The organism is Bythopirellula superficialaquae (assembly GCF_059632245.1).
In genome coordinates, this window is the sequence record NZ_CP197426.1 from 4670034 (window position 1) to 4900719 (window position 230686).

Annotated in this window: 177 protein-coding genes and 1 pseudogene (2 of these 178 only partly in view); 79 read left to right on the forward strand and 99 right to left on the reverse strand. The window is 55.0% G+C overall.

The genetic code is table 11. The annotated features are described in order from the left end of the window. Positions 1-165 carry the 5' end (the start) of an ArnT family glycosyltransferase gene (locus SH678x_RS19320; protein WP_496920093.1) on the reverse strand. Its footprint begins 1578 nt before the window's first position, so 165 of the gene's 1743 nt are visible here — the first part of the coding sequence; it begins with the start codon at positions 163-165; the stop codon falls past the left edge of the window. A 106-nt stretch (positions 166-271) separates the two neighbouring features. Here SH678x_RS19320 and SH678x_RS19325 point away from each other — a divergent pair, with 106 nt between their 5' ends. Next, positions 272-499 carry a hypothetical protein gene (locus SH678x_RS19325; RefSeq protein WP_496920094.1) on the forward strand — a complete coding sequence of 76 codons (228 nt, stop codon included), beginning with the start codon at positions 272-274 and terminating at the stop codon, positions 497-499. Between the two features lie 240 nt (positions 500-739). Here SH678x_RS19325 and SH678x_RS19330 read toward each other — a convergent pair whose 3' ends face one another. From SH678x_RS19330 to SH678x_RS19340, 3 genes are all read right to left on the reverse strand, one after another. Next, a complete protein-coding gene (locus tag SH678x_RS19330; protein ID WP_496920095.1) occupies positions 740-2230 on the reverse strand; it encodes a sodium:solute symporter family protein in 1491 nt (496 codons plus the stop codon). A 274-nt stretch (positions 2231-2504) separates the two neighbouring features. After that, positions 2505-3284 (reverse strand): hypothetical protein, encoded by a 780-nt coding sequence (locus SH678x_RS19335; RefSeq protein WP_496920096.1) that lies wholly within the window; start codon positions 3282-3284, stop codon positions 2505-2507. A gap of 37 nt (positions 3285-3321) precedes the next feature. Then, complete coding sequence (locus SH678x_RS19340; protein WP_496920097.1) at positions 3322-4011, reverse strand: YceI family protein; 690 nt, start codon at positions 4009-4011, stop codon at positions 3322-3324. 188 nt (positions 4012-4199) lie between these two features. Between SH678x_RS19340 and SH678x_RS19345 the strand changes: the two genes are divergently transcribed. Genes SH678x_RS19345 through SH678x_RS19370 form a run of 6 tightly spaced genes read left to right on the forward strand, consistent with a single transcriptional unit; the run spans position 4200 to position 9656 of the window. Then, complete coding sequence (locus SH678x_RS19345; RefSeq protein WP_496920098.1) at positions 4200-4571, forward strand: BlaI/MecI/CopY family transcriptional regulator; 372 nt, start codon at positions 4200-4202, stop codon at positions 4569-4571. Beyond that, entirely contained in the window at positions 4568-5653 is a 1086-nt protein-coding gene (locus SH678x_RS19350) for a M56 family metallopeptidase (protein ID WP_496920099.1), read from the forward strand. Before SH678x_RS19345 ends, SH678x_RS19350 begins: the two co-directional genes overlap by 4 nt. Before the next feature lie 14 nt (positions 5654-5667). Beyond that, positions 5668-6543 (forward strand): DUF1559 family PulG-like putative transporter, encoded by an 876-nt coding sequence (locus SH678x_RS19355; protein ID WP_496920100.1) that lies wholly within the window; start codon positions 5668-5670, stop codon positions 6541-6543. Positions 6544-6598: 55 nt separating this feature from the next. Then, positions 6599-7408 (forward strand): methyltransferase domain-containing protein, encoded by an 810-nt coding sequence (locus SH678x_RS19360; protein WP_496920101.1) that lies wholly within the window; start codon positions 6599-6601, stop codon positions 7406-7408. Beyond that, a complete protein-coding gene (locus SH678x_RS19365; protein ID WP_496920102.1) occupies positions 7378-8583 on the forward strand; it encodes an NAD(P)/FAD-dependent oxidoreductase in 1206 nt (401 codons plus the stop codon). Before SH678x_RS19360 ends, SH678x_RS19365 begins: the two co-directional genes overlap by 31 nt. After that, positions 8559-9656: a type III polyketide synthase gene (locus SH678x_RS19370; RefSeq protein ID WP_496920103.1), complete on the forward strand. Its 1098-nt coding sequence runs from the start codon at positions 8559-8561 to the stop codon at positions 9654-9656. Before SH678x_RS19365 ends, SH678x_RS19370 begins: the two co-directional genes overlap by 25 nt. Before the next feature lie 155 nt (positions 9657-9811). Here the strand turns inward: SH678x_RS19370 and SH678x_RS19375 are convergent, their stop codons facing one another. Beyond that, positions 9812-11443: an endonuclease I family protein gene (locus SH678x_RS19375; protein ID WP_496920104.1), complete on the reverse strand. Its 1632-nt coding sequence runs from the start codon at positions 11441-11443 to the stop codon at positions 9812-9814. Positions 11444-11582: 139 nt separating this feature from the next. After that, positions 11583-13331, reverse strand: coding sequence for a beta strand repeat-containing protein (locus SH678x_RS19380; RefSeq protein ID WP_496920105.1), 1749 nt, complete (start codon positions 13329-13331; stop codon positions 11583-11585). A gap of 595 nt (positions 13332-13926) precedes the next feature. On the opposite strand from SH678x_RS19380, the gene SH678x_RS19385 reads away from it, so the two are divergent. From SH678x_RS19385 to SH678x_RS19410, 6 genes are all read left to right on the forward strand, one after another. Continuing rightward, complete coding sequence (locus SH678x_RS19385) at positions 13927-15324, forward strand: hypothetical protein (RefSeq protein ID WP_496920106.1); 1398 nt, start codon at positions 13927-13929, stop codon at positions 15322-15324. Between the two features lie 112 nt (positions 15325-15436). After that, the gene (locus SH678x_RS19390) at positions 15437-16552 is read left to right on the forward strand and encodes a DUF1559 family PulG-like putative transporter (protein WP_496920107.1); all 1116 of its coding nucleotides are present in this window, start codon (positions 15437-15439) and stop codon (positions 16550-16552) included. After that, on the forward strand, positions 16552-16995 hold the full coding sequence (locus SH678x_RS19395) for a hypothetical protein (RefSeq protein WP_496920108.1): 444 nt from the start codon (positions 16552-16554) through the stop codon (positions 16993-16995). Before SH678x_RS19390 ends, SH678x_RS19395 begins: the two co-directional genes overlap by 1 nt. Then, positions 16992-18212, forward strand: coding sequence for a DUF1559 family PulG-like putative transporter (locus tag SH678x_RS19400; protein ID WP_496920109.1), 1221 nt, complete (start codon positions 16992-16994; stop codon positions 18210-18212). Before SH678x_RS19395 ends, SH678x_RS19400 begins: the two co-directional genes overlap by 4 nt. 344 nt (positions 18213-18556) lie before the next feature. Then, the gene (locus SH678x_RS19405) at positions 18557-19483 is read left to right on the forward strand and encodes a response regulator transcription factor (protein ID WP_496920110.1); all 927 of its coding nucleotides are present in this window, start codon (positions 18557-18559) and stop codon (positions 19481-19483) included. Between the two features lie 169 nt (positions 19484-19652). After that, the gene (locus SH678x_RS19410) at positions 19653-22073 is read left to right on the forward strand and encodes a cyclic nucleotide-binding domain-containing protein (protein WP_496920111.1); all 2421 of its coding nucleotides are present in this window, start codon (positions 19653-19655) and stop codon (positions 22071-22073) included. A gap of 165 nt (positions 22074-22238) precedes the next feature. Here SH678x_RS19410 and SH678x_RS19415 read toward each other — a convergent pair whose 3' ends face one another. The 4 genes from SH678x_RS19415 to SH678x_RS19430 all read right to left on the reverse strand — a co-directional run bounded on the left by SH678x_RS19415 (position 22239) and on the right by SH678x_RS19430 (position 27363). Further along, positions 22239-22922: a hypothetical protein gene (locus tag SH678x_RS19415; protein WP_496920112.1), complete on the reverse strand. Its 684-nt coding sequence runs from the start codon at positions 22920-22922 to the stop codon at positions 22239-22241. 186 nt (positions 22923-23108) lie between these two features. Further along, positions 23109-23849: a PEP-CTERM sorting domain-containing protein gene (locus SH678x_RS19420; RefSeq protein WP_496920113.1), complete on the reverse strand. Its 741-nt coding sequence runs from the start codon at positions 23847-23849 to the stop codon at positions 23109-23111. Positions 23850-25750: 1901 nt separating this feature from the next. Next, on the reverse strand, positions 25751-26395 hold the full coding sequence (locus SH678x_RS19425) for a PEP-CTERM sorting domain-containing protein (RefSeq protein ID WP_496920114.1): 645 nt from the start codon (positions 26393-26395) through the stop codon (positions 25751-25753). Positions 26396-26502: 107 nt separating this feature from the next. Then, a complete protein-coding gene (locus tag SH678x_RS19430) occupies positions 26503-27363 on the reverse strand; it encodes a PEP-CTERM sorting domain-containing protein (protein ID WP_496920115.1) in 861 nt (286 codons plus the stop codon). 831 nt (positions 27364-28194) lie between these two features. Between SH678x_RS19430 and thrS the strand changes: the two genes are divergently transcribed. The 8 genes from thrS (at position 28195) to SH678x_RS19470 (ending at position 37182) form a co-directional block, all read left to right on the forward strand. Continuing rightward, positions 28195-30228 (forward strand): threonine--tRNA ligase, encoded by a 2034-nt coding sequence (gene thrS / locus SH678x_RS19435; protein WP_496920116.1) that lies wholly within the window; start codon positions 28195-28197, stop codon positions 30226-30228. Positions 30229-30417: 189 nt separating this feature from the next. Next, entirely contained in the window at positions 30418-30921 is a 504-nt protein-coding gene (gene infC / locus SH678x_RS19440; protein ID WP_496923086.1) for a translation initiation factor IF-3, read from the forward strand. A 153-nt stretch (positions 30922-31074) separates the two neighbouring features. Continuing rightward, positions 31075-31278: a 50S ribosomal protein L35 gene (gene rpmI / locus SH678x_RS19445; RefSeq protein WP_496920117.1), complete on the forward strand. Its 204-nt coding sequence runs from the start codon at positions 31075-31077 to the stop codon at positions 31276-31278. Between the two features lie 147 nt (positions 31279-31425). Next, positions 31426-31782, forward strand: a complete 357-nt coding sequence (rplT, locus tag SH678x_RS19450) for a 50S ribosomal protein L20 (protein ID WP_496920118.1) — start codon at positions 31426-31428, stop codon at positions 31780-31782. Between the two features lie 20 nt (positions 31783-31802). Beyond that, positions 31803-32867, forward strand: coding sequence for a phenylalanine--tRNA ligase subunit alpha (gene pheS, locus SH678x_RS19455; RefSeq protein WP_496920119.1), 1065 nt, complete (start codon positions 31803-31805; stop codon positions 32865-32867). Next, positions 32867-34882 carry a phenylalanine--tRNA ligase subunit beta gene (gene pheT, locus SH678x_RS19460; RefSeq protein WP_496920120.1) on the forward strand — a complete coding sequence of 672 codons (2016 nt, stop codon included), beginning with the start codon at positions 32867-32869 and terminating at the stop codon, positions 34880-34882. The genes pheS and pheT overlap by 1 nt, the downstream gene beginning before the upstream one ends. A gap of 18 nt (positions 34883-34900) precedes the next feature. Then, a complete protein-coding gene (locus SH678x_RS19465) occupies positions 34901-36508 on the forward strand; it encodes an AMP-dependent synthetase/ligase (protein ID WP_496920121.1) in 1608 nt (535 codons plus the stop codon). Further along, positions 36505-37182 carry a hypothetical protein gene (locus SH678x_RS19470; protein ID WP_496920122.1) on the forward strand — a complete coding sequence of 226 codons (678 nt, stop codon included), beginning with the start codon at positions 36505-36507 and terminating at the stop codon, positions 37180-37182. Before SH678x_RS19465 ends, SH678x_RS19470 begins: the two co-directional genes overlap by 4 nt. Here SH678x_RS19470 and SH678x_RS19475 read toward each other — a convergent pair. Next, positions 37143-37499, reverse strand: a complete 357-nt coding sequence (locus tag SH678x_RS19475) for a nucleotidyltransferase family protein (protein WP_496920123.1) — start codon at positions 37497-37499, stop codon at positions 37143-37145. The two genes, SH678x_RS19470 and SH678x_RS19475, sit on opposite strands and share 40 nt — an antisense overlap. 248 nt (positions 37500-37747) lie before the next feature. Between SH678x_RS19475 and SH678x_RS19480 the strand changes: the two genes are divergently transcribed. Continuing rightward, the gene (locus tag SH678x_RS19480; RefSeq protein ID WP_496920124.1) at positions 37748-39829 is read left to right on the forward strand and encodes a coiled-coil domain-containing protein; all 2082 of its coding nucleotides are present in this window, start codon (positions 37748-37750) and stop codon (positions 39827-39829) included. Between the two features lie 9 nt (positions 39830-39838). Here SH678x_RS19480 and SH678x_RS19485 read toward each other — a convergent pair whose 3' ends face one another. From SH678x_RS19485 to SH678x_RS19505, 5 genes are all read right to left on the reverse strand, one after another. Beyond that, a complete protein-coding gene (locus tag SH678x_RS19485; RefSeq protein WP_496920125.1) occupies positions 39839-40327 on the reverse strand; it encodes a hypothetical protein in 489 nt (162 codons plus the stop codon). A 2-nt stretch (positions 40328-40329) separates the two neighbouring features. After that, positions 40330-41055 (reverse strand): DUF4190 domain-containing protein, encoded by a 726-nt coding sequence (locus tag SH678x_RS19490; RefSeq protein ID WP_496920126.1) that lies wholly within the window; start codon positions 41053-41055, stop codon positions 40330-40332. Between the two features lie 32 nt (positions 41056-41087). Continuing rightward, a complete protein-coding gene (locus SH678x_RS19495) occupies positions 41088-42695 on the reverse strand; it encodes a hypothetical protein (RefSeq protein ID WP_496920127.1) in 1608 nt (535 codons plus the stop codon). 90 nt (positions 42696-42785) lie between these two features. Further along, positions 42786-44144 (reverse strand): ABC transporter permease, encoded by a 1359-nt coding sequence (locus tag SH678x_RS19500; protein ID WP_496920128.1) that lies wholly within the window; start codon positions 44142-44144, stop codon positions 42786-42788. Between the two features lie 224 nt (positions 44145-44368). Continuing rightward, complete coding sequence (locus SH678x_RS19505) at positions 44369-45049, reverse strand: ABC transporter ATP-binding protein (protein WP_496920129.1); 681 nt, start codon at positions 45047-45049, stop codon at positions 44369-44371. Between the two features lie 528 nt (positions 45050-45577). Here SH678x_RS19505 and SH678x_RS19510 point away from each other — a divergent pair. Beyond that, the gene (locus SH678x_RS19510; RefSeq protein ID WP_496920130.1) at positions 45578-45811 is read left to right on the forward strand and encodes a hypothetical protein; all 234 of its coding nucleotides are present in this window, start codon (positions 45578-45580) and stop codon (positions 45809-45811) included. A gap of 84 nt (positions 45812-45895) precedes the next feature. Here SH678x_RS19510 and SH678x_RS19515 read toward each other — a convergent pair whose 3' ends face one another. The 3 genes and pseudogenes from SH678x_RS19515 to SH678x_RS19525 form a co-directional block, all read right to left on the reverse strand. Beyond that, positions 45896-46633 carry a PEP-CTERM sorting domain-containing protein gene (locus tag SH678x_RS19515; protein WP_496920131.1) on the reverse strand — a complete coding sequence of 246 codons (738 nt, stop codon included), beginning with the start codon at positions 46631-46633 and terminating at the stop codon, positions 45896-45898. 328 nt (positions 46634-46961) lie between these two features. Next, a pseudogene (gene rpsD, locus SH678x_RS19520) lies at positions 46962-47549 on the reverse strand (30S ribosomal protein S4); the annotation flags it as partial. Between the two features lie 81 nt (positions 47550-47630). Beyond that, positions 47631-48374 carry a tetratricopeptide repeat protein gene (locus tag SH678x_RS19525; protein WP_496920132.1) on the reverse strand — a complete coding sequence of 248 codons (744 nt, stop codon included), beginning with the start codon at positions 48372-48374 and terminating at the stop codon, positions 47631-47633. Positions 48375-48776: 402 nt separating this feature from the next. Between SH678x_RS19525 and hemP the strand changes: the two genes are divergently transcribed. Beyond that, a complete protein-coding gene (gene hemP / locus SH678x_RS19530) occupies positions 48777-48944 on the forward strand; it encodes a hemin uptake protein HemP (RefSeq protein WP_496920133.1) in 168 nt (55 codons plus the stop codon). Positions 48945-49259: 315 nt separating this feature from the next. Here the strand turns inward: hemP and SH678x_RS19535 are convergent, their stop codons facing one another. From SH678x_RS19535 to SH678x_RS19595, 13 genes are all read right to left on the reverse strand, one after another. Beyond that, entirely contained in the window at positions 49260-52118 is a 2859-nt protein-coding gene (locus SH678x_RS19535) for a PAS domain S-box protein (RefSeq protein ID WP_496920134.1), read from the reverse strand. A gap of 163 nt (positions 52119-52281) precedes the next feature. After that, complete coding sequence (locus SH678x_RS19540) at positions 52282-53451, reverse strand: prenyltransferase/squalene oxidase repeat-containing protein (protein WP_496920135.1); 1170 nt, start codon at positions 53449-53451, stop codon at positions 52282-52284. A 36-nt stretch (positions 53452-53487) separates the two neighbouring features. Then, complete coding sequence (locus SH678x_RS19545; protein WP_496920136.1) at positions 53488-54639, reverse strand: prenyltransferase/squalene oxidase repeat-containing protein; 1152 nt, start codon at positions 54637-54639, stop codon at positions 53488-53490. Between the two features lie 14 nt (positions 54640-54653). Beyond that, a complete protein-coding gene (locus SH678x_RS19550) occupies positions 54654-55841 on the reverse strand; it encodes a prenyltransferase/squalene oxidase repeat-containing protein (protein ID WP_496920137.1) in 1188 nt (395 codons plus the stop codon). 16 nt (positions 55842-55857) lie between these two features. Next, on the reverse strand, positions 55858-60318 hold the full coding sequence (locus tag SH678x_RS19555; protein WP_496920138.1) for a coiled-coil domain-containing protein: 4461 nt from the start codon (positions 60316-60318) through the stop codon (positions 55858-55860). A 46-nt stretch (positions 60319-60364) separates the two neighbouring features. After that, on the reverse strand, positions 60365-63190 hold the full coding sequence (locus SH678x_RS19560) for a hypothetical protein (RefSeq protein WP_496920139.1): 2826 nt from the start codon (positions 63188-63190) through the stop codon (positions 60365-60367). A 9-nt stretch (positions 63191-63199) separates the two neighbouring features. Next, on the reverse strand, positions 63200-65410 hold the full coding sequence (locus SH678x_RS19565; RefSeq protein WP_496920140.1) for a BatA domain-containing protein: 2211 nt from the start codon (positions 65408-65410) through the stop codon (positions 63200-63202). A 28-nt stretch (positions 65411-65438) separates the two neighbouring features. Continuing rightward, positions 65439-66461, reverse strand: coding sequence for a DUF58 domain-containing protein (locus SH678x_RS19570; protein ID WP_496920141.1), 1023 nt, complete (start codon positions 66459-66461; stop codon positions 65439-65441). 26 nt (positions 66462-66487) lie between these two features. Then, positions 66488-67468, reverse strand: a complete 981-nt coding sequence (locus SH678x_RS19575) for an AAA family ATPase (protein ID WP_496923087.1) — start codon at positions 67466-67468, stop codon at positions 66488-66490. 236 nt (positions 67469-67704) lie between these two features. After that, positions 67705-69462 carry a hypothetical protein gene (locus tag SH678x_RS19580; RefSeq protein ID WP_496920142.1) on the reverse strand — a complete coding sequence of 586 codons (1758 nt, stop codon included), beginning with the start codon at positions 69460-69462 and terminating at the stop codon, positions 67705-67707. Positions 69463-69474: 12 nt separating this feature from the next. Then, positions 69475-70809, reverse strand: a complete 1335-nt coding sequence (locus tag SH678x_RS19585) for a DUF1501 domain-containing protein (protein ID WP_496920143.1) — start codon at positions 70807-70809, stop codon at positions 69475-69477. Positions 70810-70901: 92 nt separating this feature from the next. Then, the gene (locus SH678x_RS19590; RefSeq protein ID WP_496920144.1) at positions 70902-73523 is read right to left on the reverse strand and encodes a DUF1549 domain-containing protein; all 2622 of its coding nucleotides are present in this window, start codon (positions 73521-73523) and stop codon (positions 70902-70904) included. A gap of 30 nt (positions 73524-73553) precedes the next feature. Further along, the gene (locus tag SH678x_RS19595) at positions 73554-74156 is read right to left on the reverse strand and encodes an RNA polymerase sigma factor (RefSeq protein ID WP_496920145.1); all 603 of its coding nucleotides are present in this window, start codon (positions 74154-74156) and stop codon (positions 73554-73556) included. 245 nt (positions 74157-74401) lie between these two features. On the opposite strand from SH678x_RS19595, the gene trpC reads away from it, so the two are divergent. After that, positions 74402-75187 (forward strand): indole-3-glycerol phosphate synthase TrpC, encoded by a 786-nt coding sequence (gene trpC, locus SH678x_RS19600; RefSeq protein WP_496920146.1) that lies wholly within the window; start codon positions 74402-74404, stop codon positions 75185-75187. A 44-nt stretch (positions 75188-75231) separates the two neighbouring features. On the opposite strand, the gene SH678x_RS19605 is transcribed toward trpC, so the two are convergent. From SH678x_RS19605 to SH678x_RS19660, 12 genes are all read right to left on the reverse strand, one after another. Beyond that, positions 75232-76023, reverse strand: a complete 792-nt coding sequence (locus SH678x_RS19605; RefSeq protein ID WP_496920147.1) for a PEP-CTERM sorting domain-containing protein — start codon at positions 76021-76023, stop codon at positions 75232-75234. A gap of 149 nt (positions 76024-76172) precedes the next feature. Then, positions 76173-76379: a hypothetical protein gene (locus SH678x_RS19610; protein WP_496920148.1), complete on the reverse strand. Its 207-nt coding sequence runs from the start codon at positions 76377-76379 to the stop codon at positions 76173-76175. Between the two features lie 96 nt (positions 76380-76475). Further along, entirely contained in the window at positions 76476-76979 is a 504-nt protein-coding gene (locus SH678x_RS19615; protein ID WP_496920149.1) for a hypothetical protein, read from the reverse strand. A 282-nt stretch (positions 76980-77261) separates the two neighbouring features. Beyond that, complete coding sequence (locus tag SH678x_RS19620; protein WP_496920150.1) at positions 77262-77441, reverse strand: hypothetical protein; 180 nt, start codon at positions 77439-77441, stop codon at positions 77262-77264. A gap of 484 nt (positions 77442-77925) precedes the next feature. Next, complete coding sequence (locus tag SH678x_RS19625; RefSeq protein WP_496920151.1) at positions 77926-78882, reverse strand: sigma-54 interaction domain-containing protein; 957 nt, start codon at positions 78880-78882, stop codon at positions 77926-77928. A 425-nt stretch (positions 78883-79307) separates the two neighbouring features. Then, positions 79308-80216 carry an LpxI family protein gene (locus tag SH678x_RS19630; protein WP_496920152.1) on the reverse strand — a complete coding sequence of 303 codons (909 nt, stop codon included), beginning with the start codon at positions 80214-80216 and terminating at the stop codon, positions 79308-79310. A 14-nt stretch (positions 80217-80230) separates the two neighbouring features. After that, entirely contained in the window at positions 80231-81313 is a 1083-nt protein-coding gene (gene lpxD / locus SH678x_RS19635) for a UDP-3-O-(3-hydroxymyristoyl)glucosamine N-acyltransferase (RefSeq protein WP_496920153.1), read from the reverse strand. A 153-nt stretch (positions 81314-81466) separates the two neighbouring features. Then, positions 81467-81883: a hypothetical protein gene (locus SH678x_RS19640; RefSeq protein ID WP_496920154.1), complete on the reverse strand. Its 417-nt coding sequence runs from the start codon at positions 81881-81883 to the stop codon at positions 81467-81469. 312 nt (positions 81884-82195) lie between these two features. Further along, a complete protein-coding gene (locus SH678x_RS19645; protein ID WP_496920155.1) occupies positions 82196-84067 on the reverse strand; it encodes a polymorphic toxin-type HINT domain-containing protein in 1872 nt (623 codons plus the stop codon). A gap of 134 nt (positions 84068-84201) precedes the next feature. Then, on the reverse strand, positions 84202-85830 hold the full coding sequence (locus SH678x_RS19650) for an FAD-dependent oxidoreductase (RefSeq protein WP_496920156.1): 1629 nt from the start codon (positions 85828-85830) through the stop codon (positions 84202-84204). 13 nt (positions 85831-85843) lie between these two features. Continuing rightward, on the reverse strand, positions 85844-86716 hold the full coding sequence (locus SH678x_RS19655; RefSeq protein WP_496920157.1) for an MFS transporter: 873 nt from the start codon (positions 86714-86716) through the stop codon (positions 85844-85846). A 12-nt stretch (positions 86717-86728) separates the two neighbouring features. Further along, a complete protein-coding gene (locus SH678x_RS19660; protein ID WP_496920158.1) occupies positions 86729-89839 on the reverse strand; it encodes a hypothetical protein in 3111 nt (1036 codons plus the stop codon). A 279-nt stretch (positions 89840-90118) separates the two neighbouring features. On the opposite strand from SH678x_RS19660, the gene SH678x_RS19665 reads away from it, so the two are divergent. From SH678x_RS19665 to SH678x_RS19675, 3 genes are read left to right on the forward strand one after another with little or no spacing between them, the layout of a single operon-like run. Beyond that, the gene (locus SH678x_RS19665) at positions 90119-91537 is read left to right on the forward strand and encodes a cytochrome c3 family protein (RefSeq protein ID WP_496920159.1); all 1419 of its coding nucleotides are present in this window, start codon (positions 90119-90121) and stop codon (positions 91535-91537) included. Next, entirely contained in the window at positions 91534-92988 is a 1455-nt protein-coding gene (locus tag SH678x_RS19670; RefSeq protein WP_496920160.1) for a multiheme c-type cytochrome, read from the forward strand. The genes SH678x_RS19665 and SH678x_RS19670 overlap by 4 nt, the downstream gene beginning before the upstream one ends. Next, positions 92985-94412 carry a multiheme c-type cytochrome gene (locus SH678x_RS19675; protein WP_496920161.1) on the forward strand — a complete coding sequence of 476 codons (1428 nt, stop codon included), beginning with the start codon at positions 92985-92987 and terminating at the stop codon, positions 94410-94412. Before SH678x_RS19670 ends, SH678x_RS19675 begins: the two co-directional genes overlap by 4 nt. A 125-nt stretch (positions 94413-94537) precedes the next feature. On the opposite strand, the gene SH678x_RS19680 is transcribed toward SH678x_RS19675, so the two are convergent. From SH678x_RS19680 to SH678x_RS19695, 4 genes are all read right to left on the reverse strand, one after another. Beyond that, the gene (locus SH678x_RS19680; RefSeq protein WP_496920162.1) at positions 94538-94936 is read right to left on the reverse strand and encodes a GxxExxY protein; all 399 of its coding nucleotides are present in this window, start codon (positions 94934-94936) and stop codon (positions 94538-94540) included. Between the two features lie 103 nt (positions 94937-95039). Next, positions 95040-98924 (reverse strand): hypothetical protein, encoded by a 3885-nt coding sequence (locus SH678x_RS19685; RefSeq protein WP_496920163.1) that lies wholly within the window; start codon positions 98922-98924, stop codon positions 95040-95042. 149 nt (positions 98925-99073) lie between these two features. Beyond that, positions 99074-105823, reverse strand: a complete 6750-nt coding sequence (locus SH678x_RS19690) for a beta strand repeat-containing protein (RefSeq protein ID WP_496920164.1) — start codon at positions 105821-105823, stop codon at positions 99074-99076. 194 nt (positions 105824-106017) lie between these two features. Beyond that, the gene (locus SH678x_RS19695; protein WP_496920165.1) at positions 106018-107262 is read right to left on the reverse strand and encodes an Lpg1974 family pore-forming outer membrane protein; all 1245 of its coding nucleotides are present in this window, start codon (positions 107260-107262) and stop codon (positions 106018-106020) included. 258 nt (positions 107263-107520) lie between these two features. Between SH678x_RS19695 and SH678x_RS19700 the strand changes: the two genes are divergently transcribed. Next, the gene (locus SH678x_RS19700; RefSeq protein WP_496920166.1) at positions 107521-108762 is read left to right on the forward strand and encodes an OmpP1/FadL family transporter; all 1242 of its coding nucleotides are present in this window, start codon (positions 107521-107523) and stop codon (positions 108760-108762) included. Between the two features lie 32 nt (positions 108763-108794). Here the strand turns inward: SH678x_RS19700 and SH678x_RS19705 are convergent, their stop codons facing one another. The 17 genes from SH678x_RS19705 to SH678x_RS19785 all read right to left on the reverse strand — a co-directional run bounded on the left by SH678x_RS19705 (position 108795) and on the right by SH678x_RS19785 (position 132526). Further along, positions 108795-110642 (reverse strand): patatin-like phospholipase family protein, encoded by a 1848-nt coding sequence (locus tag SH678x_RS19705; protein WP_496920167.1) that lies wholly within the window; start codon positions 110640-110642, stop codon positions 108795-108797. Further along, positions 110639-111670 carry a lipoprotein N-acyltransferase Lnb domain-containing protein gene (locus SH678x_RS19710; RefSeq protein WP_496920168.1) on the reverse strand — a complete coding sequence of 344 codons (1032 nt, stop codon included), beginning with the start codon at positions 111668-111670 and terminating at the stop codon, positions 110639-110641. Before SH678x_RS19710 ends, SH678x_RS19705 begins: the two co-directional genes overlap by 4 nt. Before the next feature lie 102 nt (positions 111671-111772). Further along, the gene (locus SH678x_RS19715; RefSeq protein ID WP_496920169.1) at positions 111773-112639 is read right to left on the reverse strand and encodes an alpha/beta fold hydrolase; all 867 of its coding nucleotides are present in this window, start codon (positions 112637-112639) and stop codon (positions 111773-111775) included. Between the two features lie 73 nt (positions 112640-112712). After that, positions 112713-115073, reverse strand: a complete 2361-nt coding sequence (locus SH678x_RS19720) for an arylsulfatase (protein ID WP_496920170.1) — start codon at positions 115071-115073, stop codon at positions 112713-112715. Between the two features lie 122 nt (positions 115074-115195). Beyond that, positions 115196-116239 carry a DUF1254 domain-containing protein gene (locus SH678x_RS19725; protein WP_496920171.1) on the reverse strand — a complete coding sequence of 348 codons (1044 nt, stop codon included), beginning with the start codon at positions 116237-116239 and terminating at the stop codon, positions 115196-115198. A gap of 88 nt (positions 116240-116327) precedes the next feature. Continuing rightward, positions 116328-117851, reverse strand: a complete 1524-nt coding sequence (locus SH678x_RS19730) for a hypothetical protein (RefSeq protein ID WP_496920172.1) — start codon at positions 117849-117851, stop codon at positions 116328-116330. 194 nt (positions 117852-118045) lie between these two features. Further along, the gene (locus SH678x_RS19735; protein ID WP_496920173.1) at positions 118046-118243 is read right to left on the reverse strand and encodes a hypothetical protein; all 198 of its coding nucleotides are present in this window, start codon (positions 118241-118243) and stop codon (positions 118046-118048) included. Between the two features lie 63 nt (positions 118244-118306). After that, a complete protein-coding gene (locus tag SH678x_RS19740; RefSeq protein WP_496920174.1) occupies positions 118307-119956 on the reverse strand; it encodes an arylsulfatase in 1650 nt (549 codons plus the stop codon). Between the two features lie 46 nt (positions 119957-120002). Then, on the reverse strand, positions 120003-121724 hold the full coding sequence (locus SH678x_RS19745; RefSeq protein ID WP_496920175.1) for a protocadherin: 1722 nt from the start codon (positions 121722-121724) through the stop codon (positions 120003-120005). Positions 121725-121770: 46 nt separating this feature from the next. After that, the gene (locus tag SH678x_RS19750; RefSeq protein WP_496920176.1) at positions 121771-122700 is read right to left on the reverse strand and encodes a YybH family protein; all 930 of its coding nucleotides are present in this window, start codon (positions 122698-122700) and stop codon (positions 121771-121773) included. Between the two features lie 56 nt (positions 122701-122756). Further along, positions 122757-124130 (reverse strand): DUF1254 domain-containing protein, encoded by a 1374-nt coding sequence (locus tag SH678x_RS19755; RefSeq protein ID WP_496920177.1) that lies wholly within the window; start codon positions 124128-124130, stop codon positions 122757-122759. 74 nt (positions 124131-124204) lie between these two features. After that, on the reverse strand, positions 124205-124939 hold the full coding sequence (locus SH678x_RS19760) for a 2'-5' RNA ligase family protein (RefSeq protein ID WP_496920178.1): 735 nt from the start codon (positions 124937-124939) through the stop codon (positions 124205-124207). Positions 124940-124989: 50 nt separating this feature from the next. Continuing rightward, a complete protein-coding gene (locus tag SH678x_RS19765) occupies positions 124990-125997 on the reverse strand; it encodes an HAD family hydrolase (RefSeq protein WP_496920179.1) in 1008 nt (335 codons plus the stop codon). 22 nt (positions 125998-126019) lie between these two features. Then, positions 126020-128374: a sulfatase-like hydrolase/transferase gene (locus SH678x_RS19770; RefSeq protein ID WP_496920180.1), complete on the reverse strand. Its 2355-nt coding sequence runs from the start codon at positions 128372-128374 to the stop codon at positions 126020-126022. Between the two features lie 128 nt (positions 128375-128502). Further along, positions 128503-131019, reverse strand: coding sequence for an arylsulfatase (locus SH678x_RS19775; RefSeq protein ID WP_496920181.1), 2517 nt, complete (start codon positions 131017-131019; stop codon positions 128503-128505). A gap of 54 nt (positions 131020-131073) precedes the next feature. Next, positions 131074-132144: a linear amide C-N hydrolase gene (locus SH678x_RS19780; RefSeq protein ID WP_496920182.1), complete on the reverse strand. Its 1071-nt coding sequence runs from the start codon at positions 132142-132144 to the stop codon at positions 131074-131076. A gap of 61 nt (positions 132145-132205) precedes the next feature. Further along, positions 132206-132526 carry a hypothetical protein gene (locus SH678x_RS19785; RefSeq protein WP_496920183.1) on the reverse strand — a complete coding sequence of 107 codons (321 nt, stop codon included), beginning with the start codon at positions 132524-132526 and terminating at the stop codon, positions 132206-132208. A gap of 557 nt (positions 132527-133083) precedes the next feature. Here SH678x_RS19785 and SH678x_RS19790 point away from each other — a divergent pair. The 7 genes from SH678x_RS19790 (at position 133084) to SH678x_RS19820 (ending at position 141311) form a co-directional block, all read left to right on the forward strand. Beyond that, on the forward strand, positions 133084-134937 hold the full coding sequence (locus tag SH678x_RS19790; RefSeq protein ID WP_496920184.1) for a phosphoenolpyruvate carboxykinase (GTP): 1854 nt from the start codon (positions 133084-133086) through the stop codon (positions 134935-134937). A gap of 90 nt (positions 134938-135027) precedes the next feature. After that, complete coding sequence (locus SH678x_RS19795; protein WP_496920185.1) at positions 135028-136842, forward strand: hypothetical protein; 1815 nt, start codon at positions 135028-135030, stop codon at positions 136840-136842. Beyond that, on the forward strand, positions 136839-137738 hold the full coding sequence (locus SH678x_RS19800; protein WP_496920186.1) for a hypothetical protein: 900 nt from the start codon (positions 136839-136841) through the stop codon (positions 137736-137738). The genes SH678x_RS19795 and SH678x_RS19800 overlap by 4 nt, the downstream gene beginning before the upstream one ends. A 129-nt stretch (positions 137739-137867) precedes the next feature. Continuing rightward, on the forward strand, positions 137868-138812 hold the full coding sequence (locus tag SH678x_RS19805) for a DUF1559 family PulG-like putative transporter (protein WP_496920187.1): 945 nt from the start codon (positions 137868-137870) through the stop codon (positions 138810-138812). Between the two features lie 26 nt (positions 138813-138838). Beyond that, entirely contained in the window at positions 138839-139585 is a 747-nt protein-coding gene (locus SH678x_RS19810; RefSeq protein ID WP_496920188.1) for a VTC domain-containing protein, read from the forward strand. Next, complete coding sequence (locus SH678x_RS19815; RefSeq protein ID WP_496920189.1) at positions 139582-140274, forward strand: DUF4956 domain-containing protein; 693 nt, start codon at positions 139582-139584, stop codon at positions 140272-140274. The genes SH678x_RS19810 and SH678x_RS19815 overlap by 4 nt, the downstream gene beginning before the upstream one ends. A 5-nt stretch (positions 140275-140279) precedes the next feature. After that, positions 140280-141311 (forward strand): HlyD family secretion protein, encoded by a 1032-nt coding sequence (locus SH678x_RS19820; RefSeq protein WP_496920190.1) that lies wholly within the window; start codon positions 140280-140282, stop codon positions 141309-141311. Positions 141312-141317: 6 nt separating this feature from the next. On the opposite strand, the gene SH678x_RS19825 is transcribed toward SH678x_RS19820, so the two are convergent. Together SH678x_RS19825 and SH678x_RS19830 are read right to left on the reverse strand one after the other, a co-directional pair. After that, positions 141318-142622 (reverse strand): esterase-like activity of phytase family protein, encoded by a 1305-nt coding sequence (locus tag SH678x_RS19825; RefSeq protein ID WP_496920191.1) that lies wholly within the window; start codon positions 142620-142622, stop codon positions 141318-141320. Positions 142623-142649: 27 nt separating this feature from the next. Next, entirely contained in the window at positions 142650-145787 is a 3138-nt protein-coding gene (locus tag SH678x_RS19830; RefSeq protein WP_496920192.1) for a tetratricopeptide repeat protein, read from the reverse strand. A gap of 318 nt (positions 145788-146105) precedes the next feature. Between SH678x_RS19830 and SH678x_RS19835 the strand changes: the two genes are divergently transcribed. Beyond that, positions 146106-146348 (forward strand): hypothetical protein, encoded by a 243-nt coding sequence (locus tag SH678x_RS19835; protein ID WP_496920193.1) that lies wholly within the window; start codon positions 146106-146108, stop codon positions 146346-146348. A 178-nt stretch (positions 146349-146526) separates the two neighbouring features. Here SH678x_RS19835 and SH678x_RS19840 read toward each other — a convergent pair whose 3' ends face one another. Beyond that, positions 146527-147729, reverse strand: coding sequence for a GNAT family N-acetyltransferase (locus SH678x_RS19840; protein WP_496920194.1), 1203 nt, complete (start codon positions 147727-147729; stop codon positions 146527-146529). 152 nt (positions 147730-147881) lie between these two features. On the opposite strand from SH678x_RS19840, the gene SH678x_RS19845 reads away from it, so the two are divergent. The 3 genes from SH678x_RS19845 to lepA all read left to right on the forward strand — a co-directional run bounded on the left by SH678x_RS19845 (position 147882) and on the right by lepA (position 152120). After that, positions 147882-149027, forward strand: a complete 1146-nt coding sequence (locus SH678x_RS19845; protein WP_496920195.1) for a nucleotidyl transferase family protein — start codon at positions 147882-147884, stop codon at positions 149025-149027. A 160-nt stretch (positions 149028-149187) separates the two neighbouring features. Beyond that, positions 149188-150222, forward strand: coding sequence for an ROK family protein (locus SH678x_RS19850; protein WP_496920196.1), 1035 nt, complete (start codon positions 149188-149190; stop codon positions 150220-150222). 80 nt (positions 150223-150302) lie between these two features. Next, positions 150303-152120 carry a translation elongation factor 4 gene (lepA, locus tag SH678x_RS19855; protein ID WP_496920197.1) on the forward strand — a complete coding sequence of 606 codons (1818 nt, stop codon included), beginning with the start codon at positions 150303-150305 and terminating at the stop codon, positions 152118-152120. Between the two features lie 11 nt (positions 152121-152131). Here the strand turns inward: lepA and SH678x_RS19860 are convergent, their stop codons facing one another. Next, entirely contained in the window at positions 152132-152677 is a 546-nt protein-coding gene (locus SH678x_RS19860; RefSeq protein WP_496920198.1) for a hypothetical protein, read from the reverse strand. Between the two features lie 231 nt (positions 152678-152908). On the opposite strand from SH678x_RS19860, the gene SH678x_RS19865 reads away from it, so the two are divergent. Next, positions 152909-153565 (forward strand): adenylate kinase family protein, encoded by a 657-nt coding sequence (locus tag SH678x_RS19865; RefSeq protein WP_496920199.1) that lies wholly within the window; start codon positions 152909-152911, stop codon positions 153563-153565. 49 nt (positions 153566-153614) lie between these two features. Next, the gene (locus tag SH678x_RS19870; RefSeq protein WP_496920200.1) at positions 153615-154127 is read left to right on the forward strand and encodes a GNAT family N-acetyltransferase; all 513 of its coding nucleotides are present in this window, start codon (positions 153615-153617) and stop codon (positions 154125-154127) included. A 13-nt stretch (positions 154128-154140) separates the two neighbouring features. Here SH678x_RS19870 and SH678x_RS19875 read toward each other — a convergent pair whose 3' ends face one another. Continuing rightward, entirely contained in the window at positions 154141-154428 is a 288-nt protein-coding gene (locus SH678x_RS19875) for a hypothetical protein (protein WP_496920201.1), read from the reverse strand. Between the two features lie 316 nt (positions 154429-154744). Here SH678x_RS19875 and lepB (SH678x_RS19880) point away from each other — a divergent pair, with 316 nt between their 5' ends. The 6 genes from lepB (SH678x_RS19880) to SH678x_RS19905 all read left to right on the forward strand — a co-directional run bounded on the left by lepB (SH678x_RS19880) (position 154745) and on the right by SH678x_RS19905 (position 165039). Further along, complete coding sequence (gene lepB / locus SH678x_RS19880) at positions 154745-155881, forward strand: signal peptidase I (RefSeq protein WP_496920202.1); 1137 nt, start codon at positions 154745-154747, stop codon at positions 155879-155881. Between the two features lie 131 nt (positions 155882-156012). Further along, positions 156013-158061: a signal peptidase I gene (lepB, locus tag SH678x_RS19885; protein WP_496920203.1), complete on the forward strand. Its 2049-nt coding sequence runs from the start codon at positions 156013-156015 to the stop codon at positions 158059-158061. Positions 158062-158154: 93 nt separating this feature from the next. Beyond that, entirely contained in the window at positions 158155-159000 is an 846-nt protein-coding gene (lptB, locus tag SH678x_RS19890) for an LPS export ABC transporter ATP-binding protein (RefSeq protein WP_496920204.1), read from the forward strand. A 59-nt stretch (positions 159001-159059) separates the two neighbouring features. Then, entirely contained in the window at positions 159060-160184 is a 1125-nt protein-coding gene (locus SH678x_RS19895) for a TIGR03032 family protein (RefSeq protein ID WP_496920205.1), read from the forward strand. 148 nt (positions 160185-160332) lie between these two features. Further along, the gene (locus SH678x_RS19900) at positions 160333-161193 is read left to right on the forward strand and encodes an SDR family oxidoreductase (protein WP_496920206.1); all 861 of its coding nucleotides are present in this window, start codon (positions 160333-160335) and stop codon (positions 161191-161193) included. A 183-nt stretch (positions 161194-161376) separates the two neighbouring features. Beyond that, a complete protein-coding gene (locus tag SH678x_RS19905) occupies positions 161377-165039 on the forward strand; it encodes a choice-of-anchor Q domain-containing protein (RefSeq protein ID WP_496920207.1) in 3663 nt (1220 codons plus the stop codon). A 630-nt stretch (positions 165040-165669) separates the two neighbouring features. Here the strand turns inward: SH678x_RS19905 and SH678x_RS19910 are convergent. From SH678x_RS19910 to SH678x_RS19935, 6 genes are all read right to left on the reverse strand, one after another. Then, positions 165670-166980 carry an MFS transporter gene (locus SH678x_RS19910; RefSeq protein WP_496920208.1) on the reverse strand — a complete coding sequence of 437 codons (1311 nt, stop codon included), beginning with the start codon at positions 166978-166980 and terminating at the stop codon, positions 165670-165672. Between the two features lie 205 nt (positions 166981-167185). Further along, positions 167186-168523, reverse strand: a complete 1338-nt coding sequence (locus tag SH678x_RS19915; protein ID WP_496920209.1) for an amidohydrolase family protein — start codon at positions 168521-168523, stop codon at positions 167186-167188. A gap of 132 nt (positions 168524-168655) precedes the next feature. Next, positions 168656-169009 carry a hypothetical protein gene (locus SH678x_RS19920; RefSeq protein ID WP_496920210.1) on the reverse strand — a complete coding sequence of 118 codons (354 nt, stop codon included), beginning with the start codon at positions 169007-169009 and terminating at the stop codon, positions 168656-168658. Between the two features lie 269 nt (positions 169010-169278). After that, positions 169279-169554, reverse strand: coding sequence for a hypothetical protein (locus SH678x_RS19925; protein WP_496920211.1), 276 nt, complete (start codon positions 169552-169554; stop codon positions 169279-169281). Positions 169555-169758: 204 nt separating this feature from the next. Continuing rightward, positions 169759-170325, reverse strand: coding sequence for a TlpA family protein disulfide reductase (locus SH678x_RS19930; protein ID WP_496920212.1), 567 nt, complete (start codon positions 170323-170325; stop codon positions 169759-169761). Further along, positions 170318-170941, reverse strand: coding sequence for a thioredoxin family protein (locus SH678x_RS19935; RefSeq protein ID WP_496920213.1), 624 nt, complete (start codon positions 170939-170941; stop codon positions 170318-170320). The genes SH678x_RS19930 and SH678x_RS19935 overlap by 8 nt, the downstream gene beginning before the upstream one ends. Positions 170942-171197: 256 nt before the next feature. Between SH678x_RS19935 and SH678x_RS19940 the strand changes: the two genes are divergently transcribed. The 8 genes from SH678x_RS19940 (at position 171198) to SH678x_RS19975 (ending at position 179984) form a co-directional block, all read left to right on the forward strand. Further along, a complete protein-coding gene (locus SH678x_RS19940; RefSeq protein WP_496920214.1) occupies positions 171198-171680 on the forward strand; it encodes a MarR family winged helix-turn-helix transcriptional regulator in 483 nt (160 codons plus the stop codon). Between the two features lie 63 nt (positions 171681-171743). Continuing rightward, the gene (locus SH678x_RS19945) at positions 171744-172442 is read left to right on the forward strand and encodes a pirin family protein (RefSeq protein WP_496920215.1); all 699 of its coding nucleotides are present in this window, start codon (positions 171744-171746) and stop codon (positions 172440-172442) included. 40 nt (positions 172443-172482) lie between these two features. Further along, a complete protein-coding gene (locus SH678x_RS19950) occupies positions 172483-172914 on the forward strand; it encodes a DoxX family protein (RefSeq protein ID WP_496920216.1) in 432 nt (143 codons plus the stop codon). A gap of 77 nt (positions 172915-172991) precedes the next feature. After that, the gene (locus SH678x_RS19955) at positions 172992-173663 is read left to right on the forward strand and encodes a hydrolase (RefSeq protein WP_496920217.1); all 672 of its coding nucleotides are present in this window, start codon (positions 172992-172994) and stop codon (positions 173661-173663) included. Between the two features lie 60 nt (positions 173664-173723). Then, positions 173724-175508 (forward strand): amidohydrolase, encoded by a 1785-nt coding sequence (locus tag SH678x_RS19960; RefSeq protein ID WP_496920218.1) that lies wholly within the window; start codon positions 173724-173726, stop codon positions 175506-175508. 362 nt (positions 175509-175870) lie between these two features. Further along, positions 175871-176245 carry a response regulator gene (locus SH678x_RS19965; RefSeq protein ID WP_496920219.1) on the forward strand — a complete coding sequence of 125 codons (375 nt, stop codon included), beginning with the start codon at positions 175871-175873 and terminating at the stop codon, positions 176243-176245. A 247-nt stretch (positions 176246-176492) separates the two neighbouring features. Then, entirely contained in the window at positions 176493-177995 is a 1503-nt protein-coding gene (locus tag SH678x_RS19970; protein WP_496920220.1) for an ATPase domain-containing protein, read from the forward strand. 42 nt (positions 177996-178037) lie between these two features. Then, on the forward strand, positions 178038-179984 hold the full coding sequence (locus SH678x_RS19975) for a hybrid sensor histidine kinase/response regulator (protein ID WP_496920221.1): 1947 nt from the start codon (positions 178038-178040) through the stop codon (positions 179982-179984). A gap of 66 nt (positions 179985-180050) precedes the next feature. Here SH678x_RS19975 and SH678x_RS19980 read toward each other — a convergent pair whose 3' ends face one another. Further along, entirely contained in the window at positions 180051-180905 is an 855-nt protein-coding gene (locus SH678x_RS19980) for an EF-hand domain-containing protein (RefSeq protein WP_496920222.1), read from the reverse strand. 217 nt (positions 180906-181122) lie between these two features. Then, positions 181123-181767, reverse strand: a complete 645-nt coding sequence (locus tag SH678x_RS19985) for a TVP38/TMEM64 family protein (RefSeq protein WP_496920223.1) — start codon at positions 181765-181767, stop codon at positions 181123-181125. A 112-nt stretch (positions 181768-181879) separates the two neighbouring features. Between SH678x_RS19985 and SH678x_RS19990 the strand changes: the two genes are divergently transcribed. The 5 genes from SH678x_RS19990 to SH678x_RS20010 all read left to right on the forward strand — a co-directional run bounded on the left by SH678x_RS19990 (position 181880) and on the right by SH678x_RS20010 (position 189262). After that, positions 181880-182938, forward strand: a complete 1059-nt coding sequence (locus SH678x_RS19990; RefSeq protein WP_496920224.1) for a hypothetical protein — start codon at positions 181880-181882, stop codon at positions 182936-182938. A 69-nt stretch (positions 182939-183007) separates the two neighbouring features. After that, the gene (locus SH678x_RS19995; protein WP_496920225.1) at positions 183008-183889 is read left to right on the forward strand and encodes a DUF1559 family PulG-like putative transporter; all 882 of its coding nucleotides are present in this window, start codon (positions 183008-183010) and stop codon (positions 183887-183889) included. Positions 183890-184053: 164 nt separating this feature from the next. Then, complete coding sequence (locus tag SH678x_RS20000; RefSeq protein ID WP_496920226.1) at positions 184054-184893, forward strand: MBL fold metallo-hydrolase; 840 nt, start codon at positions 184054-184056, stop codon at positions 184891-184893. A gap of 175 nt (positions 184894-185068) precedes the next feature. Next, positions 185069-187558, forward strand: coding sequence for a carboxypeptidase regulatory-like domain-containing protein (locus SH678x_RS20005; RefSeq protein WP_496920227.1), 2490 nt, complete (start codon positions 185069-185071; stop codon positions 187556-187558). A 69-nt stretch (positions 187559-187627) separates the two neighbouring features. After that, positions 187628-189262: a hypothetical protein gene (locus tag SH678x_RS20010; protein WP_496920228.1), complete on the forward strand. Its 1635-nt coding sequence runs from the start codon at positions 187628-187630 to the stop codon at positions 189260-189262. 10 nt (positions 189263-189272) lie between these two features. On the opposite strand, the gene metG is transcribed toward SH678x_RS20010, so the two are convergent. Both metG and SH678x_RS20020 read right to left on the reverse strand, forming a co-directional pair. Further along, positions 189273-191333, reverse strand: coding sequence for a methionine--tRNA ligase (gene metG / locus SH678x_RS20015; protein WP_496920229.1), 2061 nt, complete (start codon positions 191331-191333; stop codon positions 189273-189275). 266 nt (positions 191334-191599) lie between these two features. Beyond that, entirely contained in the window at positions 191600-191806 is a 207-nt protein-coding gene (locus SH678x_RS20020; RefSeq protein WP_496920230.1) for a hypothetical protein, read from the reverse strand. 68 nt (positions 191807-191874) lie between these two features. On the opposite strand from SH678x_RS20020, the gene SH678x_RS20025 reads away from it, so the two are divergent. Together SH678x_RS20025 and SH678x_RS20030 are read left to right on the forward strand one after the other, a co-directional pair. Continuing rightward, the gene (locus SH678x_RS20025) at positions 191875-193377 is read left to right on the forward strand and encodes a trypsin-like peptidase domain-containing protein (protein ID WP_496920231.1); all 1503 of its coding nucleotides are present in this window, start codon (positions 191875-191877) and stop codon (positions 193375-193377) included. 173 nt (positions 193378-193550) lie between these two features. Next, the gene (locus tag SH678x_RS20030) at positions 193551-193961 is read left to right on the forward strand and encodes a hypothetical protein (RefSeq protein WP_496920232.1); all 411 of its coding nucleotides are present in this window, start codon (positions 193551-193553) and stop codon (positions 193959-193961) included. Positions 193962-193963: 2 nt separating this feature from the next. Here the strand turns inward: SH678x_RS20030 and SH678x_RS20035 are convergent, their stop codons facing one another. Then, positions 193964-194431, reverse strand: a complete 468-nt coding sequence (locus SH678x_RS20035) for a RidA family protein (RefSeq protein ID WP_496920233.1) — start codon at positions 194429-194431, stop codon at positions 193964-193966. Between the two features lie 29 nt (positions 194432-194460). Continuing rightward, the gene (hisI, locus tag SH678x_RS20040; protein ID WP_496920234.1) at positions 194461-194850 is read right to left on the reverse strand and encodes a phosphoribosyl-AMP cyclohydrolase; all 390 of its coding nucleotides are present in this window, start codon (positions 194848-194850) and stop codon (positions 194461-194463) included. 296 nt (positions 194851-195146) lie between these two features. Here hisI and SH678x_RS20045 point away from each other — a divergent pair, with 296 nt between their 5' ends. Both SH678x_RS20045 and SH678x_RS20050 read left to right on the forward strand, forming a co-directional pair. Then, positions 195147-195767: a glycosyltransferase family 2 protein gene (locus SH678x_RS20045; RefSeq protein ID WP_496920235.1), complete on the forward strand. Its 621-nt coding sequence runs from the start codon at positions 195147-195149 to the stop codon at positions 195765-195767. Between the two features lie 571 nt (positions 195768-196338). After that, positions 196339-196890 carry a hypothetical protein gene (locus tag SH678x_RS20050; protein WP_496920236.1) on the forward strand — a complete coding sequence of 184 codons (552 nt, stop codon included), beginning with the start codon at positions 196339-196341 and terminating at the stop codon, positions 196888-196890. A gap of 104 nt (positions 196891-196994) precedes the next feature. On the opposite strand, the gene SH678x_RS20055 is transcribed toward SH678x_RS20050, so the two are convergent. After that, positions 196995-197780 (reverse strand): inositol monophosphatase family protein, encoded by a 786-nt coding sequence (locus SH678x_RS20055; protein ID WP_496920237.1) that lies wholly within the window; start codon positions 197778-197780, stop codon positions 196995-196997. 394 nt (positions 197781-198174) lie between these two features. Between SH678x_RS20055 and SH678x_RS20060 the strand changes: the two genes are divergently transcribed. Then, positions 198175-198894 (forward strand): hypothetical protein, encoded by a 720-nt coding sequence (locus SH678x_RS20060; protein WP_496920238.1) that lies wholly within the window; start codon positions 198175-198177, stop codon positions 198892-198894. A 2-nt stretch (positions 198895-198896) separates the two neighbouring features. On the opposite strand, the gene SH678x_RS20065 is transcribed toward SH678x_RS20060, so the two are convergent. Then, positions 198897-199520, reverse strand: coding sequence for a hypothetical protein (locus tag SH678x_RS20065; RefSeq protein ID WP_496920239.1), 624 nt, complete (start codon positions 199518-199520; stop codon positions 198897-198899). Between the two features lie 399 nt (positions 199521-199919). Between SH678x_RS20065 and SH678x_RS20070 the strand changes: the two genes are divergently transcribed. From SH678x_RS20070 to SH678x_RS20100, 7 genes are all read left to right on the forward strand, one after another. After that, on the forward strand, positions 199920-201803 hold the full coding sequence (locus SH678x_RS20070) for a UbiD family decarboxylase (protein ID WP_496920240.1): 1884 nt from the start codon (positions 199920-199922) through the stop codon (positions 201801-201803). A gap of 39 nt (positions 201804-201842) precedes the next feature. Continuing rightward, positions 201843-203228 (forward strand): MBL fold metallo-hydrolase RNA specificity domain-containing protein, encoded by a 1386-nt coding sequence (locus SH678x_RS20075; protein WP_496920241.1) that lies wholly within the window; start codon positions 201843-201845, stop codon positions 203226-203228. A gap of 112 nt (positions 203229-203340) precedes the next feature. After that, entirely contained in the window at positions 203341-204186 is an 846-nt protein-coding gene (locus tag SH678x_RS20080; protein ID WP_496920242.1) for an LOG family protein, read from the forward strand. 180 nt (positions 204187-204366) lie between these two features. Next, positions 204367-205608: a TlpA family protein disulfide reductase gene (locus SH678x_RS20085; protein ID WP_496920243.1), complete on the forward strand. Its 1242-nt coding sequence runs from the start codon at positions 204367-204369 to the stop codon at positions 205606-205608. Positions 205609-206113: 505 nt separating this feature from the next. Further along, positions 206114-207616: an Nramp family divalent metal transporter gene (locus SH678x_RS20090; protein ID WP_496920244.1), complete on the forward strand. Its 1503-nt coding sequence runs from the start codon at positions 206114-206116 to the stop codon at positions 207614-207616. Positions 207617-207723: 107 nt separating this feature from the next. Continuing rightward, on the forward strand, positions 207724-208887 hold the full coding sequence (locus SH678x_RS20095; protein ID WP_496920245.1) for a Gfo/Idh/MocA family protein: 1164 nt from the start codon (positions 207724-207726) through the stop codon (positions 208885-208887). 87 nt (positions 208888-208974) lie between these two features. After that, positions 208975-210132, forward strand: a complete 1158-nt coding sequence (locus SH678x_RS20100) for a Gfo/Idh/MocA family protein (protein ID WP_496920246.1) — start codon at positions 208975-208977, stop codon at positions 210130-210132. 193 nt (positions 210133-210325) lie between these two features. Here SH678x_RS20100 and mutY read toward each other — a convergent pair whose 3' ends face one another. Genes mutY through SH678x_RS20130 form a run of 6 tightly spaced genes read right to left on the reverse strand, consistent with a single transcriptional unit; the run spans position 210326 to position 214704 of the window. Further along, a complete protein-coding gene (mutY, locus tag SH678x_RS20105; RefSeq protein ID WP_496920247.1) occupies positions 210326-211429 on the reverse strand; it encodes an A/G-specific adenine glycosylase in 1104 nt (367 codons plus the stop codon). A 59-nt stretch (positions 211430-211488) separates the two neighbouring features. Next, entirely contained in the window at positions 211489-211734 is a 246-nt protein-coding gene (locus tag SH678x_RS20110; protein WP_496920248.1) for a hypothetical protein, read from the reverse strand. Next, a complete protein-coding gene (locus SH678x_RS20115; RefSeq protein ID WP_496920249.1) occupies positions 211731-211922 on the reverse strand; it encodes a FeoB-associated Cys-rich membrane protein in 192 nt (63 codons plus the stop codon). Before SH678x_RS20115 ends, SH678x_RS20110 begins: the two co-directional genes overlap by 4 nt. Positions 211923-211939: 17 nt before the next feature. Next, the gene (feoB, locus tag SH678x_RS20120; RefSeq protein ID WP_496920250.1) at positions 211940-214192 is read right to left on the reverse strand and encodes a ferrous iron transport protein B; all 2253 of its coding nucleotides are present in this window, start codon (positions 214190-214192) and stop codon (positions 211940-211942) included. Then, positions 214193-214420 (reverse strand): FeoA family protein, encoded by a 228-nt coding sequence (locus SH678x_RS20125; protein ID WP_496920251.1) that lies wholly within the window; start codon positions 214418-214420, stop codon positions 214193-214195. Next, positions 214417-214704: a FeoA family protein gene (locus SH678x_RS20130; RefSeq protein ID WP_496920252.1), complete on the reverse strand. Its 288-nt coding sequence runs from the start codon at positions 214702-214704 to the stop codon at positions 214417-214419. The genes SH678x_RS20125 and SH678x_RS20130 overlap by 4 nt, the downstream gene beginning before the upstream one ends. 350 nt (positions 214705-215054) lie before the next feature. Between SH678x_RS20130 and SH678x_RS20135 the strand changes: the two genes are divergently transcribed. Next, positions 215055-215609: a BON domain-containing protein gene (locus SH678x_RS20135; protein ID WP_496920253.1), complete on the forward strand. Its 555-nt coding sequence runs from the start codon at positions 215055-215057 to the stop codon at positions 215607-215609. Positions 215610-215683: 74 nt separating this feature from the next. Here the strand turns inward: SH678x_RS20135 and SH678x_RS20140 are convergent, their stop codons facing one another. From SH678x_RS20140 to SH678x_RS20155, 4 genes are all read right to left on the reverse strand, one after another. Further along, entirely contained in the window at positions 215684-217162 is a 1479-nt protein-coding gene (locus SH678x_RS20140; RefSeq protein ID WP_496920254.1) for an NAD(P)(+) transhydrogenase (Re/Si-specific) subunit beta, read from the reverse strand. 21 nt (positions 217163-217183) lie between these two features. Continuing rightward, positions 217184-217453, reverse strand: coding sequence for an NAD(P) transhydrogenase subunit alpha part 2 (locus tag SH678x_RS20145; RefSeq protein WP_496920255.1), 270 nt, complete (start codon positions 217451-217453; stop codon positions 217184-217186). Positions 217454-217490: 37 nt separating this feature from the next. After that, complete coding sequence (locus SH678x_RS20150; protein WP_496920256.1) at positions 217491-218696, reverse strand: Re/Si-specific NAD(P)(+) transhydrogenase subunit alpha; 1206 nt, start codon at positions 218694-218696, stop codon at positions 217491-217493. Positions 218697-218875: 179 nt separating this feature from the next. After that, positions 218876-219871 (reverse strand): LysR family transcriptional regulator, encoded by a 996-nt coding sequence (locus tag SH678x_RS20155; RefSeq protein WP_496920257.1) that lies wholly within the window; start codon positions 219869-219871, stop codon positions 218876-218878. A 333-nt stretch (positions 219872-220204) separates the two neighbouring features. Between SH678x_RS20155 and SH678x_RS20160 the strand changes: the two genes are divergently transcribed. Both SH678x_RS20160 and SH678x_RS20165 read left to right on the forward strand, forming a co-directional pair. Further along, the gene (locus SH678x_RS20160; protein WP_496920258.1) at positions 220205-221017 is read left to right on the forward strand and encodes a universal stress protein; all 813 of its coding nucleotides are present in this window, start codon (positions 220205-220207) and stop codon (positions 221015-221017) included. A 21-nt stretch (positions 221018-221038) separates the two neighbouring features. After that, complete coding sequence (locus SH678x_RS20165) at positions 221039-221953, forward strand: bestrophin family protein (protein WP_496920259.1); 915 nt, start codon at positions 221039-221041, stop codon at positions 221951-221953. Between the two features lie 53 nt (positions 221954-222006). Here SH678x_RS20165 and SH678x_RS20170 read toward each other — a convergent pair whose 3' ends face one another. The 4 genes from SH678x_RS20170 to SH678x_RS20185 all read right to left on the reverse strand — a co-directional run bounded on the left by SH678x_RS20170 (position 222007) and on the right by SH678x_RS20185 (position 226829). Next, positions 222007-223638 (reverse strand): hypothetical protein, encoded by a 1632-nt coding sequence (locus tag SH678x_RS20170; RefSeq protein WP_496920260.1) that lies wholly within the window; start codon positions 223636-223638, stop codon positions 222007-222009. 169 nt (positions 223639-223807) lie between these two features. Beyond that, positions 223808-224335, reverse strand: a complete 528-nt coding sequence (locus tag SH678x_RS20175) for a type 1 glutamine amidotransferase domain-containing protein (RefSeq protein ID WP_496920261.1) — start codon at positions 224333-224335, stop codon at positions 223808-223810. Between the two features lie 19 nt (positions 224336-224354). Continuing rightward, on the reverse strand, positions 224355-225272 hold the full coding sequence (locus tag SH678x_RS20180; RefSeq protein WP_496920262.1) for an RluA family pseudouridine synthase: 918 nt from the start codon (positions 225270-225272) through the stop codon (positions 224355-224357). A gap of 42 nt (positions 225273-225314) precedes the next feature. Continuing rightward, positions 225315-226829 carry a carboxypeptidase M32 gene (locus tag SH678x_RS20185; RefSeq protein ID WP_496920263.1) on the reverse strand — a complete coding sequence of 505 codons (1515 nt, stop codon included), beginning with the start codon at positions 226827-226829 and terminating at the stop codon, positions 225315-225317. A gap of 164 nt (positions 226830-226993) precedes the next feature. On the opposite strand from SH678x_RS20185, the gene bshB1 reads away from it, so the two are divergent. Together bshB1 and SH678x_RS20195 are read left to right on the forward strand one after the other, a co-directional pair. Continuing rightward, positions 226994-227683 carry a bacillithiol biosynthesis deacetylase BshB1 gene (bshB1, locus tag SH678x_RS20190; RefSeq protein WP_496920264.1) on the forward strand — a complete coding sequence of 230 codons (690 nt, stop codon included), beginning with the start codon at positions 226994-226996 and terminating at the stop codon, positions 227681-227683. A gap of 46 nt (positions 227684-227729) precedes the next feature. After that, positions 227730-229154, forward strand: coding sequence for a bifunctional folylpolyglutamate synthase/dihydrofolate synthase (locus tag SH678x_RS20195; protein ID WP_496920265.1), 1425 nt, complete (start codon positions 227730-227732; stop codon positions 229152-229154). Between the two features lie 164 nt (positions 229155-229318). On the opposite strand, the gene SH678x_RS20200 is transcribed toward SH678x_RS20195, so the two are convergent. Continuing rightward, positions 229319-229630, reverse strand: coding sequence for a hypothetical protein (locus SH678x_RS20200; protein ID WP_496920266.1), 312 nt, complete (start codon positions 229628-229630; stop codon positions 229319-229321). Positions 229631-230180: 550 nt separating this feature from the next. Between SH678x_RS20200 and SH678x_RS20205 the strand changes: the two genes are divergently transcribed. Further along, a protein-coding gene (locus SH678x_RS20205; protein ID WP_496920267.1) for a hypothetical protein crosses the window boundary here: on the forward strand, positions 230181-230686 show its 5' portion. The gene runs 127 nt beyond the window's last position; the window shows 506 of its 633 coding nt (coding positions 1-506); the start codon lies at positions 230181-230183; its stop codon lies off the right edge, out of view.

Below are 230686 nucleotides of genomic sequence, written 5' to 3' on the forward strand. Positions count from 1 at the left end.
TTCATCCGGAAACCAGAAATCACGCATCCCTAGCCATGGGACAAACAAGATGGTTGAGAAGATCAAAGCTAAAGCGATGGCAAGAGTCGGCTTTATGCGTTCTCGTGCGCCGAGGAACGGTTGTCCGACTACCGTTTCTTGGTGGGTAAGAGTTGTAGACAACATAGTCATGCCGCAGAGGAGCAATGCAAACGCCGCAGCCAAGTTGCGACACGGCGGGAATTGTACTTGCCTCGACAGACAGATGACAATGCCACTGTGAGCTGTTTCAATGTCTAGACATGGACTGCATGGTGACGGCAACACCCTTGCAAGGGGTGAGCGTCCGATGCCGGCTTGCGGCGAGGTGAACGGCACAACCAAAGACTTGATTCTGAGACACGGTCGCATCAAGGTTTACCACGACCTGGATCAGCTGACAGTTGGCGAGCGCATCAAGGTTTACCTCGTCCACGATCAATTCGATGCTCGCTCATTCGCAAACGGACTAATCGATTGATCCAAAATTTCATGATTGGCGATACACACTTAGACCCATCTAAGTGACTTCGGCGACGGAATTCGAAGTTATTTGATATTGGCAGCAGTCAAAAACTCGTCAACGATTGCGCGCGTCGGCAGCACAGTGGTGAAGGGATTCGTACAACCCCGGAATCGTCGAACAATTCGCTACTCGACAAGTCTCTCATAGTAGAATTTTAAGATTGCAAATGCCTATTTAGATAATTGTAGTTGCCTTCTAAGTTCTACGGGCAGAATTTTTTCCCATAGCATTCAAAAGCCCGGTGACAATCAGCCCCACAAGAAAAATCGTGAGCGTCCCCACGACGACGGTCAGATTGGTATTCAAAGGACTGCGAATCGCTTCGGGCATGTTGGGCCATAGTTTTGGCATCGTGATCCAAATGATTGCGACCATACCAGCCGCGACGGCAACAAAGCCGGCTTTGGGTCCACTCGTGCGGCTGATCATTCCTAAGAGAAACAATCCCAGCACGCCTCCTGAAAACAAGCCGGCTAAGTCCCACCAAACGTCGAGTCCACTGCCTTTCTGGATCATCCACAGGCCTACGGCCGTGCCGGCGATGCCCCATACCACCGTCGAGATACGCAGCACGAGCAGCGATTCGCGTTCACCCGCATCGGGTCGAAAGTATCTTTTGTAAAGATCCTCAAGGGTCAGTGTTGCCATGCTGCTGAGATTCGAGTCCATGGACGCCGCGAAGATTGCTGCAACGACTAGGCCTGCCATGCCGTAGGGGAGTTGGGTGACGATGAAATGAGGCAGTACGTGATCGGCCTGTTGGATACCACCCAGCAACTCGGGTTGAGCACGATAGAAAACAAACAAACCCGTGCCGACGAAAAAGAAAATTGCCGACGTAGGAACATAGAGAATCGCCGTAATCCAGACACTTTTCTTGGCTTCTTTTTCGTCGATGGCGGTAATGTACCGCTGCACGTAACTTTGATCGGTGGCGAAGTTGCCCAGATTCATGACAAGGCCATAAGCGAATAACACCCAAAATGTGGGCTCAACGAGTGATGGGGAAAAGCTGCCGAGGCTGAATTTATCATAGGAGGCCCCCCCTTCCAAAATCGCAGTAAGTCCCCCCGGGGTTTTAAAAATCAAAGTCAGCAAACACGTGACGGTACCCGCGATGAGAACAAAACTTTGGAATACACCTATCCAAACGGCCGCCTTAATGCCACCAGCCAGTGTGCAAATCATCATCAGCACCCCGATCAGAATGATCGTCGGCGTGAGCGTCCAGCCTGTTACCGGTGAAATAACAAGGCCCAGGGGATAAACGATTGCTCCCATCCGTGCCATCTGGGTGAGCAAAAAGCAGATCACGGCATACGTTCGCGCCCAAGGCCCAAACTGATGTTCGAAATGCTCATACGCGGAGATCGCACCTGCTCGACGAAAAAACGGTACAAACCATCGCACCGCGACAACAGCGGCGATCGGAGTCGCCAGTGTGAAAACGTAAGAACTCCAGTTCGAGGCGTAAGCCTTTCCGGGGGCCAACACGAACGAGATGCTGCTCACATAGGAGCCGAACATCGACAACCCAATGGCCCAACCGGGGAGCGCTCCCCCCGCGGAAACAAAGTCTGCGGCACTTCCCTGTCTACTGGCGAACCACACTCCCATGCCGGTGACGGCGAGAAGGTAAGTGGTCAGTACTATAACATTGAGATCAAACAGCGCGGCGATAATCATTATGGAACTAGATATGTCTGCTGCGAGCAAAATCGAAAAGTAATCGACAAGCAAAGCGGATGACTTACTGGGGAGAATTTACAACTAACGTAATCCAAACACGATGTTCTTCAATAGGGCCTGAAAGTGGGAATCTCTAATTCGAGCCATCAATAGTTTTTCAATAGGTCATTTTCTCGTTTTTGCGAAGACAAATGGCTGTGCGATGCGGGAAATGACGTTCAGTGCCAAGTCTCCGTGCCCAATTCTGCTCGTAGATAACGTCGTATGAATGTTAGTGATTGGCGCGGAAGATGGCTGCTTTTACGTGCTTGGCGAAGAGGCCTCGGAAGGGAATTGAGACGTAGGCTGGCACTTTGGCTGCATAGTCTTGATACGATCGTCCAAGATAGTAGGCGAGACGGCGATCTTTTAACCAACTTCCTGTGAAAATGTATACCGTCCAAGTTGCGGTCAGCAGCGCATGGTCGAGCGTCATCCTGGGCGTGAACCAGATCAGTCCTAGGAAACTTAAATAGACGGGATGGCGCAGCATATGATAGGCGCCTCGAGGTTGAAACGGACGAGCTGGAACAGATTCTCCGTGCAGCCAATAGGACCAGGGTGTATAGCCTGTTTGATAGCCCAATCCCGTAAGATTAATGCTGTAGTACAAGGCGAACCAGGAAGCAATGAAGCAAATTCTCATCAGTATGCCACCAATGCCTTGAAAGTGCCAAAGCTCATAGCCATGCGTCTGCCAACAATCAATGAGAAGTAGTAGACTAAAACACGTGACAGCGCAAAACATCAGCCCATAAAAGGCAGGGTGAATAAACTTGGTAAGTTTCTTCTTGACGGCTGGCAGCAAAAGAATGCTGTGAGGAATCGCAAACTGTAATGCTAAAAAGGCATCCCAAAGTAAGGACGTGTTTCGAGTTGCTTGTTTGCCATCTTGCAAAAACCAATACAAGTACCAAACCGTAATGCCAAAGAGAATTTGTGTAGACCAACCCACAGCAATTCCTGCAGCACGTGTATAGGTCATTGGCAGTTTTAGTTCTGCGGCTTTCATGGCTAGGCCATCCCTGCTAAAGAAAAATGAATTGTAGTTATCGCTGAGCTATATAAAGGTCGCCGAAGATTTGGAGCTCGTTTGCGACACCAATCGTGCCGAAGGCTTTTGAAAACGGCGTCATGCCAAAATCTGTTTGACGAATCTTGAAACTGCCGCGGACATGTGCCCAACCATCAAACTGTTCCACTTCCACGGGAAATTGAATTGCTCGAGTTACACCATGCAGTGAGAACTCGCCTGAGAACTCATGAACAGCCAATCCTTTGGAACTTTTACGCTGGGTTAAGCGAGCAGATTTGATCCGAAAGTTAGCCGTTGGGAAGCGTGCCACGTCGAGTACCTCGGACCCTCGCATGTTAGCCGTCACTTTTTGTTGCGTGGCGGGGTCAGACAAGCCCTCTAAGCCGATGTACTGACGAGCGTAGTCAGGATCAGCCACAAAACTGCCTATTTCGAAGATAAGTTCGCCAGCATTGTCCTCATGTCCCAGTAAGACTTGCCCTGCTTTCAACATGCCGACCACGGCATGCTCATGCCCGAATCCCGTTTTACCCACACGGATGTAAACGCGACTGCGCTGCGTGTCGACCTCGCCCTGAGCAAGACTTTTCGCCGGCACTTGCGGCTCGGTGGGGAGTTGCGCGGTAGCGATGTTGTGAAGAAAAAACCAACTGAAAGCGATGGCCAACGGACGCGAACTTCGAGCAAACTGGAACGTACCCATCAGGGAAACTCCTAGAAAACAGATAGTCTAGGGTTGCTAGCAACCTCCGCAAAAAACTGAGATTGACTCACGAACCCAAGTTCGATGAACATACTGCAACGAGAATTACTACAAACATCGTTGATGAGTCTAGGGCACTTCTCGAGGTTGAACATTTCGTAATTTTTTACCAAGGAGCCGTGATCCTCATGGAACACCGACTCACGCGATATGAACTTGAGCTGATGGATGTCTTATGGGATTTGGGCGAAGGAACCGTGCAGCAAGTCTGCGACAAACTCGAACGCCCATTGGCCTACACGACGGTCATGACGACGCTCAGTTTGTTGCATTGCAAGAAGGGCGTTCTAAATCGGAATAAAATAGGTCGCGCATTTGTGTATAGTCCCAGCATTACCCGTGACGAGATTTCACTTTCAATGATTGGCGATTTGAAGGAGTTGCTCTTTGGCAACCGTTTGCCTTCACTGGTGATCAATTTGTTGTCTGAAGAAAAGATGAGCAAAAGCGATGTCGCGGCGTTGCGCGCGGCCGTTGAGCAACTGGAAGCCAAGTCATGAGTTTGCCGTCAGCGCTTGAAATACTGCTGTCTTTGACCGTGCAAGTAGCGATTTTGTACTTCGCCACGAATTGGATTGAGCGACGTGAAAGCTCGGATGAGTCCAAAGATCGGCTGTGGAATGCCTTTTACATATTGGTTCTTACACTGACCGTACTCGCTTGGGCCGGCCCTCACGTGAGGATATTGCCAATCAGTGTGTTCCTTGAGAGTGAAAGCGTCGTCAAGGTCCTTGATTGGCAAACGTATGTTGCTTGGACAGCTTTGAGCGTGTGGGGCACCGGTGTGATTGTGGGTTTCACGGCCTTGCTGCTTGGCATGTTGAAATCAATGAATGTCCTGCGCGCCACTGATCCCATTGAAGCAGATCTACAACGAGCACTGCTTGCGGGAATCAAAACAAACCTGAATTCGAGGCATGCTGTCAAAATCCGCACCACTGACCAACTGATGAGTCCTTACTGTTGGCAAATGTATCAGCCGCTGATTGTCTTGCCCCGTGCCTTGCTCTCGGCTTCGTTCGACATGGTCCATACTATCGTGGGGCACGAAATTTCGCACTTACGCGCCAATCATCCGTTTTATTTATTCCTACAGCGGCTTGTTGAAATCCTTTATTGGTATCATCCCGCTGTTTGGCGAGCTTCGCGTCGAGCCGCCTTGCAGCGCGAATTTATCGCCGATGGCGGCGCTGTTCGTTCTCGGACCGAAGCCATCGAATACCTCAAGGGCCTGATGATGCTCGCTGAGTGTCAGGCTGCATCGCCAAACTTGCCAATTGGGTTAGCATTGAAAGAAAGCGCTTCGCAAATCCAAGAGCGAATTCAGCGACTGGTTGCTCGAGATTGGAATTCCACACAATCAACAGTGCAAAAGCGTTGGATGATTAAGTTCGCCGTGATTGCCTGTTTGTGCATGGTGACCTGGTTGCCGATCAGCGTGGCGGCATCTTCACGGGGGTTGTGGTCCCCCTGGCCTCAGTGGTCAGCTGGCGCATTACGCGAATTGGGAATTGAAGTTCGCGACTATGAGATTGATTCTCACAGAGTACTTCACCATCACTACGACGTTTCCTTGAATTGATTTTCATACTAACTATGAGTTGTCATCGATATTCACTGTCTCGTGAAGTGCCCTTGCGAAGGGCATTCACCGTACTTGAGTTACTCGTTTGCATTACCGTGATTGGAGTGCTGATGGGTTTGATCCTGCCAGCCGTCCAAGCCGCGCGTGAAACGGCTCGGCGCATGGACTGCCTGCAAAATTTACGTCAGATCGGCATCGCCTTACACAACTGCCACGATACGCAAGGCCGGATTCCAGCTGGCTGGAGCTCTGTGTCGGGAACGTCATCAGCCATCGGTTGGGCAGCACGAATTTTACCTTACTTGGAGCAGAATCAATTGCGTCAACTTGTGGACGAACGCGCCGGTATTGATTCGCCGAACAACGCGGCAGCACGCACAGCGACTTTGGAAACATATATGTGTGCTTCCGACGTCGAAGATGATCATTTTCAGCTTTTCAAGGAAATCGGTGACCATGAATCGCATGAACCCAACTCAACCGAAGTCATCGTTGAGTTACCGGCGGCAAGCTATCTAGGAGTATTCGGATCAAGTGATCCTGATGCTGAGCTCTCTGTGCAAGGTGAGGGTGCGTTTGTTCGCGATCGCGATTTGACTTTTTCTCGGGTCCTGCGAGGTACATCGCACGTATTATTTGTCGGCGAACGAACCGCGCGGAAGCTTCCGGCAACATGGCTGGGCATCGACCTAGAAGGTGAGGACGCAGCGGGACGCGTGGCAGGACAAGCTTTGTTGGGACCTAATCGCGACGATGCCGACGAGTGTGAATTTGACAGTCGCCATCCCGGCGGCGTGAATTTTTTGTGGGGCGACGGCCATGGTACATGGCTAGTTGATGAAGTCGATCCCCTGCTCTACCGAACGCTGGCTTGTCTTCAAGAATGAAATTGGCAAGTTCGATCCGTTATTAGTTTTCTGGCAGCACGCAAGGATGCAAAGTATGAACACAGTAACAGCAGGTAGCTATCTACTACAAACATCGTTGTCGGCGACTCTTTTCGATAAGACGTGGAACGATTGGTTCAGAGCGAGGCAGCTGGCTCCTGAAGTGATGGACCAGCCTACATTGGCAAAGGACGCCCACCATGAAGCCTTACGAGGTCTCTCACGGACAAATTGTTGGGGAACGACGCGACGGCAAATTTGGAAGGCGATCGTTCGTATTGCCCGGAAACGAAAACTCAAAGCGTTAAGAGTGCTTGATGTTGCCTGTGGGGCAGGAGACTTGGCAATTTGGCTGAAACGTCGTTCGGAGCGAGCAGGTTTGCATTTGCTGATCGAAGGTTGCGACAAAAGCCCCACCGCCGTGGACTTCGCCAGATTACAAGCTACCAACGCGGGGTTACGTTCAATTCGCTTTTTCAAGTGCGATGTCCTCAGTGAGCAATTGGTATCAACCTACGACATCGTGACTTGTTCACTTTTTTTGCACCACCTGGATGAATTCGAGGCCGTTTCGCTTTTGAAAAGGTTGGCAGCAGTGGCAGATCACGCTCTGTTAGTCGACGACTTGCGTCGATCAGCAAGCGGATATGGATTGGCTTGGTTGGGGTGCGCCATTTTGACACGCTCACCGGTTGTCCATGTCGATGCGCCGCTTTCCGTGCGGGCTGCGTTTCGTGAGAACGAAGCCCAGCAGTTGTTTGTTAAGGCGGGCTTGCCGGGAGCGACTCTCCGTCGGCATTGGCCACAGCGCTATCTAATAACTTGGGAGCAGCCATGGACGGCCAGCAAAACAGCAGCTGCTTAGGAACACGCCAGCACCCTTGGGACGTGGTCGTCATTGGAGCAGGCCCAGCCGGCGGGCTGGCCGCGACTTTGCTCGCGCGACAAGGCTTACAGATCTTGTTGATCGAGCGCAAGAAATTTCCACGAGATAAAGTTTGCGGTGGCTGCCTAAGCCCCGATGGAGTCGCTTTACTAAAGCAATTGTCGCTGAACACTGTCTTGACGAAATCCTACGCTGTTCCTATCGAGCAACTCGAACTTCGCGGTCAACGCAGGCAATTCGTTACCTCGATGACAGGCGGTGCGGCAATACTGCGGTCTTGCTTTGACGAAGAACTGGCGAAAGTTGCAATTCAATCCGGTGCGCACCTGTGGATGGAAACCACCGCCACAATAACAGACGGGTTCGATGATGGCCTGCGGAGAATAGAGCTGAAATCAGCACAGAACTCCAAGCAACATATTTATGCACGAGTCGTGCTGGCCTGCGATGGACTTGGGAACAATTGCGTGGTAAGGCTACCAAAATTTCGCCAAATTGCGTCTCGATTTGCTCGAATCGGTGTCGGGGGACTTCTTGAAGTCAGTGATTCAGGCTTGCCAGCGGGACTACTTTCGATGGCGATAGGCAGACATGGTTACGTCGGGCGTATCAAGCTCGGTGATGGCAGGGTGAGTTTGGCTGCTGCGCTTAATCCGATTGCTGTTCGTCAGCTAGGGGCAAGCGCAGCAGTCTTTAGCGTACTAGAACAATGCCAAGTCGCGAACGCCACGCGGTATGGAGATTGTGAACTTCGCGGGACCTTGCCTTTAACACGCCGGGCCGCCTGCATAGCCGACGAAGGAATTTTTCTGGTAGGCGACTCGGCGGGTTATGTTGAACCATTTACCGGCGAGGGAATGACTCTCGCAATGCAAGCGGCCGAGGCAGTGATTCCTTTAGTCATGACAGCACAATCAGGCTGGCACCCGAATATTGCTCGCAAGTGGCATCACATTTTCCATCACCTTACCGACCCAAGGCATGCCCTTTGTCGAGGTTTAAGCGTCTTGTGTCGACAGCCTTGGCTTGTCAACACAGGACTATCAGTTGCGTGGCATGCTCCCCGTCTACTTTCCACGTTGGTATCTTCCATTCACCCCGCCCCTCAAAGAATGAGAAACGAGAATACATGGGACTTCACATCCTCGGTTTAGGCACCGCGACCCCGCCCCACATGATTAGGCAAGATGATGCGGCCAATTTAGCATTGGTTACTCAAGGGCTTGGTATTCAACATACTGAGACAATCACCAAGCTGTATCGCAAAAGTGGAGTGAGTTCGCGCCGCTGTGTCATCTTAGAGTCGTCGACAAACGGAGTTCCAGCGCATCAATCGTTTTTCGCACCCGCTGAGGATGCGAGCAAGCGTGGTCCAACGACCGGCGAGCGCATGATGTTTTATCAAGAAAAAGCTGCCGATTTAGCAGTGGAATCGGCTGAAATAGCTTTACACCGCGCAAATCTCACGGGACGAGAGATTACGCATTTGGTCACGGCTTCTTGCACAGGATTTCATTCTCCGGGTGTTGATCTTACGCTCTGCGAGCGCCTCGAATTGCCCACCGATGTTGCCCGAACGCATATTGGTTTTATGGGCTGTCACGCAGCACTCAATGCCATTCGGGTGGCCAATTCTTTTGCGAAATCTAACCCCAAAAGCCGTGTGTTGGTCTGCGCAGTAGAGCTATGTAGTTTGCACTTTCAATACAGCAGCCGCAGTGAGCACTTTGTGAGCAACTCCTTGTTTGCTGATGGAGCAGCTTCGCTTGTTGGCAAAGGGGGATCATGTAATTCTTGGGGAGAAGTAGTTGCAAACGCTTCCTGGCGACTTCCCAATACCAGCGATCTCATGTCGTGGAAGGTGGGCGATCATGGTTTCGAAATGAATCTGTCATCTCGCGTTCCAGGCGAGATTCGCCGCTATTTGCAGGAAGCGATCTCACAATGGCTCGCGCAATCAGAAGTCAAGATCGAAGACGTCAGCTCGTGGGCGATCCATCCGGGAGGACCGCGCATTCTGGATGCTTGTGAAGAATCGCTCGGATTATCGGCACACGATCTTGAAGCTTCGCGGCGCGTACTTAATGATTATGGCAATATGTCGTCGCCGACGGTGCTATTTGTCTTAGAAGAACTTCGGCGAGAAAAGAAGAACGGCCTTTGCGTGATGCTCGCCTTTGGACCTGGATTGGTCATGGAAGCAGCGCTCATCAAGCTATCTGCTTAGCTGAAGATCAGTATGGCGATAGATCTTGTTCACGGAACCAAAAAAGTATCAGCAGGCAGTAGCCTAACCCTCCCATTCGCGCCTGGTGGCGGTTGGGTTGGTCGACTACAGCCTGCTGATCATGTGCCTGCTAATCTTGTTGTTAAACCAAAGAATTAACGAACGATTCTTTGCCGCTTCCCAGCCAGTGTAAACAAAGCACAGGTCACTACCAAATAGACCGTGGATGGCTCTGGCACCGAAACAACACTGCCCATGAGCGTGAGCGTCATGTTGCCCAAGGCGGCCGCACCGGGAAGGTTCTCGTCAGAGAACTGCAAGCTGTAACTTGCCGAGAACGTTCCGATGCTCGAAGTATTCAGCGCGGCAGTGAAGGCGTTGGTGAAACCAGCATCGAGCGAACTGAACAACGACAAATCTGTCGTGAGCGCGCCGACGTCTCCGCTGCCAAGTACGGAATCAAGGTCCAAGCCCGCCGTAAATCCCGTCGTCGCAACCAGGTTAGCGAGGCTGAATCCAAAGCTCGGCGATGCGCTGCCAAGTAGCACCGTACCGAAATCGTAAACTAGCGAATCTGCGTCGCTGACCAACGAAAACGAGGGATTGGCATGGTCGAGCACGTTGAGTGCCAGATTAATCGTGTCATTCCCATCGTTCGCGCCGCGACCAGCTCCACCGGCCGTGGTGATATCGAGGTTGTTAATTGTGACAGCCCCGGAACGCAAACCTGCTGTGGTAGTGTTGGTGTTAAGGCCGACGGAAATCGACCGGCTGCTCGTTCCCGAAGTCAGGACAGGGAAGGCATTGTAACGGCCAGTGACCGACGAAGTGGCGGCGCCCGAGGGAGTCACTTCATAGTAAGTGCCATCGAGGCCGGTTTTGGTAAGGTTCACATTCTGGGCCCCAGGCAGTGGTGCACCCACCAATACAGAACCAAGATTCAGATTAACGTTTGACCCGCCACTTGCGTTGGGCGAACCGCCCACGTAGAGTTGCGAATCGTTTTGCTGATCAACAAACACCGACCAAACGTATTCAGGGTGATCGACGTAAGGATTGCGGTTTGACTGGCGGTAAGGATTGCTAATCGCGGGACTATTAGCACCAGCCAGGCCGTAAATGGCGTGGTTGCGTCGGCGTTCAAACGTTTCGGGCACGTCGCGATAGTGATAGGCAACGAGCGATGACAAATCGCCCATTTGCGTGCCCGAGGGTGTGCCATCATTCAGAATCAGCTGGCTATAGCGAGTGGACATGTAGAACTGTGCGCGGGCGGTATCGCCGGCATCGGCATCGCCGGGATAGTAATAGCCACCATTATGGCCGTAGTTGCCCGTTGTCGAATCAAGACCAAACGGAGTGTTGCCCCGGGATGAGTTGATGCTGGGATTGGCTGGACGAAGATTAAATTGATCGGACGAAAGATTCGTCGTTGTATTGCCGGGATCGGAAACACCCAATCGAGAAACTGGCCAGATATGCTCGCGATTCCAGGTGGCGCCACTGTCCCAAGCCGAGGAAACCGAAGCTCGGTTATACATCAGAATGATATTATTGGAATTGTTGGGATCAGCATCCGTAATGGGTGCCGAGTAGCGGGCATTCCCATAGTTAACGCCTGTCATGCTGCTCACAATCGTTTGCAATTGTGATTTCAACGTGGCACCGGTGCCATTTGCACTGTTGTAGTAGGTGGCCGGTGCGTCGTATTGGGCGCGTAATAGGTTGGTCGACAAAAGGGTAATCATGGCCACGAAAGCCATCGATAGGGCAAGGTGCCTCTTCATTAGCTGCTCCGAATTTCTAGTTTGCTCGCCGCAAAGTTGTTATTGATAAATGGTTGAATATGGAAACGGCGGGACGAACCTAGTCCGTTCGTCCCGCCTACTCCGCTAGTCCCTGCAGAGCACGATTGTCGTTCTCGAATCAATCGACAACCCGTTCACGCCTTGCCAGCAAGGTGATCAACCCAGGCAAGACGAGCAACAACGTCGATGGTTCAGGAATAATCGTACCCGAGACATTCAATGTCAGAACTTGCGAACCAGCCAAGCCTGCACCGGCATAATTGTCGGCATCGGAAAGACCCAGCGTATAAGTCGCCGAATAAACGCCCGGCACATTGTTCGTGTCGAAGGATGTCAGAAAAGAATAAGCGTTGGAGAGTCCAGCGGCCAATGCCGTGAATTCGCCATTTGCCAAGTCGGTGAACAACACACTGGTATCGCCGCTACCGGAAATCGAATCGAAGTCCAACTCGGCGGTATAACCGGCGGTTTGCAGAGCATTGAAAATGGCTTCGCTCACCGATTGAACTCCACTGCCTTGCATGAAGGTGCCGAAATCAATCGTCAAAGCATTTGCAGTGTTGGCGGCAAACGCAGCCGTGCTGGAATCAAACGCCGCAGCGGTGTAAGACACGGCCACAGGATTGACGGCTTCGCCCGACAAACCTTCACCTGCCTTCGAGAGGCCGATCGCGCCACTCATAGGGCCAGCTGTGGCAAACGTGCCAGTGACACTACGAAGAACGGTATCAGCCGCACCGTCAAAGAGTTGGCTGGAACCTGCGGCGACAGTCACAGAACCATCGGTTGCTGAGGTTCCATTCACGGTGACGCGGGTGTTGTTGTTGTCGTCACCCGTGGTGCTCAAAGTTGTGTTTTGCGCACCTGTGGAAGCACCAACAATCACGCTGCCCAGGTTGACGGCCGAGCTGTTGATCGTGCGATTGCCAACGACTGTGGCCGAAACATTCACCACGTCATTCGCATCCGCTGAACCTTGACCAGCACCAGCGCTTGTGCCGATCGTGTTGTCGACGGTCAAGGTATAAGCCTTCGTTCCAGTGGAGGCCGAACCGTTGGCGTTGTTAGCTAATTGCAGACCTACGATTTCGTTTTGGCTACCACCGGCAATCGCGCCGTCGGCAGTTACGGTAAGCCCGTTATTGCTCGCGACGGCTGAGTAGGTTGTCGCATCGCTTCCGATCTTGGTGAGATTAACGTTCAACGATGGGGTTTGACCTTGCATCATGCGACCAAAGCCCGCAGTGCCGGGGGCGGTGATTGTTGAGTTGTTGCCAGTGGCTAGTGCCGAAACAGCGCCATCAAAAATAAAGTCGTTAACACTGAACGTGCCAGCCGCGCTGGTTCCTCCGTAAGCGTAGAGACGGAAAGTGATCGCGGAAGTCACGGAATTGAAAGCCGCACCTCCCAAATTCATGCTGAAAGCTACTGCGCTACCCGAACCTGTGATAGCCCCGGTGGCAATATCGGCAGCGTAACCATCCAAAGAAGACCGGAACGCATAGGTCGTGGGGCCCGTGCTGGAGCGTTGGTAGTTGCCCGTCAGATTGGTGAAATCAATCTGAAAGCCTGAATTGGGCGTCAGAGTCCAAGAAAAATAGTCGTTGAGATCCAACGTGCTATTGAACCCAGCGGCATTGTAACGATTGCTACCGGCGTTACCGGTGAGCCCGCTTCCACGTCCAATGCCCGATGCCGTCATGTTGGCGGCCACCGTTTGTCCCAGAGTAAACGGATTTGATGACGACGGGGCCGTGTCGGTAATTTCGTTCGAATGAATGTTGGCGGCATTTACCGCCGTTGTGGTGACGACCACGGTACCGACCAGTGCGGCACTGAGGAATCCTCGAATTGCTGTCCACTTCATTAGTCGCTCCTTTCGAGCCAAGGCAAGAACAAAAGTTGATCGTTCAATGTTGTAACGACGGATCGGAATCTGCTGGTCCTTCTCGTCGCGACCACTATGTTGCCAGACACAGGTTCAAGGGACGTCCAAGCATTGCGAAAGTTAGATGAAGATTAGCGCCGCTTTCGGTGAACATACGGCAAGCGTGTCTTCATATATCAAACTCGCCGTCTTAGCGTCATGACCGATGATATTCAGCGAAGATCAGATAAGTTTGGTGATTGAGAGGCGCTGGGAACTAGAAGTGAAATCTCTAATACGTGCAGCGAGTCTGATACAGCGAAAACTGAATCGAACATTCACCCAAAGTTTATTTTTCTTGGACCGAACTTGGACGTTGCCCTCTCACAATGGCCACCGTGCAACCTTCCTTGAGAGTCAGTTCACATTTTTTTCTGCGTGAACTGCGAGCTAAATGGTGTTGATTGACTACCCTGCGAAATGACGCCGTTATTCAACTCGACTGGCTATTTTTTAAGGAATGTTCGCAGAACTTCGGGCGGTCTCGGCATCCTGAATCGAATTTTTTTCATAGCAACTAGAGGGGTCACAAGGTATGCGACAAATCAGTCTAATTCGTTCGCTCGCGCTTTTGTTGGCGAGCACCATGGTTTTGTGGGGGGCCGGACGTGCCGACGCCCAAATTCAGCAAGATGATCTCGTGGTCGGCGTGAATAGTAACTCGACCGATAGTTTTCGGATCGTTCGCCCGGGCTCGGGCGCAGTTCCCGGTGTGACGGAACTCGGTGGCAGTGCCACTTCCACTCCCTGGTCGAAAAACTTTATTCAAAGTGTCGAATTTGACAACGCCAATGGCATCAGCCACAACGCATCGGGCAATTTTCTCGGTGCCAATTTTGGCAACTCCTTCACCGGGTTTGAAATCTTTAATTTCGCCACCAATGGGAGCGGTGCGTTTCAAAGCGTGTGGGGAATCAAAAATGCCACTGGTGGTGCCCGCACCGACCGTGGTGGTGGTATGTCGGTGAGCCCGGACAATACCAAGATTGCTTGGGGCGCGAACGATGGTGGCTTGATCCATGTGCTGCAATACGATGCCGGCCCTGCACCTGGCACGGGTAGCGGTGCATCGATCAGCGGGTGGATTTCAACAGCGACCGGTGACGGCAGTGGCGGCACTGGCAGTTTGCCACCTTTGAAGACCGGCACCAGCCAATCGACCACCTGGCTTGATAACAACACAGTGCTTGCCCTTAATGCGTTTGGTGAGTTAATTAGCTTTGACGTTAGCTCCACGAGCTTTGGCACTACTAGCACTCCCAACACCACTGCCAGCTGGATGATCGAAAAAAGTGGCATTTTCAGCAGCAGTCCAGGTGACGCGCAATTCACTGGCTTGGTTTACAACGAGCACATCGCTCCGGACATCATCATTGGTTCGGCAGGTTTCTTCTCCGGTGGGTCGGAAACCGAAATTTTCGTTTGGGATAAAGACACTCTTGAGGAAATCGCGCATATCGATATTTCTTCCAGCGTGGATGATGGTAATTCGCAAGCAACGGGTCGTGAAATTGCTCTTGATTCTCAAGGCAACCTCTATGTGGGTGGTTTTGGACAGAATGTGACCAGTGTGATTCCAAACTTCGTTGCAGAAGCGATGAATGGCACACTCTCTGACAATAGCTCGGTCTTCTGGTATCAGAATGACTTCTTCACTTCATTTAGTGGTTTAGACGTCGCTGCCTCCGTGGGTGGCAGCGTTGGTGTTCCGGGAGATTTCAACGACGACGGTGTTGTGACGGGCCGCGATTTCTTGGCTTGGCAACGTGGCGAGTCGCCCGATCCTCATAGCGCGACTGATCTGTCGGATTGGCAAGCTGCCTACAACGGTGGTGCCTTGGTAGCGGTTAATGCCGTCCCCGAGCCATCCACCTTGTTGCTGGCTATGGCGATTGGCGCTTGCCTGTTCGGCAAGCGCAATCGTGTCGCTTAGTGAAAGATAAACAGGATTTACAAAGGTGTCTCTTGTTGGTTGGCATTCGAGCCCGCCTTGCTGGGGCAGCGGGCGGGCTCGGTGCCTTTATTGATTCAATGTGGAATGTGTAATGAAACAACGTTTAAGAAGATTGCTTTTCGACAGCCGATATGCCCGCAAATCGCGTCGGCATGGTTTCACGCTTGTCGAGTTGCTGGTTGTCATTGCCATTATTGGAGTCCTGGTGGCTCTTCTGTTACCAGCCATTCAGGCCGCCCGTGAAGCCGCAAGACGTACGCAATGCACAAACAACATCAAACAAATTACTTTGGCAGCCATCAATTACGAAAGTGCACAAGGCGCTTTTCCCATCGGCATGGAAATGATGCCGAATTTGAATCTTACTAAGGCCACTTTCTTTGTGCGATTGCTCCCCTATTTGGAGCAGGCCGGACTTTATAGTCAATGGGACTTTAATCCCGCCGGCTCGGGGCGTTTCCCTTCAACAAATGTTACCGATAACCCCACCACTTCGCGGGCAGCGACCGTGATTTCCGGCTTTCTTTGCCCTTCGGATGTCTTCCCCGAGAATCCATATCAGTTAACGGGAGGCGCTGGAGCATTCCCCAGCACTTCTTCAAACGGCGCCCCTGATGGTTACTATTCAGCAACCAGCTATGCCGGGAATTATGGCGAAGGTTCCTACTATGTGCAGTACTCGCAGTTTCCCATTCGTCCAAACGGTGTTTTGTTTTTGACGGGGTCCAGCAATCAACTGGCGGCCTCCACAAGCGGCGGCGGGATGAATGTTCTCGTGGAGAATCATAAAGACCTCCCTCCCGTCAGAATCAAGGACATCACAGATGGCACGACTCAGACGATCATTCTTGGTGAAAAGTTCCATCACGACGAATTTTTTGATAGCTGGACTAGCAATAATAGCGGTCAAAAAATGTATCAAGTCTCAGCCTGGGCCTGGGCTGGCGGTATGAAAGGGACAGCGCATATTTTCTGCTCGTCAGCGGTTCCCATTAATCAATCCGTCCAGGCGTATACGAGTTCTCCCAACAACATCATTGCCCAAGATAAGCGATACAACGGTTGGGGCAGTGGCCATCCTGGCGGCGTCATCTTCGCGTTCTGCGATGGATCGGTCCGATATGTCAACGATTCTCTGAGCCAAATCATCTTGACCAGGTTATCGACTCGTGCCGCCGCCGACATTGTTGACATGAGTGAGCTGTGATGAAAACAGGTTTTAGTCATCGAGCGATCATCGTTTTTGCAGCGTGTACCCTGCTTGCGCTGAGTGGTTGTGGCGGCGGACCTTCGTATGAAATCGCCGAAGTTGAAGGAACATTGCTAATCAATGGTCAACCCGGGAAAAAAATTGGTATTCAGTTTATTCCCGACGTCGACGCCGGAACACAAGGCCCCGTGTCGACGGCCGACACCGATGATTCCGGACACTTTAAGTTGCAAGTGATGAGTGGAGCAGGTGGAGCGAAGGAATTCGGCGCGGTAGTTGGATCGCATCGTGTTGTTCTTACCGATTTACAACTCGCTGCTTCAGCCACCGGGCAAGGGGTTCCGATTCGGCTTGCGCCCGAGCATTCGCTGCCGGGATCGACACCGCTTAAACAGGAAGTCAAACCTGGCAAGCAAACCATCGAGATCCAAGTGCCATGAAACAAGTACGGAAGCTCAATAGCGGGATAGCCTCGCTCCCTGGCTTTACCTTGGTCGAACTGTTGGTGGTGATCGCCATCATTGGGGTGTTGGTCGCCCTGTTGTTGCCTGCCATCCAAGCAGCGCGAGAAGCCGCACGGCGGACGCAATGTGTCAACAACGTCAAGCAAATGAGCCTGGCGGCATGTAACCATGAAGCCGCGACGGGCTATTTTCCGCCGGGACGCAAGAGGCCTGATTTTGAAGTGCTCAATGGCACGAGGTGGGAAGAAAAATCCATGGATAGCTCGTATCCTCCGTGGCCAACTCGTCCGGGGAGACGGAACAATAATTTCTCGGTTCACATTTGGATCTTACCCTACATGGAGCAAGGCAATGTGTATGACATGATTGACTTTAATCTTGGTCAGTCGAAGCAAATGTTAAGCAGCGATGGGTCGACACCGATTAATCCACACTATGACGCCTATGCCACAGCTTCAGGTCTTTTCATCTGTCCCAGCGATCCTTTTACTCAGTTGATCATCTCCGAGAACAATTATCGTTGCAATTTCGGCGGCTCGACTCCGTTTGCTGGCCATTCGGCAGGCGATACAACCGCGGATAGTGATAAATTCAGTCCTGATAAACCCTCTCCCGAAGGCGATTCTTACCCTGCGGGCGGAAACGGAGCTTTTTCCTATCGTGCCAAGGGATTTCGGTCAAAAGACTATCAAGACGGGTTATCCAGAACAATTTTTTTCTCTGAACGCACAAAAGGGAGCGGAAACGCGGTTTACGGTGGGTCAGACGTTCAAGTCACGAAATACGACATGATTGGCTTGGGGCAAGGCAATAGCGTGTCGAATATTACTGCTAAACAACTATTAAGCAGCTGTCTCAAGCCTGCGATTACAGGCCCGATTTTTTACGGAGCGGGCCGTTGGCTGCCGGGAGACATTTGGTCGAACGGTTGGCCCTTCGCGGGTTACGATGCCACGGAATACAATCACGTGGCTCCGCCTAATTGGGAAGGAATTGATTGCGGCAGCAATAGTTCCATACCCGATGCGGCCTACGAGCATGCACTCGTCGCTGCACGGAGTGAGCATCCCGGCACGGTTGTGGTTGGCTACGGTGATGGTCATACCTCGCTGATCAACGACTCGATCGATTTGGCCGTGTGGCGAGCACTGGGCACGCGAAATCTTCAAGAGACGATCGAAGCCGACAATTAGCGATTTTCATTTCGCCTTTAGCCATGATGCTCTGTCGGTTTGCCGCATCTCTCAGCCCAAATGTTCGACACCTATTGTTGTGACCCGATCAAATATGAAGAAATTAAGTTGATGGTGTGAAGGCACCTGTCACTTTTCATGCTGTCTGGTCAGTCCAACGTTTGCAGTAAAGTTTACTACTAGTCCTTGTGGATTGCCGAGACTTAGCTGGTTTCTCAGCTTCTTCATAAATCTTAAACCGTTTTGCAACCTTGGGTTTGTTATTCTTAACCTTCAACGAATCTTCGTTGAAGCGAAGCAACTTCCAATCTTGGTTGACCACCGGTCCCGGGGAAAGGTTGGTTATGCAGGGGAACGAAATTGCCATGGGTTTAGTGCTTGAAACAGCAGGAAATTTAGGCACGATGCCTAGGCTGGAAACGAACAACAGCCACGATCGATCGCATGAGCGTTCGTTTGAAAGCACAAATAACATATTCTCTGACTCGGCCGAGTATGAAGGGTCGCACAAGCAGGCGGCGCAACGCCGTTGGCAGCAAGACAACGAGCATAACTCGCTTTTGGTATTGCTAGTCACGAACGGCAACCAGCAGCGTGATCGCTTAGAGCGTGCCTTGCGCCAGGGTGGTTATCGCATCATGACGGCCGCCTCGGGGCGCGAGGCCATGAAAGTTCTCCACTCGTGGGGCAACTTTTCGATGGTTATGGTGCATCGATTACTCGATATGCCGCCTGTCCAGTTTTGCGAAGATCTGCGAGCTAGCGACGGCAGTCATGCGGATGTTCCCATCATACTCGTGACCGAAAATTTCGACGCCGACCAAGCCGTCGATTGTCTGCGTGCCGGAGCGAACGACTACATCTCGGGTCCGCATCTTGATGAAACCCGAGTTCTGCTCGCTCGCTTGAGCGCGGTCATGCGAACCCGTCAGAATCGGCTCAATGCGGTTCAAGGCGAAACGGACCGACTGATTACCGTGGGGAGCATCGTGATTGATCCCGTGAAGCTACGCGTATTTGTCGATGACAATGCCGTTGAGCTTACTAAGATTCAATTTCACTTGCTCTGCACGTTGGCACGCCGACCAGGGCGAGTGTTCCCGCACGTCGAACTACGTGCTGAGATTGCCGAACACAGAGGCAATCCTGACGAGCGGAGCGTCAAGTCGCATATCTTTCATCTCAGAAAGCGGCTGGGAAGCGTCGGCAATTACGTGCAGACCGTGCGGGGCCTGGGATATATGCTCACTGAAAGTGATTGTCAGCATTAAGAAACCAAACGAACGTCGCTTTGCCCGTTTGCGAATGACGTAATTTTGGAAATTGTTGGCCCAATTTCCAGCTTTCCAATAGCAACTCTGTCAGTGACATTCGACAACACGGTCGCGTGTATTAGAATGACTCCGATTGGTTAGCATTCTCTAGCTTTGAGATACAGCCGTGGCCAAAACCGTTGTTAATCCGACCGCGGAACTTTCTCCCCGCATCACCGACGTGCCGCTCACGCTGGAGCAGTTGGGGGGGCTCGCCCTCTTTACCGCGATTAAGAAAGCCCCGTCGTTCTCCAAGTTCCCTGGCAGCTACGTACTCAGGCACTATCAACCCGGCGAAGTGATTTGCCGCCAAGGTCAAGCCGGTTGGTCGGCTTTTTACATGCTAACCCCTGCGGATCGGACGAGCCTCGGTTTGCCGACTCCGGCGGCAATTTCCAACCAGCCACAACGATTAGCCACCGCACGCTTGCTCGCCACGGGAGGTTCCCCGTCGCCCGCAAATGGTTTTTGGCGCAAGCTGTGGGGCGGAAATGGTTCGCAATCGGTTCGCGGGAATCGGCCTGATCTGATCCCCAATGACGGCCCCAGCGACATCAATTACGAAACCCGTCGCGCGGCGATCTATGCGGGGGAAGTCTTTGGCGAAATGAGTTGCCTCACCCGGCAGCCGCGTTCCGCCACCGTTGTAGCCGACGAGGAGTGCTATGCCCTTGAGATATTGCGGAACGTACTCGACCAAATGCGCAAAGACCCGCAGTACAAGAAGCAGTCGGAGCAAAAATATCGTGACCGCGTGATGGAAGGCCATCTCCGCAGTTTGTCGCTCTTCGCCCTACTCACTCCGGAACAATTCCGCCGGATCATCGGCCGGGTCGAGCTTGTGGAATGTGCCCCCGGGGAAGTGTTGTGGGACGAAGGGGATTCTTCCACGGCGATGTACGTAGTCCGCTCGGGAATGGTGCAGGTCCTGCAATCCTTTCCTTGGCGATTGGCTGCGGAGGGAATTGGCAACTGGCCGGTACTTATTCAACAGCTTGTGACCGACAATATGCCCGACACGCCGCTTGCGGTTTTGCGGGCAAAACTTTCCGCGCCGCTGTTGGAATCGTTAAGCAACTGCGCCGGAGGACCATCGACAGAGCTGCAGCAACAGTTCGTAGCCGAGTGCGACGAGTTAGCCAAGTCGGGTGAGCTGGTCGCGGCCAAAGAAATGGCACCGTTGTTGGCGCACGAACGTTTTCAGCGCGATGGGGCCAAGTTCGATGCCAAGGTAAAGAATTGGACGGCGCTTGAAAATCGCCGGGGCACGCGAATTCTTTATCACCTGCTTTTGCCCGAAGCGATTGCTCCCCCGGAACCTGCCGGCGTGCAGCGTGTACTTCGTTATTTGGGCCGTGGCGATGCGCTCGGCGAGATCGGTCTGGCACTCGATCGGCCGCGGACTGCTACGTGTGTCGCGTATGCCCATGGCGATGCCGGGATTGAAGCTACCAACGTGGAACTCGTCCGCGTGCCAGCCGATCTGTTTCACGAAATCGTGAAGATGTCGCCTGAAGTTCGTGCGGAAGTCGATCGGATGGTGGCGAAACGGACCGCGAGCGACCGGGAAGTGGCTGGCGCGCCGATTCACTCGCTTTCGCAATCGCAACGCGCCGAAGAGTTGGGACTGCTGCAGGGTCAAAAACTGATGCTCATCGATCTCAATCGCTGCACCCGCTGTGGCGATTGCGTGCAGGCTTGCATCGACACCCACGACGACGGGCACACGCGGTTGTTTCTCGACGGTCCGCGGTTTGGCGACTACCTGATCCCCTCGTCGTGCCGTAATTGCCGTGACCCCGTCTGCATGATCGGCTGCCCCGTCGGTTCGATTCAGCAAGGCGAGAATGGCCAAATCGTGATTCGCGATTGGTGTATCGGCTGTGGCATGTGCGCGCGGCAATGTCCGTATGATTCGATTCAAATGCACGACGACTCGCTCATTCAGGCGGGGGCTCCCTGGCGGTGGACTCGTTCCGCAACCGAGCCTTCGCGCAAATGGTATGGGGCGGGACACACGCCCCATCATTGGTTACACGGCGTGTTGCCCCTCAGTGCCGACATCGAAAATGCCTTAGTCGCACGGGCTACTGCCACTGGCGACTACTATTTCCGCTATTCGTTTACCGTGGACCGCTCGCGGCTCGTTGAAGATCACACTTGGCGATTGCTGGCCACATCGAAGGGAAAGTCGCTCGAGCTTTGGCTGGACGGATCGCCACTAACACTGGAACAAGATTCCCCGCAGGCGAAGCGGGGCGAATATGTGGCGAATCTGCCGCTCGCCGCGATCGGTAAAGGGACCCATCTCATCGCGGCCAAGGTGACGGCCCCCGTGCCGTTCGACGCGATGATGTTTGATCTGCGTTTGGATTTGGTCACCAGCGAACGTGAGGATGTCGAAGAAAAGCTCGTTACCGAACGGGCCGTCGTGTGCGATCAATGCAGCACGCTCAGCGGGCATCGCCACGCCTGCGTTTATGCTTGCCCTCACGAAGCGGCGATGCGCGTGGATGCGTGGGTGGATTTTCCAACAAAGTCATTCTGAGAGAGCCTTAGCGACCGAAGAATCTAGCTTCCATCAGTCAAGAGCCGGGAGCTAAGGGCTCAGTGCATCCAGTCTGACTTACACGCCGGACTTTTCTCTCTTGGCTAAAACTAGATCCTTCGGTCGGCGAGCCTCTCTCAGGATGACCGGTATGCGTGCCCGCATTCACGGTATGTACCAAATCACCACGCCCGTTTTGGGATCTTCGCGGCCTTCCAGCAGGAGCGGCCAGTAGCGTTCGAACGCGGTCGGCGCGGGGCGCATGTTGGAGAAGGGTTTACTCAGAGCCGGGCCATACGTCGTTGTTGGCACCGACGGTGTGAGCGCGACGCCGTTCCGAACCGGATGATTGGGCTGATACATGCCGGCCCCAGCTCCGGCTTGGAAGCGTGGATGCAGCGGTGTCGGAACCGTGGAATTCGCTCGCAAGCGCGACACCGCTAGCGCTTCGTTGTAGCTGAGCCCCATCGCAGCGGCTTCGCGCCAGACTTGAGTGGCATCAGGCCGGAATGTGAGCCCTTGTCGATTGGGCAGCGGGTGGCCCAATCCTTGACCGTAGATTCTTTGCGAGAAAAGACATGCCGCCATGGCACCGGCCAGGAGCAAGGCCATCAAACCAATCGGAATGTGTTTTAGCATCGTGGGGCCCTCCCCCAAACAATTCGTACCTGCAGAGGACAAGCGGTGATACTCAGAGAAGCGCGTCATTCCCGCCTGCACGAGAATGACTATAAGAGCAAGCAGAGTGCCAGCCGAGCCTTCTCGATTCCGCGAGACATCCAGTCTTAAGCTGGAAATTGTTACCGGCACACAAGTTAGTGTAACCGAACCGCTAGCGGCGCGAAGCATGGCCCGTCATTCCGCCGAAAGATTCGCCAGGAAAAGTGTCGCGAGGGTGCGACGGTTGTCGCGATTGAACAAAGTAAGAAGCCAAAGGCTGGAGGTTAAGGGGTGAAAACAAAAAAAGCCCCTGCATCACTTGGATGCAGAGGCTTTGCGTTTAACTCGCTCTTCTCAGTCCGTTGGGCAAGGCGATTAGGCCAGGCGGCGACGGAAGGCCAAGCCGATCAGGCTCAAACCACCCAGAGCCAAGCTGGTTGGCTCGGGAACGATGGCAGTACCAATCTGTGTAAGACCATTGAACGTACCGTTTGAGGTCGCAATCGCCCAAGTTAAAGCAACTGATGCGTTGCTAGGAATAACAACATAACCAAGCGTGGCATTTGCAGTTTGGCTTGGTCCAGGAATACCCCATGCACCAGTCAGGCTGTTGCCAACTCCATAATCGAACGTGGCAGTATCAGCAAGTGGGCTCGGAAAAATGTTATTGTTTTCGCTCGGTGCACTACCAATCAGCGCGCCTGCAATCGGAGTCATGTGGCTATCACCACGACCATTGGAGGCGGGGCCTTGTGGGGTTGGGTCAGGGGTACCATCAAAGTTGGTATCCGACCAACGTTGATGCATTTGGCCAGCAAATGACAAGTCAACCGCTGAAATCAAGGCTGCGTCATTAGTGGCTGCGTCGACCTGATAAGCCGTAAAGCCCGTCAAAGCCGCATCAGGAGCACCAAAAGGACCGGGCAGTGCAGTAAAGTTAATCACGACGGCAGCACTAGCAACCTGAGCACCAAAAGTGATAACAGCCAAAGCAAACAATGTATTCAACTTACGCATGATGTTAACTCCAAAAAGGTTCAAAATTTGATTTACTAAAATAGAATTTGATTTGTAGAAAGCAGGTAATCCTTTGAGCCAAGTTCTCTTTCCCAGCAAGATTCGTTCTTCACTGGTCTGCCCTGTTCGCTGTTACTTGTCGGCTTATTCACTTTCTGCCGATCAGCGAACCATTCATATCTTCATAAGACAAACCTCATAAGTTACTGTGTCGCTGTGCGACTGCGATGTTGTGTGACCCCAATGATCAAATTTGCCATTCCAACAAGTTCAGAATGGCGGGGAGGCCGCAGCCTCCTGAGTTTCTATTACGCTTGCGGCGACTCTTCTACCGTCTCGGGTAGTCATCGCAAATCATGTATCTGGAAATAGCAAAGTAAACCAATACGAGGGAGCAAAAACTTGCTAAAAGCCAAGACACCAGAAGAGACGGCAAGCCGAATAAAACCGTCTAGGGTGTAAAAGACAAAACGAATAATAACCCTTAAGGGGATAATCGTTTTGTTAGAGATTCACTGGATCTAACCTACTCGTTAGGGTGATATGAGCTACCAATCAGTATGCTCGACTTCTGTATTCTAACGAGGGCTACCGACTGTGCAAGGGAATTTTTCAAAGTATTCGATTTTTTTTGGAATAGGACGATTTACCACAGAAAATCCCCATTTTTCAGGGGTTTTATGCTTTAGATGAGCACGGAGTGGTGGTGGAGGTGTTTGCTTAACACAGAGCAACACTTAGGTCATCCCAACATTATTCTACCGCACTCACTGCAACTCGGGGAAACTAGGTTCACTAGCACCGAGAGGCGGTGGCCTGTTGGAAGCTTATTCCACGGAGTTTCGCCACAATTTCTTGCAGTCCAGATTTGCGGCTGGTGCCAAATGTGCGATGGAATTACGCTTTCCCGTCTCAGATATGCTGGAACCGAAACGTGATGAGCGAGTCGAGAGCAATCAATTTTGCTCCCCCGACGACACGCAACCGCCGCTATTGTTCGGAAATCTGTGTCGAATGGCTCTTGGCGAACATCGACGCCCGGCCGGACATTTATCCGCGAAAGCTCCAGACCGCCGCTCGGAAGAGGCTTGTTTGGATAGTTTCAAAATAGTGCTCCGCCGAGTCTTCGAGCTGTGGCGTGAATAGCAAACAAGAGGCTTATCGCATTTTGATAAGGAAACCGAGACTGAAGTTGAGGCCCACCGCCACTGGCCGATCCAGTGACTGAATCTGATTTTGAACGTGTGGTCATCCTTGATGAGACTTTGGCCAAGACCAATGTGATCCAATCTTAGGTCACATTTCCCAAAGACAGTAATCAATAGATCGAGTGCCCTAGGCCGTTTGAAGCCACACGCTCTCCAAGTGCGCCGCTAATTCCACGGGATTTGTGACACAATTGTATGTGGACTGGATCAACGTTCAGGCCTTGCATCAGCGGGTGACGTTGAACTGCTCGATATTCCCAGCAGCCACAGAATGAAGCAAGTTGTCGCATACATGTCAGCGGTCCTGCGGATGTCTGTTATCTGCCCCTACACACCAAAATACATATCCCTTGAAGTGGCTTTTACTAATAAAAGTAGTTGCTACGAGACGCCGGTAGCTGAATCGTGCAAAGGCTGGCTTATCTCACAAGGAAAGTATTTGAGCTGTTCAATGAACACCGACGCCAAAAAAACTCCAAACACTTGGATTTACCAAAGTCGATGAACATGGTTCAGCGTAGATAATACGTGGGGCAAGGGCTGATAACCCTGAATCACCGACCAGCTTCACATAACGAGCCAAGGTCATCGGCGCATCAAGTGTTTTACTACAATACTTAGACACGTCGCCTGACTTAATAAGCGATGTGATCTTTAGCCTGAGTACTACCTGCGGCTTACAGGTCAATACTGCAGGACGATTCACTCAATCACAAAGTGCAATAAAAAAGCCCCTTGTGATTTGCATCACAAGGGGCTCAATCGGTTTAATACTACTTCTCGAACTAAGCTTTAGGCGTTACGACGACGGAAAGCTAGTCCAATCAGACCCATACCGGCCATGATCATGCTGCTTGGCTCAGGAACCAAAACAAAGAAGTCACCCAGGTCAAGTGGGAATGTTCCATTGGAAGTCGCCACTTGAACATTGATCGACATGGTTGGAATAGATCCTTCTGGAATCACGATGTAAGCCAGATTGGCACCAGTCGTCTGACTTGGGCCAGGAATACCCCAAGCACCACCCAGGATCGTGCCAACACCATAATCGAAAACACCATCAGGAAGCGGGCTTGGGAAAATGTTGTTATTCTCGGTCGGGGCCGAACCAACAAGTGCACCACTGATCAAAGTGAGATGCGTATCGCCACGACCATTCGAAGCGGGACCGTTGGGAGTTGGATTGGGGATACCATCAAAATCGGTATCCGACCAACGTTGGTGGAACTTGCCGAGCATGCTCACGTCAACAGCAGAAATCAAGGAGCCGTCATCAGTGGCAATCGATAGTTGGTAAGCAACAAAGCCAGTGAGGGCCGCATCAGGAGCAGCGAAAGGAGGAGCAACTACCGTTGCGGATCCGACAATACCAGCATTAGCAGCTGTCGCGAGGAGTGCACAGACTCCGAAAGCAGACAGGAAGGAAAATCTTTTCATTATACGATCCTTTTCTTAGTGAGTTTTTTTAGGTCTATCGACCCAAACATCTTAGATGCAATTCAAATAATTACCACTATTTGCCTCAGCTCTGACCAAAATCTCAATTAGGCCAGACGACGGCGGGCAAACAATCCAGCCATAGCCAAAGCACTCAGCAAAATTGAGGATGGCTCGGGAACAGCTGCGAATGCGGGCGGCGTGGTGGATAGCTGCCAATTGGTAGCCAGCGAACCAAGGTCCGTCACATTAACAATCGCATCTGAGGCAGCATTGAAATTGCCTTGATCCCAAGTGCGAGGCGAAAGCTGCCAGTTGGTCGCCAAAGTTCCGAGGTCAGTTACGTTCACGATACCATCGCGATTCGTATCACCAAGCTTCAGGCCGTCAACAGCAACCGAGTCACCACGAACACCGTCACCACCCAAGAGAACGATAGCCTCTTCAGCACCACCAGCAGTCATGGCGGCACTGGTCCAGCTTTGGCCAGTCGTAGCACCACCACCAGCACCAGGAAGAGTGCCGAACGATGGGCGAGTTGCACCAAAGGTGCCAGACATAATAAGTGCCATGTTGTCGTAGGAATTAGGGGCAGTGATAAACAGGTCGTCCTTGGCAACATTGCCAGGAGTTCCATTACCCTTACCAACATTGGCAAACTTACCAACACCAGCTGTGGCGTTGACATCGTAGCCCCAGACGACTTCGGTCAGAGTGCCCGATTGGCTGGTCTCGATGGGGATTCCATCAATGGCTGGGTTGAAGGTGACGGATCCGAAATTGATGTTGTCGAGGACAACTACCAAAGCCGAAATGCCATTGGCACTGTCGGTTCTGGCCAGGAGATCCCAGCTACCGCCTGCAGCTGTACTGGCAGGATCGGTGTAGCGCAGGTTCAAAGAAAGGCTGATCGTGGCCATTGCTTGGCCAAGGGACATTGCCACGATGGCAACGACACAGAAAGACATTAGTAGGCTTCGCTTCATGTTCATTACTCCAGTTTCCCCATCTCAATAGGTCGAAGATAAATCTTGTTACTAGAATTCCTTGTTTGTTGGGGTTGCGTTCATTGTACTGACGCTGAACGCGGCGTGCACGCGAAAAATCGATTAAGAATTCAGATTCTGCCCCCGCGTGTGTAATCCGGCTGATTTAACAGCAAATCATTCGAAACTTAGCCACACTTCCCACGGGCCAAACTGCCCTAAGTCACCGTGGTGTCCATTTCTCAGCGAAAAACGGCTAAAAACTCCGGAATTACTGACAAGACAAGAAACCCATCAACGGCAGACGATCTGCCATTCCTCTCACACTTTACCAAGGAATTGCAGGCTTGCAACAGTTTTGGCAATGGTAAGGGAGAGAAATTTTGGGAAAAAAATCCGGCCTCACTGGGAAAATGGCGTTTCTTCTTGAGGGGTAATCACTTGCGAATAATGGGTTGGATATGACTGACTTGAGAAATTGCGGCTTTTCCTCGACACTCCTGGACTCTTCGCCGGTCCTAAAAGTGCGTCAGCGCAAATTTTGTGCCGAGTGCTAGCACTCGCTATTCCGGCAGCCCTCTGTGAACCACTGGGGCGCGAAAACTATCTTTATTCTATTGAGATTAGGTCGGTGACCTGCTTTACGAACGAATGGGTGCCGTCACTGAGGCGTTTGCGATTCGGCCGGATAACGCTTGAGTTGTCACGCGGAAAACTCGCGATGGCCGACTTGCATGGCACGCCTTATACTCCCGAGTTCCCAAGTTCAGTCTTTCCCCACCCTAAGCGATCAAGCGAGCAGCGTAACCGAACATGTTAAAAGTCACTTTGCCGGATGGTAGTCGGCGTGAATACCCTAGTTCTGTCACTCCTCGTGAAATCGCAGCTGAGATCGGCCCGGGCCTGTTGAAAGCCGCGATTGCTGCCGAAGTTGATGGCAAGCAGATCGATCTGACCACTCCTTTGCCGAACGATGGCGAAGTGCAGTTGCGATTGCTGACCAAGCGCGACCCCGAGGCGCTCGGCATCTTGCGACATTCGTGCGCGCATGTGATGGCGCAGGCTGTGATGCGATTGCATGAGGGCGTGCAACTCGCGTTTGGCCCTTCGACCGGAACCGGCTTCTACTACGATTTCCAGCTAAAAAAGCCGCTTTCTGAAGAGGATTTCCCCGCGATCGAGGCTGAGATGGCCAAGATCGTGAAAGAAGATCTGACTTTCGAGCGGCTGGACGTGGATAGAGCGAAAGCCCTGGCTATGTGTCAAGAACTGGGGCAGGAATTCAAGGTCGAGCACATTGAATCAGGCTTGGCCGATGAGGCGGAATTGTCGTTCTATCGGCAAGGAGAATTCCTCGACCTTTGTCGTGGCCGGCATATCCCGAGCACTTCTCACATTGGCAAAGCGTTCAAGCTGTTGAGTCTTGCGGGAGCGTACTGGAAGGGCGATTCCTCGCGGCCGCAGTTGCAACGTTTGTATGCGACCGCGTTCTTCGATAAACAGGAACTCGAAGATCATTTACGGCTGTTGGAAGAAGCCAAACGCCGCGATCATCGCGTGCTTGGTAAGCAGCTGGAGCTGTTCACCGTGAGCCCGGTCGTTGGTTCGGGTTTGATTCTGTGGCTGCCCAAGGGGGCCGTCATTCGCCAGACCTTGGAAGACTATCTCAAGAGCGAGCTCCGCCGCCGGGGGTACGACGCGGTTTACACCCCGAATATCGGCAAAATCGAGCTTTACCAGATTTCCGGGCACTTTCCGTATTACAGCGAGAGCCAATTCCCGCCGATTGATTTGAGCGAACGTGAAGGGCAAAAGGCGGGCGAAGGGGAGCGGTATCTTCTCAAGCCGATGAATTGCCCGCATCACATCATGATTTACAAAGCGAAACCCCGTTCGTACCGCGATTTACCGGTGCGCCTGGCGGAATTTGGCACCGTCTATCGCTACGAGCAATCGGGCGAACTCAGCGGCATGACCCGCGTGCGTGGTTTTACCCAGGACGACGCCCATATTTTCTGCACCGAAGAGCAGGTCGCCGATGAGGTCCGTGGTTGCTTGGAAATGACACTGACTGTACTGAAATCACTGGGCATGGAAAACTACCGCGTGCGGCTTGGTTTCCGAGATCCCGACAGCGACAAGTACGTCGGCAGCAGCGAAGTCTGGGACCGGGCCGAAGCCGCCATTCAGCGCGTGGCTGAGGAAATGAACCTGCCAGGTCGCGAGCCTGAGCCGGGCGAAGCGGCGTTCTACGGGCCGAAAATCGACTTTGTGGTGACCGATTGCATTGGCCGCGAATGGCAATTGGGGACCGTGCAGCTCGACTACAACCTGCCGAGTGCCGAGCGATTTGCTCTGGAGTACATCGGTGCTGACAATCAACCCCACCGGCCGGTGATGATTCACCGAGCGCCGCTCGGTTCGATGGAACGTTTTGTGGGAGTGTTGATCGAGCATTTTGCCGGGGCATTCCCGCTGTGGTTGGCTCCCGAGCAGGCTCGCATCGTCACAGTGAGCGAAAAATCCGAGACCTACGGTCGGGAAGTGGAAGAGCGGTTCAAGGCGGCTGGTTTCCGGGTAACCGGCGATTACCGAGGCCAAAAGCTGGGAGCGAAAATTCGCGAGGCCCAGTTGGCCTTGATTCCCTACATGGTCGTCGTGGGTGAAAAAGACGCCCAAAATGGCACCGTGACGCTGCGGGATCGGATCGAGGGTGACCTGGGAGCCTTGGCGCTCGACGAGGCGTTGGCCAAGTTACGCGAGGAAGTCGACGCCAAGACGGTTCGCCAGGTGGCGGACAGCAGCGGCCCGGCCTTGGTAGATCGCGACGTGAAGAACGAGTATTAGGCATTCCCGTAGCCGAGGTCTCTGACCTCGGCCACAGAACAAAAGACCTCGGCAATCGAACAATTAAGCAGGCTTTGCAAAAGTTAATCTCGGCGTGAGTTGACGACTGCCGCCTGCATAACCAATACTGTGATGTTACGCGGATTTGGCGGAAATTGAGTTTTAAAAGACCCTGCGGAGGCAATTGCGATCGAAACGAAACAGCAACGAATCAACGAACAGATTCGTACATCTCCTTTGCGAGTGATTGGACTGGAAGGCGATCAATTAGGCGTCATTACTCGTGATGAGGCGCTTGAACGAGCCCGCGAGTCTGGCCTGGATTTGGTCGAGGTGGCTCCGTTGGAGAAGCCGCCCGTCTGTCGCATTATGGACTTTGGTAAGTTCAAATATCAGCAGAAAAAACGGCTAGCCAAGGGCCATACGCATCACGGCAAGAACAAAGAAATTCGCCTCCGCCCGAAGATCGGCGATCACGACTTCATGACCAAGGTCAACCACGCGCGGCAGTTTTTGAAGGCCCGTGACAAGGTGATTTGCTCGGTCATTTTCCGCGGCCGCGAGAATGCGCACGTCGACGAAGGCTTCAAGCTGGTGAAGCGGCTTGTGGCGGAACTGGCTGAAGATGCCAAGGTCGAGCAAGAAGCCTCGATGCAAGGCCGCCGGATTGTGCTGATTTTGGCGCCAAAGTAAGCCGTTTTCGGGTCAGATTTTTAACGCCGCTAAGCCGCAAGCGGCCGCTTGCGGCTTAGCGGCGTTTCTTCTTGGACGCCCTTTTCAGCCCCAAGGATTCTGCTAGAATGCGGGGCTTCCGTATTTGTATCGATCCTTGTTGGAGTGTGTGACATGCCCAAGCAGAAAACCCACAAAGGCACCAAGAAGCGCTTCCGCTTGTCTGCCACCGGCAAGGCTATGCACCGCAAAGCTGGCACGAGCCATTTGGCCGCCCGCATGAGCCAAAAGCGCAAACGTCAGTTGCGTGGCACCGATGCCACGGCGAAAGCCAACATTAAGAGCATCAAAATTGCTCTGGCTGGCAACAGCTACTAACAGTGTGGTGCGACTTTCCGAGCCGCATTTCGCAACGAATATGAGTCGGAGACTCGTACCACTCTGATCAAGCACGCCGGGCAACAGAACATCTTCCACCGTGTGAAGAGGCCTGGGCGCGACACCGAAAAGTAAAGGGTTCCCTCGATGAGAACCACTAAAGGCAGTGCCCGTAATCGGGCCAAGAATCGTCTTTTCAAAAAGACCAAGGGCTACCGTGGCGGTCGCAACAATCTGTTGCGTACGGCCAAGGAAACGTTGCTGCGTGCTGGCGCGTTTGCGTTCCGCGATCGTCGCGTCCGTAAGCGTGAGTTCCGCAAGCTCTGGATCATCCGCATCAACGCCGCCGTTCGCGAACGGGGTTTGCGTTACAGCGAGTTCATCTGCGGCCTGAAGAAAGCCAACATCGATCTCGATCGCAAGACGCTTTCCGAAATGGCGATCAACGATGCAGCGGGCTTTGACGCCGTCGTGGAAAAGGCCCGCGAAGCCTTGGCTGCCTAATTCCGCGGAGGCACAGACTCGTGGCCCTCGCTGAATTTCTCGCCAGCCTTGATTCACTTACCCAAGCTGCGCAAAGCGACTTTTCCGGCGCATCGGATGCTGCTGCGCTTGAAGCGGCTCGCGTGGCCTATTTGGGGGCCAAAGCCGGCAAGCTCCGCGATGCGCAAAAGGGCTTGGGTTCGGTGCCGCCCACCGATAAACCCGCCGCCGGCAAGAAATTCAACGAAGTCAAAACGGCCATCGAAGCAGCGTTTACGGTCGCGCAAGAACGGCTTGGCTCGGGCAAAACAACAACAGCCAGAGCCTTTGATGTTACCCTTCCTGGCCGCGCGAAACGCCTTGGGCATCTGCATCCGATCACACAGACGATTCGCTCGATGAAGGAAATCATGGGGCGGCTCGGATTTTCGGCGGTGGAAGGTCCCGAGATCGAAGACGAGTGGCATAACTTCGAAGCGCTCAACATCCCGTTGATTCACCCCGCGCGCGATCCGCTCGACAATTTTTATTTGAGCGTGGCGCATTCAACCAATGCTGGTGATGCTGCACCGCCCGCTCCTGAGTCTTCGGAGAATGAGGGCTCGCCGCTGTTGTTGCGTTCGCAGACGAGCACCGTGCAAATCCGCGTGATGGAATCGACGACGCCGCCGGTGCGAATCATTTCGCTGGGTCGCGTTTATCGCCCCGACACGGCCGACGCCACGCACTACCCGATGTTCCATCAAATCGAAGGTTTGCTCGTAGATCGCGGCGTGACGATGGCCGACCTCAAGAGCGTTTTGCGGCTGTTTTGCCAGAGTTATTTTGGCGGCGACGATGAAGTCCATATCCGCTTTCGCCCCTCGTTTTTTCCGTTCACCGAGCCGAGTGTCGAAGTCGACATGAATTGGCAGGGTGGCTGGATGGAAATGGGTGGCGCAGGCATGGTCGATCCCAACGTCTTGCGTGCCGTCGGTTACGATCCCGACGAAGTCACCGGCTTTGCCTTCGGCTTGGGGGTTGAAAGAGTCTGCATGCGGCAGCATGGGATCACCGACATCCGTGCGCTTTATCAAAATGATGTGCGATTCCTGGAGCAATTCTGATGATCGTTTCCTGGAATTGGCTGAAAGAATACGTGCCGCTAACGATGACCGTCGAGCAGCTGACCGACCGTTTGACGCTCACGGGGCTTAACCTCGAAGAGTTTCATCCGGTAGGGGATGACGTGGCCATCGATGTCGAGGTGACGAGCAACCGCCCCGATTGCTTGGGGCATGTGGGGATTGCCCGTGAGCTTTCGGTGCTTTGGGACTGCGAACTGAAAATTCCTGCCGCTAAGCCGCAAGCGAAGGGGTCGGATGTTGCGAAACTCACGAGCGTGACGGTTGAATGTCCTGATTTGTGCCCGCGCTACACTGCTCGCGTGATTCGGGGCGTGAAGATTGGACCGAGCCCTAAGTGGCTCGCTGACCGACTACGGACTTTGGGCATCGCCGTGATCAACAATGTGGTTGATATCTCCAACTACGTAATGATGGAATGCGGCCAACCTTTACATACGTTTGATTTCAAGCAACTGGCCGGCGGCAAGATCATCGTTCGCCGTGCCAAGCCAGGCGAGAAATTCACCGCCATCAACCACCAAACCTACGAACTGGCGGCCGATACCTGCGTCATCGCTGATGGCGAAAAGGCGGTCGCTCTCGCTGGCGTGATGGGTGGCGCGACGAGCGAAGTCTCCGATTCGACCGTTGATCTTTTGATTGAATCGGCCGATTTTGCCCCACTTTCCGTGCGAAACACGGCACGGCGGTTACATCTGCACAGCCCGTCATCCTATCGCTTTGAACGGCGAGTCGACCCCGAGGGGATCGACTGGGCTAGCCGGCGTTGTTGCGAACTGATTTTGGAACTCGCGGGGGGTGAACTCGCCGAGGGAGTGATCGATGTCGGCACACAGCCCCAGCCACGCGAACAGGTGAAACTTCGTTTCGATCAGATCGAACGTGTCTTGGGGATCAAGATTCCCGATGACCGGGTGCGGCAAATCTTAAAAGCCCTGGGCAACGAAGAGACCCACGCTTGCGATCATTGCGTGAAAGTCGTGCCGCCGAGTTGGCGAGCCGATTTGACCCGTGAGATCGACCTCATTGAAGAAGTAGGCCGGATCAACGGCTACGATGAAATCCCCGAGGATGCGGGGGTCAAAATGGTTGCTTCGACCCGTAGCCGTGAAGATCGCGTGCTCGATCAGGTCCGCGATGCCATGACGTCGCTTGGATTCGACGAGGCCATGACGATTAGTACCGTCGACCGCGAATGGGTCGATGCGTTTCGTCCGTGGACGACCGCCGAGCCACTTTCAACGAGCACACCCGTTTTACGCCGGGCGAATTGCCTACGGCAAACATTGCTACCAAGCCTGTTGGCCAGCCGCCGCACGAACGAAACGCTGTTCAACAGCGTGATCGAGCTGTTTGAAATCGCCAGCATTTATTTGCCACAAACCGGCGGTTTGCCCAACCAGCGACGGATGCTGGGTCTCACCAGTGGCGGCGGATTTTTGGAACTCAAGGGCATTCTGGAAACCTTGGTCACGGCAATCGCCCCCGGCGTGCAGCTCGCTGCGACATCGTACGATGCGCCATTTTTCACGGCAGGGCAGGGCGCAGAACTCAAACTCGGAAACAAGCTGTTTGGCTATCTCGGCATGGTCAGCCCAAAAGGCCGCGAGCAGTTTGAACTCCGGGGTGAAACAGCCGTCGCGGAGCTCGATCTTGGCGTGCTGATCGAAGCGGCCGTTTTGGTGCGGCGAGCCAAGGAACTTTCGCCCTATCCTCCGGTATCGCGGGATCTGAACCTCGTTGTTGAAGAGAAAATCCTGTGGGCCGACGTCGAGCGGATCGTCCGCGCCGGTTGTGGCGAATTGCTGGAAAGCCTCACATTCCAGGAAGAATATCGCAGTGCTGATAAGCTTGGCCCCGGCAAAAAAAGCTTGCTGTTCTCGATTCAGCTACGCTCGGCGACTGGCACGCTGACGAACGAAGAAGCCGACGGCGTTCGCGACAAAGTGGTCGCCGCGCTTGCCCAGGAACTCGGCGGGCAACTTCGGGCTTAAGTGCAATGGGGTGTGATTATGCCGTCACCCACCAATTCCACCATCCCGGCCCTTTTCCAAGCGACCGTTGCGCGGCGACCGGAACAACCGGCGGCGGGACGAATTCGCAACGGCGTGCTCACCTGGAAAACCTGGCAGGAACTCAACGCCGACGTGCAGCGAGCGATAGCCGGGTTACAAGCCGCGGGAGTTCAAACGGGGAATCGCGTCGTCCAAGTCGCGCCCAATAGTTACGATTGGATTGTCACCGATCTCGCCATTCTTACGCTGGGAGCCGTGCATGTGCCGCTCCATGCGACATTGCCAATGACGCAGGTTAGTGAGCAAATTGCGTTGGCTGAACCTCAGCTGTTAGTTAGAGAAGCCCACTCACAATTTTTGTCGAAAGGGTCAATCTCATGCGTGACACATGAAGAGCTGTTAAGGAATTCTGAAAATCATAGATCCAAAATCATAAATCCAAAATCCTCTGACCTCGCCACCATCCTTTTCACTTCCGGCACGACGGGCCATCCACGCGGCGTGATGCTCAGCCAGGGCAATTTGGCGAGCAACGCCATTGCCACGACCGAAGCCGTCGGCTCGCCGCATGAAGAAACGCGGCTTTGCTTTCTACCACTCAGCCACATTTACGCCCGCACGTGCGATCTTTACACGTGGCTCTACCGCGGGACGCGGATCGTTCTCGCCGAGAGTCGCGAGACGATCCTGCGGGATTGTCAAATTGTGAAACCGACGGTTCTTAATGGTGTGCCCTATTTCTATCAAAAAGTAGCGCAAGCCCTGCATGTCGCTGGCAAAGCTAAACATCCTGAGGCGCTCAAGGAATTGCTGGGGGGGCAGGTGCGTTTGTGCTTTTGCGGCGGGGCGGCCGTCGCGCCGGAAGTCGAACGGCTGTTTGCAGAACAAGGCTTGCCGCTACTTTCAGGTTATGGCCTCACTGAAGCCGCGCCGGTGGTTTCGGCGACTCGCAAAGAGAACTACAGCCCGGGCAGCGTGGGTCGGCTGCTTGAAGGTGTCGAAGTCAAACTTTCGGACCGTGGCGAGATCCTTGTGCGTGGCAACAACGTGATGCTGGGCTACTGGCGGGACGAAGCCGCCACGCGCGAAGCGATTGTCGATGGCTGGCTGCACACGGGCGATCTCGGCGAATTCGATGCTGCCGGTAACTTGCGGATCGTGGGCCGTCACAAGGACTTGATTGTCCTGACCACCGGCAAAAAAGTGAGCCCCAGTGCCGTGGAACAACAGCTCGCGGGCTCGCCTTATGTCGAGACCGCGTGCGTGGTGGGGGACGGCCAGAGCCATTTGGCGGCGCTCATCGTTCCCAATCCACAAGCCCTCAAGAAATTCATCAAGGACCATCGCCTGTGGGTCTGGTCGAAACGCCGAGCGGTGACACATCCCCGAGTTCGCGAACTGTTCCGCGGTGAAGTCGACCGCCTGCTAGCCGACATGGCCCACGAAGAGCAAGTGGGACCGTTCACGATTCTGTCGCGCAACTTTTCACTCGACGCGGGCGAAGTTACCGCGAAATTCAGTTTGCGTAGGGAGGTAATTTCACAGAATTTCGCGAGGGAAATTGACGCGATGTATCGAACCCAGTACCTAGGAAACAAAAAATGAGTATAGATTTAGCCACTCTCTGGGTATCAATAGTAGCAGTCATTGCTACGGCAATCGTGACGGCTTTGGGTTGGTATTTCGCTCATCGCTCTGCCGCCAAAATCCAAAATCTCGCACTTGTGAATTCAATATTAAATGATGCACGAATCGCAATTACTACTTCTATACGTAACTATCATGAATGTTTAATCGACATTACCCAAATGCTAAGTAACGCACCGATTAAGTACGAAAAGTACTCTGTTGCATTAAGCAGAGAGACGCCACGTTTAAAATTACAAAGTTTGCGAGAGTTGGCATACAGTCTCGATACGTACGATTGGCTCAGAAAGCTCGAAGAATACGAATGTTTGTTGCCTCAGACTGCAAAAGTGAGAGTTACTTTATTAGGCATTAATCGTCGAATGATCGCTAAGGTTAGCGATATAGCACATGAGTATGACAAAGGCGTGTTTCGGAATGATTCTGCTGACATAAAAGCCGTAAATGGAGAAATCCTGGATCTGATTTGCCTTTCATGGGATTTGTTAGTGTATGTTCAAAATCAATCGCTAGGAACAATTACTGGCAGAAAAGTTGAAGTACGAGTTCCATTTGATGACAATTCGCCCAGGCTCATTTTAGGCGAAGATGGTTACCTTAAAATTACTGGCAATCTTTCGGGACATTCATAATTACGGAATCCCGGGGCATCGACGGCCTCCGCCAGGATTCGTTCGCGCAGCAACGGTTTGATTGTGTCAGCTAACACGAGATCCACGCCACAGCCAAACAGATCTTCCAGGTAATACTTAACTCCCATGTAGGAATCGAGCGTGTCGTCGGCAAGTTCGACGACAAAATCGAGATCGCTGTCCGTGCGAAGCTCGTTACGAACCGCCGAGCCGAACAATTGCAATCTGCGCACGCCAAATTTGCGCAGCTGCTCATGGTGCTGCTCGATGAGATTAAAGATTTGACTGCGGTTTGCGACCATAAATGCGTCCTTCATGCTGATAGCGTAATTCTAACCTTTTCTGATAGCTGGACATAGTTCGAGCGTTGTAAGGGGATAAAGTTCCCACCCTGACCCGCACATTCCCTACCACCGTCACTCGGAAAACCACGCTTTTTGACCCACCGTGAGCGGCAACCTATATACGGTTGGGAAACTATCGCTCGGCATTGTCCGGCGGTCTCTGTCGAGAGGCCGTTCGCAATGCCCGTGTGCACACTCGCTTCGTATCGGCAACTTCGCTCATGGACGAACTGGAACAAGGCTCTCGCGCCGCGGACGATCGGTCTCAAAAGACCGGTGAAGCGCTGCGCGCCTTGCGCGAGGGCTTGGGGGCCAAGCTCGAAACTCATCGTCGCCGGGTGAGCGACATCGAAGTGGATCTCACGTCGCGTCTCATGCAACTCGCCGAGGAGATGGCCAAAGAACAGGCAGCCGAAGCCGAAGCCCAGCTCGCCCTGCGCGATGAGCAGCTGCAAAAGCTGCGCGACACCCTCACCGAACGCGATGCCACGCTGGCCAAACTCGAGCAGCAGGTATCCGATGGCGAGTCCACCCGGTCGCGTTTGTCCGCGGAACTCACTCAATCTCGCGCCGCGATCGAATCTGTTCGTAACGCAGAGTGCCAGGAATGCACGAAGCTCCGAGCCGAGTTGGCTACCGTGAGTGAACAAAATTCTGAGGCTCAGCAGCAAATCTTGGAACTCGAATCCAAGGTTGCCGCCTTAGCCCAGGAAGTTTTAAGGTCGCAAGCGGCGGGCGCGGAGTTTGCCACCCAGCAGGGTCAAGAAAACGACCTGCTCGCCCAATCGCAATTCGCCTCCGAGCAGATTCAAAAACTGCTCGATGAAACTTTGGCCGACTTGGAGGCCTCGGAAAGCCGGGAAGCGACTGCGGCATTGCAGGCCGATGAGTTGCAAGCAGAGATCGAACGACTGACTTCTGAACTCACGACGGCCCGTGATGCGGAGACAAAGCTCGCCTCGGCGACTCAGCGCGAGTTGCAGTCGAGCGACCAGGTGACACAGTTACTGGCCCAGGTCACGGAATTGTCCGACGATCTCAGTCGCTTGCGTGAAGCGGAATCGCAATTGGTGTCGCAGCATTTGGCGGCCGACACCGCGATGGCCGAGTTGAAAACGGCGGCCGAAAAAAAGAATCAATTGCTCGCTGATCAACTGACTTCGATCACCGCCGAGCGCGACGATCTGGCCGAGCAACTTCAGCAAGTTCATGCTGAAATTACGACGCATGACGATGCGAAAGTCAATGAACTGGCCTGGCTCGAAAAAGAATGTGCAGCCGCCGAAGAGAGCCGCAATCAACTTGCGCACGAATTTGAAACACTGCTCAAACAGCATAAAGAAACCGAAGCGACGCTCGCCGAGTCGCTCAAAATGCAGGAACAATTCGCGGCACTGCTAAAGAATGCCGAGGAAAAGATCGCCGAGTTGAGCGAGTCGACCGCGCACGAAGAAGAATTGGAGCAGGCCCAACGGAAGTTCGAACTCGCGCTGGTTGATGCTCAGAAACTCAAGCGTGAGAACGCTGAACTGCAGGAAGAACTTACTCGCCGTCCGGAAAAATCCGAGGCCGAATCGCCCGAGCTGGTGAGCTTACGCGTGGAACGCGACGCCCTGGCCAGCCGCGTGGCTGAACTCGAAGCGACGCCGACCCAAGTCGTCGATCCCGATGCCGAACGCCGGATGGAAGATCTACAGCGCCGATTTGAGATGGCCGTCGAAGATGTGCGCCATCTGAAGCAGGAGAATGCTCAACTCCACGAAAAACTGGCCAAAGCACCGCAGGCGGCAAATCATTCCGCCTCGACAAGCGGTGCCATGGATTGGCAATCGCAGAAAGCCCGGTTGCTCGCCACGCTTGAATCGGAAGATGAAGAGGTACTGTCCCATGAGCGTCGTGAAGAGCGGATGAGTATCGAAGAGACAATCTCGACCACGGACCGCGTCATCGCTGACAAAGAGCGTGAAATTACCGAACTGCGAGCCCAGTTGGCTGACCAATCGATCGCGGCCATCGCGCCGGTCGACGTATCGAACGAAGTGATTGATAAAGATGAGCTCATTGCCGCTGAGCGTGCCAAGCTGGCAGCCCTGCAAAAGGAATGGCACGACAAGCTGCGGACCGCAGAAATGGAGATGTCGATTCAACGCGCGGCTCTTGCTCGTAAGGAGTCCGACATCGAGCACAAGCTCCAGGCAGCCCTGCAAGCTGCCGCTGATGCGCCTAATACTCCCGACGGCAAACCGCGCCGCAAATGGCTTTCAGCATTGGGATTGCAAGCCGACGATGAGAAAGAAAAATAGGACGGCTCGCTAGTTCTCGACCGTGCCTTGCTCGAGCAGATAGATCGCTCGAGTGGTGCCATCCATATCGGCAAACTCTTCGAATTTAAGAACGCCTTCGACCGCGATCGGGCGGATGGAATATTCCGCCGTTTTGTCGGGGTGCATCTGCACGCGAATGCAATCAAACAACGCCGCACCGGGTCCAAAACAACATTCTTGATTATCGCGGACGAGGACAAAGCCCGTCAGGCCACGACGCTTGAGCGTGGGATACATGTAGCCCCGAATTTTAATCCGTTGTCCGAACAAATCTTCGATCTTCGGCGTGAGCAGCGACCGCTTGAACGGGGCATCAATTTCCATTTCAAATTTGATGTCGTCAAACGACGTTTCGACGGTTTGGGTGTTGCTTACCGCGCGAACTTTACGTGGGGCCGAAGCACCAGCCACAACGGGGGCGGAATCGCACCCAGCGAGTGGAGCAAGTAACAGTGCTAGCAATAATGCGTAACGCATGATCATTGCACGTAGTCGGCTTTGATGGTGTACACGGGAGCTTGCGAAGGAGAGTTGACGTTTTGGGGCCGCAAATGCAGCGTCCCGGCAATCCGAAACAGGCCCGTCGAATAGTCAGTAGTTACCTTATCGTCAAAATCGACCAGCACTTGGTCATAAAATTTCACGCTGGCTAAATCGCCGAAGCAGCATTGGTTGTTGTCGCGCACCAATAAAAAACGCCGCACGTTACGCCGTACAGGAGTCGAATCTGCCCGCATGTAGCCCTTGATAAAGACTCGCTTTCCGTCTAGTGCTTGCACGTCCTTGGGGATCGGGATGCCAGCATCAAGGTCGTTCTCGCTGGGGCGAAATTCGTAAAACGACGTGCGGATCGCGCCCTCGGGGACTTCGGTCGCATGCACGTAGCCGGCGTAGCTCAATCCCGTCAACATGCCCACGAGCGACAATGCAATGCCAACGATGGCAAACTTTCGTCCGCTCACTTGGTCGGGATTCGCGCGAATCGCCGACAAGGCGCGAATGCCTAGAACCACACCCAACAGGGGAATTGGACAGATCATCAATGCCGATTCAAAGCTGTCGCGAGCGGCCACGATCGTGAGCAGCGACAACACGCCAAAGATGGCCGAGGCGATCGCGCTGGTGCTGAACGAGCGGTATTCGAACTGTTCGTTATCGCTGGCGAGTGCGGAAGGGAAATCGGAGATTGCTTCAGAAAATGCCATGGGAATTACAAAATTAAAACGGGAATAAGAACTTAAGAGGTGGGAGGCTGTGGCGAATTGCTTTGCGAATGACTCGCATGGCCACCGCGAAGCATGACGTTGAACAACCCCATCAATAGAATTCCTACGACGATCGGCACGACAATGATCGTCATCTTGCTGGGGGCGGCCAACACCTGGCTGCCATTGGTGAGTTTTTGCTTCACAGGAGCTGGCTTTTTGGTGGATGCAATCGACTTGGGCTCTTTCGTGTCAGATTCGGATTTCGCGGGTTCTGCCGCTGTAGTTTCGTCCGTTGTCTTCTTGGCGGCGGCCTTGCCTCCACCCGGTGTCAAACCAAATGCCAAATAGCTGCGAGCTCGTTTCACTCCTTCGGGATCGATCCCTTCCAGCTCCGCCACGGCGGCGTTGGCCTTTTCGCCAACGGCTCCTGGCTGCTCCGCCGCGGTTAGCAAGTAAGACACTACAGGCTGCCGAATCCAGCCATCTTTGTCCGAGGCTTTAAATTTCTCCACGAGCTGGTCCATGATCTCCCAATCTTCCCAGCGGGTGAGATCGGGGATCACCTGATCGGCGATTTCTTCATTGTCTAATAGCAGTCGCATGGACTGCACGAGCCGCTCGCGGGGAATTTCCGACGATTCTTCGCCGTGAAATCGCAGAGCCATGATCGTCGAATACTGCTGCGTGTATTCGGTTTTGGGATTCTTCAAAAAGCGTTCTTCAACGACCTCTAAACCCTCGGGGCCCTTGAGTTTCAAATAGGCTGCAATCAACGCGTCGAGGCATTGCTGTTTGGCTCGTACGTCGGCTTGCACCAACTCGTCGACCAGCGGGGCACCAATGGCCGAGCCCCCCAAGTCCATCACGCCAATCATCGCAGCGAGTCCCGGCTTGAGCGATTCGTAATCGTACTTGAGCAGCTTTTCGAGCATGGCCACGTCTTCTTGCGTGCCGCACACGCCGAGCATGGTCAGATACAAACGCCGTCGCGTGGGTCCAACTTGCGAATCTAAAATCCAGTCGACCAGTTGCTGGCGGTCGAGCGCGTCTTTCAAATCGATCAAATCTTGGTACGGCGCCCGGGCGAACTCGTCATAGGCATCCTGGCCGAGCAGCGGATCGCTGTTCTCCAAATAGCCCATGAAGAAATGCAACCGATCGCGGCCCGATTGAGGAATCTGTGGCAACTGTTTCACATACTCCACCGCGGCGGGGCTCAACGGCAAGGGCGTGCCCCACTCCAGTTTGTCGCCTTGGATCCCATGAATCAAAAATTGCTTGTCGGGGGCATCTTCGCCGAAGTAGACCGTCTCGATGATGTCGCCGGGCTTGAAGTCGCCGCGAATTACTTCGACGACCTTGAATTCCGCGCCTTTGTAGGCCCCCGTTTCATCTTCCTCAAAGGGATCACGCTCGCCATCTTCTTCAGCAGGAGCCGATTTGTCGGCCACCGGTACCGCAGGTTTGACCTGAACGGCGATCACCGCGGCGTCGGCAGTCGAAAGCTCTTCGCTCATCGTTTGCTGAGTCACATCGCAGAAGGGGCAGGCCCAGGCATTCAGAATGTCGCCAAAACTCAGCAAACATACGAGTGCCAGGATTGTGCCGCGACGAAGAACCGAATTGGAAATGTGCATGCCCATAATCTCTTGCCACCCGAAAATTGCGTAAACTTTATTGTACCGTTTCAGGGACCGAGCGAACACCAAAGCGGCCCGCCGGACGACCTATCGCCCACCTCCCAGGATTCGCGCGACGTCGGTCCGATAGGCCGTCAACGCCGGTAAAAAGCCCACCAGTGAGGCGAACACCACCAGCCCGGGAATTAGCAGACTTTCCTGCCAATTGAAGTTCCAGAATCGCAGCGCGATCCCCGTGTGCGACTCGACAATCGGACCGGCGATTCCCAGCACGGCGTGCCCCAAGAAGACTCCCGCCAGACCACCTAACAGCGAGAGCAAAATCGATTCGACCAAGATAATACCCATCACCGCCGTGCGACTCGCCCCCAAGGCCCGCATGACGGCGATGTCGTGCGAGCGTTCGCTCATCGAGTTGTAGATGCTCACCAAGATGCTGATCCCCGCCACGATGATGATCAAGATCGTGAGCACGAACAACACGATCTGTACCGGCCCAACAATGCCCTGCAACAATCGCTCGACGACAAAGCCAGGCGCGATGGCCTGGGCGATACGGTCGCGGCCCTTGTTGATTTTCGAGTCGAGCGTCATCGCTTCCGTGCCGGTATCTTCCTTGCACAGCACAAGAATCGAAGTGACTTCGCGCTGATCTTTTGGCAAGGGTTGCATGCCATAGTTCGGATCGTTGGGATCCACACCTTCCGAACGTGATTTATCCTTGAGAGCTTTATCCACCGAGGTGGCGATCTTGCCTTCCTCGGGAGTGAGGGCATGACCTTCGAGCAAATAAAAGCCTTCGATATTGGCAAAGACGGCCCGGTCGTTGGCGGTGCCCGTGGGGGCAAGAATTCCCACGACGGTGAACTCGGTGTGCTTATCCCCTTCGGCACTCATGCCGTGGGTCGGTTGAAATTTGTCGCCGACTTTTAAACCCGTCTTGCGGGCAGCAACTGAACCGATGACCGCTTCAAAAAAGTGATCGCTTTGGAAATTGCGACCTTCTTGGAAGCTGTAGGTCTTATTCGTGCCATCGGCGTTGGCACCGTAGGAGATTTTGTCGAACAAATCAGGTGTCGTGGCGACCACGCGAAATTGCTGCCCGTCGGCCTGCAAACTATCCCCGAGGCAATACGGCACGGCGACCTCCGTATAAGGAGCAAATTCGCCTTCGGTGAATTTCTCGAAGTAGCTATACGGAATTGGATACAACGGCCTGCCCAAGTGAAAGACGGTCGTCATGACCAATTGCAGATCGCCCCCCTTGCTGCCGCCAACGATCAGATGATAGCCCTGTGCATCGTTGGAAAACTGCTCGACCGTGACGTCGTGAATCACGATCACCAGAATCATCAGCGCCACGCCGAGCGCCATAGATAAACCGGTGAGCGAAGACGAGAGTGCTCGCTGCTTGATATTTCGCCAGGCGATTTTCCAGAAGCTCATATTTTATCTGTTGTTAGTAGTCTGTAGTTTGTGGCTGCTTGAGTTGCACATTTCGTCATCCTGAGGGAGGCTCGCCGACCGAAGGTTCTAGTCAGCCAAGTGTGGAGAGTCTAAGCCCAGAACTGCATGGCTCTAGACTCTGGACTTTCCCCTCTCGGCTTCAAGCAAGATTCTTCTCGTCGTAGAACTCCTATCAGAATGACCCATTCGTTAATCGGTCATAGTTATTTAGCCGTCACCAAGCCCACGGCTTTGTTGACTTGTTCCAAATACTCGACGCGCGGAAATTGGCTGGCGACCTCAGTGCTATGCGTCACCAGCAACATCGCAATGTTTTCACGGTCACAGGATTCGCGCAAGAGATCGATAATCTGCTGCTGATGCGCCGGATCGACGTTTGCCGTCGGTTCATCTGCTAGCAAAAGTGCCGGCTTGTTTGCTAGCGCCCGTGCTACCGCCACGCGCTGCTGTTCTCCCACCGAGAGTGCCGAGGGCTTGTGATCGAGCCGGTGGCTAAGGCCGACATCTTGGAGCAGTTTTTCCGCCCGCGTCGCGTCGGGCTTTTGGCCCGTGAACGACATGCCAAGTTGCACGTTTTCGAGGGCCGTGAATGCTGGCAATAAATTGAATGTTTGAAAAACGAACCCGATGTAACGAGCGCGGAACCGATCGCGCCCCACTTCTTGGAGTTTGACGATGTCGGTGTTGTTGATCTTGATGCTGCCAGAATCGACCGTGGTCATCCCCGCGATGCAGTTGAGCAGTGTTGTCTTGCCACAGCCGCTGCGGCCCCGCAGCACGACCTGCTCCCCTGCCCCGACCGAAAACGAGTCGATATCCAAGATGGGCAGCAGTTCGCCGTTGGCTTCGTGGTAGGACTTGCGGACATTCTGAATGTGAAACATAGAGGGCGGCCTAACGTGTAATGAAGCTAGCGAGTCCGACAGTCTTGTCCGAAACAATGGCCAGCGAAGAAGCGAATCTAGCGGTTCCGTGGATCGCGCAATAGGCGGTCTTACCGTGATAGCTAGTGCTAGTACGCCGGGAATTGTCGAAAAGTTCTGACGAGTTGGCATATCCTACAACCGTGCGTTGCAACATTTACAACGCGAAGCGTAGGCCTTGCGACAATTTGGCAAAATCGTCGGCCTTTTCTGGGTAGATCGGTTTTGGCATCCCCTTTGCTTAACAAAAGGGCGGTAGAAGAGAATGTGGTCGACAGGCGGCTCAGACCCGCGGGTAATCCAGGCCCGAGCCAAGACGGTCAGTCGATCGCGAGAAAAGTCCCACCTTAAAGTCTCCCCCCTCCGAGGGTCGACGAGGTCTCCCGCTCCTCGTCGGCCCTCTTTTTTTTGATTTATCAGCGAACTACCTCCTCCAGCTTGCAGCGACTAAAATAAGTTCAAGTCGTTGTTTTCTCAGGGGAGCATTTCATGTCCGCCGAAACACCCGTTCAATATATTTCTGACGAGAGTGGCAATGCCGTGGCGGTCATTGTTCCCATCGATGTGTGGCACGCGATAGAATCGGAGCGCGAGACGTATTATTTGCTTAAGAGTGATGCCATGCGCAAACGGCTTCTTGAAGCTAAGGATCGCACGGGAGGTCTATCGCTTGACGAAGTCCGTCAGAAACTTGGAATTTCTGCAATTGGTGCTTTCAATTAAATCTCACAAAGGGCCGCCCGCTGTTGGCAGCGGTGTGTAGAAGTGCCTTTGAGAATCGCGGGCGACCCATTTTGCGGGAAGGAATTAGCGACGCTTACGCGACAACGCCAATCCGAACGCACACAGACCGGCCAAGGCCAGCGAAGTTGGTTCGGGAACGAATGATGGCGCGAAAGCCTTGCCGGAGATCATCGAGTCGACGCGCAATTGGTCGAAGCTCGAATGAATTTCTTCCGTGAATTGCACACGGAAATCACCTGCGTAACCCGGCAAGAAGAATTCCCAAATCTGCACGGCCAAGGTCACTTCACCCATGCTCGACGAGACGGTTCCATTGAACATCTCATCTCCATTGATGAGTGCCGCGGAATTCGCACCACCGGTGATGGGGCTACCACCCAGGTCGACGATTTGCAGCGTACCGGGAAGTACAGTCTGACCTGTGCCGCCCAAAGTGGCAGCCGTTTGCACGATCACATGTGTGCCGGCGCCGGCACCGTGATTGTAGATATTCGCCGAGACGGGATAGTTGCCACTGAACGAATAGAAATTGCCAGAGCTAGCACGGAAACCAGGGGAACTGACGCTCAAGAGAGGCAACGTCGCAATGGCAGGATTCGTCGAGTAGAAACCTGCATCTGGCTCATTATTTGTCGACGCAGCCAGTGCATCCCAGGTTTGGCTCGTTGAACCGGCATCGCCCACATTCCAACCCGCGGGTTCGATGAACATAGCGCCGGTGGCGGTGTAGCCTGCCAGCGCGGCGGAAGATAGTAAGAGGGCAACCAACAGTGCGGGTGCCAAGAATTTCATAAGTTTCATTAGTCTTAACCTTGGTAGGAAACTAGGTGAGATGAAAAGGAAGAAACAATCGATGGGGTGAGTGCCGCTCCGGTTGGTCATGTCCAAGCGTCGGCATTAATAGTCATTCGCAGCAAAACTTCAGAGGCAGGGTCCTTTCTCATGTTCATATTTCATGGCGATAAACCTTTGAAAACTCGTTCTCTATGTCATCCCGAGGTGAGTTCCACGAGCCGAGGGATCTGGTTCGAACTCGCTTGCGCGTTGAGAACACGTAAGACTTGAATCCAGAATCTTTCCGCCTCCGACGGACCTAGGCTCCCTCAGAATGACTTACGGAGTAAATCTACTATCTCGACAACAACTCGATCACGAGGCCCACGTCGACGGGTAAGGTGATGTCGGCCACCGTGGGCAATCGCAATACCGTGATCTGCAAATTCTCGGCGTCGACGGCAAACCAATCGGCGTTCTCTCGTTCCCCACTGGCGAGCAGCTCACGATACATATCTACGAGCTGCCCTTTGCGTTTCACGTGAATGACGTCGCCCGCTTGAACCAACGCCGAAGCGATATCCGTCCGGCGGCCGTTCAGCAAGAAGTGCCCATGGCCGACCCCTTGGCGAGCTTGCGGACGGGTTTTCGCAAACCCCGCCAAGCGGACGACGCTGTCGAGCCGCCGCTCGCATAAGAGCAGCAAATTTTCTCCGGTGTTGCCGGCTTGCCGTTGGGCCTTGTCGTAAAGCCGATGCAACTGCTTTTCACCGAGGCCGTAGTAATATTTTATCTTTTGCTTCTCGCGCATCGACTCGCCGTACTTGGAGAGCTTACGTGGTGCCGGTGCCATCCCGGGCGGTTGCGGACGGCGATCTGTGGCACGCATGGCCCCTGCGCTTTCAAAGATCATGCCCCCCAAACGGCGATTGATGCGAGCCTTAGGTCCGTATACCGCGACATGTGAATTCCTTAATTTTAGTTAGCCGGCATCGTCCCGATGCCGTGTTGGTAATGCTGTTAATTAAGCCCCAGGCCACTCACCCGCGAGCACCATTAACCGATTGCGACAATCAGTCGCGCGATCGCTGTGACCCGCGGCTTCAAAAATATGTTGCATGAGCGTCAAACAACGGATGCAGGAAAATTCGTCCGAGTCGACCGCTTCCAACAGCGCGGCCCCGTCGTTGCTTTGGCCCGTTTCGTGGAGCAGCCAAGCAAGCGTAATTCGGCAGTCCTTGTCTTCCGGGGCCAAATGATGGGCGCGAAACAGCGTCGGCAAAATGCGCTCGACCGGCATGCGTAATCGTCGCATGTAATGCACAATCCCTTTGAGCGGCTCGGGATTATCGGGCATGCGCTTCGCCGCCGTCCGGCAAATGGCAAGCGCGTGCTGATATTCGCCGTAGCGGCCCAGGCCCGCGGCTAGGGGTTCCATCAATTCGTCGTCCAACGAGTCGAGGGTTGCGACGTGGCGGCAAATCGCTCCGGCGGCTTCACGAAATCCCCGTGCGTCGTAGCACTTGGCGAGCACCAGTTGTCCCCGCGCGGAAAGCGGGATCATGATACTGGCTTGTTCGATCGCCGCCCGAGCTAGCTCGGTGTCGTTGATCGCAAACGACAAGACCCCCAACAGCTCCCAGAGCTTGGCGGCATGGGGCCGCTCTTCCAGGTGTTCCTGAAGCTCATCAATCGCTTGTCGAGTTTGCCCGGCCTTGTGGAGGTCCACCGCCCGGCGACTAAGAGCACAACTTTGTTTCGTAGACATGCGCGGCGAATCCTTTCATAGGGAGAGCAGCGAGAGTACGTGGAGGGCCCGACCGACAGCACTGGCGTCAGAACGAAGGTGGTCCGCCTGAGAATCGCAGCGGGCGAACACGGAGCCCTTGCGGTAGCAAACCAAATCAGAAACAGCCAGCGACACGGTTTTCTCTCCAAACACACGGTTTTTTGCCGCCGAATTGCATCTGGCGGGCATCACGTGGCTGGCTAGAATAAAAACCTAGCTGGCTGCGTTTATTTAGATTTATACTTGATAGTGAGTATCAATAGCATTATCTTAACGCTTCTCTGAGCGCTCGCAAGGAGCTACTCACTAGATTTCAGAAATTTTTTGGGACACCGCCGCAGCTTGTGGCCTTACCTAACGCCCACCAATCACGGGAGAGATATGACCGATCAGAAGCCTGAATCAGCTCCCAAGTCGGAGGCCGTAACCGTCCGCGAGATCGGCTCAGCTGAGATCTTCCAGGGCGAGCGAACCGTTGTGATTTCCCACGAGGGTGTGCAGTATCGTTTGTATATCACGCGCAATAACAAACTGATCCTGCATAAATGAGATCAAGAAGTGGCCAAAGATCTTTGTCGAAATTGGCCGCTCGATGTGGTAAAAGGGACCGTTGACCGTATGACTGTAGAGAAAATCTACAGTCTACTGTCCTTCGTCCACAGTCCTTCACCGAGCTTTGCAACAATTGGAGGGCCGCAAACCAAGCAAACCTCGCCAAGCTGGCAAACCTGAAAAGCAATGCATCGCAATTAGAAATTATTCGTGTGATTCGTTTTATTCGTGGTTTGAATTTTTCATGAATTGGAAATCGCGAATAAACCCTGCCAAGTTGGAAGAATTGAACACACGGCGCTAAGAATGCGCTCAAGCACGATTGATGGAGAGCACGTCGCGGAGTTGATCTGCCGTGAAGGGTTTTGTGAGAAATGCGTCGAACTGGTGTTCGTCACCTTGCGGCTGATATTCCGAGCCGGTCATGCCCACGAGCAGCGGAACATGGCCATTGGCCGCGCGGGATGAGGCGAACAAGCGTGGCGCTTCCTCGAAGCCATTTTCCCCTTCGAGAAAGTGATCCACGAGCACCGCATCGACGGGCTGTTTTTCGAGGAGTTGTCGAGCCTCGCTCATGTTCGCGGCGGCGTGGGGCTCGAAGCCGATCGTTTTAAGCAAACTCAACAGCGAGCTGCGCACGAGCTCATTATCGTCGATGACGAGCACGTGTTGCTCAGTTTCAGAGGTAGGTTCAGGCATGATAGTAGGTGGAGAAGCGCATGCAGACTTGTGGATTTGACAGAGAGCAGCGCTCAATTCGCGCGATCCTGCCGGCTTGGCGATGAAACCGCTGATTCCGGCCTCTTTGGCGGCATCTTCATCGACTTGCCCTGCGTCCCCCGTAATCAGCAGGATCGGTAACTTAGGATGACGACTATGAACATGTTCGGCAAGCTCCAATCCCGACATTCTGGGCATCGTAAAATCGGAGAGCAGCACGTCGAAAGGTTCGCGAGTGTGCGCCATGCACGACAGGGCCTCTTGCGCGGAGCTGCAAGCCGTCACCTGATGGCCCAATTGTTTGAGCACAAGTTGCATCGACTTGAGCGCTAGATCGTCGTCGTCCACGAGCAAGATGTGCGATTTCATGACACCTTGCTCGGGCGAGTGGCCGTTGCGATCGTCGAGCGTGGTTTGATCGATGCACGGCAAGAGCACCACGAAGGTCGTTCCTTTGCCGACGTGGCTTTCGACTTTGATCGTGCCCCCCAGATCTTGAACCGTGCCGTGGACGACCGAGAGTCCCAGCCCGGTCCCTTCGCCGTCGGGTTTCGTGGTAAAGAACGGATCGAAAATGCGGTTCAAATCGGCGGGAGAAATTCCTTGGCCCGTATCCTTGACGCTGATTTCGACGTACTCCCCCGCCGGGAAATCGTCGGCCTCGAAATGCTTTTTATGTGCCGAGACAGTCAGCGTGCCCCCCTGCTTCATGACGTAACAAGCGTTGCTGCACAAGTTGGACAAAACTTGGTAGAGTTCCGCAGCGTCGGAATTGATGATGCCGCAATCTTCGTCGATTTGAATTTCCAAACGAATATGCGGAGGGACCGACATCCGAATCAGCTGCAAGGCGTCGTTGAGCATCGCTGTGACTTGAGTCGGAACCCGCTCGGCACGTTCCCCCTTACGGCCAAAGGTGAGAATCTGGCGCACAAGCGTTTTGGCGCGATCCGCGGCCAGATGAATCTGTTGCACCTGATTGGCTTCGATACTGCCTTCGCGCAGGCGTGTTTGCAGATTTTCCGAATAAATCAAGATCGGTGTCAGCAAGTTATTGAAATCGTGGGCGATCCCGCTGGCGAGCATGGCGATCGATTCCATCCGCTCGGCCGCGGTCAAGCGTTCCTCGGTTGCCCGCTGCTTGGTGACGTCGCGGCCAATGCACTGGATTTCGCGCAAGTTGCCATTGGCGTCGAAAATCGCCCGGTCGATCCATTGATTCACGACCACTTTGCCGTTGGTCACGTCGCAATGTTCGTAGTAGAGAACAGGATTGTCCTTCGTGAGTCGTGCGAAATTCTCGCGCATGCGGTCATGATCTTCGGGAGGAATATGCTCCCACAAAGGCCGACCAATCAATTCACGCCGGCTCTTCCCCAGAAAGCGGCAATAGGCGTCGTTGGCAAAAACGCGAATGCCGTCGGGCGTGTAACGGGCGATCAGGTCGACCTGGTCCTCGACGACACTCCGGTAAAGCTCTTCGCTCTTGATGAGTCGTTGTTCAATCTGCACTCGCTGCGTGGCATCGGTCAACAGGGCAAGGGACATGCGTTCGTCGTGAAGTTGCACATCGCTTAAAGCGATTTCCAACGGAAACTCGCTGCCATCTTTGCGCTGACCGTGGAAGTATTTTCCGACGGGAGGGACGAGCGTGTGTCGGCCATCGACCTTATCCGCGAGCGATCGGAGATAGGAATCGCACAAGTCGTGAGGAATCAGGATTTCCAGTGGCTGCCCCAACAGTTCTTCACGCTTGTAGAGAAACATTTGCTCGACAAGCGAGTTCACCAGCGCGATTTTGCCGTTCTCGTCGACGGCTACCACGCCTTGAGCGGCCGAGTCCAATAAAGCGCGCAGCATCTCCTCGGTACGGCCGACATCGTGGGTCGCCAGGGTCAGCGAAGCCAAGTCGGCCAATGAAATGACAAACTCTCGATCCTCTTCGGTCCAGTGACGAGGCTCGCCGACGTGTTCGCAACAAAGAACGCCACGGAGCCGCTCACCCACACGCAAAGGGGTATCGAGCATCGAAGTGATGCCGTGCTTGGCCAAATAGTTTTTGTCGAATTCTTCGGTTTGGACGTCGGTGGGGGCATAATCCGCCGCGATCACCCCTTCCTGTGCTAAGAAAGAAAGGTAGCGCGGGAATTGCTTGGTAGGAAGTTCTCCCCCCGAAAAGTGCTGATCGTCGCTGCGAACATAGAGATTCAAACAGCGAAGCGCCGTGTTGTCGCGGTCAAGAAACCAGATGCTGGTACGCTCGACGTGGAGGAAATTGCCGACTTCTTTGGTGAACGTGCGGAGCTTGGCATCGAACGATTGGTTGGGATTCTGCTGCGAAAGGGCCAATCGCAATAGAACGACTTGACGTTCTTTGAGCTGGCTCTCGCTGCGGCGAAGCTGTGCCAGCTCGATCTGCAAATCTTTGATGGGTTTGACCAACTCGGGCATGGGGATCCCAGGGCTCTCGACTTGCTTATGTATCCTCGAGTATGAATCGCTTTTCTCGCGGAATTTCAGTTTAACTACGGAGTTCGTTCAGGGAAAGCGCAGTGTCGACCAGGCACGATCTTGAGCCTTGAATCACTAGCTCGTGCATGACAAATCAGAAAGATTAGCGTTGAAAGACAGGGAGCAACTGATTAGGTGCTCCCAATGCCAACAGACAAATGGCCGAGGTATAAGCATTGCCGAAATAGGTGTCACGTCCGTGATTTTCGGGCTGCCAATATCCTTCAGTACTTTGACCGGCGAGCACCGCTTGCACCGTTCTGGGGTAAAACTCGTGCCACGGCGCTCCCCCCAATTGATACATGGCTTGGCAGCATGTTAGCAAACCATAGTGATAGCGATCGTCGTCGCGCCGACTGACGCTCATGCCACCGTAACCATTATATTCGTCGAATCCGCTTTGCAGGATCCATTCGCCGGCGCGTTTCGCTTCGGGCGTACCGTGCAACCCCGCATGGGCGAGCGCCAACACTCCTGCCCCCGACATGCCGCGCGAAATGCGTTCATCAGGCCCGGTTTTGTAAGAAAAGCTCCCCGTTTCGCGCCGGAAACAGCGACGGACATAGCCGATCGCTCGAGTGATTGGCTCGTCAGCGACGTCGAAGCCAGCGTTCTTGGCTGAACGGAGGAACATGAGTTGCCAACCCGTCACCGACAAATCGGAATCCCGGTCGTCGTAATCGTCCAAATAACGCCAACCCCCTTCGTCGACATCGTAATCTTTCGGCCAGTCTTGCATCTCGAGCGTCGCATCCAAGGCGTGCAGGATAAACGGCTCGATTTGCTCGGCACGTTTGGCACCGTTCATGGCGTAGGATTCGCAAAGTACTAGTGCGCCGATCGCGTGGTTGTAAACCACGGTGTAGCCGATTTCGTGATCGACGTTGCGGCTAAGTGTTTCGCCGTTGGGGGCGACAAGGGCCAACAAACCGTTGCGTTTCTGGCAGCCGACGATATAGTCGATCGCCTTATCAAGCTCTGTGCCGTACTTGCCTTGCCCGGGCACATGGCCATGTGCCATGAAGGCCAATACACACAAACTGGTCACGCCCGGTTGCGCATGAGGCATGGACGGAAACGAGCCATCGGGGTTCTGTTGTCGCGCCAGCCACCGAAGCCCTAGGTCGACGGACTCATCCACGGATTCCCACTCTTCGGCGGAGAGAACGTCGGCTGCAACTTCTACGGGCTGCCAATTGGGGTCGCGTTGCTGTGAAAAACTATTCACAGAAACTGCGATAAGAATTCCCACAGCAATGAGCAGGCGCTTCATGGTTTGGCATGCCAAAAGGTTGAATAAGCAAAAACCTCAACGCTGAAACACTGGCAACAACTGATTTGGTGCGCCTAACGACAGAATCGCGAGCGCGGTTGTGTATGCGTTGCCGTATTTGGCATCCGCGGTATGACTTTCTTGAGACCACGAGCCATCGGGTTGCTGATTGGCGACCAGCGTTCGCGCCAGCGGTGGGAAGAACTCCCGCCAGTAATCACCGCCCATTTGATACATCCCTTGGCAGCAATTGAATGCGCTGTAGTGGTAGCGATCGTCGATCCAGCCCGTCCTGCCGAAAGTTTCCAGACCGTTGTACTGGTCGAAATCGTAGCGCAAGATCCAGTCACCAGCGGCTTTGGCCTCGGGGGAACGATGATGGCCCGCGTGCGCAAGCGCCAAAATCCCCGCGCCCGCCATACCACGGCTCTGGCGATTTGCCCGTGTCGCCATGAGTTGAAAGATTCCATAATCGGGCTGAAAGCACCGCTGCACGAACCCAACAGCGTCGTCGATGGGTTCTTGTGGCACGTCGAAGCCTGCATTCTTGGCGGAACGCAGGAACATCAGATACCAACCGGTGAGCGACAAGTCAGAATCAAAATCCTCTTCCTCGCCGCTGAACACGTCGACATACCGCCAGCCACCAAAGTCGATGTCGCGGCGCTTTGGCCAGCGTTGCATAAGCAGTGCCGCAGCGATCGATTTTTCGATGACTGGTTCGAGCTTTTGCGCGACGTCACTTCCGCCCACCGAATAGTTCTCGCTGAGCACCAAGGAACCAATCGCGTGGTTGTAACTTGCTACGCTACCAATTTCGTGGCCCACTTGGCGGGTAATCGTGGGGCCATTTGGACCGATCAGCGTCACCAAGCCATTTTGTTTTTGGCAACGAGCAACATAGTTGATGGTTTTAGTGAGTTGATCGCCGTATTTGCCTTCGCCAGGAAGATGTCCGTGCGAAAGAAAGGCCATCTCGCACAATGCCGAGATCGCCGGTTGGCCATAAGGGAGCGTGGGGAATGAACCGTCGCGCTGTTGTTGTTTGGAAAGCCACACCAGTCCCCGTGTCACGGCCCGATCAACGTCTTCCCATTCTTTTTCCGAAAGAACGTCGTCCAAACCTTGCGCGAGGCAAGCATTGGTCGCGAACAACATCAGTCCACAAAACAGCAAAAGTCGCGGCACAATGCACGCTCCTCTTAACGCTGAAAAATCGGGATAAGTTGATTAGGGGCACCCAACGACAACAGCACCAACGCCGTCGTGTAAGAGTTGCCGTAAGGTTTGTCATCGAAATGGCTTTCGGGATTCCAGGAGCCATCAGGATTCTGGTTTGCAATCAAGGTCCGCGCCAGGGGTGGAAAAAATTCCCGCCAATAATCTCCCCCCAGTTGGTACATCGCCTGACAGCAGTTAAATGCACTATAGTGATATCTGTCGTCGACGAAACCTACTTTGCCAAAAGTTTCTTGGACGTTGTAGTTAGTGAAGCCATATTTCAGGATCCAATCGCCAGCTTCCTTGGTTTCGGGGGCGTCGTGCAGGCCCGCATGGGCGAGCGCCAAAATTCCCGCCCCTGCCATGCCCCGGCTGCGGTGATCGGATTTCGACGAAAACAGCAAGAACGCACCGTAGTCGGGAATAAAACACCGCCGGACAAAACCAACGGCATCGTCGATCGGCTCCTGCGGCACGTCGAATCCCGCATTCTTGGCGGAACGCAAAGACATGAGATGCCAGCCCGTTGCGGACAAGTCCGAATCCAGGGCTTCGGAAATTTCGGGGGTGACATTGATGTACCGCCAGCCCCCTTCATCGACATTGCGGCGTTTGTCCCACTTTTGCATCTGCAAAGTCGCTTGAAGGGCTTTGCTAATGACGGGATCAAGCTGTTCGGCAACCGAGGCCCCACCCATGGCATAATTTTCAGTAAGAGCCAACATAGCAATCGCGTGGTTATAAGACGCGGTGCTGCCGTGCAGATGGGGAATGTTCCTGTTAATCGTGGCACCGCCCGGCGAGACCAGCGCGATCAAGCCGCTTTCTTTTTGGCAACCTGCGACGTAGTCGATCGCCTTATGAAGCCGTTCGCCGTATTCCCCTTCATCGGGGACATGACCGTGCGACAAAAAAGCCAATTCACAAAGTGCTGTCACACCGGGTTGGCCAAACGGCATCGTGGGGAACGAGCCGTCGGGCTGCTGTTGACTCGCTAACCAAGCCAAACCCTTTTCCACGGATTGATCGAGGGCTTGCCACTCTTCTTCCGTGAGAACATCATCGGCCGGTGCTTCGTATTCGCCCGCACTTGCAGTATGGAAACAGCATCCCAACAGCATCGCGAGCGATACGTAAAATAATCGTTTCTTGAAATTCAGCTTTAGCATTGTTGTCAATTCAATCTCAGTCCAATTGAGAATTTTCAGGCCGGCTAATCTGGCGGAAGTATTGTTCGATGGCACGGCGGTAAAGCTCGGGAGGAGCTTTGTCCCCACCCTGTTCCAAATCGTCTCCGAGTTGCGATAACAGCACGTTCCAATCGACTGTTTCCTGGGCAAGTTCCAATTCATCATCCATGGCTTCGATGGCTTCGCCTTCTTTAAGGGCTCGAGCCACCGCGCGGCGATAAGCACGATCCAGCCGACGTTGCCGCATCCGCTGTTGTTGCAGCATTTGATTCATCATCATCCGCTGGTTACTGGCGGTGGCGACCGAGTTGTCTCCACCCAATCGCATGAAGTCGCCGCTGATTTGCAAGTTGGAGGGACGATTCGGAATTCCCAAGAGTTCTTCAATCGCGAACTCTTGCTCCAAACCGGCCAACAATTCGTCAAGCGTGGGGTCTTCAAGCAAGCTGGCAATCGGATCCTGGACCGGCAGTTTATCGAGTTCTTTGATGGCCATTTGGATCAATTCATCATAATCCTTACCGGCCTTCTCAATCGCTTCGAGCGCCGTAGTTTGACGTTCCACTGCACGGGGCAGTTGATTGCGTCGTAAGGCGTAAACGGCCGACAATTGATTGGGACCTGCCTGCTCGTCGAGAGATGCCAACAACTCACGCGACTTCAACGCGATATTCTCAGGAATCTTGTTATCCACACGTTGCAGCAGCGCGGACATCTGTTGTTCGAGATTTGCGAGCTTACCCGCCATTTCGTCCGTCTGCGTGGCGAGCCGATATTGCTCGACTTCCGCGGCGTTCTGATAGTTCCCATCTTGATGCTGTTTGAGTTGCCGCATCCATTCGGAGGTCGAAGCAATCAAGTCGCGCGTTTCGACAATGCGATTCGCGGCGAATACGGCCAAATCCGAACGGTCTTGTTGCATACCCAGTTGCCGCAGCGAGACTTCCAAATTGGCAAGTTGGTTGTGAAGCGATTGGGCATCAGCGGCAATGTCCTCGACCGTGACACTCGCATCGACGACAGGTGTTTCCCCAGTTCCTTCGGCAAGTGCTTCCACTTCGCTGGATTCTTTTAAAGTCGCTTGCTGATTCTGGATGATGTAAGCATCCGCATCGGCGCTCAACTCTTGCGTGGCAGTAGCAACATCTTGCAAGAGCTTCGCCGCGGTCTGCACATCGGCGTTGTTCATCTCTTGCGCGAGCGGCAGCCAAGTGTCGAAGCGATCTTGCAACACGGCAGCATCGACCGCCAAATCGGCCGAAGTCTCGGCATGCCGTTGCAGCATCATGGCTTGCAGTTCCGGCTTTGCCGCTTCATCGGCTTGAGACCAAGCCGATACTTCGCGATTCAATTCGCGTTGGCTTTCAATCATTTCCTCAAGTTCGTGGCGTAATATTCGCCGCCGATTCTGCTGCGAATCCAGAAAACGTCGTAGCAAACGAGGGTCATCCGCTAGGATCTTGGCGAGTTCGGCTCGCATCTTGTTGCGCATCTCGATAACTTCCTGCAAGCGGGCGAGATACTCCTCATCGAGTTCGAACTCCACTCTTTTACGGCGATAGGGACTGCTGCCGTTTTCGTCGCCGTTGCCACTCAGCATGGCCATCGAATTCTCAACAAACACCTGATACATCTTTTTGACTTTTTCAACCGATTCGGCGAGCGCATATTCTCGTCGGGCGGTTTCAAATTTGGATGTGATCTCGCCTAACATTTCCCGAGCTCGCACCGTGTGTTGCCAAGCGTCTCGAGTAGCTGTGACGCGGGACTCGGCATTCGTTTGCAACGCTTTCCAATACTCTCTCCGTGCAGGCTGCATGTGGGCCTTGCCGATGTTCACGAGTTGCAAACCGACGAAGGCGTAAGGCGTGCCATGAGTTTTTTGTTCTAGATCTTCGACAATTTCCAGAGACTTAGCGATCTGCTGGCCTGCACTATCGATGTCGCGGCCCTGGGCATCCGCCCATTCATTTCCCGAATCAAGATGATCGAGCACGTTGCGCGAGAGTTTTTCCGCCTTCTCCAGCAGGAGGTCGATCTCCTGCAGCTGTGGCGAAATCACCATTTCCAACTGAGCCCGTTCCTGGCCTGCAAAGCTGCCGGCCCATTCGTCGACTTTGAGCCGCATGCGATTGCTGGTCGACGACTGAGCAGGAGGTGGTACATCGAGTTGATTCATGGCACGGTTGTCCGGTGGTGGCGTACTCCCTGCGAATTGGTTGGATTGTGGTTTTTGCGGTTGGTTTTGCTCATTGTTTGCGTTTTGTGTCGATTGGCCGCTCGGTTGTGGATTCGGATTGTTTTGCGAATCGGCCATCTGCTCAGATGTTGACTCGGAATTGGACTCCGCCGATTCGACAGCTTGTTGTAGCTGATTGGCGTTGGCCTGCTGCGAAGGTTGATTGCCAGCCATCTGTTGCAGAGAAGAGTTGCCAGCTTGTGGTGGTGAACTCTGAGCTACTTGCTGTGGTTGTTCTTGGTCCGCCTGCGGAGCCGTTTGTGGTTGGGCCGTTTCGGAACTGGCTGTACTCAGCGATTGGCGATCGCTAGTCGTTTCTTTATTGGCGGTGACATTGGGGTCTGCTGCCGTGGATGGATCGGCAGATGTTGAGCTCGCTTCAGGCCCAGCATTTTTTGCCGCTAAGTCTTTGAGCTTCTCAGGCATGGCCTCTTCAATTGCTTTGGAAATGGCCGAAGGTTCGTCAGTAGTCGTTGCTGGCTTCTCGGATGCAGAAGGATCAGCAGGCGATGTTAGTTCGGCCGACGCGACAGATTCTGCTGCCGGCGGTGGCTGCGGAACTTCAGTGTTCGGAGCAGAGGCTGTTTGTTCCCCTGCTGGTTGCGGCTGCGTTGAGCTAGGTTGGGTTTGCTGTGCGTTTGCAACAGTCGAGGCGTCTCCCTCGATCATTTCGCCTTGCGTGACTTCACCACCACTGAGCGCCGGTTGTTGGGGCACTATCGGCGACAGCAAGCTGCGATCTTCGCGGACCCGCACGGCGAAGCTGAGTTGAGCCCCGTCTTGGACTTTGTATTTCGAGAGATCGAGATTGACCGTGGCTTTGACTTCGGTCGCCCCTTCTTGGTCGCCCAACGGCACGGGAATCGTATCAAGAATTCGCGGCTCGGCGTCAGGCTTTCCCCCTTCGTCGAACACAACTAATTCGGCGCTGCCAACGCGAACATCATCCTTGGCCACAAACGTGACCGGCACTTTTTCGTCGGGACGAACGGCCACTTCTTCATTGGGAGTGAGGATTCGCACGACAGGTGGTTTGTCGGGCCGCGCTTGGACGTCGCACAGCGGTGGGCGCCTGTTGGTGAGCCCATGCTCTTCTTCCAAGATCGGGGACAGCGAAATGTTCTCCGACACTTTGACTTCCCATCGATACCACCCATCGGCATCTATCAGCAACGGTTGCTCTTTGCCACCGGATAAATCGAGGTGCAGCTTGGCGATGGGATGCATTGGTTTGAACGCGAACTGGAGCGTGCTTCCCATGAGTGCCGATAAACGCCGCGGGAGTTTGTCAAACTCCTGGGGATCTTGTTGGGTGTATGTAGGAGGGATCAATTTGAGCGTTGCCGCCGCAAGTTCGGGGCGATCCGCTACCGCAACTTCTTGCCAATCACTCTGACCGTCGCCAGCTCTTAAGCGATACCGCAGCGGCTCTTTGACGGATCGCACCCGATGAGTCAGCCGATTATGCTCGTCACCCCGCGGAACGAGAGTGATTGTTTGCTCGTCAGCACCTTCCGGACTGAGGAACAGGGTCGCTTCGCGGACGGGCGTGCCCTTCAATTCGGCTGCGATCTCCAGCGATTCGCCCCGCGCAACGACCCCTTCCTGCGCAACGGGCACAATCTCGGTGGCCGAAATGTTGGCCATCGGCAACCAGAATCGCTTAAACAACACGGCCGTGCGATGCGAATCCATGACCACGGCAACCGCCAGGATCGCCGCGACCGCCGTCAGACACCAGGCAGCGCGGAACACGCCGTCGGGCCGGACAACTTCATTGGGATCAACTTGAGATGAATAGTTGTTCGCCTCGGCGGCCACTTGACGGAACATCGCGGGGTGAACGTCCCGTGCTTTTTCGGGCGATGAAAGATGAGCGATCGTGGTCCAACGTTCTTCAAGTTTTGGCACATGGCGATCAACATCCGCGGCTACTCGCTCGACACGATTCACATACCGCCATGCCGCCACAATCCAGGCCATGACGGTCAGTCCCGTCGCAGCTAAAGCGGAAACTGTCAGCAGCGATCTCCACGTCGGGCTGTACAACGTGGCCCAACGGTCGATGGCCATCGAAATACCCATTGTGGCAAGCAGCACAACAACACCGCCCACGGCCGCCGTGAGAAGCCGCATCTTCCACGCCCGCGCACGAACGGCTTCCAGTTTATCGGCAACGGCGAGCGGCACGCGAAAATCTTGCGAATGGCGAGTCATGTTTTCCTCCTCCCACGGAGAATTTTTCAACGTCAATTATTGTGGCCTACACAAAGCCCTTGGCTTTGCGCACGATCCATTCCACGAACAAACAACCGAGAATAATCCACAGGTTAAGCCAGCGATCCCACAGCGGAGTTCGTTCCACGGTTTCGTGAACTTCCGGCGACAGCGATGCAAGTTGCAAAACTTCCGCCACGGCCGTGGGCGGAATGACTTGCCCGCCCGTCGTTTTGGCAATTTGCTCCAACAACGCTCGGTCGCAGCGAGTATCCATCATTTCCAGGCTGTCGCTGGATTCAATCGAGATCAGCGAGCGGACATCTGTCTGCTCCGCTTGGCCACTCAGCAATTGATCGATGATCGTCCCCTCGACCAGGATTTCATAAGCACCCGCGGGCAAACCTTTGAGCACGGCGGAGTAGCGCCCCGCCATTTCGTCGTCGGCCACCAAGGGCACACTGGCAACGGTGTCGTCCAAAACTTTCGCGGCCACTTGCACTTCTTGATCCGCGAGTGGCCGGCCCGTTTGATCCTTGAGCCACACCGTAACTTCCACCGGTTCATTCGTGGCGTAATGGGTTTGATCCGTCGAAAGCCGGGCCAGATCAAAGCCGCTCCCTAAGTTCGTGGCGGTAATCCAGCGGAGCATCTGCCCCCAAAAACGATGATGCCGACGATCATCGCGACGAAAACGAAGCTTCCAGGTTTGGGGACTAGAGAGATAAACGACCTTCCCCGCCCCGGCTTGATGCCAACAGAGAAACGCCGCTTGTTCTTGCTGATCTTCGGGAAGTTGCATCGTCGAACCGTACGGAACAGCTTCAATCAATGTCCGCGCGGTCTTCTTGGGCTTACAAAATAGCGAGACCCCGCCGAGCGGCTTCTGATCGTAAACGTCTTGCCAAGCCATTTCACTGAGTTTGGCTCCATCTTCGATGGCGAGTGCACTGTGAACACGGCCTTCGTCGGTCAGGGCTACTGTGTAGCTTTCATAGACCGTGCCGGAGAGTGGTTCGACCGGGAGCAGTCCCATCAACGGTTGGCCTTCATAGGCTTGTGGCATATGATCGCGACCAGAAATTAAAATGAGATGGCCGTTCCGCTTGCGGACATATTCCACGAGCGATTCCTGGCTTGCACGTGGCAACTGCTTGGGGCTGATGTCACCCAGAATCACCACGTCGTACAACGCCCAATCGTCGACCGTTCTGGGAAATTGCGGCTTGGTGGCTAGGTTGCCCGTGCCACGCAGGCGAGGAAAGAAGAGCAACTCATCACATTCCACGTGAGGATCGCGGCGGAAGAGTTGCTGCAAATAGCGATATTCCCACTGCGAGACGCCATCCGACAACAAAACGCGGAATTTATCTTTAACGACTTCCCAAGAAACGGGCGTCACGTTGTTGGCTTGGCTGGCCTCACCGTCGACGGGTTCCAAAGCCAACTCATACTCTTGCCACCCCAGCTTGTCGGCGTAGACATCGAACTTCACTCTCCGATCGATGCGATCACCCGTGAAATCGACCGGTTTGCGATCAATGATTTCACCGTTATGTCGCAACACGAGTTCCGATTGCAAACCGTCGCAATCAAACGCGGTGACAATCGCTTCGATCACAGCCGAGTCGCGTTCCACGACGGTCGACGGCGCAGTCACGCGATGCACGACCAGGTCACGAACCAAAGCCGCGCTGCCGACTGGCACGACGAACACCGGCAAATCGTGTAATTCCGCGGCGGCTTCTTGAGGAGAGACTCCATCTATGGCCGTGTGGCGGCCATCCGTGTAAACGACGGCCAACCGCGTGGCGTCGGCGGTGCGGGCTTTGGAAAGCTGTTCCAGCACACCACTCAAATTCGTGATTGGATTAGCTGGCTTTCCAGTACGCGGTTGCGATTCCGCCTCCACATTGAATCGCTTCGACCAAGGTTCATCGCCAGACACGGGCGTTAACATCGCATCAAAACGAAAACGATTCACTCGCACATCGTCGGGCAAGTCCGTCAGTGCGCCTCGCTCCAACGCCCGTAAGGCTTCCGATGTTTTTTCTTGGCGATTTTGATTTTCGTCCGCCGCGAACACGCCGCTATTGGCATCGATTTGTTCGCGGAGGAGGTCGCTCGCCAGGCTGTCGATGCGACGCTGAGCACCTGACAGGCCTTCGCCCAACTGCCCCAAGGATGTCGTTAATTCTTCAACAACAGAATCCCCCCGATCAGTCACCGCTTTTTCAGCCGCGTCGAGGGATTCCGCGATCGGACCTTCCAGCAGCGTGTCAACGCGAGCAAGCCGTTCGAGCATGTCGTCCCGCGTCCCTGCGAGTTCATCGCTAATGGTTTCGCAATGTTTGCTAGCCCGTTCCACCGCGATTCGCACCGATTTCAAACTTCCGCGGAGCAAATTCAAGGGCCGATGCTCTGCCAGCATTTTTGCGGTGGTTTGGCAATGCTGATTGGCCACGGCCAAGGCCACCCCCGCGCGGTCCGCGGCAATCATGGCGATCTCTGCCGCATGCGGGTCGCTGGTCATCTTTTCGGCTGCCAATTCCCACCGCACGCTTTCAGCGCCGTCGGGGGGATCAACGATGTTCATGCTCTCGCTGTGATCGGCGATGATCGCAATTGATTGCGGAGTGCTGCTGCGCTCAACTTTTTCCAACGTGGGCCCGACCGCCATCCAGAGGGCTAATCCTACCGCGCCCAACCGCGTGGCCCAGAATACAGTGGCCCAACCCGTGCCCAAGGCATTGCGATCACGAATTAATAGCCACGTCGTGAGTCCAATAAGCAACAACCCAATAACGATCGCCGTCGGCAGCGAAAGCGCGCCGTCGAAGATCAAGTTTTCAGATTGTTGGCTGGGAGACATGATTGAAACTTAAAAAGAGCTGTTTAAGGCCGGACCGCTCCGTTGTCGTGTTAACCACGATGAAATCAACAATTCAGCGGCAAGTAAAACGATGAGCGCGACCAAAAGTGTTTGCCAGATCGGCTCCTCTCGGACGGCGGATTCATCGGTCACTTGCGCTTCGGGCAGTTCCGTACCAAACACGAGTCCCGCCGCGGCGAGCGAGTCTTGTTGCTGCTCGTCGAGAAACTTAAGCTGTGATTCCCGTGGATCACGAGCAACGTGAAAAGGAATGCTCGCGGATTGGCCACCGTCGGTGTACAGAACTCGATATGCGCCGGGCAAATGAGTTTGCCAGTAACGAACCACGTGTGAGTCTTCAAGTTCTTGACCAACAAGTGGCACGGTGGTGCCCGCGGGTGTCAAAAGTTCAATCTCATCTCCATCCGCGCTAGTCGGCAACGTAGCGACCAAGGCACTTCCCGGCGCAAGATTAAAACGGGCCGACGTGGGCGCCGTCAAATAATCCAGCCAATCAGACACCATCACCACATACGCTTTGAGTTGTGGTAAGTTGCTCCACTCCAAACCCAGCGGGAACGATTGAACGATGACCCGTCCTTCGCCCACGTAGTTTTCAACGACAAGTGGCGTGCCGTCGCCTGCTTCGAGCAAAACTTTGGTTTCTGCCGCATTTTCGTCACGCGGAGCAAACAACCAATGCGTGTTGATACGGGCTTCATCGATATCGAGCTGTGCGGTGTTGGCTAATTGCACCGTCGCGGGATGATCCCGGCCGGGAGGGTGAATTTGGCTCGCTTCTTCGGTGGCCGAGTCATTTTCTTGCAGGCTTTCCAGCGGTAACGGACTGAGCCCATCTCCATCGTCAAAAAAATCGCGATTGAAATTCGAGCGATCGACATTCTCTCCCAAAGCGATCCACAATCCGCCCCCTTCTCGAACAAAATCATCGAGTCGCGAAATCGTTTCGTCATCTCCTTCGATGACGTCGGTAAGCACAATGGCCCGATACTGTGCAAGATTCGTCTCGGCTAATTCGCTTGTTTCAATAATCGTAGGGCGATACACCGCGTGCCAAGGTTGTGGGTCTGTGCCGTTGTACCCCAGTGCTGCGGTCAAAAAATCGCGGGATGATTTCTCGCCATTCGCAAATTCGGGGTTATGGACCACTAATACGGGAATTTCATCGGTTACTTCCAGAACCGTTCCTTCTTCCTGATCAAGCGGCACTTGATCGTCGGCCTCAATGCGGCAGCGAATGAAATAAGTCCCGGCATCTTTTCGCCGCAGCGACGTTGAAACCTCGGTCGTGGCCCCTGGTGACAATGTTCCCAATGCGCTTGTCCCCACGACTTCATCATCGACTAGCCACTCGACAACTCCCGCGGGACGCTCAACTTCGCCCAGATTGATCACTTGCGCGCGAGCCTGAATCTCTTCGCCGGGCCGAGCGATCTTTCGCGAAACTTCGATCCCCTGCACCGCGAGATTGTCTACTTGATTGTTTTCCAATCCACATTCCATCACTTGGATGGTCGTGGGAATATCCGCGTTTGTGAGTGTTTCCCCCAACTGTGTCCAGGCTTGTTCGGCTTCGAGTTGCCAGCTTTGTTCTTGATTGTCCGTAAACACGACCACCCGCCGTGACGCTGGCTTGTCCTCGGGTTGCAGGTGAACAACGGTAAGCAGACAGGTCAGCAAATCGGCCGAGCCGCGAGACGGTTCAGCCCCTTCGACGAGCGAGCGAATTTGATTCACACCCGCGTAATCGCCGGTGAGACCCTCGGCAGTGAGCCATTGCCCACCGCCCGCCGCGAGCATTACATGCACGCGATCATCTGCGGAAAGTTCATCGAGAAACGCCACGGCATTATCTTTGAGTTGATCGAAAGCCGAAGTATCGGCGACCGTGCGCGACATCGACAGCGAATTGTCGAGGATCAACACAACTTCGCGGCTCCCGGCCGAGCCCCACCAACTGCTGCTCACCAGCGGTCTGGCCAGAGCAAAGATCAAAGCAATCACCACCGCCGTCCGCAGCAACATCAGTAGGATTTCTTCGAGCTTTTCCCAACTGCGACCCTTAGTGAGTGCCTTTTCCAAAAACTGCATGGCCCCCCAATAAACCATGTCGTGCTGCCGTCCCCGATAGAGATGGATCAACACCGGCACGGCGGCCAGCGGCAAGGCGAACAGGAATAGTCCACTGAGGAACGACACGGCGATTTTCTCAAACGATAATTTCGGTTTAACGAGTACGAGCTAACGTGGCAGTCTTCTGTGCGGTACGCCGGCGCAAATATTGGGCCAATGTTTCCCCCAAATCCTGGTCCGTTCTGAGCGTGACCAAATCTGCACCGATATCGGTAAGCATGTCGCGAAGTTGCTCGCGAAAGGCGCGAAACTCCGCAAGGTACTGTTTGCGTAGCGTGTTGGGATTGATTTGTAGCCGGCGTGGGAGTTCCAAATCCTGAAAGAACGATTCCCGTTTGAAGGGGAATTCCAGTTCTTCGGGCGCTAAGACTTGAAACACGAGCACGTCGTGGCCACGTAGGCGAAATTGCTCGAGGACGTGCTTCAACCGAGCCACTTCGCCGAAACAATCGCTCAGCAAAATCACCATTCCGCGGCGTTTCAAACGGCCGGTTAAATCTTGAAGTGTTTCGTCGATCTTCGACTTGCCGCTGGCGTCGATCCCTTCCAGCACGTTGATCACCCGAGAAAGATGATTGGCGCGCGGCAAGGGTTTGACATAGTCGCGCAGCTTTTCACCAACCACGGCGAGGCCCACCGAATCGCGTTGCCTTAGCAATAAATGCCCCAAACACGCAGTAGCCATTTGCGCATACCGCCATTTCGTGACGGTCGACATGCCGAATTGCATCGAACCGCTGGCGTCGACGATCAGCAAAGCTTGGAGATTCGTTTCGTCGTCGTAGCGCTTCACATAGTAACGGTCGGTCTTGGCGAACTTTTTCCAATCGAGCTGCCGGATGTCATCGCCTTGTGTGTAGGGTCGATACTCGGCAAAGTCGGTGCAGCCACCTTTATGCGTGGAGCGATGCTTGCCGGAGAGCAGCCCATCGACAACCGTGCGAGCGATGATCTCCAATCGCCCCAGCTTCGTGAGCATCTGAGGATCGAAAATCGGCTTAGTCGGCACGCCTGCACGCGCAGCCGGCATCGGCGTGCGAACCGTGGGGCTAGGGCGTGGACTTTCCCGCGCTCGCAGAGAATCGACAAATTGTTGCACGCGGGGTTGTTGTTCCACGATAACTCAAATGCTTGCCATGAATTTTATGCGCTGGCCGCGAGCGAGCTCCGCTCGACGAGTGCGTTGACGATATCGTCGGTGTCGAGACCAGCCGCCTCGGCATTGAACGTGGGGATGATGCGGTGCCTCAACACGGGCAGCGCAACCGCCTGAACATCAGCCGTCGTGACATGACAACGCTTGTGGAGCAATGCCCGGGCTTTGGCTGCTTTGAGTAGAGCAATGCTCGCCCGTGGTCCCGCGCCGTATTGAACCTTGTCACGCAAATCGGCAGGGAGTTTGCCTTCGTCGGGGCGAGTCATGCGGGCCAAATCCACGGCGGCTTCGTAAACGTGATCCGCCACCACCACCTTGGGCACGAGCTGCTGCATGGCGAGGAGTTGCTGGACATCGATCACTTGCTGCGTCGTGTGCGAATAATCGGTCGTTTGCCGTCGGCAGATTTCCAATTCGCCGACGCGGTCGGGATATTCGACTTTGATTTTCATCAGAAAACGGTCGAGTTGGGCTTCGGGCAGAGGATAAGTTCCTTCCACTTCGATAGGATTTTGGGTGGCCAGCACAAAAAACGGATTGGGCAGTCGATAAGTTTTTCCGCCGACGGAAAGTTGGCGTTCTTCCATCGCCTCGAGCAATGCACTTTGAGTCTTGGGCGGGGTGCGATTGATTTCGTCGGCCAACACCAGATTGGCGAACAATGGTCCCTGCAAGAAACGGAAGGCCCGCTTGCCGGTCGTGTGATCTTCTTCCAACACATCGCCACCAGTGATGTCGCCGGGCATCAAATCGGGGGTGAACTGGATGCGATGAAACGTGAGGTCCATCAATGACGCGAGTTGCGAAATCAGCAAAGTCTTCGCCAAGCCCGGCATGCCCTGCAAAATACAGTGGCTGCGACAAAGGATGCCGATCATCAATTGTTCGGTCACTTCATCCATGCCGACGATCACACCAGCCAGTTCTGTGCGCATCCGTTCATAGGTGGCATACAGATTGTTCACCATTCGGGTGACTTCTTCCGTGCTGGCGTGGGGAGCAAGTACGTGATTGGAATCGAGCACGGTTTGATGATTCTCACTCATGATAAGTTCCGGAGGCTCTGGGGTGGGAATGTTAAGGCGACGTTTATCAAGGATAGAGCCTATCGAAGATAGATGCGCCGCAACCGCGGATTTGTTTATGATACCGGTTTTTGGGGTGAAACAATGGGAGTTCGCTGAGATCGTCAAAATCTTGGCAACTATTCCGTGGCTTCCTGGTCTCCAATCAAGCCATCACCGTCACCATCGAGTTGCTTGAATTGCTCGCTGGTCCCCAAAAATTCGCTCCGCGACACGTCGCCATCGCGATTGCGGTCCATATCCGTGAACCACGCTGGCACGCTGGCTGCGGGCTTAGGCGCATCGTTCGCAGTCGCACCAACACTGGCAAAATCGCGCGCCGCCGACGTCGGCTCAGCAAGCATTTCATGCGCATGAGGGCCACGGGTGATTGACACACGGATGGCGTTAGGTTTTTCACCGGAATCAATTTGCCCATCATCATTCAGATCGAGCGCCGTCAAAACGGCCGCCATATTGCGACACTCACGAGGTGAGAGCCGACGATCACCGTTACGATCTGCCAAGCGGAACAGGGGATAGCCATCCACAACGGCTCCAATGGCGATCTGAGTTGCCACCGGTTCGGCGGCATCTTGCTCCTTCGCATCGCCCGCAGAAAATTCCAAATACTGCGCACCTTGAAGGGCGGTCACCATATTCTCATGCTGCAAATGCTCGCCCGCGTTCATTGCCAACAAAGCAACCTGTTTCTCACCGTCTTGCTTGCCGAGCGAAACACGCAAATTTATGTCGGCGGGATCTTCCACTAAGCTCTCGATATCGGTTTGTGACACAGTCATGTCGCCACTCGCGATACGAGTCAAAATTGCCGACGCGGACGAGGCGGCTGATCCTTGCTGCCCCGTCTCGCGTCGGCTGTAGGCAGCTTGCAGATGGGAGTGTAATTGCTGCCAATTCGTTTCCTGATCGATCACCACGGCAAGTGGGTGACCAAAGGGTGCCGTCGTGTTCCGGGAACCCATCGCGAAAAGCTCTTCCAGCTCGACGATGCTATTTTCATCGACGTCGGCGTGGGCGAGGCGTTCCGCGGCCGCGGCAATTTCAGGCGCGCTTAAGATTTGATCGGCATCGACATCAATAGCATTCCAGAGCGGAGCGAAACCAACCCGTTGCCAATTCATGGCTGGGCCCAGTGTTAAAATCGCTGGGCCACCCGTCCACTCGGCGAGCAGCCAACGCACTTCCTCGCGATCGGCTTTCACGTCCGCCGAAGCCATGTAATTGACGAGTCGCTGAGCAACGCTTCGTGTCGCCCGTTGCTGCACGTCGACGACTGGCTTGCCAGGATCCTTTTTGGCGTCTTCTTGATCTTCCTCTGGCGATTCATCGTCTTTGGATTTTTCGTCATTGGAGACGGTACCATCTATGAACTCATCCGCTTCTTTTTCTTCTTCGGGTAACGAAACTTTCACGGCATCGCGGACGAGAGTTTCGATCGTTGCATCATCCAACAAGTCGTCGATTAATTTCTCCCGTGCTGCGGTGAATGGTTCGCCATCGATGAAAATGGCGATATCAACGAGCAGCGGCTGTTCGGGTCCGAGGATAAGCAGCCGCACATTGGGATCTGTTCGATCCACTTGCTGAGGGATCAGCCACTGGCCATCGGCACTACGGGCATAATTGTCGAGCGTCGTATCCGGCGGTTGTTGATATCCGTTGAGGACCACGGCCTGTGTCATTTCATAGTTGTCTGCTTGTGCTTTCAACTCTTGGATGGCGCACGAGGCCAGCGGTTTTTCACTCTGTGCATTTTCCGCAAATATGAGTTGCTGCATACCTGCAAGCACGGTCATCAAGCCAATGAAGCACGCCCAACACGACTTGTTGAGTCGAGCTAAAGAATCGAAAGTGTTTGATTGAGAGAAGTGCATGGAAGTTATGTCTCAACTCACTAATTCATCGATCGCCATACCGTCGACCATCGCAATGGGTCGGCCAGAGGTCGACATGTTTTGCGTTTCCGGTGCGACTCCGAGTGCGGTACATAGCGTGGCGAGAACGTCGGTCACCGAAGTTTCTGCCTCCTCGACGTGCATGCCATCTTTGCTGGTTTTGCCGTACACTTGTCCCCCTGCGATCCCACCGCCAGCCATCACGCACGACCAAGCTTGCGGGAAATGATCGCGTCCTCCGGAACCATTAATCTTGGGAGTGCGGCCAAATTCGCCCATCCAGATAATGGTGGTCGATTCCAACAAACCGCGCGAACGCAAGTCATCCATCAACGTCGCCCAGCCGGCATCGAGCTCTTTGGAAAGGGCTTCCACGGCCGTAAAGTTGTTGGCGTGAGTATCCCATCCGAAGCTGCCGTTGGAACTCGTATTGAGCGAGACTTCCACAAACGGTACGCCCCGTTCAACCAATCGCCGCGCGAGCAAGCAACCTTGACCGAACATGCCCTTGCCGTAGGCCTCGCGAACTTTTTGTGGTTCTTTCGACAAATCAAACGCCGACGCGGCATCGCTGTCGATCATCCGCAAGGAATTTTCGTACACCATTTGATGAGCCCGCGTTGCCTCGGCCGGATGATGCCCCAGAAAACCAGCTTCCATGGTCTGCCAAATTTCCAAGCGGCGATCCATCTGGGCTTTCGTCACACCATCGGGTGGTGCGAGGGCGTCGACTTTCAATTGAGCGAAGTCGTCGCCGGCTACAGGGGCGCCGCTATTGGTTTCGCCCACGAACAAGGGAGCATATTTCGGCCCTAAGAATCCAGGTCCAAACGCTTCGGCATTGAATGCGCGGTAGGGCGCGATACTTACATAGGGTGGCAATGCGATTTCACTCGACGCAAGTTGTTTCGCCAGAGCGGCACCAATCGCGGGAAATTTTTCCACACCCATCGGCGCGCGGCCCGTCCGCATCAAATGCGTTCCGCGCCCGTGATCCCCTTCTTTTGTACTTAGACCTCGGATGATGGCTAGCTGATCGGCTTGCTTGGCAAGTTGAGGCAAGTGCTCGCTGAATCGCATGCCTGGCACATTGGTGGAAATCTCTTTGAATTCACCGCCATTTTCATGCCCCGGCTTCATGTCGAAGGTATCGGTTTGACTGGGTCCACCAGCCATCCACAGCAAAATACAATGCCGTCGCCGCTTAGGGTCGGCGGCCAATTGCTGGGCAAACGACGGCAGCCAGCCGCTGACGCTTAAGCCACACAGACCGAGCGTCGCCGATTGCATCCATCGTCGACGATCCATTTCGTTCAGCTTGGCCATGATTCACACCCCGTATTCTGTAGCTGGCCGGTAGGCCGGTTCAATTGTTTAAGCTTCTGACCGAGGTCACAGACCTCAGCCACAGATTCCTATCAGTGAATAAAAGTAAATTCCGCGCTGTTGAGCAGTGCCCAGAGAACGTCACCCAAAATCGCGAGCCGCTCGTCTGCGTTATTGGCACTCTCGAGATAGTCAAGCAATTTTGCTCGTTCCGTTGGTTCTGGTTGTCGAGAGAGCGTTGCCAAGAACAACGTGTCGAGGCGTTGTTCGTCGGTGAAGAAAGGAGCGTTCAAAGATTTGAGTAGGCCACTGCTTTTCAAATCCGTCGCGCCATGCACCACCGAACCGTGCATCAGCGTGAGAGCTTGCGGAACCCCCGCTTGATACTCGGTGCGATTTTCTCCCGCCGCACGGAATTGTTCGATGAAGGCCTGACGACTCATATTTTCGGTGCGTGCTAGTGCTCCGTCGGGGGCATTCCCTAGCATCCCTTCATTTCTCGTCGCGACGGCGATACAGTCGAACAACTGATCCGCGGTGAAGTTCTTCATATTCATCCGAGCAAAACATAGCGCCTGGGATGGCTCATCTTGAGGCGAACCGCTCGAGAGTTGATAGGCATCAGTTAGGACTAAAGCGCGCAGCAAACGCCGCAGATCAAAACCACTCGCGGCGAAATCGCGAGTTAGCAAATCCAACACCTCGGGACAGACTGCCGGATTGTCGGGCCGCATGTCGTCGACGGGATCAACCAAACCTCGACCGAAGAGTTGCTGCCAAACACGATTCACCGCAGCACGGGCAAACAGGTCGTTATTCTGATTGGTAAGCCAATCGACCAACTTCCGTCGTCGAGAAAGGTCAGTTCCCTCGGAAGTTTTTTCCGCGGATGCGGTTGTCTCATTGCCCGGCAAGTGAGGAGCGATCACGGTTTCCGTATCTGGTAGCATCACTTCGCCATGATGGTTGTCATGCACCCGCAAGACGGGCGAAGTCATTTGCATCTTTCCCTGGGGCCGCGAGATTTGAGCGAAATGTGCCGCGAAACCCCAGAAATCGGTTTGGGCAATGCGGTCGTCAAACGGATGGTCATGGCACTGGGCACATTCCATACGGGTTCCGAGGAAGACTCGCGAAGTCTTGGCAGCCAATTCTTCGGGATTTAATTTCAACGAGGCATAGAACAGAATGGGGCCCGATTCGCTCACGCGGCCTTCGGCCAGCAAAAGTTGTCGCACGATTTCGTCATAGGGCAGGTTTTGCCCGAAGCGATCGGCCAGCCAAGCGTCAAATTTGTTCGTGCCGCCATAAAGATTAAGGTCAACTCCCTCGGGAAGCAGTACCGCCCGCCAAACGGCAGCCAGATGAGTGGCATGATCGCGGCGCGCGAGCAAGTCATCCACCAAACGCTCCCGGCGATCAGCACCAGGATCGTCCATAAAGGCGTAAACTTCGCTCACCATGGGAATCCGACCGGTGAGGTCGAGATACACACGGCGCAAGAATTCGGCGTCGGATGCCGGTGCCGCGGGGCGAATTCCTTGAGCCTGCCAGAAGTCGGCAAGCCGTGAGTTAATCTCCGTCACCAACTCCTGTTCTTCGAGCGGCTTGGCGAGTGGTTCAGCGGCTTTGAATTTTAGAGCAGGCGTGTTGGAGGCAACCCGTTCTTCCGTCGCTACGGCGGGAGCGGTCGACTGAGTGGGCGTGTCGGTCGTTGGTTGCGCGGTTGGTGATTCAGGTCCAGCCGCGACAACCAACTCCTCGACCACAACAGCTGACTTCGGCTGTTCGACCCCAGCCAAGGCCACTGCCACCGGCTTCGCAAGACTTGCTACAACAACTTTGGCTTCCCGAGGCACGCCCAACGCGAAAATCGAATCGGGACCCTGTTGCGGATACGAGAACTCCAACGATTTTTTTTCCCTTTGGTGCTCATCAAGCACCCGGCCACTCACGGGAAGATGCGTTTCTGGATTAAGCAAGAAAACCAAGCGGAGCATTTCGTTGTTTTTCTGTCGCAGTGTAACTTGCAACTCGATGAATTTGTTGTTCTGTTCGAGAACCTCACGCCATGATTCCTCGACGACCTCCAAATTCGTGGCATCAACATTGGCGAGCGCTGACGGCAGTTCCTTCATCCCTAACAGCAAGGCCAGGAACTCACCTGAGAGTTGGGATGGTTCAGTGAGTCCGTGCTGATAGATCGTTTGGTCCGCGGGATCAAAGTTCTCCGCCGTATTGGTTTGGAAATTAAGATAGACCCGTGCTTGACCTTCTTCGTGCGCAGCCACCTGCGCCGATTGCGAAAACCAGCCGATGGCCGCTTGCGCGCCGTCATTGGCCTGCGAGTGCGAGATCGCTTGCACCCAGTCGCAGCCTTCGAGCGCTTGGATCATCGCGGCCCAACCATAAGCCGGCCGATCACTCCACAGCCCCACGGCGACCAAAAGCGCCGCAGCGGCGACGGCCGTGCCGAAGATTCGCAGAGTCGAACGCCGTTTTGTGGCCGCCTGAGATAAAGGAATCGTGGCGTGTTCCGAATGAGCTACGCCATTGACTTCCGAACTCGAAAAAGCGAACTCGCGATCGAGCTGCTGCGAGATCCGGTTGACAAAGTCGGCCGACATCGGGGGCGCGGCGAACGTGGTTCTCAGCAACTGCTCGACCCGCCGTTGGCTGGCCTCATCTTCGAATTGTTCATGTCCTGTATTCATACCGACACCAAATCTTTGGCTGTTGATCGCTTAGGTTAGGGGAAGTTGAACCGGCGGCAAGCTGGCCACCCCGTTGACGGGAAGTTCCCGTTCACTCAATTCGTAGTACCGGCGAAACTCGCGCCGGGCACGGTAGAGTGAGGCTTCGATCCCCTTTTCTGTTTCATTCAATCGTTCGGCGATTTCACGGACGCGTAGCCCTTCGGCATACTTCAATTCGAGAATCAAGCGATGCTTGGGTCCAAGCCGCTCCAGAATTTCGATGACTTGCTTGCGAGTTTCAGCCGTTTCAAGTGCCCCCGCGGGCGAACTGGCGAAACATTCCGACGACGGATCGCGGCCGATTTTTTCCAATCGATCTTTAAGCCGAAACGATTGGCGATGGTGGTCGGCGACTTTATTCCGAACGACTGACCGCAACCAAGCGGCAATATGGGCCGCATCGGCTTCGATTTGATGAATGTTCTTGAGCAGAGCTAACATTGTGTCGCTCACCACGTCCTCGGCCACATGCACGTCTTGAACCTGGGCGTACGCATAGCGCCATGCCAAAGGCAGATAGCGCGTATAAAGCGCACACCAAGCCTCGGCGTTATCGTTTCGCGCCGCACGCAGTAGTTCAGCGTCGGTCAAACTCGCACCTCAGTGGGCCGTTGTTGCCAACGGCCAAAATCGCGGTTAGCCAGTTCACTCGCCTGGTCGAAGGACAAGGTTATTTCGGACAGGTCCACCGGGTCTTGGCGGTCCCGTCCTGCTAACTGCCAAGATAGTCGTTCCTGCGAGCGAAATCACTCAGGCGCGGAAATTTGGCGGATTTGGCTAGTCGCGACAGCTGTCCAAGCCTGTCGAAATTGCGGTCGGCTAGCTAAAATTGCTCTATGAGCAGCACAATATTGGAGAAAATCGTCGCCACCAAGCACCAGGAAGTGCTCGCCGCACGCGCCCAGCTTGCGGATGCGGAACTCAAGGCCCAAATTGCTGATTCCCCGCCCGTAAGAGATTTTTTCGCGCCACTCGCGGCGGACGGCCCAATCAGGCTCATCGCCGAGGTCAAAAAAGCGAGCCCTTCAGTGGGGCTGATTCGGGCTGACTTCGATCCCGTGGCGATCGCTCAAATCTATGAACAGCACGGCGCCTCGTGCCTCAGCGTTCTGACGGACGTGCCTTACTTTCAAGGCAGCCTCGACTATCTGCGTGCCGTGCGTGCGGCGGTCGGTATCCCGGTCCTGCGGAAAGACTTTATCATCGATTCTTACCAGATATTGGAAGCCCGTGCCGCGGGAGCCGATGCCGTTCTCTTAATTGCCGAGTGTCTCGACGACTGCAACTTACGCAAACTTTTCAACGAGACGTTGGAACTCGGGATGACGCCGCTCGTTGAGCTTTACGAACCGGCGAATTTGCCGCGGGTGCTTGCAGCGGGGGCGACGTTGATCGGCGTCAACAACCGCAACCTGCACACATTTGAGGTCGATCTCGAACATACATTGCGGCTGCGTCGAGAAGTTCCCCCTGATTGCGTGCTCGTGGGTGAGAGCGGCATCAAGAATCGCGCCGATGCCGTACGACTCGAAGCGGGGGGCGTAAATGCGATTCTCGTCGGTGAATCGCTCATGAGGCAAAAGAACATAGGCTCAGCGGTCGACGAATTGCTCGGCCGCTGAGCCTTGTTTATAGCTTCGAGGGTCTGACGACCTTCGTTAATTCTTTAGCGCTTTCGCGTGATAAACACTCCGCCAAAGGCGATTGCACTCAGGATCAATGTTCCTGGTTCAGGAACTTCCGGGCCGACTGGTACAACTCCCACGCTAAACGACTTTTTGTCGATCAAAGCCGTGGTTCCTGCACCACTCGTCGAGGCAGTCAAGATGTTATCGAGTGAAACGAGAACTTTAGTGACGTTGGCAGGCATTGCGACAGACAAGGAACCCTGCCAGGATGATGCGTAGGTGGGACCTGTCGCTACGTCAGAGAACAGGAATGAATCACTAGGCGAAAACGTAAAGAAATGGTTAGTCGTTGGTAAGTTGACGACAGCCCCACCGATTTCCAATATTTTGATATCGGCATAGCCAAAAACTGAGGTAAAGGCATCGCCGCCAAAGGGAGCGGTTAATCTCGTAACGCCTGATTCATCGACTTTAACTGCGCCAATTACCTGCCCCGGTTTGGCTTCAATCATAAACGACAATTTCCCGTCGGTTTGATCGGGCGTGCCACCACCAGCCGAAGTCGCCGAGAATCCGCCCGTAGGGGCGAAGACTAGTACGTCCTGCACTGAGAATGGTTGATCATACAACGGCAAAGGATCACCGGTTGGCGATCCTTCCTTGATGTTCGTAAACCACACCGACGTGCCATTCACATTGCTGTGGATGATGTCCGCCGAAGCGACGGAGCTTAAAGATGTGATCACCAAGGCGAGAAGTAGACATAAGCTACCTCGTCCAAGTGGCGAGGAATGTAGTTGACCGACAGGGACCCGGTGTGATGGCATCATAGAGCTCCAAACAGTTGTTAGTACGTTATGCAATGATCTATCTCCAATTTTGGTTTTCGCCACGGAGAGAACTCCATGCCCAAACCGTCGTCGCGACCCGCCCACGGCAATGCCTTGTTGGTTGCGTCGACACTTTACTTTCAGTTACATCAGCGCAAAGTGCGCTTATCTCCACGCAGGTGGATGCCACCTACGACGGTGTTTTTTCTGCGGCCGCGCGTTACCGTGCGGCGCTTGCTGTGAGCCCGCAGAGTTCCTGTTTTCGCTTCACGACGGAGCCGCGCCGGTCGGGCGATCGATCCGTTCGTGTATTCCGCTGCGGTTTCTTCCTGTTCGCTCATTTGTTTCTTGATCATGTCTGTCAGTGCTCACGACGGTGTAAGGGGAGTTGATCACACGACTCAGAGCTAAAACCTATTAATTTCTGCGAGGTCATACTTGCTGGCGTCTCGTCAGCGATAGCCATCAAGTTCGACATTCACGAGCGCTTGATTCGCCACGGCCTTACGGGCATCACCAAAGACAAGTTCCAAGCCTGCCAAACCGTTGTCACCCGGCAGATAAGCCCAGGCACCCAACTGGCGAGCCCAAATTTCTTCAGCCGGATTCCCGCCTAATCCGCAAATTACAACCAAAGAGTTACCAAGCTCCGACGTTCGTTGAGCTGCTTCTTTCAATAGGGAATAGCTTTTCGCATCAACGTCGGGCAAATCAACAAACGTCAAGGGAACACGCAACACATACAGATTCCGCAGAAACTCTCGAACATCGATGTTGACCGTTGCTTGCCAAGATTCGTTCGAAGCCGCGGAACGCAGCAACTCGGCGCGTCCTTCGGACCAGGTCAGTACCAAACAACGCAAGAGATCAGGCAAGACAAGCGTGCGCGGCGGCGCATTCGTCTTACCTTCAGGTAGCGTAAGTCTGGCGATAGGCGTTTGTGAGACAGTTTCCACGGACTATGTTTCCAGGCACATGTTTGTTGAGTAACTCACGGTGTTCGACATCTCAGGCTGCCCTTAAATCAAATCAAAAACCACGAACGTATTCATTGGTTTGACAAAACACACGGCCATACAAGAGGATCATGTCCAACTGACGCAAACGGCGCCGGCGCATAATGTCTCTTATTCAATCCAAAATTTTCACGGTAATCGACGAGTACGGCTTTACCGCCGCATGCACACTCTGACGACTATGTCGTCATCACGTGCATGCACAAACCAACGAGAAGATCATTACCAACTAATCTTCCGACGCCGACGACGATGAATGCCGTTTACGGACTGAGGACCTTTACCACGACGCCGACCTTGGGTCGGGGATTGTTGCCGGCTCGCCTTAATTGGCTCGCTACGACGAAAATTGTCAGTGCTGTAGTCTGCTGCCAACGCTTCGTAAGATTGCATGTTGCTCATTCGCATGTCTCCTTGAGCTAGGCGAGATCGTGACCTGTGATGTGACGATCAGCCAAAACACCCGTCACCATATTCGGTGACAAACGTCTCTTGCCGTGCTACCAGCGACAAGCTGGCACACCCGAATCGACAAAGGCCGACTCTTCCTTACAACGCGTGCGCTGTAAGGCGAATACTTACTTAGCTAGTACCGTGCCCAATTAAGCATGCGAGCAATTAACAATGCTAAGTCTCGTAAGAGTTAGCACTTACGAAGAACACGAGCGACAACAACCTGAAGAGGGCGATTCACTTTATTGGTGAGAAGAAATCAGTATCGCAATTGATTCACGCTATGATTCAAGAGGTTTCTCGATGATTCACCAATTTGTGATAACGCCACCAAAAAGGTGAGGAAGTCTTGGAGGCTTCCAAGCGTGGAGGGCAATAAAAAAGCCGCCCCCGAAGGAGCGGCTCTGTATGCGTCATATCTTATGGTAATGATCTACTCTTCCTCAATTTGAGCAAGGATCCGCGTGAGTGTGTTGGGATGCACGCCTAATAACTCAGCGGCACGGCCTTTATGCCCACAAGTCGTACGAAGTGCTTGTTCCACGGCAACTTGGCGAAGCCTCCCCAGATTAGTGAAGGGAAGCTGCAAATTACGATCATTCTGAGTGTGAACACCTGGCAGAATCGGTTCACACTGCAAAACGTAGCTTTGCTCGATAACAAAACTTAGTTGGCGGACATTGCCCGGCCAACGATATTCGGAGAATCGACGTAGCGTCTCGGGAGTAGGTTCCCAGATCGGTTGATCATAGCGAGCAGCGAATTTTCTCGAGAAAAAGTTGATAAAGCTGGGGATATCTTCTACGCGGTCGCGGAGTGCTGGCATCTGGAGTTCGACCAGATTAAGGCGGTAATAGAGATCTTCACGGAAGCGACCTTCTTCGACGTCGCGTTCAAGATTGCGATTTGTGGCAGCAATAATCTGTACGTCAATATTTAAAGGACGTGCCGCACCCACCGGAGTGACTTCACCTTCTTGCAGGACCCGCAACAGCTTGGGCTGCAATTCCAATGGCATGTCGCCAACTTCGTCGAGAAAGACGACGCCATTTTGTGCGGCGCGAAACACGCCAAGGCTTTCCCCGGCTGCACCCGTAAATGCCCCTTTTTCATGGCCAAAAAGTTGGCTTTCCGCCAAGGTAGCTGTCAGTGCAGCACAGTTCACGGGCACAAATGATTTGTTGTGACGAGGACCCAGGCGATGTAGCAGTCGGGCCCAAACTTCTTTGCCCGTACCGGTTTCCCCGGTAATTAAGACGGTACATTCCACCTGAGCAGCGCGCTCGGCGTGGTGGGCGAGTCGATTGACCGATGGGTCTCGCCCCAGCAGAAGGCTCGCCGGATCTTCGGGCGCTAACGACGCCAAATTCTCCAGTGAGGATGAATACATAGTTGCCATTTCTCAGCTCCAGACGGATGTCGTTCACATCCGCCGATGAAAAGCCCCGTCGGTCTCCGTCGCTGTTCCTGCGAGGAAATCCGATCTGTGGTTATCTCACTGGCGACCCAGCCCATGAAAAGTGTGATAGTTAATAAATAGAGTCAGGAGTAATTTGTCTGCTACACTCCGTCTCAGCTCCTCATTATAAACGCAAGTTTCTGATTGCTCAAAGATTTCGCTTTAAAGAAGCCTAGGAATTTACGCAAACGAGCCGAGTTGTGCTTGCTATAACGATTTCGACGCAAAGTGTTTCTGGAATGCACCTTACAACGAATTGAGAGCAGGAAAACATGCTCTAAGCGGGAATTACCACCGGAAAAGCCGGCAGGAGTGTGGAAATTCCCTTTCTCGGGAAAAAGCGAATTTCCACTACTTTAGGCTGCCAGGCGGGCCAGAGTGGCCTCGTCCCAAGCGACTACTGAGACATTAAGATGTCGCGCGGCGATTATAAATTTCTGCTGGTCAAGCAGGATTGTCTTGCCAGCTTCAATGGCGAGAACTCGCCCCCCTGCAGCGGCAATCGACTCTAGGGTCTTAAGTCCGACGGTTGGGACGTCAAAACGCATGTCCTGTGAAGGCTTGGCGACTTTCACAATTGTCATACCACCTGCCGTGCAAAGTTCACCCGCGCGGCGGATGCAAAGGTCGGTCCCTTCGATGGCTTCCACAGCAATTACAGTTTGATCTTTAATGCAAACACTTTGGCCGATATCAAGACCGCCGATCGCTTTGGCAATCTGCCAGCCAAACTCAACGTCTTTTTGTTGTTTCGACGTGAGTGGCTTACCTGCGATGTGTCCTGCTTGCACAAGCAAGTTCGGCGCAACATCGGCTACATTCTGAAAGGCTATTCCCTCGGCAGCAAAGGCATTCACTAGCGCGCTAAGTAATGTGTCGTCCTTGCGGTCGGCAAAGCCGAGCAATTGCGGATAGAAGGCTTTCAGGCATTTCCAATCGGGACGATGTTTGATCCACCAATTGGGTTGGTAGTACATGACCTTATGCAACTTACCAGCCATGATGGCCTGCTGCGCTCCCCAGCGTTTGCACAGTCGTATCGCTCTGCCAATGCCGCCGATGCCGATCCAATCAAACTGCTCGCAGTAATCGGCCAGCTTGGGATCAGCGTGATCGATGATCCCAATTCCCACGATCCGCCGATTTTGTTTCTTCAATGCCTCGGCTACGGCCAAAGGATAGTTGCCCCAACCGGCAATGACGGCCAACGGCCGTTGGTCATCGGTGAGTGAATCGGTTTCTTGTTTGTGCAAACGGAAAGGCATGGTGTCTTACAAACTTAAGCCGCTTGTTCGTCTGGTGTTAATTGGCTTTCAGGGCCCTTTTGTTTTTGCAATGCAATCAGCTGCTGTTGCAAATGGCGAAACTCCCGTCGCATTTCCGGAAGTTTCGCAATCGCCGCCATTTGTAGTTTCTGCCGCCTTAGCGAAGTCGCCGGTTGGCCCAGCATGATTTCGCCATCGGGAACATTGTTGGAAATGCCGGCCATCGAACACAGCACGGCTCCTTGCCCAATATGCACGTGATCGCGGACGCCGACTTGTCCCGCCATCACTACGTAATCTCCGGTGGTCGTGCTGCCCGCGATACCGACCTGCCCGCAAATCAGGTTGTGCTTGCCGAGACGGCAGTTATGCGCGACTTGCACCAAGTTATCGATCTTCGTTCCATCGCCAATTGTGGTCGCACCATATGTACCACGATCCACGGTGGCACAAGCGCCGATTTCCACGTCGTTGCCCAAAACGACATAACCAAGTTGAGCCGAAATTCTGTGCGATCCATCGATTTGCTTGTAGCCGAATCCATACGCGCCGATCACGGCGCCGCCATGAAGGATCACCCGCTCGCCAACTTGCGTGTCTTCGTAGAGCACAACGTTCGGAAAAATCGTCGTGCCACGGCCAATCACGCAGCCGGCCATGATCCGCGCACCGGAGTGAATCGTTACGCCGTCGCCGATCACCACGTCATCGCCAATCGACGCGCCGGGATGGACTTCCACGTCCTCGCCCAATTGAGCGGATTCACTGATCCAAGCCGCCGCACTGATTCCCGTTTGCCGCTTTGTTCGTCGGGGGCGAAAATGATTCACCACTTTCGTGAACGCCGCGTGGACGTCATCCACAACGATGGTTGTTTTCTCGCCAGTTGGAAAATCATCGGGAACGATCGCCGCAGCGGCCACCGACTTCTGCCAATGCGGCGCGCGATCGGCGTGATCGACCAGCGTGATCTCGCCCTCTTGGGCCACGTCGAGAATCGCAGCTCCGCGAATCACAACAGCTTCGGCCGCGATCGAATCAGCGCCGCACAAGCGGCCTCCGACAAGTGTCGCCAATTCGGCGAGCGTGGTCGGCATAGTGGCATCCTTTCCCCTGAATATCGTGGCCGTCGTCCTGACTGCCAGTGTGCCTGCACTCCGCCCAGTAAGATAAGGGTCACGGCGGAGAGATGCCGGATACTATCTCCAGCCCCATCCAACTCGCAAGATCAGATCACATGCTAGCAAGCGTTATTGGACCTGCTGTCTTTGGGCAATGTGCATGGCCTGCTCGAAATGCTTCTGCAATCGCAAAAACTCCTGCAAATCGCCCCCGCGGTCGGGATGCATCGTTTTCGCTTGTTCGCGGTAGGCGGCGAGCACGTCTTCCTCGGTGATTGGCAATTCCAAGCCTAACGCCCGCAAGCAGGCTGGTCGTTGCATCAACGCCCAGTACGGCACGACTGGCATCACTTGCGAAACAACCACCAACGCCCGACGGAGCGAACGCAAGTAACGCCGGAAATCAATCACCATCGCCACGTAACCCAACAGCGGAATGCCAAACATCAGCGCCAGCACCGTGACGGTGAGCGAAGCATCGATTCCGTCGGGCCACTGGGGGCTCGCCGCTTCGGCAAAAATGTGTGGTAAGAACGCGCGGATCATCCTCACACTTTGCCCGACGGCAAACAATTTGTCTACGGACTCTGTCGTCAAGCCACCAGCGGCGTCGATCTCATTTCAAGACTTCCAACTTGTCCAACTCTTCCAACTTGGCAGGGTTCATTCGCGATTTAAAAAATCATGAAAAATTGAAACCACGAACCATACGATTACCCGGTGCATTGCCGGAAATGCATCCATCTTCAGTGGAATTCGGCCAACAATTTTTCCCCCCGCTCGCGCGGGAGGCTCGCCAAACCTATCACATCCGCGCGGCCAAATCGCCTGGCCAAAAATGGAGTGCAGAATAAATAATTAATTTTTGAGTGCGAGTTGAGGCGCGAATTCCGCGCGTGGCGAAACGCCGGGGAGCACGTTGGTTGTCGGTTGGGGGCACGTGTTGTCGTGCGCGAGAATACGATTCTTGCCGACGAAATAGGTATGAAATTCGCCAACTTCCAAGTTATACGCTTCGGCTTCCTGATCGGGATTGGCGGACTCAAGTTTTAACGAACCACCGATCGCCACGAGTGGCAAACCGGCTTTGAGAAATTTGGCCATTTCCCAACCTTGGCCACTGATCCAAAAACGATGGCCGCGCGTGGCGACGATCGTCTCGTCATTCACGACCATCTTCACTGTGCCACACGGAGGGCGAACAGTACGATCGATGACCGGCCGATAGCTAATTTCGCCCATGTGGGGGTCTTGACTGAGAACGAGATCACCAATCTTGATCTTTTCAATAGCCACAGGGCCCGCCTGTGTCCAAACGGGTGTCCCCGCCACGAAACAGGACATCGTGCGAAATTCCAAATACCTCGAATAATCTTGCTCGATCTCTCGCCGATATTCAGGCAATGTTTCTGGAGAGTAAACATCGTTGAATTGCATCCAAGCAGTCCACCACTTTTTGGGGCCATCGCTGAATTGCTGGCCAGTAACCGTGGTTAAGACTTCTTCGATTCGGGCATTTCTTTGCTCACGTAGTTGATTTTCAATCTCGATTTGCTGAGTAGCTGTTGTCACTTTTTGCACGGCTTGCATGTAGTCACGTTGCAGATTGGGCTTTGTGACCTCAAACGGGAGGGCTTTCTGCCCGACCGATGCCATCTTGGCCATTTCTCTTCGGCCTCGCCAGCGAACAATTTTTGAATCGTAGGTACTTGTGTGGGCCTGCGTCGCTTTAGCAAGGGGACCTGTTTCTGAATAATCTTCGGTGACCAAAATCAGCCCATTCGCAGAGACATTCATTTGTGCGGAATATTCGATGGGCATGGCGAGACCCGCCATTAACAGCGGCACAAAATCGGTGAGTTCCCGATATTTGAGTGCCTCGGCGGCATCGTGGCGAATTTGCTCGTCGGAAGCGAAAATGGAAATTTCCATCAACTTGAGCGTTGCATCATGCTCGGGCATGGCCGAAAACGCGGCGATGCCGGCCCGCTGGACCTGTCTAAGAAACTTCTCGCCTTCGTCCTGGCCTTGCCGAGCGAGAATGCGTTTTTCGTAGGCAGGGTCAGCAAACAGAACTTCGGAAATGGCCGTCACCGCGGGGACGTCGCGCAGATTCGCAATCAGGCTTAGTGCGCTTATATTTTCGTTGCCGCTTTGCTCTTCGGCTTCTCGGAGCGCCGCTTTGACTAGCTTGGTGTAGCGGCGAAAATCTTGCTTTGCTTGTTGCGCGGCGGCTTCACGCGCGGCGATCTCTTCGGGAGCGAGATATTCGCCCTGATACATTTTCAGGCCGAGAGCCCCCAAGGCTTCGCGGTTTTTGCTTTCGTGTCGCAAGACGTTGAACCAATGCCAGCGAGCTTCCAACTCCAAACCTTGTTTTTGACACCAACGAGCCAACTCCGCATGGGCGGCGAGCGTGTCTTCTCCTGCCGCAACCCGGTCACGATAGTCCTGCCAACGGGGATCACTCGCGACTTCGGCTTCGATTTTCTTAAGCGACGACCAACGGCCATTGTGTAGGACTTGACCACTTTGCCAATGCGCGAGCTTGTGATCAGGGTCTTGAGCCAGCACCTCCGCCAACAGAGAATCGCGGAGTTGCTCGTTGCCCGCGATGTCGGCGGCGAGAGCTTGTTGGAAAAGTTTGTTGACCGGCAGCTGCTTCACTTCCGCAGAAGCGATCGCCGACAACGAAAGCAAACATAGTGCAACGATAAATGCCTGTTTCATGTTCCTGCTCCGTTTCCTCCCCGAATTTGATAGAAACGAACCAGCCGTCAATATATCGCATGGGAGGCGCGGGGCAAAGCGATTTTTGGCCGGTCATATTTAAGAAAACTCGCCATCGGGACGATGCCGGCTAACTAGCGGTGGCTGTCGCGGATGCTGTCGGCGGCGAGGTGTTTGCCCATAATCTCTTCCATCGCTTCCTTGACGCCGGGAAAGTGGGCCACAAGCGTATGAAACGTCTCTGCCGAGACGCTGGCCGCGTCGAGATCAGATTTCACACGAACGGTGGCTGTGCGTGGTGTTTCCTTAACGAGAGCGATTTCACCAATCACGCTGCTCGGGCCGACAGTTGCCACGATTTCGCCGTTGACTTCCACGTCGGCTTCGCCGGTCACGACAAAATAGATGCGGTCGCCAATATCTCCTTGATGAAACAGCACTTCGCCCGCGATGAAATGCTCGCGCCGGACTGCCGCGGCGGGAAAAATTCTGAGCTCGGTAATATCACGTGGCAAAACCAAATCCATGAACCAATCCGCCAAGATGCGCAGCTTGCGATCCCAGCCTGGAAATTTCGTGAGATAGATCGCCCGCCACATGATCCACGCCACGAAGCCGGAGAGGCTAATTCCCATGACTTCGGCTACGGCGGAATGCCTGCCCAGCGAAGCGAGCGAACCCAGTGATTGAAAGCTAAACGGCTGAAGCGGTTGATCGGTAAGTCGCGCGACGATGTTTTCGGCGCAGCGTTTCGCCTGACGCACGGCATGCTGAGCCGTTGGTGGCGCAAAGCTGCCATCGGCGAGTGGAATGGCAGCGCAATCACCAATCGCCCACAGGTTGGGCCATTCGGCGGTATGTAAACAATTGTTGACGAGCAGTTTGCCTTTCTCTTTGGCGCTGGGAAGCGTGGTGAGGAGCGGATGAGGTTCTACGGGGACGGTGGCAACAACGGTCCGCGTGGGGATGACCGAAGTTTCACCCGACTGTTTGTGAACGGTGATCGCCGATTGCGCGGTCACGGCGGTCAGGCGAATATTCACGCGAATATCGATGCCACGTTTTTCCAAAATCTGATGGGCAAAGGCAGCGAGCTTGGGTTTCATTTCAGGCAGAATCGCCGGACCGCTTTGCAATAAGACCAATCGCAATTCCGACGGATCGATGCTGGGAAACGACGTGACCGCATGGCGGAGAAAATCGTGCATCTCGGCGATGCATTCCACGCCAGAAAACCCGCCGCCGGCGACGACAAAGGTCAACAGTCTTCGCCGTTCATCGGGATCAATTGTAATCGCGGCTTCTTCGAGGACATGGACGACTTGATGCCGCAGGCGCAGGGCATCGCCCAAATACTTGAAGGGAATCGCGTGTTCGTTCATCCCCGGCACGCTGTCTCGAGCGAGCCGCGTCCCCAAGGCGACGACCAAATGATCGAAATGGAGTTTGTGCGTACGCGGGATGTAACCCGGTTCTAGCGTGAGCGTTCCCGCCGCGAGATCGATTTCTTGCACAGCACGCACATGGAGCGCCGCGTCGGGCACGATCCGCCTAATGGGGCTGATCGTGTGGAGCATTTGCACGGCCCCGGCAACCACTTCGGGGAGTAGCGGCTGGAAAACGAGGTAATTTTCACGGCTAATGAGCGCGACTTCGACGTTGTCGAGCCGCGCGCGGCGGAGTTGCTTACAGAGATACTTCGCCGCGTAGACCCCGGCAAAGCCGCCACCGATAATCGCTATGCGTTTTGGTGGCTGGTTCATGAGTTTCGCCAACTTAGTAGTGCAAGGCCGTCACGATATGCAGCACGGTGAACACCAGCAATATGATGGACAACGGAATATGGACTTTCAACCAACCATGCAGCAATCTATGCAGCTGGACTTGAAGTTGGAGTTGCCGTCGCACCCGGCACAGCTCTTCGAGTTGATCGACCGTGCCACGTTGTTTGTCGGAGACGGAGGAGCGCGCTTGCTCAAACACGAGCTCGCCTTGCCGTTTGCTGCCGAGCACAGTTCCCGCCATTGGGGCAGCACCTAAAAACGGCCGGACGGTCTCCAAATAGAAGTTGATGAGCCAATTCGTGGGATCAGTCGGTGGGGGGGCCGAGGCATTGGCATCGCGCTTGAGAGCAAGTTCCACCGCGCTGCCCCCGCAGCCTGCAATGAGGCACGCATCGGCTTCGCGTTGCAAACCTCGGCAAAGATGCGCCAACTGATCGGGGACGGCTTCGCTGTCGAGCTGCGATTTCATCAACCTCGGCAAAATGTTTTGCAGGATCACTCCCAAGATGCCGCTGACAATTACGGCCAAGAACACCCCCATGAGCAATTGTTCGAGCAAGCCGCCCCAACGGAAAGCCGAGTGAAAGAAAATCAGCGGCACGCTCAACAAACCTAGCCAGATGTGCCCCTTGAGCCAACCGCCTAATGAGCCCCAACGAATGCGAATCGTTTTTTTACGTGCCGAAAGCATGCCCGCGAACAGCATCAACAAAGTTCCCGCCACGCCGAACAACATGCCGGGCCAAGTGCGTCCCGCGGGGCCAGTGGGCCAGGTACGGGCGTACCACACATAAAGGACCGTTGCGCCCGCCGTCATCGCCAAAGTCGTCACGATCCAGAGCCGATGCGAACGGTCAATCAACATGGGGCACTGGTGCTACGCGCGAGGATTCCTGGGGAACTTTTGATAAGGCAGCCGCACGTCGTCAAAAATTACTTCGTCGGCACGGGTGATCGGTGAATCGCGATAAGGCAAAAATTCGCCCGCTCCGGAGAACGTCACGACGTCGTCTTGATCAACGCCGTCACCGCTCACTCCGAAGCCACCGACCAAGGTCGTGTTGTTGTACAGCGGCGTACTGCCGGGAAAGAAGACTACCCCATTCTGATAGCCTGTGGAAGGAAGCGGCTCGTGGAAATTTGTGCCGGGATTGAAAGCGTCGTAACCCAAGGCCGTCGTAAACTGCGAATCCAGCGGAGTCACGCCCGGCATATTTTCGGCCGTTTGAGGATTCACTCCGGGGGTCAGGAGAATCGAAAATGGCGGTGGTGTTGTGCCGTCGATTCCCGACGGATAACGGGGTTCGGCCACATAGCGGAAGGTGCGGTTGGTGAACGCCACACCCGCGGCAACGCCGTCCAACTGATCTTCAGGCTGCAACGCCGCAGCGTCGGAGTAATAAGCTACATTGCGTGCCTTGGCGACCGCCACGTCGATGGAAAACACCGTGGCGTCGGGCATGCGATAGAGCCCCAGCACCTCGCCATCAAGATCGGTGACGGCCAGCACCATCGAAGTCCGCGTGCCGAGCGGCAAGCGAATTGCCGCCCGCACGAGCTGAGCTTCTTCAATTCCTCGATTGATAATGTCTTCCACTTGCTGAGCCGTGAGCAGGGATCCGGCCGTGGGCTCCACAAGCCACCCGTCGGGGACAGCTTCGCCATCAAGCGTGGTGGCTCCCCCTTTTGTGACCGGCATGAGCATGCCGCTCACGGTGCCAGGGCTGTACTTGCTGGCTCCCCAAGCGAGGAACGAACTTAACTTGTACGGTTGCGGCCCAAAGGATTCGAGCGTGATGCCGTTGAGGTCGATGCGGCCTTCACCCGGAAGGCTCAGCAAGCCCAGCCCCGCGACCGGAGGCATGCCGTCGATGGTCGTCGAATTCGCGGCGACGACCGCGGCGGTGTATTCGGCTTCGAGCACCAGTGGCGCGTTCAATCGCTCTTGAGTGGTTTGTCCCGCGCCCGCTTGGAAGTTTTGCTCAAACGTGGCGTAGCCATCTTCCGCGGGGAAGAACACGCCGATGCCGCCAACGAGAATCGTTTCCCCGTTGTAAGTTTTGTACAACGGTACCCCGCCGGGAAGCGTCGCCATACCGCGGGATTGAGCAGTGCTCAATAAATCGGAGACCAAGCCGTAAGATTCGGGAGCATAAATATCTTTTCCTGGCGCGAAGTTGGCTCCAAACCGCGTGCCGAGGAAAATGTCGTCGCCGCTGCCGGCGATGGGGTTGCCGTCGTTGTCGACGGTGATCGGTTGGCGAATCCCGTTTGCGCCAGCGTGAACCAAACTATCGCGGTTGGTGTGCTCGATGGCGAACAAATCAACGTGCGGCGTGTAGGCGACACCAGGCGGAAAATGGCCGCCGAGTCCGATCGGTGCGACAAACCCGGGGCCGCGAATCGTGTCGACCGTGCTGTTGGGATTGGCTTCGACTTCGCGCTGGGTAACCGTAGATTGGCTGATGAACCTAATCGTGCGCGAGGTGAGAATCGCTTGGTCGCTCGAGAAGAACGCTGCGGTGCGCGCTTTGGCAATGGCACCGTCGATGGCGAACACGAGCGTGTCTTGGTTGGGGATGTTGATGAAGACATCCGCTTCCACGCGCACGCCCAAGATGTGTCCACCGCGATCAACGATGGCGATGATCGCATCGGTTCGCGAAGTGGCTGCTGACGCGCGATCCAAAAGCTGCTCGACTTCCATTGCTGAAAGTTGCTCGGGGCTCGCCAATGTCTCGACCGGCGGCGCGGTAATCACGGGGGGAGTGACAACTGGCGCGGGTGTTGGCTCTGGCTCGACGGTGGGCGTTGTGATTGGGGGCGTTGTGGCGGGCTGATCAGGCGTTACTTCCGCTTGAGGAGTTTCAGCAACGGGTGGCTGTTCCGCGGGAACAGGCTCTTCGGAAGTTGGTTCACTCGGCTCGAAGGCAGGTTGTTGAGGCGTTTCGATTGCCGGTTGGGTGGGAACGTCAGGTGTCGGTTCTTCGACGACAACGGGTACAGGTTCAGCGATGGGTGGAGTAATAACCTCGGGCTCGGGAGTTGGCTCTTGTTCGCTAACAAGTTCTTCTACAACCGGCTCGGGTGCAGGTTCTTCGATGACAGGCTCAGGGCTGGGCTGATTGTGTTCGCTTGCCGGATCGGTGATCACCGGTTGAATCACCGGCGAAGGCTCCTCAACCGGAGTGCTAGGAACAGCGGGCGATGTTGGTTCTGTCGCGGGAGGAACGATCACCGGTTCGCTAGGCGTTTCTGCGCTCGGCTGTTCAGGTTCCGTCGGCTGAGTGACAGGCAATTCATTGGTCGTGTCATCAACAGGCGGTTCGCTTTCGACAGGCACAACTTCAACAGGCAGCGGCACATCTGGCAGAGCAGGGGGGCTTGGTTTGATGACCGGGGACAACGAATTCACTGGCGCGGCAACATCAGTACTCTCACTGCCGGTGACAGTTGGTGTTGATGCGCTCGGGCCACTTGCCGGTGGTTGAGTCTCGGCTTCTGGTTCAGGCTCGGGGCCCGGTTCGACGGGCTGAATCACTGGCGGGGGTTCTTCAAGCGGATCATCGATAAGCGACGCAAAGACTTCGTTGAGAGCAACAAGGTCTTTGGGAATGCTCGATTGAAAAGTTTCCAGTTTCAATGGCCGTTGGACGTGCCGTTGCTGGCGAGTCGCTTCTTCGGCGCGTAGGGCATCGACAAAGTTCAGAATCGAGAAGTGAAATGCGGGCGTTGGCGAGATTGCATCGGCTCGATAAGAGTAGCGCACTTCACGGCGTTCCGCCTCGTCGAAGGCGGAACTGTCGCTGCTTTCAAATCCACTCGCCGTGGGGAGTGTTGCCATGAGTGGCAATAAGACGCCGGGAGCATTGCGATCTTCCAGCCGCTCGGGCATCAGTAACCGCCGCGGTGCGCACCGCGGACGGCTCGACCGAGTCGATCCCCGCGAAAGCTCCGCCAGCCATTGCCGTGCTTGATACATACGCACTCAGGGTTGTTTCACGTTTGTAGGGCAGTTCATCGGTTGACTTTGCCCGCCATCTTCCCGCGAACAGACAAGTTGCCCTTTTCTCATCAACTGTTAGCATCGTCCAACTCCGCCATGCAATTCGACTCGACGGCGGTTGGCAACGACTCTAACGGTCGTGCCGCATTTCTGGACACGCTATTTCGGTTCATTTATAATCCAAGCCGCCCGTCGCCTGCCGTGTTTCCACGAAGGTGATTGGCGACCTTCTTGCTGCCCTTCAGACGAGAAACCTAAATCATGCCCGGCGCTCACGATGAGAAGCTGATCGCCGAGAAGTACGCCATCGATTATCCTCGCCGCCCGCTCGCGACGCGACTTTGGAAGCGTCGCTGGAACTGGTTGGCCTTATTTTTGGCTTGTCTTGTAGGGTTTGTGCTCTATTTCGTCCAGGGCAACAAGGCCTTCTGGGCGGGGCCCGTTTCGCAGTCCCACGCGGCTTTTGCCATGGATTGCCAGAAATGCCACACGTCGTCTTGGGAATCGGCCCTGCGGCTGGCTTCGCTTGATAGCGGCCGGCATTCGGTTCCCAACGTGGCTTGTTTGAGCTGCCACCCCACGGTGGGGGATCATCACCCCCGACTTGGTGAGAACGAACCCGCTTGTGCAACTTGCCATCAAGAGCATCGCCCCGAGATACCGTTTGTGGAGGTTGCCGACCATCAATGCGCGAGCTGTCATGGAAATATGCAGACTGCTCCCGGCAGCGAATCCCACTTCATGGCCGAGGTGATTACCTTTGATGAAGGGACGCAAGGGCATCCCGAGTTTGCTTTCTTTCGCGCAGAGGGCATTGGCACGCAACATGGCATACATCATGTGGCCGTTCGAAACGATGAGGGAAAGTGGGTCGATAACGGCGGTGTGATTTTCAATCACAAGGTGCATCTCGCGCCCCAAGGCGTGCTCGATGCAAACCGGCAAAAAGTACAACTCAAGTGCGCGGACTGTCACGTGCCGGAAGCCGATGGCCAGTTCATGCAGCCGATTGTTTACGAGCAACATTGCGCTTCCTGCCATCCGCTGCGATTGGCTGACGATCTGGCGGCATTGGGCGAACTGCCACATGCGGCCCCGGAATTGGTGCGTGGAGCGATCCGCGAACGCGTGACCAAAACATTGACTCAGCCGACACCCGCCGAAACGCCTCCCACGATTCGCCGACTCCCCACACCGGCGATCCTGAACGATCCGCAAGCAGAATCCGCCGACGCGATGTTGTCCGCGGCAGATCATGCGGTGTTTGGCTTGGAAGCCAAGGGGCTCTGCCGCAAATGCCATCACGTCGAGATTCGAGACGGGAATTGGTATGTGCCGACGCTGAATCCGCAGTTCGTGTCAAGTGAAATCAATGCGATGCGCGCGATGATTCCCGACCGTTGGTTTTCGCACGGCGAGTTCAATCACGCGGCGCATTTGACGGTCGCTTGTACTGATTGTCATGACGTAACCAGGAGCACACTTACTACCGACATCTTGTTGCCGGGGATCGCCAACTGTCGCAAGTGCCACGGTTCTCACCCAGTACCGCCCAATGTAAGCATCGCGGCCGACTGTGTGTTGTGCCACGACTATCACGGCCCAGCGAAACCAGCGCCAAACGATGCCGATGCTGCAAAACTCCTCACTTTCTTCGAAGGTCAGGAGGTGTCGCGATGAGTCGTTGGAATATCGTGCCACTAATTTGCTGCTTCGGAGTGGCGGGGATACTTAGCTTCAACGGCTGCGCGGAAGAAGCTCCGCGTATTCAGTTGACCCAGGTAGGTCTTGAAGCGGAACCGACGGCGGAAGAAATCGGCTGGCGGCTCACGGGGGTCGGCTCTTGCACGGCGAGCGGGTGCCACGGCACTGCGAAACCGCATGAACTCCTGGGCAGCGAATACAACATCTGGATTTCCGCCGATCCGCATGCCCAGGCTCATAGCACACTATACAGCGACGAATCGCTCAAGATGGTGCAGAAGCTCGACGGTGACAAATTCAATTCCGCCGTGCCGCCGTATGAAGACAAACGCTGTCTCACGTGTCATTCGACGACCTTCGCGTCGGCCGTCGATGAAGCGGGCGAAGTGGTCACCGACGGCGTAGGCTGCGAAGCGTGCCACGGTCCCGCTGAAGGTTGGCTTGCCGAGCATTATTTGCCGGGATTCGATGCCGCGAATCGCGAACGCTTGGGAATGTGGGACACCAAGAATCTTTATTCGCGTGGGCAAATCTGCGCGAGCTGTCATGTGGGCAGTCCTGGCCGTGAAGTGAACCACGATTTGATTGCCGCGGGTCATCCGCGTTTGCAATTCGAGATGGGAGCTTACTTGCAGGCGCTCCCCAAACATTGGGACGAGCGCAAAGACCGCGCGCGGTTCGATGGCAATTACGAATTCCTGGCGTGGGTGCTCGGCCAAACCGCGGCCTCCCGCGCGGCGATCAAGCAACTCGAACACCGTGCGGCGCAGGGGCCGATTTGGCCCGAGCTTTCCGAATGGTCGTGCGGGGCTTGTCATCACGACCTGCTGGATGAAGCCTATCGACAAGATCGCGCGGCGGCCGCGGGGATGCTGTCCGGGCAGACAATTCGCTGGGACGATTGGAACCATCATCTGGTCCGCGAGCATGCAGGATTGATCGCGTCGGCATTGGAAAAAAGTGGCAGCGCCGATTCCTTGCAGCAGCAACTCGCCAAGCTAGCGCAGTCGGCTGGCTCATTGAAAGCGGAGCGCCACGATGTTGCCGCCAACGCCCGAGCAGTGGGCGAAGAACTCGATGCCTGGGCCAAACAGATTCAAACCGCGCCTGTGGATTTACAGACAATCGACAGTTTGATGAACTCGTTCGTGCAAACTTATCAACGCGGCGTGGGAGACGTCGGTGAAGCGATGTTGGTTTACGACGCGCTGGCCACGTTGCAACAAGCGCGGCTCGATACGCTCGCCCTGAAACAGCAAAAGCCCGATGCGGTCGATCAAGCCGTGACGGCCAATCTCTCCAGGATGTTTGAACTGCTCACCAAGGAGAATACAACTTCGGGGGCAGAGTTGGTCCGTCGCCAGCAGATGACGGCCCAAATGGCGGAGCTCGCTCGCCTTCTAGCACAAAGGAAGGTGAGCGAATGAGAACTTTGATCGTGTTTGTCGTACTGGCATGCTTGCCTACGGCTTCTTTTGCGCAAACCGCGGACCGTCCGTTTCAGTTTATTCGCACGAATAGTTGCCAACGCTGCCATGAAGAGGCGGCGACCCGCGATGCTGAGGTTGGCATTACCGAACGGGTCCGCCTACGCGAATGGCAGATTTGGGACGAGCACGACAAACACGCGTCGGCCTACAATGTCTTGACTGAACCACGCAGCCAACGCATGGGCCAACTCTTAGGCAAAAATGTGTTGGCCAAGGAAACCGGCTGCGTGCAGTGTCACGTTTCGAACGCGGTCGATGAGTTGTGGTCGCCCGATTGTTTTCGGAATGGCCAAAATTTGTTCGTTCAGGAAGGGGTCAGCTGTCAGGCATGTCACGGCCCGGCGAGTGCTTGGGAGGATGAACACGATGAGACGGCGTGGCAACAGAAAACACCCGCCGAGAAAGCCGAGTTGGGCTTTAATGCGCTCGAAGATCCCGTGCGGCGAGCCAGCCTGTGCGCGTCGTGCCACGTTGGCATTGCGAAGTTGGGCCGTGTGATCACGCACGAAATGTATGCCGCGGGGCATCCGATGCTTTCGGGCTTTGACATGGAAGCCTTCGCCGACAAGATGCCGCGGCACTGGGAGTACCAGGAAGAGAAAGAAAAGCGACTCGATATCCCGGCTCAGCCGTTTCGCTTTGAACGCACCCGCGGCGTGCTCGTGGCGAGCGTGATTGGCTTGCAGGCTTCGGTCGATTTGGCCGACGATGGCCAGACGAATTGGCCGGAACTCGCGCGGCTGGAATGCTATTCGTGCCATCATCAATTGCAAACGCCGAGTTGGCGGCAGGAAAGTCACGTCGAACGGTTCGCCGGTCGACCCCGTTTGGAACTCGGTTGCCTGCCGATCCTTCAAGTGGCAACTCAAATCGCAACGGGCAACACACAATCGTTTGATGCGATTCTCGAAGAATCGCGCGATGTCTTTAGCCGCAACATGTTCGGCGACACGGTCAAACTTGCGATGTTGCGAAATGCCGTGGATGCATGGTCGACCAAAACCGCTGCAACGCTTGCTGATATGCAGTTGGATGCTGCTAAGGTCGAAGTGATTTTGATGCTGCTTGTCGATGCCGCCGCCGAGGGAACACACGATTACGACACGGCCCGGCAAATCACGGGCGCGATTTACTTAGTGGGTGAAGAACTAAAACGATCGGGGGCGCAAGTTCAAGGCTTGGCGCCACTCTTAACGCGTCTCAAAGCACTCGAAGATAGCGAACGCGGCTTCGCACTGGTTTCCACGGAAGACAAACGCGTAGAAGATAAGTTTGGTTTGCAGCTACGCAACCGGGCGCAATTCAAACCAAAAATTTACGCGGAACTACTCAAGTCGCTTCGCGCGGGGATGAAGAATTAAGAGAGGGAACACTAATAAACGCTGATCTTCGCTAATCAAATAAAAGGGGAGGCCAGGGCATTGAAATATCGAGACGAGTAATCGGTAAAGAACTCCAACAAATGAATTCAAATTATTAGCGTAAATTAGTGATTATTAGCGTTCCTCGTATGTATATCGGAAAGAATTATTCTTTTCCATTCAAGTTCGCCCTTCTTGCCGAAGTTAATGAGATAACCCACCTGCTTACGGCTAATGCGCATGTAGTTGAAGAGTTGTGCTTCGTGGTCGCTTGTCAAAGTTAAAACGGCCTTCACTTCGACGACTATGCCGTCGTAAACAAAGAGATCCGGATGGTAGTGCGTGTCTAGGAGATGTTCTTTGTAGAATGCTTGCAGGGCAAATTTCGAGAGGAAAGGAATTGATCGCAAAGACAGTTCGATTTCTAAGCTTTGCTGATAAATCTCCTCAGCCATTCCATAGCCGAGCACATTGTAAACCTCAAATGCCGCCGCCATGAACTGATAGCCTTCGTTTTCAAGCATAACGAACCTCATCAAAGAAAACAGGAACACTAATCGGCACTAATCAACACTAATTAATACTTATTATTAGTGTAAATTAGGGATTATCAGCGTCCACCATTTTTTACCGGTCAAATTCTGGCCCGGCAAATCCTTTGAGCGGTCCCTGTTTGTAGAACTCAGGGTCGTCACTCACGCGCCAGATTTCGCCGTTGCGTAAGTAGAGCCCCTGTTGCTCGGTGAAATTGAGTGGCCGCGCACCGACTCGGCCGAACACGGCGATTTGATTCCCCGACTCGTCGACGGCGCGATCGCGGTCGAGTCCTTTGGAGATGGCCAAGGCTTCCCCTTTGGCGAGTTTGCGGGTGGCAATCAAGCAGGGGGTTGGGTGTGGACTGAATCCCGCCGTGCCGGGAGTGTCGGCCGAAGTGAGTTGGACGACGTGCATGCCGTTCTTGCCGTCGGCCAGATAAGCGAATGCGCTGGCGTTGGTGATTCCGAGCTTTACATCGTGGAGATCGCAGATCGCGCCATCGGCATTGTAGGTCTGATCGACAAATGGCGCTTCAGGATTCTCCACGTCGACAATAACCAACCCTTGAATTCCGCCGGCGACATAGGCATATGTTCGCGCGATATACAGGTTGTGTACGTCTTCGATATCGAGCGAAGTCACCGGCACGGGATGCGCGAGATCGGTGATATCGAGCACTTTGAGCCCTTGATGATCGCCCACGAAGGCGTAGCGGAACTGCGCTTGGACGGCCACCGGTTGGTGCAGGAATTCGTCGACCACCGATGTCACGCACGGATGCTTGGGATCTGTGAGGTCAACGACAACCAAGCCGGCATTACTGCAAATGTAGGCGTAGTTGCCGACGATGGTGATCGCCCGCGCGCCGTTGAGAACGCCGTCCGGGTTGAAGGTGACTTCACGATCCAGGAAATTGTTCGTGGGATTGCCATCGAGCAATGTCGCCACGGGAACGGTGATGAGCCCCTCGTATTTGTCGGCAACGTACAGGTAGCCATAGATCGCGGGAATCGACGGTTCTTGATTTTCGACGTGCTGCACCCGCGTGGGATCGGGAGCCAACGTCGTCGGAGCGGCGACGGCGAGTGCGCATTCCGTTTTTACATATAGCTGCTGCCCCATCGGCGAAACAGGGGCGGAGGTGATTCGTTCGGAAAAGCCTTTGTCGTCGATGAAGGCGATATCAAACACCCGCAAGCCCCCCGTGCCGCAGGCGGCGTAGATATATTCGCCGCGTGCGAGCAAACTGCGAATCGCCGGCTTCTCCAGCGGACGAATCAACTGCTGGCCAATGTCGCGGCCTGGATGCTCGTGAGCGATTTGCAGTTCTTGGTCGTGTTCCAAATGTTTGTAGAAATGATCGGGATAGGCCAGCTTGTGCAGCGTGCTACCGATCACGGCTTGCGGCTCGTCGCGTTCGGTGACTTCCACCGCCTCGAAGCCATGCTCGCCGGTCGCGACCCAACAGAATCGCCCGATGAAATTCACGAAGTTGGAACCCTGCATCGTCAGGGTCGCCATCCAAGCATTGTTGTCGTTGGCGACCGACAAATGGCAGTCGGTGCACATCTTGGTTTCGCTCGGCAAGTGGCGATGAATTTCGGAATCGCGGAGTGTATCCAAATGCGGCGGCCCGCCTCGAACCGTGTGCGGCACGTTGGTGCTGAATGCGATGCCGCTGAGCCCATCACCTGAAATGGTTTGCTGCTGCGTGTAGATCGATTCGCGCTTGTCGTTGTAGCTCGTGACATGAATCGCGCAGGCGCTGCGGCAGGGCCCGATGCGATTGCCCGTGGCCGTGCCATCGCGGGCGAGCATGTACACGTCGTCACGTAAGGTTTGAAAATTGTAGGAAACGTAATTCCGCGAAACGTCCCCTTCATTGTGCAGGCTGGGCATCTTCATGTTGGCCTTCTGCGGTAGATGGCAGCCGAAGCAACTCGTGTTCCAAGCGGAATGGCAGGCGATGCAACTCATATTGTCGTTGGCATGGGCGCATTTGGATTCGTCCCCGTTGGGAACGTCCCCCCAAACCAAGTTGTCCTTGTCGTCGAAGCGAACCGTTTTCGACAAAGCCGATTTCTCATTGTAATGTCGGTGGCCGGGAGTGATCGTGTGCTTTACCTGCATCACTTCCCAACTCAAATTTTTATCGACGAGCGAATTTTGTATCAGCTTGTCGCCACGCTTTTCGAAGAGCCGCTTGCCGAAGGGCGTGCGTTTTTGCGACAGGTCGGTTCCTTCACCCGCCGCGGCGGGGCCGGACGTTTTGAGCGTCGCGAGCGCGGTGACCGTGCCGTGGCAATCGATGCACTGGATTTCGCACGCCGCGCGGACTTCGCCGTAGAGTTTTGTATCGCCGTGAACATCTTGTTCGAAATGGCAATCGACGCAGTGCATTCCTTTTTCGAGATGGATATCCATGTAATGAACAGGAGTGCCTTCGCGGTGCTTGCCGAGCTCACGTTCTTCTTGAGATGGCGGTTCCATCGCTGCCATGAGTTGCTCGGTGGAAACATCGAGCAGTTTGTCGCCCCGATAGTCGAGCATGTGCCCTTTGCGGTCGCGTTTGTAAACCGCGCGGAACACCCAGCCATGGCCGTGGAAATCGGCGAATTGGCTGTGCTTGAGATAGGGATTGAGATCGACGACGTTCTTCAAGAATTCGGGATCGGACCATAACCCCCGCGCGGCCGTCTCATCGGGATTCGACATCTGCGACGCGACTAACTGCTCGGCGGTGATCTCACGCTGCTCGCGGGGATACATCAGCTCGCCGTCAGTTTCATTATCCCACCACATGAAGCCCAAATAACTGTTGAGCACGTTCGTGCCGGGATGAACATGGCAGACGATGCACTGGCTCGTGGGGGGCGCCGCGGCGAACTTATGAACGATCGGATGGCCCGACTCGTCGTGCGGAATCGTGGGATCGGGGCTGTGACTCTTCCCTTCGTTGCCAAAGACGTGATATGGCCCTGAGTGAATCGGCGAGCGATCGTTGGCATAGACCACGTGACACGCCGTGCAGCCGCTCGAACGATAATCGCCGGGGTGATCGTTGGTGCCTAGGAAATTTAGCGTGGGATCCAACAGCCGCGTCTTTTGCAAGCCGATCAACACGGGATCGGTGCGATTCTGGGTGCCCAGACCGCGCGTGCTCAAGCGTTGGCGAGGGCGGCCTGGTTCTTCATTGAGTTCGGGCACACCCACTTCGGGTTGAAAGCGCCCGCCTCGCTCAAAAATACGCAGCAAGTTGCCAGGTTGGCTGACTTCAAAGCGGGGGAGCGGGTCTAAATACGGCACGCGGCCTTTATGCACGATCTCATCTATGCTCGGTTGGGGCACGTCTTGAATACGCTGCGGAGTGCCGTGCTTTGCGTAGCTTTCGCCGTAGCGAGCGATTTTGAACGGCACAGAACCGTTGTTGTAAAGCGCGGCTCCCCACAGCATGCAGCCGTGCGTCATCATGCTTTTCTTGACGGCCAGCACTTCCTGCGAATGGCATTCGCCGCAAGCCTGATCGGCCACGCGCAAGTCACCGGGATTCACGAAGCGAATGAACTCGGGCGATTCGTGATTGAGCAGAGTGTAGGAACGAACGGGGTTGGCCGACGTCCGCCACGCACCTGGAAAGCGGGGATGAACGTGAGCCTCGACGAGCGTGGTGGCGTCGGGATTTCCGCCATGACAATCCACGCAGCCAAGCTTCACCGTTTCCTGGCGATGCATGTCGGTGGCGTTTTCGTGACAGACAAGGCAGCCGTGACTCTTACCATGCGCTTCGTCGGCCGACTGGGCGGCGAGGCCCGTCACCGGCGGACGCGAGCTGGGTTCCTGGGGCAGATCGTGAAAATGTTGTGGCAGGGGGGCGGGCTGGTCTTCGGCCCAGGCCGCCAAGCATGTCACGGCGAGCGCAGCCACGCACGCCAACAATGCTTGCCAACCACGTGAAGAGCGCGCCCACGATTCCATTCGGGCTTCCTTTGACCGCCGCCGAAGAGTTCGCGGCCCGCCAGGAGTGTAAAACAGCCATGATTCCAAGCCGTCAATATGGCTTAGCCTGGCAAGCGGGGTCAAGAGAAGTGCTGCTAGCGAAGAACAATCGCCGGAATCACGCCATTTCAAAACTGCCAGGCAATTTGTAGCTCGGCCATTGATTCGTCTGCGGCATCAACATGCGTCTCGGCAAAGGGTCGCGCGAGCGTCGTGGCGACTTCCTCGGCCTGAGGTGTGTAAGACGTAAAGGCGGCGTCTTGGATCGCAAGTTCGAAGGTGGTCGTCGCCACGGGATCCTCCGCGACGATCGAAGTCACCACTTCTGCTTCACGGACAAATGAAAAAGCAAACACGGGGACGGATTGCAGTTCCGCAGTGGATGGCACAGATTCGGGAACCGATGCAGCGACGAGTTCAATTTCGATAGAAGTAAATGAAGACGTAACCGATGGCTGAGCAAGTGCTGGAATGGACTGAATGCCGACTTGTTTGGATGGCAGGATTGCCGCGGTCGCAGTGACCACCACGCTTTGCGGTGAAGCTGCGACATCAACTGCAACTGGTTTAGTCACAGCAGGCACAGATGGCGTTGAACTCACGCCAGTTCTTCCCCAACGATTGACGAGTCGTGAAAAGCGAGGAGCTGGAGTTTCAACTTCTACCACCGGCGGTGTGCTGACCTCAACGACAATTGAATCGACTGTTGTCTCTGGTTTGCTGGCCTCGGGAATGGATTCTGAAACGACGGCTTCGGGGATTTCGCTGAATGTTGGTTCTGGTTCAAGCGTTTCAATCACAACTGGCGTGACTTCAACGACAACTTCGACTGGTGCTTCGACAGCAGAGGGGGCGACTTCTTCGACGATTGCTGGCGCGAGCGGTACGAAGATCTGTGGTGTCGAAACCGGCTCGGTGGCAACGATCTCGGTAACGGCCTCGACAATGGCGGGAGCGACTGGTTCTTCAACCACTTCAACCACAGGCGGCACAACCGGCGTTGCTTCCGCCCAAGCATTTTGACGTTGCGTCAGCCGATTGAATCGGGACGGCGGCGCGGTGAGGGGTTGTTGTGCGGAAGGAGTTACAACCTCAGCCACGGGAACGACCACCGATGCTTCGATCACGGGCTCGATGATTTCAGCGACAACAGTTGTCTGAGCGCGGCGAGCCAAAAGTTTCGTGAAGCGTTCGGTCGGCGGAGTCGCGGGAACGGCGAGCGTTGTTTCCACGACGGTTGCTGGAACCTTCGTGGGGATGTTCACAACGATCGGCGTTGAATCGCTGGGAGTGCTCTCCTCGGCTTTGTTCGCACTGGTGTTTGGAGCCGAAGTCGTTTTCGAAGGGATGACAAATGTTGACGCAACAGCAGCACTAACCGGAGTCGGTGTCGTTGTCGGCGTGGGCGCTGCCGCGGCACTCACGACGACCGGCGGATCGAAATTCCCAACCAACGGCAGGGAATAGCTGTTGCCGAATTGGGCGAACAGATCGTTGCCGAAGGGGGACGTATTGAACGAGACAAAGCCGTTCCCCGCGGTGAAGCGGTCGGCGATCGTCCCTTCGACGGCGATTGTGTTGGGGTCGTCCGCCGACATGAGGAAATACCATTGTCCCTGCTGACCCGGCGCGAGAATCGCGCCGTCGGGGAGATACAAGCCGAGGTCGTCGATGCCGTCGCCGTTCATGTCTCCCGCGACGGGCCGCTCGCGGACCCCGGCAAAACCTGAAGGATTGTCGGGCGTGCCAACACGCGCGGACAGTAATGTCGTTGACCAAGTGTTGGCCGCGGTGGCCAGCGCGATCGAGAAGCGGTTCGCTCCATTGGCTGGACTGTAAGTCGCTAGATCGTCGAGCCCATCGCCGTTGAAATCGCCGACGACCGGATAGCCGGTCATGTTGGGGATCGTCACCGCGGAATCGGCATTGAGCAGATAATCGTGATCGGTATCGAAATACCACGTCGTGCCCGTGAAGACGCCGACTTCATCGCCGTTGGCGGCGTCGCCGTCGAAATTGCCCGCGACGGGAATGCCGTTAATACCTAAAGGTTCAATTTGCACGATATCGGGAATGCCATCGTTATCGACGTCGATTTGCCAACGCCATTGACTGCCCGAACGGCCATAGACGGCCAACTTATCGAAGCCATCGGTCGTGGCTGAACCCACGGGCGAAAAGTTGCCCGCGAAGATGCCGTCGGTTGAGAATCCCAATAAGAAGGCCAAATCGCGGTTTGTGGGATCGGTCGTGTTGGGGTCGAATACGAAGTTGCCATTGCCATCGATGAAAACTTGCCCACCGGCGTAGATGCCGAACTCGGGCATGGAATCGATCGTGAACCGCGCGACGAAATTCCCGCCGGGGACGCCGTCGCCGCTGGGGAACGTTGGGTTCACAGGCTGCGAGGCATTGGATTCGCCGTCGAGACGATTCCCTTCGGTATCGCGAAGCTGGTCGGAGACCGTCAACGTATAGCGATCATCCGCGAGCGGGCGAGCAAACGTCAACACAACGCTGGCCGTCGCGGGTTGGCCCACGACGATTGGATCGGGAATCACTTGCACGGAAGTAATCGGCACGATGCCGGTCGCATCGCCCACGAGAGAATACAACGCGGGGTTCGCGGCGAAGGCGAAATCAAGTGCGGGGGCGTCGCCGGCATTCGAGCGTGGTGGCACATCGCGAAACCGAATCGTCAGCGTCCGAGCTGTGACCGTGGGGCCAATGGGTGCGAACACGTCAGTGCTGTTGGTGTTGTCGCTCACCGAAATGCCAGTCACCTGCGGGCCATTAAGTTGATTCTCGGCTTCGGTGGCACCAATGTCGATTCGCGACACCGCGTTGCCGTCGCCATCCCGCACGCGCGTAAACGGCAAGCCGCGTTGATCGAACTCGGGGACGCCATCGATTCCGGCAAAGTCAGTGGGATCGCCCAGATCAATCGCGGGGCTGCCGGGGCGTGCCAAGTGGGTCCGCGTCGGTCCACCATTCTCGGCGAGTTCAAACAACATGGGGTCAGCCAGAGTTTGATCGCCCGGTTCGGTGAATTCCGCCAGGGCGTTGCCCGAGTCAATCAAGTTGTAACCCTGCGAGACAAAGGTGTTCGGTGCGGCGGTGTCGACGTCGCTGTTGACGTTGCCGGCGATGATGGTCGAGTGAACTTCGGTGCTGGTGCCGGCATCGCCGAAGGAAAAGACGCCGCTGCCGCCACCCGCGGGAGCCGTGTTGTTCGTGATTGTGCTAAACAGAATTTGCGTGAGTCCCTCGAAATTAAAGACACCACCGCCAACGTTCACCGCCGTGTTGCCCGAGATCGTGGAATTAATAATGACGACTGCCACGTCGAGCGCGGTGTCGCTCGCAATTCCACCGCCGCTATCCGTGACGGTATTATCAGCCAAGGTCGAATTCACGAATGTTGTGGGCCCCGTGACATAAAGCCCACCCCCTTGAGCGGCCGTGTTGTCTACAATCTCCGTATTGCGGACGGTGAGTGTTTCGGAACTGAAAATCGCTCCGCCGTTGCCAGTAAAATTCGCGCCGGTAAGCGTCAGGCCATTGATTGTGACTGTCAGGTCGGCAGCGAGATTTTCGATGTTCAAGAGGCGTGAATCGCCATTGCCGGCCCCATCAATCGTGATGCCACTGGCCAGCCCGCTGGCGTCGATGGTCAGATCGTCCGTGATCGAGAGTTCGCCCAACGTGAGCGGGATCGTTTGGCCATCAAGGGCCGCCGCAAACACAATCGTGTCGGTTCCTGAGTTGCCGTTGGCAAAATTGATCGCTTCACGGAGTGAAAAATCGCCGACTGCAAAATTGCCGTCATCCTCATCTTCTAAGTTGTCGACGACTAACGTCCCGGCGAGCAGCGCTTCAATGCTGTTGAAGGCAATGGTCTTACGGCTGGCGGTGAAAGTGATCGTGCCGTTGGTGGGAGGAACCGAAGGGACAATCGCGTCGGCGATGCCGGAGAGTTGCAGGATCAGGCGATCACCGGGGGCGTTTGAGGGGGCGCCACCATTGATCTGCATGGGAGTGTCGACACTGGGGGCAACAATGAATGTGTCTTCGTCGTCACCACCGTTGACCGTAAGCTGAGTCGCGGTGATTGTTCCCAGGATGCTAATCATCGCTCCCACGTCGGGGGCATCGGCATCGGCGATGTCGGCATTCGCCACGACGTTGCCGGCATTGGTGATCGTGGCCCCCGCCGCGAAGATGAAACTATCGCCCGCGTTGAAATTTAAATTATTGCCGTTGGCGTCAATTGTCACGCCAGTTGCAATCGTGAGATCATCACCCGCCGCCGCGGAATCGGTGGCGGTGAACGTGCTGTCGCCGCCGACCGTGACGTTGCCATTGATCGTAAGCGGGCTTGAAGCCGTGATCGTGGCACTGCCGCCGGCAGTGAGTTGATTGAGCGTCAACGCACCCGTGTTGACGATATTCACCGCACCGCTCGTGGCGTTGGTCACGCTAAGTTGTGGGGTGGTGGTTTCAATCGCGGCGGTACTTGTGCCGATACCCGTGGAGGCTAATAAGCTCAATGTGGCGGTTTCAATCTTGCTCGTCGTATTGGCCGAGGAATCGGTGATCGCGCCACCACCGGCATCGAGCGTCACCGATGTAGGAGCCGTGATTGTCGCTCCCAGCGAAATATTCTCACTGAGAATGGCAGCGGAGTTTGCCGTCGTGATGTTGCCATTCACGGCCACGACGTCGGTGCCCGTGCCGGTTTGAATGGTGAAATTCTGATTGAGATGCGCATTGGCTGCCGATGTCACGGTGATCGTGTCGTTGCCGTCAGTGCCAACGGTGGTGTCGATCACAAGATTGGTGTTATTCCAAAATGCCACGGCTTCGATGGCGACGCCGCCGCTCGTGCCCGACACACGCAACGCGGGGTTGGTTCCGCCGGAAGCGAAATCGACTCCTTCTTGAATCGTGAGCACGTCGTCCGCACTTGGCAAATTCAGCGTCGCGTTGGCCATACCGCTAATGTCGACGGGGGCGAGACTGGTGAACGTAATGGCTTGACCGCCAACGGTTACGACTCCATTTCCCGGTGTAGTTGCGTTGGGAGTGTAAACGGCGGTTTCCGTGCCGGCCCCCACCACAGCGAGCGCATCGCTTCCGGCACCGCCGTCGAAACTGACGGAAAGCCCCGCGGCAGTGACCGCCGACACGACTGTGAGCGTGTCGTTGCCGGCAAGCCCATTGACGATGATCCCATTGCCGGCGATGGCCGCAATCGGAATACGGACTTCGTTCGTGCCGTTGCCGGAAGAACCGGCGACGTCGGTCGTGAGCAATTGGCTGGAATCACGCACGACGAGATTCGCGCCGTCGATTGCAAGTTCGAAGTCGTTATTAGTACCACCAACGACTTGATCTGCAATCACCAAATTCAGCGAGCTATCCAGCGTGATGTTTTTCGCTGTCGCTGTCCCCACGGGGGCTTCAAACGCACCCATGTCGATACGGGCCGAGCCGCTGTTATCGCCATCCAAAACGCGCGCAAAACCGTTGCCGCGTTGATCGAAATTGGGTATAGAGCCCACACCAGCGACGGCCGTAGGATCTCCTGTGTCGATGGCGGGACTGCCAGAGAGCAGAGCGTGAGTGAACGTCGCGCCGCCGTTATTGGCCAGTGGACCCAGCACGGCGCTCATGTCGAGCAGATTGCCCGTGCCTGAGACGTTGGTGATCCCGGTCCCCGCTGTACTGCCGACGAGACTGTAACTGATCGTGGTTGTGCCGACGGCTTTGAGATCCGCATTACCACCAGTCGCTGTGTTGCCAGCAATAATCGTGTGCGACAAAACAACATTCGTGGAGGCATACAAGCCGCCCCCCATGCCGTTCTGTGACTGGTTGTTGGCAATCGTGCTGTGAAAAGCGTTAATCCCCTCTTGTGTAAAAACGCCAGCACCATGGGCACCTGTCCCGGTCGTGCTGTTTCCGCTAATGGTCGAACTGTTGAGGATAACACTTTCGGCGGAGATGCCTCCACCCACGGAATCGGTGCCTTGAGTTTGGTTTCCACTTACAGTCGAGTTAAAAACCGAGGCATTGAGTGCGTAAATTCCACCGCCTAACGAATCTTGGCCAGCAGTGCTATTCCCGGATACGGTTGAGTTGTTCAATGTCAGATTGAAGGCCGAGATCCCTCCCCCACTACTTGCCGTTCCTGCCGTGGTGTTGTTGCTAATCGTCGAATTGCTGATCGACAAAACACCTGCCGATTGAATACCACCGCCATCGGCACCATTGCCAAGTGTGCTGTTACCGGTGATCGTTGTGTCAGTAATCGTCAGAGTTCCCGTGGTGGCAGCCGACCGAATGGCCCCGCCACTGTAGGTGGTCTCTATTCCGGCGTTATTACCGGTCGTGCGACCGCCCGTGAGCGTGAGCCCGCTGAATGTGAAATCGCCGCTCAAGGCAGTGATGTTGAAAATTCTCGACAGCTGATTGGCATCGACAATTGGGTTCACCGCGAGTGCCGAAGCATCGATCGTCAGGGCTTCGGTGATCGCCAACTCGGTGCCGGTTGTGAGTTCGATCGTTTGACCAGTCAGCCCAGGGATGAAGCCAATATTGTCGGCGCCCGGCGTGGCGTTCGCCGCGAGGATGGCTTCGCGGAGCGAAATTCCATCGCCTCCCGCATTGCCAATCAACGCGGTGATCGACGACGTATCGCCATTCACGACATCTAGGGCGTTACCTACGGTCACAGCTGCTAGCACCCGCCGATCTTCGAGCAGTTCGGCAGCGAGGCGGCGCGGACCCTGTACAGCACGACCCTGTGCGACACGGCCTTGGCGGCGAACTCCTTTGGTCAGGCGGCTAGCGATGAGAGATTTCCAGCGCAGCATCTCACGGTCCCACATCAAGGAAGCAAATCAAGTAGCAAGCGGGGCCGGCCAATGGCGCGAAAATTCGGCAGCAAAAGCCGGCTACCGAACCGCCATCCTAGAGGGGTCGTTTGCTGGTGGCAAGCAGTTGGCGCGGAGGAAATCCGCGAGAAAGAGCGAAGAAATCCGCTTTTCGAGTGCCAGCACGCGGCGAATTAGAATTCAAAGGTCGCGCGAGCCGTGAGACCGTCGAAGGTGATCGTGTCACTTTGGCTGGAATAATCGCTGGTCTGCACCGCCTGAATGAAGTCCTGGGTGGTGACCGCGTTGAACCAGGTGCTGACGATATAACCAACTTGGTATTTCATACGACGGCGAGGACCGACCCAGCCGACGCCGACTTCGACGTCGAAGACCGGGACGACGCGGCCAGCGGACCAGTCGCTAAAAACTTGCGTGCCGGCAAATGTGTTCGCCTGCGTATAGGTCGCGTCGAACTCACCCACCATCAGGTTCGCGATGCCACGACCGTAGGCAAACAAACCGGTGCTGGTGGAATGCTGTTCCCCTTCGAGTCCCAGGCGAATACCACCGCCGTTGAAATCGACATTGGTGTTCACCGAGGTTGTGCCCAGTGCCACGAAATTCGCGCCAAAGTCTTGCTCCATTGTGGCCCACCGTCCGCCGATGAGATAATTCACGACGCTCGCGCATTTGCCTTCGCACGATTCGCAGCCCATTACCAAACCACGAAAGTCGGCATCGACCAAATTGTAGTCAATCGAAGCGGTGGCGTTAGCATCGGTAGCATCAGTGGCGGCATTGGCTCCAAGGGGATGAGTCACCAAAGATCGCAACACACCCACGGCGGGATCGATGCTCACCGCACTATCGGTACTGCTACGAAAATACGTGTATTGAGCAGCGATGCTCGCTTCTTCGTTAAAAGCAAACGCTCCGCCAACGCGAAAATTGGGTTTGTATTCAAAGTCAACAATGGCTGTGGGACCGATAGGAATTTCGTTGCCCAACACGGGCGCGACGGGGCCATCGATGGGCAATGCATAAGCCACTTCCGCGTTGCGAGCCCTCATGTACAGGAGTTCGCCGAACATACCGCTGCGATGCAGATACTGCGGCGGCACCGGTTCATTGTAAAGCCAGTCTGCGAATTGGCCCGAAGCGGTCGTCGAAGCGGGTTGTGCCACCATCGGCTGCGCGACCATCGGTTGACCCATCATGGGTTGGGCCATCATCGTATTGGTAGGAACCGTGTAAGTAGGATTCGAATACGCGGAGTAAGGACCGTCCAAATGCACGGCACCATCCGGCGCGACTTGCAGAACTTGCTGACTGCCGTAGGACATGTTTTGAGGCGCGGTGAATTGAGCGAGCGCGTTACTTGTTATGACACAAGCCAAAAGTTGCGCAAGCCAAAAATAATTAAGTATTCGTGCCATAGGTCGCCCTGCGGAAAGGGTGCGATAAGTCGCGTCAGTCAAAGCGGGAATGAGGCGGGGTTTATAGGAAGCGGGGGTACTTAGTGTCAATACGCCGTTGCCATTGCTGCCAGCACTGCCAGCATGAATCGCGTTAAGCTGTAGCAGCTAGCGAAAGTGATAGTCTAGGGCCGTAAATCGTCCAGCCGACAATGAACGAAAGGCAGCCAGTGGAGTGCAAACCGCAAACCATGAGGGCTGCCAGGGGAGGGAAAAGGGATGACAAGCCATTTGATGGGTCGGTCGGCGTTTGCGCTCGTGCTGTTGGCGGGAATTGTGTGTCTCGCTAATAGCCAGTCACACGCTCAGTCTTACGGCGTTGAGCTGCAAAACACGCTGATGCCAGCGTCGGGTGGCATGGCTGGCACCAGCATTGCGATGCCACAAGATTTTCTCTCAGCCATCAATGCCAATCCGGGCGCGCTAGCAGATTTCACCGGCACTCACTTCACGTTTGGTGGTGCGTGGGCCGAGGCGACTTACAACATCGATCAACTCGATCCGCTGCCGCTCATCGGTGTCGATCCCTATCGGGCGAAATCAGGTACCCCCGGCTCGGCCGTGGGCAATATCGGCGTCGCGCAAGAGTTGTCTCTGAACGGCTTGCCCGCCGTGTTTGGCCTCGCCCTGATTTCCAATGCCGGTGCGGGCGTCGATTTCCGCGGCGTGCCTGAATCCAACGGCACGTCGGCCCAGTACGTGGCGCTCGATCTCGATGCGGCGCTCGCCATGCCAATCACGGACCAGCTTTCCGCGGGGACAACCTTTACGTTGGGAACATCTTATATCGATGGCCCCTTCACCGACACGGGGGGCATGGTTCCCGCCTATGGGATTCGTGGAACGCTCGGCGCGCAATACAAACTTTACGATCTGACCAACGTCGGTATCTACTGGCAATCGAAGAAGCACTTCAATTTCGATGATGCAGCTGTATTTAACGGTGTGGCTTACAACCTGAAGTTCGATCACCCCGAGAACGTCGGCATCGGTTTCGCCGACAAGAGCCTCATGGATGGACGGTTGCTGTTGGCGATGGACGTGGTCTACAAGCAGTACGGCGAGGCCGACTTCTTGAAGGCGCTATACAAGAATCAATGGGTCTATCAATTCGGCAGCCAATATGAGGTGAACAGTAAATTGAAACTCCGCTGCGGATATTCCTACAACACCAATCCGATGCGCGATGCAGCTCTCACTTCAATTGGTGGCATACCCGTGCCAGATGGCGTTCCCGGCTTGCGTTATATTCAAGGCCAGTTCGCCGCGATCAGCCAGCACTTCCTCACCGGCGGCGTGGGCGTGTCCGACGTTTTGCCGGGGATCGACTTCGACATATTCGCCGGTGGCATGTTCGAAAATTCCGACCAATTCGCCAGCACGATCGCGTCCGTCGAAAGCTACTGGGTCGGTTCGTACCTCACCTGGAACTTCGGTGGAGCGAAGCCGGTGGGGAGATAGCTACTAGCTAGCGCCGTGCCTGGTTCAACAGATCACGTAGCAGCCGACGGAAAGAGCGCCCCATCAAGGCGATATAGGAGTTGCTTGATTTGCGGCAGAGCTTGCAAAGTCGTATCTTCGCCTATGGCTGCTAATTCGTCCGTACGCGTGAATTCCGTCAGTTCAAATCCCGTGACGTCTGGCTCGATGACGAAATCCGCTGGCGCCACGCCAATGGCATTCACACTCGAGCTTTGCACAAGAAAGCTACGTAATACGGTTTGAATCACTGAAGCGGATCGCATCTTGCCGAGGGGCGTATCAGGCCGGTTGCGGGCAAACTCGGTTTCCATCTTCGCGGTCACGCTGACGGCAATCACAAAATTGCAACCTTTCGAGACTAACACATCGGCAGGGATATTGTTGATCAGCCCGCCATCGACTAAAGCTTGTCCGGGTCGAATGATGGGCTGAGACAAGACCGGCAGATTAATACTCTCAAGGATTCCGTGAACGGCATCGCCAGCACTGCGGACAACCGACTCGCCACGGATCAAATCGACGGTCACACAGTGCATGGGCAGTGACAGTTGTTCAAGACGATTTTCTCCGAGGTATTTCCGCAACATCGGATCGAAGCGACCCATGCGATATTTGTAAAGCAAATACCATTGATCGCCTCGTGGCAGGCAACGGAAAAGCCATGACGGCCGCAAATCTTGAACGAATGAATCCACGAGATATTCAGGATCAAGCCCCGCGGAGTACAACGTTCCCGTCATTGCTCCAGCGCTGGTGCCGGCAACCATGTCAACGACAATGCCGTTTTGCTCCAAAGCCTTCAGGACTCCCAAATGAGCCATCCCGCGAGCAGCACCTCCACCGAGCGCCACGCCAATCTGAATGCCTCGCACGAGATGGAGCAATCTTTCAAAGCCGTTAATCTCAACCTTGCCGTGTCGCGGCAGCGGCGCATCAAGCGAAACTTTGACGTCGCGTCCAGCAAGTTCTCGCAATTCGTTGGCTTGGGGTGCAGCTTCGGAAGGCTTAAGCAACCACAGGATGCGAATCTTGTTGCGCCAGCCCGGCGCACGCGACTCAATTTCTTTGAGCCGCTGAACCGAGGCTTGCCAATTCTGCGGCGTCACACACCAGTAGATCGAAACAAATTTGTCCAGGGCGTTTGCGGCACGTTCAGCTTCAATGTCTGTGGCAATATCTGCGAAGACTCGACCTTTCTCCAACCACTGAGCCACCAAATTGACAACTTCCTGGGGAGTGAAGTCGCGCTCGCCCCCCACGATTTGGCAGGTGCGCACTCGGTCGATCGTTTTCGCTTCAGTTCGATCCGTAAGGATAGATATATCCTCACCTAACTCAGCAAGCCGGCGAAACAATTTTTGTGTGATGACCCGCGTGTCGTCGCTTTGATGAAAGAAGGCGACCAGATGGGGCCGGCTTGGCAGACGATCGTTATAAAGTGCGCGTTTGACGGTCTCGGCCATCGCACGCGCGAAATTAATACGAAACATATCGTACTTCTTAGCCAATTCCTGGCTCTTGACGTATTCGAACCTGAGTAACGTCGAGGGATCTTCCGCGAAGCACTCCATAGGGACCGGCTCGGCCAGCGCGGCGGCCATCCCGCCGAACTGATCGCCCGAGCCATGGTAGCGCTGCATGAGCACGTGGCCTTGAATGTCGAGCAAGGCCAATCTGATCCGGCCATGAATGATCAAGTAAACCGAAGTCGCGACATCACCAGCTTTGTGAACGCAATCGCCTGCCTGAAAATGCATGACCTCGGCTGCTTCTGCGATGTCTTGAACTTCATCATCGTTCAAGCCTCTGGCACAGGGATGAAGCTTAAGGAGATGGACTCTTTCGTCTTGCTCACTCACGTCAGCGGACTCCTTATTGCGTCGATGGCCTGATGATCCGAATCCAGAGTATGTTGATAACCGGGCAATTCGCGTCGAATCGTCTCACCAAAACCTTCGACACGAGCGCGATTGGCAATGTCGTTGATTCGGCTCTGCTTTTTCAATTGAGGGAATGGCATGCTTTGATCAAGCAACTCGAGATCGTAAAGCAGTTGATCGAGCTTGCCGTTAAACAGCAGCTTCCAATACCAACGTATGCGTCCTCGACTCTGCGTGTAGATGCTGGTCGTGCAATTGGTCGTCAAGCCATGATACCAGCGAGGCCGCTCTGCCAGGGAGTTGATCGTGTTTGTGTACTCCAATAAAAAACTTCGCCTGTGATGAGCGTCGCTCTGCAATCGGTACAAATAGACATCTTGCGCCGGCGTATCCTTGGTGCGTCGCAAGATGGCGTCGCGTTCGTCGCAAACCACGCACATAAGCTCTTGCTGCCGATAAATGCTGCGCATGAAATTGTACGTCTGACCCACGCGATAGCGCACTTCGATCGAAAAACAGACGCGACCGTCAGGCCCGAAATTAAAGACAATCATCGGATGGCACATCCACGGCGAGCCCCAATTGGCAATCAGTACGTCGACGTTGCAAAGCTGCGATAAGCGATAGGCCCGCGTTTCAAAAGTTGGCGCGATGAAATTCGTTGTGCCGTAGGCGGCGTTGCGAACGTTCTCTATCGTAAACTTGTCGCCAAAAATCTCGATCCGCGGGAGCAGAGCAAAATTAGGATTCCACGGCCTGTCTTGTGAAGGTCGCTGTGAGAGCCACCACCCAAGAAATACGCTACCGACGAGCAGCAACTGTAAGAATGGCTTCCAAGGAGGTATCCATAAAACGAAAATCGCGGCAGCGGCTAGCAACCATAGAATGGCAAGACACCCTCCCGCGATCGTGGCCTGACCAAGATCGAAGTAAATGGCTCCAGCTATCCAAAGCAAGACAACTGAAGCAGCCAAGTAAATTATGATACTGAGGAGAAGAGAGATCATGCTGAACTTCATTCTCAGCCGATTGCCAAGCAACTACAAGCAACTCAGCGTATATTTGTGCGGTTTCGGTTCGGCGGCGCGAAGTCGGTGGGGCGGTAAGAACTACTGCTTCGTTGTTGCAGCCGTCTGCTCCAGGAACTCAAGCAGGGCCTCGTTAAAATCCTGCGACGATTCAATCTGCGGCACGTGGCCACTGTTGGGAATGATGGCGAGTTTTGCCCCTGCGATTTCCTTGGCAAACCGTTTGCCCAGCGACAAAGGCAGAAGTTTGTCTTGTTCTCCCCAGATAACCAGCGTGGGCATGGTCAAATTACTCAACTTGCCGTCGATGGCGTCTTCATTTCGCTGGGCGGATTCCAAAAACCGTGCGATCGTGTTACGGTCGCCGTTCGCAACCCGCGCGGCAAGGATCAATTCCGCCAGCGCCGGGTCGTTCGTAAATTTTGCGACTGCAAAAACAAGGCTTAACAACTCACGGCTTTCTTCGAGCGTTGTGGGATTTAACACAGCGGGGAGCTGCTGATCGGCATAGCCCGCGCTATCAACGAGAACCAAACGTTCGACACGCTGAGGCTCGTTGAGTGCGACCAGTATCGACGCCCAACCACCCAACGAGTTCCCCACGAGCGTGGCACGCTCAATTCGCAACTCGTCGAGGAGCTTACTCAAGAAATCGGCGAACGTACCCGCGCAGTAACTCAGCGACGGCTTATCGGACCGGCCATGGCCGATCAGGTCTGGCGCGATTACGCGATACTTGTCCGAGAGCGCCTCAATCGTGGCATTCCAAGTGCGGGCATCGTCGGCCAGCCCATGGACCAACACGATGGTGGGGCCACTGCCGCGTTCAACGTAATGAATCCGCGCGCCATCAACCGTGACAAACGTGCCTGTGTCGTAGATGGCGTTGTTGGGGAGGTAGCTTGGTGACTGAATACCCGTTCTCCTACCCAAAGTAAATGCACACACGATCGGCTCAATCCAATTCTCGACATGCCCATTGCGAGTCCAAACAATTTTTCTAACTAGTAAATCATAGGGATCATTTGAGTTTCACTGAAACCTTTCCAATCTGGCCGCCGAACTCAAACGGGCGGCGCACAAAATAATCAAGGGAAACGGTTGATCCTAAATCGACACCGACATCAAAGGTTTCACTGGCCGAAAAGGCCGCTGGAACGGTGCGTTCGAGCTTTGCTTTGCCGACTTCTTTGCCATCCACCATCAAAGCTGCAGTTCCTGATTTGCCGGGACCGATGATTTCCGTAATGACCTCGATTTTGTGCTTGCCAGGAGACAGGGGAGAATCACTTCGTGCCGAATACTGCTCGATAATGAACATGTTGTAGAGATAATGTAAATATCCTTTATCCATGTACAAAGTCACTCCGCCTCCCGCACCACCTAAGGCATAGAGAACGCCAGCGGCATTCTCCGGAACGTCTACGTCCATGGCGACAGTATTACTTACTGTTCCAATCGCAGGCGCGCTAAATTCGGGCATGCGACGGGTGTTCTTATTAAAGGTCCAACTTGAATACGGGGACTTGATGCGATCTTGAGGATGTAATCGCAGCCAATTTCCCGCACCAATCGGGAAATCTTTGTTGTCCTCGGCTAGCTGCAGAAACTCGTCTTTGAGCTGTGCAAGTTTCTCAGGATGCTGCTTGGCAAGATCGTCGGCTTCAGAAAAGTCTTCGTCTACTTGGTAGAGTTCCCACTCGTCGGTCGCGGAATCCCAGTTGGCCACTCGTGGTACGGACGCAGGTGTATTCCAAGGGATAAACGGACCGAACGTGCAGGCAATCCAACCATCTTTGTAGATTGCTCGGCTACCATTATTGTCAAAAAACTGAACAGTTTTTCGAGGCTGGGCGTCAGCATCTTCAAACGTATAGGCCAAACTAGTGCCATCCAAGGGGATTTGTTCGGCACCATTTACAACTCGCGGAGGTTTAATGTCAAGAATCTCGTAGATCGTCGGAGCTATGTCAATTACGTGATGAAACTGGGGTCGAATGGCTTTGTCAGGCTTGATGCCTTTAGGCCAGGAGATCACAAGTGGATTGCGTGTCCCACCAAAGTGCGAGGCTACCAATTTCGTAGCCTTAAATGGCGTTGAACCAGCCCAGGCCCATCCTGCGTGGTACATGTTATCCGTTTTATACGTCCCTAGAGCATCAAGCCCACCGAGCTTTGCGAGGGCTGCCAGTTGCTGATCAATCGTATTCGAAACATTATTTTGCGCAAGCAATTCGCTGATCGAACCTTGCTGTCCTTCGGCACTCGAGCCGTTATCGCCAACTATATAAATGACGAGCGTATTATTCCGCAACCCTCGATCTTCGAGTCCTTGAATCAGTCTGCCGACTTGCACATCGGTGTGTTCCACGAAACCAGCAAACAATTCCATGCCGCGCCGCTGAAAGTCGCGCTGATCTTCAGGGATGTCTGCCCACGCCTGCATAGTTTCGTCGCGTGGCGTGAGCTTCGTGCCGGGAGGAATAATGCCCATTTCGAGTTGGCGCTTAAAAGCTCGTTCGCGATACACATCCCAACCTTCATCGAATTGGCCTTTGTACTTGTCAGCCCACTTTGGAAAGATGTGATGCGGTCCATGGGCCGCGCCGGGTGCCCAGTACATAAGAAACGGCTTGTCAGGTGCGAATGACTGCCGTTGATCAAGCCACGCTAGGGCTTTGTCGACCAAGTCTTCCGTGAGATGATATTTTGGATCGTTATGGGGCGGCTCAATCACGTCGTAATTCTCGACGAGCCTGGGCTCCCATTGAGATGTTTCTCCGGCGAGAAAACCATAGAAATATTCAAACCCATAGCCGTTGGGCCAGCGATCCTTAGGGCCTATGGCCGTTGTTTCCGTAGCAGGCGTATTATGCCATTTACCGAAGGCCGCAGTGTGATAACCGTAGTTTTTGAGTACTTCTGCCACGGTTGCAGCGGTCTTGGGAATAATCCCCGTATAGCCATCAAAAGCCACCGCCCGCTCGGCAATTGTCCCCGACCCTACTCGAGTATGATTGCGGCCTGTGAGTAGAGCAGCCCGCGTAGGCGAGCAAATCGCCGTGGTATGGAAGGCATTGTAGCGCAAGCCTTCATTTGCCAATTTTGTTAGCGTGGGCGTATGGACTTCACCGCCAAATGTCTCCGCAACGCCGAAGCCCACGTCGTCAATCAAGATAATCAAAATATTGGGCGCGTCGTCGGGAAGCCGCTGGTGCTCAATTGGCCACTGCATTGTTGAGTCTTGCAGGCGCGGCTTGGTGACGCTTTCCATTGATTGTGGCGGAAAAGGAAGTACCGACCCATCGTTAGGTTGGGCCAGGGCGTGCGCAGCAATCAAATTGAAAATAAGCGCAAACGCAATGAAGGTACGAAAGTTCATGGACCATCAGCCTGCGGCAGCAACTGGACCATGCCGAGCACGGCTGTATTCGTGTCCCGGATGTACGCCCAGATAAGAATTTTGTTTGTACAAAAACGGCTAGCATAATAGTAAATTACAACTTATTTCACCGGCTGAGCCTCTGGAAACTTCCATGACCCGTCGAGAATGGCCGCTTGGGGACGATACATCCGCACGGTGTAATTCCACCCCGGCATGATCGGCAGGCAATTCGGGGTCTTGCCGTCGCAACCGCCGAATTGAATCGTGTAGGAACCGTCGGCGTTGGGCTTAGCCGTGATGCTGTTGAGCGAATAGGCGTTTTCGGGATTTTTGACGAAGAAGCCCTCTTTGTTGTAAACGCTGATCGACCAAAAGCCGTCGACAGGCACGTCTTTCACCGTCAAACGATAGATCGTCTTACCGTCGTTCTCCGCCGGTTCGACGCCTGAGTACATGGCTCCCGCGGCGGGATTGCCGCCCCAACCCGCGGCCGTGCCGATCAAATGCTGGATCGGATCGACTTGATCCTTCCGGCCAAACATCCGGGCCGAATCCAAACCGCCGTTCGCTGCGGCCAGGGCCAAGAGTGCTTGGCGAATCTTGTCGCGCGACTCGGTATCCCAATTGGGAATCTCAAACTTTCCTTTCCCTTGCTGCTCGACCTTGATAGCATCCTGCAATTCATGCACGGCCTTCAGATCTTCTGGACTGTTGGGATCGACAAATGTCCGCACCGCCAAGGCGACGTACGGTGTGCCGGCTTGCTCCTTGGTGATAGTAAACTTGCCCGGCGCGTAGAACACATCCGTGGCGTATTGATCTTCGTTGATCACTTGCAGCGACATGAACCGCTTACCGACTTCCGGTAGCGTAACCGTCACCGGCCCGGCGTTGAGATCGAACACGCCGAACGAATAGAGCGTGTCGCGATTGAGTCGCACGACCGTTTGATTGTCGATGGATGCCAACTCCCGTTCGTGCTGGAACTTGCCGAAACCACCTTGCTCGACAAAGCGGGCAAAGTACATATCCGATTCCGCGCGATCGAAATTATCGACGGTCACACGGAGCGGTTCTTTATCGGCCGTTTGAGCGGCAGCGATTTGAGGAACAGCAAGTATCAAGGCTACGGCCACGGATGCAGAGAGTCTTGCTAGTGGCATATTGATCTCCAGTACTACATAGATTTTTATCGCTATGGTTGTGTATGTTCGTTATGTCTTGTTGCTGTACACCTACTTGCCATAAGAACTATTCAGGCAAAGCAGCGGCAGGTTCACCTTGCGCACCCGATGCGGGTTGAGATAGCCGCACCAAGAGCCAACGTTGCGTGGTACCATTTTTATGAATCAATGCCGGGAGTTCATTTTGCGTCAGGTTGACGAGACCGGCTTCCATCACGCAGAACTGATTGTCGCCCACAGTCCAGGCAGCTCGCTGTGTTTGAGGATCGACCGCACCTTGAATTGGTTGCGTATTGTCGGTCACTTCATCGGTGTAGTTGCCGCGCAGAATGCCATCCTTATTGACGGCCAGTTGCAGAATCAAAGTAGGATGCTGCTTTTCATCACGGACCATTGCGAACACGCCCAGCGGCATCCACTGATCTGAGTCGGTGACATTGGCCGTGGCACCGAGCGCTGCTAAGTCAGAGGCCTCTTGAGCAAACTCTTCGGCCGTGCCGACGCTTTGACCGGCAACCACCACGTTGTTGTCGACGCAAGTGACGTTGTTGCCATAGTTGTAGGAAACGGTCGAGGCGTTGTTGTATCCATTCGCACCAGCAATGGTGGCCCAAGCGGTTGGAGTCCACGCGGTACCAGCGACCCACCCCGTGGCAGTCCAGGCCGTCGGATGAGCTCCGTACCAACCTTGGCCATACACGGTGGGATGATTGAAGTTGCCTCTCACGGCGGCATAATTCGGCGAGCCAGCACCGACCATTGAAGCAGCAGCGGCTCCCTGCGCACCGGAAAATTGCGGTGAGTTCCGATTCTCGACAGCAGCACCCACCGCCGCGCCTTGAGCACCCGAGTATTGAGGTGAGTTGCGATTCTCGATCGCCGCACCCGCTGCCGCACCTTGAGCGCCGGAGTACTGTGGTGAATTACGGTTATCGATCGCTGCACCGGCGGCTGCACCTTGAGCGCCTGAGTATTGCGGTGAGTTCCGATTATCCACCGCTGCGCCGGCGGCGGCCCCCTGAGCACCGGAATACTGGGGGTCGTTGCGATTGGCGATCCCGGCTCCTGCGGCCGCGCCCTGCTTGCCGGTGTATTCCGAGGAATTGCGATTCGCAATACCGGCACCCGCGGCTGCGCCCTGGGTGCCTGAATGTTCCGCCGCGTTGCGATTGCTGAAGGCTGCTCCGGCAGCCGCGTCTCCACCACCCGACGCTTGATTGCCGCGGAAGTTGCCGCCAGCGCGGCCAGCTGCAAAACCTTGTCCGCCCTGAGCATTGTGCAAGCCGCCCAACTGATTGGCTCCGTGAGCTCCGCCAGAGTTAAAGTCGGACCAAGAGCCCCCGAGGCCTCCTCCTTGTTGCCCAGCTTGACCTCTGCCACTCGGAGCTTGTGACCGTTGAGACATCCCTCCGGCACCCCCTCGACCTCCCTGAGCATGCCCTGCTCCACCCCCACCACCGGCGGCTCGGCCACTCGAACGACCCCCGCCACCCCCGCCTCCACCACCACCCTTGCGTGGTGCGGCTTCAATGAGGGTAACCGTTAGACAACATGTCATAACAATCACTGCACCGACGAGTTGCCGAAACATTTTTCTTGCCTTCCGCTAATGAGAACTCAAACGACTCACACCAAGTCAAAGCAAAATGCCATGCTTGGCGGTGAGTGCTGGCTCTCTGTGTGTTATATCGATTCTAAAGGAGTCTGTCCCGGGGCCGCTGTCTAGGTAACGTGCGACATCGCGATGGCCACCGTCTTGCTCTGCGATGCCCCATACTTTGCAAACTACATCGCCGCGGCGGGAGTTTCCGTGCCGGTCTCATCGGCGCCGGGGCCGATCGATTCATCCATCGACAACACGTACGCCAACATCGCCACGAGCATCAAACCGACAACGGTCCAAGTCCGCCAATCTTTGTGCCAAGCCGATTTCGAGTGATGTGTGTGTTGATGTTCGTGATGCTTATGCTGTTCTTTTGACATATAACTACTCTTCTCTTCTTCGCTCTTCGCCGCGAGTGGTGATAGAATTAAAAACTTATTCGCTCAGTTGCCCGTTGGAAGCGGGATGTTGATCCCTTCCTTTTCCAACTGTTCGCGCACCCATTTGAATCGCTGGTAATTGGTGATCGTAATCGGTCCCGTGTAAACGCCACTTTGCAACTTCCGCGGCGGGTACTTGATGTAGGTCTTCATCAACTTGGAGATTTCATCGCTGATGGTGACCATCGTCCAAGTCCGTTCTGTGAAGTTATTCATGAAGATGTCGTAGCGCTCTTGAGGATCGGCCCAGAGGTCAAATACTTGCGGTACCGTCGCCACGTATTTCTCGGCGCCCTTCCAGCCCAAATTGCTATCCACGGCCAACCCGCCGGTCGCTTGGCCGTCGTCGCCACGCATGTTGAACACGGCTTTGTAATTTCCTACGCGGGCCGCTCCTGGGCTCAATTCGTTTTCCGTGAAATAGAACCACGAGTTTCGCGTCCCTTTGCCAGTGCCGGTGAGCACGGGAGTCATGTCGACGCTATCAAAGATGATCGGCTTATCTTCCAAATCATTCTCGGGAAGTTCTACGCCAGCCACCGAGGCGAAGGTCGCCATCAGATCCAAGCCACCTACGATGTCGTGATTCTTCACGCCAGGTTTCACCTTGCCCGGCCAGACGCAAATCGCCGGCACGCGATTGCCACCTTCACGCACGGTACCCTTCGTGCCACGGAACGGCGTGTAACCCGCGTCGGGATAGACATCTTGCCACGCGCCGTTGTCGGTCGTGTAGAACACCAACGTGTTCTTATCGAGATTCAACTCGCGGAGCTTATCCATTACGTTGCCGATGCGGGTGTCGAGTTCCACGAGCGAATCGGCGAACTTCGATTTCGACATCGATTTATGCTCGAATTCCGGTGCCGGCAAGTTCGGCTGATGCACCTTCATGAAATTGATGCTGATGAAGAACGGCTCGTCAGGATTCTTCGCCGCGTCTTCCAAAAACTTAAGCCCAGACTCCTCGATGTACTTATCCAGAAACGGAATGCCGACAATTCCCTTTTCCGGTGTGTCGACATATTGGCCGTTGACTTTCCAATCTTCGTGAGCCGGTTCGCCGGCGTTACCCGACATCGAACCCTTGGTCACCTTCTGGAACATCTCACGCAGCTTGGGATCCATGTCCGGAAACCACGAGGGATCGCCATAGGTATAAGCGTTGCAGTGATAGAGGAAGCAATGCTCCATCTGGTCGTAGCCATGAGCATTCGGCAGAGCATAATCCGCCTCGCCCAAATGCCACTTGCCGGTGAAGTAGGTGCGATAACCACCTTTCTTCAACACCGAACCAAGCGTCCATTCCGCGGCGGGAAGTCCGCCCCCTTCCCCTTGGAAAGCGACTGTGGTCATGCCGCTGCGATTGGGAATGCGGCCAGTGATCATGGCCGCGCGTCCCGGCGTGCAACTGGGCTGAGCATAGAACGAGAAAAAGGTCATCCCTTCGGCCGCCAACTTGTCGATGTTGGGAGTCGGCATGCCGCGACCCACGCCACCGCCGTACGGACCGAGATCGCCGTAGCCGGTGTCATCGGACACGATGAACAGAATGTTTGGCTTCTTGGCGCCGTTCTGCTGGGCCGATGCTGATTGTTGATCGCACAAACCCAAGAACGCCAATACAGCGGTACAAATAGTCAAATATCTCATCGTGTTGGTTTTCCTTATTCTTGTTGAAGTGACAAGAAACGATTGTTTAATTGGCGGAAGGTGTGGCAGTCCCCTTCGAGGCATCATCCTGATTAAGCCGCACGAGCGTCCATTGCTGGGTCTTGTCGGCGCTTTCGTGGACGAGCACGGTCGCTTCGTCTTTGGTTAAATTGTAAAGACCGGTGTCGAAAATCACCGCGGGACGATCTTGAACAAACCAAGTGACCCGCTGCGTTTGCTTATCAACAGCGCCCTGCACTTGCTGAACATTGTTGTCCGAGGAGTTAAAGTAATTTCCGCGAACGATGCCATCCTTGTTGACGGCGAGTTGGAATGTCATATCGCTCGACTTTTGGGTGGGCTGAATCGCTTCGAACACGCCGAGTGGCAGCCACTGGGCATCCGCCGGATTCGCGGCAACCGCATCGCTGGTGTCGTCGCTATTCTGATTGGGAATGTCGGCATCGGCGCCGGTTTGGGCCAACTGCTGGGCCGAGTCATAATACTCCGCGGCGGTACCGACGGGCTGACCCGCGAGATAGACATTGTCGTCGTCGTAATAAATATTGTCGCCGTAGTCGTAGCTCATCGCTGGCCAGGCCACGCCGAACCACGAATTGATACCCGCCCAGTTGGCGCCATACCAATAGCCCGCGGCGAACCCGCGATTCCACCAAGCATTTGGATGATCGTGCCACCAGTTGTTGCCAAACGCGTTGTAGTGATTGAAGTTCGCGCGAGCGTAATTACCTTGCACGCGCATATCTGCCGCCGAAGCGTGCCAGGTTCCTTCGCCACGCGCACCAGAATAAAAACCACCTGCGGCAGCTTGTCCGTGAGCAACCGTGTTGCCGCCGGGTCCTTTGATCACGGTGCCACTTGCTTCGCGTCCGCCGCCAATCGCGTTGCCGCCGGGACCAACGGCCCCGCCCCGCTCACCGGCTTGGCCGTGTGCATACGTGCCGCCATCAGGACCCTTAACAACTGTGCCACTGGCCTCACGACCTCCACCCGCCGCGCCACCATTTGGTCCGATAGCTCCACCAGCTTCTCCCGCCTGACCATGAGCAACGGTCGTGCCATCTGGCCCATGCCAAACGTTGCCCGAGACACCACCTATGTCGCCCGCGCGACCGCCAGCCGCAAACGGATTGGAAATACTATGCGCCCCCGCGGCGCTCATGCCGGAATCCGAAGGCAATCCGAGGAAGGAATTCAATCGACCTGCCGAAGGAGCAGCGCCTGCAAAGCCACCAGCACCAGGGAACCCACCGGCACCGCGCCCGGCAAAGCCATTCGTAATCGATTCGGGACTAAAGCCACCGGCAAAGCCACGAGCATCGCCCCCGGCTCCGGGAAATCCACCGGCCCCCATGCCTGGGGCTCGGCCCGCGCCGCCAGCGCCGGGAAATCCGCCCGCACCTGGGAACCCACCGGCACCGGGAAATCCGCCGCCGCCCATACCCGGGACATGCCCCGAAAACCCACCAGGCATTCCGCCGCCGAAACCGCCCATTCCGCCGGGCATCCCGCCGCTAAATCCGCTGAAGCCACCGGCAGGCATGCCACCGTGAAAGCCACCCATGCCGCCACCTCCCATTCCGCCAGGCATGCCGCCCATGCCACCGCCGCCATGGAAGCCACCCATACCTCCCATGCCGCCACCTCCACCACCGTGAAAACCTCCACCGCCGCCGCGCGCCTGAACAGTGTTATGGGGAATCAATAAGAGCGAGCTCAACAGAGCCGTGAAGAATATGCGTTTCATCGTTTGACCCTTAAAAGGATTAATTGTTTTATGGTATCGCTGCGTGTTACTTCGCGGCGGGGATATTGATGTTTGGTCGCTCGAACACGATCTTTTCCGTGTTGGGAAGGGGCTCGTTACCCAACGAGCGGCCAACTGATTGCCACGAAAAGACATTTTTGTCGCTTGAGCGATGCATCACATTGGTCGCCGTCGTGACGAGCCCCTCGGCAGTGACGCCTTGGGTTTGGCAAGCCAGCGCATCGCCGCTTTTGACCCAAATGCCATAAGCGTGGCCACCATCGGAATTGAAGAACCATGCCACGATTCGTCCCGTGAGCGGATCACGGCCGATGATTTGTATCCCGCCGTGTTGTGGCTTGGCGTCCTTCTCGTTGGGATGAATGGTTGTTATCGCTTGCAGGAATTGCTTGTTGGCCACCCATTCGAACTTGAGATCGACCGTCGCGTTTTCGCCTTTGCTCGACCAATCGCCCACCATCCAGTCGAGCCGCTGCAACTCTTCGGCGGGGGCGGGCAGCAGGCTGTCCGACTCGCGCACGTCGGCCATCAGCCATTTGTTGTCGACTTTGACGTGCAACACCGAATAGCTGCTCGCGCTTTGATGGTTCCCCTTGGGATCGCTCAGCGATGCCGTGCCGTCTTCCACGATCAACGTCGGAGCCAGTTTGCGGACCGAATTGATTTTGATTTCCATCGTTGCGCCAGGATTGGCTTTGAACAGTTGTTCGTATTGCTTTTGAATTGCAGCACGGCCTTTGAGTGTTTGCCCGCCGAGGCTGTATTCGCAATCAGGGGTCCACAGATTGGCAATCGCCCCCGCATTCCCGGCGTCGAAGGCAGTCACGAACGCTTTGGCCGTTTGTTCGATATTTTTTTGTTCGGGGATGGCCTGAGCCGTGGCGGAGCTGGCGAGAAGACTAAATGCTATGAGCAAAAGCCCTGGTTGTTTGGCGAACTGTGTGAATCGAGTCACGTTTCCACCTCTGTTCTTGGAATAAGAAATTTTTGAAATTGTTTGTAGCGATAACGTTATTTCGCGACTTGCACGGCCGGGATCTGCCAGCTGCCATCGAGGATCGACGGCGGAGTTTCCTTGGGCCAATAAAGTCTGAGCATCAAGATGAATCTATCTTTGGGTGCGGGCAGCCAGTTGGATTCTTTATCGGGGCCCGGATTCTCGTGTTGCAAGTACAGATCGATCGAGCCGTCCGCATTCTTTTTCAGATCGTTTCGCGCACTTAAAGTGTAACGATTCAGCGGATTATCGACGAAGAAGTAATCGCCGTTGTACATCGTGAGCGACCAAAACCCATCCACCGGAGGGAGTTTATCCTTGGCGAAGTGCATCACATACTTGTTGGCCCCGCTGTAGGGTTGACCGGCGCCATCGACTTCCGAAGTAGGATAAATCGCATCTTGCGGCCGGTTCGCACCCAGGCCAATCGCAGTGATCAGCGCACGTTCTAAATAGTTCGTGCCGTACTCGCCCGTTTGAGTCGTAAACAGCCAGCCTCCTTCATCTTTGCCCGCTTGTTTGAAGTGGGCCATGATTTTGCCGAAGGCGGTCTGAGGAACATCTTTCAATGCTTCCTTGACTTCGGGGCTCAATGCCGCGAAATCAAACGGCTTGCCGGGCACGATCCCCAACTTCGCCATGTTGGCGACGACAGCTGCATCCGCCGCTGCGGGAGGATTGTTCTTCAGAAGTTCTGCAAGCAGCTGAAAGTAATTTTCTGCACTCAGGCTATTCACTTGTTCCCGTACGGGAGTCTTCATATCAATCTCGGAATTCACTTTCCCCGCCGGCGGCGTGTACGACTTGCCATACGCACTCAAGGGAACGAGCGAAATCTTGTCTTGCATCTTATGTACCGCGGCATAGTCTTCCGGTGTGCCCGTGCAATAGATTCGTCCCAAAATCCACACGATCCCCGTCGGCGATTTGTATTCGGTCACGCCCGCAGGGAGCGTCCCTTTCCAATTCGGGCCGGTAATGGCGTAGGTCTGTGGCCCGGTGCCAGTAGTTCGCTTACCGGGCACTTGAAAGACGTCCGTCCAGCCGTCGAGCATGGGAAACAAATAGTAACGCTCCTCGGCGTCGGGGAGGCTCAAGACATACGGCTCGTCAGTGACGTCGATAAATGCCGTCGTGTAGAGCGTGTCGGCATTGGGAGCCGTGACGTCGCGAAACTGAGCGTTGGGATACTCGCGCATGCGGATAAGCTGCCCCATCGGTGCGTGAGTCCCTGCCGGCTCCGCGACATTGGTGAGCACCCGGCGGGTGTATTCCATCGTCACCAGCGGATAGCCATAGATATAAGCCTCTTCGGCAATAACTTGGGCCTCTTGGGGAGACAGCGCTTGCGCTAAGCTACCCACCGTCACAAAATTCAACGTAGTCATAAGGCAAACGACACTTACCCTCTTAATATTTAGAATAGTCATCGGAATTCCTATTTTGATTGAATGCGAGTGGCTTATTCCAGGTCCCACTTCTTAAGTTCCGTGCGGGCCGTGCCGTAGTTGCCGAGGTGATAAACGGCCACACCGACCGGCGAAAATGTGAACGATTCAAAAGGCTCTTTGAGCAGGTTGTCGAGCAACCCCAGCCCTGCCACGCCGATCGTGACGTGGGGATTAAAATTCTTGCCGGAGTACTTGGGCACATAGTCGGCCACATAGTTGATGACCATTGGCACGATGTCAGGGTCTTGCGGGGTCGTCACATACGCAGCTGCGGTTCCCGACTTCACCGTGAACGGAGCCACCGCCTCGATCAGCTTCTGTTGGAACTGCAGGAGCTCGTCGGTCGGTTCGACGACGATGCCCGCGAGTCCCGTCTCGGGCATCGGCAAATAGTAATACTTGTAGGCCTTCAACTTCCAACTGGTAGGCTGCTCCTCGGCCAAGACTTTGCCAACGGCCTCGTAAACTTTGTCGAGATCCGCCGTTTTCACGTAACGTTGCAAGCACGTGACATGCGGCCGGTGGGTTGCGTCGAGGGAATATCCCGCTGGGTAGCTCCGACGCAATCGCGCGTTCGCGGCCTGTGCCTTCTCAATCATCACAGCATCGGGCTTAAGCAAGATGTCGATTGCGGTAACCGAGCCTTGCTCGGCGGGCGCTTCTTTTTCCTGGGCATGGCTAGGATCCCTTGCAATCGAGAGCGCGCAGACAATTACCAACAGAACCAATAAATCTCGTTGATGCATAATTGTCTGATCTTCCTAGTCGTTGCTCGGCGGTGGGTCGCGTTAGGAGGTTATTCTTGGAATGGAAAAATCTTCTTCCAGTCACTCTTCATATCGATCACAACCCAACCACGTTCTTTCGCTTGATCGAGCCCGCGCTCGAGTTGTCCGACTTTCGAGGGATGGTCATAAGCGTATTCCCTCACCGCGTCGGTGTGATGAACAAGTAGCCCCAGCCGCGGCTTGGTCGCGCCGCTGGTGGTGTATTCGAGCATTTCAAAATCGCCGTCCGAGTTGCCAAACGCGATGATCGGCTGCCCGCCGATAAAACGCTGAATCCCCACGGGCTTACCGGGACCGTCGTCGACGAAGTCCACGGCGGGCAACTTCAAGAGTATAGGTTTGCCGTCGCGCATCTCAAATTTAAGCTTGCCGCAACTGCCGATGACTTGTTGAGTAGGAATCCCGTAAGCCTGGTCGGCCCAGACACGCATGAATTCGGCACCACCCCCCGAAACGATAAACGTCTTAAAACCGTTGGCTCGCAGGTAATCAAGGACCTCAATCATCGGCTGATAGATGCACTTGTTGTAGGGCTGGTGAAAGCGGGGATGATGAGCCGTTTTCAACCACGTGCGAACACGTTCATTAAATTCATCAGTCGTTATGTTGGCATGCGTCGCGGCGACCAGCTCTAGCAAGGCTTTTTCCCCACCAGAAAAGGCAAGTTTCAAATCCCCAGCCAGAATCGATTTGAAAGGCTCCTTGTCTTGCCATTCTGGATGCTGCCCGGCATCGAGCTTCACCTGATCGATGGCAAACGCGAACTGAGAATAGAACGGCTGTTCGCACCACAGCGTGCCGTCGTTGTCGAACGTCGCAATCCGTTTTTCGGGAGCTACGAAATCGAGAGAACCTTCTTTCGTCACCTTCTCGACGAACTCGATGATCGCCGTCTTCGCTGCGGAGTCGTTCCATGAGGGGAGCGGATTCTGGGCGTAGGTCTCACAACACCCGAAACATACCGCGACAAGACAAATTGCCAGCGATATCCGCCGTAGGCATCTCCATTTGCTCATTGAAGCGACCCTTTGCCAACTCTTACGGTTTGAGGTCCACGGTGACCTGATCAATCTTTCCAGAAAATTTGAACGGTGGCGTGTACGCCTCGTCCACGGGCGAGCCCGTATCTTCGCCGATATCCAACGTGCCTCCCAGTCCCAGAGTGATTCCCTGAGTCTGTTCCAGGCGACCTTCGCCAACTTTCTTGTCGTTCACAAACAATGTGAGCGTTCCTCCCTTGCCCATTCCGCCACCATCATAAGTAAACTCGCCGCGCAGCTTGGCCTGACCCGCGGGTAAGGGACTTTTCGCAGCCACGCGCGTGGTTGTACGTCCCAAGAAATTTCCCACAAACACGGGCTTACCATCTTTCACATACAGCCCATAGCCGCCATCGCTGCCGCCGAGCGAAAAGATCGCGCCATCAGTCTCGCCCTTGTCTGTTTCAATCGCCGCACTAATCGAGAACGACTTGTTGAGAACATTCGGCGCACTGCCGGCTGGCAGAGCAACCATGCCGGGATAGTAAGTAAAAGATTTCCGCTTTCCACTCAGCGAAGGCCGGCCTTGTAGCTCGCCATTCAAGCGTTCCGTCTTGCGGCCATCCAACGGAAGCACACTGTAGCGCGAGGCCTCGCTCCACCACAGGTCTTGCAACTCGCGAAGCTTCTCGGGATTACTTTTCGCCAGGTCGTTCGACTGCGTAAAATCCTCCTGCAAGTTATAGAGTTCCCAGATGGCCGTATCGGGGTTCGCTGGCGCCGCCGAGCCTTCCCACGGAACATTGACGCGAGACGCAGCCCACCAACCGTCGTGGTATATTCCACGATTGAGTAACATTTCGAAGTATTGAGTTTTGCGCTTTCCCGGGGCATCGGGCTTGTCAAACGAATACACCATTGAAACCCCTTCCAGAGGTTTCTGCGCCACGCCGTTGAGAATATCCGGGAACTCGATGCCAACCGCTTCATAGATCGTGGGGGCGACGTCGATCACGTGATGGAATTGGTCGCGCACGCCACCCTGATCTTTAATGCGCGCCGGCCAAGATACGGCGAGTGGGTTCCGCACGCCTCCCAAATGCGAGGCAATCTGCTTGGTCCATTGAAACGGCGTGTTCATGGCCCAAGCCCAGCCCGCGGGAAAATGATTGAAATGCTTGGGGCCACCAATCTCGTTGATGTGCTTGAGATTGTCCTCTAGCGATTCGGGGACGTTATTAAAGAACGAATTCTCGTTCAACAATCCAACGAGCCCTCCTTCGGCAGAGGCCCCATTGTCGCCCACCTGATAAAAAACGAGCGTGTTGTCGGCGTCGGGGAGTGAGCGAATAACTTCCAACAAGCGGCCCATTTCGTAATCTGTCTGGGCGGTGAAGGCTGCGAAGACCTCCATCATGCGCGCGAACAATCGCTTTTGATCGGCGGAGAGCGAATCCCAGGCAGGCAACTCTTCGGGCCGCTTCGTTAACACCGCATTCTGGGGAACCACGCCCAGCTGCTTTTGGCGGGCGAATGTTTCTTCGCGATATTGGTCCCAACCTTGATCGAACTTGCCCTTGAACTTCTCAATGTATTGAGGTGAGACTTGATGGGGAGCATGCGTGGCTCCCGTCGACATGTACAAGAAGAAGGGCTTGTCGGCGGCAATCGAACGCGTGCCTCGCAGCCAAGCGATCGCATGGTCAACCAAATCGGGCGTCAAAATATAGTCAGGATCGGTTGAGCGCGGCACCAAATTGTGGTTCTCATAGAGCGTAGGCTGCCACTGATCCATGTCACCACCCATGAATCCGTAAAAGTAGTCGAAGCCCAAGCCACTCGGCCAACGATCAAACGGCCCGACCTGGCTGGTCTCCCAATCGGGCGTGTTATGATTTTTGCCAAACCACGCCGTGGCGTAGCCATGCTGCCGCAAAACTTCGGCAATCGTACCGACATTCTTGCCGATGATGCCGGTGTAGCCGTCGTAACCTGTCGCGGCTTCGGTGATGACGCCGTTACTCGTGGAATGATGATTGCGCCCTGTGAGCAGCGCGGCCCGCGTCGGCGAACAAAGGGCCGTCGTATGAAATCGCGTGAATTTCAAACCTTGCTTGGCGACCGAATCGAGCGCAGGCGTTTCGACTTGTCCGCCGAACGTGCCAAATTGCCCATAGCCGGCATCGTCAATCAAGATAAAGACAATGTTGGGTGCCCCTTGGGGAGGCTTCACGGGTTGAGGAAACTCGGGCGGATCGCTTTCCGCGATCGTGCGTCCAACACTTCCCTTAAAATGAAAATCAGGAAACGGCAAAACTTGAGTTTGCTCTACCGGGTTCGCGGGTTTCTCCTGCGCACTCCCTGGATACGACATTAGTAGGATCAAGACAAACACGCTGGCGATGTTTTTCATCGTTGAGCTTTCTGCGAAATTAGCGACAAGTTGGATATCATGAGGCGCAGGCAGAACAAGTTCGACTGTCCACCGACTCGCTCAGATTATTGGTAACACGCCAGGATGTGAAACTAAGATTTTTCAATTTACTCACTCGCCTTGTTATCGCGCTGGGCAGCTTCGAGCTTGGCGATGTCTTCGGGCGAGAGTTGTGGCCGATCGACTTTGATCGTCAACTTGTTCAACTTCGCGGTCAGAGCAAATGGCGGCTGGTAATCGGCGTCGTTCACCCCGGTGAGGGTGTCTGAACCAATGTCAAAACTTTCGTCCCATTGCAGGATCATGGGGAGAGTTTTGGGCATCGCTTTTGTATCCACGACTTTACCATCAACTTTCAAAGTTCCCGTCCCTGGGCGACCAAGTCCGCTCATGTTATTGAAAGCCAGCGTGCCGACTCCCAAGCCGTCGTATTTGAAATCGAATTCGACGGTATGTTTGCCTGGCGCCAGGGCATCGGGACCTTCCCACTTGAGGCGTTCCAGATTGATGAGATTCCATAGGAAGACCGGCTTACCCTTGAGCAAGTAAAATCCGTAACCAGCAAAACGACCGCCGGAAGTCAGCATCATTCCTTCCGCGCCCTCCTCCGGCACTTCAATATCTGCCGTGATGGTGTAGGAGCTATTGAGCAAAAACGGGGAATCACCCTGCGGCAGACCGACCATCGGTCGCGTATAGACAAACTCGGTGCGGCCGGCGGTGATGTTCGGTCGTGGGGCAACGATGCGCGCCGCCACGGAAGCATCGAGCGGAAAGACCTGATACTTTTTTGCTTCCTCAACGAACATCGCTTTCATCGACTTAACTTTGTCCGGATGCTTGTCGGCGATGTTTTGGGATTGGCTGAAATCGTTGTTGAGGTCGTATAGTTCAAGCACCTGGTTATTGAGCGGATCGGGATTCGCCGTGCCGAAGGCTTCCCACGGCGCGCGGTTGACCTTCGTGCTGAGCAGCCAACCTTCGTGATAGAGGGCGTACTGGCCCATCATCTCGAAATATTGGGTCGTGTGCTGGGTTGGCTCTTGGGCGTTCTTCGCGTCAAAGGTGTAGGCGAGGCTCGTGCCTTCAATGGGCGCCTGCTTGATGCCGTCCACCATCTCGGGTGCGGGGATGCCGCAAGATTCGAGAATCGTCGGCACGATATCAATCACATGGCAGAATTGCTCGCGGAGCGCGCCCTTGTCGGTGATATGACCGGGCCAAGAGATGGCCATGCATTGGCGGATGCCGCCGAGCTTCGAGGCATTCTGCTTGAACCAGCTAAACGGCGTGTCGAAGGCCCAGGACCAACCGGCCGACATGTGGTTGTAAGTCGCCTCGGTGCCCCAAACGTCGTACCATTTCATTTGCACGGGAACAGGGACCGAGACGCCGTTGAAAAACGCGACCTCATTCGGGGTGCCCAGCGGCCCCCCTTCGGCGCTCGTGCCGTTGTCGCCATTGATGTAGATGATGAGCGTGTTATCGAGCTTGCCCATGTCCTCGATGGCTTGAATCACGCGGCCAATTTCGTAGTCGCAATAGGCCTCATAGGCGGCGAAAATTTCTACCTGCTTGATGTAGAGTTTCTTTTCCTCGGGCGTGCAATCGTCCCAATTCTTGATGATCTCGGTCGGCCAAGGCTCGAGTTGGGTATCTTGAGGGATCACGCCAAGCCGTTTTTGGTTCTCAAAGATTCGCTCGCGGAGTTTGTTCCAGCCTTCGTCAAAAAGGTGCATCTCGTGGATTTTGTCGACCCATTCTTTGGTCGGATGATGCGGCGCGTGAGTCGCCCCCGGAACGTAGTAACAGAAGAACGGCTTGCTGGGGTCTGTCTGATCGATGCGGCTGAGCCAATCAATCGCATCGTCGGCCATGCCGGTGATCAGGTTCCATTCTGGTTTGCCTTGAAAGGGATAGATTTGGGTCGTGTTGCGGAAGAGGTTGGGTTGCCATTGATTCGCATCGCCGCCAATAAATCCAAAGAAGTAATCAAAGCCTTGCCCGATGGGCCAGTTTTCGAAGGGTCCGACTTGGCTGGCCGCGAAGGCTGGCACGTTGTGATCCTTACCAAACCAGGAAGTCGCATAGCCGTTTTCTTTGAGAATCCGGCCAATGGTGGTTTTGTCCTTGGCAATGATGCTGTTGTAGCCGGGGAAGCCGGTGGATTGTTCTGAGATCACGCCAAAGCCCGCTGAATGGTGGTTGCGGCCCGTGATCAGTGCCGCGCGAGTCGGAGAGCAAAGCGCGGTCGAATGGATATTGTTGTAGCGGAGACCGTTCTTAGCCACGCGGTCCATGGTCGGCGTGGGGATGACGCCGCCAAATGTGCTCGGCACGCCAAACCCTGCGTCGTCGGTCATGATCAGAAGGATGTTCGGCGCCTTTTTAGGTGGCACCACGCGTGGCGCCCACCAAGCTTTTGATTGCAGGGCATCGTCCTTGATGACGCCGCCGAATTTGGGATCGGGGGGCGGAAGTTGCTTGCCGTCAATAGTTGTTGTCGCACTGGGAGAGCCTAACTCACCCGTGACTTCTTGCCCCTGGGCGACACAACAAAAACAGAACAGGAAAGCAAACGCTGCGCACAAAGTGCGCAGTTGTCGATGGGAAATCCCTCGCATACGAAACCCCTCTTAGTAGTAAACGTCTGGCGAACGTACAAAAATTTCTAAGTCTTACTGCGGCGGTGTGGCTGGCAAAAACTGGAACGCCTTCGCCGGTTTGAATTTACTCACCGCATTGCCGGAATAAATCTCGCCCTCGGACACGGTAAGCTTTTTAACCGGTTGACCCGCGGCGAAATTGATCTTGTCGAGGTCTGCCCAAAACAAACTTGGGCTCCGCACCGACTCGAAGTAATAGCGTTTGTTCTTTTGATCGATGACCGACCGCCACAGCGTCGAAGCGATGTTGGGTTGGCCGGGTGTCGTAATTCCCAGCGGCACCGACACGTTGCGGATCACGCTGAACGCGGCGGCGAGGGCTTCGGCCTCCTCGGCCGTTTGCTGGACGGCGTTAATATAAAATGAAGCGCGGACAAAGCGATCCGCCGCGCGGTTCGTGCCGGGCAGCATCGTCGTGCCGCCAATTTGTTGCCAATAGCCGTTCAGTGCGAGTTGCTTGTCGTAAGTCGGCGAATTGGTCATCACCTGATATTCGCGGCCATGGTGAATCACCAGTTTGCCATCGATGTATTCAAAGATCGCCGAATCGCCGCTCGGATCGGAAATCGCCAAATGACCTGTCCCGGCTTCCCCATCGGGAGTCATTACCTCGACGACGTAAAACGGCTCGGCACGAAGAGCTTCGACCGCTTCGTCGACCGTGGCGAAATTGTCGAGGACATACTGGGCCCAAGCCGCGATCGAAATCGGTAAGCGTTTGTCATTGGGGCCAGGCGTGGGATATTTTGACTCTGCCAAGTAGAGCAGATTAACGACAAATCCTTTTTCGTTGATCCCATCCGCCGAAGCCGCATCAAATGCCGTGGCAACAACGCTGCCGTATTTCGACTTCCAAGTGATCGACTTTGGCCCGGCAGCACCGTTGCGGCTCATGCCGCGAGGAAAGATCCACAGATTCGATCCAATCGGCTTCGCCCAATCCATGCTCCGCACGGTGATGACGGTGTTTTCCGGGCCAAGATAGACCGCCCGCGAGCAGGCCCCCAATGGTGCGGCGAGCACCGTGGCACAAACACAAAGAACAACAAAAGTTCGCAAACCGCCCAGATAGAACTTTTTCAAACGCTGATCTCCTTGTCACCGGGAATGTGGTCGGACTCATCAATGTCGACCTGTTTTGATGTCATTCTTTGGCTGGCTGCTGGTCATGAGGAATGGGGAGCTGAGGAAATGCCTCGCGAATTTTCCGTTCAACCCGAATCTCCTTGATCGTCTCGTCCTGGGCCGGCGCGGCCAAGCGCAGGAAATTCGCCCGTGACATTTCCTCCGGCATGATGCAGGTAGTTGTCTCGGGAGAGCCTTCGGAGCAGGTGTCGTCTATCACCGGGGCCGATGTCGCAATCGGGGGTTCTTCAAAGGTTTGGACAAATCCCTGGGTGGCGAAGTAACCCACGGCAACAGCCAAGGACAACAACGCGACCGACTTCAACCGGCTGAGTTCCATGGCTTTGTCTTTTTGCAAGAAAACAGTGGGGGCACTTGGTAAGCATGCTTGTGTTGCCGGTCAGGCGTCCGTTCGCCCGACTATCACGGCTATCACAATACGTATGATCTTGCGCCATGCACCTCCTGCTTATGGGTCCCATCACGCACCCCTGCGGCTTGTTTTCTAGCATGTTTTAACTGTTATACAAGCGATAGGGGTTGTTTCTCTTGCGAGATTGTCATCTGATTGGCTCATAGAATTCATGGCAATGAACTTATTGGGCTTTCACTTCAAATTCTCTGTTACTGAAGGTGATTATAGACATGTAGGAGAGTGCTAAGCCTGCTTCTCAGTTCTGAACAGTGCCAGCATCGTTCCGTGCCTTTCCGCACACATTGCCCGGGCGATTCCCCGTGAGTTTTCGCGAGAGCGTGAAAAATTCCCGCATTTCCTTCACAATCGTTTTGGTGCAACAGTTGCTTTTACTCCCGGGAAACCGTCACAATCACTCGTGGAGCGCGGTCGGAACCGCGCCGAGTGTGATCCACCGCGTTAGTCCTCGTGAGGAGTGTTCGATGTCAGCTGTCGCCCCAGCCGTTCCCAAAGTTGTTAAGAATCGCGAGATTGTCGCCTGGTTCGATGAAATGGTTACGCTCTGCCAACCCGACAGCGTCCATTGGTGCGACGGTTCGCAAGAAGAATACGACCGCATCTGCGAAGAGATGGTCGACAGCGGCACCTTCATTCGGCTCAATCCCGAGAAGCGGCCAAACTGCTTTTTGGCTCGCAGCCACGAAAGCGACGTCGCCCGCGTGGAAGATCGGACTTATATCTGCTCACTGAGCAAGAACAACGCGGGACCGACCAACAATTGGATGGCTCCCCGCGAAATGAAGGCCATGCTAGCCCCCAAGTTTGAAGGGTGCATGCGCGGCCGCACGATGTATGTGATCCCCTTCAGTATGGGACCGCTGGGCTCGCCCCTGTCGCACATCGGTATTCAAATTACTGATTCGCCTTATGTGGTTGTGAATATGCGGATTATGACTCGCATGGGAACAGCAGCGCTGCAGGCTTTGGGCGATGGGGAATTCATCAAGTGTTTGCACTCGGTCGGTGCGCCGCTCGAACCTGGGCAAGAAGATGTGGCTTGGCCCTGTGCGACCGATCCCAAGGACAAATATATTGTCCACTTCCCCGAAGAGCGCTCGATCTGGAGCTACGGCAGTGGCTACGGCGGCAATGCTTTGCTTGGCAAGAAATGCTTTGCGCTTCGCATCGCTTCGGTGCTGGGACAGGAACAAGGCTGGCTCGCCGAGCACATGCTCATCACCGGCGTGAAGAATCCCGAAGGCGAGAAGACCTATGTTGCCGCCGCCTTTCCCAGCGCGTGTGGGAAAACTAACTTCGCGATGTTAATTCCACCCAAAGAATTCCAAGAAGAAGGTTGGGAAGTCACCTGCGTCGGAGACGACATCGCATGGATTAAGGCTGCCGATGACGGCAAGATTTACGCGATCAATCCCGAAGCCGGCTTCTTCGGCGTTGCCCCGGGAACGAACGTAAAATCGAATCCCAATGCAATGGCTTCGATCCACGAGAATACCATCTTCACAAATGTTGCCCTCACCGACGATGGCGACGTGTGGTGGGAAGGGATGACCGAGAAGCCTCCCGCGCATTTGATCGATTGGAAAGGGAACGATTGGACCCCCGACAGCAAGGAAAAGGCCGCGCATGCGAACTCGCGATTCACCGCGCCGTTGTCGCAATGCCCGTGCGTTGATCCTGAGTACGACAATCCCAACGGTGTACCGATTTCGGCGTTCATCTTTGGCGGGCGCCGCGCGACGGTCTTGCCGCTAGTGTATCAAGCATTTAACTGGGCCTTCGGCGTGTACACCGCCGCGACGATGGGAAGCGAAACCACGGCAGCAGCGTTTGGCAAGCAAGGCCAAGTGCGGCGTGATCCGCTGGCGATGCTTCCCTTCTGTGGCTATCACATGGGAGATTACTTGGGGCACTGGCTCGACTTTGGCCGGAAGCTTCCCAATCCGCCGCGGATTTTTAACGTTAACTGGTTCCGCAAGGACGCCGACGGCAAATTCCTCTGGCCAGGGTTCAGCGAGAACATGCGGATCTTGAAGTGGATCGTCGGCCGGTCGAAAGGCAAGGCCGCGAGCATCGAAGGCCCGCTCGGCTGGATGCCCCAATATAAGGACATCGATTGGCGCGGGCTGGAGTTCTCGGAAAAGCAATTCGAGCAACTCATGAGCGTCGAGCGTGGCGAATGGATGCAAGAAATCGCTTCGCACGACGAACTGTTCTTCAAGTTGTACGATCGTCTTCCCAAGGAACTCACGTTCATTCGCGAGTTGTTGCTCTCAGGCTTATGGCGTTCGCCCGAGCATTGGGATATGACGAAGTAGTGGGAGTGCTGTAGCCGAGGTCTTTGACCTCGGCTCGGCCTCTCCGACCTCGGAGAGGTCGACTACAGTGATCGATGCTATAATCGCCCCATGGCTTATGCGGTGGCGATTCTGTTGACGTCGGCACTCACGACCGTGGGCTTATTGGCCCTGTGGGCGGCGACTTCGCGCGCTCATTGGTTCTGGCGGACGATGCTGTTCCTCGCCGCGATTGCGCCGGTGTTGTTGATTCCCGCCTACGAGCCGTTCGTGGCGTTCGTGATTCAAGGGGTCGTGGTAGCCGGTGGAACTCAGTTGGCAAAGTGGCGCACCGCGCGGAAGAACGACGAAGCGTTTTTCAAATCGCGGTTTTCTATAAGAACCGTGCTGCTGGCGATGGTCCCGTTGGCGGTCGTGGCAACCGTTCTCGTAAGTACCCCTGAACTCAACTGGCTTGCGTGGCAAAGCGTCGTACTGATTGGATCAACAGGAGGCTTGGCGACAGGATTTGGATCGTGGATAGCTTTTGGAGAGTCCGACAATTGGAAGGTACGATCCCTGCTCGCCACGTTAGGCCTCAGTGCGATTTCTTTGCCCGTTGCCTACGGCGATTGGTTCATACGCAGCATTGATGGCGCGTCAGGCTGGCCACCGAATTCGGAATATCTGTCGCTTTATTTCTATGGCACCTATGGCGAAGACGATCTGATTCTCATTTGGGTGGGTATTCTTCTGACAACAATGATCGTAACAGCTTTCAGTTGCGCACTCGTTTCATCCTCGCTGAGAATTATTTCCAAACGGTCACTTCGTTTTAGACAGCCTTTATTTGCTCTCTTGACGTTTGCAGTCGCTGCACCTGCACTAGCCACGTTTATTATGTTGATGAATCCCGCGCCAATTCCAACAACGGAAGCTCCGAATCCCAATGGCTACGATGATTTCGTCGCGGCGGGGCAACTCATGACAGATCAACTCATGGTCAACAGCGGCAACTATGATGCTTCCACTGCTACGGAGTCGGAACTCCAAACAGCTAATGACGAGGTCAGCCTGGCCCTTGATCGCGTGCGTGTAGGTTTGAAGAAAGACGTTGAGGCTAAGACCGAGTACATCAACGGCAGTCTTCCCCTAGAATACATTCAGGGGTTCCGCTCATTGGCGCGGGGCTTTGATGCACAAGCGAGACTGGCTGTCAAACAACAGCAACTTAAGAAAGCCATTGATTCCTATTTGGATACCGTCACGTTTGGAGCCACGTTCTGCCGTGGCGGTTTGATGATTGACGATCTCGTTGGGATTGCTTGTTCCAATACAGGCTGCCGCGGCCTGTACGAAATGATCGATTCTATTCCCGGTGAGCAGATTCCAGATCTTATTTCCGATTTACAACAAATGGAGTCCCTACGCGAAACGAGCGACGGATTTATTGACAGAGATCATATCTGGTCGCAAAACGCCAATGGCTGGTATGGGCATTTGTTGTTCAGGCTGGCCAAGTGGACCGATCTGGAAATGGATTCTGAAGATACTTATCTAGCGGCTAGGCAGCGGGACTTAGCTATTCTAAGGCTCTTGCAAGTGGAATTGGCGCTCAGGCTCTATCAAAAAGAAACAGGGCATTGGCCAGAGACAATTAATGATCTCGTGCCTGACTATCTCAGGGTGATACCCGTCGATCCGCTGTTACCACACAAAAAGGCCCTGCAATACATCAAGCAAGACCCGGCTTGTATTCTGTATAGCGTTGGTTTCAATAAAATTGACGATCAGGGCAGCCCAGGCGATGATGACGGCTTCGGCGACTACGATCCGTGGACCGGTGATCTACGGCTAGATATTCTCTTCAAACCGGTAAGTCCAATGATGCCGTCGGCCGCAGTTCCCGCGCCTGTCAGCATCGATGCAGAAGTATCCGAACCATGATTCGATTGATTTTTCTAATAGCACTCATTGCAGTAGCGTTGCAAGAAGCTGCGTACGCCAAACCCAAGGGCGAGACCGTTGGCCGCGTCCAAACCGGCGAACTACAAGAGATTTCCGGCATCACCACCAGCCATGTGAATCCTGGCGTGGTGTGGCTACATAATGATGGGCCCACCTATCGGCTGTTTGCGCTCCGCACGACGGGACAAACCGTGGGCGTGCTTGAATGGCCGAACGCGATGGTCGACTTTGAAGATGTCGCCAGCGGGCCAGGGCCTGAGGAAGGGAAAGACTACTTATATATCGGCGACATTGGTGACAATGATGGCCGTCGTCCGCAGATCCGCGTTTATCGCACGGTCGAACCGGTTCTGGCAAACGGAGATCGCCCGGAATACTTGCGGGCGCAGATGGAGGATTTTCGCCTCACTTATCCCGACGGTCCGCACGATGCCGAGGCGCTGTTCATCGACCCGATCAGCCGCGAGCTGTTGATTGCCACGAAGGAAAAAAAGGCGACCAAGATCTACCACGTGCCGCTCGCCGACTTGAAGCCGAAGCAACCCACCGAACTTAAGCTGCTCACGACGCTGGGTGTCGGCAGTATCTCGGCGGGCGATATCTCCCGCGATGGGCGGTGGTTTGTGCTGCGGAGCGAAAAGGAAGGTTGGCTTTGGCCGCGTGATCCGCAAAAAAATTTGATGCTGACCTTCTCGACGACGTTGCCCCAGGCGATTCCCGTGCGTACTAAGCCGCAAGCCAAGAACGGCGAAGCGATTGCGATTGATGCCACGAGCACCGGCTACTACACGATCAGCGAAGGGGAATTTCAACCGCTGAAACTGTTTCCACTGCCGCCATGGGGACCGAACTTGAAGTCCACGCTCTCCGAATAGCTTGTTGTTGCAATCGTCTGACCCGCTAAATGCAGCCGACAGGTATTTGCCCAGTTTTTCCTGGCAATTACAATAAATGGGTTGCGGGCTGCTCTGGCCCGATCTCTTCTGCTCTCGGTCATTCGCCCTATGAAACTGCGCAACGGCAAGAACGCTTTTACGCTGGTTGAACTGTTGACGGTCATCGCCATCATCGGCGTGCTCGTGGCGCTGATCCTCCCGGCCGTGCAAGCTGCACGGGAATCAAGCCGCCGCACTCAATGTTCCAACAATTTGAAGCAGCTCTCGACGGGCGCGCTGAACTTCGAGGCCACCAACAAAAAGTTTCCCGCGGGGCAACGGTGGTCTGGTCCGCGCAAAGACCCCGGCACGTATGCGATGGCTTGGTCGGCGATCTTGCTGCCATTCATCGAACAGCAGGCGGTGGCCGATCAGCTCGATTTCAAAGTGCCGTTCACCGCTGCGACGAACATGCCGGCGTCTTCGCAGGTGATTAGCGTTTATCTTTGCCCGAGTACGTCGCTGATCGAAGAGCATCGCACAACCGACGCGCGGCTATTTAATATGTCGCCACTCGCTGGCGATGGTTTGGGATGCTTGGATTACCTGGGTATCTCGGGTCCCGATAAAGATGCGAAGAATCCCGCGAGCAAAGAAGTCTATGGCCGGCAGCGTGGCATACTGATCGGAACGAAGGGACTTCCCAACGGGGATAAGCTCGAAGACCCACCCGCGATCAAGGCTTCGGATGTGATCGATGGATTGTCGAACACGGTGTGGCTTACCGAATGCACGGGTCGTGGTGCTGGCATCAAAGACGGCGTGATCGACTCGGTCCACGGCGCCTGGGCGTCGGGTAACAACGTTACGCATATCGACAAGAAGATCAACGACGCCAAAACGCCTAAGGCCTGGTACGAAGAGCGGATTTTCAGCGAGCATCCCGGTGGGGCTCATTTTGCCATGTGCGATGGCTCGGTGCATTTTATGTCCGACGATACGGGCGAAAAGCTGATTCGCTCGCTTTGTAGCCGCAATGGCGACGAACCTATCGACAAGCAGAACTTAGAATAACACGCGGTGTTAATAGGAATATGTCGATGGGTTACGACGCTGGCCGCTCCGAACACAAATATCTCGTCAACGAAACGACCGCGGTCGCGCTGCGTAGTTTTGTGCGGGCTTATCTCGCCCCCGACCGCTATATGCCCTTCGGCGATTCCGAGGGTTACCACGTTCACAGCCTCTATCTTGATAGCCCTTGGCACGAGCTCTATCGGGAAACGACCGAAGGGGTCAAGAATCGCTACAAGCTGCGGATGCGGTTTTATGACGAAGCCCCGCAAGCCCCCGTGTTTCTGGAAGTGAAATCGCGCACCACCGATGCGATCCACAAGCTGCGAGCCATCGTAAGCAAACCTTCCGCCACGGCGCTACTAGCTGGCATGACGTTAACGACACAGGACTTAATCGATCCGAGCGAAAAATCGATCATCGCGCTCGAAGAATTTCGCCGGCGCATGGCGGGCCTCTCGGCGCGCGGTTGTGCGTTTGTTTCGTATCGCCGCGAGGCCTATGTGGGACTCGAGCTTGAGGAAGTCCGCGTGACGTTCGACCGCCACATTGCCGGTTTGCCGTATGACCCAACGGCCGGTTTTCGCTTACCCACGGAGCGCGCTGAGGTGTTTGCCGATCAAGTGGTCGTTGAACTCAAGTATGCCGGCCGTGTACCTGCCTGGATGCGCGATCTGGTGCGTGATTTTGGTTTGCAGCGTACTTCGTTTCCAAAATATGTCCACGCAGTGGATGCGTTGCGACTTAAGCCCAGCGTCCGAGGTGTGGCATGATGGATTGGCTAAGCGTCTTGCAGTACGGCGATTCTGGCGCGTCTCCGCCGCCAGTCACGATTTTGGTTTCGCTGCTACTGGCCTTTATCGTGGGCCAGCTTGTCGGCTGGATTTACATGGCGACCCACACGTCGCCCTCTTATTCGTCATCGTTCGTGGCTTCACTGGTCGTGCTGCCGGTGATCGTCGCGCTCATGATGATTCTGATGTCCGGCAGTTTGATGATCGCTTTCGGACTCTTAGCCGTGTTTGCGGTCGTGCGATTCCGCAACGTGCTCAAAGACACTCGCGATACGACCTTTATTCTATGGGCGATCGTTGAAGGCATGGGGGCGGGCACTTATCGCTATGCCACGACGTTGATTGGCGCGGTGGTGATTATGTCAGTGATGTTTTATTTGTGGTGGACCCAATTCGGCGAACGGCATCGCTTCGACGCGGTGTTGTCGCTGTTAGCCCCTGCGGATGGTGGCGCCACGCGGGCCAGCATTGAACGGGTTTTGAACCGCTATTCCGACCGACTGCTGCTCACCGGCGAACGGCAAAGCCCGGATGCCCGCAGTGTACTCAGCTACCGACTGTTGCTACGAAATCCCTCTCTCCGCGAACAAATGCGACGCGATCTGGCCGCTACGGGGGACGTGCAAGAACTCTCGTTCACCGTGTATGACGATGAAAATGAAAGCTAATATCGATGGCTAACGCCACTGCACAAAATGATCGTGATTCCGTCGGCAAAGTGCCGCTTGCACGCAGCGTGCGCCTTCGTCGTTTGCGCGTGCGAGCGCTGCCGGTTATTTGTCTGTTACTCTCGGTCGGAGCTTGGCTGGCTTTGTGGCGTTCCCAGGCACAAAGTGTTCAAGGCGTGGGCCGCGTTTCGACACTACGAATCGACATCATGAGCCCAGCCTCGGGCATGATTGCCCGCATGCCACACCACACGGGCTTGCAATGGAGTTTGTTCGATCATGTTCGCGAAGGGGACATCATTGCCGAATACGATGACAGCGAATGGCTTGCTGGCAAGCAACAGTTCGATCACGACGCCTCGGTGCTGCAAAAAGAATTGACGGCCTGGCAAGATTACTTCGCCAAAGACGCCGCGATTGGCGTGAAGGATCAACTCACTCAGTTGGTCACGCAAGAACAAAATCAACTCCAAGCGCTAGCCGCGCAAGTGAAACTCGGTGCGGCTGGGGATCGTGTCACTAGTCCCGAATCGTTGGAACAACAAACGCTACCCGTTGAACTTCCCGCCGCGGCGCGGGAGCATTTCACCGAGCTACGCAATGAGCGACAGTTGCTGGCCATTCGCGCGCTGCAACTGCGCAATCAAGCGGATGCTCTCCTCGTGCGAGCACCGATTAGTGGCACGCTCGTGGATGTGTTTTGCTCGCCCGGCCAACGACTTCATGCAGGGGCACCCATCGCCACGCTTGCCGCGGATCACGGCAGCTACATCGTTAGCTATCTTCCCGAAGCCACTCGCTTCGAGCCCCTGCCCGGCATGCGGGTGACTCTTCGTTCACGGGCCGTGGGTGCCAAGGTCGTGGAGAGCGAAATCGAAGAAGTGGGCCGTCAGATCGAATCGATCCCCACGTCGTTGGCAGTCAATCCCGCGGTTCCCGAGCGCGGCTTACCCATTCGCATCGCCCTGCCAGCCGAAATCGATCTGCAACCCGGCGTGTTAGTCGAAGTGATTTATCACGCCGATGCAACGCTGTGATGTCGCTTACGGGCGTCTGCCAACAATCAACACCGCACCAAACGCAAGCAATAATAGTGCATTTGGTTCTGGGATCGCTGCCACTGCGACAATCGCCGGCGCGCCATATGCCTCGGACCAAATCGCCAGATCCGCAGCGTCGATATCGCCGTCACGGTCGGCATCGCCTTGCGAGTGTGTGGCACCAATCATAGTCCCCGTGCCGCGTTGCCAGGCGAGGAAATCGCGGCCATCGACGTCGCCATCCTCATCGAAATCGGCTGAGGGAATTGCTGAGAGTTCGAACGTGACCAGAGTATTCTGGCTGATGAAATCTGCTCCCGAATTGTTATCGACGACTCCCATCAAGAGCCAGTTGCCGTTGGCGAGCCGTGGACCAAGTGTGAGCCCTTCGAGATTTTGACCCGTGCTGGCCGCCGCTGCACCCGACCAAAGCAACTCCTTGGTGACGGGTGTATAAGTCTTGCCAATCAAACCGGTGCTGAATTCGCTCGCGCTGACATCGGTGGCTCCGGTAAGACCGACTTCGTAGATACTATTTTTGTAAATTAGGGGTAACGCCAAGCCAAACGAACGTTCCAGCGTTAAAAGAGTACCGTCGGGAAGAGTGACGAGATCGGAGACACCACTGCGACGTCGAGTGTCACTTCCCGAAACATGGATGGGTGCGGTCTGGTAGACGAATTGTTCGGCGGTTGTCACGCTGTCGCCCACGACATCCATCCGTAGCAGTCGAACCCTTGTGCCAACACTGGTCGTTGATTTGGGACCGTCAACCGAAAGAGCCTCTTCGTTGGTCGTCCACATCGTCGTGCCATCGGGGCTCCTTGCAAGCGATTCAAAGCCAAAATTGCTCAATCGATTGCCAAACACACTGGGGATGCCCACGCTTTGCAGCGCAGCCCCTGTCCCGAGACTGTATTCACGGACGCCAGGACTGTTTTCTTCGGCGAGAAACACACTGTTACGAATAGGATTCGTGTAGGCGACCCCTTCAAAGTCTAGATTTGCTGCCAATGACAGCGACGTTGTGGCGGTTGCCGACACGAGCGAACCCGTGGGCGACAACTGCACGTCGATCGAGATCAGCTTGCCGCCCGTGTTTTGAACAGCGTAGAAGTTGTAGTGATTTTCTGTTGTACTCGGCCCAGCGTAGGTGATACCGCTTAACTCATTGACCGCAAAAAGCGAGGTGTCAATAACGACACTCGTGGGTGCTGAGACCTGCCACTTAGCCGCTTGAACGATGTTATTCGTACCTACGCTCAGCAGCGCGACTATCAACAAACTCACACTGCGGAACGACGCCATAAGATTCTCAGCATTTCTGTAAAACGATCACTTTGCGGGGACCGGTACCGGCGCTTGAGGAGGGATTGCTGGTTTACCTTGCACGGGTGTTGGACCGACCGGTTTTACATCGTTTTTGACTTCGTCCACAGGCACTTCCACTAGGGGTTGTGCTTCGAGTGGTACGCCGGCATCGACCAACAAATAGCCCGACCAGAAAAACGGATGTCCCGCCGTGGGCAAAGTACTCGCATCTTTAAGCTTTACACGCGGCTCGAGCCCTGGCTCGAGCGGCAATTCTTTGGCGACTTCCACGCAGCGCTGCCAGGCTTCGGCTGCCGACGCACGCGGCAATTCCTGTATGAATTCGCGCATCAAATCCAAGGTCGATTGCCCCCCCACGCGCCACCGGCTCAGCAAAATCGTTTGGGCACCACTCGACATGAGACTGCAACTGGCGATAAACAATTCGCTCCCCGGCGGCATGTTATCGTTGCGTTTACGCGAAGCTTTGCCCCCCTTTTCGGCAATCGTGTGCGCGCCGGGGAATAATAAGCGCTGCGGACCGATGCGGGGCAAGTTCACCCACGTTCCCAATCGGCCTTCGTCGCCTCGACCCGCGGGCAAAGGTGACCACAGGAACGGCTCGGCCCGCTCGATATCAAACTCATTGAGCGACACGAGGGCATCGAGCGCGGTGGCCACTACGGGCGGAGACTCGGGGAGCGGTGCGGGGAGCGGAATGAAACTGGGCATGGCCGCTTGAAGATTGGCCAATTGCGCCTCGCGATCCGCTTCCTTATCGCCGGGAACGATCTCGTCACCAACTATCGAGGTGTGCAGAACGCGCCGCCAGGGAACTGCCTGTCCTACAGCCAGTCCCATCGTGGGGACAACTCGGATTTTGACCACGGAGTTGAGCGTCGTCGGTTCTCCATCGGCTTTGAGCGGCAAGGCACCTATTGGCACATACCACACCACGCTATCGGGAACGACGATTAATTCCGTCACGGTCGCGAGATCCAACGACGAACCCGTAAAGAGCGCTTGAAATAAGACTTCGCCTGACTCGCGCCAATCGGTTGAGGCAAGTTGCTTCTCATCGAGCGAATTGTTGCGGTCGTGATTACCAAGGTCGCCGAGGAATTTACTGAGATTACGGGAAAGCGCCGCCGACGTTCCGCAATTCCAGATGGTCGAAGTACTGTCGGTCAACAAGAATCCCATCAGGCCATTGGCTGTTTCGTGGAATACGACAATCGCTTGGCCAGGTTGCAGGAGAGCTTGCAAATCTTCGACGGCCACCACGGGAGGAAATTGGAATTCGCTTGGTACGCGACTCAAACCAAGCCGCGACACCAAGGCCTCGCGCTCGTTGAGATTGTCAGCCCAATTGCGCCAAAGTCTATCAAGTGATTTGGAACTGGCCTTGTCGTCGGTAGGTTTCCATTGATTTCGCAGTTGTAGATGCAAAGCTTCCCCTGCTTTAGCAAGATCGGCATACTCGGGATAGCGAAGTAAGAGATCGTTGCGCAAACTTCGCGAGCTAGGACTCAGCATGTTTTCGGGCGATTCCAACGTATCGCGGATCGAAGCCAGTCGGCCACCGAGTTCGAGCGAATTAAAAAAGCGGCGACGCTTGGCCAGATCAGCCACTTCAATGGCTGCGGCTTTTTCCTTCCGCTCGCCCAACGCGGCGATCCAACGATCGTAGGAATCCTCAAGCGGAGCTTTCAACATCGCCAGCGTGTCGAGAGGACGGAATGCCCAATCGCGGGGACCGGGATCACTGAGCATCTTCTGATAGATTTCGATGGCCACGCTCGCCCGTAGCAATTGGTCGTCGAACCAACGATTCGTGGTCTGCAACTGCATGAATCGAGACGACATGTTGTAGTGGTTAGCAATGGAGACATTGAGAACGTCAACGGCGGACTCTTTGCCCATTTCCGCGAGCACGCGGGCTTCGAGATATCGCGACCAATTGCCAAGCAGTCCCGTGGCTGCATCGTTGAGTTGAGCTTGTCCCACTTGCAGCGCAGCCGCAGCCTCTTTCCATTTGTCGGCGTTCATCCATTCTTCAGCCCGGGTAAAGCTTAACCGTGCATAGAGATGATCGAAACGCTCGCGTTGAGCCCAAGCCGCCGCCGCATCCAAGACGGGTATCGGTTGAGGATTTGGCGCACCAAGCCGGTTCATGGCCATGAAGCGAAAAGCCTCGTCGATCACGCCTGGATCTTCATAGTAAATCCCCGAGATGCTCGCTTCCAAAAACAATTGATCGGCCGTGTCGAACTTACCAGCCTCCATCGCAAGCCGACCTTGTTCGAGCAAGGAAATACAAGTGAGCGGGTGATCGAACTGCCCTGCCATGCGCTCGGAGCGTTGCAATCGCTGAAAGGCTTGATCGAGATTGCCTTGGCCAGCATAGGCGAGCCCAAGTAAGAGATCGGCCCAGACATTCGACCAATGGTTGGGCGGAGTGATCCGCGAGGACAGTTTGTTCACCAGATCGCGTGACAACGGATCGAACGGGGCCAGTGGGCCCAAAAGCTCGTTCCGCCGACGAATGGCAAGCGCGGTCGCGCGGATGATCTCGACGGCATCCACTTGCCAATACTGCATTTGACGAAGAGCACCGCCTCGCTGGACGGTTTGGCTTTGGGTGTTGAGATCATCACCAAAGCTAATCATCATTTGCGAGGGAACGTCACCAAGCACGAATTTTCGTGTGCTGGGGCCCCAGGGGAGAACTTTCCGCGACAGATTAGTGTCAGGCCGCGGACCTTCGCGAAATTCAATCGACAGTACCCAGTTGGGGTACTGCAAAAACATCGCACAGGCTTCGTTGAATTGCTCGAGCGCGGCGGCGGGTTGGCCTTGGTGATATAGCACTTCGCCCCACAAGGCGTGATAGCAGATCGCGTCGATCCAACGTTGAGTCACGCCAATCCTGACAGAATTCTTCGCTTCGCGAATGAGGGTCCGCTGGGCGTCGCGGTATTCGCCCCGATAGATGTCGTATACTGCATTGTAGTAGTACTGGCTCGGCAGCGTGTCGGTCACCGCCAACGAGCCCTGACCGTGCACCGAGTCGCAGGTTGTGAAACCCGCGAGCATACATCCTACTGGTAAAAATCCCGCGAGTGCCGATCGCTGAAGAAGTTTGAATAAGGTCGCTAGCACGATGTTCTTCCTGTGCGCGGGGGGTCTCTGTTCCAAGAAGCCGCGGCCGCTAGCAATCTCAGGCGAGTGGCGCGCGTAGTTTCATTCTATCAGTCTCTCAGGAAAAGGCGATTTCCCCCGCAAAAACGCGGTGAAGACGCCGCCGGGAAGAACACCGACAAACACCGGGTCTGCCAGCTGCTGTCAGCAGTAGCACCCACGGAAATGCAAATTCTTCGGCAGAAGTCAAAGTTTGCCGTTCAGGACGACGATAACGATTGTGACGCCGGTAACGTGGAATTGGTCCGGCAAATGGTCCCTCCGTCAGGAGCAACGATTGTGAAAACTTCGTCCGGAAAAACCCGATTCAATGCCACGCTGCTCTGGAGTGGGCTCCTTATGCTCGGGTCCTTGGCGACCACGGGTTGCCAAATGGACATCGCGGGCCAAACCTTGCCCAGCGGTTACTATCTGAGCGACGACGTGCAATATTACGCACCTGGGCCGGAATTCAAATTGGCTCGCGAAGCCGCGGCTCTCAAAGAACAGTCCGCCAACAACATCAGCGAACCTCAGCAGTAGGTGACCGCGAAAGTTGGCTCGTGACAGTGTTACAAGCAATTCAAATAGCAAGTCTCGCGAGGACATCAATTTTTGCCGCTTGTTGCTAACGACGGTTTTCAAGAGTTAGCAACAAGGTTGGGGGGGACGGCGCCTCAGTGGCAGACGTCTGAGGAACGCGACCAGTGCGTCGCGTGCCTCAGACGTCACTGCCCGGGGAACTCAACGCCGAAAACGCGGGGGCCGGTTTACCTGCCACTATTTCTTCAGCGGCCAATTGTTGCCGCAGCCATTTCGTGATTCTGATTCCCTGCGATCGCCAGGAATTCCACGGGTAGTAGCTATAGCGGTAGCTCTGTTCCACGCCGGTGCGAAAGCGTGCTTTGAAATCGAATTCGCCGATGCCCAAGTCGAGCACGCGATCACCGCGCTGAAAACTATCTTCGATAAAGCGGGTCAGCAAAACTTTTCCTGTCCCCAATTCGCGGGCTTGGCGGTCGTAGCCCATGCGGAGCCCGAAAATGTTGCCCGCATGGTGATAGTTGTATTGATAGGCGAGCGGCTGACCCGCCACGCGCAAGATCGCCACGTCGAGCATGCCGAGTCTCGCCGCTTTGGCGTGACAATCCTTAAGAAACGGCAGCACGTCGGCATGGCAAATCGTATTGCCGTTGTGGGCATCCGATTGCCAGCTTCTTTGAGATACGGCAAGGCACTCATCAAAGAGATCCCATCGCGGATCGCCTTCACCCACGGTGGGACGATATCTGACGAACTCGACGGGCCCTAACTTATCAAGATTCCGCGCCTGGCGGCGGATCTCGTGACGCCATTTTTTGTTGAGGCCGTTGAAGTAGGTTTCCCAATCCGTCGAATCGAAATCGATGAGCGATGTTTGTTGATATACGCTCTTCTGAGGTTTCCAACCGACCGCCGACATTGCTCGGCCGGTCATGTCGTGATCTTCTGAAGTCCAACGAAAGTCGATCATGTCCCAATCGCGTTCCGTCTGGCGAATGTGTTGCAAGGCCATGAACATCGTGGCTGATGGGTTAGGTCCGAGCGGTCCGGCCCACATCCCCCAATCATTGAGCGGATAAGTGAGAACGTCGATCTTTGCCAGGCGGTGAGCTTCTTCCACCACGCAGAGGGGCACGATCCCGACGATTGTCTCCTCGGACCGTACGATCAGCACACGCATCCGGCGGTTCGCCCCGAAATGTTTCCAGAACGTGTTGAACCAACTGAAAGTATGAAAGAACGAGAAGCGGGGCGTTTGTTGGGCCAGAGAATCCCACGCGATGGCGTAAGATTGAAGATCCACGAGGGAATTGATTTCGACGACGTCCGCCATGGCTGGCCTCAGTGAGCTGGAGTCGAGCTGGCCGTAAGCGTCGTTCATTTTGCAAGGTTCATGCCGAGGAGGATTTGCTAAAATCAAAGATACTTCGCCCGGGGGAATCGAGCGGAATTCTTACGGAACTTCGTCGCGGAGTGCGTGGCATTTTGGCATCATGTAGCTTTCCAGCAACAAAAAACAACGGATTAGCGCTTGTGAGTGAGGCTTCTTGGCAAAATCTGATTACGGCTATCCATTCCAGTGGTAAGCAGGCGTTGATCGCCATCACGGGGGGAGGCAGCACGGCGATTGGCAGGCTGCTGGAAGTGCCGGGGGGATCGCGGTTGCTGATCGAAGCCGTGGTGCCGTACGCTTCGAGCGCGCTGACCGATTTGCTGGGGGGTACGCCGGATCAATATTGCAGCGAACCAACGGCTCGCGCGATGGCCATGGCGGCCTGGATGCGCGGGCGGAAACTTTCTCCCACCGCCGATCCGTTAACACTCGTGGGCATCGGCGTCACCGCCAGCCTTGTGAGTGATGTTCCAAAACGGGGCGATCATCGCATTCATGTGGCATGGCAAACCGCGACGCAAACATGTTCACTGACTTTAACACTCACCAAGGGAGCACGAGCTCGCGAACACGAAGAACGAGTCGCGGCTGACCTGGTGTTGCTTGCGATGGCGGAAGCATGCGGAGTTGATGCTTCTATCGGCTACAGCGAACTTCAAAAACAACTTGAAACGGCTGAGCAAATTGAACGACTGTCGCAAGTTGCTGACCCTGCGTGGAAAAAACTTCTACTTGGAGAAGCACACTGTGTCCTTTGTGGCGAAAACAAGCAACCAAAGATTGTATTTCCCGGCGCGTTCAATCCCTTGCATCAAGGTCATCGCGAAATGGCGCGGATTGCCGTCGAACGCTTAGGCAGCGAGTTGTGCTATGAAATTTCGCTCGCCAATGTCGATAAGCCTTCGCTCGACTTCATTGAAATAAAACAGCGCATCACCGACATACAAAAACAAGACCCAGGCAAAGAACTTTTGTTGACGACTGCGCCCACGTTTCGCGAGAAGGCCGAGTTAGTGCCCAACGCGACTTTCGTCGTAGGTGTCGACACGCTCGTGCGGATTGCTGATCCCAAATACTATGGCAACGATGCTGCCAAGCGCGATCAAGCGATCGCCGACATCACTGCGGCAGGTTGCCGGTTTCTGGTTTTTGGCCGCACGTATTCGGGAGACTTTCATTGCCTGAGCGACGTAGAGATTCCCGCCGAGTTGCGAGCGATCTGCGGTGAAGTCCCCGCGTGCGAATTCCGGGAAGATATTGCGTCAACGGCACTAAGAAACGGTTAGCCGGCATCGTCCCGATGCCGAGAATGCACTTGAACGGCATCGGGACGATGCCGGCTAACGCCAATGCCGCTAATTATCTCGAATTGCGGCCCGGGGGCGGCAATTTTATACTGGTGAGTTCGATTTCTTCCCGTTTCGACCAGTATATGACCACACTTCCATGACCGGCTCCAAGTTTATTATCACGCTCGCCGAAGCCGAGCTTCCTCTGTTCATCGGCATCGATGTCGGCGGCACGAACATCAAGCTGGGGTTGATCGACAACCGTGGCCGGACACTCGCTTACCATTCCGTGCCAACCGAAGTCGAACGAGGTGCGGACGATGCCGTCCGCCGGATGTGCGAGGCTGTGAATGAGCTGTTGAACAAAGCCGGAGCAAAAAAATCCGACGTCGCGCGAATTGGCGTGGCGACCCCAGGCCCGATGGACATTAAGGCCGGTATGATTCTCAAACCAGGGAATTTGCCAACATGGTGGAATTATCCCATTCGTGATCGCGTGGCCGAAGCCTGCGGCAAGCCCGTCCGTTTTGCCAACGATGCCAACGCGGCGGCGTTTGGCGAGTATTGGCAAGGCGCGGGCAACAGTTCGCGCAACATGGTGCTGCTCACCATGGGCACGGGCATTGGTGGTGGGATCGTGCTCGAGGACTATTTGATCGAAGGGGCACACAGCTGCGGGGCGGAATGTGGATTCATCATCATCGATTCCGATCCGCAGGCACGACGTGATACGCAAAATCTCACTGGCACCTTGGAAGGCTACTGCGGTTCTTACGGCGTTGTGGGTCGAGCCGTCGACGCGCTGCAAGCAGGACGTGATAGCAATTTGGCGACCGTGCTGAAAGACGAAGGTGAGATCACTCCTTTGGCGATCGCCGATGCCGCGGAAGCGGGCGATGCGCTCGCTTTGGAAGTCGTGATGGACACGGCCAGATACCTGGCGATTGGCATCGTGACCTTGATTCACACGGTCGATCCCGATAGCGTTGTCCTCGGCGGGGCGATGACTTTCGGTGGTGCTGGCCACCCGCTCGGCGAAAAATTTATCCAACGGGTCCGCGATGAAGTCCGTCCCCGAATTCTCACCGCGCTCCAAGATTCGCTGCGGATCGAATTCGCCCGACTAGGCAGCGATGCGGGTTTCGTAGGCGCCGCCGGCCTTGCTCGCCTCGAACACCGCCAGAAGAATTAAAAATAACAACACATTCATTTACTCAGCCCCAACCCCTATCCCCACCTGACCTCCGACCCCCGACCCCGGCCTCTCCCTCAATGACCGCACCTCAATATATTCGAAATTTCTCGATTGTGGCTCACATCGATCACGGTAAGAGCACGCTCGCCGACCGCCTGATGGAAGTGACGGGCACGGTGAGCGTCCGTGAAATGAAAGAGCAACTGCTCGACGACATGGCCTTGGAACGTCAGCGCGGCATCACGATCAAATCCCATGCCGTGACGATGCACTACGAATACAAAGGCCATAAATACGAATTGAATCTGATCGACACGCCGGGCCACGTCGATTTTCAATATGAAGTGTCGCGGTCGCTCGCTTGCTGCGAGGGGGCCGTGCTGTTGGTCGATGCATTTCAAGGCGTGGAAGCTCAAACCGTGGCGAATGCTTATGCCGCGATGGAACACGACCTCACAATCGTGCCGGTGATGAACAAAGTGGATCTCATCCACGCGCGGCCCGACGAAGTCAAAGCGGAGATGGAACACACGCTGGCGGTCAACGCCGACGAGATTCTGGGGTGCAGCGCCAAGACTGGCATGGGTTGCAGGGAGATTCTCGATGCGGTCATCGAACGCGTCCCAGCTCCCAAGGGCGATCCTAGGGGACCCTTACAAGCGATGATCTTTGACGCGGTCTACGACGAATACCGCGGAGCGATTACGTACATTCGCGTGATGAGCGGCACGATCACCAAGGGTCAGAAGATCAAGTTCCTTCAGCAAGGGACCGTGCATGAAGTCCTAGAGTTGGGTCACTTTGTTCCCCATCGCAAGCCGTCGTCCAAGCTTGCAGCCGGTCAGGTGGGGTACTTGATCTGCAACATCAAGTCGCTCGACAAGGTTCACGTCGGCGACACCGTGAGCACCACCGACGGAGAAGCCGACCTGAAGTTGCCCGGCTATCAAGAACCCAAACGGATGGTGTTCTGCGGCCTGTATCCTTCGGATGGTCAGGACTTCAAGCAATTGCGTGAGGCTCTCGATAAGCTTGTGATCAACGATCCCAGCTTTGAGTTCTCTCCCGAAACGAGCGATGCCCTCGGCTTCGGATTCCGCTGTGGTTTCCTGGGACTGTTGCACATGGAGATTGTGCAACAACGGCTCGAACAGGAAGCCGACATCGATCTTGTGCAGACCGCGCCCAACGTCACGTATGAGATCGTCAAAAAGAATGGCGAAACCATCGAAGTTCATACGCCACAAGACGTGCCGGAAGTGGGGGATATTGAAGAATTCCGCCAGCCGATTGTGCGAGTGAGTTTCGTGCTCCCCACGGAGTACATCGGCGGCATTATGAAATTGTGCAGCGACCGCCGCGGCACGTATGTCCGCACGGAGTATCTCTCACCAACGCGGGCGATGTTGGTTTACGATCTTGCGCTAGCCGACGTGATTTACGACATGCACGATAGGCTCAAGAGTACAACCCGCGGCTACGGCACGATGGATTACGAACTCTTGGGTTACGAGTCGGGCGATCTCGTGCGGATGGATATTCTGGTCAAGAACGAGCGGATCGACGCGCTGTCGATTGTTTGCGATAAGCGCGATGCCGACGTGCGGGGCAGGGCGGTTATCAAAAAGCTCAAGCAGGAAATCCCCCGTCACATGTTCGAAGTGGCGCTGCAAGCCGCTATCGGCACGCGAATCATTGCCCGTGAGACGATCTCGGCGATGAAGAAGAACGTGACCGCCAAATGCTACGGCGGCGACATCACCCGCAAGCGCAAGCTGTGGGAAAAGCAAAAGGAAGGCAAGAAGCGGATGAAGTCGATCGGCTCGGTCGACATTCCGCAAAAAGCCTTCCTCGCGGTGCTGGAGACGGGTGAGGAAGAAGGAAAGAAGAAATAGCTTCTGCTATCTCAGCTTTCTTCCACCGCCTCTTCGATGGAAGGCTTCGTCGATGCCGTCCAATGCCGCGCGAGCACGTAGATCACGCAAAAGGCCCCCAACGTATAGGCCGCTCCCAAACTCCACACTATCGATTGATGTCCGCCAGCACGATCGAGTTGCCTGATCGTCAGCGACGCCGAGATCACGAAGAATAACAAAAACAGCGTGCTGAAACCGACGACGAACGCACGGTCGACTTCGCGATAGCGCTGCTGCGATTCGAGCCAATGCTCCCAGCCCAGCAAATCGCCGATCCTGGGTTCCACGACTTCGCGCAAGTAGCGGCCCGCGCGGCTGATGTTACTTTCTTCGGCGATGAACGAGAGCATGATCGCCAGCAACAAAAAGGGAATCGAGGCATTGGCAAACGCTGAAGGTTGTGCCGCGGCCAAGTAGCCCGACGCGAGGACCAAAAAGATCCCCACGATCAACAGCCAAAACACGCGTGATTTCGATTCGCTGATTTCGGCACGCAAGGAAATATATTGTTGCTTCGAGAAATCGTCGGAACTCATGAGAATCACCTCCGCCAGTTGGGCGATTGAGTTAAGAAAAGAGCTGAGCAGAACTGCAGAAAAGTGAGCGCAAACAGCTTGGCTGTTTGCGTTATCAACAAGCCGTCCATATCGTAACCCTAGAATTGTCGCTTCACAACTACGCGCGGTTCTTGAAGTTTGTCCGTTTATGATTGAAAATAGAGTACGCATGGCGGATAACATAGATTCTGGGAATCGAAGGGACATGCCATGCACAAATACATCATCATGGGAGTGCAAGGTTGCGGCAAAGGGACGCAAGCCAAACTCCTCTGCAAACGATTTGATCTCACGCATATCAGCGTCGGCGACATCTTTCGCTGGAACATTCAAACGCACACCAAGCTTGCCGCACGCATCAAGCGCATCATGGACGCTGGACAACTTGTCTCGGATGAGATCGTCGAAGAAGTGGTTCGCCGTCGACTTGAAGAGCACGACTGGAACTATGGTTTCGTGCTCGACGGCTTTCCGCGCAACCGCCCGCAGGCGGAATTCTTTTTAGAAAGCTATGACATCGACGCGGTAATCTTAATCAACGTGCCTGATGAGGTCGTGTTCGAGCGCGTTCAGGCCCGGCGACTTTGTTCGCGTTGCGGGTTGGACTACAACCTGATGCACCACCGCCCGGCAGTGGAAAATTGCTGCGATGTCTGCGGAGGACCGCTCGAAATACGCTGCGACGATCATCGGGAAGCGATTCAAGCGCGGCTGGCCGATTATCACTCGCTAACGCGGCCGGTCGTGGAATTGTTCCGCTCGAAGGAACTGGTCGTGGAAGTGAATGGTTGCACGAGTGTTGAGGAATTGCACCAGGAAATCTGCGCGCGGCTGGAGATCGCTCCCATCACAAAGGTTTCACTATGAAAGTCTTGACGCTAAACGCCACCATTTGTGATCAGTAGGGTATGAGAACGTGACCGCATTTCTTTTGACCGAACGATTATCGTTCCGCGAATTGACCGAAGCCGATCTCGACTTTTTAGCCGAGATGCTCTGCGATCCTGAAGTGATGCGACATTATCCCTACGTGTTCGACCGCGCGGGTGTGCAAGAATGGCTCCGTCGCGCGCTTGAGCGACAAGCGCGCGACGGACTTTCATTTTGGTATGTCGCCAATCACAAAACGGGCGAGCCCGTCGGCCAAGTCGGCATCTTGAAGCAAGACGTCGATGACATGGTCGAAACAGAGATTGGTTACATGCTTTTGCGTCGGCAGTGGGGTCAGGGTTACGCTCACGAAGCCACGACAGCACTCCGTGATTATGCATTTCAAACCCTAGGCAAGCAGCGCGTGATCTCGCTTATCAGACCAGCCAATATTCCGTCCCAGCGAGTAGCGCTCGCCTATGGCGCAAAGCCGGAAAAAATGGTGGTTTGGCGCGATTACGAACACCTCGTCTTCGCGCTGGCGTATCAACAGGCTTGAAGGCTGGCCCAGATCACTGACCGCAAGCGCACCCGCCGGCACCCATGGTGGGGCCCATCATCATCGCACCGCTATCGAAGCCGGCCGAGACGGCGGTTCCACCCGAGCAGCAAGGATCACAGGGCGGGGGGCAGCACATCGGTTGACACATCGGCTGGCAAGCTGGCGCACATTGTTGCATATGGCCAACCATCGGAGCCGCAGCCGTTTGGTTACGGAATAAACCGTTCCGGCATGCACCACAACCGGTGGCATTGAGGATCATCACCGCCACCGCAACAAACAACAAAGATTTTTTCATTACCTGCATTGTCCCCACCGGGGGACGCTCCGTTCACGTGGTTTGCCCGAGGCAATTGTCGGCCCGGCGTGAACGTGGATTCACGTCGAGCACAGTTAAGATTTCTCCACACAACCATTGCCCCTGGTGTGGCGTTTGGCAAACAACGCGATGATTTTTTGCCTCATTTTCTCAGGCTCAAGTACACGGCGTAGGGGTCGTGACGACGCTGTGGTTCGCCATGTTTGCAAGGGAACGCTCGAAACGATTGTTCGGGCGGTGACGCCGACGTAGGATGGCAGCAGTGGTAGGGATTTTCGTGACTGTGAATTCATCTATGTATCGCTCGCTGAACCGTTATTCGTTGCTGAATTACGCGACTTGCACCATTGTGCTCGCACTTCTGCTGCGAACTTGGTTCGTGATGGGACTCATTGAGCCCATCACGATTGCTGGAAGTTCGATGGCACCGACTTTGCGCGGCTCCCACTATTCCTTTCACTGCACAGAATGTGGTCAGCAATTTGATGTCAGCGCTGAGTTTGTCGGCGCGAATTCCCACGTCGAATGTTTGGCCTGCGGTGACGTGCAAAATTTTGGCGAACACCGCACCGTGAAAAGTGGTGACCGCGTGCTGGTCGATCGCACCGCGTTTCAATTCCGCGAACCGCAGCGGTGGGAAACGGTCGTGTTTCACTCGCCCGATGATGCGCAGCTCACGGTGAAACGAGTCGTCGGTTTGCCGGGAGAAACCATTGAGCTGCGTGATGGTGACGTTTGGATTGACGGCCAGATCGCGACGAAAAGCCTGTCGGAGATGCGCAAGCTCTGCCAGTTGATCCCTAGAGAAAACGAACAATCGCGTCGTTGGCACGGCCAAGGTTGGCATTGGCAAGTCGGTGCGTGGCAGGCTGCCGCGAGCGACGATTGGCAGTGGCTCATCTATCATCAGAGACGGCCAATCACCGATGACACGGCTTATAACGGCGATCTATCGCGGCGCGTATTCGCAGTGCGCGATGTGGCTTTGTCGGTAAACATCGATCCTCAAGGCCCGGGAGAAGTCGCGGTTCATTTCCAGAGGGGTGGTGAATCGCTCCGCTGGCAGGGCCAGATTTCTAAACCTGCACAGCTGGAGATTTTTGCTTGTGATGGCCGTTGGCAAGTTTTTATCGATGGAACTTCTGTTGCCGATGAATGCTGCAAGACATCTTTATCGAACGCCGACGAACCAGTGTTCCAGATCAGCGTAAAGAATACGGACGTTTCGCTCCGCGATTTGCGAATTGATCACGACATTTATTACGCGTCGCAAAACGAAGAACTCGGCCTCCTCGAGCGGATGCCTCCCGTGGTGCTTGGAGAGAATGAATTTTTCGTGCTAGGCGACAACCACGTGGTATCGCTTGATAGCCGCCAATGGGGGCCGCTACCGCGGCGATTGATCGTGGGAAGGCCGCTCGCAGGCCGCTAGCACCGTGAATGGGCTGAGTTTTAAGTTTCCCGTGGCTGGGAATTTTGGCTATATTGCCGGTCCGCTAGCGAAGTGCCGATAGCGGATGTTTTACTACTTTGAGAATCGCTAAGCCGTAAGCGGCTAAAAATATGGCTAAGAAGAAGACTCCTCAATATCGGCAAACGCCCTCGGCCGCTCCGCGTGAGCCTCAAGCTGCACCGGCTCTAGTCAATCGTCCACGCCGCACCGCTTCCACCGCGACGCCGCGTGGCGATGAGCCGCAACCGGCCAGCAGCAGTTCGGTGGCCGTGCGCGAAACGATCGAATCGATCGTGATCGCTTTCGTCCTGGCGTTCTTGTTTCGCACGTTCGATGCCGAGGCGTTTGTGATTCCGACCGGCTCGATGTCGCCGTCGCTGCAAGGTCAGCACAAAGATGTCAATTGCAGCGAATGCGGCTACCGCTTCCGCACCACGGCAAGCACCGAAGGGGAAGATCGCGACGCAATGATCGCGCGAATGAACTCGACGAGTTCGATGCAAGATCGAGCCAATCTCCAGCGACAAATCATGGGCGCAGAAACCATCGCCGGCATGTGCCCCATGTGCCGTCAGACGATGTTGTTCCGCACCGACAATCTTCCCGATAACCTACCGCCGTCGATTTCGACCAAGAATGTGGAATTCGAGCCGAGTTACCCCGGCGATCGCATTTTGGTGAACAAGTATGGCTACGACTTCAACAAGCCCGAGCGGTGGGACGTCGTTGTGTTCAAGTTCCCCGGCAACGGCGAGATGAATTACATCAAGCGGCTGGTGGGTCTTCCCAACGAAGAGCTACAAGTCTATCAGGGCGACATCTTCATGCGGCCACTTGATAAGAGCAGCGATTTCGCGATCGAGCGCAAACCGCCGCATAAAGTCCACACGATGCTCCAGCCGGTGCATGACACGAACTACGATCCCTCGATTTTGTACAACGCCGGTTGGCCCTTGCGGTGGAGCGACACCAGCACGTCGGGTTGGGAAATCGACGCGAAACCTGGCGAACAGACAGTCGCCCAGCAATTCAATTACAACTCGAAGGAAAACAACAAGGATGCCCCCGTGGCGTGGTTGCGCTATCAACATTTGCTGCCCAATGACGATGACTGGGCCGTCGCGCGGCATTTTGCCTCGACCGGTAAGGAGCTAGTTCCCAAAAAACAGTGGCAGAATAGCATCACGCCGGAGTTAATCACCGACTTCAATCCTTACAATGCCCGCGTGCAGCGTGAGCAACTTTATCGGGCACCGTTACAAGTCGAGCCCTATTTGCTGGGCATGCAGTGGGTGAGCGATCTGGCGGTGGCGGCCGATGTTGAAATCCACGAATCGCGGGGCGAGTTGCTGCTCGATTTGGTGAAGGCCGGCAAGCATTTCACTTGTCGCATCGATCTGACCACCGGCAAAGCGACGTTGGAAATTGAAGGCCTGGCCGATTTTTCACCAACCGCCGAAACGCCCCTTTCCAGCACGGGCGACTTCCGCCTATTGTTCGCCAACGTCGACGACCAATTGATGCTGTGGGTCAACGATAAGCTGATCAAATTCGGAGAAGGCAATGGTGCCGCGGAATTTGACGCCGATGCCGTGTTTGGTGAGCGCAAGAATGCCATTCCTAAAACGTCAGAAGACGACCCCGGCGATCTTTCACCCGTGGGAATCGGTGCCCGTGGTGCGTCGCTCACGGTGACGCATCTCGAAGTGTTGCGAGACATTTATTACATTTCCGCGCGGGCCGACGATTATGCCGTGCCACCGCGTTGGTATGGCCCAGGCTATCACACTGATTACGAACGCTGGGATTTCCCCGCCGAACTCCCCGATGGCAGCCAGCAGGACCCCTTGTCGTCGGAACGCCAACTCTTTCGCGACCCCAGCACCTGGGACCGTTTCCTCACGCGGCATTCGCGGGAGTTTCCGGTCGAAGATAAGCAATATTTCGTGATGGGTGATAACAGCCCTGAGAGTCTCGATTGCCGGTTGTGGAAACGCGGCAACGATTTGAAAGGTATTCCCGGTGGAGCGTATTTGGACGAACGCTTGATGACGGGCGAAGCCGCGTTCGTGTTTTGGCCCCATTCCTGGGGAAGCATCCCAGGCTTAAAGAAACTCCCCGGCTTCCCCAACTTTTGGGATATGAGAATAGTTAGATAAGCTTTTAGCAATCAGCTGTTAGCTTTTAGCCAGATTGGCTGATCGCTAATGGCTAACGGCTAACAGCTTCCGTCGTCATGGAGGACGAACAACGTGTCGCTACTGCGTGCCACTGGATTGGTGAAGAACTACGGCCGTCGCCGCGTGGTGGACGGCGTCGATTTTGACGTCGAACGCGGCGAGATTGTCGGCCTCTTAGGTCCCAACGGCGCTGGCAAGACCACCAGCTTCCGCATGACCTGCGGCATGATCGAGCCCGACGCGGGGCAAGTGATGCTCAACGGGCACGATGTCACCGATTGGCCCATGTATCGCCGAGCCCGCGATGGCGGGATGGGCTATCTCGCGCAAGAATCGAGCGTCTTCCGCAAGCTTTCGGTGCAAAACAATTTGCTCGGCGTGATGGAAATGCTGGGCATCGACCGCAAGACTCGCCGTGCGCGGTGCGACGAACTGCTCGATCAATTTGGCATCACCAAACTCCGCCGCAGCAAAGCGATGTCGCTCTCCGGCGGTGAACGCCGTCGTTTGGAAATCGCCCGCTGTTTGGTTTCCAATCCCGAAATCATCTTGCTCGACGAACCGTTCACCGGCATCGATCCCGTGACGATCGCGAGCATTCAGGAAATCATTCGCGATTTGCGTGCCCGCGGAATCTCGATTCTGATTACCGACCATCAAGTTCGCGAAACGTTGCAAATCACCGACCGCAGCTATGTGATTCGCAGCGGCCAAGTGCTTTGCCATGGCACTCCCAATGAAGTGCTGAAAAACAAAGAAGCCCGTAAGCATTATTTCGGCGAAGGAATGGACATGGGCATTTCCCCGCCCCGCATTCCGACGACATCCACAGCGAGTGCTACGGAAAGCCGTTTGGCAGCGCTGCGTGGCAAACTCACCGGACATTTTCACACAACGAACGACGATGAAGCCGCTTAGTCGCTTTTCGAGTGAGCCGGGGCCGTGACGACCCGGCTCGCTGCAACTACAATGCTCGCATGAGCGACGAACCCACTGAACCTGCCGCCGACGCCCCTGCCCCGCTCCGCAGCGTGCATACATCGAATCTGCCCCAACTTTTTGCCGAAGCAGGGATCTCGGTTCTGGTCACAACCTACCAGGCCGGCAAGCTCGTGATCTTGCGCAACAATCGGGGTGTGCTGAACACCCACTTTCGCAACTTCATGAAACCGATGGGGATGGCCCTGAGCGGCGGCAAGCTGGCTATCGGTTGCAACATCGACATTTGGGAATTTCATAATGTGCCCGCTGTTTGCCCCCGTCTCGACGCACACGAAGAAAACAAGGAGACCGGCTTTCATCACGATGCCTGTTTCCTTCCCCGCCGCAGTCACACGACGGGCGACATTCAAATCCATGAAATGGCCTGGGTGAACGACGAACTGTGGTTCGCCAACACGTCTTTTAGTTGCCTCGCCACGCGGAGCGATATCAACAGCTTCGAGCCGCGTTGGCGGCCTAAGTTCATCACGGAGTTAGTTCCCGGTGACTACTGCCATTTGAACGGCCTAGCCATGCGAGATGGCCGCGTGCGTTATGTCACCGCGCTCGGCGAAACAAACACCGTCGGTGGTTGGCGGGAAAACAAACGCAACGGCGGCTTGTTGATCGACGTCGATTCCAACGAGATCATTCTTCGCGGCCTGTCGATGCCTCACTCGCCCCGCTGGTATCGCAACAAACTGTGGCTGCTCGAATCGGGCGACGGCAGCATTGGCACGGTCGATTTGCAGACAGGTCGCTATGAGGCCATTGCTCAACTCCCGGGTTTTACTCGCGGCTTATCGTTTTACGGACCGCTCGCGTTTGTCGGTTTGTCGCAAGTCCGTGAGTCGGCCGTCTTCAGCGGGATTCCACTTGTCGAACGCTTGGAAGAACGCACTTGCGGCGTGTGGGTGATCAACATCGAAACGGGCCAGACCGTGGGCTTCTGCCGATTTGAAGACGCCGTGCAGGAAATCTTCGCCATTGAAGTTCTCACGGGCATGCGCTTCCCCGATCTTGTGAATCACGACGCTGAATTGATCGGCCGATCCTATGTGCTGGGCGATGACGCACTCGCGCAAGTCCCCGCTGATTTGCGGTCCGACAACCGCGTGTAGCCGCTCTTTTTATTTTCGGCTATGCTGCAACGTTCTAAATACGAATCTGCTTGGGTGCCACTGCTGGCTTGTCCAGCAGTGCCCTTGAAACACGGGGGGGCAAGCCACCCGTGGCACCCCCGGCTCATATCGTTTCTACGAGGAACACATGGAGAAGCAGCGCACTGTTCTCGTCACCGGATGTTCAACTGGGATTGGCCGCGCGGCGGCGCTGATGCTGGCCCAACGTGGCTTTGCCGTCTTCGGCGGTGTGCGCAGCGACCAACACGCCACGGAACTTCAAGCCCTACACACCACGATCAAGCCCTTGATTCTTGATGTGACTTCCGAAGAAGCACTCGCCGGTGCTGTGGAAAAAATTCGCACCATCACACCCCAGGGTTTGTACGGACTCGTGAACAACGCCGGTGTTGGCTTGCCCTCGGCTGTGGAACTCACCACCCCCGACGAGTTGCGTCAGTTGTTTGAAGTGAACACGATCGGCCCTTTGCGGTTGATCCAGGCATGTCTCCCCATGCTGCGCGAGAACAAAGGTCGTATTGTGAATGTCACGTCGCTCAACGGAACCGTGGCACTCCCGATGGTCGGCGCCTATTCCGCCAGCAAGTTCGCGCTCGAGGCGATCTCTGACACCTTACGGGTCGAATTGCGACCTTGGAGAATTTCGGTGAGCACCGTCCGGCCCGGGCAGGTTCGCACGGCAATTTTCGACAAGGCAGGCGCAGCACTCGAAGGTCGCATGGCCGCGATCCCCGACGAATTGCGTTGTGGTTACGACAACTTGTACGCCCAAGGATTGTTTTTCAATAAACGGGGCGTGAAATCCCCCACATCGCCCGAGGCCGTCGCCAAGGCGATTTACCGCGCGCTCACGGCCCGGCTGCCGCGGCCACACTATCACGTCGGTGCGGATGCGAAGCTGCTCAAATTGGGACAGCTCACCCTGCCGACGAGAATTCTCGACCGCATCATCGCGCGGCTGATGGGAACCTTTAAGCGATTGGGTTAAAACCACAGTCGCAGAAACGCCCTAAGTTCCTTGCAGGCAAGCAGCTTGCGCTCACCGCTTCTCGCGGCCATTAAAAGTTTGAGAGAATAAGTTTGCATCGCCGAGTGGATTCGCCTAGAATCGCCAACGTCTGCTCCGGTATGCAGAAGGCAACGGGGGGGAGCAGAAGGGAACGAGGCATCGATGGCAAGCTCCTCTCGGCGGCAGCAAGGTTCGCGGCACGCCCACACCCCGGCACTTTTCGCGCGCTCACCCTACGCCCGCTCGCTTCGCTGCGAGGCTCTCGAAGATCGGCGTATGCTGGCCCTGTTGACGGTCACGACCGATCAAGACGTCGTGGATCTCGACGACGGCCAAACCTCACTCCGCGAAGCGATCTTCGCGGCGAATCTCGTCCCCGGTGCCGATGAGATCCAATTCGACTTCGGCCACGATGGCCCCGCGACGATTCTTTTGACGCAGGGCGAGCTGAGAATTGAAGATTCGCTCACCATTAGCGGGCCGGGGACGGAACTGCTGACGCTTGATGCCAGTGGCAACGACCCGACGCCGGAAGTGAATAATGGCGATGGTAGTCGGGTGTTTCACATGAACGACTACTTACCAGCAAGGCTCTTACAAACGAAGATTCAAGGGTTTACCATTACGGGTGCCGACAACGACCACTATGGCGGAGCCATCCATAGCGTGGGAGATCTCGAAATATTTGATTGTGTGATTACAGCTAATTCTTCACAACTGTCTGGTGCGGGCGTATCAAGCCGTGTGGGCGATCTTACCATATTTGGGAGCATAATAAAGGATAATGCAAGCGCATCGAGCGCAGGAGGGATCTCCATAAAATCTCCAAATGCTCAAATCTTCAACTCATTAATTTCTGGCAATCGAGCGGTAAAGAGTGGTGGCGGAATTGAGGCCATCGATAGTGATGTGCTGATTTCAAACTCTACGATCTCTGATAATTGGGCGGGACTATCTGGTGGTGGATTGATATCAGCAACCGTTAACTTTACTGACAACAATCTTTCTAAACTCGTTATCAATAACAGCACGCTTTCAGGAAATGCTTCTGGATTGCAGGGTGGAGGGATTTATACGAAGGCAGTAATTGCCGACATTTCTTATTCTACAATTACTGAAAATATTACTAACGACCGATCTGATCGGCCAACATGGGGAGGCGGAATATCTTCTTCCAACGGAAATTTTGGTTCGCACCTTCGACTGACTAATACAATTGTCGCTGGAAACCATGATCTGTCTGGGAAAGTAAGTGAAATTTGGTTTCAAAGTGGAACAACTTCTCCGCCACTTATGTCGTACAATTCGCTTATTGGTTCAGATGTAGGGATATTGCTCGCCGAAGCCCCCATCGGCTCCCCCGATGCCAACGGCAATCTCATCGGCGGACCCATCCACGGTGTGATCGATCCAATGCTCGGCCCCCTTGCCGATAACGGCGGGTCAACGCTCACCCACGCCCTGCTCCCCGGCAGTCCCGCCATCAATGCGGGTGATCCAGCTATTATCGCTGGAGTGGGCGACACCCCCGAGTTCGATCAGCGCGGCGAGCCGTTCCGCCGGATTGCCGAGGGGCGGATCGACATCGGTGCGTTTGAGGCCCAATCGCTCATCGTCGATACGCTCGTCGATGAATCGGACGGCGATTATTCCGCGGGAGATTTTTCGCTCCGCGAAGCCGTTAAGCTTGCGAATCAATTCCCCGGGCTCAACAAGATTGAGTTTGCTCCCCATCTTGCTGGCGGGACGATCTATTTGATGCAGGGTGAAATTGCGATCAGCGACGCCGTGGAAATCGTCGGCTTGGGCGCGGATTTGCTCACCATCGATGCCAGCAGCAGTGACCTGACGCCTGACCTCAAAATTGGTGACGGTAGCCGCGTCTTTAATATTACCACCCAAAGTCAGGTTTCTTTTGCAGGAATGACAATCACCGGCGGCGATGCGGCCGGCAACGGTGGTGGAATTGCCGGCTATTTTGTTTCGCTGCAAGGAGTGAATCTTGTCAATAACGCAGCTGCGGGGGCAGGGGGCGGCATTAGTGGTGTGAGGCTTTCAGTGGTCGATTCCATGATCACAGGGAATCTTTCCAAGGGAGGCAGGGGAGGAGGGGGTATCCATTCCTATGATCAACTCTATGTCAGCCATTCCACCATCGCTAATAACGAGACAGACATGCGATTTGGTTCTGGAGGAGGGATTTGGGCTGCACGCCAGGTGACCATTGAGCATTCCTTGATCGACAATAATAAAACCAGCGTTGGCAGCGGAGGAATTCGTGTTGAGGAATATGGTGCGGTTTCAATTCGCCATTCGACCATCTCCAACAATGTCGGAACAACCTACGGTGGTGGAATTGGTGTCCGCGAAGGTTCGCTGAACATTGAAAACAGTCTTATTTTTGGAAATTCAAATGCCATTGGAGGTGGAGTTTGGGCGCAGAGTGGCGCTCTCAACATTTCGGACTCAACGATAACGGGAAATACCGCTGGTGACGGAGGTGGTATTTTTGCCGGGCATACGCTAACTCTTACTCGCAGCACAATTAGCGACAATCATGTATCGAAAGATGCAGCTATCAACGTACGCGGCTGGGGAGGAGGGATCTATGCGATCAGAGGCGCGACGATCCGCGAATCAACGATTGCCGATAATTCGTCTGTAGTAGGCGGCGGAATTTATTCGCGTATTTCACGACTATTCTTTGTCATCGATACTACGATTACGGGTAACAGCGCTGAAAGTGGCGGAGGAGGCATTTATGGCCCTCAAGGCTATATCATACAAAGCACGATTAGCAATAACACGGCCGCAATGGGTGCAGGACTCTATTTTGGTAATACCCAAAGATCCTATATTTCGAATAGTACAATTACTCTTAACAATGCGAGTGGCATTGGAGGCGGCATCTTTTCGAACGGTGCTGACCTAGAAATCTTGAACTCCATCGTTGCGGGCAACCTCGGCAACAATCCGGATCTTGCCGGCGTCTTGGGAGTCGATCTCTACGTTTTTTACAGCATTATCGGAACTAACTCAGGCAACAATTTGCAACGCACCTTCGGCACTCCCGATGCCAATGGCAACTTGATTGGTGGGGCATCTAGCAACGAAGTTGTTAATCCTCAGTTAGGACCGCTCGCTAATAACGGTGGACCAACGCACACCCACGCGTTGCTCTCGAATAGTCCTGCGATCGATGCCGGTAGTTCCAGTCACATTGTCGCCGGAATTAGTCTGCCCGAGTTCGATCAACGCGGCGCACCTTTTGCGCGCATTGCCAACGGGCGAATCGACATCGGCGCTTACGAATCGCAACCCGCCGCGGGCCTACTCAACGGCGATTTCGATGGCGATGGCGACGTTGATGGCAGTGATTTTCTCACTTGGCAACGTGGTGCGGGGACAACCCCGGCCGACAAAGCCGACGGCGATGCCACGGGCAACAATGTCGTCGACAGCCAAGACCTGGCCGTGTGGCAAGCAACGTACGGCCAATCGGGTCTTAACACGTTGCAGCCTACGCTGATGATCGAACAGGAGGTAACCGACAACGCGGCCTTCTTGGCGGTGGACGTTCCGAGCGAGGTTCCTATGACGCTGAGCGATGAAACGGCCCCGTTAGGTTTCCAAGTCGGTGCGATTACGGACGAAGAGCCCACAGAGGACTTCGATTATTCAGCGATTGCCAGCGAACCGTTGGTTGACGAGACCACTTGGGACACGGCTTTCGACAATTGGCTGCCGCAGCGAGCCGCGTTCGATTTCGGCGACATCGCCACCCGCCGCGCGGTACGCCGAAGCGGACTCGTGATAAGTCGTTAGGTCAGAGGTCACAAAGTCCTTGTTAGCCGCAAGACGGAGCGCGTCGCAGACGAGCGAGCGGTCGAACTGGGATTGCGGATTTTGTAACAAAGGCCGTGGCCAAATATTGTTGTCGAATTTGGCCGCGCGATGTGGTATGAAGAACGGCTGGTGATAGGGCTGTGGTTTTCGTAGGCCGCGAACGAGTTTTGCGAAGTTCCGGCAATGCGCCGTGAGGTCCGCTTCCTGCCGGAATTCGTGTTACTCGTTCCGGCCTACGGCTTGATCGCTAGCCACAGACTATCCATTCAACTTGATCATTACCGAGGCATGACAAAGTTGCAAAAGTTGAACAAGATGACGAAGTTCGATTGCGTCTGCTTGGCAACATTTAAGAGGCCGCAAACCACGCAAACCTCGCCAAGCTGGCAAATCAGAAAAGCGATGCACCGCAAATAGAAATTATTCGTGTGATTCGTGGTTTCAATTTTTTTTCATGAATTTGAAAACGCGAATAACCCCTGCCAAGTTGGAAGAGTTGGACAAGTTGGAAGTCTTGAAATGAGACGAGGGAAAATTTCTGATTGAGTAATTATGATTTCTAATTATTTACAATCATACATCAGAAATCCTAATTCATAAATTCAATGATCAAGCTTCCAACTGCACCGGCTCCAACTTCGGAACAAGCAGGTGAATCACTAGCAATGCCACCAAGTACGCCGAGCCCGCGATCGCGAACATGCCGATGTAGTTGCCGGTCATTTCCTTGAGACGACCGGCTCCGAGGTTCATGAGGAAACCACCCATGGCCCCCGCGAAACCGCCGATGCCCACGACCGAACCGACGGCCCGGCGAGGAAACATGTCGGATGTGAGCGTGAACAGATTGGCCGAAAAACCTTGATGTGCCGCCGCGGCTATGCCCACCAACATAACGGCGATCCATTTGGCGTCGATTGTCACGTTGCCGAAGAGGGCGTATTGCCCCTTCACCAACGGAGCGAACACCACAGGCACAATACAGATCGCGCACGTGAGCATCGCGGTTTTGCGCGCGGCGTTGGCCGTCCAACCCCGCATCAAGAGCCGCGAGCTTTGCCAGCCACCGGCAATCGAGCCGACGTCGGCGAGCAGATAAACAATGATCATCGGCGGACCGATCGTTTTGATGTCGACGCCGAATTGTGAACTCAAAAACGGCGCGAACCAAAACAGATAGAACCACCAAATCGAGTCGGTTAAAAACTTACCGGCCGCGAAGGCCCAAGTTTGGCGAAACTTGAGTAGTTCAAACCAAGATATGTGAACTGGGGGATCGGGTGGATCGCTTTCGATGTATGCCAGTTCCGCGGGGGAAAGGCTGGGATGCTCTTGCGGACGGCGATAGATGGGCCACCAGAAGAACACCCAGATCAAACCCGCGAGGCCGGTCGCTAGGAACGCCGCTTGCCAATGCCAGTTAATGACAATCCAGGGGACAACTGCCGGGGCGATGATGACCCCCACGTTCGACCCGCCGTTGAAAATGCCCGTCGCGAATGCGCGTTCCTTTTTGGGGAACCACTCGGCGACGGTCTTGATCGCGGCAGGGAAGTTGCCCGACTCGCCGATGCCGAGTGCAAAACGAGCAATCGCGAAGCCCAACACGCTGTCAGCAAACGCATGCGCGGCGGCAGCCAACGACCAAACCACCAGAGCAATCGTATAACCGACCCGCGTGCCGAGACGATCCATCATTCGACCGGCGAAGAGAAAACCAATGGCATAGGCCAAGGCGAACATCGCATTGATGTCGCCGTATTGTTTGTCGGTCCACTGGATCGTTTCGCGCAGCGTCGATTCCAACACACCGAGCACCGCGCGATCGATGTAGTTGATCGTCGTCGCAAAGAAGAGCAACGCGCAAATGATCCAGCGGTAATGACCACCGGAGGATGTTGGCGAATCGGGGGCGGACATGAACAGGCTTTCGGGATAAGGAAATCCAGGCAGCCCGATGAAATCGGCGCCCGGCAGGAGAAGTCGCGAATCGTTCGTGAGATTATAAGCAGGCCAAGAAGCGACTGCCACCCGCGCAGGCCAATGTGCGAGGGTAAAGCTTCACACTATGACGATTAAAAAGAAATGTGCGTTTTGCGCACCATGAATTGCGCTTTTCGTGGTGCTAATTTTTTCCCGCGGCGGCGGCTTCATCGCGCTTCAAACGCGATCGTACAAAGGATTCGTCGTCGCGCAAGCGCGGCATGTCGGCGTATTCGGGATATCGATAGTCAACCGGCAGCACGATGCCACGTGATTTTTCGTCGCCCAGTTTTGCGGTGCGGCGCAATTTGGCCATTTGATTCATGAGGTTCTGGAAATTGTCGTGTGCCACAAGTTGGCGAGTTTCGGGCTTAAGAACTTCGAGCAACGGCTCGAACTGGGAAATCGTTTTGGCCGCGGTGCTCGAGCCGCCCACGACATCGCTACCGAGCATAAAGCGAGTCGGATATTTTTCGATCAACTTCGCCCAAGTGCCGATGTCGTCGGCGATATAGTTTTCCCAAATCACCCAAGAGAGATCGATGTAAACATGTTCGCCGAACGAGGCGAGGACTTCGTTAATCCAATAGGGGAGATTCTCGACTTTAACTCGACGACTCGCCCCCGCGTGGCACCAGATGAACACGGTCGATTGCCCCGGCGAACCGGGTTCGACGTGGCAGTAACGAAACAAGTCAATCAGTTCATCAAGATAAACAGGAGGCTTGGTCACTCCTGGCCGCGAAACGGGGGCGATATTGTGATGAAGACTCACGGGCAGAAAATTCGCGCCTGCGAACTTACAGACTCTCAAGACCGCCGGATGGTTACTGCGTGGGCGTTCTCCCAGTTGCAAGTGCGTAAGGTCATCATGGCGCGACATGATCTCGCCAATGCCTTGCCACACGCCGGGATATTCCTGAATGCGAGCCACGACTTGATCGACCGCGCCGAGATCCGTGGGATCGAATCCACAGACAAACGGCGCGACGCGATCCAAGTCTTTGAGTTTTTGTTCGTCATCGCGAAACTCTTGTTGATATTCAAGCACCGCCGCGGCAATCGCCAGATCGGTGTCGCTCGCAAGCAGCACGTGCGATTCGTTGTCGAGATAGCCGTCCGGGCGTTCGTAGGTTTCGTTATCCGCCCATTTCTTCAAAACAGGCATTCCACAGACCATGGCGAAGTCGATGTTGCCGCGATCCATAACATACAACAGCCCCGCGATCCGCCGCCAACGTTGTCCGGCCGGCAAAGGAATGAACCGTTGGTGATCGACCTCACCCCAACGCGAACCAGGAAACTTGTCGTCATCATTAAGAAACTCACCACCTTGCAGGAAATTTAGGAGGTGAATATGGCAATCGGAATAGTGGATTGGTTCAGAATCGCCATCAGGCTTTGTTGTTTCTTCCTCGGCATGAAGGGAAACGCTAAGCAAACAGCACAGAATCATCGAACTCAGAAGGTGGTTTTTCATGGCTCGATTATAGATAGCTGACGCTTCAACCGCGACTGGCCAATACTTTTATGTCGCACCCACAAGCAGAAACGAAAAAGGCCTGCTCGCGTGAGCAGGCCAAGTCGTTTTGAGTCTAATCGTCGTCAACGATTAGTGATGGTGGCCGTGATCCCAGTGACCTTCTCGGTGAAAGTCGTAGTGTCCTGGCACATAGTGGTAATGGTTCCAGTGCCGCTGGTAGCCGCCAGGGTGGTAGTCGTAATGGCTTGTGTCGTGCCAAAAGTGACCGCCACCGTGATGGCCGTGACTATAAACCCGATGGTTGTAGCCACGACCATATGCCCCACCATAGTTTCCGCGATACCAACTGCGATGGGGATTGCCGACGTCGACATGCACGGGGCCAGCTCCAATGTGAATACCTTGTGCTCGGGACTCGTTTGTTTCGCTGCCCAATCCCCAGGCGACAACGATTGCCGCACCCAACAACTTTAAGTTTCTCATATTTCTATCCCCTCTGAATTCTGGCGACCACATGCCCTGCGGTCATGGTTCATTTTTTTGCGAAGGCTATGCCAAAGAGAATAAAGCGGCATTTCTTGCCGATTTTTAAGGAAAGCCTTTTACAAGACCCACATGTTATGCCATCAGAGTGATAAGAAATGTGATCGAAGCGATACGTAATTGGGAAGTCCAGGACGTTTAAACAAAACACCCCGCTGCCAAATTCCTTGACGCGGGGTGTGAAGATATCCAACGAAATGGCAAAGATCTTACCAATAGCGATATCTGTAGCCGCCATTCCAGTAGGGCGTCATGACGTGGTATGAACCGTAATTGCCATAGTTGTTCATGTAGCTACCGGGATACCAGCCACCTTCGTAGGAATAGGTCGGGACGGTGTAGGGATACCCGCCGTAACCATACCCACTACTGACAACCACAGGCCGGTTCACGTAGTAAACACCTTGGGCGTTCGCTTCGCTCGCACGACCAACTAAAACCAACGCCACCAACATGGCGGCAGCAATTAAGCCCAAGCTTTTCATTTTATTTCTCCTTACTATTGAATTGTGGCGACACTGCCCTTGAATTCAAAAGATCAGATGTGCGAACGGCGTGCCGAGATGGGGATTAACAAAAACGCCTGATTACACGAGAAATTTGTGCTGGGAAGCCGCCGTTTCGGCTCATTCTGAGCGAAAGTGTGGTCGAATTGATCGCAATTCAGCCAGGTTAAGCTGGGAGATTTGCTAACCTTCGTTCAAGAGTTCGGCCACGGCCGCATCGATATCCGCAGTCGTAAATTGCTTCTCAGCAGTTGGATCGAGTTCGAACGTGCGGCGGAGTTTTCCCGTGCGATCATATAGCTTGTAGTGGGGGAGGGCACCGTTGGAAATTTCAAATTCGTCCATCGACTGTGGGCTACCTCCCTGTCGACTGATGAAATGCGTCCCTACGGCATCACCACCCTTGGAGGTCAGCATTTTCGCCACCTGCTCGCTTTTGGTGGGGCTATCAAAATTCAATGTGACCAGGGCTAACTCATCGTGCTGCTGGCCAAGCTGCATGGTGTGAGGAAGCTGCTGCAAACAAGGCAAGCACCATGTAGCCCAGCAATCAACAAGAACAACTCGGCCCTTAAACGAAACAAGGGCCGCGTCGTATTCCGCCCGGTCGACAATTGTGACTACGGCAGAATGCTGCTCGACGCGGCCATGTAGCTCGGTGTTAGCGTTTTTCGTTTCGTCTGGCGAACAGCCGACCAGGCCACTAGCCAGAAGCGTGATTGTCGCGAAACTCAATCCCCAATTATTCATAGCGAATGCCGCAACCCATGGGCTTCATCGAATCGACCTCGGGCTTGCTACCAGCCAGCACGGCATCAAGAGCGTCGCGGAGATAACGATGTTGAACCTCGGCGAGCTCCATATTGTCGTCGATCGCCCCGGCATAAGCGAGCTTGCCTTCGCCATCTAATAGGAAGGCATGCGGCGTGACCGTCGCACCAAAGGCGCGACCAATTTCCTGCGAAGGATCATAGAGATAAGCAAACTTAAAACCCTTTTCCTCGGCTCGCTTCTTCATGGCCGGGAGTTTGTCATCTTCCATGTTGTTCACATTGATAGCGACGACTTCCACGCCTTTGTCTTTGTAGTCAGTTGACAGCTCAATGATGCGATCTTCGTAAGCTTGGGCAACGGGACAATGATTGCACGTAAAGATAACTACAACGGCCTTAGCATTATTGATGTCGCTCAGACTGTGCGTTTTGGCGTCGACACCTTCCAAGTCCTTCCAAGCCGGAGCTGCATCTCCGATGGCCAAGGCCTTTTTCTCAGCGGCGGAGGCTGTCGATTCCTCTGCGGCATTTGTCGGGGTGCTAAACATCGCCAGCATGGCGACAGTCATATAGAGGCTCAATAAATACTTCATACGAATTTCCCTTCAAAAACTGATAGTTCAAATAGTTGAACGAGACGCAATCTCCCTATTACCGCCCTTCTACGCCGCCGTTCGGGGGAGGGTTCGTGGCTGATCCCAGAAATTTATGGGTTCAAACTTTGCCCTCTTTTTCCCGCAAAATTCAACTCGACTTGGAATTTCCGTAAAAACTCAAAGCGCTCTATTGACTCGTCGATAGTTTATGTGTAAACTAATTACAGGTGAGGCAAATTATGGAACGTTTAACATGACCAGCAGACTACAGCATGAACTTAAAAAGAAACGTCCCTTCGAATCGGCGGAACAGGAGGCTGTTTTGAACCTGCTGCGTACGAGCGACTGGATCGACAATCGCTTTGGTCGGTTGTTTCGAGATTTTGGCTTGACCAACTCACAATATAACGTGTTACGGATTTTGCGCGGTGAAGGCCAGCCTCTGCCTTCGCTTGAGATTGCCGATCGTATGATCCAAATTGTGCCAGCCATTACGGGGTTGATCGACCGGTTAGAGAAACAGGAACTCGTCGTGCGGCGCCGCTGCTTGGAAGACCGCCGTGTGGTGTATGTCGAGATTACCAGCAAAGGGCTGTCGCTGCTTAAACAGCTAGATGCCCCCGTGGAGGAGATGCATAAAAGTTTGGTGGGACATCTCACTCGTGCGGAGCTGAAGGAACTGTCACGGCTGCTGGAGAAGGCACGCCATTCTCCCATTGAAGCCGAAGCCGGGTAGTTTTTTTTAAACTAATACTTGATACATAAACAATTGACATGAAAGTAAATAAGGAGTTCGATCATGATTAATATTCGCAAAGCAGAGGAACGCGGTCATGCCAATCATGGCTGGCTGGATACCTATCACACATTTTCGTTCAGTTCGTACCGCGATCCCGCTCACACGCATTTTCGTGCTCTGCGTGTCATGAACGAGGACTTCGTTGCACCCGGGGAAGGGTTTGGCACTCATCCGCACGAGAACATGGAGATCGTGACCTATGTGCTCCAGGGAGCCTTGGAACACAAGGACTCGATGGGCAATGGCGAAGTTCTGCGTCCCGGTGAATTTCAACGCATGTCGGCCGGCACGGGGATCACTCACAGCGAGTTTAACCCCTCGTCGACCGAGCCCGTGCATCTATATCAGATCTGGCTGTTTCCCGAAGAGAAGGGAATCACGCCCAGCTACGAACAGAAGCGATTTGCTGAGGAAGAACGCCACAACCGTTTGCGGCTCGTGGCTTCGCGCGATGCCACCGAAGGTTCATTGTTGATCCATCAAGATGCTCGTATTTACTTGTCCTCTTTGGATAAGGGGCAGCAAGTGAGTCACGAACTTACCGAGAAACGCCATGCTTGGTTGCAAGTTTTGCGAGGAAACGTGACGCTCAACGGTGAGCGGCTCAGCACGAGCGATGGTGCGGCTGTGAGTGATGAAACCCAACTCACCATCGAAGCCAACGACGCCGCCGAGATCATGCTGTTTGATTTGGCGTGAAACAATTTTAATCCATCAATCGAGAAATAGGAGTTTTGAAATGAATAATACACTACAAACCGTTTTGACCGTCGTTGGTCGCGTGATGATTGCTACGATTTTTTTGATGAGTGCCGTGGGGAACAAAATTCCCAACTTCAGCGGGATCGTGGGATACATGAGCTCCGAAGGAGTCCCCGCTCCGCAAATCATGCTCGTGGGGGCCATTGTGTTTCTCATTGCTGGCAGCGTGTCGATCATTCTGGGCTACAAAGCCAAGATTGGCGCTGGCCTGTTGCTCGTGTTCCTAGTATTGGCCACTTACTTCTTTCACGACTTCTGGACCTTTGAAGGCCAGGAGCGTGAGATGCAGATGATTCAGTTTATGAAAAATCTTTCGATGATGGGCACGATGGTCTTCCTGATGGCCAACGGCTCAGGACGTGCGAGCCTTGACTCGCGACTAACAAAGAACGAAAACATTTCCGCCTAACTCAAGACGCGGCGATATTTCAATTCCGGACGCAGTACCTTTCCAAAACAGACAAAAAAGTAATAGGAGTTCCTTCCATGGCTAATATTCTTCCACACACCGACCAAGGTCTAATCACTGCCGACAACAGCGCGCTTGTATTCATCGATCATCAACCACAAATGTCGTTCGGTGTTGCGAGCGGAATCGATCGGCAGCTACTCCTGAATAATGTGCTCATGCTCGCCAAGGGGGCCAAAGAGTTTAGCGTGCCGACGATTCTCACCACGGTGGAAACCGATTCATTCAGCGGGCCGATGTGGCCACAGCTCTTGGATATCTTTCCTGAACAAACGCCAATCGAACGAACGGGCATGAATTCGTGGGATACGCCGGCATTTCGCGAAGCCATCAAAGCCACGGGCAAGAAGAATATTATCCTCTCGGGGCTTTGGACCGAAGTCTGCATTACCTGGCCCACGCTAAACATGCTGGCCGAAGGCTACAACATTTACGTCGTCGATGACGCTTGTGCCGGTACATCACCCGCTGCCCACGAAGCCGCCCTATCTCGAATGGTGCAAGCCGGCGCCGTGCGAATGACAGCGCTGGCCACGGTGCTGGAGTTCCAACGCGATTGGGCCCATCGCGATCATTACAACGCCTTGATGGATATCTTCCGCGAGCATGGCGGTGGCTACGGAGTGGGCATTGAGTACGCCTACACGATGGTTCACAAAGCGCCTGCAGCCCGGAAGAATCTCAAGTAACTTTTTTTGGGAAAGCGGTCGGTTCGCTGTGTCGAACCGACCGCTATGAGAAAGGGTTTGATGATGGCCCCCGAAACAATTCTTTATCGCGGCAAGATCACGACGCTAGTGAAGGGCAAGCCCGAAGTGACCGCCTTGGCGATCACCGACGGGAAAATCTCGGCGTTTGGAATCGATGACGAGATGCTGGCCCTTGCTGATCACGGCACTCAGAAAATCGATCTGAATCATCGCCGCGTGATTCCAGGGTTGAATGATTCTCACCTGCACGTGATTCGGGCAGGTCTGTTTTACAATCTGGAATTACGTTGGGATGGCGTGCCGAGCGTGGCACAGGCCTTGGAACACTTGCGTCAACAGGCTCAAAACACCCCGCCACCACAGTGGGTGCGGGTCATCGGCGGCTGGAATGAGTTTCAATTTGCTGAAGGCCGCATGCCCACGCTGGAAGAGATCAATAAAGCCGCGCCCGATACCCCGGTATTCCTGTTGCATTTGTACGATTCAGCTTTGCTAAATCGTGCTGCGTTACGTGTCTTGGGTTTCGATAAGAAAACTCCGAATCCCCCGGGCGGTCTGATTGCTCGCGACGGCCAAGGCAATCCGACGGGGCTTTTGACTGCTGAGCCGAGTGCCTTGATTTTGTATTCGACGATTGCCAACGCACCGAAGCTATCGTTCGAGGATCAGCTCAATTCCACGCAGCATTATATGCGTGAGCTCAATCGGTTTGGCGTGACGAGCGTGTCGGATGCCGGTGGCGGTGGGCAAAACTATCCCGATGATTATGCGGTCGTAAAAAAGCTTGCCGAAGAAGGTCTGCTCACCGTGCGAGTTGCCTACAGTTTGTTTGCCCAAAAATCGGGCGAGGAATTGGCCGACTACACTCGCTGGCTAGGCATGACGAAGCCTGGCGACGGCGGCGATCTGCTGCGAGTGAATGGTGCTGGCGAAAACTTAGTGTGGTCGGCGGCCGACTTTGAAAACTTTTTGCAGCCGCGTCCTGATCTTAGACCCATCATGGAAGCAGAGCTTGAACCGATCGTCCGCATGCTTGCCGAGGCACGTTGGCCTTGGCGGATCCACTCAACTTACGACGAATCGATTGGACGATTCTTGGATATTTTCGAGCGAGTCCACCGCGAATTTCCGATCAACGATTTGCGCTGGTTCATCGACCACGCCGAGACGATTTCCGAACGAAACATGGAACGTATCCACGTGCTTGGTGGCGGTATCGCGACTCAACATCGGATGGCGTATCAAGGCGAATACTACATCCGCCGTTACGGTATCGAATCAGCGAAGCGCAAGCCGCCGCTGCGGCAGATGCTCAAGATGGGACTTCCCGTTGGCGCAGGAACAGATGGCACGCGCGTCGCTAGCTATCATCCCTGGACGTGCTTATGGTGGATGGTGACTTCCAAAACCGTGGGCGGCACGGTTCTGCATGATCCCGCGGATCGTCTCACACGCGAAGAAGCACTGCGGCTTTACACCCAAGGCAGCGCGTGGTTTAGCGGTGAAGACGATCACAAAGGAACATTGGACATCGGCCACTTTGCCGATCTCGCGGCACTCAGCGACGATTACTTTGCCGTCGAAGAAGACGCGATTCGTGGGTTGGAAAGCGTTCTCACTATAGTCGGCGGGCGCGTCGTTCACGGCAGCCAAGAATACACGAAACTAGACCCACCCCTTCCTGCGGTCAGCCCCGATTGGTCACCAATGGCACGATTCGGAGGCTATGACAATTCGCAGCCTACCCCTCCCGTCTTTCAACACACGCCAATCATGGCCGCGGATGGCCGGGTGTGGGAAACAAGCTGCGGTTGTGGTGTTTAAGTCGAGGATAAAAGGAGCTTTCTACTATTAAGGTTCCTCTCAGTTTCATCACAAAAATTAAAACTTAGTAATTCGTAGACAATCAAGCTGGTCGTCGCGCGTTCAGCCACAAAGCTCTGTTGACTATAAGTTTACATTAACACTGTCGGTGCGGTTTTCTGTTTCTCGTTAAAGCTTAGCTAACCGGCGAAGTGTCTTGTAGCCGCGTGCTGTAACCTCGCGAAAAAAGTAGCTCATCGCTCGTATCTTTTTGTCTCCACGGTAAAATGAGTGGAGTTCTCTTCCATTCGGAACATCAGCCGTGTTTATCCGGGGGGATCACAGCACGGCAATATCTTTATCTTTTTTTAGACGCCATGATTATGTCGAGCGAAGAGACTCTGTCCGTACGAATTGCTGTGGCGGAGGATGAACCGGCCAGTCGGAGCATTCTGGTCCGACTACTTGATGCCTTGGGACACCAAGTGATTCATGCCGTGGCTGATGGTGCTGATTTAATCGACGTTTGCCGTGTCGGAGAAGTCGACTTGGTGCTTGTTGATCTCGACATGCCAATCATGGATGGCTTGGCAACGGCTGAAGTCTTATCGCAAAAAGGGATACCGGTCGTTCTCATCTCTGGACATCCGGATGCTCAAGAACTCGTGCTAGAACACGAACCCGTCGCTGCCTGCGTTCGAAAGCCGGCCAGTTTGCAAAGCTTGCGAATGGCTATTGCTCAAGCACTTGCAGAATAATTGAGCTGTTATGAAATCATTTCGACCATGCTCGAAAGTTGCTTAAGAGCTGGTTAAATATCGATCAGGTCGGTTTTTAACCACCTATAGGCCGCTCTAATTCCCAAGTCACAAACTCTTGTGGTAGCAGTAGTTGCGATTGAGCAGCTCTCTCGGCATATCGCTTGCTTCTCAACCGAGCCGTATCAAAAAAGAAGTGATGCTCGAACTCCTCAAAAGGGCAAAGTTTTTTGCGAATGGTTTTACCATGATTCATTCATCGAATGAAACAAACAGCAACGAGCCGCTAGCACTGACCGGCATTGAAGGGTTGGACAATATCCTCAATGGCGGTTTTAGTACACGCAGGTTGTATCTGGTCGAGGGAGTACCGGGGTCAGGAAAAACAACCCTGGCCATGCAATTTCTAATGGAAGGTGTACGAAACAATGAGCCGGTCCTGTATGTCACTCTGTCGGAGACTGAAGATGAACTACGGGCCGTGGCGGCATCGCATGGTTGGTCTCTCGATGGACTGACAATCCGCGATGCCGTGCCCTCCGAGCATACATTGCAGGGCGATCAACAGTACACCATGTTCCACCCTTCAGAGGTCGAACTCAACGAGACGACCAACGCCATTTTGGATGACGTCGAACGGATCAAGCCCCGCCGTGTGGTGTTCGATTCCTTGTCGGAGTTGCGCTTGATCACTGGGAGTCCGCTGCAGTACCGCCGTCACATTTCCGCTCTCAAGAGATTTTTCTCGGGACGTAACTGCACGGTCATCCTCCTCGATGATCTTACGGCCACTGATCGTGACATGCAGGTGCAAAGTATTGCTCACGGCGTTGTCTTTCTCGATCAATGGTATCCGGATTACGGTTCCGAACGACGGCGAGTGCGCGTCGTGAAGTATCGGGGGATGAAATTTCGGGGTGGCTTCCACGATTATAAGATCGAACACGGGGGCCTTAAAGTTTTTCCGCGGCTGATTGCAGCCGAGCATCGGCATACATCACCTCGAAGAAAACTGACGAGTGGAATTGAGCCTCTTGATCAGCTTATGGGTGGCGGCATTGAAAGTGGGACAAGCTCGCTCATAGTCGGAGCGGCTGGAACTGGCAAGTCGACGATTGCCGCGCAATTTGTCCATGCCGCTGCCGAGCGAGGCGAGCATGCAGCCATGTTCGTTTTCGACGAAGGAGTTGAGACTCTTCTCACTCGTACTGATGGATTGGGTATCAATCTTCGTTCCCATGTCGAAGCAAAACGTGTTAAGGTCCAACAGGTTGATCCCGCAGAATTGTCGCCGGGTGAATTGATCCATGACATTCGCCTAGCCGTGGAGTTCGACCATGCCAAGATTATTGTGATCGATAGTTTGAATGGCTATCTGAATGCTATGCCTGGCGAAAAATACCTGGCTGTCCAGCTGCATGAGCTTCTTATGTACCTGGGGCAACACGGTGTGGCAACGATTTTAATAGGCGCTCATCAAGGTTTGATAGGCGGAGCGATGATCACTCCGATAGACGCCAGCTATTTGGCGGACGCGGTGATTTTGATCCGTTATTTCGAATCGAAAGGTCAAGTTCGCCAGGCGATTTCGGTCGTGAAGAAACGCGGAGGACAGCATGAACGAACTATCCGTGAGTTTCGACTGGCTAGTGGAAAAATAGAAGTCGGTGAACCATTACGCGAGTTCCGCGGTATTTTTTCTGGGATTCCCGTCCCAGAAAATAGTGATCACCAACGCATGAATGGTTGATGTCATCCCAACAAGATTGCGACAGCTGAGAGACGAATCGTTATGGCCAGCGACATCGAGCAACGTGTGTTGATCATCGCACCGACCATTAAAGATGCGGAATTGACGTCACATATTCTCAGCGAGAGCAACGTTCGCTGCGATTTGTGTTTGGACATTCCGTCGCTGGTTGACGAAGTGGCCGTGGGGGCGGGGGCCATTTTGATCGCAGAGGAGATTTTGCTAAACACTCAAAGTCAGCTTTTGGTTGAACTTGTGCAAAATCAACCGCCGTGGTCGGACCTGCCGGTCATTCTTGTCACGCGGCAAGGTTTGGAATCACCAGCCGTCACCAACGCACTTAACACCTTAGGAAATGTCATTCTCGTCGAACGGCCCACGCGCGTGATTGGCCTCACGAACGCGGTACATAACGCGCTTCGTGTGCGTAAACGGCAATACCAAGCTCGTAATCTCTTAGTGGAACATGAACGGATTGCCCAAGAGCTGCGTTTTAGCGAACAACGCTACCGGATGCTGGTCGAGCAGGTCAAGGATTATGCCATTTTCATGATCGATCTGAGCGGAAAAGCCACGAGTTGGAATGAAGGTGTTTTGCGAGTGCTCGGTTTTGCAGAGAACGAATTCATGGGACTCGAAGTGGCTCGCCATATTTTTACTTTGGAAGATCAATTCTCCGGCATTCCTCAAGAAGAGTTTGAGGTAGCCGCGCGAGATGGTTCGGCGAGCAACGATCGTTGGATGCGGCGCAAAGACGGCAGCCATTTCTGGGCCTCGGGAATAACGTCGGCGCTCTACGATCCCCAGGGCAAGCACATCGGTTACACCAAGGTGATGCGAGATCTAACTCTCAGCAAAGAGGCGGAGGACGCACTCAAGCAAGCCGACCGCCGGAAGGACGAATTTTTGGCGACGTTGGCACACGAATTACGTAACCCATTGGCCCCCATTCGTAACTCACTACATATTTTGAAGCTCGCCGCGGACGAGGATGGCACGCTCAAAAATGTGTGTGACATGCTCGAGCGTCAAGTTAACCATTTAGTGCGGCTCGTTGATGATTTGTTAGAAGTATCGCGAATCACTCGCGGCAAGATTGAGTTGCGCAAGGAAGCAGTCGATTTAGAGACAACCATGCGCAGCGCTCTTGAAATCAGTCGGCCACTCATCGATGCCGCTAATCACCAGCTCACGGTGGAGTTTCCCGCCGAGCCTCTTCAAGTCTGGGGTGACCCGGTCAGGTTGGGCCAGATCTTTGCGAACTTGTTGAATAACGCGGCTAAATATACCAACGAAGGGGGGGAGATATGGTTTGCCAGCAGAATTGAGGGAGACGAAGTCGCGATCTCGGTACGCGACAATGGTGTGGGAATTCCAGCCGAGATGATGCCCAACGTCTTTGAATTGTTTATTCAGGTTGATCGCACGACCAAGCGGGCACAGGGCGGTTTAGGGATTGGTCTGACTTTGGTCAAAACCATGGTAGAGATGCATGGCGGAACGATTCGTTTGCATAGTGAACCGTCCGTGCCGGGAAGCGAATTCACGGTGCGATTGCCTATGGTGAAAGTCGACAAATCGAGTCCGCCGATTAAATCTGATCCCGCGAAAGAAAAATGCACCAGTTTCAAGGGCTGCAGAATTTTAGTAGTCGACGACAATGTCGACGCAGCAACGAGTTTAAGAATCCTGCTGAAGCTCCAGGGTGCTCAAGTGGAAGTTGCTCACAGCGGCCCCGCCGCTTTGGAAGCAATCGTTAAATCGCGACCTCATGTGATTCTTCTCGATATTGGCATGCCGGGGATGGATGGATTTGAAGTCGTGGAGCGTATCAGGCAGGATCAAGCAAACGACGATGTCTTCGTGGTTGCGCTCACGGGCTGGGGGCAGGAAGAGGATCGGCGGCGGACCCGCGAGGCGGGATTCGACCACCATCTGGTGAAACCTGCCAACATTGCCGAGTTGCAGGAAGTATTGGCCAACCGCTAAAAGAATAAAACCGCGGAGCTAATTAGGCCCCGCGGTTTCTGTTTTGCATTATGTATAGCGTAGCATTTATTCTTGCGGAGCGTTGCCGCGGTCACGGCCACGGCCTTCACGCGGATCAAACCGGCCACCGACCCCACGCTGAGAACGGAATTGTTCCATCCGTTGCCGAGCATTTTCCATATAGAGACGAACCTCTTTGGGATTGAGTGCCCCGTCGCCATTGGTGTCGGCCCCTTGCATCATGCGAGACATCTGTGGGTTCATTTCATTGGCGCTAATCACGCCATCACCGTTTTGATCGGCCGTCATCACTTGCTTGGTCATGGAATCGGCATCACCCATCGGACCAAAGCCGCCACCCATGCCACCGCCAGGCGCCCCTGGGCCTCCGCCACCAAAGCCGGGGCCGCCTCGCATGTTTTGCATGGCCGATTCGAGTTCAGCGCGATCAATCGCGCCATCCTGATTGGTGTCTGCTCCTTGCAACATGCGACCCATGCGATCGTCGACTTCGTCGATCGTGAGTTTGCCGTCGCCGTTGGCGTCTTGTTCCATAAAGCGGTCGATCATTGCGTTGGGATCACCGCCACGTCCTCCAGGTCCGCCCGGCCCGCCTGGGCCACGCATGGGCGAAGCTTCTTCGATTGAGATATTGCCATCGCCATCGGCATCAAGCGATTTAAGTGATTTGGCTGCGGTTCGCAACTCGCGGGCAGTGATCATGCCATCGCCATCGGCATCCATCACCTCAAACATTGGATTCGGACGTGGTCCACGGCCGCGCGGGCCGCCGCCTTCACCTTCTTCTCTGCCACGAAATCTTTCGCGGCGATCACCACGATCCGCGGGCGATCCGTCGTTCTCGGAAAAGCCCTCTGCTGGAGCATCTTCCTCGAATTGAGCGAAGGTCGGTACAGCCATGGTGCCAACTAGCAGCATGGTCAACATAAAAAAACGATGGCACATCATATGATTTTTTCTCCCGAAATGGGTTTGCCGTAGGCAATCCCCTGCCTCTTCAGCCCGCCCCTTAAAGTGTACGCCAGTCTAACCCCGAGGTACGAGCTTAGTTTTGGCAAAATTCGTTCCGTAGAGAAGAAAAACCGAAAATATGGCGGGGTCCGTTTAGGCATTTTGCTCAACTGTGATCTCGTTTGAGCCAAATTCGCGCACAGGCAGCAATGACAAGTGGTACGGCGATCGACCCGAAAACTGCGAATACGAGCCAACCCTGCTCGCTCGCTGTATGCCCCAAGTAGGAATAGATTCCCGCGATTAGCAGATTGCTGGCGATGAGTGCCGGCAAGAACATCTGCCAACTCATTTGTAGTGTACCCACCAGCAGCACCGCCGCTTCGGCGAGTACGGGCAGTGGTCGTGTAATCAGCAGCAGCCAGAGTCCATAGGCATCGGCTGCGGATTCGAGACCAGCAAGTTGCTCGCGATCGGCGAATCGTTCTGCCAGCGGACGGCCCCACCGCCGCGCGAGCACAAAGGCAATCGTGCCGCCGACTGTCATGCCGAGCGTGGATGCCAACATTCCGCCGATCAGTCCCAGTTGACTCCCGGCGAGCGTGCTAATCGGTCCAGACGGTACAGGCAGAAAAACGTCCGTCGCGAGGATCGCGGCTACGGCTATGAATGTTGTCGTGGCGGAAGGCGGATCATTTTTTACGTGCTCGATGAACGTCGTGAAACTCTCTCCCGTGAAAGCCAATAGCACCAACGGCAAAACTAGCACAAGTGACACGAGCAGCAAGGGTTTAGCAAACGGATGAGTCATTGTCGCAAGAGTCGAGTCAACCCGGTTTTTGAAAGTGGCCGATGGATTGTATGTCGGCAGAGGTCTCGTTCCAATCCGTGCCGTTGTGAGTAAATAGTTCTTGGGGAGATGCATGGCAATGGTTCAGTCGAACGGCAATGAACGACTTACCGTGTTTGTGAGCATGGCGGTGGCCGTAGCGATCTTAGCGGCGGGTGTGACGGCACATCAAAGCAGTTCTCCTAAGTCGACCGACGTGGTGCAAATGGGATCCGATTTGCGATTCCAATTGGAAATGGCCTTTCGCCACAACGAGCAGGAACGTACGTCGCGATTGACACAGCTCGACGAGGTGATGGCGTCTTGGCAAAAGTCGAAGCAAAGCGATACCGATCGCGAAGTGCTCGTTGCGTGGCTGCAAGAAGCCGGCGCGAGTTCACTCCCTGGAGTTACGCGAAATCTGCCGACGACTCCTGAGTTCTCGCGTGTTCGGCCCCCGGTCGAGCACAAAGTGATGAAGCCCGTGGCGACCGAAGAGACGTCGCCCTCAAAGGAAGTTGTCGTCGAGATTGAAGTCGCTAAGCAAGAGATTGACTCACCAATCACACCAACGGCCTTTGATCCGTTCGAGGAAGAAGTTGATGAAGTGGTAACATTGCGTCAACCGCCATCTTTAAATCCCGGTGAACGGGGAGCGGATGCAAAGAGCACGCTGGAAGTTGCTCCTCGTCCTGGCACGGCGGAGCAGCCCCAGCTTCTGGAAGAAAACTTGCTCGAAACTGTCGTTGAGAAGCAAGACGAACCAGTCGGGCCCGTGGGTGTCAATTTTACGGAATTGGCAGCACGCATCACCGGCTATCATGAAGGCTTGGACCAAGTGGACCTCGCCTTGTCGCAAATGAGAACGGCGAATTTGGAAGTTGTGTCCGATCAGATCAAAGAGCTCGAAAGTTTGGCGCGTGACTACAGTTTCGTTGAGTTGTACTACGATTCGCTGAAGAACGCAGAGCGCCAAATGGTTCACGCCCCACGGGATATCCGCACAACGCTCGCTGAAACCAAAGAGCAACTTGATCTATGTGCCGAAGTGCTGGACGGCGACTTTTTAGGCGCGTTCGACAAGGCCGCCGAGAAAGAAATCCAAATTCAGCAAGACAAACTGGCGGAAATTCAGCGACGGATTGACCGCTAGAGACTACTCAATTGACAGGGGACGGGCGATCCCGCAAGATGCCGTTATGTACAATAGGACATAACGAGCATGTTTCACGCAAGCAACAACTCCACGAAGCTAGGTGCCTTCACTTTAGTAGAACTCTTGGTGGTGATCGCCATCATCGGGGTGCTCGTAGCGCTGTTATTGCCGGCAATTCAGCAGTCGCGTGAAGCCGCGCGGCGAACCCAGTGTGTCAACAATCTGCGACAACATGGACTTGCGCTCTCGATGTTCCATGAGCGCGAGAACAATCTGCCCCCCGCGGTGACTGATGATAATGGCGGTAGCACGCAGCTTCATACGTGGGCCGTGCTGGTCTTACCGTATCTTGAACAAGAATCGCTTTACGCCGAATATGATTTCCCGGCAGGGCAAAACGCCGCCGTCAATGAGCCCATCGTTTCAACTCCGCTTTCGATCTATTCTTGCCCTAGCTCCGATGATGCGTACTACGAAGGAGACGGCCACTACGCCAAGGGGGATTACGCCGTCGTGAGTGGCGTGCAGCCTGCCGAAAATGGCGGGCCCATGTTTCCAAAATCGGAAGTGAAATTCAAAGACATTGTCGATGGACTTTCCCATACACTCCTTGTCGGTGAGTTGTACTTTCACAACTTGGGTTGGGGACGTGGTTCGGCGGCGGGCACGACCGGTGGGGGTGGCGGCAGCGGCGCGGCGTTTAGCCGTGGCGTGTCGCGCTGGTGGTCGTGCAACAGCCCCTGTGCCGAGCCAGGACTCAATCCTGTGGACAGCGATTGCAACAACCATTGCGAACGCCGCTTTCAATTTAGTTCGCCGCATGGCGACGGAGTGCATTTCGTGTATTGCGACGGCCACACAGAGTTCATCAGCGATTCAATCGACGATGCGGTTCTGCGAACGTTGATGACCATTGCCGATGGCGAGATCGTGCAAGCCACGCCGTAGTTGTATTAAGGGCGGCGCGAACAAATCATCGTCGCTGGGGCAATTGCGAAATCTTTTGTTGCCGCTTGCCCTGTTTTAGCGACGAAAAATCGCTCGCTTCCCGAATCGGCTTGCTCGCTTTACGATAGGGGATTCCCTGAGTCTCCCCCTCGCAAAGCTACGAGATGATCGACAACGCTCCCATTCAAACCTTGGCCTACGACGGCCTGACGATCGAAGGCTATTCCCGCGCTGCGGTGCAGAGCTATTGGCGGATCCCCGAGCTTAAAATCGGCTTTGACCTGGGAGCCCAGCCCTGGTCGTTCATGGGAACCGAAAACTGGTTCATCTCCCATGGCCATTTGGACCACGTCGCGGCACTTCCCGTTTATGTGGCCCGTCGGCGGATGATGAAGATGGAACCTCCGCGAATCTATCTGCCCGAGGAAATGGTCGAGACGGTGCAGCGGATACTTCGGCTCTTCACCAAGCTCGATCGGGGACGCATGCCGTGTGAACTTATTCCGTTGCAGCCGGGCATGGAGATTGAACTCAACCGCGAGCTGGTTGTCACAGCGGTGGCGACAAAACATACGGTTCCATCGCTCGGATTTTTGGTGTGGGAACGTCGTCACAAACTTAAGGCAGAGTATCAAGGACTCAGCGGCGAACAAATTCGCGATATTCGCCTGAGCGGCAAGGACGTCACCGAGGAACAACGCAAGCCGTTGCTTGCCTACTTAGGCGATACCACACCCGAAGGGCTCGACAACAATCCGGCAATGTACGACGCCAAGATTATGATTTGCGAAATGACCTTTGTTTCGCCGGAGCATCGCAAAGAACGCATCCATAAATTTGGCCATATGCACTTGGATGATTTTGTCGAACGGCAAGGGCGTTTCAAGAATGAATTGATCGTGGCCGCACACTTGAGCACACGCTATCACGTCAATGTCGTGCGTCGGTGCGTGGAAAAAGCGTTCCCCGACATGCTCGGTGGCCGACTGAAGTTGTGGTTGTAAAGCGGTAAATTATGTCTGCGTGATTTCGTCGCGGGAAGCGACTCCATTCTTGAGACACGCCGCAATAGGCCGCCGTTTCGCGGTCCGTTGCATCCCGTCGCTGACTTTCTTAATCTGAAGGTTGGGGAGAAACACGCACCAGCTCCAGGCTTCCACTCGACTAAGGATGGCACAGATGCGCTCTTGCTTATCTGTTTATAAAATCGGTTTGTTGATCCTGATTTGTTGGGTCAGCGCTTTAGGCGCAGTCGGATCAGCCCAAAGCTTCAAGTTCTTGGAAGTGAAAGTTCTTGATCCCGACGGCAAGCCGATGCCCAATGTGAATGTGAATATCAGTCTCGACGGCATGGCCTTTCCCATGCCGACGGATGATAAGGGCACGGTCTCCTTGAATGTCCCCGGCGAGGGAGGTAGCCGCGTTCAACTTTCGGTGCTGCACGATGGGTTCCTCGCACAAGGCGCCTCTTGGGACAAGGGGGAAAGCGTTCCCGACAAGTTTGAAATCCCCATGAAGAAGGGCGTCCCCATCGGCGGAATCGTGCATGATGAAGACGGCAAACCACTCGCAGGAGTCAAGATCGAAGGGATCATGACCTATGACAATAGCTCGCAGCTTCCCGGCAAAGGACAATTACTACCTGATTTAAGCGGTGAGTTGGCCACCACGGATAAAGAAGGTCGTTGGCGAGTGAATTCGGCCCCTGAAGAATCAGCCAATCTGCAATTGCGATTCACACATCCCGAGTACGTGAGTGACCAAGGCTATGGTTTTCGCGGCGGCACTTGGGAAGAACTGCGCACGCTCGAAAAAATTGTGCTCATGCAAAAAGGAATGGGCGTGAGCGGCACGGTGGTCGATTCCGCGGGTCAGCCCGTGCCAAATGCCAAGGTGGGGCTCGGTCGGGACTATGTTAACAACGACATGATTGTAAAAACTGACAACGAAGGAAAGTACCGCATCAACAATGTCGAGGCTGGCGAGAATCTGCTGACGGTGTTCGCCAATCAATTCGCCCCCGACATGCGGACTATCACAATCAGTCGCGACTTGGAGCCGGTTGATTTCAAACTCAAACCAGGCCACAAAGTGATCTTCAAGGTTGTTGATCCCGATGGCAAGCCCATTCCCGGAGTTGGGATCGCGGCGGACACTTGGCGGAATTGTCGCGCGCTGATGAGCATGGCCAGTCGCGGCTCGACCGATGCCGAAGGGATGTGGACTTGGGAACACGCCCCCGCCGATGAGGTGCAGTCCGATATGTTTTGCCGTGGCTATATGTCGGTGCGCGGGCAAAATTTCGCGCCGCAGGAAGAGCCGCACGTCATCACGATGCCCCGATCGCTGAAAGTTTCTGGAACGGTCTTCGACGCGGAAAGTGGCGAGCCGTTGAAGCAGTTTCAGGTGATCGAAGGGCTAAGATTTAAGGGCAATGATCGCGACTACTGGCAACGACATAATGATCATGTGGGTAAAGATGGGCAGTTCACCAAAGAGTTTAGCGAGCCGTACGAAGGCTATCTCGTGCGGATCGAGGCTGAGGGCTATCGCCCGGCGATATCCCGTTTAATTAAAAGCGATGAAGGGGAGGTCACCCTCGAATTCAAAGTGGAAAAAGGAGCAGGTCCCACGGGGATCGTGAAATCGCCCGATGGCAAACCGGTCGCGGGCGCCGAAGTCTTGATGGCTACCGCTGGCAATAACCAACTTTATATTTCCAGTGGCCGAAGTCAGCGGCAATCAGACACCGTTCAAGTGACGACTGATGCCAATGGCAAATTCTCGCTTCCATTTCCCGATGCCGATTTTAAACTCATCTGCTTGAGCGACGCCGGATGGAGTGAGATTGATAGCAAAGTCGATAGCAACAACCTCGAAATCACCTTACAGCCTTGGGCCAAGGTGACTGGCAAATACATGCGCGGCGAAAAGCCAGTGTCCAATCAGCAAGTTAGCCTCAATTATCAGATGGCTTATGAGCAGAATCGGCCGCAGTCGTATTGGTGGTACGGCGCACAAACTGATGCCGAGGGAAAGTTTGTTTTTGATCGCGTGCGCGCAGGTGACTATCAGGCCGCGCTCAGAATCGACTATGCCAATACCGGCAACGGCAGCATGTCGAGTAATTCCCACGCGGTACCTGTTAAAGTGGAAGCCGGCGACACGGCCTCCGTTCAACTGGGGGGCAAGGGGCGAAACATCAAGGGGCAGATGACGGTCCCCGAGGCTTATCAAAAGACGGTGTCGTGGAAAATGGGAGCGGTGCAACTCTACGAACAAACTCATGTCGCTCCCAGTATGTTTCACGCGATCGGGCAAGCGATTGCCAATGCGACTTCGCCGGCCACGCCTCAGCCGGCTCAGCCCCAATTTCGGCGCAGTTACGCTGCGGCATTTGATGAAGATGGAAACTTTGAAATCTTCGATGTCGAGCCAGGAAACTATCAATTAACGGTCACGCTCTACGAACTTCCCACAGGGCAAAACTACAACTGGAATAATCTCGCCACGCTCAACAAGCAAATCACCATTCCCAAGGGATCAGCCGACGAAATCGTCGATTTGGGCAAATTTGAGTTAAAGATGACGAATCCCATCCCAACTCAAGCAGCAGGGGGAGTGAGTGTCTTTCAGGTTACCCCTACGCTACCACAGCCAGCCAAGTAGTAGCTAGGCGCCAGATATTGAGTAAAATCTCAGGCAGATATTAACCTCACTACTTGTGCGCAGATTGCCATGACTGCTCGTTCTATGCTTCTCATTTGCATTGCACTTCTGTGTGTCGTCAGCAATGCGCACGCGCAGGAGGCATTTCGCTATCTGGAAATCAAAGTTGTGGATGAAGCGGGCAAACCGCTTCCCGGAGCTACCATTGACGTGACGATGGACGACACGGAATTCCCGCTCACGGTCAGTAAGGAGGGAATCGCTACGCTGAATCTGCCGAATGATTCCAGCTCTTTGACGATGAAAGCTACATCAGCAGGCCGCATTCCGCTTGAAGTCCGTTGGCAGCAGAAATCCGTTCCCAAAGAATTTGCTTTCACACTCTCCAAGGGACAAACCATTGGCGGGATTGTGCATGACGAACGCGGGAAACCCGTCGAAGGGGTGACCGTCGAAGGCTTGGTCGTTTCGTCGTGGGTCGCCGAAGAGGGAGAAGTTTGCCCCGTGATTGGCGGTGAACTTGGTAAGACCGATGCCCAAGGAGCTTGGCGAGCCGAGATCGCCACTCCCGACCCCCTGGAGATGCGGTTGAAGTTGACCCACGAAAAATATTTCAGCGACGTCGGCTTTGGAAAACGGCGACTCGGTAACGAACAGATTCGCGATCTTAATCACGTCGAAGTTTTGGAGGACAAGCTTGCTCCGCAGGGGCTTATCAAAACGAAGGAAGGAAAACCCTCCATTGGTGCCAAGTTATATGTGATTAAGCCGGAAGACAAACCTCTGATCGAGAATGGCGCCGTGACGACGAAGGACCAAACGGCGCATGTCGTGAGTGGAGAAAATGGCAAATACGATTTGGCCGCTCAAGAAGGCGAATATCGCGTGCTCTGCCTGGCCGACGAGGGGTGGGGACTCGTGCCCGGCAAGAAATTCGCCAAAAACGAACCGATTGATATCGTACTTACGCCATGGGCCCGTGTGGAAGGTGTGGTTACGGTTGGTCAGAAGCCGGTGGCCAATGAAAAGCTGCAACTCATGGTCGTGGAATACCAGGCATTCGGCGAGAAAAGCCTAATTACTTGGAACAACTTTGCTACCGCCAATGACAAAGGCGAATTTGCGTTCGAGCGGCTGACCAATGGCTATGCCGTCCTGGGGAAGCAATTGGAATATTGCGTTGAGACGGATCACAAACAGCAGGAATTCTCTAACGAAGCCCATGTCACCTTATCGCCCGGCGCGACGAGCAAGATCGAAATCAATCGCGCAGGCATCAGTGTTTCTGGCACGGTAGTTCCCATATTTTACGACGGCAGCGAAGCGCTGATCAGTTGTGGCATGATTCAGTTGGAACGAGAAGATGAGCCGACTGATATGGTTAAGAACATCTTCTTTGAGTGGGGTCGGTCAACGACGGTTGGTATGAATTTCGATCCCGTCGAAAACGCGGCGTGGTTGGCGAAGATGCCGAAGAGTTCCTATATGGCGAAGCTCGATGAGGACGGAAGCTTTACTCTCCAGCACGTGCCGTCAGGAAGCTATAAGGCCAAGGTGAAACTCTGGATCCAGGAAACTGACGAACTTTCCGCCGGTTGGTTGGAAGGAGAAATATGGGAGCCCCTCGCGGTGACTGCCCAAGAAAACGACAAAAGCGTCGATCTCGGCTTAATGGAAATCGAAGTTTACGAAGCAGACGAATAATATTCGCCGATTAGTGAACGCGCTGGCCAGGGACCGAGCCTTGGTCGGGCGACAAAACGTACACTTCGCTGCCACCCGAGCCGCTGGCGACGACCATCCCTTCGCTTAGCCCGAATTTCATCTGCCGCGGAGCGAGGTTGGCCACCATGATCACCAGCCGACCCACGAGTGCTTCGGGTTCGTAAGCCGATTTGATCCCCGCGAAGACTTGCCGGTACTCACCGCCGCCTAAGCTCAACTTAAGTTTCAACAACTTGCGTGCTTCGGGCACGGCTTCGGCTTCGACCACGCGCGCGACGCGGAGGTCGACCTTGGCAAAATCGTCGATCGTGCATTCCGCTGCGAGGGGCTCGGCGGCGAGGGCTTCGCCGGGGTCGTTCCATTTGTCTGCTGCACCGCCCGCTGAAGCGGGCTCGCCAGGGGTCTCAATAGGCTTCGATTCTTCGATCATCGCTTGTACATCCTTTTCTTCGACGCGTTTGAGCATGTGTTGAAACTTGGCGACCGGCGTCCCCACGAGCGGAGTCTTTGCCTGCTCCCAAGATGTGATTGGATCGTTCAAAAGCTCGCCCGTTTGTTGGGCTAGCCGTGGTAAGACGGGAGCGAGGTAGATCGCGATCTGCCGGAACAAATTCAGCGCGATCGTGCAAACGTCTTGTAAGCGACCAGCTTGCGCGGCATCTTTGCGCAGCTCCCACGGTTTGTTCTCTTCGACAAATGGATTGGCCTGATCGGCTAGCTGCATAATCAACCGCATCGCTCGACTGTAGTCGCAAGACTCATAGGCTTCGGCGATTTCATTGCCCAGCGCTACGGCATTGGCAAACAAGCCTCCATCGTCAGGATACTTTTTGGATAGCCCCGTTTGCTCGACAAACTTCGCCGTGCGGCTGGCGAGATTCACGACCTTGCCCACGAGATCGGTGTTCACCTTGGCGATGAATTCATCGAGTGAGAGGTCGAGGTCGTCAACGCGGTCGTTGAGCTTGGAAGCAAAAAAGTAGCGTAGGTAACTCGGATCGAGATTGTTCAGATACGTGCGTGCGTTGACGAACGTCCCTTTGCTCTTGGACATCTTCTCGCCGTTGACGGTGAGAAAGCCATGCACGTGGACGTGCAGGTTCTCGACCGGACCATAACCGGAAACCTTGAGCATCCCCGGCCAAAAGAGCGTGTGGAAGTAGGTGATGTCCTTGCCAATGAAGTGATGAATCTCGGTGCGATTCGATTTCCACCAATCATCGAGCTTCTGCCCGTGACGGTCGCACCATTGTTGTGTGGACGCGATGTAGCCAATCGGCGCGTCGAACCACACATACCAATAGTTGCCGGGATAGTCGGGAATCTCGAAGCCGAAATACGGCGCGGGGCGCGAGATGTCCCAATCCCGCAGCGGTTCGCCGAGGAAGTGACCTTTCAAGTAATTGGCAATCTCCGATTGCAAGTGTTTGCCATTCTGCGACCAATCCTCAAGAAACTCATGAAGTTGCTCCAGCTCGATGAACAAATGCTTGGCGGAGCGAATTTCGGGAGTCGCGCCGCTCAGCGTGCTCTTGGGGTCAATCAAGTCGGCGGGGCTGTATGTGCTGCCGCACTTCGAACAATTGTCGCCGGGTTGATCGGGCGTATGACACTTAGGGCATGTGCCGCGCACAAAACGGTCGGCAAGGAATGTTCCCGCCTCGGGATCAAACAGCTGCTCGACATCGGCTTCCTTCACAAGACCCGCTGTGCGGATCGATTTCCAAATCGTTTGACACAGCTGTTCATTCTCGGGATCGTTCGTGCTGCCGTAGTTGTCGTGGCCAATATCAAACCCCGTGAGATCTGCCACGTGGGCCGCTTGCATGTCAGCAATAAGTTCCGCTTCGGTGCGTCCTTCTTGTCGGGCGCGAATCATCGTCGCCGTGCCGTGGGTATCGTCGGCACAGACGTACAAGCATTCATTACCTCGCAGTTTTTGAAAACGAACCCAGGTGTCGGTCTGCACCGATTCGAGGATATAGCCCAAATGAATATGGCCATTCACATAGGGCAGGGCGGAGGTTACAAGGATTCGGCGTTTGGTCATGAATGCTTTAAATAAATGCTATCAGTGCAGGTGTCAGGTCGGCTTATTGTAGCGTGCGATTCGTTCTCTCGGGAGGCCGCGCGGCGTTTGGCACGAGAGGTGCTCAACTGGTGTTGGTTTAAATTTGCGGCGATGGTAGCGTTGCTGGCAAGTTGTTGAGACACGCGATTTATAGCGCAGGTTCTCGCACGTTTGTCAGGATTTTTACCTGGTCTTGTAAGAGTTACCAAGTTGACGCAAATTTAGACCAAGCCCGGACGGCTCTGCTAGCCCCTGGGGATAAGACTGAATACGGTAACTCGTCGCAGCACCTCTCGTGAAAATGGATTTTCGCCAGCGGTGACAAACTCGTGCGAGGGTCGCATCGTCGAGACAACACGGATGTTGTCGCGGACGCAAGGGATTCGTGCGCTCATCAGGCTGATGAGCCGCGCTTCAATTCTTGGCCGCGTTCCCAACTTCTCGTGCGGCATGTGGTTCTCTCGCGGCAGCGATGCAAAGAATTTTTATCCGCTTGACCGTGGATCCATGGAGGGAACCGATGGTCGCTCTGAAAAAGTTTGCAGGGACAAAGCAAACACTGCTTGTCTGCTTGATTCTTTCGTTGTGTCACACAGCATCGGCCGCTGAAGTGGTGCTGCTGGATTTCGGTTCGGCCACCTGTGGACCGTGCCGCGAGATGCGGCCCGTGGTGCAAAGAATTGCCGCGGCCGGTTACGACGTGCGGCATATCGATATCGCTCGCGACACGGCACTCGCTGCCCAGTTCAAAGTCGATCAAGTTCCAACATTTATCGCGCTTGTCGATGGTCGTGAATATGCTCGGATGATTGGCACAGGATCGTTTGAGCAGCTTCAAGAAATCCTGACCCCGCGTGGTACAGATGTGCGGGGACAGTCACCCGATCCGATGGCGTCGCAGGCGTTGGCTCCTCAAGCCCAGCCATTACAATCCCAGCCTTCACAAGCCCTGCCGACTCAGGCAATGAACGCAACGGCCGCCGCGGCACCAATGGCGAATCCTTTTGGCAATCCGCCGCCAGCTACGAGTGCCACCCCAAGCGGCCCTACTCCATCCCACAATAAGTTGCTGGAAGCGACCGTCAAAATTTCCGTAGAAGATGCCGACGGCACTTCCGCGGGGACGGGCACGATTGTCGATGCTCGTGATGGAGCCGCTTTGCTTTTGACCTGCGGGCATTTGTTCCGCACGTCAGCCGGGAAAGGCCCGATTGAAGTCACCTTCTATCAAGCCACTCCGACCGGGGCTCAAGTCAAGGAAACGGCGCAGGGGCAACTGTTGAATTACGATCTCGAACGTGATCTAGCGCTGGTGATCGTGCGGCCCCAATCGCCCGTTCAAGCTTTGTCGATCGCACCCCCGAACACGCCAATTTCACCCGGCGCGAATATTACGACGGTCGGCTGCAACGGGGGCGACAATCCCACGGCAATCGACTCACAGATTACGACCATTGATCGTTACCAAGGCCCGCCGAATGTGGAAGTGGCCGGTGCCCCCGTCGAAGGTCGCAGCGGCGGTGGTTTATTCAACGCCGCAGGGCAATTGATCGGCGTTTGCTTTGCGGCTGACCCTCAGAGCAACGAAGGACTGTATGCATCGCTTCCCTCGATTCAAGCCAAGCTCGACAGTTTGAACCTGGCCATGGTGTATCAATCACCCGCGGGTCAGAATGCTGTTAGTCAGGTGACCTCGCTTGAGGATGCGCCGGTAGCACCTACGGAGGATATTGCCATCCGTGGTCAAGATGAACTTATCGATCTGCTTCCCAATGAATTCGCGGGTGCAGCCAATACTTCCCCCAAAACGCTCTCAACCAGCGAGCAAGCCGCGTTGGAAGAAATTCAACGCCGAGGGCTGAAGTCGGAAGTGATCTGCATCATTCGAGCGCATGATCCCGAGGGGAAAAGCGAAGTGATCACACTGAATAATGTTTCGCCTGAATTCGTGAATTCGTTGGCTCATCCCCCCGCACCGGTCCGTTCCCCTGCCACGGCGGCGGCCGGGCGACTTCTTCGATAATGGCCCCCCTATAGTCGCTACAATCGATTCCCCGCGTAGGGAAAGCGGTTTCCACGCGTATTTGCCCCAGCCGAACGGCGTGCGGTGATTCGCGCGAAGTAGGCTTTCTGAGACGGACGACGTGCGGACAACCGCGCGGTCCGGTCGTTCATTCGATTCGGGCAGGAATTGATATGGTTTTGGTCATCGGATTTTTAACGATCACGAACATCGCATTGGGTTATGGCTTGGCGGTTTACGTCAACAAGCATTACGGCACTTTGATGTTCCGCCGCGATCAAGCGGCAGATAAGGCTCAAGCTGCTGGCCAAGTCGGTCCGGTAGCTGCTCAAGTGGTTGCCGAACCAACGGCACTTTCCCGCGACGCCGTGAGCACTATTCCCGAGAAAGCGATTGCAGAGCCGCAGGGGATGGACAGCGAAAGCTCACCTGCAACCAGCGGTGAAACGGCAGCCACGGAACCCGTCGACGAAGAAAACGTCCTGGCCGGTATCCAAGAATTCCGTTCGCAATTGGCCAAGATGAACGCTCCCGCCGACGAATCGGTCGCTCAGGAAGAAGAACTCGCGGTCGCGGCCAATTAATCTCAGGCCGGGTGCAACTCAAAAATCGCTTCGATTTCCACGGCCATTCCCGCCGGCAGTGAGGCCGCGCCGACGGCACTCCGGGCGGCAATCCCCTGCTCTTCGCCGAAGATATCCTTCATCAATTCGCTGAAACCGTTAATCACGGCGGGCTGATCGACGAAATCGGGCGTGCAGCGGACGAGCCCAAAAGTTTTGATCAGTCGCTTGATGCGATCCAAGCTACCGAAGTGAGCCCGCAAACTGGAGATCACGGTTAGCCCCGTTTGCCGAGCTGCGTATTGTCCTGCGGCCAGATCCATGTCCTGGCCGATCGTGCCGCAAATCAGCTTGCCGTCGAGTTGGAGCGGGCCGTGACCCGAGAGATAGGCCAAGTTGTCGACAACGACGATGGGGCGATAAAGTCCCATCGCCTTGGGGGCGGGCGGCAGCTCAAGATTAAGAGCAGCAAAACGTTCTTCAAAACTCACGGCGAATGTCTTTCTTCCTCTATGGCCAATCAATGGCCGGACTTTTCATAAACTTGCTGGGGATCGAACACGCGCTCAACCTCGATCGAGTAGCCGTTGCCATCCCACCGGCGGAAAAAGCAGGTGGGATATCCCTCGTGGCAAGCAGCCCCGCCGACTTGTTCGACCTGCAACAGGATTGTATCTGCGTCGCAGTCGACGTAAATCGCCTTCACGCGTTGCACATGGCCGCTTTCTTCTCCCTTTTTCCAGAGCTTCTGGCGGCTGCGGCTGTAATAAACAGCGTTCCCCGTGGCGAGAGTTTGCTCCCAGGCTGCCTGGTTCATATAGCCGAGCATTAATACGGCCCCGCTCGCCGCGTCTTGGGCGATTGCCGGGAGCAATCCGTTTCCTTGGGAAAAGTCGGGAATCTGGCTCAAGGGAGCACCTTTGTTAGCTAGGGAGGTGATAGAAAATCAGCTTATCTCAAGTTGGCTACGCTTGCCATTGGCGACGCTGGAATCGCTTAATCGTTATGACCGGCAGGCCGGTTAAAAATCAATCGACCGGCTCGATTTCTCATTTTCTCCAGCCGATGCAGTTCGCTGGTCGATGGCACAACTAACAGCCTAGTTCTGGCAAAAAATGTAACCAGACACATCGGTCGAACGGCGGCGGCACGTTTGTTCTTATCGAGTGCCCCCAGCGGAGCGACCCCAAGATGGGAGTCCCGGCTTTGACACAGCAGCTAACCGTCGTGTTGCCGATGCACAATATGGAGCGGCAAATCCGCTCGATCGTTCACGATGTCCTCGATTTGTCGATGCTCGTTCGCACCGAAATCGACTTGGTGATCGTCGACGACGGTTCGACCGACGACACGTTTGAGTCCGCCTGCGAACTCGCCCGCATGTATCCCCGCGTACAGGTTCTGCGGCAAGCCTTTCGGGGTGGTTTGTCGGCTGTGCTCGAATTGGTCAGAAATCGCTTGTCTGTCGAAATGGTGATCGTTCACGACGGGGTGTCGCCCATCGACGTCACCGAACTGAAGGACCTTCTTAAGGACCAGCGAAACAGGCCCAACACCGTGCGGAAGGCTGACATTCAAACGGCCGAGAGCATCGATTCCCATGGTTCGCGCCGCTTTGCCGCGGTGCGTGCTTTGCACGAAAGCATGGAAACGGCCCATCGCTCGTTGCTCGGATTCACTTGGCTAAGGCTGGAAAAACCTTTGGTTCCACGGCGTCGACAAGTAGTTGAACAAACTTCGGCCATCTCGCCCGTGCTCACGAGTTTGGGGTCTGCTAACTATTTGGCAAACTTGCCGACTGGCTTTACCGCGTTGCCATTGTCCTAAGCAATTGACTGCACAAGTGCTTTACAAATTCGCCGTTTGGCAGGCGACTTCCGAATCCCGGAGTGTCCAGTTCAGCAGAACTTTTTGAATCATTGCGCGCTAATGTCTGTGACAGTGATGGCATTGAAAGCGGTCTCTCAGTTGTGATTATTCGAGTCGGCTTTGACTCATCCCCAGGAGTTGTCCCAGGTGAGTAGTTGCCGCCATTGAAATCCAATGGCTTTCTCTTGCCAAAGCCTAGGGGCAAGATTAGGATGCTTACGACACGCGAAAGATGTCATAGACAAACATCTTGAGATTTCATCCGGAGGATTGAAAGAAGTAGTACAGGCGATCGCCGCGGGCAAAAACCTCTCTCGGCTGGTTGGTTTGGTGATCGACCTACACATCGCAACTTAAAGGCACTGATTGTCGTTTGTTGCGTCCATCTCATAAGAAGATAACCAGCTTTTCTCGGAACAACCCAGAGCCTGTGCTCGGCTTTTTAGCACCTTGCCAGAAGTGCTATTGCGCCTTGCCATGAGGCACCTTTTCACTCGGGCATTCTTGCCCTGCGGAGGAACACGCGCATATGAGTACCATCGAGTACAACTACGAAAGTAACGGCTTCAATATTCCGATTCCTCGGAATACCACGCCCACGTCGTCAACGCCCAAGACCACGACCAAGTATCATCGCATCCAAGAAGTATGCAATCAGCAAGGCGCTACGATCCGCTCTCTCACACGGAAGATGGATCTGAACGCGAATGACATTCGGGAGCAAGGTAATCCCCAATGCGATTTGCGGATTTCGGACTTGCTCAAGTGGCAAAAAGTTTTGGAAGTCCCCCTGGCCGACCTGCTCGTCGATAACGAGGGGCCCTTGTCTGAGCCCGTTAACCGACGTGCTGGCATGCTGCGGGTCATGAAAACCGCCAAGGCGATTTTGGAATCGGCTCACGATCGTTCGGTAAAGCGCTTGGCCAGCATGTTGGTCAGCCAACTGATCGACATCATGCCCGAGCTAGCGGAAGTGTCGGCATGGCACACGGTCGGTCAGCGCCGGACTCAAAATGAATTAGGCCGCATTGTCGACCGGACGATCCCGGACAACTTCTTCAACGATCCCAATCGCGGTTGAGAGTTAAAGTGTGACTGGCTGGCCTCGCGGGGAGGCCAGAATTGATAACCGACATCCACCTTGTCTGCAGGCAATGTGGATGTCGGCGTTTTTGTGCGCGATTATTATGTTGAAGGTTGAATGCGGTTGATCACCTGCTCGAAGAGTTGTGGTGTGCTCGCCACGCAATAATCACCTTGGGCAACGTCGTAAGCTTTACCATTAAACGAGCGCACGATTCCACCGGCCTCTTGAATGAGCAGCGCACCCGCGGCGGAATCCCAACTGTGAATAAAGTGGGCCCAGTGGGCATCTAGCCGTCCGCAGGCCACGAACGCCAAATTCAAAGCCGCCGATCCGGTCCGACGCACAGCTTGGCATTCTGGTGAAATTTTGAGAAACGCTTGGATGTCAGGGGAATTGGGTTGGGGATTTGGTGGGAAACTCACGGCAACCAGCGCGTGATCGAGTTGTGTGACGTCGCTCACATGGATCGACGCTCCATTCAACTTACTGCCTAGTCCACGAGCTGCGGTGAAGCATTCACCATTTAGGGGATTCATGACCACCCCTGCCGCCAGTTGGTTCTCGAAAGCGACGGCGACCGAGACAGCAAAACAAGGAAAGCCATGCACGTAGTTGGTTGTTCCATCAAGGGGATCCACCACCCAACAGTAGGGAAGTTGCAATTGCTGGCGGTCTGGGTTTTCTTCACCAAGAAAGCCATGGTCGGGAAATGCTGCTTGCACGATTGCTTGAACGGCCTTTTGCGAAGCGAGGTCGGCATCGGTGACCAAATCCCTGGCCGACTTCTCCCGAGTGGCAAACTTTCCCTGCCAAGCCAACAGTTCCGCGGCGCCGGCTCGGGCCGCGGCTTCGCAAACGGTCAATAATCGTGCAAAATCCGGCATGGTTATCCTCTGTTTGGTTGCACGCTGTCATAAGCGGCGTAAGAACGTAAGACTTTATCGAATAAGTAATAACGACAAATTGTCAGGAGGTTGTCTAGATGGGGCCAGGAATTCTTCCAAAGATTTTGGCAAGAAAGCTGGACATGGGTGTGGGAATGAGTATGATCGTGATTGAGCTAGTAGATGAAGTTTGATTGTTTGCTATAGACAACCCGACTGCTGATTAGCAGAAGGCAATTGCCTAATATCTATTATTCCCCCCCAAGCAAACATCGGCCTCTTCTCTGTTCCGGCCCCGTCGCAGCACCTCGGTGTTCGGCGGGGTTTTTTTATTGGTACAACGCAGTTTGAATTTCACAGCAACAAAATCGAATCGCCAAGCAAAACTCGAATCATGAATCCTTGGCAACTCGTCGATTCCCACGCAAAGCTCCAAGCGAATTTTTTGCAGGCCCAAGTTGATTTGTCGAATCCGGCTGCCGGATTGCAGCAACTTTCTTGGAACGGTGCGGCGCTCACGGGCCAACTACTCGGTCTGACCGTGGCCACGCAATCTCATGAGCCATCAAGCTTGAACACGGAAGGACTCGACAAGTTTGTGCGGGGCAGCGACCTTGTTGCCAACTATCCGCAAACCGAGGCCCAGCCGTTTACACTCCACATGTATTGGCGAATTGTTTCGGCAGATTCACTGTGCGTCATTGTGGATGGCATCGTGTCGTTGCAAACGTCGCTCTTGGAATGTTTTCCCAAAGCGGTGCTGAGGAGTGAATTGCCAGCGGGGGAAGTTTTGCAGGTTCACGGTGATGGGACACCAGCAGCCAGCATGGATGCAGTCATCAGCAGCGATCGCTTTGCGGGCGTGCTAGTACGAGATGCATCTCAGGGATGGAGCTACTTGGAAGCCACGTACCCCGAGGACTTAGGAACTTGGCACGTAGAAACGGGGCAGCATGTTGTCATTAACAGAGAACTCGGCGGCGAGTTTCAAGAAAAGGGCGTCATTCGCCGCTTGCGGGTGCGAAGCGCTTTCCTCCCCTATGCCCATGACGTTGCGACCGCCACGCAACTCCTGAAAGAATTTGCTGCGTCTCCGCCACCGTTGACGGCATAATTTCAGGGTGCTTTTCGCAATTTGGGTTTGCCAGCCGTGGGCAACACTTCGCCGTTGGAATTTTCGTTGTTCAAGATGTGAAAGATCCCCGACGGCTTGACCAAATCCGCCGCGGAAATCAACTCAGCCAACCCAGCGCCGGCGAGTTCCGCACCCGAGATATATTTTCCGGGGTTGATCCAACTGTGCATGACGTCGCGTGAGACACCGAATAAGTCGGCCAGCAGCGCGTCCATGTCTTTTTCCAATTGTCCGAAATGGCGTGCCCATTCCGCGGCTTCCGCCAATCCAACGTTCTCTTCGCTTTGCCATTTCATGGGATGAAACAACAGCACGCTATAAGGCGAAACAAACCGCCGTTCGCAAGCCGCAAAGGGCCAGAGCGCCGCGGAGGAGCATTCGCCCGTGACGATGCCCGTCGCGCGCAAACCTCGCAGGCGAATGAGTGTCATCAACGACACGGCACAATACGGACTGCCACCCGGGGAATCGAAATAAAGGGTGCATTGTCCGCCGGGTGCAATATCTAACAGCCGTTCCGTGAGATCGGATTCGTGCTCAGTGAGATCGCCAGTGATGGCAATTTCTGGAATGCGCTGATCCTCTTCATGCCGATCGTGATTCATAGACGGGTGTCCTGATGTAACTAAGGTCGCTCATGCGAAAGCAACGAAAACATGCCCGCAAGGCTTATCGAGAGGCAAGTCCTCTGGTGAGATTTGCAAAGCTCGGGAAACTGCATTTAAGTTAAGTGTTGATCCCAGGAACAAGCTATCCCTCCATTTTAAGAATCCCTGAGAATTCGCACCAGTTTTACGACCTGTTTTGGGCGGATTTTCAGCACCCCTCCCCCGCAAAGCCCTTCCAAGCCGCAAAAAACGACCTGTTGCCCCGGCCATGGCCAATCCGGTTGGGTAGATGCAGGGCCTGCTATCGTTAGAATCGAAGGCTCGCCATGCCGGGAAAGCCATCGCCATGGGCTCGCTTCCCAGCACCCAAACTAATGCAGAATCAACAGTTGGACTATGGGCTATTCCAGTCTTCAAGAATGTGTTGCTGATCTTGAGCGCCAGGGGCAACTCATCCGCATCGCCGAACCGATTGATGCCAATCTGGAAATGGCGGCAATCCAGCGGCGCGTCTCGGCTGCTGGCGGTCCCGCGATCTTGTTTACGAATGTGCGTGATTGCCGATTTGCAATGTTGGCCAACTTGTACGGCACGATGGATCGTGCCCGGTTGATGTTTCGGGATGGTCTCGCTGCGATCAAGCAACTCGTGGAACTGCGAAGCGATCCCACGCTCGCCTTGCGTCATCCCTGGCGCTACCGGAGTGTGCCCCTTAGCGGACTTTCGATGCTGCCCAAGTGGGTATCGAAGGGCCCCGTCCTCGCCAACCGCACGACCATCAGCCAATTGCCGCAACTCAAAAGCTGGCCGCACGATGGCGGGGCGTTTATCACGCTGCCGCAAGTTTATACCGAAGATGTGCGCAGCCCGGGGCTCAAGCATAGCAATCTCGGCATGTACCGCGTTCAATTGTCGGGCAAACCTTATCGCACGGACGAAGAAATCGGTTTGCACTACCAGATTCACCGATCGATTGGCGTGCATCATGCCGCGGCACTTGCTGCTGGTAAACCTTTCCGGGTGAACATCTTTGTGGGCGGTCCACCGGCGATGTCGGTGGCGGCGGTGATGCCGTTACCCGAAGGAATGAGCGAACTTGGGTTTGCCGGTGCACTCGGACGTCGCCGCGTTCGTATGATCGCGCGGAACGACAGCTTGCCTCTGCATGCCGACACCGATTTTTGTATCACGGGCGAAGTGATACCCAATCGTTTGGAGCCCGAGGGGCCGTTTGGCGATCACTTGGGCTATTACAGCTTGGCCCATCCGTTCCCCGTGATGCGTGTGACGAATGTCTACCACCGCGATGGCGCGATCTGGCCATTTACGGTCGTGGGGCGGCCGCCGCAAGAAGATACAATCCTGGGTGGACTGATTCATGAAATCACCGGCCCGCTGATCCCCGAGGTCCTTCCAGGAATTCATGGCGTGCATGCCGTTGATGCTGCGGGAGTGCATCCGCTGCTCTTGGCTATTGGCAGCGAACGCTACATGCCATTCCTTGATGCCAAGCGGCCGCAGGAATTGTTGACGCAGGCGAATGCGATTCTCGGACAAGGTCAACTGTCGCTTGCGAAGTTTCTGTTGATCGTTGCTCAACAAGACGCGCCGCAGTTGGATATTCACGACATCGGACCATTCCTCACACATCTCTTGGAACGCGCCGATTGGTCGCGGGATTTGCATTTCCACACCCAGACCACGGTGGATACGCTCGACTACAGCGGTTCGGGATTGAATGCCGGCTCGAAGGTTGTAATGGCTGCCGTGGGGCCCAAGCGATTCCAACTGGCAACTCAGGTTCCTAGCAACTTGAACTTGCCAGCCGGCTTTCGCGATCCACGCATCGTGCTGCCCGGCGTGTTGGCGATCACCGGGCCCAAATGTCCCGCACCATCGTTTGACTATGATGTTTCCGTGCGGGCTCAAACTGAGTCCCGTGCCGAAGTCGCTGCCCCGATCGAGCGTTTTTGTGAGAGCTTTACGGCGAACTCGACATTCGAAGGGATTCGCTGGATTGCGATCGTCGACGACAGCCAATTCTTGAGCGAATCGCTGCGAAACTTCCTGTGGGTGACGTTCACTCGCACCAATCCAGCCGTGGACTTGTATGGAATAGAATCTTTCACGCGAGACAAACATTGGGGCTGCCGTGGGCCGTTGGTGTTTGATGCACGCATTAAACCTCATCATGCCCCGGTGCTGGAAGAACTCCCCGAGATCACCGAGCGCGTCGAAGGCTTGGCGGCCCCCGGCAAACCGCTTCATGGAATCATTTGAACAACGAACCTGGGAAACAGGTCTACGATAAGGACAATCATGACGAAACTCACTTTCTACGGCGCGGCGCAGACGGTCACCGGCTCGAAGTATTTGCTCGAAGTCGATGACGCGAGCGTGTTGATCGATTGCGGGCTGTTTCAAGGCATCAAACAGCTGCGCGAGAAAAACTGGGCACCTACGCCTTTCAGCACCAAGAAGCTTGATGCCGTGGTGCTGACGCACGCACATCTCGACCACGTGGGCTTCTTGCCACGGATCGTGAAGCAAGGCTACCGTGGCAAGATTTGGTGTACCCCCGCCACGGCGGAACTCACCGAGATCACATTGCTGGACTCGGCCAAGATTCAAGAATCCGACGCGAGCTATGCCAACAAGAAAGGGTACTCGAAGCACATCCCGGCGTTTCCGTTGTACGAAGTCCGTGATGCCGAGAACACCGTCAAGCTGTTTCGCACGGTGAGTCGCGGTGAATGGTTTTCGCCCGTCGAGCCAATTTGGATGCGATATCACGACGCGGGCCACTTGCTGGGCTCGAACATGATCGAAGTCGAGATTCGCAATCAAACCCCGCCGCTGCGTATCCTCTTTTCGGGTGACGTTGGCAATTACAATGGCCCCCTGTATCACGATCCCACTCCACCTCCGGCTTGCGACTATCTCATTTGCGAGTCGACATACGGCAACCGCAATCATGCCGACGAGGATTTGACACAAGGCTTGGCCGACGTTGTCAATCGCAGTGTCGAACGGGGCGGAGTGATGCTCGTGGCCGCGTTTGCAATTGGCCGTTCGCAGCAATTGATTTATCTGTTGCAGGTGTTGAAGCAAGCGAAGCGAATCCCGGATATTCCGATCTATCTCGACAGTCCGATGGCCGTAGATGCGACGCACATTTATCGCGAGCATGATGAAGACCACGATTTGAGCGAAGGGGAACTCAGTCCCGAGAATCCGCTCTTCGATGGTTCCCATGTTTTCCTCTGCCGCAAAACGGAGGAATCCAAAGCCTTGAACCGGCATCCCGGTCCGGCGGTGATTATCTCCAGCAGCGGCATGATGACGGGGGGACGAATCGTGCATCATCTCAAGCAGCGCCTCCCCGATCCGCGTAATACTGTGATTTTGGGTGGCTATATGGCCGAGGGGACGCGTGGCCGGTTGTTGCAGGATGGTGCCAAGTTCCTGCGGATGCATGGCCAAGAGGTGCCCGTGCGGGCCGCGATTGAAACAATTCCTGGCCTGAGTGGCCACGCCGATCGCAACGGCTTGTTGCGTTGGCTGGCGCCGCTTGAAGCCCCCCGTCGCACGTTCCTGACCCATGGCGAAATCGAGAGTGCCGAGTCGCTCTCTGCCGAACTTGCCGCTTCACGGGGTTGGGACGTGCATCTGCCCAGCCTGGGTGAGACCCAAGAACTGGTGTAATCCGAAAGTTTGCCACCCTCGCCCGACCACTAGGCTTGCCTTTACAATCGTGACGATAAGTGAAAATGCGCCCAGCGCGATTGGCTCGTGACTGGTCAAACAGAGAGCGATTATGGAACTCCCCCCCGAAGTAGAAAAAAACCGACAAGCGATTCTTCGCTCTCCCGGCTATCGCAAAGCAGAGATCGATATCGACTTCCTGGGTCGCGCTGGCCAGCGCCCGATCCGCATGCAGCTCGAACTGCACAAGGTCGAGACGCTGCTGCGCGAGAACAAGATTGATTCGACGATCGTGGTCTTTGGTGGGACGCAGATCGTCGAAAAGCACATTGCCGATGCGCGGTTGAATGCCGCACAGGAAGCCTTGGCGGAAAATCCCACGGACCATAGGGCCCAGCGCAATCTGATTCGTGCTCAGAGTGTTATCGCCAAGACACGGTTCTACGATGATGCCCGCGAGTTTAGCCGTCTTGTTTCCTCGTCGTGCCAATCAAACGGCAAGTGCAACTTCGTGATCGCCACGGGTGGCGGGCCCGGCATCATGGAAGCCGCGAATCGCGGCGCGTTTGAAATCGGCGCCAAGAGCATCGGCTTCAACATCGAACTGCCCCACGAGCAGGAACCTAATCCGTATATCACTCCCGAGTTGTGCTTTCAGTTCAACTACTTTGCCCTGCGTAAGTTTCACTTTATCTTGCGCGCCGCAGCACTCGTTGTGTTTCCTGGTGGCTTTGGGACGCTCGATGAATTGTTCAACACGCTCACCCTTCGCCAGACGGGCCGCATGCAAGAGATCCCCATCATCTTGTATGGCCGCGAGTATTGGACGAACACGATCGACTTCCAGTACCTCGCCGACCAAGGGGTAATCGCCGACGACGACGTCGAGCTGTGTTATTTCGCGGAAACGCCGGCCGAAGCTTGGAAGATCATCGCTGACTTCCATCACATCGACTGACCAACGCGTTGGTTTGAACGTGATAGCGGCACTGGTCGCGAATTCCTCGGCAATTTCAGTCGTTTTGGTACTTCGGGGGCCTGTGATTCGACTTGCAGCAATACGCCGGACCGGGATAATTACGCTGACCTCGCCGTCGCCAGTCATCCCTCCCACCCCCGAGTTTTCGTGACAATGGTTTTGCGTTGCATTTTTTGTGTTCTCGCTTCTTCCGCTCTCGCCGCCGCGTTGCTGATTAGCCTTAACAGCAACCCAGCTTTCGCTCAACAACAAGCCCCTGCCGTGGGTGCCGCACCGCAAGATACGGGCGAGACGATCCCCGTTCCGCCGGAAGCACAAACTCCGGAACAGATCTTCGAGTTTCTCGACGGCTTGGGTGAGATGGAACCGGCTGGCAAGAGCGACGAAGAGATCATCGTTCATCAAAAGAAGATCTTCCGCACCGTGCTGCAGGCGATTGATAAAGTCTTGACGATGCAACTGACCGACCCGCAAGCGCAAGAGGCTCACTTCTATCGTTTGCAAGCCTTGCAGTATCTGCAACAACTTGGAGATACCGGTGCCCGTGACAGATTCAACCAAGCGATTGCCGCCGCGATTGCCGACCCACGCCCCCAAGTGAGCGAGATCGGCATGAAGTTCCATATCGAACTCGGCCTGGGTATGTGGGGTAAGCTCAACGAACAGCAACGCATGGGCTTGATCGACACCGTGGTGTCGTTCGTGAGTCGTGGCACTCCCGACGAGAACAAACTGCAAATGATCATGGCGGTCGTCGATTACGTGGGTGACATGCCTGGCGGCGAACCTTATGCCAAGCGGTTGCTCGATGCCACGATTCCTCTGTACAAGAATAGCGGCGATGAAGATTTGATGAGTATCGTCCCGATGCTCGAAGGCATCGCCCGCCGCATGGGCTTGCCCGGTCATCCGATGGATATCACGGGCACCACGCTCGATGGCCGTCCCTTTGATTGGGCGTCCTATCGTGGCAAGGTCGTGCTCGTGGACTTTTGGGCAACTTGGTGCGGCCCTTGTCGTGCTGAAGTCCCCAACGTGCTGAAGTTGTACAACGCTTACCACGGCAAAGGTTTCGACGTCGTGGGGATCAGCCTCGATAAAACCCCCGAGGAAGCTCAGTCGTATATCACAGCCACCAAGATTCCTTGGGTCACCTTGTTCAGCCAGGATCAAAACCTGCGTGGCTGGGAGAATCCGCTCGCCACCTACTACGGCATCACCGGCATTCCCCGCGCGATCTTGGTTGATCAGCAAGGCAACGTCGTGAGCATGCGTGCCCGCGGCAAGAATCTCGAACGCGAGCTGCAAAAGCTGTTGGGCCCACCGTTGGCAGCGGCCGACATGAAGGCTGATGACTCGGTCGCCCCGGCGAGCCACGAGGAAGCGGCGAAAGGGAAATAAGCAGCCCAAACGTCGGTTGTGCTGATTGCCGTCTTCGTTTTCGCCAGGCTCGTTTTGGAGTTTTGTCACGATATCGGGTATTTCGAGTTTCGGTGACAGAACCCAGTGGTTTTGGAACGTGTGCTGGTTGATAACTCGTTGCCAGTTAAGCACAAACGATTTCTGCAAAGTGACAAAACCCTCGGGGTCTAGGTCGAAATAATTTCCAGGCGCTGCAACAACCCTCCACCACCAGTCGGCCCAAATTCGACCGGTGGTGGAGGGTTGTCTTTTTCTAGCACCCCGCATTATCGCGATCCCTTGGCCACTTACCGCAAGAATTTTTGGCCGGCGTTAGGACTGTTTTTCTTTTGTCAGAAGCACGTTACATTGTTCTTCGAAGACGTGCGGCGGATCTAGATTCTGGCAATCAATTGTTATCGCCCGGTTGCCGTGAGTAATCGCTTTGCTTCGCTGGCGCTTCGCAGCGCGGCTAACGATTTCCTTCTCGTGGTTTATTTTCTTCATGCCCGAACCTTCATCCAAGATCGTCCCCGAGGAATACCACGGCGTGTTTGCCGAGCCGTGGTCGCTCGTGAAACTTGGGCGCGTGTTGCATATCTTCGGACCGGCGGCGATTGTGGCGTCGGTCGCCATCGGTGCGGGTGAAACAATCGTCGTGGTTCGCGCGGGGGCGTGGGCGGGTTACGGATTGCTGTGGCTTGTGCTACTGAGTGTTATCGTCAAAGGCATCTTCGTCACCTATCTGTTGGGACGTTACACGGCCGTGAGTGGCGAGCCGATCAGTCAGCGGCTTGTCCGCGTGCCAGGTCCACGGGGATGGCTGTTGATTCTTATTGTGCTTTTAGAAATGGCGGCCGCCGGGCCATTGTGGGCCGCGGTGGCACGACCTTGCGGCGACTTGTTGTATTACTTGCTGTTTGCGAACCAAGAAACGGTGGTCAGTCCTGAAACACAAAAATGGATTGCCCGCGGGATCACGCTGGCCTTCATCATCGTGGCGTTGGGATTCAGCGTCGTGATGAATTACGACAAGCTCGAAAAACAGCAGGTGATGATCTGTTGCGTGCTTGTCTTGGGGACCATCATCGGCACGGTGCTAGTCAAACCCGACCTGTGGGAAGCACTCAAGGGAAGCTTGGCGTTTGGCCGCGTACCGGAGTTTCCCGGTTGGGCACCGGCCACGGTGAAATCGCAGCCGGCGCTTACGCTCGCCACGACGTTTGGCTACGTCGGCGGTAGCGTGTTGGGCTACATTGTTTATGCGAATTGGATTTCACTGCATGGCTGGGGAATCACCAGCCACCCGCAGATCGACGAAATCCGCCAACGTGCCGCGGCAGGAACTCCCGGCGATTATCTGCCGCAGGACGCAAAGCTGGCCAAGCGCGTGTTACGTTCGCTCGCACCGTTGAAGTGGGACGTGGCCTGCGGGGCGCTCGTACTCTGGATCGTGACCGCCTCGTTCATGATGGCGGGGGCGGCCGTGTTGTATCCGCTTGCCGCTCGCGGCGAATTGCCTGCGTCATTCAGTGACTGGAGCTTGCTCACCGATCAAGCCTACATTTGGCGAAATATTCACCCGGCGTTGATCTGGGTCTACTACATTTGCGTGCTGTTGGCTTTGTGGGGAACGCTGCAAGCCTTTCCCGAAATCTATTCGCGGACCATCTTTGATTTCTCGCAAGCGATTTGGCCCACCAAACATTGGTCGCAAAAGAAGATTCACGCCGTGGTGCTGGTTTACGTGTTAGTGATGTCGGCACTAGTTATCGTCAGTGAATTAAAATTCGACACGCTCACCCACATCGTGGCCTTTCTGACGACCAATATGGCCGTGGCGGTGGCGATGTGCGCGGCATTATATCTCAACTTCCAACTCCCGCCGGGCTATCGGACTCGGTGGTGGATGCTCATCGGCGGGATTTTCTCGGCCGTGATTCTTTTATGCGTGACAACCGTGAGCGGAATCGGTTTGTGGGCAGAAGTACGTGGATTGATGGATTAATTATCGCTTTCGCCCATCACTTTCCGTCCCTACGCGCAAAACGTGAAATTGCTAAAATGGCGGGCCTGTGAAAACTTGTCCCGCCCTTGGCATTTCTGGAACTATTCATGTCGCGTAAGACACTCAACGTCGCTCTGATCGGCTACAAATTCATGGGCAAGGCCCACAGCCAAGCCTGGAGCACCGTCGGCCGGTTTTTTGATCTCGATTTACAGCCCGTGCTGAAGGTGGTATGTGGGCGCGATTCCGCCGCCGTGACGGAATTTGCCGAGCGGTGGGGCTGGGAAACCTCGGCCACCGATTGGCAAAAGGTTGTCAAGCAAAACGACGTCGACGTTGTCGATATCTCAGCCCCGGGGAACGTTCACGCGGAGATCGGCATCGCCGCGGCGGAAGCCGGCAAGCATGTGTTCTGCGAAAAGCCGCTCTGCTTCACGCTCGCCGAAGGCAAGCAAATGCTCGCCGCCGTGCGCAAGGCCGGCGTCAAGCACATGGTCAATTTCAATTATCGTCTCTGCCCGGCGGTTTCGCTCGCCAAGCAGATCATCGAATCGGGTGGCATCGGCGAGATTCGTCATGCTCGGTTCACGTATTTGCAGGATTGGTTGGTGGACCCCAACTTCCCCATGAACTGGCGGCTACGCAAAGGTGCCGCGGGGTCTGGAGCACACGGCGATCTGGGGGCCCACTCGATTGACTTGGCGAGATTCTTGGTTGGCGAAATTGGCGAAGTTGTCGGCATGAAAAAGACGTTCATCACTGAGCGCCCTGCCGAGGGAACTTCCACCGGTTTGTCGGCGACGGCCGGCGAAGGAACCGAGCAAGTGAGCGTCGATGATGCGTCGGTGTTTCTGGCGAAATTCAAGGATGGCGCGTTCGGAACTTTTGAAGCAACGCGATTGGCACCAGGACGCAAGAATTTCAACCGCTTTGAAATCAACGGCAGCACCGGTTCGATTGCCTGGTGCTTCGAAGATTTGAACATGCTCGATTACTATTCCACAAAAGACCCCGCCTCGGCACAGGGATTCCGGCGGATCATCGCCACCGAGGGGGTGCATCCATTCGTGGGCAATTGGTGGCCACCCGGGCACATGCTGGGGTACGAGCATGGTTTCACGCACGCGGTTTACAGTCTCACGCAAGCGATTGCTCAAGATAAACCGTGCATGCCCGACTTCCGCGATGGCGCGCAGTGTGTGGCCGTGTTGAATGCTGTGGACAAGTCGATTGATTCGAGCAGTTGGGCTCAGGTCGAAATTTTGAAATAAGTAAAGTTGTCATTCCCGCGTAGGCGGGGAAACCAGTTCTCGAAAGCCGCTAGATTCCTGCCTGCGCGGGAAAGACGGAACAAACTTATGACACGCAAAAAACTGAAAGCCGGCATCATCGGCACGGGATTTATCGGACCAGCACACGTCGAAGCGATTCGTCGTTTGGGTTATGTCGAAGTCGCGGCGGTCGCCGAGCGGGGGCAGGAACTTGCCGAGCGTAAAGCCGCCGAGTTGTCGATTCCCAAGGCCTACGGCGACTATCACCAATTGCTGGCCGATCCCGAGATCGACGTCGTTCACAACTGCACGCCGAATCATTTGCACTTCGAAGTGAACCGCGACATTCTCGCGGCGAAGAAGCACGTGGTTTCGGAAAAGCCACTCGCCATGGATTCGACAGAATCACGCGAATTGGTCCGCTTGGCGGAAGCGTCGGGCGTGGTCCATGCGATCGATTTTAATTATCGCTACATGCCGCTCGTGCAGCAGGCTCGTTTGATGTGCCAAAGCGCCGACGATGTGGGTCGTGTGCTTGCCGTGCATGGTTCGTATTTGCAGGATTGGCTGCATAAAGACACCGACTGGAACTGGCGGCTGGTGCCCGAAATGAGCGGCGCGTCGCGCGCCGTGGCCGACATCGGTTCGCATTGGTGTGACCTGATTCAATTCGTGACGGGACTCAAAATCGTGCGCGTGATGGCCGACCTGGTAACGATTCACCCCGTGCGGAAACGGCCCAAGGTTGAAGTCGAAACCTACGCCGGCAAAGTCCTCAAGCCAGAAGACATGGAAGACGTGCCGATCAAGACTGAGGACTACGCTTCGATTCTGTTGGAGTTCGATTCGGGGATGCACGGCGTGTTGACAGTAAATCAATGCGCGGCAGGTCGCAAGAACCGCTTATACTATGAGATCGACGGCAGCAACTGCGCGCTGGCTTGGAATCAAGAGAAGCCGAACGAACTGTGGGTCGGCCGCCGCGATGGACCGAACCAAGTGATTATGAAAGATCCGAGCCTGCTTTACCCAGGAGCGCGGGAGTACGCCCATTATCCGGGCGGACACAATGAGGCATATCCCGACGGTCCCAAGAATTTGTTCCGCAATGTCTACGGCTTCATCGCTGGAGAACGCGCCGGCGGCGACTTCGCCACGTTCGTGGATGGTCACAATGAAATCGCGATTTGCGATGCGGTGCTCAAAAGCAGCCAAGAAAAGCAGTGGGTGACGGTGGAGTACTGAGGGAGTTAACCGCTAATAGACACTGATGGGTGCTAATAGTTGGCAGAGGAATTGAGGACGAGCGTAGAGAATTTGAAGGCTCTCTGCTCCCTCCGCTCACTCCTGTAAAAATAGAACACAGATGAACGCTGATTTAGCGTATTGTCGCTGATCTGATTAGTGCAAATCTGTTCGATCCGCGTTCATTCGCGGTCTATGTTTTCTTGATAAGATTCGCCAACTTGCGCCCGGTCGTGCTGAGCGGCAATTCTGTTAACTCGCTTACCTTTAACCAGCGCAGTGCTTTGTCGGTGGCGAGTCGGCCCGATTGATATATCGCCCTGTAGCAATCGAGCGTGATGCGATAGCGCGTGACGCCGTGCTTGATTGTCGTGAGCAAGTTGCCCGGCTGGATGGTGATGCCCGTTTGCTCGCGGGTTTTGGCGATTAGCTCATCGCGAACGAACAGCGGGCCTTCGCTCGTGAGTTCAAAACGTGGAAAATCCCATAAGCCGGCCCAACGCTCGTTCGCCGCGCATTGTCGCAAGAGTACTTGCCCGTTCTTTTTAACGACGACCGCCGCCTCGCGGAGATCGGTGAATTTCTGCTTAGCTGGAGCTTTAGGAATTTCGTTCTGCAATCCTTGAGCGAAAGCTTCGCAGTTTTGCTTCACCGGGCAGGCATCACATTTGGGACTTGCTGGCGTACAAACCAACGAGCCGAGTTCCATCAGGGCCTGGTTAAACTCCGCGACGTTGGCGCGTGGCAAAATTTCCTCGGCGGTCGCCCAGAGAAGTTTCTGTCCGGCGGATTTCGTGGGATCATCCGGATACGCAAGCAAACGTGCGAGCAAGCGGACTGTATTCGCTTCGAGAATGGGGGCCCGCTCGCCAAAGGCAATCGAAGCGATCGCACCAGCCGTGTAGCGGCCGATGCCGGGCAAGGTTTGCAGGGTCGCGACGTCGCGAGGGAATTGGCTGGCATGTTCGGCCACGACCTGCTTCGCGGCGGCATGCAAACCCCGCGCGCGGCGGTAGTAGCCCAATCCTTCCCACAATCGCAGCACTTGCGTTTCGTCCGCGACGGCCAGCTTTTCAACCGTAGGAAACGCTTTGAGAAATCGCTCGAAATAGGGCTTCACTGCGGCCACGGTCGTTTGCTGGAGCATCACCTCGCTGATCCAAACGCGATAAGGATCCTGCGACTTCCGCCAGGGGAGATCACGTTTGTGATGGGCATACCAAGCAAGTAAGCGACGCCGGAAAGATTGCTTCCACGTGGAATCAAGTGCGGGTGATGAAGTGCAATCCGTTGCCATGATTTTTCACGCAGAGGCGCTGAGGTCGCAGAGGGGAAGCGGCTGTAGCTAGTTGAAAATCATCGATTATCCAATGCATAATCAATTTGTACGTAAAACTGCTTTAATAAGTCACGCTCTTCAACGGGCAAATCGTTGAGCATTACATAAGCGTGTTTTAGGGCAGTTCTTAAATCTGCCCAACCATCTGTCAAACCAGTATTGGAAATCCACGCAGGCAACACTAAAGCTAATGCGCTGTACTCCTTTCTGGCACACCATTTGTCAATAAGGGCATTCAGATTCTCGCTGAGGTTATCAATCACTGCGACCTCTGCGCCTCTGCGTGAGATAGATTGATTTGTTTGATTTGCACCAACGGCTTTTGATTGGTCGCACAGCTGCCGCAGGAGCCGCAGCTACCCGAACGCTTCGACGCGAAACTTTGCCAAGCCACGCGGCCGAGATAGCCAGCGGCGATTGCTACGATCGTGAGTGCGATTGCGTCTTGCATAGTTTTTCAGGCAAACACTACAACCAAATTCGGCTAGTGACTTGATAGGTCACGAGCGCGCCAATGTACGCCAGCAGCGTCATGTAACCAAACGCAAACACCGGCCAGCCCCAGCTGTTGGTTTCGCGTTTGATGACGGCGAGCGTAGCCGCGCATTGGGCACACAAGGCAAAGAACACCATGAGCGACAACGCCACAGGGAGATTGTACACTTTCTCGCCAGTATCGTCCCACCGGGCGGCCTGGAGTCGCGATTGCAGGCGGGTTTGGTCGGATTCTTCCCCCACGTCGAGGTCGCCACCCAGATTGTAAATCACGCCGAGCACACCCATCACGACTTCCCGCGCGGGGAACGAAGCAATCGCTGCACTGCCGATCCGCCAGTCCCAGCCCAACGGCCGAACGACCGGTTCGATCAGTTTGCCCGCACGTCCTAAAAAGCTGAATTGCTGGTGCAGGCTCGCGTTGAGGTGGTCGAGGTTCTCAGGTTCGTTGAATTCGGCGAGTTCTTTTTCCGCCGCGACATGTTGGGGCGTGCCGGGAGTCGCCGTGGCAATGTTTTGTTGAAGGACAGATTCCCGAGCGGCGATGGCTTCCGCTACTTTTGCTTCGGAACGCGGATAGTAGGCCAGGGCCCAGACGATAATCGTGATCGCGAAAATCAACGTGCCAGCCACGTACAGAAAATCCCAGCCGCGTTCCACCATGCGGAATAAGACATTGCGTAGCGACGGTGTTTTGTAGCTGGGGAGTTCCAACACAAACGGTGGTGTTTCGCCACGCAACAAGGTTTTCTTGAGCAGCCAGGCAATCGCTACGGCCGCGATGATCCCCACCAGATACATCGACACCATGGTCAGGCCTTGCAGGCCGATGAGTCCGCCTAAATAACTCTGCGCGGGAACAAAGGCACTGATCAAGATGATGTAAACCGGCAAGCGGGCCGAGCAGCTCATCAGCGGTGCGATGAGGATTGTCGCCAAGCGGTCGCGGCGATTCTCGATCACTCGCGCGGCCATGATGCCGGGCACGGCACAAGCAAACGACGAGAGCAGGGGAATAAACGACCTGCCACTGAGGCCTACGCCTGCCATCAGGCGATCCATGAGATACGCCGCCCGGGCCATGTAGCCGCAATCTTCCAGCACTGCGATGAAAGCGAAAAGAATGAGAATCTGCGGCAGGAAAATCACAACGGCCCCCACGCCGCCGATGATGCCATCCACAACGAGCGATTGCAGCGCCCCCTCGGGAATCATGCCAGCAGCAGTATCGGCCAGCCAACTCACGCCCGCATCGACCCATCCCATCAACGGCTCGGCGAAGCGAAAGATCGACGAGAACAACAGGGCCATGACGGCGAGCAGTACCAGCGATCCCCACACCTTGTGCGTCAGCACCGCGTCGATGCGGTCGCTCGCGGTGAGATGGCGACGATCGGGCACATGCACCACACCGTCGAGTACTTTGCCGACCCAATCGTAACGGGCCATCGCTTCCACTGCGGGGACGGGTAATCCCGCCGCCGCGAGCGATTCGCGTGCCGTGCGTAGGCTTGCGTGTTGAGTGGTTTGCTCGCTGGTCAGTAGTTGCTGCTCAAGATAACCGTTGCCATCCAAAATCAGCCGTTCGACCAGAAACCGGGGCAGGGGTGTCTCGCGGTCGGTGTTGAGCTGTGTAGCCAAACGGTCCGCGTGTTCTTGAAACGCAGCTGGGAACGGATTGAATGCGGGATGCTGATCGCGGTCAACAGCCTCGGCAATTGCCTGCTTGAGTTCTTCGAGCCCTTGGCCGCGGCTGGCTTGAATGGGAACAACCGGCACGCCTAGCCGTTGGCTTAACCCCGCGACGTCGATTTCGATCCCCCGATCCGCCGCGACATCGACCATGTTCAAGGCGACTACCGTGGGGAGACCGCAGGACAGGACTTGGCTCACCAGGTAAAGATTTCGTTGCAGGTTCGATGCATCGATAATCGAAACCACAATGTCGGGCGATGATTCTCCCGAACGACGACCAAGCAATACATCGACCGCCACCATTTCGTCAGGCGAACGCGGCGCGAGGCTGTAGGTGCCTGGCAGATCGATGACTTCAAACTGCTGTTCGCCGTGGCGGAAATGTCCGACCTTTTTTTCGACGGTTACGCCCGGATAATTGCCAACCCGCTGTTGCACGCCGGCCAGGGCATTGAAGAGAGTCGACTTCCCCGTGTTGGGATTGCCAATCAGAGCGACGCGAATCGTCGAGCGCAAGGTCGAGTTCGACATTCAGGACGCTTCCACTTCGATCTGTTCTGCCTCGCTGCGCCGCATACATAGTTTGTAACCGCGCAGCTCGTATTCGAGCGGATCACCCAACGGGGCGGAACCAATGAAACGGATTTGAACGCCGGGTGTGAGGCCCATTTCCATGAGCCGCTGGGCGCTCTCGCCGTTTTGAGAAAGCTGGACGATTTTGGCTGACTGACCCACGCCAAGCTGAGCGAGCGAAGTCATGCCGAATGCCTCGCGGCAGGGGCTGAATGCCCAGTGGCGGGAAGGGGCATAACCATCACCTGCAACAACTCATCGCCACGGACGCAGAGTTTCGACCCGTTGATACGCAGGATGCACGTCGTCCCAGGACGAATCATTTCCAACCTGGTGCCTGCACGCAAACCAATCTCCGCGAGATGACGGACAAGATCGGCGGTGCCTAACACGGTTTGCACCTCGCCCAATTCACCAGCGCGTAGCATGGAGATCGGCAGCAAATCGGCGAAATTTTCGGCTGGTTGCATAATGCCAAAGACCGGAATGAGACTCTGTATCAATTAAGCTTTGATTTTATCGCAAAGTTTTATGTCAGACAACCAGGGGACTTTCGCGCACTCAGCTTGGGGTCCCAACCGTCATCCTGGCCCCAGGAACGTCATGAAGTCCTGGAAACGGCCCGCGGTTCGACAGCCTGTCAATCGAAAAGACTCGTATTAATTGCATCGTCTTGGTGATCCAACAGACATCACTCTTATTAGGGGCAGTTTCATGACATAAGGCTAACGGGAGCAAGTCGGCATACTCTTTGCGTATTGTTCCGGCGTGGGTCACAAGTCTTTTTGCAACTCTATCAATTTTTCCAAGGAGCCATGCTATGAAACGCCTACCATTACTCGCCCTGGCATTGTTTGCTTTCACGGGTTGTACGGACAACCCGATGAATGATGCCACGACCTCGACGACCCGTGACGATGCGGATCGTTATGAAGTCAGTAAACCTGTTGTCGAACATCCTGTTGTCGATCAAACGGCCGATCCGACGATGCCAGCTGATCCTGGCGTGACACAAGCCGTGCCCGAAGGGCCAGCACTTCCCACAGATGAGCCCGTAAGTGCGCCGGATTCTGATTTAGCTACGCCAACGACTCCAGCACCGGCAATTGATAGCGAGCCAGCTATCAATAACGATGCCGCTGAGAATGACAATCAAGCGAGCGAAGATCTCTCAGCGAATATTCGCGAGGAGATTGATGCTGCCGATTTGTCGACAGCCACTGACGCCGTGGAAGTCGAAACTGCTGATGGCAAGGTGACTTTGAGCGGTACGGTTGATTCGCAAGAAGAAAAGGACCGCATCGGTGAGATCGCCAACAACGCTGCCGGTGAAGACAACGTTGAAAACAATCTCGAAGTGAAGGCTGCGGAATAGTTTTTCGTAGCGAAAGCTATTATTTAAACAACCAACTGCATCCGGTCTTAATCAGGATGTGGTTGGTTGTTTTTTTATTGCTCTTTCACGGCTGCGACTAATTGAATGAGCGCGTCTTTGCCGTCGCCGAACAGCATCAGACAATTGTCTTGGGCAAAGAGCGGATTGGGAATTCCCGCGAAACCGGGGCTCAGGCTCCGCTTCACAACCACCACGGTGCGAGCATCGCCCGCTTTAAGGATCGGCATGCCCGCGATGGGGCTCGTGGGATCCGTATCGGCCAGCGGGTTCACCACGTCGTTGGCACCGATCACAATTGCCACGTCGCACTGGGCGAATGTCGGGTTGATCTCGTCCATTTCCTTGAGTTGTTCGTAAGGAACGTCAGCTTCGGCCAGCAGTACATTCATGTGCCCCGGCATGCGGCCGGCGACGGGATGAATCGCGTAGTCGACTACTGTGCCCTGCGCTTCGAGCAAGGAAGCCAGTTCACGAACCTGGTGCTGAGCCTGAGCGACAGCCAGCCCGTAGCCGGGGACGATAATCACGCGCTGGACCCCATCGAGCATCATGGCCACTTCTTCGGCCGAGGTACTTTTGATTTTGCCGGAATAGACTTCGTCATCCGTGGGGCCACCTGCCGACGGTTCAAATTTTCCGAACAGAACGCTAGTAATCGAACGGTTCATCGCCTTGCACATGATGTTCGTCAAAATGATGCCTGAGGCACCCACGAGCGCACCAGCGATGATCAACACGTTGTTGTTGATCACAAACCCAGCGGCGGAGGCGGCCAGTCCTGAATAGCTATTCAACAGTGCAATAACGACCGGCATGTCGGCACCACCGATGGGAGTGACCAAAAACACGCCCAGTACCAGCGAGATAATACAGAGGAGCCAATATTCCCAGCCCGTGCCGTCGGTCATTTCCAAACTAAGCAAAACAGCCGCGGCAAACATCGCGGCATTGATGGCCAATTGACCAGGAAACGCAAATGGTTGGCGGAAACGCGGAAGTTCTTGCAGCTTCGCCGCGGCGACCATCGACCCTGTAAACGTGACCGAGCCAATCAATCCCGTGAGTCCCGCGGCAAGACCCGCTATACCCGCGTTCGGCAAACCCGCGGTGGGTATTTCGACCGCTGCGACAAGCACCGAAGCGATGCCGCCAAAGCCATTGAACAACGCCACGAGCTGTGGCATTTGAGTCATTTGAACGGCCGTGGCAAACCATGTTCCGATGGCCGTGCCAATCGCAATGCCTGCGATCACCAGAAACCAATTGGTTTCGGTGCTGATGAGGGTGACCACGACGGCAATGAACATACCGACGGCACCCAGCAAATTGCCTTGCACGGCCGTCTTGGGGTGCGTCATGCCTTTGATGCCCAGAATAAAGAGCACCGAGGCGAGCAAATACCCCGCGTTGGCCCAGGGAGAATGAGAAACCAGCGCTGCCGCATTCTCGACAAGCTGCGCTGCTTGCTCAACAGGAGCAAGTGGCGGAGTTTCTTGGGCAAGCACGAAGCAGTGGGATAACAGATCTGTCACGGTAGGAACCTTTGTGTGCGGCTATTTCTTTTTCTTAAACATTCCCAACATGCGGTGGGTGACGAGAAATCCGCCGATCACATTAATCGTGGCAAAAATAATCGCAAGAAAACCAAACAACGAACCCCAAAATCCATGGCCCGCAACGAGGGCCCCCACCAAGGTGATGCCACTGATCGCGTTCGAGCCGCTCATCAGGGGCGTGTGCAAAGTGGGAGGCACCTTGGCAATGATCTCGACGCCGATGAAGACGGCGAGGACAAAAATTGTCAGACCTGTGATGATATCCATGAGTTTCTTATCGAATGATTTCGTCGGGACTATCGTTTTACTGATTGGCCAAATGATCGATCGGAGGCGAGCTGGGTGGCAGAACCAGCGGGCCAAGATTGAGCATGTCGCGTAAACGCTGATTTTGAACCTGACCATCTTTCGTGGCGAGCGTATCGCGAATCACTTCGTCTTTGAGATCAATTTCCAGCTCACCCTTTTTCGCAAGGAGCTGCAAAAACGTCACCAAGTTCTTAGCATACATCTGGCTGGCATGTTGCGGCACTTCCGAGGACAGATTCGTGGGGCCGAAGATGGTCACACCATGGGCAACCACCATTTGGTCGGCTTGAGTGAGCTCGCAATTGCCGCCCCGTTCGGCCGCCAAATCGACGATCACCGAGCCAGGTTTCATACGTTCCACCGCATTGGCGGTGATGAGTACGGGTGAAGTTTTGCCAGGAATCGCGGCGGTTGAAATACAAACATCGCAATCGGCGATCACCTGGGCCAGTTGCTCTTGTTGAAGTCGAACCTGCTCTTCGGTGAGTTGTTTGGCGTAGCCGCCTTGGTCTTCTGTTTGCGACGTATCGAGCCGCAGCTTAACAAACTTGGCGCCGAGGCTTTCGATTTGTTCTTTCACGGCTGGTCGCACGTCGTAAGCCTGAACGATGGCCCCCAAGCGGCGTGAGGTGGCGATGGCTTGGAGTCCCGCAACGCCGGCGCCGAGCACCAACACTTTGGCGGCTTTGAGCGTGCCCGCGGCGGTCATGAGCATCGGAAACATTTTGGGCAGGTGCTCTGCAGCACGCAGCACCGCTTTGTAGCCGGCAATCGTGGCCATCGAGGAAAGCACGTCCATGCTTTGCGCGCGGGTAATGCGGGGGATCAATTCCATCGCAAAGAGAATGATATCGTGATCAGCAAGTTCCTTCACGGCTTGGGGATTGCCCAAGGGATCGCTCGTGCCGATGACTATCAAACCTTTGCGCAGTAACCCAAGATCGTTGCGGCCCGCTTCGGGATTTGTTCCCAGCGTGCGAACCTGCAAGACAACGTCGGCTTGAGCAAAGGCCTGCGCGCGATCGGTGACGATCTCCGCGCCTTTGTTTTGATAGTCAGCATCCGTGAAGCCAGCGGCCAGACCGGCCCCCGCTTCCACGAGGACTTGCGCACCGATTTTGGTCAGCGCGGGGATCAGATCGGGAACGAGCGCCACACGGCGTTCCCCCGGAAAGGTTTCACGAACAACGGCAACTTTCATGTCAGCCTAGCAGCAAATACACGTAGCAGAATCATTGGGAAAAGCACCCGCCGACAGGCAGGCTGACGGCACGAGCGGCACTGAGACTGGGCCGATTGTGGCACAATTCTCCCCAGGTTCAATAGTAGCACACGGTCCCGATACCAGATTTTCCGGGGAAATTCGCGATTTTTTCGCAGTTAAGAGAGTTCGCTGAGCAAACCGGCTTTGGCAGTTTTTGCGATCAGTATCGTCGCCGGGTGAGTGAGCTTGCGCTCGGTGGTCGCCACGAAGTAGCGTATCCGAACGTCAGGCAAACTCCCAACGACTTCCACGCCATGCTGCTTGGTGAGTTGCGGCAGGACCGCCGTGGGAACCGGGAACAAACCGCTGCCACCACCGCCGAACTCTTTCATCAACGCACTGTCGTCGAATTCGGCCACAATGTAAGGATTGAACTGCTGCTCGTCGAACCAGCGATCCAGCACACGGCGCATATCGGTGAGCGCGGTCGGTAACAGGATCGGACAGCCATCCAAGGAGGCCGGAAAGTTGACTCGATACTTTTCGGCGAGCTCCGCCGTCGCGCAGAAAGTCACATCGCTCTCACCGAGCGGATGATTGTAAGTCCGCACGCCCAAGGTGGGTGGGATGGAAGTATCGGTGAGGATCGCATCAAACTTATATCGCGTGAGCCCGGTCACCAAATCGCTGAGTTCCCCTTCGTGACAGATTAACTGAATCTGCTGAGGCATCTCCAATACGGGCGCTAGCAAGCGGTGTGTGATCAGCTTGGGGAGAGACGTCGGAATGCCAACATGCAACCGGCCGGAGCGCTTGCCGGGTAGACCACGAAGTGTCCCCAACATTTCTCGGCCAATTGAAAACATTTCGTCGGCGTAATCGAAAACGGTACGGCCCACGTTGGTTAGTACTAAGTTTCGTCCCGAACGGTCGAACAAGCGGTGGCCAAGGGCGCGCTCGAGCTTGCGGATTTGCATGCTGATCGTGGGCTGGCTGATTTGCAGGCGTTCGCAGGCGCTGGCGATACTGCCGTCGCGCGCGACGGCCCAGAAGTACAGCAGGTGCGAGAAATTCAGTTGCTGCAGATTCTCAAACAGTTGTGGCTTCACACCGACGTTCTGCTCGGGAACGCTTGCGTGGTTGACCACTTTGTGGGAATTGAGTTCGTGCATGATAGTCTGGCGACAGGTCGAAAATACTGCCAAAACCTAGGGGCACTGCGGACACCCGCAGCAAAACCGTTGTTTACCCAGCGAATAAACACAATCTGACATATCGCTACTACTGCTGGTAAGTGCAAATGGTTCACATCCAGCTGACGTTGACGGGAAAGTGCGTAAATCAATGAGATCCATCGAGAAATTCAAACTATTAGAAATTATTGATGTTTCCAGTGCTGGCAATCGAAGCAACTTCGCTCGAACAAATCCGTAGAATTCATTACACTCCCGCCCCCCATGAGCGATCACCACGGATTTTTTCCGGTTTTCGCAAGGATCGAGCCTATGTTGAACAGCGTTTTGTTGTACTTGGAAGAAGAACAACAGGCTCAATCCGTGATCCATTGGGGAGTTAAGCTGGCGAAACAAGTCAAAGCTCGGGTGCGGGGTCTGACGCTCGTCGATACCCGCGCCAGCGACGATGCCCACCTCAGCGAATCGGCCGCCTACGCTTCGCTTGTCAACTCGCATCAGCTGCTGGCCGAACATCAAAAAAATCAGTTGCGCAGCGATCTTTCCCAGGCCTGTTTGAAAGCCAAGCTCGATTTCGACGTTCGCAGTATTGCCGGCAATCCGTTGAATTTGTTGCCACAAGAAGCGCGGTTTCACGACCTCGTTGTGACGGCTGGCTTTGTGGGTGGCGATTCCGCGGGGCTCACGTCGGCGGACTTGATGGACCTCGTGACCCGCGGCGTCAATCCGCTGTTGGTCTTGCACCCCGAGCAACGTGCGATCGAGCGGGTGCTGTTTGTGTATGACGGCAGCGAGGCCATGGGCCGTGCGATTCGCTCGTATCTAAGTCTTGGAATTATGGAGAAAGCCCAACATCGGTTGTTGGCCATTGGGGAGAACGATCAAGCCGCGCGGAATGCGCTGCGAGAGATGTCGGACTATTGTCTGGTTCGCCGCCCGCATTTGGAAACAGGTTTTGTGGTGGGCAAAGTTCGCCATGTGCTTTTGCCGTACATCAAGAAATGGCAAGCGGATTTGGCCGTCATCGGCATGAGTCGCGGAAATCGTTTGTATCGCCGTTTGTTCGGTGATTGCTCGGTCAACATCTTGCAGCAGACGTCTTGCGCACTGTTTGCAATTGCATAATCGGAAGAAAGAAATTAGGTCATGGAACACAGGAACTTTTGGCACGAAATCTTTCTCACCAATACCTCGGTGACGCCGGGGATCAAGTGGCGCATCGCGGTCTTCGGAATCCTCGCGACAATCGTTTGGCTTGTCGGAGTTAACACCCGCTTGATCCCATCGTCCGACGTGGCTCCCTACGAATTGATTGGTGCGGCATTGGCCGTGCTGCTCATGTTACGCACCAACACCGGCTACGACCGCTGGTACGAAGGCCGCAAATTGTGGGGCGGCATCGTCAATCAATCTCGCAATCTCGCTCAAGTAGGCTTGGCCTACGGACCGGACGATTTGCGGTGGCGCGATCAGTTTGTCCGCTGGAGCGCGGCCTTTTCCCATGCCTGCCGACACAGTCTACGGGCGCAAAATAACATCGACGACATGCGACTGTTGTTGGGCGAAGCCGATTTGCAAAAGCTCGCCGCGGCACAACATAAGCCGCTTTATGTGACGCAGCGACTTGCCGAGCTCCTGCGTGAAGCTTTGGATAACCACCAAATGGATCGCTTCGCGTTCAAGGAAGCCGAAGAGCAACGGACCATGCTCATCGATCACATCGGGGCGTGCGAGCGGATTTTGAAAACGCCGCTGGCCAAGGCGTTGTCGGTCAAGATTCGGCGGTTCTTGTTCCTGTATTTGATCGCCCTCCCGTTTGGCATCTTTGACCGCGTTGACTTCTTGACGCCGATCATCGTGATGCTTGTGGCCTATCCGTTGTTGGCGCTCGACCAGATTAGCGTGGAGCTACAGAATCCCTTTTCGCTCAGCCGTGTGAGCCATCTACCGCTCGACGACATTTGCCGAACGATTCAAAGTAACCTGCTGGCGTTGTTGGATGAAGAAACCAACAAAGATCTGACGGAAACCGAGTCACCTCGGGCCAAGATCGCCGTCTAATTTGGGCTTCTGCTTCTACTAGCCTCCGGCGGAAGCCCACGGTTAATGAATCTCTAGTTCGACGCCATGGCAGCGACCGGAAACGAATAAAAATCAATCACCACCGCTTCAAGCGTGGGATCAAGCTCCGGCAATGTTTCCTGGGGCTTCGGCAAGATTTTGCCGACGATGCCAATTTCATCACCCACGGCGTGATTGGCATTGCCGATCAGAACGGGAACGGCCGGAATAGCGGTGGCGCTCCCCAGCGTGACATAGGCCAAAGGTCCGGCGGAGGTCTCTTCGATTCGCTCGACCTTGCCACTGAAAATCATGCCGGGGTTGGGTCGGTCGGCATACTGCCACCAACGCAGCGCGATCTGAGGAAGATCCCGCTGCACCACGGGGTCGGCCAGCAGATTGGCAAAGAGCCGCTTAGCCGAGAGGGCCTTAGTCATTTCATCCGGCGTGAGGCCGGGCTGATTCATGTAGGAACTTTTCTCAGCGAGACGGGCCAACGACATGTAGGCTTGGCCTTTGCTAGAGACCGATTCGCGGGTCGAGAGATCGCCCTCGCCGAGTTGGTTGGCGACTTCCTGGGCCGTGGCGAAGAGTTCGCTGAACTCCTGTGGGTTCACCAACTCGAGCGATGGACCACGATAGGCAGGCACTTCCGCCGAGGCGGGGGCAACGGCCGCATCTTCGCGGACAAGCGGCTCTGCTGCGGGAAGTTCGGTTTCTGTTTCGTTTGTTTCCGCGAGGAGTTCTTCTGCGGGCGGCGTTTCTTCCGTGACCGACGGCAAAGGTTGCTCCGCGATTTGCTCTTCACCTGGAATGAAGTCAGGCTCTTCAAACGACGCCGGCAACATGAACGCAGGCATGTATTGAGCGACGTGCAGCATGTCGCCTGCAGGTCCGCGCAGCCACAGCAGGGCATACAAACCCAAGGGTATGCCAACCACACCGAGGCTCGCGCTGGCCAACGTGCGAACTAAACTTCGCTTCCGTTTGGTGCGCGGCTTGGAACTGGCTTGGACATCGAAAGGGAGCTCTCGTTCGCTTTTGATATTAGCGGCGATTTGTTCGATCGTGGGCGCGTATTCCGGTTCTTCGACGCCAGCTAATTCAGGCTCGTAAGACTCGTCCGGCACATAAGCGTCGGCGGGCGACCAAGCCACTGGTTCGGGCGTTAGCTGACGCGATACGGTCTTGGGAAATAAATCTTCGTCGGCGACTTCGTACTCTTCAGGCTCGGCGGGCGATCCGGATTTCGTTGGTCCAAGTCGTGCACTACCAAAGTCGAAGCTGGGTCGTTTGGGTTCCGAGGTCTCTGGTTCGTCATCAACGTTATCGGCAATCGCACGCTTCAAACGCGCTTCCCAATCCGAGAGCGTGGCACTCGAGGTCAGCGGTTCCGAGGACGGTGTTTCCATCGACGGCATTTCAATGGAATCGGGAGCATCGTCCAGCGATTCGCGCGCGAACATGGCCGGTGAGTATTCGTCATCTGCAATGGCGGCCGTGGTGGTTTCAGGTTCGGTTTCGCGTGGCGGGAGGATTTCCGCTTCGGGGATAGAAAACTGCACCGTCTCCATCAGCAGGAATTCATCCTGGCAGCGCGGACAGCGAGCGCGGTCACTAAGCGTTGCTTGCTCGGGCAAGGCCAGTTGAGTGGTGCAACTCGGGCAGGTAGCGAGTTTTGCCATCGGATACATTCTCGGCGAAATTAAAAGGCGACGCGTATACCTCGATTTTACCGCACCGAGTTGCTCGCAACACCATCGATTCCTGGCGACATGGTCTATCAAACCGTCTGAATCGAACGGGTCGCCACAAGCCGGGGGGATTGTAGCGATTGCGTGGTCAAGCAGATTGCTAGCTCAGCAGTACTTGCAGAATCCCTCGGCAAAAATCGGGCAGATCATCCGGCTTGCGGCTCGAGACAAAATTCCGATCAACGACCACCGAAGCATCTTCCCAAATCGCGCCGGCGTTGACCAAATCATCCTTGATGCCGGGCGAACCGGTCACGCGCACGCCGCGATACACATCGGCTGAAATCGGAATCCACCCGCCGTGGCAGACCGCGGCGATCAGTTTTTGCGCGGCGTTGAATTCACGAACGATGGCCAGCACGTCGGGATCGCGGCGGAGCTTGTCGGGCATAAATCCGCCGGGGACGATCAGCCCAGCGAACTTGCTGGCGTCGACGTCGCTGATCGCAACATCCGATTTGCAGGGGTAGCCATTCTTGCCGGCATAAGTCACACCCGCTTCAGGCCCCGCGAGTACGACTTCAGCGCCCGCTTCGATCATCCGCAGCTTGGGATACCACACTTCGAGGTCTTCGTAGATATCGCCGACGAACATCAAAATACGTTTGCCAGTGAGGGGAGTTTCCATGCTATTGTCCTTTATCGTTTTATGGCTTCCCGATGAACCGCTGCATTAAATTCGGCAGCTCGGCGTGGAACTGGATGGGCTTCAGCGTTGCCGGGTGTATAAAACCCAGGGAAGTCGCGTGCAATGCGAGTCGGCTTTTGGGCCAACGCTCGTGCCGGGCGAGCTTGCGATTGTAACGGGGATCGCCCAGCACGGGATATCCATGATCGGCAAAGTGAACGCGGATTTGATTGCGACGGCCCGTCTCGAGTCGCACTTCCACCAAAGTCGTGTCGGCTAATTGACGCTGAACTTCATAGTGCGTGATCGCGAGTTCTCCTTTTCCCTCCTCGCGTGTGGAATATTGATCGAGATTGTCGCCCGTCACTAGGTAGGAACGAAATGTTCCCTTCACAGGTTTTAAGTGCCCTGCCACGATCGCGAGGTACACGCGTTCCGGCTTACGGTCTTTGAATTGTTCTTGGAGGGCAAACAAAATTTTCGGCGTTTTGGCAAACACCAACAGCCCACTCACCCCGCGGTCGAGGCGGTGAACGACAAACGCCTTGCGCTTGTGGCCGGTGCGCCGGAGATAATGGGTTACACGGTTCTCCAGCGTGTTGAATTCTCCGTGATCCGTAGCCACGGTCAGCACATTGGCACTCTTGTTGACGACAAGCAGGTGCTCATCTTCGAACACAATTTGAAACGTGCGGTCGGTCCATTTCTTCTTCTTTTCAGGATAACCTTGCTGCGGATCGTAGCGAACCTCAACGCGATCACCCGGGCGGATCAGCTTGCCGTTTTCCGAGCAAAGCTTGCCGTTGAGCGTGACGCAGTCGTGATCGAACAGCCCCCGCATCTTGCTGTGCGAAAGCTTGGTGAGTTGCTGCACCACGGCGCCAACGCGACCGGTTTGGTCTTCAGCGACAGTGGCGGTGAGGGTGGTAATGGGCATGAAGATTATTTTCTGTGAATGATTTTCGATCCAAGCCACTAACTACAGCCCATAAATCTCACCATACTTGGCCGTGAGCTGTTCCATCAGCGGGCCGTGGGAGAGGGGTTTGCCGGTGATGCGCTCGGCGAGTTGGGCCGGTGTGTAGCGGCGAGCATGGGTGTGAATGTTCGTACGTAGCCATTCACGCAAGTTGCCGAATTCTCCTTGGCGGAATTGGGCATCGAGGTCGCCTAGGTCTTGTTTAGCTTGCGCGAAGAATTGGGCCGCGTAGAGATTTCCTAGTGCATACGTGGGGAAGTAACCAAACAATCCCGCGCTCCAGTGAACGTCTTGTAGCACGCCGTCGGCGTTGGTGGGCGAAACCACACCCAGGTACTTACGATATTTTTCTTGCCACGCCGCGGGCAAATCGGCGACGGGCAGATCACCTTCCAGCAACGATTTTTCCAACTCAAAACGAATCAGAATGTGCAAGTTGTAGGTGACCTCGTCGGCTTCCACGCGAATCAGCGAAGGTCGCGAGTCGTTGATCGCCGCATAGAAATCGCCAACCGCCACGTTGGCAAGTGCCTCGGGGAAGACTTGTTGAGCTTGTGGGAAGAAAAACTCCCAGAACGCGCGGCTGCGACCGACTTGATTCTCCCACATGCGGGATTGCGATTCGTGAATGCCCAGCGACACATACTCTCCCGTGGGAAGTCCGTAAAATTCTCGCGGCAAGCCTTGGTCGTAAATCCCGTGGCCCGCTTCGTGAAGAATACTAAAGAAACCGTCCGAGAACGCATGCTCATCGTAGCGCGTGGTGAGTCGCACGTCGCCGGGGCCCAGGCCTGCGCAGAACGGGTGATCGGTCACGTCGAGCCGCCCCGCTTGGAAATCAAAACCAATCTTCGCGGCCGCTTGTTTGCCAAAGGCTTCTTGAGCCGGCGCGGGGTAGGTTCGCGCGAGAATGCTCTTGTCGGGGCGAAACTTGCTTTCGCTGATGGCCTGCACCAATGGGACGAGAGCATCGCGTAACTCAGCCAACACGCGGGCGACGTTGGCCGTCGATTCGCCTGGCTCGTAGTCATCGAGCAAAGGATCGTAAGGCGTGGCCGTGAATCCTAAAGCGGCAGCTTCCTGTTGTTTGAGCCCGACCATCTTTTCGAGAATTGGCTGAAACGCGGCGAAGTCGTTGGCTTTGCGCGCCGTGGCCCAAACTTGTTGACCTTGCACGGCGGTGCGAGTGAGTTCTTCAACAAGTGTCTGTGGCAAACGTGTCTTCTTGTCGTAATCGTGTTGCAGATGCTTGATGACCGCCCCGGTGTCGGTGGTCGCATCCTTGGCGAGTGGGCTGTTAGCGAGTTCGGCGAGCCATTCGCCCATGACTTTTGCGGTTTGCTTTTGATGCACGAGCCCCGCCACGTAAGCGGCCTGATTGGCGCGATACTCGCCACCAGCTGGAGGCATTTTGGTCCGCTCGTCCCATTCCAACAGCTCCTGGATGCTGGCCAGATAAGTCGCTTCGCGAACGTGATGGCAAAGCTGCGTGTAGGTATCTTCGGGAGTCGGCATGGATATTCCTTCGCAGCCGTCGACGCAAGTCCCCGGCTGCAATTCTTGACCGTCGGCTGCCATCTGCGGCTAGCAGTTGGTTTCCTCTGAATAGTACAATGATTCACGCTATTGAACCTTAATCTCACCGTGAGTCGCAAGGTCTGAGTTCGATTGGAAGCAATATGCTCGATGTTTTAGTGGTTGCGCCGCATCCCGATGATGCGGAACTTGGCATGGGCGGGGCCATTTTGAAGTTCGTGGCCGAAGGCCTGCGCGTGGGAATTCTGGATCTCACCAGCGGCGAACCGACGCCGCACGGCTCGCTGGAGATTCGCGCCCGAGAAACCGCTGCCGCCACGAAAATATTGGGAATCGAATGGCGCGAGAATTTGGGGTTACCGAATCGCAGCTTGGAAGCCACTCTCGAGAATCGCGCGAAGCTCGCGGGAGTCTTTCGCCGCGAGCGGCCCAAATGGTTGTTCGCGCCGTATTGGGTCGATGCGCATCCCGATCACGTGGCCGCGACCCAGTTGGTCGATGGGGCTCGATTTTGGTCGAAGCTTACGAAGACCGATCTCCCCGGCGAGCCGTTTCACCCGCAGCGAATCTACAACTACTACTGCGTGCATTTGAAGCAGGCATTGCAACCAGCGTTTGTGCTCGACATCAGCGAGCAGTGGGACGCCAAGTTCGCGGCAATCCAATGCTTTGAAAGCCAGTTCATCACTGGCCGGGTGACCGAACCGCCAACGTTTATGGATGGCCTCCGCGACGAGGCGGCCTACTGGGGCAAGACGATTGGCTGCCGCTATGGCGAACCATTCACCTGCCGCGAGCCGCTCGGCATGAAAACAATGGCGGGGTTGGTGTAGAACTTCAGCCATCATTATTACTAAAGAAATTCATAGATCGCGCATCATGACATCCCTTCCTCCCGCTGAAGAACCCGCCAAGACGACGCTCACGCCCCATGAGCGCGCGAGCGAGTTTCTGCTGGGACGCATCAATTACGAGCGAATCACCGAGTTGCCCTATGGCAAGCGGCATATGAAGCTCGACCGGATGCGGGAGCTTCTCACGCGGCTCGGAAATCCTGATGCGGGGTTGCCGATTGTGCACGTCGCGGGCACGAAGGGGAAAGGTTCGACTTCGGCGCTGGTGGCGGGCGTTCTCCAAGAAGCTGGCTACGAAACGGGCTTGTTTACTTCACCGCATTTGGAACGTATCGAAGAACGCTTTGTCGTGAACGGCGTCCCCTGCCCTAGCGACGATCTTGTCGCGCTCGTGGAACAACTGCGACCCGTGGTCGAGCAAATGGATCGCGAAGCCGACGGCTCGTTGGGCCTGACGTATTTTGAGCTGACGACCGCGATCGCGCTCATGCACTTTGCCCAACGCAAAGTGGACATCGCCGTGCTGGAAGTCGGTCTGGGGGGTCGGCTCGATTCGACAAATGTCTGCCAGCCGGCGATCACCGTCATCACGAGCATCAGCCTCGATCACACGAAACAATTGGGCTCGACGGTCGAAGAAATCGCCGCCGAAAAAGCAGGAATTATTAAACCCGGCGTCCCCGTACTCTGCGGACCGCTGGAAACGGGGCCACGCAACGTGATTGCCGAGATCGCGCGTCAGCACGGCTCACGCATGATCGAAGCGGGCCACGATTTCCAGCATGTCTATCATCCTCCTGTCGAATTTGAAAAGCGTAACAAGCTGGGTCGGCTCGATTTCACCGGTGATTTGGGCAGCGAAGATGCCACGCTCTCCGGCATTCCGCTCAAGATGTTGGGCGAACATCAAGCCGAGAACGCAGCGCTGGCCATAGCGATTGTCGCGCGATTACGCAAACAAGGCTGGTCGATTTCCAGCGAGGCGATCCGCGAAACTTTTGCTAAACTTGTACTGCCCGGCCGGATTGAACTCGTCCGCCGGCATCCCGCGGTGTTGCTCGACGTGGCACACAATGTCGCGGCCGTGGAAGCTTTGGTCGAAGTCATCACAACCTGTTTTTCCTGCGAGCAGCGCATCCTGGTCTTGGCAGCCACAAAAGATAAGGACGTTCGGGGCATCGTGCGAGTGCTGGTGCCGCATTTTCAAAAGGTGATTGTGACCCAATATCACAACAATCCGCGGGCCGTCGAAACCGACAAGTTGGGCGAAGTCGTTCGCGAAGAGTTGGCCAAGCTCACGAGCACTGAGACAGTGGTGTACGAGCGATTGCTCCCGGCGGAGGCTTGGCAATTGGCCCAGGAATTGGCCGAGCCGGATCAGCTCGTGTGCGTCACCGGCTCGTTCTTTATTGTTGCGGAGTTACGCCCCGAGCTATTAGCAGGCGTTTAAGCCGTCGACTGCGCCGCGTTTTCACACGGCGCGTGATCATGACAGCCAAGCAGCATCCCAGGTAAGTTAACATCACAAATCCTTTCGCGATTGTCTTTTTATATTGTCTGCGGGGGAACCGGCGAGCGGGGGATGTTAATCCCCTGCAATGTCCTGCAAGGTTATTATTGAGGCCAAGTCCAGCGCGGTTCCTCGTGCCATTCCCATTCGCTCTCTGTGAAGGGAGTGGGAGGATCCAAATCGGCGACGGGGCTTTGATTCGTCCGCCAGGCCAACTTGGCTTCCCGACGTTCGCTGCGAACTTCGTCTTGCAAGTTAGCGACCAATCGGGCAATCATCGGATCCGACCAGGGCAAGCGATTGCTGGGGCGGTCTTCGGTCAGTGTGGTTCCGTTAATCAATGTATCGATGGGGTCGTTGGCGGCGACACGAATCACCGTGCAAACCACTCGCCGAGTCTTCCGTGGTGCGACCATGTTTCTATTCCTCTGCGTCTGTGAGCGAATCGTCCGCTCGTCTGTTCCATAAGATGATTTGAAAAGAGGCGCTGTGTTGCCCAAGCCTAAAATCCCTTAGCGTTGGAGCCGAACACGTTTCGCCCGGCGGACTCGCTTGCTCCGCAAACTCATCCAACCTTCATGGCATTCTTATTATGCAGACCGCGTGCCAAACTCGCGTTCCAGCCCGCAGGCACTGCAAAGAAGCCGAGAAATGTGCTTTTCGGCGTGTTTAGTAGGCGCTAGCATGCCAAAAAATTCCATTGGCAGCAGGAAGAAATTGCAAAACACCTTGCAAGCAGCCATAAGCTGTAGGGTCTAGCGAAAGCTTGTGGGCTAAGGGTGTTTTGGTGCCCGCTGCAGGCAGAGAAGCAGTGGCGGCTTGTTTCTTCGCGGAAGCAATTTACGAGCGAACAGGCCGCTAATTCCAGGTGGCTTTTTTGTTGTAAATGGCCACTGGAGGCGGGAAAATGTTGGCTAGGTCATCTATAAGGTGTACCGCGCACTGTCTTGGATCAAGGAGAATGCTGTGGATCGATTAAAACATCAAAGTAGCGTTGCGATATCTCTTGTGTTGTGGCTCGCAAGCTTCGTGTTGGCAGAGTCTCCTGAAGAGAACGATGATACGGTGATAATTCCGCTGTCATCGATTGTGACAACAAGTCCACAAAAAGGGATGTTACACCTCGGGGAGCTGTTGGCTCAGGCGTCAGATCAAGTTGCGAAGTCCACACGCGGGTACCAGACTCAGAATTATCAAGCCAACAAGGGCGGTGCCTCGAATGTCTTCCTGGTCGATGCTGGAGACGCGGCAGCTGCGATAGTAGCCAGCTACAGTGTTTTTGTCGGCCCGTGGTCAGCAAATACACCTGCCTATGAAAACAAGCCGGATCCAAGCCGCGGTTTACATTGGATGGTTGCTTATCTCGGCTGGGGCGACGATGATTCCACCACTTGGGAAGTTGAGGATGTCCGTAGGCAAGGAAAGCAAATGACGCTGAGATACCGCAAAAAGCGTCTTCCGGAGGACAGTGA

Bases quoted from the DNA above. Each gene is read 5' to 3' on its own strand.
- SH678x_RS19465 (WP_496920121.1), top strand. From the start codon at position 34,901: ATGCCGTCACCCACCAATTCCACCATCCCGGCCCTTTTCCAAGCGACC.
- SH678x_RS19765 (WP_496920179.1), bottom strand. From the start codon at position 125,997: ATGAGCAAATGGAGATGCCTACGGCGGATATCGCTGGCAATTTGTCTT.
- SH678x_RS19905 (WP_496920207.1), top strand. From the start codon at position 161,377: ATGGCAAGCTCCTCTCGGCGGCAGCAAGGTTCGCGGCACGCCCACACC.
- SH678x_RS19790 (WP_496920184.1), top strand. From the start codon at position 133,084: ATGTCAGCTGTCGCCCCAGCCGTTCCCAAAGTTGTTAAGAATCGCGAG.
- SH678x_RS19580 (WP_496920142.1), bottom strand. From the start codon at position 69,462: ATGCACTTCTCTCAATCAAACACTTTCGATTCTTTAGCTCGACTCAAC.
- SH678x_RS19560 (WP_496920139.1), bottom strand. From the start codon at position 63,190: ATGTCTCCCAGCCAACAATCTGAAAACTTGATCTTCGACGGCGCGCTT.
- SH678x_RS19325 (WP_496920094.1), top strand. From the start codon at position 272: ATGTCTAGACATGGACTGCATGGTGACGGCAACACCCTTGCAAGGGGT.
- SH678x_RS19940 (WP_496920214.1), top strand. From the start codon at position 171,198: ATGACCAGCAGACTACAGCATGAACTTAAAAAGAAACGTCCCTTCGAA.
- SH678x_RS19590 (WP_496920144.1), bottom strand. From the start codon at position 73,523: ATGAATACAGGACATGAACAATTCGAAGATGAGGCCAGCCAACGGCGG.
- SH678x_RS19415 (WP_496920112.1), bottom strand. From the start codon at position 22,922: ATGCTTCGCGCCGCTAGCGGTTCGGTTACACTAACTTGTGTGCCGGTA.
- SH678x_RS19400 (WP_496920109.1), top strand. From the start codon at position 16,992: ATGAAACAAGTACGGAAGCTCAATAGCGGGATAGCCTCGCTCCCTGGC.
- SH678x_RS20160 (WP_496920258.1), top strand. From the start codon at position 220,205: ATGTTGAACAGCGTTTTGTTGTACTTGGAAGAAGAACAACAGGCTCAA.
- trpC (WP_496920146.1), top strand. From the start codon at position 74,402: ATGAGCAGCACAATATTGGAGAAAATCGTCGCCACCAAGCACCAGGAA.
- bshB1 (WP_496920264.1), top strand. From the start codon at position 226,994: ATGCTCGATGTTTTAGTGGTTGCGCCGCATCCCGATGATGCGGAACTT.
- SH678x_RS19825 (WP_496920191.1), bottom strand. From the start codon at position 142,622: ATGGCGTCGTTCCGCAGTGTGAGTTTGTTGATAGTCGCGCTGCTGAGC.
- SH678x_RS20200 (WP_496920266.1), bottom strand. From the start codon at position 229,630: ATGGTCGCACCACGGAAGACTCGGCGAGTGGTTTGCACGGTGATTCGT.
- SH678x_RS19995 (WP_496920225.1), top strand. From the start codon at position 183,008: ATGTTTCACGCAAGCAACAACTCCACGAAGCTAGGTGCCTTCACTTTA.
- SH678x_RS19985 (WP_496920223.1), bottom strand. From the start codon at position 181,767: ATGACTCATCCGTTTGCTAAACCCTTGCTGCTCGTGTCACTTGTGCTA.
- SH678x_RS20075 (WP_496920241.1), top strand. From the start codon at position 201,843: ATGACGAAACTCACTTTCTACGGCGCGGCGCAGACGGTCACCGGCTCG.
- mutY (WP_496920247.1), bottom strand. From the start codon at position 211,429: ATGGCAACGGATTGCACTTCATCACCCGCACTTGATTCCACGTGGAAG.
- SH678x_RS20030 (WP_496920232.1), top strand. From the start codon at position 193,551: ATGGTTTTGGTCATCGGATTTTTAACGATCACGAACATCGCATTGGGT.
- SH678x_RS19630 (WP_496920152.1), bottom strand. From the start codon at position 80,216: ATGCCTTTCCGTTTGCACAAACAAGAAACCGATTCACTCACCGATGAC.
- SH678x_RS19755 (WP_496920177.1), bottom strand. From the start codon at position 124,130: ATGACTACGTTGAATTTTGTGACGGTGGGTAGCTTAGCGCAAGCGCTG.
- SH678x_RS20165 (WP_496920259.1), top strand. From the start codon at position 221,039: ATGGAACACAGGAACTTTTGGCACGAAATCTTTCTCACCAATACCTCG.
- SH678x_RS19505 (WP_496920129.1), bottom strand. From the start codon at position 45,049: ATGTTTCACATTCAGAATGTCCGCAAGTCCTACCACGAAGCCAACGGC.
- SH678x_RS20115 (WP_496920249.1), bottom strand. From the start codon at position 211,922: ATGCAAGACGCAATCGCACTCACGATCGTAGCAATCGCCGCTGGCTAT.
- SH678x_RS20025 (WP_496920231.1), top strand. From the start codon at position 191,875: ATGGTCGCTCTGAAAAAGTTTGCAGGGACAAAGCAAACACTGCTTGTC.
- SH678x_RS19605 (WP_496920147.1), bottom strand. From the start codon at position 76,023: ATGATGCCATCACACCGGGTCCCTGTCGGTCAACTACATTCCTCGCCA.
- SH678x_RS19860 (WP_496920198.1), bottom strand. From the start codon at position 152,677: ATGAGTTCCGACGATTTCTCGAAGCAACAATATATTTCCTTGCGTGCC.
- SH678x_RS19680 (WP_496920162.1), bottom strand. From the start codon at position 94,936: ATGCTTGAAAACGAAGGCTATCAGTTCATGGCGGCGGCATTTGAGGTT.
- SH678x_RS19430 (WP_496920115.1), bottom strand. From the start codon at position 27,363: ATGTCTTTCTGTGTCGTTGCCATCGTGGCAATGTCCCTTGGCCAAGCA.
- SH678x_RS19665 (WP_496920159.1), top strand. From the start codon at position 90,119: ATGCCCGGCGCTCACGATGAGAAGCTGATCGCCGAGAAGTACGCCATC.
- SH678x_RS19395 (WP_496920108.1), top strand. From the start codon at position 16,552: ATGAAAACAGGTTTTAGTCATCGAGCGATCATCGTTTTTGCAGCGTGT.
- SH678x_RS20000 (WP_496920226.1), top strand. From the start codon at position 184,054: ATGATCGACAACGCTCCCATTCAAACCTTGGCCTACGACGGCCTGACG.
- SH678x_RS19555 (WP_496920138.1), bottom strand. From the start codon at position 60,318: ATGACTCGCCATTCGCAAGATTTTCGCGTGCCGCTCGCCGTTGCCGAT.
- SH678x_RS19640 (WP_496920154.1), bottom strand. From the start codon at position 81,883: ATGATCCGCGCGTTCTTACCACACATTTTTGCCGAAGCGGCGAGCCCC.
- SH678x_RS20195 (WP_496920265.1), top strand. From the start codon at position 227,730: ATGACATCCCTTCCTCCCGCTGAAGAACCCGCCAAGACGACGCTCACG.
- SH678x_RS19610 (WP_496920148.1), bottom strand. From the start codon at position 76,379: ATGATCAAGAAACAAATGAGCGAACAGGAAGAAACCGCAGCGGAATAC.
- SH678x_RS20130 (WP_496920252.1), bottom strand. From the start codon at position 214,704: ATGCAACCAGCCGAAAATTTCGCCGATTTGCTGCCGATCTCCATGCTA.
- SH678x_RS20005 (WP_496920227.1), top strand. From the start codon at position 185,069: ATGCGCTCTTGCTTATCTGTTTATAAAATCGGTTTGTTGATCCTGATT.
- SH678x_RS19385 (WP_496920106.1), top strand. From the start codon at position 13,927: ATGCGACAAATCAGTCTAATTCGTTCGCTCGCGCTTTTGTTGGCGAGC.
- SH678x_RS20155 (WP_496920257.1), bottom strand. From the start codon at position 219,871: ATGCACGAACTCAATTCCCACAAAGTGGTCAACCACGCAAGCGTTCCC.
- lepA (WP_496920197.1), top strand. From the start codon at position 150,303: ATGACCGCACCTCAATATATTCGAAATTTCTCGATTGTGGCTCACATC.
- SH678x_RS19695 (WP_496920165.1), bottom strand. From the start codon at position 107,262: ATGGCACGAATACTTAATTATTTTTGGCTTGCGCAACTTTTGGCTTGT.
- SH678x_RS19675 (WP_496920161.1), top strand. From the start codon at position 92,985: ATGAGAACTTTGATCGTGTTTGTCGTACTGGCATGCTTGCCTACGGCT.
- lepB (WP_496920202.1), top strand. From the start codon at position 154,745: ATGTATCGCTCGCTGAACCGTTATTCGTTGCTGAATTACGCGACTTGC.
- SH678x_RS19655 (WP_496920157.1), bottom strand. From the start codon at position 86,716: ATGTTGATTGACCGTTCGCATCGGCTCTGGATCGTGACGACTTTGGCG.
- SH678x_RS20135 (WP_496920253.1), top strand. From the start codon at position 215,055: ATGAAACGCCTACCATTACTCGCCCTGGCATTGTTTGCTTTCACGGGT.
- SH678x_RS19525 (WP_496920132.1), bottom strand. From the start codon at position 48,374: ATGTCTACGAAACAAAGTTGTGCTCTTAGTCGCCGGGCGGTGGACCTC.
- SH678x_RS20125 (WP_496920251.1), bottom strand. From the start codon at position 214,420: ATGACTTCGCTCGCTCAGCTTGGCGTGGGTCAGTCAGCCAAAATCGTC.
- SH678x_RS19500 (WP_496920128.1), bottom strand. From the start codon at position 44,144: ATGAGCTTCTGGAAAATCGCCTGGCGAAATATCAAGCAGCGAGCACTC.
- metG (WP_496920229.1), bottom strand. From the start codon at position 191,333: ATGACCAAACGCCGAATCCTTGTAACCTCCGCCCTGCCCTATGTGAAT.
- SH678x_RS19935 (WP_496920213.1), bottom strand. From the start codon at position 170,941: ATGAAGTATTTATTGAGCCTCTATATGACTGTCGCCATGCTGGCGATG.
- SH678x_RS19370 (WP_496920103.1), top strand. From the start codon at position 8,559: ATGGGACTTCACATCCTCGGTTTAGGCACCGCGACCCCGCCCCACATG.
- SH678x_RS20010 (WP_496920228.1), top strand. From the start codon at position 187,628: ATGACTGCTCGTTCTATGCTTCTCATTTGCATTGCACTTCTGTGTGTC.
- SH678x_RS20185 (WP_496920263.1), bottom strand. From the start codon at position 226,829: ATGCCGACTCCCGAAGATACCTACACGCAGCTTTGCCATCACGTTCGC.
- SH678x_RS19575 (WP_496923087.1), bottom strand. From the start codon at position 67,468: ATGGTGAACAATCTGTATGCCACCTATGAACGGATGCGCACAGAACTG.
- lepB (WP_496920203.1), top strand. From the start codon at position 156,013: ATGGCTAAGAAGAAGACTCCTCAATATCGGCAAACGCCCTCGGCCGCT.
- SH678x_RS20180 (WP_496920262.1), bottom strand. From the start codon at position 225,272: ATGCCCATTACCACCCTCACCGCCACTGTCGCTGAAGACCAAACCGGT.
- SH678x_RS19535 (WP_496920134.1), bottom strand. From the start codon at position 52,118: ATGCCCGAGTTGGTCAAACCCATCAAAGATTTGCAGATCGAGCTGGCA.
- SH678x_RS20050 (WP_496920236.1), top strand. From the start codon at position 196,339: ATGAGTACCATCGAGTACAACTACGAAAGTAACGGCTTCAATATTCCG.
- SH678x_RS19930 (WP_496920212.1), bottom strand. From the start codon at position 170,325: ATGAATAATTGGGGATTGAGTTTCGCGACAATCACGCTTCTGGCTAGT.
- SH678x_RS19365 (WP_496920102.1), top strand. From the start codon at position 7,378: ATGGACGGCCAGCAAAACAGCAGCTGCTTAGGAACACGCCAGCACCCT.
- SH678x_RS19770 (WP_496920180.1), bottom strand. From the start codon at position 128,374: ATGAAAAACATCGCCAGCGTGTTTGTCTTGATCCTACTAATGTCGTAT.
- SH678x_RS20090 (WP_496920244.1), top strand. From the start codon at position 206,114: ATGCCCGAACCTTCATCCAAGATCGTCCCCGAGGAATACCACGGCGTG.
- SH678x_RS19510 (WP_496920130.1), top strand. From the start codon at position 45,578: ATGTCCGCCGAAACACCCGTTCAATATATTTCTGACGAGAGTGGCAAT.
- SH678x_RS19700 (WP_496920166.1), top strand. From the start codon at position 107,521: ATGACAAGCCATTTGATGGGTCGGTCGGCGTTTGCGCTCGTGCTGTTG.
- SH678x_RS19645 (WP_496920155.1), bottom strand. From the start codon at position 84,067: ATGAAACAGGCATTTATCGTTGCACTATGTTTGCTTTCGTTGTCGGCG.
- SH678x_RS20170 (WP_496920260.1), bottom strand. From the start codon at position 223,638: ATGGCAAAACTCGCTACCTGCCCGAGTTGCACCACTCAACTGGCCTTG.
- SH678x_RS19820 (WP_496920190.1), top strand. From the start codon at position 140,280: ATGGCTAACGCCACTGCACAAAATGATCGTGATTCCGTCGGCAAAGTG.
- pheT (WP_496920120.1), top strand. From the start codon at position 32,867: ATGATCGTTTCCTGGAATTGGCTGAAAGAATACGTGCCGCTAACGATG.
- rpmI (WP_496920117.1), top strand. From the start codon at position 31,075: ATGCCCAAGCAGAAAACCCACAAAGGCACCAAGAAGCGCTTCCGCTTG.
- hemP (WP_496920133.1), top strand. From the start codon at position 48,777: ATGACCGATCAGAAGCCTGAATCAGCTCCCAAGTCGGAGGCCGTAACC.
- SH678x_RS19670 (WP_496920160.1), top strand. From the start codon at position 91,534: ATGAGTCGTTGGAATATCGTGCCACTAATTTGCTGCTTCGGAGTGGCG.
- SH678x_RS19960 (WP_496920218.1), top strand. From the start codon at position 173,724: ATGATGGCCCCCGAAACAATTCTTTATCGCGGCAAGATCACGACGCTA.
- SH678x_RS19800 (WP_496920186.1), top strand. From the start codon at position 136,839: ATGATTCGATTGATTTTTCTAATAGCACTCATTGCAGTAGCGTTGCAA.
- SH678x_RS19350 (WP_496920099.1), top strand. From the start codon at position 4,568: ATGAGTTTGCCGTCAGCGCTTGAAATACTGCTGTCTTTGACCGTGCAA.
- SH678x_RS19815 (WP_496920189.1), top strand. From the start codon at position 139,582: ATGATGGATTGGCTAAGCGTCTTGCAGTACGGCGATTCTGGCGCGTCT.
- SH678x_RS20060 (WP_496920238.1), top strand. From the start codon at position 198,175: ATGAATCCTTGGCAACTCGTCGATTCCCACGCAAAGCTCCAAGCGAAT.
- SH678x_RS19345 (WP_496920098.1), top strand. From the start codon at position 4,200: ATGGAACACCGACTCACGCGATATGAACTTGAGCTGATGGATGTCTTA.
- SH678x_RS19720 (WP_496920170.1), bottom strand. From the start codon at position 115,073: ATGAACTTTCGTACCTTCATTGCGTTTGCGCTTATTTTCAATTTGATT.
- SH678x_RS19915 (WP_496920209.1), bottom strand. From the start codon at position 168,523: ATGAAAAACCACCTTCTGAGTTCGATGATTCTGTGCTGTTTGCTTAGC.
- SH678x_RS19515 (WP_496920131.1), bottom strand. From the start codon at position 46,633: ATGAAACTTATGAAATTCTTGGCACCCGCACTGTTGGTTGCCCTCTTA.
- SH678x_RS19795 (WP_496920185.1), top strand. From the start codon at position 135,028: ATGGCTTATGCGGTGGCGATTCTGTTGACGTCGGCACTCACGACCGTG.
- SH678x_RS19730 (WP_496920172.1), bottom strand. From the start codon at position 117,851: ATGTTTCGGCAACTCGTCGGTGCAGTGATTGTTATGACATGTTGTCTA.
- SH678x_RS19540 (WP_496920135.1), bottom strand. From the start codon at position 53,451: ATGAAGCGCCTGCTCATTGCTGTGGGAATTCTTATCGCAGTTTCTGTG.
- SH678x_RS20020 (WP_496920230.1), bottom strand. From the start codon at position 191,806: ATGCCGCACGAGAAGTTGGGAACGCGGCCAAGAATTGAAGCGCGGCTC.
- SH678x_RS19975 (WP_496920221.1), top strand. From the start codon at position 178,038: ATGGCCAGCGACATCGAGCAACGTGTGTTGATCATCGCACCGACCATT.
- SH678x_RS19710 (WP_496920168.1), bottom strand. From the start codon at position 111,670: ATGATCTCTCTTCTCCTCAGTATCATAATTTACTTGGCTGCTTCAGTT.
- SH678x_RS19760 (WP_496920178.1), bottom strand. From the start codon at position 124,939: ATGCATCAACGAGATTTATTGGTTCTGTTGGTAATTGTCTGCGCGCTC.
- SH678x_RS19340 (WP_496920097.1), bottom strand. From the start codon at position 4,011: ATGGGTACGTTCCAGTTTGCTCGAAGTTCGCGTCCGTTGGCCATCGCT.
- SH678x_RS19910 (WP_496920208.1), bottom strand. From the start codon at position 166,980: ATGTCCGCCCCCGATTCGCCAACATCCTCCGGTGGTCATTACCGCTGG.
- SH678x_RS19490 (WP_496920126.1), bottom strand. From the start codon at position 41,055: ATGGCATTTTCTGAAGCAATCTCCGATTTCCCTTCCGCACTCGCCAGC.
- SH678x_RS20070 (WP_496920240.1), top strand. From the start codon at position 199,920: ATGGGCTATTCCAGTCTTCAAGAATGTGTTGCTGATCTTGAGCGCCAG.
- SH678x_RS19375 (WP_496920104.1), bottom strand. From the start codon at position 11,443: ATGAAGAGGCACCTTGCCCTATCGATGGCTTTCGTGGCCATGATTACC.
- SH678x_RS19955 (WP_496920217.1), top strand. From the start codon at position 172,992: ATGGCTAATATTCTTCCACACACCGACCAAGGTCTAATCACTGCCGAC.
- SH678x_RS20145 (WP_496920255.1), bottom strand. From the start codon at position 217,453: ATGGATATCATCACAGGTCTGACAATTTTTGTCCTCGCCGTCTTCATC.
- SH678x_RS19810 (WP_496920188.1), top strand. From the start codon at position 138,839: ATGGGTTACGACGCTGGCCGCTCCGAACACAAATATCTCGTCAACGAA.
- SH678x_RS20100 (WP_496920246.1), top strand. From the start codon at position 208,975: ATGACACGCAAAAAACTGAAAGCCGGCATCATCGGCACGGGATTTATC.
- SH678x_RS19335 (WP_496920096.1), bottom strand. From the start codon at position 3,284: ATGAAAGCCGCAGAACTAAAACTGCCAATGACCTATACACGTGCTGCA.
- SH678x_RS19950 (WP_496920216.1), top strand. From the start codon at position 172,483: ATGAATAATACACTACAAACCGTTTTGACCGTCGTTGGTCGCGTGATG.
- SH678x_RS19925 (WP_496920211.1), bottom strand. From the start codon at position 169,554: ATGAAAAGCTTGGGCTTAATTGCTGCCGCCATGTTGGTGGCGTTGGTT.
- SH678x_RS19380 (WP_496920105.1), bottom strand. From the start codon at position 13,331: ATGAAGTGGACAGCAATTCGAGGATTCCTCAGTGCCGCACTGGTCGGT.
- SH678x_RS19965 (WP_496920219.1), top strand. From the start codon at position 175,871: ATGTCGAGCGAAGAGACTCTGTCCGTACGAATTGCTGTGGCGGAGGAT.
- SH678x_RS19740 (WP_496920174.1), bottom strand. From the start codon at position 119,956: ATGAGATATTTGACTATTTGTACCGCTGTATTGGCGTTCTTGGGTTTG.
- SH678x_RS19735 (WP_496920173.1), bottom strand. From the start codon at position 118,243: ATGTCAAAAGAACAGCATAAGCATCACGAACATCAACACACACATCAC.
- SH678x_RS19620 (WP_496920150.1), bottom strand. From the start codon at position 77,441: ATGAGCAACATGCAATCTTACGAAGCGTTGGCAGCAGACTACAGCACT.
- SH678x_RS20080 (WP_496920242.1), top strand. From the start codon at position 203,341: ATGGAACTCCCCCCCGAAGTAGAAAAAAACCGACAAGCGATTCTTCGC.
- SH678x_RS19865 (WP_496920199.1), top strand. From the start codon at position 152,909: ATGCACAAATACATCATCATGGGAGTGCAAGGTTGCGGCAAAGGGACG.
- SH678x_RS20095 (WP_496920245.1), top strand. From the start codon at position 207,724: ATGTCGCGTAAGACACTCAACGTCGCTCTGATCGGCTACAAATTCATG.
- SH678x_RS19840 (WP_496920194.1), bottom strand. From the start codon at position 147,729: ATGAACGACGCTTACGGCCAGCTCGACTCCAGCTCACTGAGGCCAGCC.
- SH678x_RS19785 (WP_496920183.1), bottom strand. From the start codon at position 132,526: ATGGAACTCAGCCGGTTGAAGTCGGTCGCGTTGTTGTCCTTGGCTGTT.
- SH678x_RS19850 (WP_496920196.1), top strand. From the start codon at position 149,188: ATGACCGGCTCCAAGTTTATTATCACGCTCGCCGAAGCCGAGCTTCCT.
- SH678x_RS19945 (WP_496920215.1), top strand. From the start codon at position 171,744: ATGATTAATATTCGCAAAGCAGAGGAACGCGGTCATGCCAATCATGGC.
- feoB (WP_496920250.1), bottom strand. From the start codon at position 214,192: ATGTCGAACTCGACCTTGCGCTCGACGATTCGCGTCGCTCTGATTGGC.
- rplT (WP_496920118.1), top strand. From the start codon at position 31,426: ATGAGAACCACTAAAGGCAGTGCCCGTAATCGGGCCAAGAATCGTCTT.
- SH678x_RS20150 (WP_496920256.1), bottom strand. From the start codon at position 218,696: ATGAAAGTTGCCGTTGTTCGTGAAACCTTTCCGGGGGAACGCCGTGTG.
- SH678x_RS19475 (WP_496920123.1), bottom strand. From the start codon at position 37,499: ATGAAGGACGCATTTATGGTCGCAAACCGCAGTCAAATCTTTAATCTC.
- SH678x_RS19805 (WP_496920187.1), top strand. From the start codon at position 137,868: ATGAAACTGCGCAACGGCAAGAACGCTTTTACGCTGGTTGAACTGTTG.
- lpxD (WP_496920153.1), bottom strand. From the start codon at position 81,313: ATGCCGACCACGCTCGCCGAATTGGCGACACTTGTCGGAGGCCGCTTG.
- thrS (WP_496920116.1), top strand. From the start codon at position 28,195: ATGTTAAAAGTCACTTTGCCGGATGGTAGTCGGCGTGAATACCCTAGT.
- SH678x_RS19405 (WP_496920110.1), top strand. From the start codon at position 18,557: ATGCAGGGGAACGAAATTGCCATGGGTTTAGTGCTTGAAACAGCAGGA.
- SH678x_RS19485 (WP_496920125.1), bottom strand. From the start codon at position 40,327: ATGCGTTACGCATTATTGCTAGCACTGTTACTTGCTCCACTCGCTGGG.
- SH678x_RS19875 (WP_496920201.1), bottom strand. From the start codon at position 154,428: ATGAAAAAATCTTTGTTGTTTGTTGCGGTGGCGGTGATGATCCTCAAT.
- SH678x_RS19895 (WP_496920205.1), top strand. From the start codon at position 159,060: ATGAGCGACGAACCCACTGAACCTGCCGCCGACGCCCCTGCCCCGCTC.
- SH678x_RS19685 (WP_496920163.1), bottom strand. From the start codon at position 98,924: ATGGAATCGTGGGCGCGCTCTTCACGTGGTTGGCAAGCATTGTTGGCG.
- SH678x_RS19585 (WP_496920143.1), bottom strand. From the start codon at position 70,809: ATGGCCAAGCTGAACGAAATGGATCGTCGACGATGGATGCAATCGGCG.
- SH678x_RS19470 (WP_496920122.1), top strand. From the start codon at position 36,505: ATGAGTATAGATTTAGCCACTCTCTGGGTATCAATAGTAGCAGTCATT.
- SH678x_RS19650 (WP_496920156.1), bottom strand. From the start codon at position 85,830: ATGAACCAGCCACCAAAACGCATAGCGATTATCGGTGGCGGCTTTGCC.
- SH678x_RS19480 (WP_496920124.1), top strand. From the start codon at position 37,748: ATGGACGAACTGGAACAAGGCTCTCGCGCCGCGGACGATCGGTCTCAA.
- SH678x_RS19390 (WP_496920107.1), top strand. From the start codon at position 15,437: ATGAAACAACGTTTAAGAAGATTGCTTTTCGACAGCCGATATGCCCGC.
- SH678x_RS19360 (WP_496920101.1), top strand. From the start codon at position 6,599: ATGAACACAGTAACAGCAGGTAGCTATCTACTACAAACATCGTTGTCG.
- SH678x_RS20175 (WP_496920261.1), bottom strand. From the start codon at position 224,335: ATGGAAACTCCCCTCACTGGCAAACGTATTTTGATGTTCGTCGGCGAT.
- SH678x_RS19725 (WP_496920171.1), bottom strand. From the start codon at position 116,239: ATGCCACTAGCAAGACTCTCTGCATCCGTGGCCGTAGCCTTGATACTT.
- SH678x_RS20055 (WP_496920237.1), bottom strand. From the start codon at position 197,780: ATGCCGGATTTTGCACGATTATTGACCGTTTGCGAAGCCGCGGCCCGA.
- SH678x_RS19355 (WP_496920100.1), top strand. From the start codon at position 5,668: ATGAGTTGTCATCGATATTCACTGTCTCGTGAAGTGCCCTTGCGAAGG.
- SH678x_RS19330 (WP_496920095.1), bottom strand. From the start codon at position 2,230: ATGATTATCGCCGCGCTGTTTGATCTCAATGTTATAGTACTGACCACT.
- SH678x_RS20065 (WP_496920239.1), bottom strand. From the start codon at position 199,520: ATGAATCACGATCGGCATGAAGAGGATCAGCGCATTCCAGAAATTGCC.
- SH678x_RS19970 (WP_496920220.1), top strand. From the start codon at position 176,493: ATGATTCATTCATCGAATGAAACAAACAGCAACGAGCCGCTAGCACTG.
- SH678x_RS19920 (WP_496920210.1), bottom strand. From the start codon at position 169,009: ATGAGAAACTTAAAGTTGTTGGGTGCGGCAATCGTTGTCGCCTGGGGA.
- SH678x_RS19980 (WP_496920222.1), bottom strand. From the start codon at position 180,905: ATGGCTGTACCGACCTTCGCTCAATTCGAGGAAGATGCTCCAGCAGAG.
- SH678x_RS19745 (WP_496920175.1), bottom strand. From the start codon at position 121,724: ATGAAACGCATATTCTTCACGGCTCTGTTGAGCTCGCTCTTATTGATT.
- SH678x_RS19900 (WP_496920206.1), top strand. From the start codon at position 160,333: ATGGAGAAGCAGCGCACTGTTCTCGTCACCGGATGTTCAACTGGGATT.
- SH678x_RS19425 (WP_496920114.1), bottom strand. From the start codon at position 26,395: ATGAAAAGATTTTCCTTCCTGTCTGCTTTCGGAGTCTGTGCACTCCTC.
- SH678x_RS19775 (WP_496920181.1), bottom strand. From the start codon at position 131,019: ATGCGAGGGATTTCCCATCGACAACTGCGCACTTTGTGCGCAGCGTTT.
- SH678x_RS19495 (WP_496920127.1), bottom strand. From the start codon at position 42,695: ATGCACATTTCCAATTCGGTTCTTCGTCGCGGCACAATCCTGGCACTC.
- SH678x_RS19990 (WP_496920224.1), top strand. From the start codon at position 181,880: ATGGCAATGGTTCAGTCGAACGGCAATGAACGACTTACCGTGTTTGTG.
- SH678x_RS19550 (WP_496920137.1), bottom strand. From the start codon at position 55,841: ATGCTAAAGCTGAATTTCAAGAAACGATTATTTTACGTATCGCTCGCG.
- SH678x_RS19690 (WP_496920164.1), bottom strand. From the start codon at position 105,823: ATGCTGCGCTGGAAATCTCTCATCGCTAGCCGCCTGACCAAAGGAGTT.
- SH678x_RS19625 (WP_496920151.1), bottom strand. From the start codon at position 78,882: ATGTATTCATCCTCACTGGAGAATTTGGCGTCGTTAGCGCCCGAAGAT.